Annotated in this window: 233 protein-coding genes and 4 tRNA genes (2 of these 237 cut by a window edge); 93 read left to right on the forward strand and 144 right to left on the reverse strand. The window is 69.1% G+C overall.

What is annotated here, in order from left to right; all coding sequences use genetic code 11:
* The 5 genes from ASF96_RS16950 to ASF96_RS10190 all read right to left on the reverse strand — a co-directional run.
* Positions 1-358, reverse strand: partial view of a hypothetical protein gene (locus ASF96_RS16950; RefSeq protein ID WP_156458806.1) — the beginning only. 620 nt of this gene lie to the left of the window's left edge; 358 of the gene's 978 nt are visible here — the first part of the coding sequence; it begins with the start codon at positions 356-358; its stop codon lies off the left edge, out of view.
* A 40-nt stretch (positions 359-398) separates the two neighbouring features.
* Positions 399-713: a hypothetical protein gene (locus ASF96_RS10175; protein WP_055938719.1), complete on the reverse strand. Its 315-nt coding sequence runs from the start codon at positions 711-713 to the stop codon at positions 399-401.
* A gap of 63 nt (positions 714-776) precedes the next feature.
* Positions 777-1,856: a DUF3644 domain-containing protein gene (locus ASF96_RS10180; protein ID WP_235560577.1), complete on the reverse strand. Its 1,080-nt coding sequence runs from the start codon at positions 1,854-1,856 to the stop codon at positions 777-779.
* 11 nt (positions 1,857-1,867) lie between these two features.
* Positions 1,868-3,247, reverse strand: a complete 1,380-nt coding sequence (locus tag ASF96_RS10185; RefSeq protein ID WP_055938722.1) for a hypothetical protein — start codon at positions 3,245-3,247, stop codon at positions 1,868-1,870.
* Positions 3,248-3,276: 29 nt separating this feature from the next.
* Entirely contained in the window at positions 3,277-5,091 is a 1,815-nt protein-coding gene (locus ASF96_RS10190) for an ATP-binding protein (RefSeq protein ID WP_156458807.1), read from the reverse strand.
* A 206-nt stretch (positions 5,092-5,297) separates the two neighbouring features.
* Here ASF96_RS10190 and ASF96_RS10195 point away from each other — a divergent pair, with 206 nt between their 5' ends.
* The gene (locus ASF96_RS10195) at positions 5,298-6,560 is read left to right on the forward strand and encodes a DNA-methyltransferase (protein WP_235560578.1); all 1,263 of its coding nucleotides are present in this window, start codon (positions 5,298-5,300) and stop codon (positions 6,558-6,560) included.
* On the opposite strand, the gene ASF96_RS10200 is transcribed toward ASF96_RS10195, so the two are convergent.
* Entirely contained in the window at positions 6,557-6,751 is a 195-nt protein-coding gene (locus tag ASF96_RS10200; RefSeq protein ID WP_055938728.1) for a hypothetical protein, read from the reverse strand. The two genes, ASF96_RS10195 and ASF96_RS10200, sit on opposite strands and share 4 nt — an antisense overlap.
* Positions 6,752-6,863: 112 nt before the next feature.
* On the opposite strand from ASF96_RS10200, the gene ASF96_RS10205 reads away from it, so the two are divergent.
* Entirely contained in the window at positions 6,864-7,430 is a 567-nt protein-coding gene (locus ASF96_RS10205; RefSeq protein ID WP_055938731.1) for a helix-turn-helix domain-containing protein, read from the forward strand.
* Positions 7,431-7,641: 211 nt separating this feature from the next.
* Complete coding sequence (locus ASF96_RS17635) at positions 7,642-8,142, forward strand: uracil-DNA glycosylase family protein (RefSeq protein WP_162239419.1); 501 nt, start codon at positions 7,642-7,644, stop codon at positions 8,140-8,142.
* Positions 8,143-8,253: 111 nt separating this feature from the next.
* Here ASF96_RS17635 and ASF96_RS10210 read toward each other — a convergent pair whose 3' ends face one another.
* The 11 genes from ASF96_RS10210 to ASF96_RS10245 form a co-directional block, all read right to left on the reverse strand.
* The gene (locus tag ASF96_RS10210; protein ID WP_055938733.1) at positions 8,254-8,805 is read right to left on the reverse strand and encodes a DUF3846 domain-containing protein; all 552 of its coding nucleotides are present in this window, start codon (positions 8,803-8,805) and stop codon (positions 8,254-8,256) included.
* 176 nt (positions 8,806-8,981) lie between these two features.
* On the reverse strand, positions 8,982-9,245 hold the full coding sequence (locus tag ASF96_RS10215; protein ID WP_055938738.1) for a hypothetical protein: 264 nt from the start codon (positions 9,243-9,245) through the stop codon (positions 8,982-8,984).
* Between the two features lie 415 nt (positions 9,246-9,660).
* Positions 9,661-10,020: a hypothetical protein gene (locus ASF96_RS16955; RefSeq protein ID WP_156458808.1), complete on the reverse strand. Its 360-nt coding sequence runs from the start codon at positions 10,018-10,020 to the stop codon at positions 9,661-9,663.
* A gap of 28 nt (positions 10,021-10,048) precedes the next feature.
* Positions 10,049-12,418 (reverse strand): glycoside hydrolase domain-containing protein, encoded by a 2,370-nt coding sequence (locus ASF96_RS10220; protein WP_162239420.1) that lies wholly within the window; start codon positions 12,416-12,418, stop codon positions 10,049-10,051.
* A 949-nt stretch (positions 12,419-13,367) separates the two neighbouring features.
* The gene (locus ASF96_RS16960; RefSeq protein ID WP_156458809.1) at positions 13,368-13,907 is read right to left on the reverse strand and encodes a hypothetical protein; all 540 of its coding nucleotides are present in this window, start codon (positions 13,905-13,907) and stop codon (positions 13,368-13,370) included.
* A 51-nt stretch (positions 13,908-13,958) separates the two neighbouring features.
* Positions 13,959-16,295, reverse strand: coding sequence for a glycoside hydrolase domain-containing protein (locus ASF96_RS16525; protein WP_156458810.1), 2,337 nt, complete (start codon positions 16,293-16,295; stop codon positions 13,959-13,961).
* Between the two features lie 35 nt (positions 16,296-16,330).
* Complete coding sequence (locus ASF96_RS16965; RefSeq protein ID WP_156458811.1) at positions 16,331-17,326, reverse strand: hypothetical protein; 996 nt, start codon at positions 17,324-17,326, stop codon at positions 16,331-16,333.
* Positions 17,327-18,599: 1,273 nt separating this feature from the next.
* Positions 18,600-19,040, reverse strand: coding sequence for a hypothetical protein (locus tag ASF96_RS10230; protein WP_156458812.1), 441 nt, complete (start codon positions 19,038-19,040; stop codon positions 18,600-18,602).
* Positions 19,041-20,316: 1,276 nt separating this feature from the next.
* Positions 20,317-20,670 carry a DUF6907 domain-containing protein gene (locus ASF96_RS17640; RefSeq protein WP_442922496.1) on the reverse strand — a complete coding sequence of 118 codons (354 nt, stop codon included), beginning with the start codon at positions 20,668-20,670 and terminating at the stop codon, positions 20,317-20,319.
* 294 nt (positions 20,671-20,964) lie between these two features.
* A complete protein-coding gene (locus ASF96_RS10240) occupies positions 20,965-21,309 on the reverse strand; it encodes a histone-like nucleoid-structuring protein Lsr2 (RefSeq protein ID WP_055938751.1) in 345 nt (114 codons plus the stop codon).
* A 201-nt stretch (positions 21,310-21,510) separates the two neighbouring features.
* The gene (locus tag ASF96_RS10245) at positions 21,511-22,539 is read right to left on the reverse strand and encodes a hypothetical protein (RefSeq protein WP_156458813.1); all 1,029 of its coding nucleotides are present in this window, start codon (positions 22,537-22,539) and stop codon (positions 21,511-21,513) included.
* 140 nt (positions 22,540-22,679) lie between these two features.
* Between ASF96_RS10245 and ASF96_RS10250 the strand changes: the two genes are divergently transcribed.
* A complete protein-coding gene (locus ASF96_RS10250) occupies positions 22,680-22,961 on the forward strand; it encodes a helix-turn-helix domain-containing protein (protein ID WP_055938755.1) in 282 nt (93 codons plus the stop codon).
* 269 nt (positions 22,962-23,230) lie between these two features.
* Here ASF96_RS10250 and ASF96_RS10255 read toward each other — a convergent pair whose 3' ends face one another.
* Together ASF96_RS10255 and ASF96_RS10260 are read right to left on the reverse strand one after the other, a co-directional pair.
* Positions 23,231-24,130 carry a hypothetical protein gene (locus tag ASF96_RS10255; protein WP_156458814.1) on the reverse strand — a complete coding sequence of 300 codons (900 nt, stop codon included), beginning with the start codon at positions 24,128-24,130 and terminating at the stop codon, positions 23,231-23,233.
* 61 nt (positions 24,131-24,191) lie between these two features.
* The gene (locus tag ASF96_RS10260; RefSeq protein ID WP_156458815.1) at positions 24,192-24,620 is read right to left on the reverse strand and encodes a hypothetical protein; all 429 of its coding nucleotides are present in this window, start codon (positions 24,618-24,620) and stop codon (positions 24,192-24,194) included.
* 1,170 nt (positions 24,621-25,790) lie between these two features.
* On the opposite strand from ASF96_RS10260, the gene ASF96_RS17180 reads away from it, so the two are divergent.
* A complete protein-coding gene (locus ASF96_RS17180) occupies positions 25,791-26,060 on the forward strand; it encodes a hypothetical protein (protein ID WP_162239421.1) in 270 nt (89 codons plus the stop codon).
* Here ASF96_RS17180 and rpsO read toward each other — a convergent pair.
* The 4 genes from rpsO to ASF96_RS10275 all read right to left on the reverse strand — a co-directional run bounded on the left by rpsO (position 26,053) and on the right by ASF96_RS10275 (position 29,506).
* On the reverse strand, positions 26,053-26,346 hold the full coding sequence (gene rpsO / locus ASF96_RS10265) for a 30S ribosomal protein S15 (protein ID WP_055938761.1): 294 nt from the start codon (positions 26,344-26,346) through the stop codon (positions 26,053-26,055). The two genes, ASF96_RS17180 and rpsO, sit on opposite strands and share 8 nt — an antisense overlap.
* A gap of 1,192 nt (positions 26,347-27,538) precedes the next feature.
* Positions 27,539-28,288, reverse strand: a complete 750-nt coding sequence (locus ASF96_RS16970) for a trypsin-like peptidase domain-containing protein (RefSeq protein WP_162239422.1) — start codon at positions 28,286-28,288, stop codon at positions 27,539-27,541.
* Positions 28,285-28,638 carry a CU044_2847 family protein gene (locus ASF96_RS10270; RefSeq protein WP_156458817.1) on the reverse strand — a complete coding sequence of 118 codons (354 nt, stop codon included), beginning with the start codon at positions 28,636-28,638 and terminating at the stop codon, positions 28,285-28,287. The genes ASF96_RS16970 and ASF96_RS10270 overlap by 4 nt, the downstream gene beginning before the upstream one ends.
* A 127-nt stretch (positions 28,639-28,765) precedes the next feature.
* Positions 28,766-29,506, reverse strand: a complete 741-nt coding sequence (locus ASF96_RS10275; RefSeq protein WP_055938766.1) for a hypothetical protein — start codon at positions 29,504-29,506, stop codon at positions 28,766-28,768.
* Positions 29,507-29,611: 105 nt separating this feature from the next.
* Here ASF96_RS10275 and ASF96_RS10280 point away from each other — a divergent pair, with 105 nt between their 5' ends.
* The 9 genes from ASF96_RS10280 to ASF96_RS17645 all read left to right on the forward strand — a co-directional run bounded on the left by ASF96_RS10280 (position 29,612) and on the right by ASF96_RS17645 (position 37,460).
* Entirely contained in the window at positions 29,612-29,920 is a 309-nt protein-coding gene (locus ASF96_RS10280; RefSeq protein WP_055938769.1) for a hypothetical protein, read from the forward strand.
* 4 nt (positions 29,921-29,924) lie between these two features.
* Positions 29,925-30,209, forward strand: a complete 285-nt coding sequence (locus ASF96_RS10285) for a hypothetical protein (RefSeq protein WP_055938771.1) — start codon at positions 29,925-29,927, stop codon at positions 30,207-30,209.
* 316 nt (positions 30,210-30,525) lie between these two features.
* The gene (locus tag ASF96_RS10290; protein ID WP_082509540.1) at positions 30,526-31,221 is read left to right on the forward strand and encodes an MT-A70 family methyltransferase; all 696 of its coding nucleotides are present in this window, start codon (positions 30,526-30,528) and stop codon (positions 31,219-31,221) included.
* A gap of 53 nt (positions 31,222-31,274) precedes the next feature.
* Complete coding sequence (locus ASF96_RS10295) at positions 31,275-31,469, forward strand: hypothetical protein (protein ID WP_055938774.1); 195 nt, start codon at positions 31,275-31,277, stop codon at positions 31,467-31,469.
* 13 nt (positions 31,470-31,482) lie between these two features.
* A complete protein-coding gene (locus ASF96_RS10300; RefSeq protein WP_055938777.1) occupies positions 31,483-31,734 on the forward strand; it encodes a hypothetical protein in 252 nt (83 codons plus the stop codon).
* A complete protein-coding gene (locus tag ASF96_RS10305) occupies positions 31,727-33,904 on the forward strand; it encodes a type IV secretory system conjugative DNA transfer family protein (RefSeq protein WP_055938780.1) in 2,178 nt (725 codons plus the stop codon). Before ASF96_RS10300 ends, ASF96_RS10305 begins: the two co-directional genes overlap by 8 nt.
* A 262-nt stretch (positions 33,905-34,166) precedes the next feature.
* The gene (locus ASF96_RS10310; RefSeq protein WP_055938782.1) at positions 34,167-34,967 is read left to right on the forward strand and encodes a replication-relaxation family protein; all 801 of its coding nucleotides are present in this window, start codon (positions 34,167-34,169) and stop codon (positions 34,965-34,967) included.
* Positions 34,964-35,410, forward strand: a complete 447-nt coding sequence (locus ASF96_RS10315; RefSeq protein ID WP_055938785.1) for a hypothetical protein — start codon at positions 34,964-34,966, stop codon at positions 35,408-35,410. Before ASF96_RS10310 ends, ASF96_RS10315 begins: the two co-directional genes overlap by 4 nt.
* Before the next feature lie 415 nt (positions 35,411-35,825).
* Complete coding sequence (locus ASF96_RS17645; RefSeq protein ID WP_442922502.1) at positions 35,826-37,460, forward strand: recombinase family protein; 1,635 nt, start codon at positions 35,826-35,828, stop codon at positions 37,458-37,460.
* Here the strand turns inward: ASF96_RS17645 and ASF96_RS10320 are convergent.
* The 4 genes from ASF96_RS10320 to ASF96_RS10335 all read right to left on the reverse strand — a co-directional run bounded on the left by ASF96_RS10320 (position 37,417) and on the right by ASF96_RS10335 (position 40,153).
* Positions 37,417-37,493: transfer RNA gene (locus ASF96_RS10320), tRNA-Met, on the reverse strand. The two genes, ASF96_RS17645 and ASF96_RS10320, sit on opposite strands and share 44 nt — an antisense overlap.
* A gap of 33 nt (positions 37,494-37,526) precedes the next feature.
* Positions 37,527-37,598 (reverse strand) — tRNA-Thr (locus tag ASF96_RS10325).
* Positions 37,599-37,665: 67 nt separating this feature from the next.
* Positions 37,666-39,099: a M23 family metallopeptidase gene (locus ASF96_RS10330; RefSeq protein WP_055938788.1), complete on the reverse strand. Its 1,434-nt coding sequence runs from the start codon at positions 39,097-39,099 to the stop codon at positions 37,666-37,668.
* A 253-nt stretch (positions 39,100-39,352) separates the two neighbouring features.
* Positions 39,353-40,153 carry an inositol monophosphatase family protein gene (locus tag ASF96_RS10335; RefSeq protein WP_055938790.1) on the reverse strand — a complete coding sequence of 267 codons (801 nt, stop codon included), beginning with the start codon at positions 40,151-40,153 and terminating at the stop codon, positions 39,353-39,355.
* A 61-nt stretch (positions 40,154-40,214) separates the two neighbouring features.
* Here ASF96_RS10335 and ASF96_RS10340 point away from each other — a divergent pair, with 61 nt between their 5' ends.
* Positions 40,215-41,798, forward strand: coding sequence for a phytoene desaturase family protein (locus tag ASF96_RS10340; RefSeq protein ID WP_055938793.1), 1,584 nt, complete (start codon positions 40,215-40,217; stop codon positions 41,796-41,798).
* 61 nt (positions 41,799-41,859) lie between these two features.
* Here ASF96_RS10340 and pdxR read toward each other — a convergent pair whose 3' ends face one another.
* Positions 41,860-43,377 (reverse strand): MocR-like pyridoxine biosynthesis transcription factor PdxR, encoded by a 1,518-nt coding sequence (gene pdxR / locus ASF96_RS10345; protein ID WP_055938796.1) that lies wholly within the window; start codon positions 43,375-43,377, stop codon positions 41,860-41,862.
* Positions 43,378-43,458: 81 nt separating this feature from the next.
* On the opposite strand from pdxR, the gene ASF96_RS10350 reads away from it, so the two are divergent.
* Positions 43,459-44,133 (forward strand): pyridoxamine 5'-phosphate oxidase family protein, encoded by a 675-nt coding sequence (locus tag ASF96_RS10350; protein ID WP_055938799.1) that lies wholly within the window; start codon positions 43,459-43,461, stop codon positions 44,131-44,133.
* A 46-nt stretch (positions 44,134-44,179) separates the two neighbouring features.
* Here ASF96_RS10350 and ASF96_RS10355 read toward each other — a convergent pair whose 3' ends face one another.
* The gene (locus tag ASF96_RS10355) at positions 44,180-47,638 is read right to left on the reverse strand and encodes a bifunctional proline dehydrogenase/L-glutamate gamma-semialdehyde dehydrogenase (RefSeq protein WP_055938802.1); all 3,459 of its coding nucleotides are present in this window, start codon (positions 47,636-47,638) and stop codon (positions 44,180-44,182) included.
* 99 nt (positions 47,639-47,737) lie between these two features.
* Here ASF96_RS10355 and ASF96_RS10360 point away from each other — a divergent pair, with 99 nt between their 5' ends.
* The gene (locus tag ASF96_RS10360) at positions 47,738-48,625 is read left to right on the forward strand and encodes a LysR family transcriptional regulator (protein WP_055938805.1); all 888 of its coding nucleotides are present in this window, start codon (positions 47,738-47,740) and stop codon (positions 48,623-48,625) included.
* Positions 48,626-48,628: 3 nt separating this feature from the next.
* Here ASF96_RS10360 and aztD read toward each other — a convergent pair whose 3' ends face one another.
* Genes aztD through aztB form a run of 4 tightly spaced genes read right to left on the reverse strand, consistent with a single transcriptional unit; the run spans position 48,629 to position 52,886 of the window.
* Positions 48,629-49,861: a zinc metallochaperone AztD gene (gene aztD, locus ASF96_RS10365; protein WP_055938809.1), complete on the reverse strand. Its 1,233-nt coding sequence runs from the start codon at positions 49,859-49,861 to the stop codon at positions 48,629-48,631.
* A 32-nt stretch (positions 49,862-49,893) separates the two neighbouring features.
* Positions 49,894-50,802: a zinc ABC transporter substrate-binding protein AztC gene (gene aztC / locus ASF96_RS10370; RefSeq protein ID WP_055938811.1), complete on the reverse strand. Its 909-nt coding sequence runs from the start codon at positions 50,800-50,802 to the stop codon at positions 49,894-49,896.
* A 1-nt stretch (position 50,803) separates the two neighbouring features.
* Positions 50,804-52,018, reverse strand: a complete 1,215-nt coding sequence (locus ASF96_RS10375) for a hypothetical protein (RefSeq protein WP_055938814.1) — start codon at positions 52,016-52,018, stop codon at positions 50,804-50,806.
* Positions 52,019-52,031: 13 nt separating this feature from the next.
* Positions 52,032-52,886, reverse strand: a complete 855-nt coding sequence (aztB, locus tag ASF96_RS10380) for a zinc ABC transporter permease AztB (RefSeq protein ID WP_055839010.1) — start codon at positions 52,884-52,886, stop codon at positions 52,032-52,034.
* A gap of 46 nt (positions 52,887-52,932) precedes the next feature.
* Between aztB and aztA the strand changes: the two genes are divergently transcribed.
* Positions 52,933-53,619 carry a zinc ABC transporter ATP-binding protein AztA gene (aztA, locus tag ASF96_RS10385; protein ID WP_235560580.1) on the forward strand — a complete coding sequence of 229 codons (687 nt, stop codon included), beginning with the start codon at positions 52,933-52,935 and terminating at the stop codon, positions 53,617-53,619.
* Here the strand turns inward: aztA and ASF96_RS10390 are convergent.
* A complete protein-coding gene (locus tag ASF96_RS10390) occupies positions 53,612-54,040 on the reverse strand; it encodes a MarR family transcriptional regulator (protein WP_082509553.1) in 429 nt (142 codons plus the stop codon). The two genes, aztA and ASF96_RS10390, sit on opposite strands and share 8 nt — an antisense overlap.
* 149 nt (positions 54,041-54,189) lie before the next feature.
* Here ASF96_RS10390 and ASF96_RS10395 point away from each other — a divergent pair, with 149 nt between their 5' ends.
* From ASF96_RS10395 to ASF96_RS10410, 4 genes are all read left to right on the forward strand, one after another.
* Entirely contained in the window at positions 54,190-54,549 is a 360-nt protein-coding gene (locus tag ASF96_RS10395) for a DUF7882 family protein (protein ID WP_055839018.1), read from the forward strand.
* Positions 54,550-54,626: 77 nt separating this feature from the next.
* Positions 54,627-54,977, forward strand: a complete 351-nt coding sequence (locus ASF96_RS10400) for a hypothetical protein (RefSeq protein ID WP_055839021.1) — start codon at positions 54,627-54,629, stop codon at positions 54,975-54,977.
* 134 nt (positions 54,978-55,111) lie between these two features.
* Positions 55,112-55,864 (forward strand): ABC transporter permease, encoded by a 753-nt coding sequence (locus ASF96_RS10405; RefSeq protein ID WP_055938821.1) that lies wholly within the window; start codon positions 55,112-55,114, stop codon positions 55,862-55,864.
* Between the two features lie 909 nt (positions 55,865-56,773).
* Entirely contained in the window at positions 56,774-57,334 is a 561-nt protein-coding gene (locus ASF96_RS10410) for a hypothetical protein (RefSeq protein ID WP_156458818.1), read from the forward strand.
* A 60-nt stretch (positions 57,335-57,394) separates the two neighbouring features.
* Here ASF96_RS10410 and ASF96_RS16975 read toward each other — a convergent pair whose 3' ends face one another.
* The 5 genes from ASF96_RS16975 to ASF96_RS10430 form a co-directional block, all read right to left on the reverse strand.
* Complete coding sequence (locus ASF96_RS16975; RefSeq protein WP_156458819.1) at positions 57,395-57,820, reverse strand: hypothetical protein; 426 nt, start codon at positions 57,818-57,820, stop codon at positions 57,395-57,397.
* Entirely contained in the window at positions 57,817-58,080 is a 264-nt protein-coding gene (locus tag ASF96_RS10415) for a hypothetical protein (protein WP_055938826.1), read from the reverse strand. Before ASF96_RS10415 ends, ASF96_RS16975 begins: the two co-directional genes overlap by 4 nt.
* A gap of 271 nt (positions 58,081-58,351) precedes the next feature.
* Positions 58,352-58,433: transfer RNA gene (locus ASF96_RS10420), tRNA-Tyr, on the reverse strand.
* 88 nt (positions 58,434-58,521) lie between these two features.
* A complete protein-coding gene (locus ASF96_RS10425; protein ID WP_055938828.1) occupies positions 58,522-59,403 on the reverse strand; it encodes a PfkB family carbohydrate kinase in 882 nt (293 codons plus the stop codon).
* The gene (locus ASF96_RS10430; RefSeq protein ID WP_055939460.1) at positions 59,400-59,900 is read right to left on the reverse strand and encodes an FBP domain-containing protein; all 501 of its coding nucleotides are present in this window, start codon (positions 59,898-59,900) and stop codon (positions 59,400-59,402) included. Before ASF96_RS10430 ends, ASF96_RS10425 begins: the two co-directional genes overlap by 4 nt.
* An 88-nt stretch (positions 59,901-59,988) precedes the next feature.
* Between ASF96_RS10430 and ASF96_RS10435 the strand changes: the two genes are divergently transcribed.
* The gene (locus ASF96_RS10435) at positions 59,989-60,477 is read left to right on the forward strand and encodes a YajQ family cyclic di-GMP-binding protein (RefSeq protein ID WP_055839030.1); all 489 of its coding nucleotides are present in this window, start codon (positions 59,989-59,991) and stop codon (positions 60,475-60,477) included.
* On the opposite strand, the gene ASF96_RS10440 is transcribed toward ASF96_RS10435, so the two are convergent.
* Together ASF96_RS10440 and ASF96_RS10445 are read right to left on the reverse strand one after the other, a co-directional pair.
* Positions 60,468-61,652, reverse strand: a complete 1,185-nt coding sequence (locus ASF96_RS10440; RefSeq protein WP_200934093.1) for a tyrosine-type recombinase/integrase — start codon at positions 61,650-61,652, stop codon at positions 60,468-60,470. The genes ASF96_RS10435 and ASF96_RS10440 overlap by 10 nt on opposite strands.
* Positions 61,649-62,263 carry a helix-turn-helix domain-containing protein gene (locus ASF96_RS10445; protein ID WP_156458820.1) on the reverse strand — a complete coding sequence of 205 codons (615 nt, stop codon included), beginning with the start codon at positions 62,261-62,263 and terminating at the stop codon, positions 61,649-61,651. Before ASF96_RS10445 ends, ASF96_RS10440 begins: the two co-directional genes overlap by 4 nt.
* 119 nt (positions 62,264-62,382) lie before the next feature.
* Here ASF96_RS10445 and ASF96_RS10450 point away from each other — a divergent pair, with 119 nt between their 5' ends.
* The 7 genes from ASF96_RS10450 (at position 62,383) to ASF96_RS10480 (ending at position 66,194) form a co-directional block, all read left to right on the forward strand.
* Positions 62,383-62,574, forward strand: a complete 192-nt coding sequence (locus ASF96_RS10450) for a helix-turn-helix transcriptional regulator (RefSeq protein ID WP_055938834.1) — start codon at positions 62,383-62,385, stop codon at positions 62,572-62,574.
* Between the two features lie 2 nt (positions 62,575-62,576).
* Positions 62,577-63,404 carry a hypothetical protein gene (locus ASF96_RS10455; RefSeq protein WP_156458821.1) on the forward strand — a complete coding sequence of 276 codons (828 nt, stop codon included), beginning with the start codon at positions 62,577-62,579 and terminating at the stop codon, positions 63,402-63,404.
* 319 nt (positions 63,405-63,723) lie between these two features.
* On the forward strand, positions 63,724-64,275 hold the full coding sequence (locus ASF96_RS10460) for a hypothetical protein (RefSeq protein ID WP_055938840.1): 552 nt from the start codon (positions 63,724-63,726) through the stop codon (positions 64,273-64,275).
* A complete protein-coding gene (locus ASF96_RS10465) occupies positions 64,275-64,673 on the forward strand; it encodes a helix-turn-helix domain-containing protein (protein WP_055938843.1) in 399 nt (132 codons plus the stop codon). The genes ASF96_RS10460 and ASF96_RS10465 overlap by 1 nt, the downstream gene beginning before the upstream one ends.
* A complete protein-coding gene (locus tag ASF96_RS10470; protein ID WP_055938847.1) occupies positions 64,670-65,761 on the forward strand; it encodes a hypothetical protein in 1,092 nt (363 codons plus the stop codon). The genes ASF96_RS10465 and ASF96_RS10470 overlap by 4 nt, the downstream gene beginning before the upstream one ends.
* Before the next feature lie 2 nt (positions 65,762-65,763).
* Positions 65,764-65,955 (forward strand): hypothetical protein, encoded by a 192-nt coding sequence (locus ASF96_RS10475; protein WP_055938851.1) that lies wholly within the window; start codon positions 65,764-65,766, stop codon positions 65,953-65,955.
* 2 nt (positions 65,956-65,957) lie between these two features.
* Positions 65,958-66,194 carry a hypothetical protein gene (locus ASF96_RS10480; protein ID WP_055938854.1) on the forward strand — a complete coding sequence of 79 codons (237 nt, stop codon included), beginning with the start codon at positions 65,958-65,960 and terminating at the stop codon, positions 66,192-66,194.
* A gap of 122 nt (positions 66,195-66,316) precedes the next feature.
* Here the strand turns inward: ASF96_RS10480 and ASF96_RS10485 are convergent, their stop codons facing one another.
* Positions 66,317-66,499, reverse strand: a complete 183-nt coding sequence (locus ASF96_RS10485; protein WP_055938857.1) for a hypothetical protein — start codon at positions 66,497-66,499, stop codon at positions 66,317-66,319.
* Positions 66,500-66,750: 251 nt separating this feature from the next.
* On the opposite strand from ASF96_RS10485, the gene ASF96_RS10490 reads away from it, so the two are divergent.
* Genes ASF96_RS10490 through ASF96_RS16980 form a run of 4 tightly spaced genes read left to right on the forward strand, consistent with a single transcriptional unit; the run spans position 66,751 to position 68,476 of the window.
* Positions 66,751-67,164, forward strand: a complete 414-nt coding sequence (locus tag ASF96_RS10490) for a hypothetical protein (RefSeq protein WP_055938860.1) — start codon at positions 66,751-66,753, stop codon at positions 67,162-67,164.
* Positions 67,157-67,501: a hypothetical protein gene (locus ASF96_RS10495; RefSeq protein ID WP_055938863.1), complete on the forward strand. Its 345-nt coding sequence runs from the start codon at positions 67,157-67,159 to the stop codon at positions 67,499-67,501. Before ASF96_RS10490 ends, ASF96_RS10495 begins: the two co-directional genes overlap by 8 nt.
* An 11-nt stretch (positions 67,502-67,512) precedes the next feature.
* Positions 67,513-68,229, forward strand: a complete 717-nt coding sequence (locus ASF96_RS10500) for a hypothetical protein (protein ID WP_055938865.1) — start codon at positions 67,513-67,515, stop codon at positions 68,227-68,229.
* Positions 68,219-68,476: a hypothetical protein gene (locus ASF96_RS16980; protein WP_156458822.1), complete on the forward strand. Its 258-nt coding sequence runs from the start codon at positions 68,219-68,221 to the stop codon at positions 68,474-68,476. Before ASF96_RS10500 ends, ASF96_RS16980 begins: the two co-directional genes overlap by 11 nt.
* Positions 68,477-68,522: 46 nt before the next feature.
* Here ASF96_RS16980 and ASF96_RS10505 read toward each other — a convergent pair whose 3' ends face one another.
* Positions 68,523-69,545, reverse strand: a complete 1,023-nt coding sequence (locus ASF96_RS10505; protein WP_156458823.1) for a hypothetical protein — start codon at positions 69,543-69,545, stop codon at positions 68,523-68,525.
* Positions 69,546-69,695: 150 nt separating this feature from the next.
* Positions 69,696-69,908 (reverse strand): hypothetical protein, encoded by a 213-nt coding sequence (locus ASF96_RS10510; RefSeq protein WP_156458824.1) that lies wholly within the window; start codon positions 69,906-69,908, stop codon positions 69,696-69,698.
* 177 nt (positions 69,909-70,085) lie between these two features.
* On the opposite strand from ASF96_RS10510, the gene ASF96_RS10515 reads away from it, so the two are divergent.
* On the forward strand, positions 70,086-70,385 hold the full coding sequence (locus ASF96_RS10515) for a hypothetical protein (RefSeq protein ID WP_055938875.1): 300 nt from the start codon (positions 70,086-70,088) through the stop codon (positions 70,383-70,385).
* Between the two features lie 218 nt (positions 70,386-70,603).
* Here the strand turns inward: ASF96_RS10515 and ASF96_RS10520 are convergent, their stop codons facing one another.
* On the reverse strand, positions 70,604-70,834 hold the full coding sequence (locus ASF96_RS10520; protein ID WP_055938877.1) for a hypothetical protein: 231 nt from the start codon (positions 70,832-70,834) through the stop codon (positions 70,604-70,606).
* A 28-nt stretch (positions 70,835-70,862) separates the two neighbouring features.
* Positions 70,863-71,387, reverse strand: a complete 525-nt coding sequence (locus ASF96_RS10525) for a helix-turn-helix domain-containing protein (protein WP_055938880.1) — start codon at positions 71,385-71,387, stop codon at positions 70,863-70,865.
* A 262-nt stretch (positions 71,388-71,649) separates the two neighbouring features.
* Between ASF96_RS10525 and ASF96_RS17260 the strand changes: the two genes are divergently transcribed.
* Complete coding sequence (locus ASF96_RS17260; RefSeq protein WP_200934094.1) at positions 71,650-71,787, forward strand: hypothetical protein; 138 nt, start codon at positions 71,650-71,652, stop codon at positions 71,785-71,787.
* Between the two features lie 30 nt (positions 71,788-71,817).
* Here the strand turns inward: ASF96_RS17260 and ASF96_RS10530 are convergent, their stop codons facing one another.
* From ASF96_RS10530 to ASF96_RS10560, 7 genes are all read right to left on the reverse strand, one after another.
* Positions 71,818-72,612, reverse strand: a complete 795-nt coding sequence (locus ASF96_RS10530; protein ID WP_235560581.1) for an SGNH/GDSL hydrolase family protein — start codon at positions 72,610-72,612, stop codon at positions 71,818-71,820.
* 168 nt (positions 72,613-72,780) lie between these two features.
* Positions 72,781-74,478, reverse strand: a complete 1,698-nt coding sequence (locus tag ASF96_RS10535; protein ID WP_055938890.1) for an AMP-binding protein — start codon at positions 74,476-74,478, stop codon at positions 72,781-72,783.
* Between the two features lie 20 nt (positions 74,479-74,498).
* The gene (locus ASF96_RS10540) at positions 74,499-75,461 is read right to left on the reverse strand and encodes an alpha/beta hydrolase (protein WP_055938893.1); all 963 of its coding nucleotides are present in this window, start codon (positions 75,459-75,461) and stop codon (positions 74,499-74,501) included.
* Between the two features lie 209 nt (positions 75,462-75,670).
* Positions 75,671-77,044: an FAD-dependent oxidoreductase gene (locus tag ASF96_RS10545; RefSeq protein ID WP_055938896.1), complete on the reverse strand. Its 1,374-nt coding sequence runs from the start codon at positions 77,042-77,044 to the stop codon at positions 75,671-75,673.
* A 39-nt stretch (positions 77,045-77,083) separates the two neighbouring features.
* A complete protein-coding gene (locus ASF96_RS10550) occupies positions 77,084-78,145 on the reverse strand; it encodes a polyprenyl synthetase family protein (RefSeq protein ID WP_055839045.1) in 1,062 nt (353 codons plus the stop codon).
* Positions 78,146-78,227: 82 nt separating this feature from the next.
* Positions 78,228-78,950, reverse strand: coding sequence for a demethylmenaquinone methyltransferase (locus tag ASF96_RS10555; RefSeq protein ID WP_055839048.1), 723 nt, complete (start codon positions 78,948-78,950; stop codon positions 78,228-78,230).
* Between the two features lie 9 nt (positions 78,951-78,959).
* Positions 78,960-79,523 (reverse strand): DUF402 domain-containing protein, encoded by a 564-nt coding sequence (locus ASF96_RS10560; RefSeq protein WP_055938899.1) that lies wholly within the window; start codon positions 79,521-79,523, stop codon positions 78,960-78,962.
* 150 nt (positions 79,524-79,673) lie between these two features.
* Here ASF96_RS10560 and ASF96_RS10565 point away from each other — a divergent pair, with 150 nt between their 5' ends.
* Positions 79,674-80,888 carry an isochorismate synthase gene (locus tag ASF96_RS10565; RefSeq protein WP_055939466.1) on the forward strand — a complete coding sequence of 405 codons (1,215 nt, stop codon included), beginning with the start codon at positions 79,674-79,676 and terminating at the stop codon, positions 80,886-80,888.
* Positions 80,889-80,900: 12 nt separating this feature from the next.
* Here the strand turns inward: ASF96_RS10565 and ASF96_RS10570 are convergent, their stop codons facing one another.
* The 3 genes from ASF96_RS10570 to ASF96_RS10580 all read right to left on the reverse strand — a co-directional run bounded on the left by ASF96_RS10570 (position 80,901) and on the right by ASF96_RS10580 (position 84,037).
* Positions 80,901-81,758 carry a polyphosphate kinase 2 family protein gene (locus ASF96_RS10570; RefSeq protein WP_055839054.1) on the reverse strand — a complete coding sequence of 286 codons (858 nt, stop codon included), beginning with the start codon at positions 81,756-81,758 and terminating at the stop codon, positions 80,901-80,903.
* A gap of 62 nt (positions 81,759-81,820) precedes the next feature.
* Positions 81,821-83,617, reverse strand: coding sequence for a 2-succinyl-5-enolpyruvyl-6-hydroxy-3-cyclohexene-1-carboxylic-acid synthase (gene menD / locus ASF96_RS10575; RefSeq protein WP_055938902.1), 1,797 nt, complete (start codon positions 83,615-83,617; stop codon positions 81,821-81,823).
* 3 nt (positions 83,618-83,620) lie between these two features.
* Positions 83,621-84,037: a PLDc N-terminal domain-containing protein gene (locus tag ASF96_RS10580; RefSeq protein ID WP_055938905.1), complete on the reverse strand. Its 417-nt coding sequence runs from the start codon at positions 84,035-84,037 to the stop codon at positions 83,621-83,623.
* Positions 84,038-84,111: 74 nt separating this feature from the next.
* Between ASF96_RS10580 and ASF96_RS10585 the strand changes: the two genes are divergently transcribed.
* The gene (locus tag ASF96_RS10585) at positions 84,112-84,450 is read left to right on the forward strand and encodes a DUF4229 domain-containing protein (protein WP_055938908.1); all 339 of its coding nucleotides are present in this window, start codon (positions 84,112-84,114) and stop codon (positions 84,448-84,450) included.
* A 31-nt stretch (positions 84,451-84,481) separates the two neighbouring features.
* Here the strand turns inward: ASF96_RS10585 and ASF96_RS10590 are convergent, their stop codons facing one another.
* From ASF96_RS10590 to ASF96_RS10605, 4 genes are all read right to left on the reverse strand, one after another.
* Positions 84,482-85,453, reverse strand: a complete 972-nt coding sequence (locus ASF96_RS10590) for a 1,4-dihydroxy-2-naphthoate polyprenyltransferase (protein ID WP_055938911.1) — start codon at positions 85,451-85,453, stop codon at positions 84,482-84,484.
* Positions 85,454-85,538: 85 nt separating this feature from the next.
* The gene (locus tag ASF96_RS10595) at positions 85,539-86,693 is read right to left on the reverse strand and encodes an AMP-binding protein (protein ID WP_055938914.1); all 1,155 of its coding nucleotides are present in this window, start codon (positions 86,691-86,693) and stop codon (positions 85,539-85,541) included.
* Positions 86,694-86,721: 28 nt separating this feature from the next.
* Positions 86,722-87,624 (reverse strand): 1,4-dihydroxy-2-naphthoyl-CoA synthase, encoded by a 903-nt coding sequence (locus ASF96_RS10600; protein ID WP_055938917.1) that lies wholly within the window; start codon positions 87,622-87,624, stop codon positions 86,722-86,724.
* 87 nt (positions 87,625-87,711) lie between these two features.
* On the reverse strand, positions 87,712-88,509 hold the full coding sequence (locus ASF96_RS10605; protein ID WP_055839076.1) for an LLM class F420-dependent oxidoreductase: 798 nt from the start codon (positions 88,507-88,509) through the stop codon (positions 87,712-87,714).
* Positions 88,510-88,556: 47 nt separating this feature from the next.
* Here ASF96_RS10605 and ASF96_RS10610 point away from each other — a divergent pair, with 47 nt between their 5' ends.
* Positions 88,557-89,558, forward strand: coding sequence for an o-succinylbenzoate synthase (locus tag ASF96_RS10610; protein ID WP_055938920.1), 1,002 nt, complete (start codon positions 88,557-88,559; stop codon positions 89,556-89,558).
* Here the strand turns inward: ASF96_RS10610 and ASF96_RS10615 are convergent.
* A complete protein-coding gene (locus tag ASF96_RS10615; RefSeq protein WP_055839081.1) occupies positions 89,545-90,171 on the reverse strand; it encodes a TetR/AcrR family transcriptional regulator in 627 nt (208 codons plus the stop codon). The two genes, ASF96_RS10610 and ASF96_RS10615, sit on opposite strands and share 14 nt — an antisense overlap.
* Before the next feature lie 117 nt (positions 90,172-90,288).
* Between ASF96_RS10615 and ASF96_RS10620 the strand changes: the two genes are divergently transcribed.
* From ASF96_RS10620 to ASF96_RS10630, 3 genes are all read left to right on the forward strand, one after another.
* The gene (locus tag ASF96_RS10620; RefSeq protein ID WP_055939469.1) at positions 90,289-93,195 is read left to right on the forward strand and encodes an MMPL family transporter; all 2,907 of its coding nucleotides are present in this window, start codon (positions 90,289-90,291) and stop codon (positions 93,193-93,195) included.
* Positions 93,192-95,279 (forward strand): YhgE/Pip domain-containing protein, encoded by a 2,088-nt coding sequence (locus ASF96_RS10625; protein WP_055938923.1) that lies wholly within the window; start codon positions 93,192-93,194, stop codon positions 95,277-95,279. The genes ASF96_RS10620 and ASF96_RS10625 overlap by 4 nt, the downstream gene beginning before the upstream one ends.
* Before the next feature lie 184 nt (positions 95,280-95,463).
* Positions 95,464-96,354 (forward strand): endonuclease domain-containing protein, encoded by an 891-nt coding sequence (locus tag ASF96_RS10630; protein WP_055938926.1) that lies wholly within the window; start codon positions 95,464-95,466, stop codon positions 96,352-96,354.
* A 482-nt stretch (positions 96,355-96,836) separates the two neighbouring features.
* On the opposite strand, the gene ccsB is transcribed toward ASF96_RS10630, so the two are convergent.
* The 7 genes from ccsB to ASF96_RS10665 form a co-directional block, all read right to left on the reverse strand.
* Complete coding sequence (ccsB, locus tag ASF96_RS10635; protein WP_055938929.1) at positions 96,837-97,847, reverse strand: c-type cytochrome biogenesis protein CcsB; 1,011 nt, start codon at positions 97,845-97,847, stop codon at positions 96,837-96,839.
* A 4-nt stretch (positions 97,848-97,851) separates the two neighbouring features.
* Positions 97,852-99,585: a cytochrome c biogenesis protein ResB gene (resB, locus tag ASF96_RS10640; protein ID WP_055938932.1), complete on the reverse strand. Its 1,734-nt coding sequence runs from the start codon at positions 99,583-99,585 to the stop codon at positions 97,852-97,854.
* Positions 99,566-100,315 carry a cytochrome c biogenesis CcdA family protein gene (locus ASF96_RS10645; protein WP_055839095.1) on the reverse strand — a complete coding sequence of 250 codons (750 nt, stop codon included), beginning with the start codon at positions 100,313-100,315 and terminating at the stop codon, positions 99,566-99,568. Before ASF96_RS10645 ends, resB begins: the two co-directional genes overlap by 20 nt.
* On the reverse strand, positions 100,312-100,917 hold the full coding sequence (locus ASF96_RS10650) for a TlpA family protein disulfide reductase (RefSeq protein WP_055938934.1): 606 nt from the start codon (positions 100,915-100,917) through the stop codon (positions 100,312-100,314). The genes ASF96_RS10645 and ASF96_RS10650 overlap by 4 nt, the downstream gene beginning before the upstream one ends.
* Positions 100,917-101,561, reverse strand: coding sequence for a histidine phosphatase family protein (locus ASF96_RS10655; protein WP_055938937.1), 645 nt, complete (start codon positions 101,559-101,561; stop codon positions 100,917-100,919). The genes ASF96_RS10650 and ASF96_RS10655 overlap by 1 nt, the downstream gene beginning before the upstream one ends.
* A 143-nt stretch (positions 101,562-101,704) precedes the next feature.
* The gene (locus ASF96_RS10660; RefSeq protein WP_055938940.1) at positions 101,705-102,415 is read right to left on the reverse strand and encodes a DedA family protein; all 711 of its coding nucleotides are present in this window, start codon (positions 102,413-102,415) and stop codon (positions 101,705-101,707) included.
* A 98-nt stretch (positions 102,416-102,513) separates the two neighbouring features.
* Positions 102,514-102,903: a hypothetical protein gene (locus ASF96_RS10665; RefSeq protein ID WP_156458825.1), complete on the reverse strand. Its 390-nt coding sequence runs from the start codon at positions 102,901-102,903 to the stop codon at positions 102,514-102,516.
* Positions 102,904-102,962: 59 nt separating this feature from the next.
* Between ASF96_RS10665 and aspS the strand changes: the two genes are divergently transcribed.
* Together aspS and ASF96_RS10675 are read left to right on the forward strand one after the other, a co-directional pair.
* Entirely contained in the window at positions 102,963-104,303 is a 1,341-nt protein-coding gene (aspS, locus tag ASF96_RS10670; RefSeq protein WP_055839110.1) for an aspartate--tRNA(Asn) ligase, read from the forward strand.
* Positions 104,304-104,376: 73 nt separating this feature from the next.
* Complete coding sequence (locus ASF96_RS10675; protein ID WP_055938943.1) at positions 104,377-105,438, forward strand: ABC transporter ATP-binding protein; 1,062 nt, start codon at positions 104,377-104,379, stop codon at positions 105,436-105,438.
* Positions 105,439-105,445: 7 nt separating this feature from the next.
* Here ASF96_RS10675 and ASF96_RS10680 read toward each other — a convergent pair whose 3' ends face one another.
* From ASF96_RS10680 to ASF96_RS10700, 6 genes are all read right to left on the reverse strand, one after another.
* Entirely contained in the window at positions 105,446-105,748 is a 303-nt protein-coding gene (locus ASF96_RS10680; protein ID WP_055839115.1) for a Dabb family protein, read from the reverse strand.
* Positions 105,745-106,023 (reverse strand): glutaredoxin family protein, encoded by a 279-nt coding sequence (locus ASF96_RS10685; protein ID WP_055938946.1) that lies wholly within the window; start codon positions 106,021-106,023, stop codon positions 105,745-105,747. Before ASF96_RS10685 ends, ASF96_RS10680 begins: the two co-directional genes overlap by 4 nt.
* A 71-nt stretch (positions 106,024-106,094) precedes the next feature.
* Positions 106,095-106,388, reverse strand: coding sequence for a rhodanese-like domain-containing protein (locus ASF96_RS10690; protein WP_055839123.1), 294 nt, complete (start codon positions 106,386-106,388; stop codon positions 106,095-106,097).
* Between the two features lie 82 nt (positions 106,389-106,470).
* Complete coding sequence (locus ASF96_RS16540; RefSeq protein ID WP_003792170.1) at positions 106,471-106,569, reverse strand: 30S ribosomal protein bS22; 99 nt, start codon at positions 106,567-106,569, stop codon at positions 106,471-106,473.
* Positions 106,570-106,651: 82 nt separating this feature from the next.
* Positions 106,652-106,843, reverse strand: coding sequence for a helix-turn-helix domain-containing protein (locus ASF96_RS10695; RefSeq protein ID WP_055839125.1), 192 nt, complete (start codon positions 106,841-106,843; stop codon positions 106,652-106,654).
* A gap of 139 nt (positions 106,844-106,982) precedes the next feature.
* Positions 106,983-107,378: an ArsR/SmtB family transcription factor gene (locus ASF96_RS10700; RefSeq protein WP_055839127.1), complete on the reverse strand. Its 396-nt coding sequence runs from the start codon at positions 107,376-107,378 to the stop codon at positions 106,983-106,985.
* A gap of 68 nt (positions 107,379-107,446) precedes the next feature.
* Here ASF96_RS10700 and ASF96_RS10705 point away from each other — a divergent pair, with 68 nt between their 5' ends.
* Both ASF96_RS10705 and ASF96_RS10710 read left to right on the forward strand, forming a co-directional pair.
* A complete protein-coding gene (locus ASF96_RS10705; RefSeq protein ID WP_156458826.1) occupies positions 107,447-108,889 on the forward strand; it encodes a TrkH family potassium uptake protein in 1,443 nt (480 codons plus the stop codon).
* Positions 108,882-109,553 carry a potassium channel family protein gene (locus tag ASF96_RS10710; protein WP_055839130.1) on the forward strand — a complete coding sequence of 224 codons (672 nt, stop codon included), beginning with the start codon at positions 108,882-108,884 and terminating at the stop codon, positions 109,551-109,553. The genes ASF96_RS10705 and ASF96_RS10710 overlap by 8 nt, the downstream gene beginning before the upstream one ends.
* A gap of 66 nt (positions 109,554-109,619) precedes the next feature.
* On the opposite strand, the gene proC is transcribed toward ASF96_RS10710, so the two are convergent.
* On the reverse strand, positions 109,620-110,465 hold the full coding sequence (proC, locus tag ASF96_RS10715; RefSeq protein ID WP_055938948.1) for a pyrroline-5-carboxylate reductase: 846 nt from the start codon (positions 110,463-110,465) through the stop codon (positions 109,620-109,622).
* A 123-nt stretch (positions 110,466-110,588) separates the two neighbouring features.
* Here proC and ASF96_RS10720 point away from each other — a divergent pair, with 123 nt between their 5' ends.
* The gene (locus tag ASF96_RS10720) at positions 110,589-111,701 is read left to right on the forward strand and encodes an alpha/beta hydrolase (protein WP_055938951.1); all 1,113 of its coding nucleotides are present in this window, start codon (positions 110,589-110,591) and stop codon (positions 111,699-111,701) included.
* An 81-nt stretch (positions 111,702-111,782) separates the two neighbouring features.
* On the forward strand, positions 111,783-112,712 hold the full coding sequence (locus ASF96_RS10725) for an LLM class F420-dependent oxidoreductase (protein WP_055938954.1): 930 nt from the start codon (positions 111,783-111,785) through the stop codon (positions 112,710-112,712).
* Positions 112,713-112,751: 39 nt separating this feature from the next.
* On the opposite strand, the gene tadA is transcribed toward ASF96_RS10725, so the two are convergent.
* Positions 112,752-113,207: a tRNA adenosine(34) deaminase TadA gene (gene tadA, locus ASF96_RS10730; protein WP_055939477.1), complete on the reverse strand. Its 456-nt coding sequence runs from the start codon at positions 113,205-113,207 to the stop codon at positions 112,752-112,754.
* Positions 113,208-113,293: 86 nt separating this feature from the next.
* On the opposite strand from tadA, the gene upp reads away from it, so the two are divergent.
* Complete coding sequence (gene upp, locus ASF96_RS10735; protein ID WP_055839143.1) at positions 113,294-113,926, forward strand: uracil phosphoribosyltransferase; 633 nt, start codon at positions 113,294-113,296, stop codon at positions 113,924-113,926.
* A 151-nt stretch (positions 113,927-114,077) separates the two neighbouring features.
* On the opposite strand, the gene ASF96_RS10740 is transcribed toward upp, so the two are convergent.
* The gene (locus tag ASF96_RS10740; RefSeq protein ID WP_055938958.1) at positions 114,078-117,632 is read right to left on the reverse strand and encodes a TM0106 family RecB-like putative nuclease; all 3,555 of its coding nucleotides are present in this window, start codon (positions 117,630-117,632) and stop codon (positions 114,078-114,080) included.
* A 110-nt stretch (positions 117,633-117,742) separates the two neighbouring features.
* Between ASF96_RS10740 and ASF96_RS10745 the strand changes: the two genes are divergently transcribed.
* Positions 117,743-119,800, forward strand: a complete 2,058-nt coding sequence (locus ASF96_RS10745; RefSeq protein ID WP_055938960.1) for an NAD(+) synthase — start codon at positions 117,743-117,745, stop codon at positions 119,798-119,800.
* 74 nt (positions 119,801-119,874) lie between these two features.
* Here ASF96_RS10745 and ASF96_RS10750 read toward each other — a convergent pair whose 3' ends face one another.
* A complete protein-coding gene (locus ASF96_RS10750; RefSeq protein ID WP_055938963.1) occupies positions 119,875-120,372 on the reverse strand; it encodes a DUF427 domain-containing protein in 498 nt (165 codons plus the stop codon).
* 106 nt (positions 120,373-120,478) lie between these two features.
* On the opposite strand from ASF96_RS10750, the gene ASF96_RS10755 reads away from it, so the two are divergent.
* The 4 genes from ASF96_RS10755 to ASF96_RS10765 all read left to right on the forward strand — a co-directional run bounded on the left by ASF96_RS10755 (position 120,479) and on the right by ASF96_RS10765 (position 122,592).
* A complete protein-coding gene (locus ASF96_RS10755; protein ID WP_055938966.1) occupies positions 120,479-120,676 on the forward strand; it encodes a hypothetical protein in 198 nt (65 codons plus the stop codon).
* The gene (locus ASF96_RS16985; protein ID WP_156458827.1) at positions 120,673-120,816 is read left to right on the forward strand and encodes a hypothetical protein; all 144 of its coding nucleotides are present in this window, start codon (positions 120,673-120,675) and stop codon (positions 120,814-120,816) included. The genes ASF96_RS10755 and ASF96_RS16985 overlap by 4 nt, the downstream gene beginning before the upstream one ends.
* Before the next feature lie 138 nt (positions 120,817-120,954).
* A complete protein-coding gene (locus ASF96_RS10760) occupies positions 120,955-121,899 on the forward strand; it encodes an aldo/keto reductase (protein ID WP_055938968.1) in 945 nt (314 codons plus the stop codon).
* Between the two features lie 135 nt (positions 121,900-122,034).
* Positions 122,035-122,592: a phosphorylase family protein gene (locus ASF96_RS10765; RefSeq protein ID WP_055938972.1), complete on the forward strand. Its 558-nt coding sequence runs from the start codon at positions 122,035-122,037 to the stop codon at positions 122,590-122,592.
* Here ASF96_RS10765 and ASF96_RS10770 read toward each other — a convergent pair.
* The 7 genes from ASF96_RS10770 to ASF96_RS10800 all read right to left on the reverse strand — a co-directional run bounded on the left by ASF96_RS10770 (position 122,580) and on the right by ASF96_RS10800 (position 129,658).
* Positions 122,580-124,079: an MFS transporter gene (locus ASF96_RS10770; RefSeq protein WP_235560582.1), complete on the reverse strand. Its 1,500-nt coding sequence runs from the start codon at positions 124,077-124,079 to the stop codon at positions 122,580-122,582. The genes ASF96_RS10765 and ASF96_RS10770 overlap by 13 nt on opposite strands.
* 137 nt (positions 124,080-124,216) lie before the next feature.
* On the reverse strand, positions 124,217-124,399 hold the full coding sequence (locus tag ASF96_RS10775) for a hypothetical protein (RefSeq protein ID WP_055839166.1): 183 nt from the start codon (positions 124,397-124,399) through the stop codon (positions 124,217-124,219).
* A 9-nt stretch (positions 124,400-124,408) separates the two neighbouring features.
* Positions 124,409-127,447 carry an AAA family ATPase gene (locus tag ASF96_RS10780; protein WP_055938978.1) on the reverse strand — a complete coding sequence of 1,013 codons (3,039 nt, stop codon included), beginning with the start codon at positions 127,445-127,447 and terminating at the stop codon, positions 124,409-124,411.
* Entirely contained in the window at positions 127,444-128,598 is a 1,155-nt protein-coding gene (locus ASF96_RS10785; protein ID WP_055938981.1) for an exonuclease SbcCD subunit D, read from the reverse strand. Before ASF96_RS10785 ends, ASF96_RS10780 begins: the two co-directional genes overlap by 4 nt.
* Positions 128,599-128,736: 138 nt before the next feature.
* Positions 128,737-129,057, reverse strand: a complete 321-nt coding sequence (locus ASF96_RS16545; RefSeq protein WP_082509557.1) for a hypothetical protein — start codon at positions 129,055-129,057, stop codon at positions 128,737-128,739.
* Position 129,058: 1 nt separating this feature from the next.
* Complete coding sequence (locus tag ASF96_RS10795; RefSeq protein ID WP_055938982.1) at positions 129,059-129,268, reverse strand: hypothetical protein; 210 nt, start codon at positions 129,266-129,268, stop codon at positions 129,059-129,061.
* A gap of 90 nt (positions 129,269-129,358) precedes the next feature.
* Complete coding sequence (locus ASF96_RS10800; protein WP_055839180.1) at positions 129,359-129,658, reverse strand: GNAT family N-acetyltransferase; 300 nt, start codon at positions 129,656-129,658, stop codon at positions 129,359-129,361.
* Between the two features lie 433 nt (positions 129,659-130,091).
* Here ASF96_RS10800 and ASF96_RS10805 point away from each other — a divergent pair, with 433 nt between their 5' ends.
* Complete coding sequence (locus ASF96_RS10805; RefSeq protein WP_055938986.1) at positions 130,092-130,793, forward strand: winged helix-turn-helix domain-containing protein; 702 nt, start codon at positions 130,092-130,094, stop codon at positions 130,791-130,793.
* A gap of 214 nt (positions 130,794-131,007) precedes the next feature.
* Positions 131,008-131,997 (forward strand): DNA-3-methyladenine glycosylase family protein, encoded by a 990-nt coding sequence (locus tag ASF96_RS10810; protein WP_055938988.1) that lies wholly within the window; start codon positions 131,008-131,010, stop codon positions 131,995-131,997.
* Positions 131,998-132,057: 60 nt separating this feature from the next.
* Here the strand turns inward: ASF96_RS10810 and ASF96_RS10815 are convergent, their stop codons facing one another.
* Positions 132,058-132,879, reverse strand: coding sequence for a siderophore-interacting protein (locus ASF96_RS10815; RefSeq protein ID WP_055938990.1), 822 nt, complete (start codon positions 132,877-132,879; stop codon positions 132,058-132,060).
* Between the two features lie 74 nt (positions 132,880-132,953).
* Between ASF96_RS10815 and ASF96_RS10820 the strand changes: the two genes are divergently transcribed.
* Positions 132,954-133,175 (forward strand): hypothetical protein, encoded by a 222-nt coding sequence (locus tag ASF96_RS10820; RefSeq protein ID WP_055839190.1) that lies wholly within the window; start codon positions 132,954-132,956, stop codon positions 133,173-133,175.
* 59 nt (positions 133,176-133,234) lie between these two features.
* Here ASF96_RS10820 and ASF96_RS10825 read toward each other — a convergent pair whose 3' ends face one another.
* The 4 genes from ASF96_RS10825 to ASF96_RS10840 form a co-directional block, all read right to left on the reverse strand.
* Positions 133,235-133,993 (reverse strand): iron ABC transporter ATP-binding protein, encoded by a 759-nt coding sequence (locus ASF96_RS10825; RefSeq protein ID WP_055938992.1) that lies wholly within the window; start codon positions 133,991-133,993, stop codon positions 133,235-133,237.
* Positions 133,994-134,024: 31 nt separating this feature from the next.
* Complete coding sequence (locus tag ASF96_RS10830) at positions 134,025-135,035, reverse strand: iron chelate uptake ABC transporter family permease subunit (RefSeq protein ID WP_055939484.1); 1,011 nt, start codon at positions 135,033-135,035, stop codon at positions 134,025-134,027.
* On the reverse strand, positions 135,028-135,993 hold the full coding sequence (locus ASF96_RS10835) for an ABC transporter permease (protein WP_055938994.1): 966 nt from the start codon (positions 135,991-135,993) through the stop codon (positions 135,028-135,030). Before ASF96_RS10835 ends, ASF96_RS10830 begins: the two co-directional genes overlap by 8 nt.
* A gap of 74 nt (positions 135,994-136,067) precedes the next feature.
* Positions 136,068-137,036, reverse strand: coding sequence for a siderophore ABC transporter substrate-binding protein (locus ASF96_RS10840; RefSeq protein WP_055938996.1), 969 nt, complete (start codon positions 137,034-137,036; stop codon positions 136,068-136,070).
* 88 nt (positions 137,037-137,124) lie between these two features.
* Here ASF96_RS10840 and ASF96_RS10845 point away from each other — a divergent pair, with 88 nt between their 5' ends.
* On the forward strand, positions 137,125-137,895 hold the full coding sequence (locus tag ASF96_RS10845) for a siderophore-interacting protein (RefSeq protein ID WP_055839594.1): 771 nt from the start codon (positions 137,125-137,127) through the stop codon (positions 137,893-137,895).
* A 24-nt stretch (positions 137,896-137,919) separates the two neighbouring features.
* Here ASF96_RS10845 and ASF96_RS10850 read toward each other — a convergent pair whose 3' ends face one another.
* Positions 137,920-139,722 (reverse strand): S16 family serine protease, encoded by a 1,803-nt coding sequence (locus tag ASF96_RS10850; protein ID WP_055938998.1) that lies wholly within the window; start codon positions 139,720-139,722, stop codon positions 137,920-137,922.
* Positions 139,719-140,690, reverse strand: coding sequence for a GNAT family N-acetyltransferase (locus ASF96_RS17580; protein WP_156458829.1), 972 nt, complete (start codon positions 140,688-140,690; stop codon positions 139,719-139,721). The genes ASF96_RS10850 and ASF96_RS17580 overlap by 4 nt, the downstream gene beginning before the upstream one ends.
* Positions 140,691-140,817: 127 nt before the next feature.
* Here ASF96_RS17580 and ASF96_RS10860 point away from each other — a divergent pair, with 127 nt between their 5' ends.
* Entirely contained in the window at positions 140,818-141,108 is a 291-nt protein-coding gene (locus ASF96_RS10860) for a DUF4287 domain-containing protein (protein WP_055939000.1), read from the forward strand.
* Positions 141,109-141,150: 42 nt separating this feature from the next.
* Here the strand turns inward: ASF96_RS10860 and ASF96_RS10865 are convergent, their stop codons facing one another.
* Positions 141,151-141,759: a MerR family transcriptional regulator gene (locus ASF96_RS10865; RefSeq protein WP_055939003.1), complete on the reverse strand. Its 609-nt coding sequence runs from the start codon at positions 141,757-141,759 to the stop codon at positions 141,151-141,153.
* A gap of 70 nt (positions 141,760-141,829) precedes the next feature.
* Here ASF96_RS10865 and ASF96_RS10870 point away from each other — a divergent pair, with 70 nt between their 5' ends.
* Both ASF96_RS10870 and ASF96_RS10875 read left to right on the forward strand, forming a co-directional pair.
* Complete coding sequence (locus tag ASF96_RS10870; RefSeq protein ID WP_055939006.1) at positions 141,830-142,330, forward strand: DUF4188 domain-containing protein; 501 nt, start codon at positions 141,830-141,832, stop codon at positions 142,328-142,330.
* A gap of 29 nt (positions 142,331-142,359) precedes the next feature.
* The gene (locus ASF96_RS10875; RefSeq protein WP_235560583.1) at positions 142,360-143,220 is read left to right on the forward strand and encodes a sulfurtransferase; all 861 of its coding nucleotides are present in this window, start codon (positions 142,360-142,362) and stop codon (positions 143,218-143,220) included.
* A 19-nt stretch (positions 143,221-143,239) separates the two neighbouring features.
* On the opposite strand, the gene ASF96_RS10880 is transcribed toward ASF96_RS10875, so the two are convergent.
* Both ASF96_RS10880 and ASF96_RS10885 read right to left on the reverse strand, forming a co-directional pair.
* A complete protein-coding gene (locus ASF96_RS10880) occupies positions 143,240-144,562 on the reverse strand; it encodes a flavin monoamine oxidase family protein (protein ID WP_055939013.1) in 1,323 nt (440 codons plus the stop codon).
* Between the two features lie 227 nt (positions 144,563-144,789).
* A complete protein-coding gene (locus ASF96_RS10885) occupies positions 144,790-146,244 on the reverse strand; it encodes an amino acid permease (protein WP_055939016.1) in 1,455 nt (484 codons plus the stop codon).
* 147 nt (positions 146,245-146,391) lie between these two features.
* On the opposite strand from ASF96_RS10885, the gene ASF96_RS10890 reads away from it, so the two are divergent.
* Positions 146,392-147,594 (forward strand): trans-sulfuration enzyme family protein, encoded by a 1,203-nt coding sequence (locus ASF96_RS10890; RefSeq protein WP_055939019.1) that lies wholly within the window; start codon positions 146,392-146,394, stop codon positions 147,592-147,594.
* A gap of 18 nt (positions 147,595-147,612) precedes the next feature.
* Here ASF96_RS10890 and ASF96_RS10895 read toward each other — a convergent pair whose 3' ends face one another.
* Positions 147,613-148,428, reverse strand: coding sequence for a Cof-type HAD-IIB family hydrolase (locus ASF96_RS10895; RefSeq protein WP_055939022.1), 816 nt, complete (start codon positions 148,426-148,428; stop codon positions 147,613-147,615).
* Between the two features lie 278 nt (positions 148,429-148,706).
* Here ASF96_RS10895 and ASF96_RS10900 point away from each other — a divergent pair, with 278 nt between their 5' ends.
* On the forward strand, positions 148,707-149,327 hold the full coding sequence (locus tag ASF96_RS10900) for a histidine phosphatase family protein (protein ID WP_055939025.1): 621 nt from the start codon (positions 148,707-148,709) through the stop codon (positions 149,325-149,327).
* A 173-nt stretch (positions 149,328-149,500) separates the two neighbouring features.
* Here the strand turns inward: ASF96_RS10900 and ASF96_RS10905 are convergent, their stop codons facing one another.
* Complete coding sequence (locus ASF96_RS10905; RefSeq protein ID WP_235560584.1) at positions 149,501-150,151, reverse strand: Pr6Pr family membrane protein; 651 nt, start codon at positions 150,149-150,151, stop codon at positions 149,501-149,503.
* A gap of 314 nt (positions 150,152-150,465) precedes the next feature.
* Here ASF96_RS10905 and ASF96_RS10910 point away from each other — a divergent pair, with 314 nt between their 5' ends.
* Entirely contained in the window at positions 150,466-150,897 is a 432-nt protein-coding gene (locus ASF96_RS10910) for a MarR family winged helix-turn-helix transcriptional regulator (protein WP_055839225.1), read from the forward strand.
* Between the two features lie 54 nt (positions 150,898-150,951).
* Here ASF96_RS10910 and ASF96_RS10915 read toward each other — a convergent pair whose 3' ends face one another.
* A complete protein-coding gene (locus ASF96_RS10915) occupies positions 150,952-152,448 on the reverse strand; it encodes an L-serine ammonia-lyase, iron-sulfur-dependent, subunit alpha (protein ID WP_055939027.1) in 1,497 nt (498 codons plus the stop codon).
* Positions 152,449-152,594: 146 nt separating this feature from the next.
* On the opposite strand from ASF96_RS10915, the gene ASF96_RS10920 reads away from it, so the two are divergent.
* From ASF96_RS10920 to ASF96_RS10940, 5 genes are all read left to right on the forward strand, one after another.
* Positions 152,595-152,667, forward strand: a tRNA-Arg gene (locus ASF96_RS10920).
* Positions 152,668-152,764: 97 nt separating this feature from the next.
* A complete protein-coding gene (locus ASF96_RS10925) occupies positions 152,765-153,040 on the forward strand; it encodes a hypothetical protein (protein WP_055939029.1) in 276 nt (91 codons plus the stop codon).
* Complete coding sequence (locus ASF96_RS10930; RefSeq protein WP_082509559.1) at positions 153,037-153,780, forward strand: DNA cytosine methyltransferase; 744 nt, start codon at positions 153,037-153,039, stop codon at positions 153,778-153,780. The genes ASF96_RS10925 and ASF96_RS10930 overlap by 4 nt, the downstream gene beginning before the upstream one ends.
* A complete protein-coding gene (locus tag ASF96_RS10935; protein ID WP_156458830.1) occupies positions 153,777-154,700 on the forward strand; it encodes a tyrosine-type recombinase/integrase in 924 nt (307 codons plus the stop codon). Before ASF96_RS10930 ends, ASF96_RS10935 begins: the two co-directional genes overlap by 4 nt.
* Before the next feature lie 10 nt (positions 154,701-154,710).
* The gene (locus ASF96_RS10940) at positions 154,711-154,896 is read left to right on the forward strand and encodes a hypothetical protein (protein ID WP_055939035.1); all 186 of its coding nucleotides are present in this window, start codon (positions 154,711-154,713) and stop codon (positions 154,894-154,896) included.
* A gap of 41 nt (positions 154,897-154,937) precedes the next feature.
* Here the strand turns inward: ASF96_RS10940 and ASF96_RS10945 are convergent, their stop codons facing one another.
* From ASF96_RS10945 to ASF96_RS11035, 20 genes are all read right to left on the reverse strand, one after another.
* A complete protein-coding gene (locus tag ASF96_RS10945) occupies positions 154,938-155,273 on the reverse strand; it encodes a hypothetical protein (protein ID WP_156458831.1) in 336 nt (111 codons plus the stop codon).
* A 35-nt stretch (positions 155,274-155,308) separates the two neighbouring features.
* Positions 155,309-155,995, reverse strand: coding sequence for a M15 family metallopeptidase (locus ASF96_RS10950; RefSeq protein WP_055939041.1), 687 nt, complete (start codon positions 155,993-155,995; stop codon positions 155,309-155,311).
* Between the two features lie 12 nt (positions 155,996-156,007).
* Complete coding sequence (locus ASF96_RS10955; protein WP_055939044.1) at positions 156,008-156,631, reverse strand: hypothetical protein; 624 nt, start codon at positions 156,629-156,631, stop codon at positions 156,008-156,010.
* 3 nt (positions 156,632-156,634) lie between these two features.
* A complete protein-coding gene (locus ASF96_RS10960; protein ID WP_055939047.1) occupies positions 156,635-158,221 on the reverse strand; it encodes a sialate O-acetylesterase in 1,587 nt (528 codons plus the stop codon).
* Positions 158,221-159,372, reverse strand: a complete 1,152-nt coding sequence (locus ASF96_RS10965) for a hypothetical protein (protein ID WP_055939051.1) — start codon at positions 159,370-159,372, stop codon at positions 158,221-158,223. The genes ASF96_RS10960 and ASF96_RS10965 overlap by 1 nt, the downstream gene beginning before the upstream one ends.
* Position 159,373: 1 nt before the next feature.
* Positions 159,374-159,733, reverse strand: coding sequence for a hypothetical protein (locus tag ASF96_RS10970; protein WP_055939053.1), 360 nt, complete (start codon positions 159,731-159,733; stop codon positions 159,374-159,376).
* Complete coding sequence (locus tag ASF96_RS10975) at positions 159,730-161,499, reverse strand: hypothetical protein (RefSeq protein ID WP_055939056.1); 1,770 nt, start codon at positions 161,497-161,499, stop codon at positions 159,730-159,732. Before ASF96_RS10975 ends, ASF96_RS10970 begins: the two co-directional genes overlap by 4 nt.
* Position 161,500: 1 nt before the next feature.
* On the reverse strand, positions 161,501-161,914 hold the full coding sequence (locus ASF96_RS10980) for a hypothetical protein (RefSeq protein ID WP_156458832.1): 414 nt from the start codon (positions 161,912-161,914) through the stop codon (positions 161,501-161,503).
* Positions 161,915-161,992: 78 nt separating this feature from the next.
* The gene (locus ASF96_RS10985) at positions 161,993-162,400 is read right to left on the reverse strand and encodes a hypothetical protein (protein WP_055939062.1); all 408 of its coding nucleotides are present in this window, start codon (positions 162,398-162,400) and stop codon (positions 161,993-161,995) included.
* A 4-nt stretch (positions 162,401-162,404) separates the two neighbouring features.
* Positions 162,405-162,779 (reverse strand): hypothetical protein, encoded by a 375-nt coding sequence (locus tag ASF96_RS10990; protein ID WP_156458833.1) that lies wholly within the window; start codon positions 162,777-162,779, stop codon positions 162,405-162,407.
* On the reverse strand, positions 162,769-163,116 hold the full coding sequence (locus ASF96_RS10995; RefSeq protein WP_156458834.1) for a phage gp6-like head-tail connector protein: 348 nt from the start codon (positions 163,114-163,116) through the stop codon (positions 162,769-162,771). Before ASF96_RS10995 ends, ASF96_RS10990 begins: the two co-directional genes overlap by 11 nt.
* An 18-nt stretch (positions 163,117-163,134) precedes the next feature.
* On the reverse strand, positions 163,135-164,904 hold the full coding sequence (locus ASF96_RS11000; protein ID WP_162239423.1) for a hypothetical protein: 1,770 nt from the start codon (positions 164,902-164,904) through the stop codon (positions 163,135-163,137).
* Entirely contained in the window at positions 164,904-165,170 is a 267-nt protein-coding gene (locus ASF96_RS11005; protein ID WP_055939073.1) for an Acb2/Tad1 domain-containing protein, read from the reverse strand. Before ASF96_RS11005 ends, ASF96_RS11000 begins: the two co-directional genes overlap by 1 nt.
* Positions 165,171-165,173: 3 nt before the next feature.
* Positions 165,174-166,247, reverse strand: coding sequence for a hypothetical protein (locus tag ASF96_RS11010; protein WP_055939076.1), 1,074 nt, complete (start codon positions 166,245-166,247; stop codon positions 165,174-165,176).
* Positions 166,248-166,502: 255 nt separating this feature from the next.
* Entirely contained in the window at positions 166,503-168,119 is a 1,617-nt protein-coding gene (locus ASF96_RS11020) for a hypothetical protein (RefSeq protein ID WP_055939082.1), read from the reverse strand.
* Between the two features lie 89 nt (positions 168,120-168,208).
* Positions 168,209-168,550 (reverse strand): hypothetical protein, encoded by a 342-nt coding sequence (locus tag ASF96_RS11025; protein WP_055939084.1) that lies wholly within the window; start codon positions 168,548-168,550, stop codon positions 168,209-168,211.
* Complete coding sequence (locus tag ASF96_RS16995; RefSeq protein ID WP_156458836.1) at positions 168,547-168,705, reverse strand: hypothetical protein; 159 nt, start codon at positions 168,703-168,705, stop codon at positions 168,547-168,549. Before ASF96_RS16995 ends, ASF96_RS11025 begins: the two co-directional genes overlap by 4 nt.
* Before the next feature lie 87 nt (positions 168,706-168,792).
* Positions 168,793-169,080, reverse strand: a complete 288-nt coding sequence (locus ASF96_RS11030) for a hypothetical protein (RefSeq protein ID WP_055939086.1) — start codon at positions 169,078-169,080, stop codon at positions 168,793-168,795.
* Positions 169,077-169,211: a hypothetical protein gene (locus ASF96_RS17550; RefSeq protein ID WP_268768492.1), complete on the reverse strand. Its 135-nt coding sequence runs from the start codon at positions 169,209-169,211 to the stop codon at positions 169,077-169,079. The genes ASF96_RS11030 and ASF96_RS17550 overlap by 4 nt, the downstream gene beginning before the upstream one ends.
* Entirely contained in the window at positions 169,208-169,678 is a 471-nt protein-coding gene (locus ASF96_RS11035; RefSeq protein ID WP_055939088.1) for a helix-turn-helix domain-containing protein, read from the reverse strand. Before ASF96_RS11035 ends, ASF96_RS17550 begins: the two co-directional genes overlap by 4 nt.
* A gap of 108 nt (positions 169,679-169,786) precedes the next feature.
* Here ASF96_RS11035 and ASF96_RS11040 point away from each other — a divergent pair, with 108 nt between their 5' ends.
* Positions 169,787-170,089, forward strand: a complete 303-nt coding sequence (locus ASF96_RS11040; RefSeq protein ID WP_055939091.1) for a helix-turn-helix domain-containing protein — start codon at positions 169,787-169,789, stop codon at positions 170,087-170,089.
* Between the two features lie 123 nt (positions 170,090-170,212).
* Here ASF96_RS11040 and ASF96_RS11045 read toward each other — a convergent pair whose 3' ends face one another.
* The 4 genes from ASF96_RS11045 to ASF96_RS11060 all read right to left on the reverse strand — a co-directional run bounded on the left by ASF96_RS11045 (position 170,213) and on the right by ASF96_RS11060 (position 173,960).
* On the reverse strand, positions 170,213-172,492 hold the full coding sequence (locus ASF96_RS11045) for a hypothetical protein (protein WP_055939093.1): 2,280 nt from the start codon (positions 172,490-172,492) through the stop codon (positions 170,213-170,215).
* A gap of 51 nt (positions 172,493-172,543) precedes the next feature.
* Positions 172,544-172,780, reverse strand: a complete 237-nt coding sequence (locus tag ASF96_RS17420) for a hypothetical protein (protein ID WP_235560585.1) — start codon at positions 172,778-172,780, stop codon at positions 172,544-172,546.
* A 61-nt stretch (positions 172,781-172,841) separates the two neighbouring features.
* Positions 172,842-173,477, reverse strand: coding sequence for a hypothetical protein (locus ASF96_RS11055; protein ID WP_055939098.1), 636 nt, complete (start codon positions 173,475-173,477; stop codon positions 172,842-172,844).
* Positions 173,478-173,531: 54 nt separating this feature from the next.
* Positions 173,532-173,960 (reverse strand): DUF1905 domain-containing protein, encoded by a 429-nt coding sequence (locus tag ASF96_RS11060; protein WP_055939100.1) that lies wholly within the window; start codon positions 173,958-173,960, stop codon positions 173,532-173,534.
* Between the two features lie 272 nt (positions 173,961-174,232).
* Between ASF96_RS11060 and ASF96_RS11065 the strand changes: the two genes are divergently transcribed.
* Genes ASF96_RS11065 through ASF96_RS11080 form a run of 4 tightly spaced genes read left to right on the forward strand, consistent with a single transcriptional unit; the run spans position 174,233 to position 176,708 of the window.
* Positions 174,233-174,643, forward strand: coding sequence for a DUF4383 domain-containing protein (locus ASF96_RS11065; RefSeq protein WP_055839241.1), 411 nt, complete (start codon positions 174,233-174,235; stop codon positions 174,641-174,643).
* A gap of 38 nt (positions 174,644-174,681) precedes the next feature.
* The gene (locus ASF96_RS11070) at positions 174,682-175,176 is read left to right on the forward strand and encodes a hypothetical protein (RefSeq protein ID WP_156458837.1); all 495 of its coding nucleotides are present in this window, start codon (positions 174,682-174,684) and stop codon (positions 175,174-175,176) included.
* Between the two features lie 48 nt (positions 175,177-175,224).
* Positions 175,225-176,157 (forward strand): oxygenase MpaB family protein, encoded by a 933-nt coding sequence (locus tag ASF96_RS11075; protein ID WP_055939106.1) that lies wholly within the window; start codon positions 175,225-175,227, stop codon positions 176,155-176,157.
* Positions 176,154-176,708 carry a J-domain-containing protein gene (locus ASF96_RS11080; protein WP_055839248.1) on the forward strand — a complete coding sequence of 185 codons (555 nt, stop codon included), beginning with the start codon at positions 176,154-176,156 and terminating at the stop codon, positions 176,706-176,708. Before ASF96_RS11075 ends, ASF96_RS11080 begins: the two co-directional genes overlap by 4 nt.
* A 123-nt stretch (positions 176,709-176,831) precedes the next feature.
* Here the strand turns inward: ASF96_RS11080 and ASF96_RS11085 are convergent, their stop codons facing one another.
* The gene (locus ASF96_RS11085; protein ID WP_055939108.1) at positions 176,832-177,665 is read right to left on the reverse strand and encodes an aldolase/citrate lyase family protein; all 834 of its coding nucleotides are present in this window, start codon (positions 177,663-177,665) and stop codon (positions 176,832-176,834) included.
* Positions 177,662-179,113, reverse strand: coding sequence for a cation:dicarboxylate symporter family transporter (locus ASF96_RS11090; RefSeq protein WP_055939111.1), 1,452 nt, complete (start codon positions 179,111-179,113; stop codon positions 177,662-177,664). The genes ASF96_RS11085 and ASF96_RS11090 overlap by 4 nt, the downstream gene beginning before the upstream one ends.
* A gap of 137 nt (positions 179,114-179,250) precedes the next feature.
* On the opposite strand from ASF96_RS11090, the gene ASF96_RS11095 reads away from it, so the two are divergent.
* On the forward strand, positions 179,251-180,843 hold the full coding sequence (locus ASF96_RS11095; protein ID WP_055939115.1) for a sensor histidine kinase: 1,593 nt from the start codon (positions 179,251-179,253) through the stop codon (positions 180,841-180,843).
* Positions 180,840-181,523: a response regulator gene (locus ASF96_RS11100; RefSeq protein WP_055939118.1), complete on the forward strand. Its 684-nt coding sequence runs from the start codon at positions 180,840-180,842 to the stop codon at positions 181,521-181,523. Before ASF96_RS11095 ends, ASF96_RS11100 begins: the two co-directional genes overlap by 4 nt.
* 101 nt (positions 181,524-181,624) lie before the next feature.
* Here ASF96_RS11100 and ald read toward each other — a convergent pair whose 3' ends face one another.
* A complete protein-coding gene (ald, locus tag ASF96_RS11105) occupies positions 181,625-182,710 on the reverse strand; it encodes an alanine dehydrogenase (protein WP_055939121.1) in 1,086 nt (361 codons plus the stop codon).
* A gap of 154 nt (positions 182,711-182,864) precedes the next feature.
* Between ald and ASF96_RS11110 the strand changes: the two genes are divergently transcribed.
* Together ASF96_RS11110 and ASF96_RS11115 are read left to right on the forward strand one after the other, a co-directional pair.
* On the forward strand, positions 182,865-183,338 hold the full coding sequence (locus ASF96_RS11110; RefSeq protein WP_055939124.1) for an Lrp/AsnC family transcriptional regulator: 474 nt from the start codon (positions 182,865-182,867) through the stop codon (positions 183,336-183,338).
* 110 nt (positions 183,339-183,448) lie between these two features.
* Entirely contained in the window at positions 183,449-184,453 is a 1,005-nt protein-coding gene (locus ASF96_RS11115; protein WP_055939128.1) for a hypothetical protein, read from the forward strand.
* Positions 184,454-184,463: 10 nt separating this feature from the next.
* Here the strand turns inward: ASF96_RS11115 and mmuM are convergent, their stop codons facing one another.
* From mmuM to ASF96_RS11140, 5 genes are all read right to left on the reverse strand, one after another.
* Positions 184,464-185,318: a homocysteine S-methyltransferase gene (mmuM, locus tag ASF96_RS11120; RefSeq protein ID WP_055939131.1), complete on the reverse strand. Its 855-nt coding sequence runs from the start codon at positions 185,316-185,318 to the stop codon at positions 184,464-184,466.
* Positions 185,315-185,821 carry a MarR family winged helix-turn-helix transcriptional regulator gene (locus ASF96_RS11125; RefSeq protein ID WP_055839275.1) on the reverse strand — a complete coding sequence of 169 codons (507 nt, stop codon included), beginning with the start codon at positions 185,819-185,821 and terminating at the stop codon, positions 185,315-185,317. The genes mmuM and ASF96_RS11125 overlap by 4 nt, the downstream gene beginning before the upstream one ends.
* A 202-nt stretch (positions 185,822-186,023) precedes the next feature.
* Positions 186,024-187,580 (reverse strand): tripartite tricarboxylate transporter permease, encoded by a 1,557-nt coding sequence (locus ASF96_RS11130; protein WP_055939134.1) that lies wholly within the window; start codon positions 187,578-187,580, stop codon positions 186,024-186,026.
* Positions 187,568-188,209, reverse strand: a complete 642-nt coding sequence (locus ASF96_RS11135; RefSeq protein ID WP_055939137.1) for a tripartite tricarboxylate transporter TctB family protein — start codon at positions 188,207-188,209, stop codon at positions 187,568-187,570. The genes ASF96_RS11130 and ASF96_RS11135 overlap by 13 nt, the downstream gene beginning before the upstream one ends.
* Positions 188,206-189,198, reverse strand: coding sequence for a Bug family tripartite tricarboxylate transporter substrate binding protein (locus ASF96_RS11140; protein WP_055939140.1), 993 nt, complete (start codon positions 189,196-189,198; stop codon positions 188,206-188,208). The genes ASF96_RS11135 and ASF96_RS11140 overlap by 4 nt, the downstream gene beginning before the upstream one ends.
* Before the next feature lie 140 nt (positions 189,199-189,338).
* On the opposite strand from ASF96_RS11140, the gene ASF96_RS11145 reads away from it, so the two are divergent.
* Positions 189,339-190,592: an ATP-binding protein gene (locus ASF96_RS11145; RefSeq protein ID WP_055939142.1), complete on the forward strand. Its 1,254-nt coding sequence runs from the start codon at positions 189,339-189,341 to the stop codon at positions 190,590-190,592.
* Positions 190,589-191,302: a response regulator gene (locus tag ASF96_RS11150; RefSeq protein ID WP_055839290.1), complete on the forward strand. Its 714-nt coding sequence runs from the start codon at positions 190,589-190,591 to the stop codon at positions 191,300-191,302. Before ASF96_RS11145 ends, ASF96_RS11150 begins: the two co-directional genes overlap by 4 nt.
* Before the next feature lie 51 nt (positions 191,303-191,353).
* On the opposite strand, the gene ASF96_RS11155 is transcribed toward ASF96_RS11150, so the two are convergent.
* Entirely contained in the window at positions 191,354-192,355 is a 1,002-nt protein-coding gene (locus ASF96_RS11155) for a LacI family DNA-binding transcriptional regulator (protein WP_055839293.1), read from the reverse strand.
* Between the two features lie 171 nt (positions 192,356-192,526).
* Between ASF96_RS11155 and ASF96_RS11160 the strand changes: the two genes are divergently transcribed.
* The 5 genes from ASF96_RS11160 (at position 192,527) to ASF96_RS11180 (ending at position 200,062) form a co-directional block, all read left to right on the forward strand.
* Complete coding sequence (locus ASF96_RS11160; RefSeq protein WP_055839296.1) at positions 192,527-193,810, forward strand: extracellular solute-binding protein; 1,284 nt, start codon at positions 192,527-192,529, stop codon at positions 193,808-193,810.
* Between the two features lie 11 nt (positions 193,811-193,821).
* Positions 193,822-194,835: a carbohydrate ABC transporter permease gene (locus ASF96_RS11165; protein WP_055939145.1), complete on the forward strand. Its 1,014-nt coding sequence runs from the start codon at positions 193,822-193,824 to the stop codon at positions 194,833-194,835.
* Positions 194,832-195,716 (forward strand): carbohydrate ABC transporter permease, encoded by an 885-nt coding sequence (locus ASF96_RS11170; RefSeq protein WP_055839302.1) that lies wholly within the window; start codon positions 194,832-194,834, stop codon positions 195,714-195,716. The genes ASF96_RS11165 and ASF96_RS11170 overlap by 4 nt, the downstream gene beginning before the upstream one ends.
* A 7-nt stretch (positions 195,717-195,723) precedes the next feature.
* The gene (locus tag ASF96_RS11175; RefSeq protein ID WP_055939148.1) at positions 195,724-198,057 is read left to right on the forward strand and encodes a glycoside hydrolase family 3 N-terminal domain-containing protein; all 2,334 of its coding nucleotides are present in this window, start codon (positions 195,724-195,726) and stop codon (positions 198,055-198,057) included.
* Between the two features lie 448 nt (positions 198,058-198,505).
* Positions 198,506-200,062, forward strand: a complete 1,557-nt coding sequence (locus tag ASF96_RS11180) for a deoxyguanosinetriphosphate triphosphohydrolase family protein (RefSeq protein WP_055939150.1) — start codon at positions 198,506-198,508, stop codon at positions 200,060-200,062.
* A gap of 33 nt (positions 200,063-200,095) precedes the next feature.
* Here ASF96_RS11180 and ASF96_RS11185 read toward each other — a convergent pair whose 3' ends face one another.
* The 4 genes from ASF96_RS11185 to ASF96_RS11200 all read right to left on the reverse strand — a co-directional run bounded on the left by ASF96_RS11185 (position 200,096) and on the right by ASF96_RS11200 (position 205,278).
* Positions 200,096-201,178 carry an SDR family oxidoreductase gene (locus ASF96_RS11185; protein WP_055939155.1) on the reverse strand — a complete coding sequence of 361 codons (1,083 nt, stop codon included), beginning with the start codon at positions 201,176-201,178 and terminating at the stop codon, positions 200,096-200,098.
* A 283-nt stretch (positions 201,179-201,461) separates the two neighbouring features.
* Positions 201,462-202,973: an L-arabinose isomerase gene (araA, locus tag ASF96_RS11190; RefSeq protein ID WP_055939158.1), complete on the reverse strand. Its 1,512-nt coding sequence runs from the start codon at positions 202,971-202,973 to the stop codon at positions 201,462-201,464.
* A gap of 20 nt (positions 202,974-202,993) precedes the next feature.
* The gene (locus ASF96_RS11195; protein ID WP_055939160.1) at positions 202,994-204,565 is read right to left on the reverse strand and encodes a xylulokinase; all 1,572 of its coding nucleotides are present in this window, start codon (positions 204,563-204,565) and stop codon (positions 202,994-202,996) included.
* Entirely contained in the window at positions 204,562-205,278 is a 717-nt protein-coding gene (locus tag ASF96_RS11200; RefSeq protein ID WP_055939163.1) for an L-ribulose-5-phosphate 4-epimerase, read from the reverse strand. The genes ASF96_RS11195 and ASF96_RS11200 overlap by 4 nt, the downstream gene beginning before the upstream one ends.
* A gap of 236 nt (positions 205,279-205,514) precedes the next feature.
* On the opposite strand from ASF96_RS11200, the gene ASF96_RS11205 reads away from it, so the two are divergent.
* Positions 205,515-206,072: an AAA family ATPase gene (locus ASF96_RS11205; RefSeq protein WP_200934096.1), complete on the forward strand. Its 558-nt coding sequence runs from the start codon at positions 205,515-205,517 to the stop codon at positions 206,070-206,072.
* A gap of 124 nt (positions 206,073-206,196) precedes the next feature.
* Here ASF96_RS11205 and ASF96_RS11210 read toward each other — a convergent pair whose 3' ends face one another.
* From ASF96_RS11210 to ASF96_RS11230, 5 genes are all read right to left on the reverse strand, one after another.
* Positions 206,197-207,165 (reverse strand): LacI family DNA-binding transcriptional regulator, encoded by a 969-nt coding sequence (locus ASF96_RS11210; protein WP_055939166.1) that lies wholly within the window; start codon positions 207,163-207,165, stop codon positions 206,197-206,199.
* A 123-nt stretch (positions 207,166-207,288) separates the two neighbouring features.
* Positions 207,289-208,680 (reverse strand): xylulokinase, encoded by a 1,392-nt coding sequence (gene xylB, locus ASF96_RS11215; protein ID WP_055939169.1) that lies wholly within the window; start codon positions 208,678-208,680, stop codon positions 207,289-207,291.
* 531 nt (positions 208,681-209,211) lie between these two features.
* Entirely contained in the window at positions 209,212-210,399 is a 1,188-nt protein-coding gene (gene xylA / locus ASF96_RS11220) for a xylose isomerase (RefSeq protein WP_055939172.1), read from the reverse strand.
* A gap of 103 nt (positions 210,400-210,502) precedes the next feature.
* Positions 210,503-211,399 (reverse strand): lipase family alpha/beta hydrolase, encoded by an 897-nt coding sequence (locus ASF96_RS11225; protein WP_055939175.1) that lies wholly within the window; start codon positions 211,397-211,399, stop codon positions 210,503-210,505.
* A 267-nt stretch (positions 211,400-211,666) separates the two neighbouring features.
* Complete coding sequence (locus ASF96_RS11230; RefSeq protein ID WP_055839341.1) at positions 211,667-212,152, reverse strand: glutathione peroxidase; 486 nt, start codon at positions 212,150-212,152, stop codon at positions 211,667-211,669.
* A 128-nt stretch (positions 212,153-212,280) separates the two neighbouring features.
* Here ASF96_RS11230 and ASF96_RS11235 point away from each other — a divergent pair, with 128 nt between their 5' ends.
* Together ASF96_RS11235 and ASF96_RS11240 are read left to right on the forward strand one after the other, a co-directional pair.
* Positions 212,281-213,432, forward strand: a complete 1,152-nt coding sequence (locus tag ASF96_RS11235) for an ROK family transcriptional regulator (protein ID WP_055939179.1) — start codon at positions 212,281-212,283, stop codon at positions 213,430-213,432.
* Positions 213,433-213,629: 197 nt separating this feature from the next.
* Positions 213,630-214,874 carry a D-arabinono-1,4-lactone oxidase gene (locus tag ASF96_RS11240; RefSeq protein ID WP_055939182.1) on the forward strand — a complete coding sequence of 415 codons (1,245 nt, stop codon included), beginning with the start codon at positions 213,630-213,632 and terminating at the stop codon, positions 214,872-214,874.
* Between the two features lie 76 nt (positions 214,875-214,950).
* Here the strand turns inward: ASF96_RS11240 and ASF96_RS11245 are convergent, their stop codons facing one another.
* Positions 214,951-215,679 (reverse strand): SDR family oxidoreductase, encoded by a 729-nt coding sequence (locus tag ASF96_RS11245; RefSeq protein WP_055939184.1) that lies wholly within the window; start codon positions 215,677-215,679, stop codon positions 214,951-214,953.
* A gap of 235 nt (positions 215,680-215,914) precedes the next feature.
* Between ASF96_RS11245 and ASF96_RS11250 the strand changes: the two genes are divergently transcribed.
* The 5 genes from ASF96_RS11250 (at position 215,915) to ASF96_RS11270 (ending at position 221,218) form a co-directional block, all read left to right on the forward strand.
* Complete coding sequence (locus ASF96_RS11250; RefSeq protein ID WP_235560586.1) at positions 215,915-216,613, forward strand: nucleoside/nucleotide kinase family protein; 699 nt, start codon at positions 215,915-215,917, stop codon at positions 216,611-216,613.
* Entirely contained in the window at positions 216,610-217,386 is a 777-nt protein-coding gene (locus ASF96_RS11255; protein WP_055939186.1) for an ATP-binding cassette domain-containing protein, read from the forward strand. Before ASF96_RS11250 ends, ASF96_RS11255 begins: the two co-directional genes overlap by 4 nt.
* Positions 217,383-218,465, forward strand: a complete 1,083-nt coding sequence (locus ASF96_RS11260) for an ABC transporter permease (RefSeq protein ID WP_055839353.1) — start codon at positions 217,383-217,385, stop codon at positions 218,463-218,465. The genes ASF96_RS11255 and ASF96_RS11260 overlap by 4 nt, the downstream gene beginning before the upstream one ends.
* A gap of 94 nt (positions 218,466-218,559) precedes the next feature.
* Positions 218,560-219,546 (forward strand): ABC transporter substrate-binding protein, encoded by a 987-nt coding sequence (locus ASF96_RS11265; protein WP_055839355.1) that lies wholly within the window; start codon positions 218,560-218,562, stop codon positions 219,544-219,546.
* A 208-nt stretch (positions 219,547-219,754) separates the two neighbouring features.
* Positions 219,755-221,218 carry a mannitol dehydrogenase family protein gene (locus ASF96_RS11270; protein WP_055939189.1) on the forward strand — a complete coding sequence of 488 codons (1,464 nt, stop codon included), beginning with the start codon at positions 219,755-219,757 and terminating at the stop codon, positions 221,216-221,218.
* Here the strand turns inward: ASF96_RS11270 and ASF96_RS11275 are convergent.
* The 3 genes in view from ASF96_RS11275 to ASF96_RS11285 are tightly spaced (each overlapping or abutting the next) and all read right to left on the reverse strand, a layout consistent with a single transcriptional unit that may run on beyond the window.
* A complete protein-coding gene (locus ASF96_RS11275; protein ID WP_055939192.1) occupies positions 221,165-222,391 on the reverse strand; it encodes an alpha/beta fold hydrolase in 1,227 nt (408 codons plus the stop codon). The two genes, ASF96_RS11270 and ASF96_RS11275, sit on opposite strands and share 54 nt — an antisense overlap.
* The gene (locus ASF96_RS11280) at positions 222,388-223,311 is read right to left on the reverse strand and encodes a hypothetical protein (RefSeq protein ID WP_162239425.1); all 924 of its coding nucleotides are present in this window, start codon (positions 223,309-223,311) and stop codon (positions 222,388-222,390) included. The genes ASF96_RS11275 and ASF96_RS11280 overlap by 4 nt, the downstream gene beginning before the upstream one ends.
* A protein-coding gene (locus ASF96_RS11285; protein WP_055839366.1) for a hypothetical protein crosses the window boundary here: on the reverse strand, positions 223,308-223,553 show its 3' portion. The gene runs 216 nt beyond the window's last position; only the last 246 of its 462 coding nucleotides appear in the window; its start codon lies beyond the right edge, outside the window — the gene reads right to left on this strand; its stop codon occupies positions 223,308-223,310. The genes ASF96_RS11280 and ASF96_RS11285 overlap by 4 nt, the downstream gene beginning before the upstream one ends.

The following is a 223,553-nucleotide window of genomic DNA, read 5'->3' on the forward strand; positions in this document are numbered from 1 at the left end:
TACCTCCGCTCGAGTATGAGAATTGGCTTGCTCGAGAGGCTCCTACAATTCCGTGCTCTGTTTCGAGGCTCTCTGCCCACGTTTCGTACCGAGCGAACACCACGAAGAGCCACATCTCCGCCAGGTCTCGGTCTTTCGCTGCCTGATCGCGCAGTGTCTGCGCGCGGAGGTTCTGCCCAGTGGTTCCGTCCGGCATCGGAAAGAGCGCCTCGATGATGCGGTCATCCGCACCCGCCTTCACGACACGGTCAACCTGGCCAGCGAGAAGCTCAAGTCCCGCGCGACTGGTGTTTATCAAATGGAACGACTCCGTGACGGCCCGCATGAAGGTTTGAGACTCTTCGAGAAAGGTATCCACGCGGTCAGACTATTGGCCGATCCAAGCGAGCGCGCGGATGCTACAGTCGATCGATCCAGGTGTCTTCCTCGCGGTCCGCCCAGGCGTTTCCCGTGTTGGCTTGGCCCAACAGCGCCGCCCGTCCGCGAAGCATCTTGATCAGCACGTTAGCCGGTCCGACCTCGAGCTCTGCCACCGAGGCGATGCGGACACCGGTCAGCTCGGCTACTACCTCGAACTGCGCCCGGGCATCAGCGACGGCAATCTGTGCGAACAGGTCGCGGATCATCTGCCGTTGAAGCGCGGTCATCAGCATCGGTACCGCTTGCTCTTCTGTGGGCACCGCATCGTCGAGATCAAACAGTCCGCCATCCATGGCTTCCATCCTGCCGGATCGGCCGTGCCGTGGCGTCTGGTCAGTACACACCGACAACCGGGGCTACTTCGGCGCGGACGCATCCTTGGCTTCCGCGGACCGACCGGTGACGGCTTGGAAACCCTCTGCAGTTGAGCACTGCTTGATGAGGTACTTCACCCACGCCTCCGTGTACCCGTAGCCACGGCCCAGCGCGTCATACATGCAGTACTTCTCGTCTGTGCGCTCGGGCTTGTCGCTGCCATTCAGAGGACGGATCCTCTTGATCTGCCAAGCACGGAGGAAGTGGTGGCTCGTGAAGCGGTACGGAATCGCGTCCGCGACCTTGAGTTCCGCCTCTCGAGGACGAAGCAGCCCGTGCCCGACGACGGGACGGCTCTGCTCGCGGACGATGGTCTGCCCACGGCGACCCATCTCGGCTACGGTGGATCGCTCTTCCTCGGTCATGTCATCCCAGCGAGTGAATTGCATCGACATGGCATCAGCATCACGGGAAGCCATCTCAAGAACGACCCGCAGGCGAAGCTCAAACCGAGAATCGGCGGCTGTCGCTTCAGGCAGGCCGGAATGGTACTGCGCGATGAACCGCTTGAGGTCTGCGGGCAGTCGATTGCGCAACTTAAGCAACGCCTGCTCACCATCGGTGGTGAACGTGCCGACGAATACGGGAAATCTCAGAATCTCCGCTAGCGAGTACTCGGCGCCGAAGCTGCTGACGAGCTCGTCCTCAAAGTTCAGCAAGAAGGCTTGAGCGTGACCGCTGACGGTGAGACCAAGATCACAATCTGTCGACGCATGCCGGTGCTCTACTCGATTGCGGAGCGCGATGAAGAACTCGAGGTTTCGACGGACGGGATCGTCAGCATTCGTCCACCGTTCCGCGACGCACTTGGCAAGTTCCCACCGCTTGTGCTCGCCATCGACTACGACGAACCGGCGCGGGTCGTCCGGCCGCCTGTAGCGATAGTCAATACCGTCACGGGCGAAGCGCGCCTGCAGCAGGTACAGCCACGCAAGGTGCATGTGGACGACGAATCCCTCAAACGCTCTGCTCTGACCCGAGTCGTTGTAGAGACGCACCGCCAGCGTGGCTTCGTCGATCGATGCGCGAAGGGTGCTGATCCAGCGAGCGGGGCGAGGCATGTAGTTCGCGCTCAGGTGAGGAGCGACGCCTCCTGTTCTCGATGCTCGATGGCAGAAGCTAGGGCCGCCAGCACATCCTCGACTGCGCTACTCAAATCTGCTGCTCCGGCGGTGGGTGTGGCATGGACGAAGTCAATCTTGGCCTCGGCCGCAGATGGGAGCTGGGGACGCGCCGCGCAGCTCACGATGTGCACAGACGTGATGGCCGGCGCCCGGTCGCTTCCCACTCGCCGGATCCCGTAGAGGTACTTGGCGCTCTCGGACAGTACGTCCTCCGGGAGCATCCTTGCCCACGCCTTGGCGTCGAGCACCGCGACCTCTGTGAAGTCACCGCGGGTTGCCGTAACTACGACGTCTGGCAGGAGTGTGTTTGCCACGAGCGCTCGGAAGTTGTCCCGCCCGATCTCGGTCGCACGCCCGATCGCTGGCTTTACCCGCAGGTCGATCGTCATCGCGTCGGTCTCCCAGGACGCGATCGCTCCCTCACTAACCGACGCTGCCAACTCCAGACGCTCACTCAAACGATCCCGCACGGTGACGGCGAGCCATGCCTCAAACAACTCGTCGGTGTCCAAAAGCGGCACCGCCCGGTCACCGCGCTGCCGCGCGAGTAGCTCGGTGAGCACCCGCATGCATGCCGCCGCGAATCGCGTAAACGCAGGGGGCCAGGATGAAGGATCCGGATCCGCTTGATGTGGTGGGGCGGCCGCGAGTAGACCGACGTGATTGATCGGTCCGGTAATCCGGCTCAACGCCCGGCGATCTCCATCACCCAACGTGGTCTGCACGAGGCCCGCGACCTCGAGAGCCAGCGAAGAGACCGCCGAGAGCGTGATGCGCTCACCCCGACCAAACCAGCGGGCTGAGCGCGCCACCGCAGTGTTCCCCTCGTGCTGGGACAGGTAGCCAACGCGAGCTACCTCACGCTCTGTATATCCCAGGTCTTCGAAACCGCCCCCGATTCCTACAGGTACCCAACGAAGCTCACGCCCGATTCTCATCGGCCAACTATTCAGCAGCCTCCTCGCCTCGAATGCGCACGACTCAAGGGCATGCCAATCAGCGAGGACCCGGGTGCGCCCGATCGCTTCTGGTTCTGCGTACGCGTCCTCGGGGCTTGTGAGCGCGAGGCGAGACCGCCAGCTCGCAAGATCACGGCCTGCCTCCCACAGCTTCTCGAGATCCAGCGCCGTGAAGTTGCCGCTCGACGGCACATCGAGGTCGAACATGCGCAGCTCGCGTCCGGCGAGGAACGGGAGAACGAGACGCCCCGCGAACGACCGGTCCGCGGGCTCGACGATCTGCAGGTCGTCGCCGTATACCTCAATTGCCAGCCCATACGGAAGCGCGGGCGTTAGTGGGCGGCCTTCGACCCGCGCACTGACGATCACGCGTCCGTTTCGGAGATAGTCGAGACGAGTCAGCTCAACGCTCCCCAGAAGTCGGGTGAAGGGCCGAACGTCTGCGCCTGCAACGCGGTCTTCAGACGATCAACACGGCTTGCGAGAACGCTCGTGGGCGCGATGTCCAACAGACCTTCGATGGCGGCGGCGAACTGGTGTGCTGAGAATGTCGGCAGGACGAAGTGGAGAATGGCGTTGTCTACCGCAGTCGCGACGACGACGCTGTCGGGCTGCGGCTCTTCTTCACCCGCAAGCTCGACGTACCACGCGATGTAGAAGAGCGCCTTCTGATAGGAGCGAAAGTTCACCGCCTCTGTCCCGATGACCTCGCTCAACTGCTTTCCCCTTCGGAGGAGCGCCTCTTCGTAGACGTCGGACCCTGACTCGTTGTACCGAGCAAAGGCCGAGGATGGCCTCCCGAGTATCGTGCTCGCTGGGCCGTCAGCTTCTTCGATAGACGGCTGCGACAAGATGTCCGCCGACACACGTGCTTCCTCGATAGAGGGCGTGTCTGTGAGAATCACGCATGCACGACTCGCAACCTTGCGTGCAGGCGACGGCGAGTCGGCGTCCACGTTTATCGTTGCAAAAAAGCGCGGATATGGAGCAAGCGTCAACCGTGAGGGCACTGTCACGTCGTCGTCCATCGTTGACACGCCGTCACTCCGCGAATGCAGACGGAAGTCGAGCGCGCCGGCCTCCGTACCGCCCAGGCCGTGCACGAGCGCGGAGAGGTAGCCCTCGATGGGAGAGAGGTTCGCTTCCTCAATGATAACGATGGGCGCATCCTTACGCTCGTCGGTCGACCCGAGGGGCAGCAGATCCAGAAGGGGCGACTGCGCGATGAACTGCTGTCCAGCAAGGTGCGAGTAGTAACCGAGGAACTCTTCCTGTCGGGCAAGAAAGCGGCTGCCCTCGAGGCGAGTACGACGGTCTTTCTTTGCGAAGAACGCGGCGAGCGCAGACGCGATGAGCGACTTTCCGCTTCCACTCGGGCCGGCCATAAGCACGAACTGACTACCGAGCGTCGACGCGAGCAGATCATGGATGTCACCATCGCTCGCAGTGATACCGTATGCCGTTGCGAACGTCTTGAACTCTTCGATCAGCGATGTGATCTGTTCGATCGGAGCTTCTTCGTAACCGTGCCCCTGGACTGCTGCGGTGCCCGGCTGCACGTCGGACGGGGGTCCAAGCGGCGAGGCCTGGAGACGCGCCGGCGACCACTCCTGGTCACCAAGGAGAGGCACCCCCAACGGGGTTGGGACTGTGAAGCGCTTGTACTCGTCGAGCGTGAGCCCGAGTTCTGCCGCCGCTGCGGTTCGCAGCTCGTCAGTGGTCGGCTCGACGCCCCACTCGCGATCACGGGTAATTAGTACAGCGAGCGCCGCGCCTGCGGGAGCCGTGATGTCGAGCGCCCGGAATTGCTCAAGCAGCACATCGATCGCGTCAGCGCGGATTCCATTGCCGATGTGGCGGTCGCCGCCGGCCCCATCGTCGTTGAAGAGCAGCGTCTGTGTGTAGCCACGCGTTGCCTTGTTCCAGACTGTCGAGCGACCCACCTGTTCGTTCTTGAGCCAACGCTGCGTTGAGTTCAGATTGATGAATGGGTTGAGCGTGCCCGTTCGTACGTTCGGAACAAGCGTGAACAGGTCGGCCACCGCTCGGTCGGCACCTCGCGTCGAAGAGTCATAGGGAGCGGCGGCGATGCGACGCCCGGCAAGGAACGCCTGAGTCCAGTTCGAGTCGGCCGTTCGACGGACATGCTCACTGAGCTGATGCAGCGCGGTTTCGAGCGCCTCCTCGGAGACCCGTGTCATCGCGACGCCCACCTCTTCTTTCGGCCCTGAGTCATGAACCAGATCCTATCGGCGGCCCTCGACATGGTCTGGAGGCCCAGGCTTCCACGGCCAGGAAGCGAGTGTCGGCGGCCCCAGGTTTAATAGACCCGGCCCTGATTCCCGCCACACGGAGCCGGGTCCGTATCCCGGCAACAAGTAATGGCAAGGTGGACACCATGGGACAAGACCGACCTCGCGTGGTAGCGCTGAATCACGGGGTTCAACTCCCCGATATCAAGCCCCAGACCCCGGTCGCCGCCCTCGATCGTTCGGCGTGGTTGTCCCGCGAGGAGATGTTCAGCATCGCGGAGGTCGCACCGCTAGTCGGTATGGCACCCACCTTCATCGCGAAGGTCCTCGGCCGTCGCGGTCACCTCACCGTCCAGGATGTGCTCACTCTGCTCGACCAGGATGCCTTCAGCGAGACCTTCCTGCCCCGAAGCAAGGTGCTGGACTACCTCACGGCTGATCGCGAGGCATCTGCGGTCGACCACCAGACCACGGCCGCGCACCTACTCATCGAGGGCAACGTCACGGAGGCGCTCGATCTGCTGGAGCCAGGCTCTGTGCAGTGCGTCGTTACATCGACACCTTACTGGGGTCTTCGCATCTATAAGGACTCAAAGCTCGTGCAATGGGCTGACGGGGAAGAGTGCGCCTACGGCCACGAGCAGACACCCGAAGGGTTCGTCCGCCACTCCGTCCAGATCCTGTTCCAGCTGCGCAATGTACTTGCAGAAGATGGCTCCATCTGGTGGAACATCATGGACTCCTACAACACCCGCACGCAGATCAGAGGCAACGCCGCCGAGGCGCTCCGCGCGATGCAGGGTAAGGATTCCAAGTCTTGGGCGGACCACGCCGCACGCCGCTACAGCGCCGGCCACTCCTACCTCAAGGACGGTGAGTTGAGCATGATCCCCGTCCAGATCGCGCAGCGGGCGAGTCGGATTGGGCTCTTCGTCAAGAGCCTGATCACATGGGCAAAGACGAGCAGCATGCCGGAACCGCAGAACTCGCGCGTCAGTCGCGGTTCGGAGTTCGTGATCCATCTGACAAAGACTCGCACGCCGAAGTTTGACCGCGAGGCGTATCGCCGAGTCACCCCAGCGCTCGGTGGCCGCAACGTTGGCTACGAATCCGACAAGCTGGCGGACGTATGGGTGCTCCCCACCTCAAGCGGCAAGAATGGACACGGCGCGCAGTTCCCGACAGCTCTGCCGGGTCGATGCATCGCGCTGAGTACTGCGCCGAACGACCTCGTACTTGACCCATTTGTCGGGAGCGGTAACTCGGGCGTCGCCGCTCGCGCGCTGGGGCGCCGCTTTATCGGGATCGATGTCTCACCTCAGTACATCGGTATTGCTGAGACGGCCATCAGCAGCGTGCCGCAGAGCGGTTTCGCCGCAGCTACGAACGCATCCACTCATCAGGATCTGCCAATGACCGGAGAACTCTAACCCCCCGCGAGCGACTGATCCGGCTGCGCCACGGCAACGGTCGCGACCGTCACGAGCATCAGGAGTGCTGACAGACGGAAGCCCACCTTTGCGGTGCGCACGACTGCCGTATCGGTGGTCGCCGGCTTCATGTAAAACGCGACGCGACGAATCGTTGCGAGCGCCTCGTTCAGGTTGATTTCTTGCATCATCCACCCTCTCTCAGTAGTTGCTTCTTGTTGGAAGTGAATAGTTGCAAGCTACACAATCGTAGACCGAAACGCAACAAGAGACAACTAATTGATTTGTTGGTAAACTCCAACAATGAGCGACAGCCCCGCTGCCAATGACGAGCGCCCCGAACACGAAGACCCGCCGTACGTCGATCTGTTTGTTGGCCCCAACCGCGAGTCGGACAACCAACGCTTTGGCAGAATCCTCACGGAGTTTCGTCGGCTCACCGGCCTCTCCCGGAGCGACGCCGCCGCACGGCTGGACATCTCTGCCGAGTACCTACGCCTGATCGAGCTCGGCCGCCGGAGCCCAGCCTTGGGGCAGATGCGCACCTTCATCGATGTCTATGGCATCGAGGGCGCCGTGGAGAAGCCGCAACCGGGCGGCGACCGCCCTGACCTTATCCTTATGCCTCCCTATGGCGACGAGCCGTTGACCGTCGAGTTCGTGAGTCGGATTCGCGAAGCGCGCCGCCGCGGTATCGATCTCCAGACGGACGCCGAGACCCGGCGGGAAGCAGTGCGTCGCAGTGAAGCCAAGCTTCCTTCTGAGAACCGGGCGGTCGAGCTCGGTTACATCGTCTCCCTCCTCGCAACGGCCGACGACCGAACACTCACCAAGGTCTACGACATCCTGGACGGCGACGGTCGGATCTGAGCCTCGCCCGAGGCGTGCGGAGAGGAAGACGTCGGTGCTACCCAACAGGCTGCCGCCGGAGTGGGCGGGTGCGCTTGCGTCGAACGGATTGGACGAGGCAACCCTCGACAGCTTGGTCGCCCACGCATACGCAGATCGCCCACGAACTTGGCCAATCGAAGCTGCCATCTTCCGAGCCTACGAGCTGTCTCCGCTCTCCAGGGTGCGAGTGGTGGTGGTCGGACAGGACCCGTACCCGAATCCCAACCACGCGACCGGCATTGCCTTTTCCACCGGCCCGCAAGGCGCCGTCAGCGACGCCCTGCGGGCGATCTACGTGAATCTCAGCGCAGACCCTTCATTCGTCACTCCCAGTCACGGCAACCTTGAAGAGTGGGCAGCCCGGGGAGCACTTCTCCTCAACGCCGCGCTCACGCTCAGCCCGACGAGCTTGAGTAGACGCTGCGCCATCTGGCGGCCACTGCTGCGCGCCACGCTTGCAGCGGTGAGTGCTACGGGCAGACCAATCCCGGTCGTGCTCCTAGGAGGTAAGGCGCACGACCTCCACACCGCTGTCGGGGATCCGACTGCGGTCCAGGCTGCGGGCCACCCCACGCCTCGCAATAAGGTAGCGGATCGGTTCCCTCTCTTCGCGAGCTCCCGCCCCTTCTATGATGCGAACGACTTCCTGACCAACCGCGGCGAACCGCCTTTCGATTGGTCCGTGATGTAGGGGTCGTGCGGAGGATGCCTGGACGTGAAAGGGGCGACGACTGCACCGGGCCGAGAACTTGTAGTTCTCCAGGCCGAGCAGTCGCCGCCGTGGGTTGTGTGTCTGAGTTCGTCAGACGGCGGGTGGGTGTTCCAGATCGGCAGCATCGCTCGCCCGGATCGGCATGGTCGCGATCCCAGGTCTGACAGGCGCGACGCGGACGTCTTCTGCGTCATGCCAGCGCTCCAACGTGACCATGGCCCAGACGAGTGCCTCGAAGTAGTCGTCATAGGTGCCGGGGATCTGGGTCCAGTCGGGCTCTGCCTTCGGCCTTGCCTCGACGCGCCACTTCCCTGGTTGACTGAGCAGCCCAGCGGTGTCTCGCGGGATGTCCGTTGAGTCGCCATTTCGATCCGGCAGCCCGGCGACGAGCGCCGGGCCGACCAGCATCGCCTTCTGCCGAGCCGCGGGGACGTAATACCACCAGAGGAATGTGGCGCGGGAGTTGAACGGCAACCCCAGCACCAGGCCCTCTTCGTGGACGTACATCGTCACCCCAAGATCTGCGATGTCGACCGCTTCCATCCAGCCCTCGACCGCCCGCTGATAGTCCTCGCGCGAGTCCAACGTGGCGGTCTTGAGCGGTGCGGTGTTGTCTGCCGGGATGATGATGCCCTGCACCATGGTGTTCCTCCTTTGTGTGTGCGACCGGGAACCGGGATGGTTCTCGTGGAATCGCAGAGCACAAACGAGGGCGGTTCATCGTTCGGGACAGCGGGTGAGGGGTGGGGCGGGGCGGCCGGCGAGCTGCGTCCGGGATGGACGAAGCTCGAGCCGGCCACCCGTGTGGAGTTGCGCCGTCAGGTGCCCTGGGGCTTCGGCGGCGTCCGCGGGGTCTTTGGCGCCGGTGTGGCGTCGAAGATCGCGGCGATGGCATCACGTTTGCCTGCTGCCTCGCGTTCGATTTCGTCGCGGACATCTTTCGCGCGGCGTTGGATGGCTGGGTCGGCTTTGGTCTTGTCGATCCAGGCTTCGATAGCGAGGCGGACTTCGTCGGTGACGGTCCGGTCGTTGAGCTGGGCGATGATGTCCAGCTGGGTGCGGGTGGACTCGTTGAGTCTCACCGCGAGGGGTTTGATCGGGCCGTAGCCGAGTCCGTTGGCGGACGCAGCCGGGGCGAGCGGCGTGTTGACGTTGGACTCGCTCGTGAGCGGGTCACCTCCTTGACGGGTGCGGCCGAGAACTCTGTTGGTTCTCTACGAAGCCGCAGGCCAGCAACGAGGTATTGGAGCGGGTGCCAGAACTGAACTGCAACACCCGCTGGTCCCAGTGAACGACGGAATGTTCAGACTGACAACCGTCCGATCGGACAATCCGCGGTCGCTCGGTTCCTTTCTTTGTGGGTGCGCTGACACGGCATACGGCAAACGCAAGAGCGCGACCGACTTGCTGGGTAACCTTTCTTATGACTGCTGCGGATTCGCACTCACGGCGTGGTACACCGAGGACAATCCGGTGAATAGTGCCCAAGGGCGATTCTCATTTTCTTGCGCGAACGTGTCGCGCTAGTTCGCATATTCCCCACGTCAAAAGAGATACGACCAGCCCTCCAAAACCGCCGAAGATGAGCGCTAAACCGCCGAAGATTTTAATGCCGCCATCCGTGCCGAAGAGTACCGCGTGAGGATCTGGTGTGACGGGCCAGAAGAATAGAACCGATAGCCCGGCGAGAAGGAAAAGGACGGATGAGGTTCCCGCTCCCACGGCGAACTTCCAACTCGCGAATCGAGCGCGTAGCACGGTCCACGTCACGCCCCACAGCACGGCGATCAGACTGCCTGGCAGGCTCGCGGTGGCGATGAGCGCGACGATTGGCCACACGCCGGAGTAGTTCGTCAAGAAGAACATTCTTGCCTAGCGAGGTGTGTCATCCCTCAGCGCTGGCCTTTGCGACAAGGACGTCGTGAAACGCTTGGGCGAGTCCGTTGATGACGTTGACGGGGATCTGTTCGGTGGGGCCAAAACCTTGGGTGACCATGATCGCTCTCCGGAAGGAAGCGAACGCGAGGTCGTCGTTCTGGGTGAAGACTCGGAGGGCAACGTCGTAGATCGAGTTACTGGAGCTACCGAAGCGGGCGTTGATGACATTGGAGTACCGGCGGCCCCAGGTGCCGTTGTTCGCGTAGTAGGGCTGGAAGACTCCCGCAAGGGGGATGGTTCCGTCTGCGCGGACAATGAGGCCCATGTTCATGCCATCAACGTCTTGAATGAGGTCGTCGAGGCCGAACGTGCTCCCTAGGGTGTCGTCGGTGGTGCCGATCCATTTCTTTCCGAAGACGAGTGGGTCTGTGGTGCCGCCGTGGTTGCGGTAGTCGCATGCGGTGCTGATGAGATCGCCGGCCCATCCGGCAATGTCTGCCACGTTGACTCCTCCGTCGGTGGGGACGCCGGTAAAGGTGACGCCATTGAATGCGGCCGCGAAGTGGTCGGCGGCCTGGGGTCGGTTGGTCCCGGGGTCGACGTAGGTGAAGACAGCGGTAGTTCCCGCGGGCGGAGTGGTGTTGTTCATCTGGGTGATGAACGCGTTGGCGATAGGCCCGTCCGGCACGGTGAACTTCGGGTCGCCGTAGGTCAGGTGTCGGAACCACTGGGCGACGAGGTTGCTCGGGATCGGGTCTATCGCGGTGTGGTGGGCGGCGTAGAAGGATTTCGCCTGCTGCTGTACCCAGGTGAGGTACTTGAAGAACACGGCGTTCTTCTGGGCTGTGGGGGTGAGGGAGGTTACGCCGTTGTCTCGGCCGGATTTGATGTTCTTGTCAATTTCGATGGCGCCTGCGCCTGACCCGACGGTCTCGCCAGCGATCTGGTTGAACGACCAGTCCTTGGGGAGCGGGAATCCGAGATTGCCGCTGAATCCGGTCGACATGCCGCTGACGAAGCTTCTGGCGGAGAGGCCTGCCGCGGAGATGGTCGAGCAGACGTTGCGGGAGCCGTAGATGCCGATGACGTACTTTCCGCCTCGGTCGGCGATACCGGTTTGCACACCCCTGAAGTACGGCAAGACCGTGGCCTGAACGTCATCTGCTGTGGCGTCGAAGTCGACGGCGAAGTAGATCACCGTGCCTGCAGGGAGACGGTAGCTGGTGGCGGCGTCGTGGGCTGCGTGGGCATCGGTGATGCCTTGCGGGGTGGTGAACCAAGCGATGTCGTCGCCGCCCTCTTCGAAAAGGGGAAACAGCGTCAGGCCAGCGCTGAGGATGGTGGCGATCTCACCAGGTTTGATCTTCTTATCGAGTGCGCCGGGCAGGGCGTAGTTGGTGAGATACCTGCCGACCGTCTTGTAACCGGCCGCGACAAGGGACTGCGCGCGGGCGGCGGTGATGGTGGATGCCATGTCGGCGGCGGTTCCGGGCCGGCTGGGGTCGCCCGTGCTGACGAGGAGCTCCATCCAGGTCTGGAAGTCTCCATGGCCGTTTCGAGATGCGGTCGGGAAGGCGGCGAACCCCTGGAACAGCTTCACCTTGTCGCTGACCGTCTGGCTGTACGTGCCGTTGAAGCTGACCGGCCATTGGTTGAAGATCATGGCAGCCTGGAAGAGGCGGACGAATCGTTTGGTCGAGTCGACTTTGCCTACTGTCAAGGTGGCGTCCGCGGTCTTGAGACCGGCCTGAGTGCCGGGCCCGACGTTGCCGTTGGCGACTCCATCGGCCATTCCGATCTCGTACTGGATCCCATACACCAAAGCTGTCTGCACCCCGCGGGAGAAGTATCCGTCGCAGGGGAGATAGAAAAAGTCTTGGCGGTTGATGTAGGTGAGGTTGAGCCATTTCTGAGCAGCGCGCACCGCGGTGCTCCCGCCCTCGACGAGAACAAAGGCGTCCATGTTCATGAGGGCTTTGAGGAGCTTGGGTGAAACGGTCCCCGTGGAGGCCGAGGCGCTGTAGCCGATGTCCTGCTGCATGGCTTTGACGCCGGCGATAGTCCGAGCGTCCCAGATTCCGCTAATTGAACTTCCGTCGTATCCCTTGCAGTACATTGCCGACTGAACAAGCTTGACGAGATTGTGGTTTGTCTCCGCGCTCCCGATGGCGCCATGCGCTTGGGCGTGAGCGTAGGTTGATGGACCGAAAGCGTCGGTCACCGGACTGATCCCGAATTCAGTCTGAAGGCCCATAATCAAGCTGTCGATCGTATCCCAGCCGGTGTTGCCGTCCTCAACACAGTGACTGTATCCTGGCACGTTTTTGTAAGTCATGTTGACCCACTTTTGCGCGGCAAGAACCATCGAGTCACTCATTTGCATCTCTTTTCGTCGCTTGAACTTTCGTGCACGTACCTTTGGACGGCACTCCTCAATCGGGATGCCGTCCAAGGTCCGGGGACCTCTTGAGAGGTTCCGGTTGAACGCGATCTACCAAATAACGGTGCCACACCCGCTGAGCCCAGACACGGCCCGAACCTTGGTATTGAGATAGAAAGCTCCCTGAAGCGGCCCGGTGCTTCCTCTGCTTAAAGCAAGGTGATAGCTGCACCGGGCGTCATTAGAAAAGCCGTTCTTGGAAAGTACAGGATTCTGTCAACTTCCGTAGATTAGCTCGTTTGGGGCCTACGCAGGGCGACGTTATTCATAAGGCTTTGCCTCACGAGGCGTCTTAGACACGCGGGCGCCGTGTTGGCGTACCTCGACCCTGCTGGCCCGTCCCTACAGCTTCTACGTCTCGGCCTCCGATTTCATCAAGCGGCGAATCCTCGAGGCGTTCTTCGACTCTTTGGATCGAAGACGATTACGCCAGATAGAAGCGCACGGCGAGGTCTACGAGCCTGCCGCCCTCATCCAGGCGCCTGCAGCGGAATGGTTGACAGCCAAAGCAAGGAGCGCCAGAGATACCGATGACGCTCTCGACTCCACACCGAGTAACTACTATCTCTGGGCAATTTTTTCGAGTAAGACCAGTGGTGCGCCTGTTAGGACCAGCCTCCAAAAAGATCGGGAGAGCTGCTTCCAGCCCTGGAAAAACTGCAGAAGTTAGCTGAACTCGCGGCCGCTGTGCCTGCGGATCCCTCCCATGACCTGGACGAAACGAATCGCTCCTGGCTCATCCGTCGCCGTCTCAGCGACGAGCAGGTTGCGGAGTTGACGGACCGCAGGACACAAACGAGTCGGGCCTATGGGAGTGGTGCGGCGGCCGACCGCGAGAGCAAGGGAGCGCTCGATCCCCGTCGCGCGGACCTGAGTCGTCAGAGAGCTACCGAAGCGCGGACAGAATCATCACGAGAGGGACTAGCGCTAGAAAGCTGATCTGCCATGCTGTTGCAGATGACGGGCGACCAGCGACCGCTGCCGAAACTGAGATCGATCCGACGGCGACGGCGAAGAGCGGCAGGACCCAAGCTAGAGCCGTCCAGAACCACTGCCACCATGGAAATGGCGTTCCCGGATCAAGCCCGACTCCGCCGAACAGCCCGAGGGCACCCGCCACAAGGGCAAACGGCGCCGCTGCTCCGATGCTCACTCTCGAAAAGATTCGAGCCACTCGCGGATTCAATTGACGCGCCACTGAAGGTCGCGAAAAGAAGTAATGAACAAGCACGGTTGATAAGCACACGACGGCAAGCTTTAGCTGACCGTCTACCAGCGAGGCGCGCGGATCCTCGCCATAAATATACGTAACGATGGTGAAAGCAGAGCCGCTCACGAACCACCACAGACCAGCGATCAATGATGCCACATACGCGATCACATAGCTCAATCGAAGCAGCGCAGGACTGGCATTCAGCCTTACCATAACGTCACCCTCGCGTATCCAAGTACCGATATTCGACTTTTTTAGACATCGTTAGAGCCCAGCGAACTTCCTGAGAACATCCGACAGCCCACGTCCCATGTCGGTGCTCTGTGCATCTGATGGCCCGGGGCCCCTATGGATGGTCAACGCGGGCACACCCCAACTCGAGATTGTGAAGATGGATTTTCCCGCCGTTGTAACCTTGGAAAAGCTGCCACCAAAGCGTCCATTTACAAACTGTCGGTACCGCCAGCGCGGATCAACCTGGACCTCGGCTTCGATCTGACGAACGATCTCTGATAGTGGCACCTGGGGGCTTTCCCCCATCTTACTTGCGACGATGTACGCATCGACATCAGTAACGAGATCTTCTCGACCAAACCCAGGAGCACCCTCCCCTACGTTTGTCTTGACCCACTGCCGTACCTTTCCCCCCTGACCCGCATCCCGCAAGTTTTGCCAGGCCTGCGCAAGGTCGAGACCCCAGCCACCCAGGTCGCTAATCTCCGCCGACCCAGAACCGACCGGAGTTGGCCACGGCGGGTTCCAATATCGTAGATATGAACGGGTCGATGCCGCCCAGTGGGTGAGCCTGGATCGCGTTGAGGACGGCGGCAGAGGCATCTCATTCCGAAGAATAGACAGCGACTCGAACTCAGGCCCAGCGTTCAATACGCTCGGGGCGTAGGCTTCCCACTGTGCATCGTTGTAATCAAGGAACGCCAAATAGTGCAGCGCGACCGTGTTGGAGCTTTTCACCCAATTGGATCCAGCGCCGGAACGGATAGCCTCGATCCGTGTCGAGAGCTCAGTTAGATACCAGAAGTAGTCTTCGTCGAATCCGATACCGGGCACGGGAACGTAGATTTGCTTTAGGGGCGTCGGAAGTACGTCCTGAGAGCCAGCAGGGTTTGCTCGGGACGATTGAATGTTGGTGTCAATCTCAAGGTTTGTACCATCGAGAGTGTGATTGCGAATCTGGTCATATGACCACGAAGGCGGCAAGGGATAACCAAGATTCCCACCCCAGCCCCACGACATAGATGCGACGAACGCCTCATCTGCATACCCTTCGTTCACAAGTCGTGCGCAGACATTCCGGGTCCCATACACGCCGATCCGATATTTCACACTCGAGGCCGCGAGCCTGTCTCTGACTCCCCGGAAATACGGAATCACACGAGACGTAATTGTATCGTCAAGTGGGTCAAAATCGACTGCGAAGAATACCGTGTTGCCATCCTTGAAGCCAAGTTGACGGAGCCGTCGAACAGCCTGGAATCCGTGGTCTTTCCCGCGACTGTAGCCGAAGTACTCAGCGAATGTGTTGTCTTCCTGCATGATGGGAAATGTAGCGAGACCGGCGGCAAAGATTCGGGCTAGTTCGCCCGGCTGATATCGCTTACCGTTGACACTGAGATAACGGCCCACTGTCCTGTAGCCGGCCGAAGAAAGAGCAGAACAGTACTGCGCCGTGAGGGGAGTGGACATATCACTCGCAGTGCCCGCGCGAAGCTCATCACCAGTGCTGATGAGAAGCGAAGCCCACGTCGCGAAGTTTACCGTGGCACCACCGGGCAGCTCTGCGAATGACTTAAATTTCTGGACGCTTTGCGAGGTAGCAGAGTTAAATGTTCCAGTCAGAGGAGTGCTATACCCGTTCATGCGAAGTGAACACTGCAGCAAGCGCACCCAACTCTTGTTCCCATCGGCAGCTCCAGGAACCAGTCCGCCGTTCGCGGTAAGACCGTTACGCGTGCCGGAACCGAAGTATCCGTTGGCTTGAGAATCAGTCATGCCTAGTTCGTACTGGACTGCCGTAACCAGACCCTGCTGTGTGCTACGCGTGAAAAAGCCGTCACACGGCATGAATGGCATCTTCCTACTACGGTATTTTCCGTTCAGCCACCTCTGGGCCTCTCTAATCTCGGACACGCCACCGGAAAGGAGGGTATACGAGTCGAGGGTCATGAGCGCTTTGACCATTTTGGGTGTGAAAGCATTCGCGACCGGTTCGCCTTGCGACGTTAGCCCGATGTTGAATGAAAATGACTTGAGCCCCGCATTCATCACGGCGTCAAAAGTACCCCACGTGTACCCACCGGTGTACCCCTGACACCACAAGGCGCTCTGCGCGAGACGCTTGACATTCGCATTCGATGTTGACGACACAATGAACGGGAACTGGGTTGCGAGACGATCAAAGGTGGTATCGCCAAAAGAGTCAGAGAGGGTCGAAATGCCAAGTTCAATCTGCAACCCTCGAATGAGGCCAAATACGGTCATCCAACCGATTTGACCATCGACCGTCAGAGATCGCCATTGGCTGTTGTTGCCGTACGTGACGTTCAGCCATTCCTGCGTCTGGCGCACTTTCTCGTCTGCCACTGCATCCCCCGCTTTTTTTCTGACAACTCACCAAATCAGGCGGTTGCGCTAAGTTCTTTGAACGTGCTTACCGGGATGCCCGAATCGGTGAGCGGAAAAATCGAAAGCTTGCCGGTCTGCCGAATCATGCGCGGATCTTCGCCGACGTCGACCGAAACCCGACTCACAACTGCGGGATTCACGACGGGAACGGTTGTCGCGTCGTCTCGCTCGAAGAGCACCGATCGTGAGTCGGTGGCCATTAGGGGTGCCGTCACGGTCAACTGAACGAGCGATCGGTTGCCTGCGGACTCGACCGAGACTGTGATGCCATCGGGTACCGTCGGCGCCCTGTCTAGAGCGCTCGCACAGAGCGCCTGGATTGTGACTCCTGCCGGCACTGGATTCGGTCCGACGGAGAGGATCTGAATCGACTGCGGGATCATCAGGCCTTTGACCGTCGTCCACTGCGCTGATAACTCCACGCCCCAGGGCGACGTCGGGAACTCGTCGATGGCCAAGGCGAGGAGCTCAACCTCGGCGCCCGCCGCCCCATCGAACATCTTTATCGACGTTGCGACCGGAGTGTCAACATTCTCGGACGGATACAGTGAAACGGGCGATGCGTCTAGGAATACATTGGTTGCGCCAGCGGGCACGATCAACCGCAATACTCCACTATCGAGTCGCTCCGCGACTATCTCGATGAACTGATCCGTCAATGCCTGAACATTTTCCGAGACGAGGAACAACCGCGGATCCCAATTAATAAGGATCTCTACGTCCGACGGAACGTCAACCAAAGTGAGGACACGTGGGAAACGGTACGTTTGCCCAGCCGACCAATCAGCGAGGAAAAATGTCTGCTCTACGAATTCCGTGGCTTCAGCTGCGAGCTGTGCCGACGTCGGCGAGGGTGTCGCGCTCGGGGTGGGAGTTGGTGACGCATTGGCCGGTGTCGGACTTACCGACGGCTGGGGAGTCGAGGTCGCGTACCCGACGGCGAGTACAACAGCTTTCAACGCGGTTCTTCTACTGAGCGAATAGAACATCAACAATGTTCCTTTCTTACGTGTCGCGAGCTGTCTCTTGCCGCCGCGTATCGACGGCGCGCTCAGTTGTGGAAGTTGACGCCAGTTAGAAACCGTCGAACCCACTCAACGTGAACAGCGGGCGAGAGTCGGACTGCGGATGAGGGCCGCGCCCGCTCGACGATCGATCTATTAGCCGCCAACAAATCCTTGAACTTGAATCTCCTGGCCAGCGGAAGCGCAGTCATCGCCAATGGGAACACCCTCGGTCCAATCCAGTTTCGAGATCGGACTGGATCCACCAAGACCGGTCGAAACAGGGGGTGCGATCGACTGCAACCTCTTTACATCCTCGGCAACCGCCCCTTGCCCGCGGGTTGGGACCGTTGCGAGCACGCGGGTCGCGAGGCTTAACCAGCCCTCGTACTCGGTCTTCTCCGTGCGCCCCTGATTGAAGGCGACGGTGGCGTTCTGGAGGATAGTCAAGACGTCGCTGAAGGCGTTGCACGTATCCGCGTCAGTCACTTCCGAAGCTGCTGGCGCCTGCGACTGTGACGCCGACGGCGCCCCAGTCTCTGTTGACGCAGGCGCTGAAGCTGAAGCTGAAGCTGACGAGCACGCTGACAGCATGATGGCAGACACGGCCAACGCCGCGGCGACACCTGTGAAGCGATGTTCTGAGAACATGAAAGTAAACCTTCTTTCAGACCGATCGGTCAATCGAGTCGACCGGGATGCAAATGGAACACTGTATAGATCTCGACGGCATGGAGATCGACGTTCAGGGCAGCGCGACAGATCAGCTCATTTGCGGATTCCACGACAGGTATCCGGACCAGGTGCCCGATCCGATCGACCCGTACCCAGCAGAAGTCTCCATAATCCGAACTTGTGTTCGTAGCTTCAGCGTCCGCCCAGGTTGAAACGTACCGAGAGAACAGCTGGCATTCTGCCCCCACCACTTGGTCATGCTGCCGCTGCCATAGATGCGGTCATTCGAGTCCAACAGCCACATGTTCATATCTGCTCGATACCACCGACGGTTGTCGTATGCGGATACGTCGGTGAGTCGGAACGAGACCGGGCCCTGAAGAGCTCTGAATGTCGACCAGGTGACTGTTGAGCGTTGCGTACCGAAGTCAAGCATCGGTTGCCATGTGGGTTCAATGTAGACGGTGGGCATGTCATTCCTTTGAAGTGTTGTTGGGTCGTGTTCACCTGGGCGCGCGTAACGTCGCGATCCGGTGCCCAGTAAGACGGGGAAGAATCGCGCGGCGCCAGCCCGGCGGTGTATCTAGGAGACCGCCCCGGCAAAGACAAGGAGCGGAGCGAAGTCAGACTCAACGCTATTGCTCTGCGTGTCGCTGCCAGCAGAGGTTGCCCCCTCAAGCGCGTGCTCGACGAAATAGTTGCCGGGGTCTTCAAGCACGACCCGACGCGTCTGGCTGTCGTACCCGGCCTCCAGAGCGCGCAGAAGTCCGTCAGCCTTCGCGCTGTCATGCGCGAGGTCTGCCTCATATGCTGCGGTAACCATCGACGCCTGCCAGAAGCAGTACGCCTCCGCATGTCCCGCGCCTACCTCCCACACGCTTCCGCGGAGGGACTCCCCTGACTGCGACTCCGCGGGGAACGCATAGCCCTCCGGCAACGCAAACGGGAACGTCGAAACAGCATCCCGGTACTCAGCCCGAAGCCCGTCGAGGTCCATTAGCCCGTGACGCTTGAGCTCAGGCATCGAGACCGGCTGCACTTCGGCCGCGACAGCCGCATTGCCCGCCCCGAAACCCCCCAACAGAACACCCGACCCCCCCGCTGCCCACCACAAGAACGACCGTCGCGTCCAGGCGCGATCAGAGCGAGTTTCCATGAGCCCCCCACATACTAAACAGTCCACACAAAAGCAAGTCGTTGACCAGCTCCGCTTCCCTCCGAGCGTAAACTTGCGCTTCGTTTTTTGTATGTAGACCGTTTGGGGGACACCGGCATTGGTGACGACGTCCACCCCACCATGTGAAAGACGCTCGGCACCTAGGCATGCCGCCGAGATCATGAGAGTGCGCACGAGGGCATCGTGTGGTGAGCAGTACCTACGAAATGTGTGCAGCTTTTCTCCCCCTGACCGGAGCATTCGGCCGCTTGAGCGGGTCTCAGATCAATCGATTCAACTGATCTCTAATGGTGCCTGAGCGGCGCGAGCGGAAGCCTTGTCTCTCGATGGTCCACGGCTGAAAGCGATACGTCTCGTCCAGAAGTTGATGAAGACTCACACGGCCTCCGTTATCGTCCGATCGGACGATTCATGGCACCCCCGCGAACGCCACGAAGGCGAAGCCGCCACGCTCGGCCGCGCCGCGTGTCCAACGCTCTGAATTGGGGCGCTGGAGACCGTCTGAACGCAACTAGAGAGGGACGTAGATGGGGAACTCGCACCCTGACGCTCGACGTTCGTAACTCAAGCGAGCTTGCCTGCTACAGCGAAGACAACGCAAGCAATCGCCGTCATCACGACGACACGGGGTAGGGCAGCTCCACCCTACAGAAGGGTGAGAATCACCAGCAGCAGCCCAGCGATAGTCGGTCCGACCGCCAGACGCCGCACTACCGCACTCCCCGCCGCCGGCCGCGGAGCGCCGGCAGCCCTCCGAGGTGGGACACCCATTACTGGAAATAGCCCTCGCGCCGGGCAAAGGGCAACCGCGAGCGGCGGCCGACCTACGCCGAGGAATCTCATCGTCTCTGAGATGGTCGCGCGAGAAGAGGCGCGCGCTGCGGGAGGAGAAAACACCGCTCGGCCGCGACGTCCTTCGCGGGGCGTCGCCCCGGATGAAAGTACTCATCGACGGGGCTGAGTCCCGAGCGCCTACTGTCGCGGCAGCGCGTGCGAGACTGACCCGTACGTTGGCCACCACGTTCAGAGCTGCAAGGCGACATGCCTGCAGCGTCGAACTGTCCAGTACTGGCCCTGGAGCGCGACCGTTCGCGTGAGCAACTTCCCCTCAGGTTCACTGCGGCTAGGAGTACGGCGCCGCGGTCCCGCGTCTATGTTCCTGTGCCGATGCGAGGGCCGTGCGAATTGCCGTATTCAGGCGCTCGGCACTGTCTGTAGTGACTGCGATGAGGCGCGCGCCATCCTCAAGCGGGCCAATGTAGAGGTAGGTGGCCTGAGCGTCCCTCTCCAGCGCCACCACGTAGTCCTCGGCAGTGAGGGATGCCGGTGTAGGGCCGCCGAGCGTCATGCGCCGGCGTTCTACGACTGGCACGATCTCCCCATTGCTGCGATGCCAGCGTGGTGGGGAAGGTTCTTGTCCATCATCGTGGCCGGCACACCACGGTGGACATTCGCTTGCGTTGCCAGTGTGCGTCATGACAAGCCTTCTCGTTCCGGTAATTCGCCAGTCCCGGGCGATGCGGGGTGCGCTCGGTTGCTCAGTCTTACCCTTTTTCTATGCCCCGGTCGACATGTTCGATGATTTACAATCCGGGCTTCCTAAGACACAAGATGCAGACACCAGAGCCCTTCTAGAAGCGGCCTGCGAGATTTTTGAGGAAATGGCAGTGAAGACTTGGTCTGGCGGACCGGCACCGAAAAACCATCAACGCCCCCACGAAACAGTGGGGGCGTTGATGTTCATAGGGAGACGCGCAAGAGAAGAGCAGGGTCAGGCGTTTGCAGCCTTGTACGCGTCGATCACGGTCGCAGGCACTCGGCCGCGGTCGCTGACGGTGTGCCCGTTGGCGCGCGCCCATTCGCGAACGGCGCCGAGGTTGAGGTCGCTCTTCGTCCGAGCGCCGCGAGAAGCAGAGGACCGGCTCGCAGACCCGATGGAACGGGCCGCATCCACAAACGGGGCGAATGCACCGAAGAGCTTCTCGGCGTTCGTCTCGGAGAGGTCGATCTCGTAGGCGCGCCCTTCGATGGAGAAGGAGATCTGCTTTCCTTGGCCTTCTTCGAGAACGCTGCCATCGAGATCATCGATGAGGTGGGAGATGTGTCGGGTAGCCATGCCTGCCAATCTACTCGCCCGTGGAGAGGCAAATCCATTCGCATCGATAGAGGGTCGACCTGACCCCGCACGATCAGCTTGGGAGAATCCTCATCCCGATGCCTGGTCTTTCGAATTCAGCAGACCGGCTTTTGCCTCACGAGCAATAGACCGGCCCGCCGCCCCATTCGAACGACGGACCGATCTATTGGGTTGCTCCTATCAGGAGTGTGCGCCTGCGCGGCGACGCGCCACCATGACAAAGGCGATGCCACCGAGAACGAGCACGCTCGCCCCGATGCCTGCCATGGCCGCGCTCGTGCGGTCAAAGCCCGTCACGGCTAGGCCGTTGGCGACGGTGAGGGAGGCGTAGGCAGAGCCGCTGGTTACTCCGCGCACCTCGATGTTGTGGGCGCCGATGGCAGCGTCGGACGGGATAGTCACCGTCTTCGCGATGGTGCCGTCCGCGTTGGCGGTAGTCGACAGCAGCTTGACCGGCGTCGAGTGGAGCCAGATCTCAACCGACTCACCAGCCGCGAAGCCGCTCGCACTCACCGTGATCTGGTTGCCTCGGGCGACCGTGGTCGATGAGAGCGAGACGGCGACGGGGGAAGCCGACGCGGTCGGGGAAGGGGACGCCGTCTCTGTCGGCTGCGGCGTGGCCGTCGGCTCGGTCGTCGGTTCCGGCGAAGGTGGGCTCGTGGGCTCGGGCGACGGCGTCATCGTGGGCGTTGGGGTGGGAGTCGGGGTGGGGTCGACCTTCTCGGGCACCGTGAACGTGTACGGCTCGATGATGTCCTTCGTGCCGAAGCAGTCGCAGTTGAGGACGTAGTAGCTGCGGATGTAGCGGGTGTACGTACCGGGGGCGAGCGTGATGGTCTGCGTGAAGACACCCGGGCCTGTGACGTCGAGGAACTGCGTCGTGTCGGAACCCGTGAAGTAGGTGTATTCCTCGGCACCGTCAACGACGTACGCCTCAAGGGGTGTGTTGTCGCGCTCGGGTGCCACGCCGGGGCGCAGATCGTAGCCGAACGAGAGCGTCACGTCGCCGCTGGCGTCGACCGTCTGATCGGGGCCGCTCGTGATCATGGCGTAGGTGTCGTCGTACGGCCCGGCTTCGGAAGCAGCAGAGGCGGACGCCGCCTGGGCAGTCCCTCCGATGCCGAGGACGAGAAGTCCGGTGGCAATGACGACGGTGGCCGCGGTGCGGCCTGCCCGTCTGGCGCGGTGAGTGGGTACGGGTCGGGTCATGGCGGAATCCCCCAGGTGTGCGGATGAGCGCCGAGCAGGGTGGCCGGCGCGCGCCTGTCCAGGACGGAAGGCAGGGTACGTCCGGAGATTACCAATTCCTATTGGTTACCACCAAATCTTCTTGGTCCCAGGCTTGAAGGGTGAGCACCAACCCCGCGAGTACGCCCGAGTGGGCCGAGTTCTCGCGGGCGCTCGGCATGAACCTGCGACGACGGCGAGACGCGCTGGGGCTGACACAAGAGGCCGTCGCAGAGCGGGCGGGCATCTCGCTGTACGCGTATCAGCAGTATGAGCGGGGTGCCGTGACGAGCGGTGGCGCGGCAACCAACCCAAGGCTGGCGACCGTGCTCGTGATCGGCGAGGTGCTCAGTGCGCCGATTCACGAGCTCCTTCCTCAAGTGCCGCAACTTCGTTCGCATTAGACGACGACGCACTCAATAGCTCACTAAGCGCCGCATGGAGAACGAGTGTCCCGGGTGGCGAGAGCCGCAAAGCGGTGACAGCTGTCGAGCGCTTCCATCTAGACATAGGGCAGCCGCGCGTCTTTCTCGAGCGCGAGCATGTAATCCGTCGCGAGTATGTTGAGTGGCCAGCCGGGATGCAAGCTCGCGGACTGACACTCCAGGAGGGAAAGTGCGGTGGTCTGGTCGGGGCCCGCGGAAGCACTTCCGAGTGGGCCCAGCGGGCTTGGCTAGGGAGCCTCACATGGCGCTGTCGAGACAAGCACGGGAACCATTGCTTCGCTGGCGCAGATGGTGGCAAACCGTGAGCCATCGCCGGCTGCATAGGTGATGCGGTATCCGTCCGGCTTGGACAGGCTCTCGCTTACCTCAGCCCAGGACGCCTCAGGGATCCCACGTAGGAGGGTAGAGATGTCACCGCCGTTCGGAGTGCCTCCCCATACCTTCAGCGGGTAGGTCGCACCTGCGGATACGGTCTGGCCATTCTCCATGCGTCCGTATCCCATTACCCACCGGCATCTGCCATCCCACGGCTGAATCACTGAGCAAACGGGGCTGCCCTCGTTGTATACGGCGCTGAAGATGAAGGTTGACAGATCGAGCGGCGAGATAATTCCGCTGACTGCCTTGAACGTGATGTCGCGCTGCGGGGTGGTGTTGGTGAGAGAGATGGACATCCCCATCGTCCGGGTGGCAGCAGTCACTCCCGGCGGCTCGGTCGACGGATCGGCGGTGATGTCGATAAGCCGGAAGTCGACGGCGAGATCGAAGGTGTAGCCCTGGTCATCGGTGATGGGGAAGACTTGTTTGAGCGAGCTGAGCGCGGGCTCGGGTTGGCTTGCGGCATGGACAAGCGCGTCTGTCCATGCCAAGTCTGGCTGATCTGCGCAGAGCTCGATGGCGTCGTTGACGATATCTTCGTCAGTCCACGCCGAGGCATCTCGCGAGGCCTGTAATACGGCGCCGTCGGCGACGTCGCGGCAGTACTCAGCCACGGCCGGAGCCGACGTCTCGTCGATCGGGCCGACCGGTTGAGACGGTTGCCCCTGTGCCGCGCAGCCGGCGAGAAGAAAGACACTAACGCCGAGCGAGCTGGCAAGGCGAACGAATGGACGACGAGTTGCGGGCATTTGGTCCCTGTCTGGAGGCGCGGGTGGTCGTAGACGGCTGGCAATGCGGGCGGGAAGCGTCCTAGTCGGCGAAGGAGCCCTCGAAGATGACCATGGCTGCGTCGTTGAAGTAGTCGCCGTAGTGAAGTGGATCGCCCGCGGGGTAGGCGTTGGCGATTGCCCAGTTGCCGTTCTGGACCCAGCGGGCGGTCTCGCCCTGTACATAACCAGCGGCGGCAAAGGCGGCGGTGATCGCGTCGACGGTGGCCTGATCCCCGTTCGGATAGAACGCCAGGTAGGCTGTCTCCCCGACGTACCCGGAGCTGCCGGTGTAGATGCAGGCGAAGCCATCCGGCACGGCCAGGCCAAGTCGGGCGCCGAGGTCGGCACCGCTCATCTCGACAGCCGGTTCTCCGAATTGCATCTGCAGATCCTGGCGGAGCTGGTCGGGGCACGGCAGCACATCGGGAACAGCCACCGCTGAGGACGGCTCGGACTGGTCGGTCGTCAACGGAAGCGTCGCTGAACACCCGGTCAGCGAAACTGCGAGCGCAATCCCTCCGAGAGCTCCCGCGATGGAGAGGTGCGAACGGTGGGAGACCGCGCTCGTCGGGGTGGTCTGGTGAGCGGGCGTTGGGGTGCGTCTGCGACGGAACACGGCGGGCTCTCCAGGGTTTGAGTGAGCGCCTGCGTAGGAGGGCAGGCAGGGTACGTCTCCACACTACCAATTTATATTGGTTGCCACCAACTCTTATTGGTTTCAAGGTTAAGTGCTGAGTACCAACCCCGCGAGCACACCCGAGTGGGCTGAGTTCTCGCGGGCGCTGGGAATGAACCTCAGGCGCGGATGCCACTCGGTCGGGCTTGCGCAGGAGGCCGTTGCTGAGCGGGCAGGCATCTCGCTGTATGCGTAGCAGCAGTACGAGTGCGGAGCGGTTACCAAAGGAGGCGTCGCAACAAACCCGCGACTTGCGACCCTTACGATGATCTGCGAGGTGCCGGGAGTCGGCGTCATTGATTTACTCCCAACGTCGCCGCCCCTGTTTCGACAATGACTTCTGGCTCGACTTTGCGTGCAGCAATGGCTCAATGGTGTTTTAACAACGCCCAGTCGCATGGGACCCAGCTGGCGTCGGCACATCCAACAAAATTTCCCTACTCGGTGCCGCGCAACCGGTCTCCTAACTTTGGTCGAAAGATGGCTTGCCAGTTTGACCTGCTTGGGGCGCTAATCGATTCTGGATTTCGAATCTCCGCGATGCCGGATCGGTGCCCAACTCGGCCCGCCGTGCTAATCGTTTTCACCTGAGATTTGATGACGCTTCGTTCGACGTTGATGTGGATATTGCCCAACGGCTGCTAGGTGAGATTCGCGGAGCTTGTTTTGTCGATGCGTACTCAGACCGGATCGATCCCTTCACTCTTGCGGGCTGCACCAGCCGCCGGCTGGATGGGGTTTGTAGACCCGGGGAACAGCAGAGGTAGCTCCTGATCAGTTCCGCGGGGCCTCTGGTCGTGCATACGAAGACGGTCCGCGGTGCGCGCCTCGTGCCGGGCTTGATACCTTTTCATGGGCACGGGAAATCGGGAATGCTAAACCCGCCGGTTGGGCAAATCGACGCGTCGGCCAGATGAAGCGACTTGCGGTTGACAATTCGGCCTTAGGCCTCATAATGCAGACATGAGTAACAAAAATTCGGAACAATCATGGTTATCTTCCACGCCTGAGCGAGACATGGAAGTTGACCGTATGCGACAAGTCGCTCGTTCGATTATCCCACCCCCGGAAGCGCTTCGGGTGCTTGAGGAGGCCTTGGGTTCAGAATCACCTGTTTGTGCAGATTTACGTCGTATTCATCGGTCGCTAGAATTGCGACCGGACACGGCTATGCTTATGTTCGAAGAATGGATATGGCTACACCGGCCAACAATCGTCGCCGCCGTCACCTGAACCAGTTGCCTTTCTTTACCTTATTTGAACTACCCCTACGGACATCGAGAGTGTAAGTGATGGTGCGGTACCTATCTATCGAGTCGCGTCGGAGGTACTCGAGCAAACGGCGCCGTTGCGCGACAAGCTGCAGAAGCCCTCGGCGAGCTGAGTGATCCGAGTGGGAGTCCTTGAGGTGTTCGGTCAGAAGAATTATTCGGCGATGGAGCAGCGCAATCTGCACTTCGACGCGCCCTGTATCACCAGGATGACTACCAAAACGCTCCACAATCTCGGCTGCACTCATGTTTCGTATTTGCTTTCGACTAATCCGCCCGACACCCTCCGGGCCAGACAGGGGGTACCCACTGACGCGACGCTCACGTGCACGCTTCGATGCTTCAACGGTGATGGCCGCTGACAGCATTCCCCCTGCGCTCGTGGCCTCGGGGATGCTGGTACCCCGAGCGCTGCCAAGCTCCTCGACCCTCCGGCGGAGGGATGTCAAGTTCGGTAGCGGCTCCCCTGATCGCGCCGCGACCCACAGTGCACCTAGGGCTTGATTGAACTCAAGGCTCACTGCGAGGTCGCTTTCGGCGCCCACCGCCAGCCTCGCGCGCTCCCGTGCTGATTCGAGGTGGAGTACTGCTTTTCGCGCTTGTCGCTCATCGCCGATGCTGACCGCGTACTCCATTTGCGCCAAGGAGTACCTACTGGCGAGGCTTGCTGCCGTGTGATCTAAAGGGCTAACACTGGCGCAGTACACGAACGTTGTGCGCTCAAGCGTGCGGAGGCGCCCCCTTGCAGCTTCCCAATTGCGTTTCTGTAGGTCGAGGTAGAAATTCATGTGTAACGCACGTGATGCCACGTCGTATCGGCGGACGTCGGCGGCGGGGAGAGCTGACAACAGGGACCGCGCGACACTTTGCAGCCGTTCTGCGAATTTTGCGACGTCATCTCCTCGCATCATCGCAATGAAGCCGTAAACCTGGTTTACAGCGGCGCTCGCACCAAGGGAGCTCAAATTTAGTCCATCCAGCAGCGTTACCGCCTCGTCAGCTCGACCACGCCTCAGCATGAAAAATGCATGCTCAAGACCGACGACATCACTGCTGTCTGCAGGAGCAACCTTATCTGCTTCGCAGTAAAGCTCCTCGGCTAACCTGCTCTTGCCAGCATTCTCTGCCAGCATACCCACCGCGTTTAGGACCAGCGCTCTTTCCCCGTCGCGCAAATCTCGGGCAAGGACCCCACGCGAGAATCTGAGAGCTTTCCGGTGCAGTCTCGGTGTGTTGCCAATCGAGATCAGTCGCAAGGCGCCGTGCGCAAAGGCAGAATTAGGTTCGTTAAGTAGGTGTGTGCTGACCTCGTCGAAAAGGGTACTGACGCGGTCCCATCGATGGCTCTCGATGTCACGCTGGAGTTGAGTGAGGAGAGTCTCCGATCGAAGGTTATCAGTGCGTTCGGTTGCAGGTTGAATGATGCGCTGATGATGCCGTTCACTCATCGTTCTGTCCATTCAGTTCACGACGGATTGCCTGTATCACGATTGCCTCTATGCGCCCGGGTAGCACCCCGCCCGCGCGTCCCGAGACGACAAACCGTTCGCCAAACTCCCTTGCTACGCTCGCGCCCAGTTCGCTGAGATGGGTCTCAAGTTCAGCATCCAAAACATTGATGTCAGAGAGCACGTCGAAAGCTTCCACAAATTCGCGCATATCCGCCGCGAAAAGCGTCTCTCTGCTCCCAGCTCCATGCCCCTCCTGAATGATCATTCCGACGGGCGGTCCGGTGAGAGTCTTTAGCTGGATGACGCTGCCGGAGTAACCCTCGTAAGAGTCAAGCGACGGTCTTGCTTCCAGCTGTGAGGCGCGAAGCTGACCGCCATAAGCGCAGGCAAATTGTGGATGCAAGTGCACGATACTGCCGCGAATGGAAACCTGATCTAGTGCCGGAATGTACGGGGAGCGCCATTGTGCTTCCAAGTACGGCAGCGCCGGAAGCGATGCACGGCTCACCACGTCTGTATCCGGTAGCGAGACCTGGAGCAGAGCAAGATCCTTCTCCTCGACCATCGAAAGAACACTGGCTGCGAATACATCCCCGTCTTCGGTTTTGACGCTGAGCGGCTCTTCGGGCAGCTGATCTTGAAGACAGTGACGAGCTGTCGCAACGATGTCGCTGAGAATGAAGAATCCTGCACCCAGCACATCGGCGCCTGCGCGGACTTCGACTGAGATGCCGCTCACGGGGCCGCGGCGAGTTGAATCTTGACAGTCACCTCGAATGAGGCGCCCGCGTCCACCTTGGAGAACAGGATTCCTTGTTCTAGCCCCAAGGTGAGGCCGAACTTTGCCTCAAGTTCTATCGAACCGGTCAACTGGGGCACCTGCGCCTCAGCGGCTGCTCTGAGAATGCTGGTCATTTGCTGCAGCGCGGCCTCAATGTCTGGCCCCCGCTCCACCAGGGCGTCGCTGCCTAACCTGCGCGAGCGTACCTGGTCGGGTTGCGCGGGCTCAATGCTGCGCGTCTCGATTACTACAGTTGGCTGTCGATCCTGCAAGTTGTCCCCCATGGGGGAAGAATAGCGCTCGGTCACGATCAGAGGGTCACCGAGAGCGTGTGTGTCCGGTCCGTTTTGCGGCCCCGCCCACGCCTTAACCAGGGCGGTCCCGGCGAGCTGCACATCCACCGATTGGCTTACCGACACCCTCCTGACGCGGGCTTCAACTGATCGTGGTGGGGTGAATCGCCACTTCAGCTCCAGGATGGCGCTCGGATGTCAGGACGGAGTAAAGCCCGGGGGTTGCCAGCGAGGTGCCGACCTTCCATACACTCCACACTGGCATCGCCCAGTGCACGGTCACGACGAATAGAGCCTCGTCCTGCGCTGCGGGCAGGAGCGGAATGTGCGCGAACCACTCCTCCGCCGTCGCAAATAGGTCGTTGTGCGAGTCATGCAACTCGAACTCCCTCTGTTGCAGGTTTCCGTTGATGTACACCTGTGGACGCCGCCACTTGGCGCCGTGGAAAACCTCTACCCACACCTTCACTCGTACTAAACCGCTGGCCTCGGTAACAGCGATGTGGCCCCACGGTCGTTCGTACGGTAGTTGGTCGCGGAGGATGTAGCTGAGTTGCGCGGCTCCGCGGTTGCTCCGTCGTAGCCCGGTTCTGCCGTCCACGAAGTGTCGAGCCTCGTACGCCTCAAGGCGCTGGTTCAGCGTGTCCCCGGCAAGGTCATGCCCACACGTCTCGAAGTAGGCACGCACGTCGCCATCGGGATCGCCGCCGTGGAGATCGAGCAGCGCCATCAGCGTCGTGAAGGCTCGTTCGGTACTACCTCGCCCCACAACATCGGTCAGGACCTCCGCGCTCGCAATTCTGTCGACGTCGAGCGGACCGGGCTTGGTTCTGAGAGCCCGCAACTCGCTTTCAATGTCGATCCGAAGCGGGTCGTCCTTCATGATGCCATCGTGTCAGTTTTGTGTCAGTGACCTCGACAAACGCTCCCGTCAGTGTGGAAGTGCGGCAGGCAGTCGCACCCACAGAACACGACAGACGGGAACCAAATGTTCGAGACGAAGAAGGAACTGGCGCCGTTGGGCGGCGCTTTCAGCTCCACCGGGCTGGCGCAGATGGGCGCCGGTGTGCAGCGACAGACCACCCGTGAGGTGGAGCGCGTGCAGGGCCAGGTGATCGTGGCGGAGGTGAAGGAGCAGGGCCGCGCGTTCCTGACGAACTCCGTGCTGCAGAGCGTCGGCGCCCTCACTGCGCTCGAGCAGCACCTAATCCAGGTGGCGCCACTCGGGGAGGCTCGCTACAAGCACATCGTTGACTCGTTCACGATGGGCGCAGCCCAGGCGATTTCTCGGTGGTGATCCCGTGGCCGAGCTGCTCACCGTCCTTGGCGTCTACGTGGCGGCCTTCGCGATCTACATCGCGGTGCTCCTCGTGATCGCCTTCGGTCGCCAACCCCTGGCGGACTGGATCCGCCAGCGTCGGGACCGCAAGCGTGCCCGTATCGAGGCAGAGCTCGACCGCACCCAGGCCGAGCTCCGCCAGACGATCCTCCAGATCGCGTCTGCTCTCGGCGGGGACGCACTAGAGGCCCGCAAGGCCCTCATCCGCGAATCGTACTTGGCTCGCGGTGATCTGCCGGAGGGATAGACCCCAAAGCCGACCGGGGCGGTGACATCACAAACGTGTGCGTGGCTTGCACCGCCCCGGTCCTTTTCTTCGTCTCGCCGGTTTACGGCGGGCACTGGCCTCTCTTCTGTGGACGAAGGCGTGTGTTTTTCGCAACATGCTCACGGTTATCCACACCCGCACCTCTGACGGCGCCGTGACGGGGCTCTCACCCTGCGCGATCGGACGGTTGCTGAAATGCAGCTGAGAGCGCATAACCAGGGGGCAGCCCCGCACGGCCCCTCATAGTCGCCGTCATTCCCAGCGGGTAAAGACCGCTGCCGGAAGGAGCACATTCATGCACGCCACCAATACCAACACGACGCCCGTCGGGCGCACCGGCACGTCGAGCACCTCGAGCACCTCAAACATCACGGACAAGACCGACACCAACAACCCCCTGGGCGGTCATCGACTCTGGAAGACGATTCTTGCCGACGTGCCCTGGCCGACCGGTCAGCAGGGGAAATACGGTGCCGAGCGCCACTACAACTTAATGACCCTCGAGCGCATCAAGGCGATGCCGGTCGGCGATCTCGCCGCCGATAACGCCCACCTCTACTTCTGGTGCTACCCGGCCACCCGCTACATCGCGGAGGACATCATGCGGGCCTGGGGGTTTGAGTTTAAGGATGAGTTCGTCTGGGGAAAGGACCAGATGGGCCTTGGCCAGTACTTCCGCCATGCGCACGAGACGTTGCTGCTGGGTGTGAAGGGGAAGCTGCCGGTGAAGTTCCGCGGCCAGCGCAGCTTCGCGATGCTGCCCCGCCAGGACCACTCCCACAAGCCGGAGGAAGTCCACGTCATGATTCAGCGTCTCAGCCCCGGCCCGTACCTGGAGCTCTTCGCCCGCCGCCCGATGCCGGGCTGGGACGTCTGGGGCAACCAGGTCAACTCTGACATCTCCATCTCGGGCTACCCCGTGCCCAGCGACATCAAGACGAAGTCCGTCGACAACCACGTCACCCGTGATCAGGAGGCTGAGCATGCCTAGCCACCTTGCCCCGATCCCGACATCTCCCATCGACTCTCTGAATGGAGTGCTCCATGCCCTCGTCCGACCGTGGCCCGCTGGAGGCCGCGAAGGCGTTCGCCTGGACTGTCTTCCTCGTCGCGCTGCTCCTGTGGCTGGCGGTGTGGCTCATCCAACAGGTATGGGTGTGGCTGCTCGTCCTGCTCGCCGGCGTCCTGCTCGCGAGCGGTCTCGTCTGGTGGCTGCGCGTGCGCCGCGACCGGTGGTGAAAGGAGCCCGCCGATGAGCCACTCCTCGTCGCCAAAGCGTGGGCGAGGCCGCCCGCGCCGCGAGTACCGCATCCGCGTCCGCGGGGAACGCCGCGAGCACCCGGACTACGACAAGCTCGCCCGCGCCCTCCTCGAGCACGCCGCGATGGAGGAGGCGAAGTGCCGCACGAACACCACGGGCAGCGAGCCGACCAAGCCCGCGAATCTCGACAAGACCGACGCGACGCCGGTCGACACCTCCGTCTACGGGGACGCCGATGACTGACACCTGGCGTCAATTGCATTGGCCGCGGCCCTTCGACGCGGCCACCGCGCTCGGTTTCCTGGAGACGCTCGCCGCCGACGAAGCCCGTGGACCTGTCGTGTTCGAAGCCCGCGCCGAGCACGACACCATCCGGCATCTTCTCGGCGGGCACCGCACCACGCTGTCCGCGGTCAGCAGTAGCCTCAAGCGGCTGCTTCCGGGCGTTGCCGTGACGGATCTTGAATCTGAACGCGTCCCGGTGGAACGGGCAGGGCGAGTACGTATTCGCCAGCGCAACCTCGGGCTCAGCCTGGACACCACCGGAACCGCGCTCCGCGCCCTCTACGCCGCCTTGTCCGGGGCGGTCGGCAAGGGCGACGTGCTGGTGCTTCAGGTCATTCTCGGGGCCAGCGTCCCGCCGCAACCCCTGCCGGCCTCGACACCGGATCCGAACCTCAGCCTGTTCGACCTCATCACCAAAGGCAGCCGCCCCGCACCACTGGAGATCCGAGCGGACTTACGCGACAAGCTCGCCCAGTACCGCTTCCGCGCCACCATCCGCATTGGTGTCGGTGCTGCCAGTCCCGTCCGCCGTCGACTCTTGGTGCACGCTGTCCTCGCTGCACTTCGCCAGCTGCAGACCGGGTCGACCCGCATCGATCTCGTCTCCGACCGTCCCGAGCTGGTCGACGAGGCGGTCATCCCGGCGAGGAAGCCGCTGCGCCTGACCGCCGCCGAAGCTCTCTGCCTGGTCGGCTGGCCGACGGGTGACACGCCGCTGCCAGGCATGCCGCCGATCTACCCACGCCGGATTGCCCCACCCGCGGGCTACAAGCCCAGCAAAGACCGCGTGTTCGCGACCACCAACGCCCCCGGCCCAAGTCTGCCGGTGGGGATCTCTATGAAAGACGCCGTCCGCCACAGCCACGTCATGGGACCCAACGGCGTCGGGAAGAGCACCGTGCTGCTCAACCTCATCGCCGCCGACATCGCGGCGGGTCGGAGCGTCGTCGTCATCGACGCCAAGCGCGACCTCGCCATGGACGTCCTCACCGTCATCCCGGAGTCACGTTCAGGTGACGTGGTCGTGCTCGATCCGCTGAGTTCCGACCCGGTTGGGCTCAATCCTTTTGCCGGGGCAGGTGAGGATGGTCCGCTCGTGGCCGACCGTCTCCTCGCCGTCTTCCGTGGCCTGTTCCCCTCAGCGTTCGGCCCGAGAACTAGCGACGCCGTTCACGCTTCGCTCCTGACTCTCGCCGGACGAGAAGGCTCTACCCTCGCAGATCTCCCGCGCCTGCTCACCGACGACCCCTACCGACGCAGCTTCACGAAGACCATCGCCGACCCGTCACTGGTCGAGTTCTGGGCGCAGTACGACGCGACGAGCGCCGGAGCCCGCGCCGCCATGATCGGCCCCGTCCTAACGAGACTCCGCCAGTTCCTCCTGAGACCGTCCATCCGCGCGGTGCTGGATCAACCTGCGCCGCGTTTTGACCTCCGTGACCTGTTCACCAAGCCCCGCATCCTCGTGGTGCCTCTGAACCGGGGCCTGCTCGGACCCGTGGCCGCCGAACTGGTCGGGTCGCTCCTCGTGAGCCAGCTCTGGCAGCTCACCCTCGCCCGGGCAGGCGTGCCGAAGGAGAAGCGCCGTCCTGTCTCGATCTACCTCGATGAGGCGCAGATGTTTGTGAAGCACGAGTCCGACCTCGGCGAAGCCCTCGAGCAGTCCCGCTCGATGAACGTTGCCTGGCACCTGGCGCACCAGCACCGCGCCCAGATGCCCGCCAGCCTGCTTGCCGGTATCGCGGCGAACGCAAGGAACAAGATCCAATTCCAAGCAGACCCGGTCGACGCCGCCGCCGTGACGAAGTACTCCGCCCTCACCCCGGAGGACGTGATGAAGCTGCCGCCGTACCACGTCTACGTCGATCTCATGGCTGGTGGCGTGCAGTCCGGCTGGTTTTCTGCCATCACGCTCCCGCCGCCCGTCACCCTGTCCGACCCCGATGCAGTGCTCGCCGAGAGTCGCCTGCGCTACGGATCCCAGGTCACGAGGCAAAACCCGCCCGCGACCGACGCGACCGTTCCGGCTCAGGAGCAGGGTGACGTGGGCGTCACCCGAAAGGGTGATGGAGCGGGTGATGAGGGTGATGTCGAGCCCATCGGGCGACGCCGAAAGGCCCGCTCATGACCACCCAACTCGACAACCTGAGAAGAGAGCAGGGGTGTCCGGTCGCTCGTCCGTTCGCCCGTCCGATCGCTGAAACTTCCACCCCCGCATTGTCGCGTGATTCTGCGGCTCATGGCCTCAGTTGGGAGCGGACTACTCCGCCCCTGGCGGAGTCCTACGCCGCCGACCAACTCGGCGCCCGCGACACCCTCGGCACCCCACACGACAGGGGGCGCTCATGACGATGCGCTTGCCCCGCACGGGAGCAGGACCATCCCGGCTGGTGCTGCTGCGGACCGAGCTGTCCGTCCGCGACGAAGAGATCCTGGCGTTCTTGAACGATCACCGGTACGCCACCACCACGCACCTGCGCGACGTGTTCTTCGCCGAGCACGCCACCCTCACCGCCGGTACCCGCGCCTGCATCCGAGTCCTTCACCGGCTCCTCCATAACCGACTCATTGCCCGACTCGAACGACGCGTCGGCGGCACCGCCCGAGGGTCTGCGGCCACCATCTGGTACCTCGACGCAGCCGGTGAGCGCCTGACGCGGCCGGAAGGCGCCCGCCGGCGACGCTTCGCCGCGGTGTCGACGCCTTTCCTGGCCCACACCCTCGCCGTCACCGACACCCACGTCGCCCTCATCCAGCACGCCCGAAGCAGCGGGTTCGAGATCGAGCGCGTCGACCTCGAACCAAACACCTGGCGATCGTTCCTCACTCGCGCGGGCACTGCCGGGATCCTCAAGCCAGACCTCTTCGTCCACCTCACCACCGACGACTACGACGACCTCTGGTACCTCGAGATCGACCTCGGCACCGAAAGCATCCCGGTGCTTCTCGCCAAGTGCCGCACTTACGCCGCCTACAAGGCCACAGGGCGTGCCCAAACCGAACACGGCGTGTTCCCCGGAGTGCTCTGGATCGTGCCCACACCGCGCCGCGTGCGGCGCCTCGCGGACGCCATTCACGCCGACCCCGCGCTCCCGAACCGGCTGTTCACCGTCATCACGCCCGACGAGTTCGAAGTCACGATCAGCCCGGCCGACACCGACCCATCCTCACCGCGAAAGGAGGAACTATGAACCCCGAAACACCACCCCCAAATCAAGGCCCCGAGAACCGCTCCTGGAACGACGACCGGTTCGGCCCCGAAGCCGCCGCCGCTGTCGACGCCGCCCTGACAACCTTGGACAACCCCAACCACGCCCTCCGCCTCCTCGCCCTCGCCGAACAGGCAGGCGCAGGCTTCGCCGCATACCTGCTGCTGTCCGACACCGACGCAGCGGCCGACGATCTGGACGAAAAGTTCTCGACCGCATACCTCGACGCATGGGAACAGTTCAGCCAGTTCCGCCGCGACGTCCTCGAATGGCTCGGCTGGCTAGACGCCGTGAAGGACGTCATGACCGCACAGGGCATCCCAGAAGATCACCTCACCTGGAACACGGCCGCGATCGACATCCAAATCTTCGACACCTACGACCTGGTCCGCCTCGACGGCTGGTGGCACGTGTTCTACAAGTAGCCGTGGAAAGTTTTCCCCAGATCAATGATGCAAAAACTACGTCACCATACATCTCGACTTAAGAGGTGAAGTGAGCGTAAATCAAGGAGCTAAGTCCGCCCGAACGGTGGGCAGAAAAGGAGGACACCATGACAAACCACCAACGAAATGCACACGACGAGGAGCCAGCTCGGCGAATGCACATCGCTCCAGCAGGACGTCTCGCCGCACAGCGGGACAGCACTGCTGCCACCAAAGAAACCGAATCACGCCGATGAGTAGCGACCTCGAACCCCGCACGGCCCAGGGGCGCCGCCGCACCTCGTTCGCTGGCTGGGAGAGCCTGCTCGGCCTCGACGGGTCGGCTCCGCCCGAGTTTGACCTGGGTATCCAAGGTCAAGCGGTCTTGTACCTGCGCGTATCGACGCAGCGCCAGATGTTCACCGCGATCGACATCGATGCCGACGGAAACTCCATCGCCACCCAGCGCGAGGCCTGCCTGGTGCGCGCCAAACGCGTGAAAGCTCCCGTCATCAAAGAGTTCGTCGAGCCCGGGAACTCTGCGCAGACGATTGCCAAGCGCCCCGTGTTCCGCGAACTGCTCCAGTACGTCGAAGAGCACCCCGAGATCAGCTACGTCGTGATTTACATGCGCTCGCGCGCCTTCCGCAACTCGGGGGATGCGGCGATCACCAAGCGAATCCTCGCCGGCATGGGCGTGAAGCTCATCTCCGCCAAGGAAGACTTCGGCGACGGCTACATGGCCGAAGCCATGGAAGCGGTCACGGACATCATGAACGAGGTTCAGGTCCGTCAGAGTGGAGAGGACATTAAGCAGAAGCTGCTCAACAAGGCGAAGAACGGTGGCACCGTCGGGCGCGCCAAGCTCGGCTACATCAATGACCGCAGGGACTTCGACGGGCGCCTCGTCAACACGATCGGTATCGACGAGGCGCGGGCACCCCTCATCCGGTGGGCGTTCGAGCAATACGCCACCGGCGACTACAGCACCACCAAGCTGGCTGCACTCCTCGCAGAGCAAGGGCTCACGACCCGGAAGTCCAGCAAGTGGCCCGAGCGTCCACTGTCACGGAGCCAACTCGGTCTCATCCTCCGCGACCCGTACTACCTCGGAATGGTCACCTTCAAGGGACACGTCTACCCAGGTCGGCACGAGGCGCTCGTGACTCCGGCGCTCTTCGACCGTGTGCAGCAGGTCATCGACGCCCGCGTGAAAAGGGGACAACGTGACCGTGTCCACAATCACTTCGCCCGCGGCATGCTGCACTGCGGCCGCTGCCACGATGCCGGGCGCGAACACCGCCTCATCTTCGCCGAGGCCAAGAACCACGCGAATCAGATCTACGAATACTTCCTCTGTCGGGGACGCCAGGACGGCCTTTGCGATCTGCCCTATCTCCCCACCGCAGAACTCGAACGCGCACTCACCCGCGAGTTCGCCAGCCTCCGCCTCTCCCCCGAAGCCATCGACGAGGCAAAGAGAGAAGTGCAAGCAGCACTCGATCACGTACTCTCCCGGCACGCCGAACAACGCGCACGCCTGCAGAAGGAACTGAAGAAGCTCGACGTGCAAGAGGAACGTCTCGTCGACCTCGCTTCCGACGGAGCACTCGCTACAGATAAACTCCGCCTCCGGCTCCGAGACCTGCAGATCAAGAAGCACGAAGTCCGAGCCAGCCTCGATACCACCACCGAGTCCCTCCAGCAGCACACCGAGATGGTGCTCAGCTACCTCGACCTCATGGCCCGACCCGACGCCCTCTTCACCGCGGCCACCGGTGCTGTGAAACGCAAGCTCCTCGCCGCCTTCTTCTCCCGGATCTGGGTTGACGACGACGGCCATCTCCCTCAGGTCGCCCGTGAGTTCCAGTCTCTCGTCACCGACATCCGTGACGCCGTGCTCACCAGCCCCGCCAACACAAAAAGCGTCGGAGAAAACTCCGACGCTTCTGATTCCGAACGCCTGGACCTTTATCTCAAGGTCATTTGTTCGAGTAAAACTAGTTTGGTAGCGGGAGCGGGGCTTGAACCCGCGACCTCACGATTATGAGTCGTGCGCTCTCACCAACTGAGCTACCCCGCCGCACAGCATTCCGATGACAATGAGAATGCCTTGAGCCCCGAGTCAGGATTGAACTGACGACCCCTTCCTTACCATGGAAGTGCTCTGCCACTGAGCTATCGGGGCGTACCCGGATCACTCCGGGCAACTAGAAGAGAATATCAGACCGCGACACTCTCACACGAATCGATGGTCACCCTCCGGCGTGCTGACGCAGCCAGACGATCGGGTCGATCGGCGTGGTGCCGTTCTGCAGGATCTCGACGTGGGTGTGCGCACCGAACGACCGACCCGTGTTGCCGGTGCGTCCGAGGAACTGGCCGACCTTCACGTGCTGACCCTGCGTGACCTGGAGCGAGCCGTACTGCATGTGTCCGTAGCGGCTCGAGACCAGTTGTCCGTCGATCTCGTGATCGATGAGCACGGTGACGCCGAAGGCGCCGCCCTGCTCGGTCGCGATGCGCACGGTGCCGTCGGCGATCGCCTGCACGGGCGAGCCCTCACCGGGAACGAAGTCGGCGCCCTCGTGCATGGTCCCGTCGCGCATGCCGAAGCCGTACGTGATCGGCACACCGACGGCGAAGGGCCACTGGATGGGCGCCGTCGGGTCGTTGACGTAGAAGTTCGAGGGGTTCGTGATGCCCGAGTCGGCCGCCATCTTGGCGTACGTCGTCGCGCTGTATCCATCGGCACGGTCGACCACGGCGGCCTGCGCCTGCGCGGGAGCGACGTACGCCTGGATCGCGTCCGTGGCGTCGCCGCCCTGCACGTCGCCACCGAGCGCGAGGCGCGTCGTGGCGGTCGCGGGGGCGGTGACGCTGTCGGTGCCGTTCGCCGAGGCGAGCGCGCTGACCGGCATGGTCATGCCCACGGTCAGCAGGCCAACGACGCCCATGACGCCCACCGAGAACGATGCGGTCGCGATGCGGCGCACGTTCCGACGCGTGCGGGGAGCGGCGGCCGCGGCGGGCAGCCCGTCGACGACGGGCTCGGATGCCGTGGCGACGGGCGCGGGCCGCTGAACGGCGGTCTCACCGGTGAACGCGAAGAGACGGGCGGCCGAGGCGAACTCGTCGGCGGAGTCGTCATCGGTGGCCGTCGGGGTCGCGGGCACGCCATGGCCCTCGGGCGACGCGGCATCCGGGATCTCGACGGCGGGCGATGCGTCATCGGCCTGCGTGCTGTCGATGATGACCGCGGCCTGCGGACGACGCCGCGCGCGGCGCGTCACGGGCAGGGTGATCGGAGAGGTGGGCAGTGCCACCGGGGTGGTGGCGACGTCGGTGTCGGCGCTCTGCAGGATGACGGCGACATCGGCGTCGGCGGTGCGGCGCTCGTCGACGACGGTGACCTCGAGGGCGTCGGCGTCGGCAGCGGCAGCGGGCGCCGAGACCTCGGGGAGCGTGGGCTCGATCGTCGCGGCGATGACCGTCTCGATGACGGCGGCCGCGACGGTCTCGAGCATCTCGGACTGCGCGGCGACCTCGGCGTCGACCGGGGCGGGCTCCGACGACATCTGTGCGGTGGGGGCCGCGTCGTCGATCGCCGTCGCGGCGAGTTCGCTTCGCGAGTCGTCGCTCTGTGCGGTGTCGCCCTGCGCGGTGTCTCCCACCGCGAGACGGCGCATCTCGGCGCGGGTCAGCCGGGGAGCGGCTTCGGAGGCGGGAACAGCGAGGGGGCGACGAGACCGCCGAGTATGGGCAGGCTCAGTCGAAAAGGCTTCTGACGGCAACGCGCGATGGCTCTCGTGTCGTGTCGCAAGCGCGACGGCTTCGGGCTGTGGGGCTTGGCCGTTTCCGCGGGTTCGGGTCGCGGAAAATAACGAACAGGTAACCACACTACCTCGGGCGGTCTGGGAAAGCCATGAGCGCCCCCGGCCGTCACCCCTCGATGTCGAGCAGCGGCTCGAGGCGCGCGTAGAACGCCGCGCCCGCGGCGATGACCATTCCGTTCCCCGGACGACCACCCGGCGCGCCACCCACGACCCCGCCCGCTTCCTCGACGAGCAGGGCTCCCGCGGCGTGATCCCAGGGCTGCGTCCCGCGCTCGTAGTAGGCGTCCATGCGGCCCGCGGCGACCGAGGCCAGGTCGAGCGAGGCCGCGCCGATACGGCGCACATCGCGCGCGATGGGCATGACGCGCGACAGCTGCGCCAGCGCCGGACCGTGCGTCGCGGGGTTGTACCCGAAGCCCGTGGCCACCAGACCGCCCGCCTCTCCCACGTGGGCCGAGACCGAGAGACGCTGATCGCCGAGCCAGGCTCCCCCGCCGCGCGAGGCGCGGAAAAGCTCACCCGTCACCGGGTTGAAGACGACGCCGGCGATCGCCGTCCACGTCGCGGTGTCGGCGGTACCCTCGACCGCGGCGATGCTCACGGCCCAGGCGGGAATGCCGTAGGCGTAGTTGACGGTGCCGTCGATCGGATCGACCACCCAGGTGATGCCGCTCGTCCCCACGTCGGCGCCGGACTCCTCGCCGAAGAAGCCGTCGTCGGGACGCACCCGCGCGAGTTCCCCGCGGATGAAGGCTTCGACCTCGCGATCGGCGGCGGTGACGATGTCGGCGGCGGCCGACTTGGTGGCGGCCACCGTCACCCCCTCGATGCGGCGACGGTGCGCGAGTTCGCCCGCCTCCCGAACGATCCGCGTGGCGATGTCGAGCAGTTCCGCAGCGAGAGTCATGGCATCCACGCTACTGCGCCACCCCCTCCGCAGAAGTCGTCGCCGTCGTTAGCGTGGAGGCATGACCGCTTCGGATACTCGCCGGTACGACGTCGTCATCGTGGGAGGAGGGCACAACGCCCTCGTCGCCGCGGCCTATCTCGCCCGCGCCGGGCGCCGCGTGGTGGTGATCGAGCGATCGGATGCCGTGGGCGGTGCCGCCGTGTCGGAGCGCCCGTGGGCCGGGGTCGATGCCCGCCTCTCGCGCTACTCGTACCTCGTGAGCCTGCTGCCGCAGAAGATCATCGACGATCTGGGGCTGCGCATCGACCTGCGTCGGCGTCGCTACTCGTCGTACACGCCCGACCCGCACGACCCGACCCGTGGCATCCTCGTCGACACCCAGGATGCCGCGGCCACCGCCGCCTCGTTCGCGCGGACCCTCGGCGAGACCGGGGAGGCCGAGCGGTTCGCCGCGTTCGGCGAGCGCCTGGCCCCGCTGGGTCGCGCGATCTTCCCCACCATGACCGGTCCCCTGCCGACGGCCGACGAGGTGCGCGAGAGCGTGGGCGACGATGAGCTGTGGACGGCGCTGACCGAGCGTCCGCTCGGCGACCTGCTGCGCGGTTCGCTCGACAGCGATCTCGCCCGCGGCATCGCCCTCACCGACGGCCTCATCGGAACCTTCGCCTCGTCGGACGACCCCTCGCTGGCGCAGAACCGCTGCTTCCTGTACCACGTCATCGGCGGCGAGACTGGGCACTGGGACGTGCCGGTGGGCGGCATGGGCGCCGTCGCCGCCGAGCTCGAACGCGCGGCGCTCGAGGCCGGCGCCGAGATCGTCACGGGCACCGACGTCATCTCGATCTCGCCCGACGGCGACGTGCACACGATGACCGACCGCTCCGAGGTGTACCACGGCACGCTCGTGCTGAGCGGAGTCGGTCGCGCCGTGCTCGACGACCTGCTCACCGCGGGGGGATCCCCGGCCAGCGCAACCGAGGCGCCCGAGGGCGCGCAGGTCAAGGTCAACATGCTCCTGTCGCGGCTGCCGCGGCTGCGCGACTCCTCGGTGACCCCCGAGGCCGCGTTCTCGGGCACCTTCCACGTCAACGAGACGATGACCCAGCTGGATGCCGCGTACGTCGCGGCATCCGGGGGGCTCATCCCCGAGCCGCTTCCCGTCGAGATCTACTGCCACTCGCTGACCGACCCGTCGATCCTCGGCGACGACCTGCGGGCCAGCGGGGCACAGACCCTGACGATGTTCGGCCTGCAGGTGCCCCACCGCCTGATCGACGACACCGATCCCGTCGCCGCGGGAGCGCGCCTGTTGGCTGCGGCGCAGCAGTCGCTCGATTCGGTGCTGGCCGAGCCGCTGCGCGACTGCATCTTTCGGGCGCCCGACGGGCGGCTCTGCATCGAGGCACGCACGACAAGCGACCTCGAGCGGTCGCTGAACATGGTGGGCGGCGACATCTTCCACGGCGGGCTGTCGTGGCCCTGGCTCGCGGCGCCGGCCACGACGCCGGCGGCGCGGTGGGGCGTGTCGACCCCGCACTCGCGCGTGCTGCTCTGCGGCTCGAGTGCGCAGCGCGGCGGCGCCGTCAGCGGGATCGGCGGGCAGAACGCGGCGATGGCGGCGCTCGAGATCCTGGAGGGGTGAGGTACGCGGGGCGGTCGGCGACGGCTTGCCCCTCCGGTCGACGACGCACCGTGGGAGCGCCCTAACGCGCGGAGCCCTCAGCTCGGCTGGGTTCGGGCGTCGGGGTCGGCGCGTGGCCCCGGCGCGCGTGCGTCCGCAGAACGGTGAGAATCACGCCGACCGCCTCGACGAGGGCGACCGTCGAGGGCTCGGCGTATCCGAAGACGATCCCCGCCGGCGCCTCGGAGCGCGCGGGGGCGACGGCTGGATCGCTCGCCGCTGAACCGGCGCACCCGGCGGAGTCATGGCCCACCGCATAGCCCGCGAGCGGCGCGACGCGGATGCCGCGCGCGAGCAGCTCCGAGACGACGGCGTTCTCGGCGCCTTCTCCGCCGCCCGTCAGCAGCGCCACGGCGTGCAGTCCGCCGTCGGTGGCGGCCAGCTCGACGCCGGGCACGCCCGCGAAGACCTCGAGCAGCAGGCGGCGCCGATGGCGGTACTCGCGCCGCCGCCGCGCGGTGTGCCGGGCGAGGGCTCCCTCCGCCAGGTACAGCGCGAGCGCGTGCTGCTGCACGAGCGAAACGGGAGAGTCGAGGTCGTCGCGCGCCGCGCGGACGCGTTCCCCCACCGCGCCGGTCGCGACGATCCACCCGCACCGCACGGCCGGGGTGAGCACCTTCGACAGGCTTCCGATCAGCGCGACCCGCGCCGGATCGAGCAGGTGCAGCGGCGGAAGCGGCGCGCGCCCGTGGGGGAACTCGCTGTCGTAGTCGTCTTCGACGACGACCACGTCGTCCCGCGCGGCCCAGGCGAGCAGGCGGGCGCGGTCCTCGGCATCCAGACGACTCCCGAGGGGGTAGTGGTGGTTCGGGGTCACGATGACGGCGTCGAGATCGCGCTGCCGCTCGAGCGCGTCGAGGTCGAGCCCCGAGCCGAGACGGACCGGCACGGGGACGGCCTCGATCCCCAGACGGCGCAGGATCATGCGCACGCGGGGGTAGCCCGGGTCTTCGATACCGACGCGCAGGCGCTGCCGGTCACCGCGCGGCGCGAGCGCGAGTAGCGTCAGCAGCATCGCGTCGCTGGTGCCCGCCGTGATCAGCACGTCGCCGGCCGAGACGTCGACGCCGCGCGTGCGCCCGAGGTGCCGCACGATCTCGGCCCGCAGCGCCATGGCGCCCGCGGGGTCGGCGACGTCGGCGTCGGGATCGGTGGTGCTCGCCCGCCGCCAGGCGGAGCGCCACGCGGCATCGGCGAGACCGGTCGTGCCCGGGCGCCCGGGCCGCAGGTCGAGTACCGCGGGCTCCACGACGGGGCGGTCCGGCGCATCGGCGACCGCGACGGGCGTGCGCACGGCGATGTCGGCGACGACCGTTCCGCCCCCGGGCCGCGTGAGCAGGTATCCCTCGCCGGCGAGGATCTCGTAGGCCGCGACCACCGTTCCCCGCGCGACGCCCAGGTCGACCGACAGCGCCCGGGTCGAGGGGACCGCCTCGCCACCGGCGACGCGCCCCGCGAGCACCGCCGCGCGCAGACCGTGCGCGAGTTGCTCGTGCAGGGGCACGGCGGAGGATCGATCGAGGACGCCGAGCGAGATCACGGCGACAGTCTGTCACTGGTCCAGACGAAAGCGCGAGAAGCGGACTATGCGATGGACCACGCGAGCGAATGAAATCGGACCATGACCGATCTTCCCCTCACCGCGCGCACGCGGGTGCGCCGCCTTCCGCACCACCAGGTCACCGACCGCACCGCGCTCTACGACGTGATCGACGGCGCCCTGGCCGCCACCATCGCCCTCGTACGCGACGACCGCCCGGTCGCGCTGCCGATCGGCATCGCCCGAGACGGCGACGACCTCCTGCTGCACGGATCCACCGGCAGCGACTTCTTCCGACGCATCGCGGCCGGTACCCCCGTCTGCATCACCGTGACCCACCTCATGGGCCTGAAGTACGCGCGGTCGCTCTTCGACAGCTCGATGCGGTACCGGTGCGCGGTCGTGCATGGGGTGGCATCCGTCGTGCCACCCGAAGAGAAAGAGGCGGCCCTGCTCGTGCTGTCGGAGCATCTGATGCCCGGCCGCAGCGAAGACGTCCGCCCCATGACGGCCCGTGAGCTCGCCGCCACCATGGTGCTGCGCATCCCCCTCGTCGAGGCCAGCGTGAAGGACAACGCGGGCTCGCTCGTCGAGGAGGACGACGACGGAGAGGACCGCGCCGTCTGGGCCGGCACCCTCCCCCTGCGCTGGGTCGCCGACGAACCGAGGACGTCTGCGCAGACGCACCCCGGAACGCGCGTTCCGGACTCGGTGCGCCGCGCCGCCGCGCGGGTGGCCACGACCGGAACCGCGTGATGAGCACCCACGCGGGCCCCGCAACAGCCGCGGGGCCCGCGTGCGCTCAGCGCGTGACGAGCGGCGGCACGACGTACCGGCGCGGCGTTCCGAAGCGGTGCGCCGTGATCGACACGGCCTGCTCGCGCAGGAACGGCAGCAGCTCGACGCGCCCGGCGCGGGTGACCTCGCCCGCGTAGATCGCGACCGAGGGCGAGCCGCCCACGGCGTCGGCCATCGCGACGGTCGAGCCGCCGAGCAGGCGCACCCGCCCGCCGGTGCGCGCCAGACGCGCGGCGCGGCGCTTCCACTCGGCGGGGTCCTCGACGCTTGCGCGCACTCCCACGCCCTCGAGCCACGCGCGCACGGCGGGCGACAGCTCCCGGGCCGTGCTCACGGTCACCGGGGCGCCGGCGCGCACACCGGCGGCGACGACGCGAACGAGCGCCGTCTCGGTCGCGTCGTCGAATCGCACGGTGACCGGCACCGTGCCGTAGCGCAGCACGTTCTGCTCCGACTCCAGGCCGGTCACATCGCGGGCCAGCGAGAACTCGGCGGCCCAGGCGGCGGCGTCGCTCGCGAGAGCGGATGCCAGCCAGTCGCGGTCGGCAGCGGGAACCGCCGCGAGCGCCGGGGCGGTCAGCGCATCGCCCGAGCGGGACGCCGAGGTCTCGGCATCCGCCCACGAACCGAATCCGAACAGGTACGACGGCCCACCGGCCTTGGTGCCCGCGCCGACGGCCGACTTCTTCCACCCGCCGAACGGCTGGCGCTGCACGATCGCGCCGGTGGTGCCGCGGTTGACGTAGACGTTGCCGGCCTCGATGCGCGAGAGCCACCGCTGGATCTCGGCCTCGTCCAGCGCGTGCAGGCCCGAGGTGAGCCCGTACTCGATGGCGTTGACGATCTCGATGGCCTCATCGAGGGTCTCGGCGGTCATGATGCCCAGCACCGGTCCGAAGTACTCGGTGCGGTGGAACTCGCTGCCCGCCTGCACGCCCTCGCGAATGCCGGGGCGCCACAGCGACCCCTCGTCGTCGAGACGCTGCGGTTCGACGACCCAGCGCTGGCCGGGCTCGAGCGTGGTGAGCGCCCGCAGCAGCTTGCCGTTCGCCGGCTCGATGAGCGGTCCCACACGCGAGGCCTCATCCCACGGCATCCCCACCTCGAGCGAGGTCACCGCGTCGACGAGCTGGTCGCGGAAGCGCCGCGAGCGTGCGACCGAGCCGACGAGCACGACGAGCGAGGCCGCCGAGCACTTCTGCCCCGCGTGGCCGAAGGCCGACATCGCGACGTCTTTCGCGGCGAGGTCGAGGTCGGCGCTGGGCGTCACGATCACGGCGTTCTTGCCGCTCGTCTCGGCGAGGAGCGCAAGGTCGGGACGGAACGAGCGGAACAGCTCGGCCGTCTCGTACGCGCCGGTCAGCACGACCCGCTCGACGGCGGAGTGCGTGAGCAGCTGCGTGCCGAGATCGCGTTCCGACAGCTGCACGAGCTTCAGCACCTCGCGGGGTACGCCGGCCTCCCACAGCGCCTCGACCATGACCGCGCCCGAGCGCTGGGCGAGGGCGGCGGGTTTGATGACCACGGCGGACCCTGCGGCGAGCGCGGCGAGGGTCGATCCCGCGGGGATCGCGACGGGGAAGTTCCACGGAGGGGTGACCACGGTGACGCCCACGGGCGTGAAGCGGGCTCCGTCGACGTCGTCGAGGGTGCGGGCCTGCTCGGCGTAGTAGTGCGCGAAGTCGATGGCCTCCGACACCTCGGGGTCGCTCTGCTCCAACACCTTGCCGCACTCCACGCCCATGACCTCGAGCAGGTCGGCGCGACGCTTCTCGAGCGCGTCGCCCGCCCGGTGCAGGATCGCGGCGCGCGCCCCCGCGCCGAGCTCGCGCCACGCGGTGGCGGCGATCGCGGCCTCGCGGATCAGGGCGTCGAGGGCGTCGGCGTCGGTGACGGTGTGCGCGGCGATCGTGTCGCTGCCCAGGGTCGAGTCCTGCATCCGCGCGACGATCCCGGCGCCCCAGCCGCGGTTGGCCTCGATCGCGGGGTCGGAGTCGGGGGTGTTGTGGAAGCCCGTGGCGGGAGCCGTGGGCGCCGGCGCGGTGCGGTCCTGCACGCGGTTCGACGCCGGTACGCCCTCGGGCATGTCGGCGAGGGATGCCAGGAAGCGGTCGCGCTCGCGATCGAACAGCGCCGCGTGGGTGTCGAGGTCGAAGACGGCCGACATGAAGTTCTCGCTCGACGCGCCCTCTTCGAGGCGGCGGATCAGGTACGCGATCGCGACGTCGAACTCCTGCGGGTGCACGACGGGCGTGTAGAGCAGGATCGACCCGACCGTGCGGCGCACGACCGCCTGCTGCGCGGTGGCCATGCCGAGCAGCATCTCGACGTCGATCCCGCCGGTCACCCCGCGCCGCTCCGCGAGCAGCCAGGCGAGAGCCACGTCGAAGAGGTTGTGTCCGGCCACGCCGATGCGCACGTGCTGCGCGTGCTCGGGACGCAGCGCGTAGTCGAGCACCGCCTTATAAGAGGCATCCGTCGCCTGCTTCGACGGCCAGGTGGCCAGCGGCCAGTCGTGCACGTCGGCGTCGACGCGTTCCATGGGGAGGTTCGCGCCCTTCACGACGCGCACCTTGATCGTCGCACCACCGGATGCCACGCGCCGGGCGGTCCATTCCTGCAGGCGGATCATCGCGGCGAGGGCATCGGGCAGGTACGCCTGCAGCACGATGCCGGCCTCGACGTCGTGGAACTCGGGCTCGGCGAGCAGGGTCTCGAAGACCGCGAGGGTGAGGTCGAGGTCTTTGAACTCCTCCATGTCGAGGTTGACGAAGGTGCCGGTCTCTTTCGCGACCCGGTAGAGGGGGCGAAGCGCCGCCACCGCGTCGGCGACGGCGGCGTCGAACGCCCACGGCGTGTGCGGGGCGACGGTCGACGACACCTTGATCGAGACGTAGTCGACGTCGTCACGGGCGAGGAGCTTGCGCGTGCCGGCCAGGCGGCGCGCGGCCTCTTTCTTGCCGAGGATGGCCTCGCCGAGCAGATTCACGTTGAGACGGATGCCGTCGCCCCGGCCGCGGATCGATGTGATGGCGTCGCCGAGCTTGCGGTCGCTGGCATCGACGATGAGGTGACGCACCATCGAGCGGAGCGCCGTGCGCGCCGCCGGCACGACGACGCGGGGAAGGATCGGCGCGGTCAACGCGCCGAGCCGGATCGCGGCCTTGAGGTGCAGAGGGAGGAACCCGGGGATCAGCGGGGTCAGGGCGGCGAGGTTGCGCGCCGCGACGCTCAGGTCTTCGGGGCGCACGACTCCGTCGACGAAGCCGACCGTGAAGTCGAGCCCGTGCGGATCGCGCAGCACGCCGGCCAGGCGCTGGGCGGCGGCGTCGACGGGCTCGTCGCGACTCTCGGCGAGCCAGCGGCGCACGAGGGCGATCGCGTCGTCGGCGAGCTCGGCGGGTGAGACGAGACTCTGGGGCGTGGTGCCGGACGTGGTGCGGGGGGCATCGGTGAGCGACATGGCGGTCCTTCCTCGGATGTGATCAGCATGGGACCCGCGTCCATTCGAGAAAAGCGATGATTAACAATGGGTTATGTTCGATGTTATCGAAGGGATGCCATGTTCGATCTCCGCCGTCTGCGCCTGCTGCACGAGCTGTCGCTGCGGGGCACGCTCGCGGCCGTCGCCAAGGCCCTGTCGTACAGTCCGTCGACGATCTCGCAGCAGCTCGCGCTGCTCGAACGCGAGGCCGGCGTCGCCCTGCTCGAACCCGACGGTCGGCGCCTGCGCCTCACCGCTCAGGGTGCGGCCCTCGCCGCGCACGCGGCCCGCATGCTCGCCGCCGACGAAGCAGCCCGCGCCGAGCTCGAACACCTGCGCCCCTCGCTCGCTCCCGTGCGCGTGGCCGTCATGCAGTCCGCCGCACACGGGCTCCTCCCCCGCGCCCTCGACGCCCTGGCCGAGGCCGAGCCCCAATTGCGCGTCGAAGTCGCCGAGCTCGCCCCCGAAGAAGGGTTGTTCGAGGTGGCCGCCCGCGGCTTCGACCTCGCCGTCGCCGAGCAGTACCCGGGGCACACGCGTGAGCACCGCGACGGCATCGAGCGGAGCCTGCTGGGACGGGATGCCATCCGCCTCGCCGTGGCGCGCACCGATCCCGCCGAGCGGCTCGACGACCTCCGCGACCGCGCCTGGGTGATGGAGCCCGAGGGCACGGCCGCGCGTCAATGGGCGACGCAGCAGTGCCGCGCGGCGGGGTTCGAGCCCGACGTGCGCTTCGAGATGGCCGATCTGACCGCGCACGCGCGGCTCGTGGCATCCGGTCACGCGGTGGGGATGATCCCCGACCTCGTCTTCGCCGGCGAGGATCCGCCCGTGCGCCTGGTCGGCCTACCCGGCGAACCCCGGCGCGAGGTGTTCACCGCCGTCCGCCGCGGAACGGCCGACCGCCCCGGCGTACGCGCGGTGCGGGGAGCACTGCAGGTGGCGTACGACCGGGGCGGCCGGTGATGCTCAGCGCGTGAGCGCCATCTCGTTGGGCGTGACGTCGAGGGTCGCCGTGGCGGTGACCTCGCCGGTGGTGAGGTCGACCGCGTGCACGGCGTTCTTCGCCGGCTCGGTGACGTAGGCGATGTCGCCCGACACCTTGATGGCGGGGTGGGCGTCCTGCCACTCGACCGGCCCCTCCCACGCGTCGATCACGGGGAACGCCTCGGTGAAGGCCCCCTTCTCGAGGTCGAGGACGTGGATCGCGCCGTCCGACGCCAGGATGTAGCCCCGATCCTCGGCGCCGCGGGCCAGGTCGCGGAAGGTGTACTCGGCGCCGGCGGGCATGTCGACGACGCTCTGCGTCTTGGCGGCGGTGTCGATCAGCGACACGCGCTGCAGCAGGTAGCCCTCGGCGTCGCGGTCGTCCTTGTAGTCACCGAGCACCAGCGGGCTGGTCTCGCTGACGAAGAGGTTGCCCGTACGACCGTAGGGCTGGTCGGGGGCGTCGACCTTCGTGATCTCGCCGTCGTCGTAGATCAGGGCGCCGTTCTCGCAGCCGAAGACGACGACCTCGTCTTTCGCGGTGCCCTCGCCGTGCACGCCGGGGCAGGTCGCATCCTGGGCGATCGTCGCGCCCGATGCGTCGGTCACGGCGATGCCGGTGCGGCCGTTCGCGTTGCCGACCGTGGTGACGAACGACCCGTCTTCGAGCATGATCGACACCCCGTGGTGCGCCTCGACGCCCGGAATGGTCTCGACGGCGGGGAGCGCATCGGTCGAGGCGAGCAGGGCGTCGGTGTCGAAGATCGTCGAGTCGCTCGTGCCGTCGGCGTAGAGCACGGTCTTGCCGCCGTGCGTCACGACGTGACCGGGCTTGGACGCCGGGAACACGAGGTCGGTGAGCCGGGGCTGCTCCGACGCGGTGCCGGCATCGAGCACCTGGAAGCCCTCGCTCGTGGTCACCATGACGTGACGGCCGTCACCGGCGGAGTTGAGCCGCGTGAACTCCTCGGACGAGAAGTCGCCGATCGTCTCGAGGCTCTCGCCGTCGAGCACGACGATGCCGCCGGGGTACGACAGGGCGACGCGGGTGCCCGTGTCGCTCGTCGACGACGGGGCCGCGCTCGTGGCGGGGGCAGCCGAACCGGTGCCGGCGCCGCCCGCGCACGCCGACAGGGCGACGGTCGCGCCGACCGCGAGCGTGAGCAGGCCCGCACGACGGAGGGCGTCCCCGCGGCGGTGGGAAGAGGTGCGCATGTGATTCTCTTTCTGGGTGGGTGGCCGGTCGCTCACGGCGACAGGCCGGTGGCGATGCGCTCCGTGTTGACGCGCATCATGGTCAGGTAGTCGGGGGCGCCGCCGTCGGCGTCGGTGAGCGATTCGGTGAACAGCTCGGTCACCTCGACGTGGCGGTCGGCCTCGTCGGCGAGCGCGCGGACGAGACGGTCGGGCGACGACGACTCGGCGAAGATCGTGGGCACCCCGGCCTCGTCGATCGCCGACACCAGGTCGGCGAGGTCGCTCGTGCTCGGCGCCGCCAGCGTGGTGCCACCGGGGATCACGGCCCCCACCAGGCGGAACCCGAAGCGCTCGGCGAGGTAGCCGAAGACGTGGTGGTTGGTCACGAGCGCCCGACGCTCGGCGGGGATCGCGGCGAACGCGGCCGTCATCTCGGTATCCAGGGCCTCGATCTCGGCGCGATACGCCGTCGAACGCTCGGCGACCGCGGCGGCGTCGATCCCGTCGATACGCGAGAGCACCGGGGTCAGCGCGTCGACGACCGCGGCCATCTGGGCGGGATCGGTCCAGAAGTGCGGATCGTCGGCACCACCCGCATCGGTCGAGGTGTACGGCAGCACGGTGACCGCGTCGCCGGCGACGAAAGTGGTCACCCCGTCGGCGGAGGCCGCGTCGAGATGCTGCTGCAGCCCCTCTTCGAGGCCGATGCCGTTGGCCACCAGCAGGTCGGCCGAGCGCAGGCGCGCGGCTTCCGCCGCCGAGATCTCGAACGAGTGCGGATCGGCGCCCGGCCGCATCAGGGTGAGCACCTCGACGTCGTCGCCGACCAGATGCGACACGACGTCGCCGAGGATGTTCGTCGTCACCACCACGAGCGGGCGATCGGATGCCGCTCCCCCGGCGCACCCGGTGAGGGCGAGCAGAGCGGCGGTCAGGGCGACGGCCAGAGCTCTCTTCATGTCAGCGTCCCGTCTCGGCGAAGAACAGCGGCGCGCGCTCGGGCGTGAACTCCCGGGCGACGCGGGCGGCGTCGGCGAAGTCGATCTCCCACATGCGGCTCTCGGTGGGGCCGTTCAGATACGCCCGCTGCTGGTCGGCGACCAGGCTGACGGTCTGCCCCGCGGCGAGGCTCGCTCCCACCAGGGCGGGGGATGCCGCGCGCTGCGCGCCCGTCTCACCATCGAGCACCAGCACCCGCCCGTCCGGGGTGAGGGCGAGGAGGTTCGCGTCTTTGTCGTCGACCGCCGTGACCTGCACGACCGGCTCGGGGGTGGGCAGCAGCGTCCACGTGCGCTCGCGGGTGTCGAGGATCCACACCCCGGCATCCCCGGCGACCGCGGCGACCTTCGGGCGCCCCTCGCGGTTGGCGAAGGCCGTCGCCCGCGGCGCGGTCGTTCCCGCGGGGTAGGCGATGCGTTCGACGACGGGTGCGTCGTCGTCGACGTTGATCAGGAGGGCGCCGTCCTGGCATCCGATCACCGCTCCGACGCGGGTGGTGATCGTCCCCGCGGGTTGGATGCACGCGGCCGGTTCGCCGACCTCGGCGCCGTCAGCGTCGTGCAGGGTCACCTCGTCGTCCGCGGCCACCGCGGCGAACGATCCGGCGGGCACGACGAGGCCGGCACCGGGAGACGTCGAGAGGCGGAACCGCTCGACGACCTCGCCCCTCGACAACGCCTCGGTGTCGAGCAGCACCGCCTCACCCGATCCGGGGAAGAACAGGCCCGTCCCGCCCGTGGTCGACGAGTTCGAGGTCGCCACGACAGCGGTTCCCTCACCCTCGACGTCGCCCAGCAGGCGGGCGTCGGCGCGGTAGTAGTGGAAGTGGTCGACGTGATCCCAGGTCCACACGCCGCTGTCGACGATCGAGACGCCCGTGTCGTCGGCGGCGAAGAGGTACCGGCCGTCCGAGTGCACCGCCGAGGGCGGGCGCACGGTGCCGAGCGTGGTCGTGGTCTCGTCGAGCAGGTCGAGGTGCGAGACGCGGCCGTCGCCGTCGATCGAGGTGAGACCCACCGCGGGTTCGGCGAGTTCGGCGGCACCCGCGATCTCGCCGTGCGTGTCGGTCGAGGGTGCGGTGTCGGGGGCGGCGGCAGGCGCAGCGCAGCCGGCGAGCGAGAGGAGCAGCACCACGCTGAGGGGCGCGAGGCGACGGGGGAAGTCGGGGTGGGGCATGGGGGCTTTCCGGTCAGGCGGGAACGAGAACAGGGGATGCCACGCGGCGGCGCGCGGCGTCACGGCAGGCGCGCAGGGCCCACGAGACGCCGGCCGCGGCGATGGCGGTGGCGGCGATGGTCGCGCCGGCGGCGGTCGCGGCGTGCCACGAGACGAGCAGGCCGACGGCGACGGCGACCGCCCCGATGACGGCGGCGAGCGCCATGGTCGTGGCGATACGGTGGGTCCACTGGCGCGCGGCGACCGCGGGCGCGATGAGCAGGCCCACCACCAGCAGCGAGCCGACGGCCTGGTACGACGCGACGACGGCGAGGGTGACGAGCCCGACGAGAACGGTCTGCGCGACGCGCGGGCCGAGACCGAGCACCCGTGCGACCCGCTCGTCGATGGCGAGGGCGACGAGGCCACGATGAGCGACCGCGGCCGCCGCGATGCCCAGGCCTGCGGCCACCGCGAGAACGACGAGGTCACCGGCGCCGATGGCGAGGATGTCGCCGAACAGGATCGCCGTGGCATCGGTGGCGAAGCTGCCGGCGTGCGAGATGACGATGACGCCGAGGGCGAGCATGCCGACGAAGAGCAGGCCGATGCTCGTGTCGTACGAGAGTCGGGCGCGCCGCTGCAGCACACCGATGCCGAGGCTCATCACGACGGCGCTGGCGGCCGCCCCCAGCAGAACCGGAAGGCCGAGCACGGTGGCGAGAGCGACGCCGGGCAGCATGCCGTGGGCGAGCGCCTCGCCCAGGAACGCCATGCCGCGCACGATCACCCACGTGCCGGCGACGCCGCACAGCACGGCGACGAGCACTCCCCCGAGCAGCGCGCGCTGCACGAATTCGAGAGAGAAGGGATCGAGGAGCCAGGTCACGATGCCCGACCGTATCGAGAATGAGAACGATTCTCAAACTCGTACAATGGATGCCATGCCCCTCATCGCCGTCCTCGCACGCGCCCTGCGCGTGGACTACTCCGGCACCCTCGCCCTCGACGGCGTCGACGTCGACCTGCACGCCGGAGCGCTCACCGTCATCGTGGGCCCGAACGGTGCGGGCAAGTCGACGCTGCTCGAGGTGCTCGCCGGCGCGCAGCAGCCGTCATCCGGCTCGGTCGAGGTCGCGCAGCGCACACGCGCCTTCGTGCCCCAGCGCGCCGCCGTCTCGGCCCACCTTCCACTCACCGTCCGCGACGTCGTGTCGGTCGGGGCGTGGGGACGCACGGGACCGCTCCGGCGACTCACCGCCGCGCACCGGGCCGCCATCGACGGCGCGATGCAGCGACTCGACATCGCGCCGCTGGCGCGGCATCCGTTCTCGTCGCTCTCGGGGGGCCAGCGACAGCGGGCGCTGCTCGCCCAGGGCCTCGCCCGCGAAGCCGACATCCTGCTGCTCGACGAACCGACCACCGGACTCGACGCGGCGAGTGCGCAACTCAACCGTGCGGCCATCGCGTACGAGGTCGACCGCGGGGCGACGGTCGTGTGCGTGAGCCACGACGACCGGCTCATCGCCGACGCCGATCACCTCATCCGGCTCGATGGAGGCCGCGTGAGGCCCGACGGCGCAGAGTCCGCGATGACGGCGCTGAGGCACCCGCTCAGCTGAAGGCGCGCACGCGGTCGGTGATGCGACGCAGCAGCTCGGCGGCCACCTCGACGACATCGCGCGACTCGGCGCGCACGGCGGCGTCCACCTCGACGGGGAAACGCCGGAGCGCCGCCCAGGGCTCCTGCTCCATGTCGATCTCCAGGTGGATGTGGTTGACCCGACGGTCTTCGGCATCGAGCTCGCGGCGCACGAGGCCTCGTCCGATCAGACGATCGACCATCGTGGTGACGCCGGCTGCGGTCACACCTAGATGCGAGCGCAGGATCGAGGGGCGGATGCCGGGCTCGTCGGCGATGCAGCACAGAGCCGTCGCCTCGAGTTCGCTGACCGACAGGTCGGTTCTCGCCTTCGCGACGGCATCATCACGTGCGGACACGTAGTCATCGAGCGCTGCGGTCAACGCGGAGGGATTCGTCAACGCCGCACCTCCTCAGTCCTGGGGCAATCCGGCCGATTGCTAAGGCCCACCTTACTCAAGGTCGTGAACATTTCAGTTAATTAATTAAGTTTGTGAAATACGTGCTACTTTAGTGATTAGCCCGCCGACCCCGACTCTAGGAGATCGCAATGGCCACTCTTTACTACGGTTCCGACACCGCCCCCATTTTTCTTCCCGATCGCCTGATGGGTTACATCAAGGTCATCGCCTCGACGAAGCTGCGCCGCGGCGAGTCGTTCACGTTCACCTGGACCGGCACAGAGCAGGATCCCGGACGCTCCACCATCTGGCTGCAGCCTTCGATCCCCCTGCGGTTCGTGTTCGAATCCGTCGAGCCCGAGCAGCTGGTGGGCGAGTACCTGCGCACGCTGGCCGACCAGTCCAACGCCGCATCGGGTCTCGTCATCGACGTGCGCGAGTGGGAGGTCGCCGAGAAGGCGACCCGTACCCCCGCCCGCACGCCCGTGCGATCGATGCGCGCCGCCTGAACGCACGAAGCCGAACCTCTCCGCACCCGACATAATGTGGTGACGCGCGATCTCGCGCGAAGAAATCGGAGAGAGCCGTGCCGGTACGCCGCCTGCTGAACAAGGACCTGCTCGAGGAGTGGCTCGCGGAATTCCGCGCCCTCGGCTACCTGACGGGAAGCGACATCCGCCTCCTGGAGCAGGATGACGAAACCGATCCCGACTCGGGTCTGATCGTCGTCGACCTCAGCGAGGCGAAGACGGTGACCTACCTGCAGCCCGTGACCGGCGGTGACGGGATCTGGACGGCGACGATGGAAGCGCGAGACGCCACCATCGAGCTGGACGCCGTCGCGCTGGTCAACCTCGGCAACGAGGTGAACGTGCTCGGCGCGCTCGTCAACTTCTTGAACGGCAAGTCCAAGACCCTGCTCGCCGCCTCGGTCTGACGCGAGCCGAGCTCCCGGCATCACAAGTCTGGGAACTGTGCCAGCAGATCGGCGAACGCTTCGCGGTACCCGTCGCGCCCGTGCACGTAGGCCAGGCAGACGACGATGTTCCGCACCGCCAGTACTCTTTCGGCATGCCTACAGTCGATGTGCTGGTGCGCACGGCGGTGGCGATTGTGGTTCTCGCCGGCATCGCGGTAAGCATCCTGCTCGCTTCGGGAGTGCCGCGGTGGCACGGTCCGGCCTTTGCTCTCGTGCGGGCGACCGTGCAGCTCACCCTTCTCAGCGTCATCTTGACGGGGGTCATCCAGGATGCCGTCTGGGTGGGCGTCGCGCTCGTCGTGATGTTCCTGGTGGCGGTGTCGGTGTCGACGAGTCGCATCGGAGATCCGCCCTCTCAGGCATGGAGGACGGCGCTTGCCCTCTTCGCCGGGGTGGGTGTGGCCGGAAGCGTGGTGTTCCTCACCGGCGCCGTCGAATACTCACCTCGGTTCGTTCTCGCGGTCGGGGCGATGGTGATCGGCAACGCCATGACCGTCGCCTCGGTGACCGGCCGCACCTTCGCGCAGCTGCGCGCTGACCGCTGGCCCGAAGTGGAGGCCTGGTTGGCGCTGGGAGCGACACCTCGCCGCGCCACCCGCGACCTCGGGCGGCGCGCGGTACACGACGCCCTCCTCCCCGGGATCGACCAGGTCAAGACGACCGGCGTGGTCGTTCTTCCCGGAGCGTTCGTGGGAGCGATCTTTGGCGGACTCTCACCCGTCGAGGCAGGACGCTTTCAGCTGGTCGTCCTCGCGGCGATCATGGCCGCGGGCGCCATCACGTCGGTCACCGCGATTCGGCTCACGGGCGGGGCAATCAACCGCCTACCGAGGGCGCCGGTGTGACGACGGGGAGCGTGGGGCCGAGCGCTGCGAGAGCGAGCGCAGACAGCTGAGGGGCGCTCCGGACGCAGTCTCCTGAAACAGGAAACGTCCGTCTCGAGAGACGGACGTTCTTGGCCGGACCATGAGTGGTCCACCACACGGCGCGGACATGACACCGCGTCGATGGTCACGACCAGGCCCGTGGCGCTGCGTCAATGCTGAACCATCGCGCCCGTGCCGATGGCAGGTGGGTACCGCCACGGCAGTCCAGCTACCCAGAGCTTGGCTCCGAATGTGAGGTGCTCATCAGCCTCTTCGACTCTGCGTAAAGGGATTCAAGTAAGGCCTCTTCGACGACATGACCTCGGCCGACGAGGGCAATTAAAATGGCGAATGGCGAGCTTACCGGCCACAGCATTTCGATCACGAGCAACATGCGTCCGCTGGGCGAGCCAATCCACGGTCGAACGCCCTCATCGTTGAAGTAAGCAGGGCCCATTACCTCGTTCTCGTTCGATTAAATGAATCCCAAAAATACCACGGCACGTTCCAGTCGCCTGGCGACAAGGCCCTTTGCTACGCGCATACCGACTTGTCACCCGATATACCTACACGCTCGCGATGCCCCCCCCCCCCCCCCCCCNCCCCCCCAGGTGAGGGCAAGACGCCCTCTCGGGACTCGAGGCGCGGTTACCATCCGCCCCTGCGGCGCGTCCCCTCGGACGAGGAGCGCGTATTCCGTCTCGGAGGGAGAGGAGAATACACAACGATTTTCTCATGGATGCAAAAATTCATCCAAATGGATGACATTGGCCCGATTACAGGCCACCGAGAGCCCGCGTCCCCCAAAATGGTGACAGCACAACGAGAACGGTTCTTGTAGGTTCGTCACACATATTCATTCAAGTTGGGGGAAAATTGAAGAAAAGCATGGGTGCACTGTCCGGCGTATTCGGACTCGCGCTGAGCCTGACATTGACGGCGTCTCCGGCGGCGGCTTATACGACATCCGGGAGCGATATAGCGAATGCAGGCGCAACTGACTCATCCACCTCAGTGAGCATGCAGTGGAATTGCGATGAGTTGACCGACGCCGATCGGCAGAAAGCGCTGGATGAAGACGTCCGCATGTGCGGACTGAACGAACCGGAGGGTGCTATCTCGACTCGCGCCGCCAATACGAACAACTGCGGCACGGCCTACATCTACACCGGCCAAGCGGGCGGTCGCGCGCGGGTCGACTACTCCCTCCACTCAACGGCAGGCATCATCACTGGTCGCGGCCTTGACGTCTGGTGGGGCCCAACCTCTGGCGGAAGCAAGTACGACTTTGGGGGCTTCTGGGGCACGGGCTTCTACGGCAACCAGACAGACATCGGCTACGCCATGAAGGGCAAGCCATTCGGAGCGACCATGTCGGGATGGGTGTCAATTGCAGGCTGGACACTGACTTGCAACGTATACGTCAACGAGCCGACGCGCAACTTGTGACAGACAGGTGAAATGAGGAGATGCCGCCTCGTTGCCGAGGCGGCATCTCCTCAGGCGCACCTAGGCGCGGGCGACATTAAACCACCGCTCGATCAGTGGACTTACATCGGCAACACGGCGCGGCTCCAATCTGCTTACCAATGGGTCAACTGAGGAGATCACGACGACCGCGTCGGGTTGATCCGACTCGTTGATGTAGGCATGCGGGTGGGATCGCTGGACCAGGTTGCGCAAGTCCTCCCCATCACCTTTGGCACCCGACGCGATGACAGTATGAGGAGGAACTCCAGCTGCGATATCCGCCGAGTTGCGCCACAGCCCTATCCACCCGTAAGCGGTTACCGCATCACCCAGTGGCAAATTCACAAACATCACTGAATCGTCAGTTGAATGCACCGTGTAGGCAACCACATCTCGCTGCAGTGCAACGGAACGGATCTCATCGATCATTGCTGACGCTTGGAAGTTGCGATTCGCGCTATTCATACACCTAGCCTAACTACGCTCACACAATCCGCAACGGCAATCTCTGACGACCGGGTGAGATCGACCTCTATGACCTCGAACTTCTTGAACTGCTGAACACTATCCAGATGCCGAAACGCCACGGGGTAGATGCGCACCCACGTCCCGGTCCCGTCCTCATTCAACCTCACGCCGGCCACGCACACAGTGTCGCCGTACGTCTTCGACGGCTCCGGTGAAGCCTTCACCGTTATCGACACCCGCGCGCGTTCGCTCAGCATATGCACTCCCTGCCACCGCATTCTAGGGACGCTCGGGGACTCTTCGCGGATGACGAGGCTCGGCGATTTTCGGCATGAGTTGGACGACTGACTATTCGCGAGGGAGGCCACCGGAGCACATTCCCACGGCGTTTGCCGAAGGCTCAGGACGCGTGGCGAGCAGCACGGGCGACACGCCGCGGGAACACCTCAGGCCAGACCCGAAACGGGTTCTGGCCTGAGGGAATGAGATACGGGGACGATTTCCGTGAGATACGAGGAACCCCCGGTGTGGCGAGTGAGGGATTCGAACCCCCGAATGCAATGCAGTCTGATTTACAGTCAGATCCCTTTGGCCGCTTGGGTAACTCGCCATGCGCGCCCGCCCGGCTTGTTCAGTCGACCAGAGGCGCGAGAAACCACTCTACTATCTCGCAGAGGGTGCCTCCAACCACGGTGGGGTCACTCCGGCGTGCGCAGCAGGGCGCCCTCGTGGCGGCAAGTGGCGGCCGCGACATCCATGGCGCGGGTGAGCACGGCATCCCACTCCTCGGCGTCGACCGGAAGGCGGTCGCGCACGAGCGCGACGGTGGTCGCCAGCACGGCGTCGCCGCCACCCATCGTGTCGACGATGCGGCCGGGAAGCTCCGAGATCCCCCGCGCGACCGAGGTTCCGGCGGCGTCGATCGCGGCGCCGCCCGCGCCGTAGGTCGCCAGCACGGCACGCACGCCGAGGCCGACGAGCCGCACGCGCAGGTCGTCGAGCGAGCCGCCGTAGAGAAGCTGCGCGTCGTCGTCGCCCACCTTCACCAGAAGGGCTCCGGATGCCGCCCGCTCGAAGCCCTGCACGAACGCGGCGCGGTCGTGCAGCATGCCGCTGCGTGGGTTCGGGTCGATGGCCAGGGGCGTCGACGGTGAGGCCGTGGCATCCATCAGGAGGCGGGTCTGCTCCGCGTCGTCGAAGGGGAAGCAGCTGACCACGACCATGGGGGCGTCGGCGATCGCCGCGCGCTCCGCGTCGCCGTAGCGCACCCGTCGGTTCTGGGCCGCGTCGTTGAAGACGTACTCGGGCTCTCCGCCCGGCGAGCGGGTGCTCACCGCGCGCGACGAGCCGTGCTCCGACGGGCTCGCCAGCAGCTCGACGCCGTGCTCGGCGAGGAAGCCGCGGATCTGCTCGCCCGCCGCATCGTCGCCCACCATCGCGATGAGCGATGCCGGAACGCCCAGGCGCGAGAGCCCCACCGCGACGTTGAGGCCCGCGCCGCCGACGAATTCGCGCACACCCGTCTCGTCGCGCAGCTCGTCGATGAGGGCGTCGCCGATGACGACGACCCGCCCGCTCATCGCGTCACCTCGGCGGTCTCGAGCACGCGCGCGACGAACTCCTCGGTGCGGCGCCGCGTGCCGTCGATCTTTCGGTCGACGCTCGCGCGGATCTCGCTCGGGGCGAGGGGGGCCGCCAGGCGCACCGTCTCGTGGCACGACAGGTCGGCGCACATGTAGGTGCCCACCGCGTCGCCGTGCTCACCGGCCGCACCGGCCTTGCGTGCGGTGAACAACGTCACCTGATCACCGGGCTGCATCGTGTGGCAGAGGTTGCACATCGACGACCGGGCGCGCGACTGCCCGTCGGCGGCGCGCAGCAGCACTCCGATCGGCTCCCCGTCGCGCTCGATCACGAGGTATCCGCGGCCCCGCGTGCTCGGATCGCGCCAGGCGAGGAAGTCGAGGTGATCCCAGTCGGTCAGCACGAAGTCGTGAGGAAGCGCCAGAACGCGCACCTCGTCCGGCGTGGCGTTGACGAACGCGGCGCGGAGCTCGTTCTCAGTGAGTGCTCGCATGGCATCCGAGTCTACGAGCGCGCATACCGAGACGGGGCGGGCGATGTCGAGGGGGTGTGGATCGGGGGCCCGCGAATAGAATCGGATCATGGCTGATTCTTCCTTCGACATCGTTTCCAAGATCGACCGACAGGAAGCCGACAACGCGCTGAACCAGGCTCACAAAGAGGTCGAGCAGCGTTACGACTTCAAGGGCACCGACGCGTCGATCGCGTGGAGCGGCGACTCCATCGTCATCAAGGCGAACTCCGAGGAGCGTGCCAATGCCGTTCTCGATGTGTTCCAGACGAAGCTCATCAAGCGCGGCATCTCGCTCAAGAGCCTGGATGCCGGTGAGCCCGTCGCCAGCGGCAAGGAGTACCGCATCACCTCCACGCTGAAGGAGGGCATCTCTCAGGACGACGCGAAGAAGGTCAACAAGATCATCCGCGACGAGGGCCCCAAGGGCGTCAAGTCGCAGATCCAGGGCGACGAACTGCGCGTGCAGTCGAAGTCGCGCGACGACCTGCAGGAAGTGCAGCGCCTGCTCAAGGCCGCCGACCTCGACGTCGACCTGCAGTTCACCAACTACCGGTAAGAGCCCCCGCTGACCTGGGGTTCCTTGTTCTCAGTCCGCGGAGAGTCCGCAAGAGCGGCGACCGAGGCCATGAGGTCCGCGGTCGCCGCTCTCGTCTTGTCTTCGGCGGAGGGCCATAGGTGCGCGTAGACGTTCAGCGTGATCGACGGCTGCGAGTGCCCGAGTGCGCGCTGCACCGTGACGACGTCGCACCCCGAGGCGATTAGGTTCGATGCGAACGTGTGCCGGAGGGTGTGGAGCGTCACCGTCTCGGGCAGGCCGGCTCGGGCGCGGATGCCGCGCCACACTTCGCCCGCGTTGTTGCGCTGGTACAGGTGGCCAACCGGCGTGCGGAACAGGTAGTTGTCCGCGGCGGCGATCGCTTCGGTTGCGACGTGCGCCGAGAGGGTCGAGGTCAACGCGCCCGGGACGAACACCGTCCGCTCACTCCCGTACTTTGGGGGCACGACCGTCACACTCGCGATCGACGAGCCCTGGACCTGACGCCGAACCTGGATCGCTCGCCCGAGGAAGTTGACGTCCCCGAGCTGCAGCCCGGCCGCCTCACCGAGGCGTAGGCCCGCAAAAAGGCAGACCTCGACGAAGGGTCGGAACCGCCCTGACTCCGCGAGCACCGCGGCGGTCTGCTCGAGTGTGAGGACGTCCATCGCGACGTCGGCGCGACGCGCGCGCGGGGGCTTCACTGTCGACGCGGGGCTCTCGGGGATGACCTTATCGAGCACGGCCGCGCGGAATGCCATCTGCACATAGTTGAGACGGGTACGTATTGTCGACGCTGCGAGCCCTCGCTTCGTCTCGCCGCTGACCCATGCCTGCACGTCGGAAGCCTTCACCTGACCGATCGCGCGCCGGCGCCACGGCACGCTGTAGAGCGCCGTACCGGCGGCAGCAACGGTGCCACCCGCCCAAGCCTGGCGAGCCACCCATGAGCCCACCCACTCGTCCCACGTCGCCGCTCCTGCGCGTGGGTCAACGTATCTGCCCGTGACGACGGAGGTCGTGACCTCGTCGAGCCACCGCTGCGCGTCCCGTTTCAGCTCGAAGTGCTTCGCGTGTTCCTTGCCTGAGGCGTCGTGGTAGCGCGCCCGCCACTGCTTTCCGATGCCGTATCGGTCGCTCCGACGTCGACCATCGGAACCGCGGATGTGCCAACGATCCTCGATGAAGCTCCTCACGTCCAGTCACCAGGAGCCGGCGGGTCCACCTTGTCGGCGTCCTTCTCGGCGAGGCGAGCGGCGAGAGCCTGAACGAGCTCGTTACTCGGGTCTCGACGAGACTCCCGGCGGACCATGTCGACGAATTCGTTGAGCTGGCGCTGGTCGTCCGCGAGGAAGTCGACGACGAAGCTGATGTGCTTGAGCAGGTCATTCTTCGTTCGCTCCATCCGCTCGATCGTGTCGTCAATGCGTCCGGCGAGCGCGCTCATGCCGATCTCGTTCGATGAGTAGGCCATGAAAAAGACCGCGCCGGGTGGCATGCGGAAGACGTGTGCGAGCGCGTGCATTTCGGCGACTCGCATCGGCCGTTTGCCCTTCTCGAGCTTCGCGATTGACGTCTGATGAAGGTCGAAGCCCCACTCGGCGAGCCGATCCGACAGCTCAGACTGCGACCACCCGCGCTCCTCGCGCAGCATGCGGAACTTGTCCGCCATCCGGGCTTCGAGAACGAGCATGGCGGCTCGATTGCCCTCGGGGCCAAGAGTCTTCATCGCGTCGATCTCCGCCTGCGTCACCTCGACGTAGGCGTCGCGCTCGCTTTGTGACCCGTTGTCATCAGTTGTCTCCACAACCCGACTCTATGCGACACGAGCTTAGACATCAAGCGACACAGGTTGACAACCTTTGCCCGTCGTGCCTAATGTGCTCCAACCGCATAACTCTCATGCCCAAGGCGAATGGACCTGACATGGAAGACAAGCTGCTGACGTTCAAAGAGGCGGCCGAGAAGCTGCGTACCAGCGAGGCCGGTCTGCGCTGGATGGTGCACTCCGGCAAGGCCCCGAAGTCGGCCCTCGTGGGCGGCGCCCGTCGGATGTTCCGCGAGTCCGACGTCGACGCCTTCATCGACGCGGCCTTCGCCGACGCCGCCGAGGTGTAGCGATGAGCGCCACACAAAACAACGCCCCCGCATCCGGCCAGGGATATGAGGGCAAAGACCGAACCAACCACGAGGAAGAAACGATCGACATGAACACTACCGCCATCCACGGAGACGTGCAGCAGATCTTCGACCAGCTCGCGGACCTCCCGTCCCACAGCATGCTCTTGCTGAGGTCGGACGACGCTTTCTACCAGACGATCCGCGGGGTGTATCGCGTCGGGTCGTGGGCGTTCCCGACCATTGTCCAACAGCCTGACAGCTACGTCGTCGGGACCACTCACCCCTTCTGGACGATCGTCGGCCCGGACGGTCGCGTCACCAGGGACGTGCCGCGCGGCTTCCATGAGTGGCTCGCCACTGTTCACAGCGGGATCGCTGCGACGCCGAATGCCGTCGTACGCCACGGTGACTACCTCGTCGTCTCGCACGGCGTATACCAGATCAAGGCCGTTGACTACACGGGCGACGAGCCCGTCTACGAGCTCATCAACTTCACCGAGGAGGAACGGCGGGAACAGGCCGCGGGCGACGCGTTCCTCGCCGCCCATCCCGAGATCCGCCTTATGCAGCCGAAGTGGGCGGACGACGCCGAGGTCATGGGCGCAGGCGGCGGCGAGGTGAACGTCATGTTCGAGCGTGACCTCGGCAACGTGACTATCTCGCAGTGGGGGACGTTCGAGAACGGCGTCTTCGCCATGTCCGAGGACGAGCCGTTCCCCACCATCACCGTCGAGCGCCTTGAGGCGGTCGGGAATCTCGACTTCATCCGCTCGGTCGCGCTGCAGATGCTGGCCGCGGCGCAGCTCGTCGAGGAGGAGACCGCATGACCTCTCCGAAGCCGGAGACGCTGCAGCAGGCGCAGACGTGGCAGAAGGTGTGCCGGCTCGCTGAGGCCGCGGGGCTGTGTCCTCGCTGTGCAGCGCAGCTCGCGTGGGGCGCGCAGAACGGCGGCGGCGGGTTCTCCTCGGTCAAGGCGCCGTGCGCGCCGTGCACCGTCGTGATGCTCGCGTGGCCGGTCACCCGCCCGAATGGGTGGCGCACACCGAAGGGGACCCTGTCGGTACCCGCAACGTGGGCGGGGTTGACACTCACGGAGCGCACAGCGCCACGGGGCGCACGCTCTACCCGGCCGGGAGCGAACGACGGATGACCGATTCAAGACTGCCGGGGCGGTGGCTCACGGACATCACCTTCGAGCAACTGTCGGATCGTGCCTGGCGGTCGTTCTGCGGGTCGCTCATGTGGTCGAACGAGCAGGGCACCGACGGTGTCGTGCCGGACGCAGCCATGAAGTACCTGCACCCTCACGGTGTCGACGCACCGACCCGAGCGGAACTGATCGCGGCCGGGTTGTGGCGTAACACGAAGGTAGGCATCACGGTCCCGGATTGGGCTTCCAAGATGGGTCAATCCGGGTCGCAGGATCTTGCCGACAAGCGCGAGCAGAACCGTGAGCGTCAGCGGCGCCACCGCGAGAAGACGCGGGCGAAAGTCGATCCCGTCACCCGTGACGTAACGCGTGACGTAACGCGTGAGTCACTAGGCAAGGACAGGACAGGCGAGGAAAGGCCAGGCAAGGACATAGCCGAAGGCCTCGACGAGCGGACCGGCGAGGTAGTCGAATGGCCAACGCGGAGGCCTGGTGACCCGGATGGGTGGGTCGAGACCGCACCAGGCGAGTGGACTGAGGCGAGCTGATGTCTCGACCGCCTGCGTGGTACATCGCGCCGTCGGGTGACGTGATGGTGCCCCCGGAGCTCGCGCGGCTGCTGTACGAGTCGCGGGGTGGGCTCCGGGGCCTTCGTCAGATGGTCGGGGACCGTGCGCGCCCCGACCTTCTGGCGCTGCTCGAGGCAATCCGGTACTCGGGCGCGCGGTGGGCTGGTGTCGATCCCGGGACTTCCACCCCGGAACCGGTACCCGCCGATCGAGAGTGGGTCTCGACCAGGGAGGCAGCCAGGATGATCGGAATCTCCGACAGCGGAGTGCGGAAGGCGTGCAGAGAGCACCGTCTCGCCGCCGACGCGTCGGGCGGTTCGTGGCTGATCCATCGTGAGGAGATCGCGCACTTCCGCGCGGCGAGGGAGAACCGATGAGCTTGCTCACCGAGGCCAGTGCTCGAATCGAGGGCTGGGTCGAGAAGGAGTCGCAGCGGGCGCGCGCGGCACGCCTGTACACGGACGTCATGGCGACGGACTGGGCGCGCACGTTCCAGGTCGCGTTCGACACCGCCGAGTGGGCGATCGTGAATGCCCAGGACCTGGACGAGATCCGCGCCGCGATCGCCGCCCGTGAGGCTGCGCGGCCCGACATGCTCGCGTACAACGAGATCAAGTCGCGGCTCGAAGACATGAAAAGGACGCCGGACGGCAACATCGACGGCCCGTCACCGGATGCGGTCGCGCCCGCTCTTTCATGGCTGAACGAGCAGCTGCAGACGCTGATGACGGCCGTCGTCGACATCGACCGTCGCCTCGGCCCCGTCAAGACCGTGCACGACGCGATCCGCGACGACGCGAAGATCCAGGCCTGGCGCGAGCTCGAGGACGCCGTCGACCGCTACCGGGAGATCCGAGCCGCGCAGGAGACCCTGTGCCGCCGCACCAACCTGCCCATGATCGACGGGCCCGCGCTGAGCGACATGCTCTCCCGGTACGGCATCCTGCGGAACCCGCTCGACCACCACGCCGACATCCTCCGCAACCGCAAAGGCGCACGGGACGCGCACCGCACGGCGCTGTCCCGCGGATTCCTGGCCTGGCTGGAGGACGCACCGAAACCCGCCTACGAATGGACCGCGCGCGGCTCCGGGATGCTCGCCACGTGGCCGGATGAGGCGCAGAGCCCGCTCGACTCCCGCGCCTCCCGCGAGGCATCCCCGACCGCTGTCGTCCGGTGGCTCGCGACGAACAAGGCCGCATGGGTCCCGACCTTCGAGCAGATGGACGCCGTCGCCGCCGACGTACGCGCGATGACCGCGCCGCTCCACTCCGTCAACGAGCTGCGGTTCGCGCTCGACGCGTTCGAGCGGTACTACACCGCCCGCGGCGTGAAGTCGCTGAAGGCGTTCGACGCCGCGGCTGCGATCACCGCCCTGCCGAAATCCCGCGGCCTCCGCGACAACCGCGGACCCGACGGCGTTCCCCGCCCTGACCCGCGCGTCCTCGCGCTGACCGGAGAGTGACCATGACCGACGACACCGGCTCCGTCCGCAAAGGCCGAGACCTTCACGCGCAGCTGCACCCCACCGCCGAGCAGCGCGCCGCAGCCAAGGCCAACAGGCCTCAGCCGAAGCGCGGCGAGAAGTCCGTCGCCGCCGGCCGCGCCCTCCACGACAACCGCGGCAAGTACGCACCCGACTACGCCGAAGGAGCCTGACCATGGCCACATCCGCAGAGCACGCCGCCGCATTCGCGGCCTACGTCGTCCGGACCCAGAACCCGCAGCTCACTGAGCCCCTCGAGCCCGAGAAGCTCCGCGCGGAGGTGCACACCATCCTGTCCACCAAGGCCGGCACCGGCAGCGACTACGAGGCGGCAGACACCGCGCTCGCGACCGCCGGCACCAACCTGGTGAAGCTGCACACCGCCAAGCTCATCGCCATCAAGGCCGAGTGACTACGGTGACCGACCGGACCACGCGCAGCGCACGGGTGTCCTCCGTTCGCCCGCAGCCGCACGCGCGGTCCATCCCCGGGGCGGCGACGGCGACGGCCGCGCCGCCCCACTTCACCACGGAGTCAGGCGTCGGGGGCTTCGTCGATCGTCTGCACGTGCTTCGCGGCGACCGTGAGCACCTTAGTGCTCCCACCGTTCGTGTAGAAGACGAAGTACTCGCCCTCCTGCCGGTATGTCTGCGCTTCCACCGTCTGGCGGTGCGTCCCCGACGAGCCGATGCGCTTGTTGATGTCGAACTTAGCCATGTGAATCTCCTGTCTCTGATGCGCGCTCTGGTGCGCGCGAGCACCATATCGCCGAGGTCCGACATCGACCCCGACAGGGGTAGGGGGGAGGGGGCCTGGACGTCACCTGCCTCGGACCGCCGGGGAGGGCGGAAAGAGGTCGATCGGGTTAAGCACTTTTTCCGGGAGGTCTGATGCAGCGTCGTTCTGGTGCTGGTCCTGCCCCTGATCCGGGGTCTCTTCGGGAGGCTGCGCGGCAGGAGGCGGGTCTCGTGCGCACGCTGCCGCAGGAGCGGACGGGGCGGGTTCCTGCGTGGCCGCTGACGTCGAAGGCCACGGCCGCGGAGCGGTCCCTGTGGGCGAGCCTGTGGAAGCTTCCGCAGGCGATCCTGTGGGAGGAGCAGCACGTCGAGCGCGACGTCGCTCTCTATGTGCGGATGCGGATCATGGTCGAGTCTGGGACGGAGGCCGCGGCGAGGGTGAACTCTGTCCGCGATCAGGCGCGGACTCTGCTGCTCGAGATGGGTTCGCTGCTCAAGGCGGGGTACCGGGTGCGCTCGGAGAGTGTGTCGCCCGTCGTTCGGTCGTCGGCTGCGGATGCGAAGCGGGCCACGATCCCGTCGGCTCGTGGAAGGCTTCGGGCACTGCCTGATCCGCGGACGAGATTGCGAGGCGAGGATGCCTGACCTTGAGGTGTTGAAGAAGACGTACCGGGGGCCGGTGCCGGAGTGGCCGTTGATCAACCCGTCACCGCGCGAGTTGGAGCTGTGGGCGGAGATGTGGCGGAAGCCGCAGGCGGCACTGTGGGTGGTGAGCACCCCCGCGCACACGGTCGGCATGCACGTGCGGACGCTCGTCGAGATAGAGAACGGCCGCGACGGTTCAGCCATGCGCCGCGTGGCTCACTCGCAGGCCGTAGCGCTGCTGCTGACGCCGACCAGTCTCCGCCGAGCCGGATACCGCATCTCGCCCGTCGAAGCGGTCATCAGCGGCGAACTTGATGCCAGTAGTCGAGATACCTGATTGGAATTTAGATGAGACGCAATCCGAATGACTCGACCCTGCAATCGCAGATCGACGAGCTCCGCACACTCCTTACCGCCAACCCGCTCCGGTCAGCGTCCGTCAACGAGGGACGCACCCGCTACTACGGCGGCAGCGAGCTACTCATCGAGGATTCGAACCTCAACGTCACCGGCACCGCGACCATCGTCGGTTGGCTTCGTGTCGTCGGTCGCATCGTGCTCGAGGGCCTCGGCATCCTCACCGTGAACGGGCTGATCGAGCTGCTCGGGCGGATGCGGGTGAACGGCGGTGGCGGGATCAACGTGGAGGACGGCGGGGATGTCGTGGTCGACGGTGGAGAGATCCGCGCAGGCGACGTCGTCATCCGTGACGGGAAGGTGTACGTCGGCGGCATGGTCCTCGACCCGGACACCGAGGGCGGCGCGCTCACCTTCCCCAACGGCAGCCGTCTCGAAGCGGACGGCGACAACACGGGCGCACGTCTGATCGCCGGATCATCCGTCGCGAACGTCGGCGACGTCACATCCCTCCGCAAGGGATCGACATCGGTCATCGTCAGCGCCCTCGGCGTGACCATCAACACCCCCAGCGGCCAGGAGATTCTTCTCCAGGGCGCCGTGCGAGTACCGCTCGCCAGCGTCCCCACTTACGCCGGTGCGGGGCTCCCCGCCGGCACTCTCCGGCTCTCGACCGCCGGCCGCCTCGAGCGCGCTGATGGAAGTTGACCGGCCTCGCCGCGCACTGACCCCGACCACAGTCTGTCAGCGCCGCACACGCACCCTACTGAGCGAGCAAGACCCCGAGCCTGACGCCCCCGAGATCGTCCTGCACAACGCGCTCAGCGACGTGCGCGCCACGTGGGCTTCCCTCGCGAGCAGCGGCGGTTATGCCCTCTACGTCGATGCGAACGGCGTGCTGCACGGGCTGTCCATCGCTGTGACGACAAAAAACGGCATACGCGGCAACGGCTAGCAGTTCGGCGCAGGCGGAAGCTGTTCGGTATGCCCGGGGCGCTGAGTCACGGTCGGTCTATCTCGGGGTCCGGCTCGAAAGACCACAACATCCTGTCGTACTCCTCGATCCTTCCCGGGCGAGGCTGCAGTTCGAATCGCTCCAGGTCTGCCGAACGCGCATCGACCTCGACGAGTTCTGCGTAGCTCAGACGGACACCGCAGACCGGACATTGAACTTGCACCGAGAGCGGATGCTGCGGGATGAAGACCGTGCTCGGAGCACCGTCGCTCCAATCGCCAAAGTCGAGCGCGTTGACGTCGTGAACGTCATCCTCGGTCTTGACGAGGACTTCCGCTAGGTGGCTGCACGCCGGACAAGGTTCTCGGAATATCTGGAGCGGCCCAGGGGGCATGAACCGTCCGCCCTGGGTCTCCAGCGCGGAAATCAGATGTTCTCGTGCGAGCGGATCCAACCCTTCGATCATCGTGGCGAACCGTACCTGGGCCTCGCGGATCTTGTCAGCGACTCGCGCCCGGAGCTCTCCCGCGCCCTCGTCCGTCAGTTGCCGGACGTAAGCGACTCGATCGCCGCCCCAGAACCTCTCTTCCGAGGTCTTCAGCCGGGGGAGTACGACCGCCACGACGCGCGCCAACGAGATGAGCGTGTGCCGTAGTGCTTCGGGCTCGACAACGTACATGTGCGTCACCGCATCCCGCCGGTTTGCTACACGTTCGATGTCGCCGAGCAGTGGTCGTAACTCGGGTATCAGCGCGGCGGCGATGCGCCGGATGTTGATGAAGTCTGTGCTGGTCTGTTCCCTGAGCCAGGCGTGATCGACACGCGTCGCGCGGACGGCCTGCACCATTGCGGTGGCCGTGGTGTCACTCATGCCGCGGGGGATGAATAGCAGCGCGGGCGAAGCAGTCGCAACCGTCGCACGAAGGGCAAACTCGACCGCCATGCCGGCGCGGATTGTTGCTGACGCAACGTCCGCGCGGTCAGTCGCAGAGATTGCGTCGAGCGCCAACCGGCTCATCTCAGAAGACGCTTTCGTGAGGTGCTTCCGCATGGCCTTGCCAGTTCCCATGGGCACGATTCAACCTCATTGGAAGGGCGGTCTTCATCTGAGTGGGCGGTCTGCGTCCGCGACTCCACCGGCAGTTGTATATCCCTCCCCGGCGGGGGACCCCATCGCGCGCGCGTGTGCGAAGCGCTGAGCGCCTGACCAGGTGCCGTCTCAGATGAGCCCGCGCTCGCGATACCCCTCAACCCGAGAGACGTACTCAGCGCGCCGGTGGCGCTGGTACGGCGTCTGCAAATCCGGCCGGTCGGTGATGTCGACGCCATCGCAATGCGGTCGCTCCCACGGTGCATCGGCGCCGGCGCGGAGGTACGTCAGCTCGGTGGCGGTGTCGACTCGGCCGGGGACGGCGTTCGCGCGGGGGTCCATGGCCGCCACGGTAGGCGCGACTTCCGACAACGCCCCCGGCGTCCCGTCACCCGACGGTTAGGGACGCCGGGGTTGTTTCGTCGTTGCAACCCCCGCCATAGAGCGTGGGTTCATGTCGTGCAGGAAGTAGCGCGGAGCACTAGAACCTTGTCCCGCCTTCATCGGTAGAGTGCCCCCATGACCGCATTCGAAGACGCACGCGACCGCCTTCCCGAAGAAGCAACGATCACACGAGATCTGTACGACTTCCTGATCCGGCAGTCGGGCGGCAACGAGAATCCCTCGGTTGCTCCGTCGACGCTTGCGCGGAAGATGGTCAGCGTGGTTCAGACCTTGGAAGAGCGCATCATCCGGATCGAGGAGGGCCTCTCGTCTGAGGACGACGGGGGCTGGGAATTCACGGAGGAGCCATCGGAGTTCAGTTCCCCGCGGGGTTCGCGTTCGGATGAATCGGAGGAAGAGCTGCCGCCTGTATGACTCACCCACGAGCGCCCATGCTGACCGGTCGGCTTGTAGAACGGCGGGTCGACTCGTCGTTTCCGACGAGCGGAAAGGATGTCCTCCGTCATGCCGGGCAGGAGCTCGCACACCATCGACGGCGAGAGGAACCGGTCACCGGTGATCCACGCCTGCGCCACCCGAGCGACAGTACCCCCGGTGGCCGTGAGCGTGTTCTGTGAGGCGCACAGCGCCGCTCACGGTGTGTTGCGGAGTGCCCTCATCCGGTACTGATGCACAGGGCTCTGCGCCAGGTGGAGTCGAAGGTGCTTGAGCAGCACGTCTTCGCGAACGACGCGGGTGCGCTGTCCCTCGATCAGCCGCCATTCCATCGGCATGCCCCACTGACGCCAGTACCGAATCGTCCGCTCGGAGCGGTTCACGCGCTTCGCCGCGCTCCTGTACGTATGCCACTTGGACGCCGTCATGGATGCATCATGCCGCACGCCGCGCGCGTCACCGCCGCAGGTCATCCGGCAGCGACCTCACCCACCTCTGCAACTCGTCCACACGGAAGATCGGCTTCCGCCCGACATAGTTCGGCACGAGATGGTTCGCACGCACCGCTCGACGCAGGGTCTCCACCGACACTCCTGTCGCCTGAGCGGCATCCGCCATCGAGTAAGCCACCGGCGGCGGCGACATCGCGGCGTGAATCTCTTCCCGGATCACGCGTCGCAAAGCGTCGACCGAAACGGTGATCTGATCAGGCGCCGGTTCCGGCTCCGGCTCGGGTGCGTCGGGCACCTGGTGTTCCGGGTGCTCCTCGAGCCATTCGTGACGCTCCTCCCACCTGCAGGGAAGCTTCCGGCGTGGCACCCACGGCGCACCCTGCTCGGGGTCGTCAAGGAGCCTGATCCGGATCAGCGCGTCGTAGTGCCCGCCCGGCTTGACGATGACGGCGGGACGAAGCGGTTGGCCGGCGCCGCCGAGGTACGCCCACGTGTCGCCGATACTGATGCCGAGAAGCGTCTGACGCATGTTCCGAGCATGGCATCCAGTCCGCATAAAGTCCGCGAAAGTGACAACCTATCCCAATATGTCCAAACCACACACATCGGGTTATCACCCGGTCAGCGCGAAATTACCAACCGATGACAACGTGTCGCAACTGCTATGGTGCAATCCACCAACTACCGCTGACCCTCCGCCGAGCACCTCGTGGCCGTCCGCGTCGAGCCGAGCTTCTCGCTCGCATGCGCGGCACTGCCGCTCGTCGGGGCCGTGACATGACCTTCGTGCGATGACCAGCCGGCCGAGCCCGCTCCCCTGCCCCACCTGCGGCGACCCGCTCTCGTTCGAGATCCTCGACGACGAGCGCTTCCTCGTGGCGTGGTCGTGTGTGAGGTGCGGCCTCATCCGCACGACCGAACCGGTGTGACGCGCGACGCTCACGGCTCGCGCGGGCGGCTCAGTAGGTGAGGGCCTTCAGCACGCCGTCGGCGATCGCACGATGCCCGGTGTCGTTCGGGTGGAAATAGTCGCCGGTACCGGCGAACGAGTCGCGCCCCTCGGGACCGTGGTACGCGGACGTCGAGAAGGCGTCGGCGAGCCCGACGTACACCCCGCCCCGCGCGGCGCAGGTGCGGGCGATCGCCTCGTCGTACGCGGCGCCGTCACTCGTCCAGGTACCGAGGCAGACGAGCGCGGCCTTCGGCGACGAAGCGCGGATGCGATCGAGCAGGCCGACGTACTGCTGCTCGAAGTCGGCCACCGGAGTGGGCAGACCGACGTCGTTCGTCCCGAGCTCGATCACCGCGAGACCGAGGTCGTCGGGCACATCCGTGATCGCGGCGACGGTGGTGAGCGTCTGGTGTGCCTGGGCCGCGGTGGTCATCTCGACCGGGCCGACGGCATCCGCCACGAGAGAGGTGAAGCCCCGATCCTTCTGCGACGCGAAGAAGCCCGCGGCCAGTGAGTCGCCGGCGACGAGCATGCGCACCGTGCCGCCCTCGCCGCGCGTGACCAGGGCCGTTCCCGGCCGCGCCGTGGGGGTCGGCGTGGCTGTCGGGGTGGGGGTTCGCGTCGGAGTCGCCGACCGCGTGGGGGTGGCCGATCGCGTGGGGGTGACGGATGCCGAGGACGTCGCCGTCGCCGGAGAGCTCGGCTCCGCGCGCGAACCGGCGGTCATGACCAGCAGCACGGCGACACCGATCGCGACGAGCACGATGCCCGCGCCGATCAGCCACGCCACTCGCTGTCGCACGGCGGACTCAGCCCCGCCCGCCGCGCGCGCCGCACCGCAGGACGGCGTGTCTGGTCACCGCGGCAGGGGTCGCCGCGACAGAGTGCGCGGTCAGCCGGTCGTCGAGCAGGTGCATGAGTCGATGTTCACACGCCGACGAGGCCGGCGCGAACCGTTGCGGCGCGCGGATCAGCCCCGCAGGGTGGCATCCGTCCATTCCACGCACACGACCTCACCGCGCGCGGCGGCCTCTTCGCGCTGGCGAAGCTCGACCCGGCGGATCTTGCCCGAGATCGTCTTCGGCAGGTCGTGGAACTCGATGCGGCGCACGCGCTGGTACGGAGCGAGCTTCTCGCGGGCGTAGCGCAGGATGTCGAGGGCCACCTCGTCGCCGGGCTCGTATCCCGCGGCCAGCACCACGTACGCCTTCGGCACCGCGAGGCGCACCTCGTCGGGCGCGGGGACGACGGCCGCCTCGACGACCGCCGGATGCTCGATGAGCACGCTCTCGAGCTCGAACGGACTGATCTTGTAGTCCGAGGCCTTGAACACGTCGTCGGTGCGCCCGATGTACGTGATGCTCCCGGTCTCGTCGCGCCGGGCCACGTCGCCGGTGTGGAAGAGGCCACCGGCGAACGCTTCGGCGTTGCGCTCGGCGTCGCCCACGTACCCCGTCATCAGGTTGAGCGGACGCTCGGTCAGATCGAGGCAGATCTCGCCCTCGTCGGCACGCGCGCCGGTGAGGGGATCGACGAGCACCACCGGGCACCCGGGCAGCGGGCGCCCCATCGATCCCGGTACGAGCGGCGCCCCGGGAGTGTTGGCGACGACCGCCGTCATCTCGGTCTGCCCGTACCCGTCGCGGATGTCGAGGCCCCAGGCGCGTTGCACCGCGGCGATGACCTCGGGGTTCAGCGGCTCGCCCGCCGAGACGACCTCGCGTAGTCTCCCGCGACGCCCCGACAGGTCGGTCTGGATGAGCATGCGCCAGACCGTCGGCGGTGCACAGAAAGTGGTGACCGCCTCGCTCTCCAGCTCCTCCAGCAACCGCTCGGCCGAGAATCGCGCGAAGTTCAGCGCCAGCACCGTCGCCCCGGCGATCCACGGCGCGAAGAAGCAGCTCCACGCGTGCTTCGCCCACCCGGGCGAGCTGATCGCGAGGTGCACGTCGCCGGGTTCGAGCCCGAGCCAGTACATCGTCGTCAGGTGTCCCACCGGGTACGAGGCGTGCGTGTGCTCGACGAGCTTCGGCTTCGAGGTGGTTCCCGAGGTGAAGTAGAGCAGCAGGCGGTCATCGGCGGTGGTTCCCGGATGCCGGGCCGGCGGCGCCCCCGTGAGGAACGCGTCGTCGTACGCGGCCCAGCCCGGGTGGGTGCCGCCCACGACGATGCGGCCGAGTCCCTCGGGCAGATCGTCGAACTTCGCGGCGTCCGCCGCCCCGACGACCACGTGCCGGATCTCGGCGCGCTCGACGCGGTCGGCGAGATCGGCGGTGCCGAGCGCGGTCGTGGTGGGAGCGATCACCCCGCCCAGCTTCATGAGGGCGAGCATCGCCTCCCACAGTTCCACCTGGTTGCCGAGCATGAGCAGCACGGCGTCGCCGCGGGCCACCCCGCGCGACGCCAGCCAGGCGGCGACCTGGTCGGACCGCCGCGCGAGTTCGTCGAACGTGCGCTGGTGCCGCGTGCCGTCGTCGTCGACGACGATCAGCGCCGGCGCATCGTTGCCCCGCGCCATCGGGTCGAACCAGTCGATCGCCCAGTTGAAGGCACCGTCGAACACCGGCCAGGTGAACCCCGCCGCCCGGGCCGGATCGGTGCGCGCGGCCAGAAGCTCGTCTCGTGCGGCACGGTAGCGCTCGGTCGCGGACGCGGCAGTGGGGATCATGGGGCTCCTTCGATCGCGTTCTACGCTAGCTGCGTCATCCAGGTCTCGAGCGCGGTGAACGCGGCGTCCTTCGCCTCGGGCGCCGACAGGAACACGTCGTGCAGCGCCCCGTCGATGCGCGCGATCGTCACCGTACGGGCGATACGGGTGGCCGCGCGCGCGATGTCGTCGACGACGAGCACCGAGTCGCTCGAGAGCATCGTGTCGTTCCAGCTGAGCGCCGAGGTCGAGCGCTGCGACAACAGCACGAGGGTCGGGCATCCCACGTCGACGCCGGATGCCACCCGCGCGTGCCCCGCGATGACGGCGGCCAACCAGCCCGGGTGGGTGGGGAATCCCTGCGCCGGGCGCCAGCCCTCGGGACTGTCGGGCAGGGTCCCCAGCTCCCGCTGCGCGCGCGTGTAGAAGCCGAGGTCGACCACCGGGTGCGTGCCGAGCGGGTCGAAGCGCGCGCGGGCGTTCACCAGCGGCGCGAGCGCCTGGCGTCCGAGCGGGCCGAGCTGCAGCTCCAGCCACGGACTGTTGAGAACGAGGGCGTCGGCGACCCCCGGGTGCCGCGCCGCCCAGAGCGTCAGTGTGAGTCCGCCCGTGCTGTGTCCGAGCAGCACGAGACGTCGTCCCTCGCGTGCGGTGCCCAGGGCATCCAGAGCCGCCGCGATGTCGGCGTCGTACACGTCGAGGGCCGCGACGTAGCCGGGCGCCTGCCCGGGCCGCAGGCTCCGGCCGTAGTTGCGCAGGTCGAGCGCCGAGAATCGGGCACCGCGATCGGTGAAGAACCGGGCGAGCTCGACCTGGAAGAAGTAGTCCGACCACCCGTGCACGTACAGCACGTCGATGTCGCGGAGCTCACCGAACAGGCGGGCGCCGGCGTGCGGCCGCGCGCGCACGAGCGTCGCGACGACCTCCCCCTCGGCATCGTCGCCGAGCGGCAGGGTCTGCTGTTCGAAGCCGTCGCCGAGGACGTCCGGATGCCACTCCCCCATCGCCCCAGCCTAGGCATGCGGGGCGGGGGCCGGCATACCCCCACGGCGGGCCGAACTCCTGAGAAGTCAGGCCGTGCGGGCTCGCCGGCGCGCCGAGGGGGCTGTGGCGCGCGATGACTCAGGAGTTCGGCCCGGCCCGTCGGCGCCTCAAAGACAGCGAGCCGCCCACGTCCGTGCGGACGGGGCGGCTCGCTGTGCAAACGTGAGGGTTACTCGCCGCGCGAGATCGAGATCATCTCGTCGCGGGGCACGACCTTGACGCGGGCGCGCTCGTGCGGGGCGCCGAGGGCGACTTCGTGCTCGTCGAGGCGGTGCCAGCCGTCGAGGTCGGTCCAGCGCACGCCGCGCTCCTCGAGAAGGGCCGGAATGGCCTCTTCTTCGGGGTGGGCCGGCTGCCACCATTCGCCCTGGTCGTTGATGACGTGGCGCACTGTTTCCATGGCATCCGACTTGGTGTGTCCGATGAGGCCGACGGGGCCGCGCTTGATCCACCCGGTGGCGTACACGCCCGGCAGGCGGTCGTTCGAGTCGGCGGCGAGCACCTGACCCTCGTGGTTGGGGATGACGCCGTGACGCTCGTCGAAGGGCACGCCGGTCAGCGGCGAGCCGAAGTAGCCGACCGCGCGGTAGATGGCCTGGATCGGCACCTCGCGGATCTCGCCCGTTCCGACGACGCCCCCCTCGGCGTCGGGCTTCGTGCGCTCGTACCGGAACGCGGCCACCCGACCCTCGGCGTCTTTCACGACCTCGACGGGCTTGGCCCAGAAGTGCAGGTGCAGGCGTCGCGATGCTTCTCCGCCGGAGTTGTTCACGCCCGGGCGGGTGCGCCACTGCTGCAGGACGCGGTCGATGACCTTGACCTGCTTGTTGGTCTGGATGGCGGCCAGCGACGCCTCGTCGTAGTCGAAGTCCTCGTCGTAGACGACCATGTCGACGTCGCGCAGCTCGCCCAGCTCGCGCAGCTCGAGAGGCGTGAACTTCACCTGCGCGGGACCGCGGCGGCCGAAGACGTGCACGTCGGTGACGGGCGAGGCCTTGAGCCCCTGGTACACGTTGTCGGGAACTTCGGTGGGCAGCAGGTCGTCGGCGTGCTTGGCGAGCATGCGCGTGACGTCGAGCGCCACGTTGCCGTTGCCGATGACCGCGAGCGACTCCGCCTCGAGCGGCCACCCGCGCGGCACGTCGGGGTGGCCGTCGAACCAGCTCACGAAGTCGGCGGCGCCGTACGAGCCCTCGGCGTCGATGCCGGGGATGTCGAGGTCGGCGTCGCGGATCGCGCCGGTCGAGAAGATGACCGCGTTGTAGTGCTGCTTGAGGTCGTCGAGGGTGATGTCCTCGCCGAAGCGCACGTTGCCGAACAGGCGGATGTCGCCGCGGTCGAGCACCTCGCGCAGCGCCGTGACGACGCCCTTGATGCGCGGGTGGTCGGGGGCGACGCCGTAGCGCACGAGCCCGTAGGGCGCGGGCAGTTGTTCGAACAGGTCGATCGACACGTCGAACTGCCGCTCGGATTTCAGCAGGATGTCGGCCGCGTAGATGCCGGCGGGGCCGGCTCCGACGATGGCAAGGCGCAGCTTCGTCATGGGGTCCTCTCGATCGGGATCGGGGGGGGTGGGAAAAGTTCAGGCCGAGCGGTCGGCGACCGCGCGGGCGAAGCGCGTCAGCGCCTCGCGCACGGCGCCGTCGGGCAGCGGTGCGAGGGCGTCGATGGCCTCTTGCGACCACTGGTGCGCGAGCTTCAGCGTCTCGTGCGTGGTCTCGTGATCGCGCAGCTCCGCGAGTGCGGCGTCGAGGATCGAGGGGTCTGCCCCGGCGGCGATGCGCTCCTGGCCCTCGTCGATGCGCGAACGCAAGTCGGCCGAGGCCGCGTCGGAGCGGTGACCGAGCAGCAGGTACGGCATGGTCGGCACGCCCGCGCGCAGGTCGGTGCCGGGCACCTTGCCGGTCTCGGAGGGGTCCGGAGACAGATCGATCACGTCGTCGAGCAGCTGGAAGGCCACACCGGCCTTCTCGCCGAACACGACCATGGGCTTCTCGAACTCCTCGGGGGCGCCCGAGTAGATGACGCCCGACTGGGCGGCCGCGGCGATCAGCGAACCGGTCTTGTCGGCGAGCACCCTGAGGTAGAAGTCGACGGGCTCGTCGCCCTCTTGCGGGCCGACGGTCTCGTGCATCTGGCCCAGCACGAGACGCTCGAACGTGTCGGCCTGCAGCTGGATCGCGCGCTCACCGCGACGCGCCATGAGCTGGCTGGCGCGGGCGAACAGCAGGTCGCCGGTGAGGATCGCGATGTTGTTGCCGAACACCGTCTGGGCGCTGGGCACCCCGCGGCGCTTGTCGGCGCCGTCCATGACGTCGTCGTGGTAGAGCGAGCCCAGGTGCGTCAGTTCGAGCGCCGTGGCGACCTCGATGACCTCGGGGGTCGTTCCGCGACCGAGCTGAGCGGTGAGGATGGCGAGCATCGGGCGCACGCGCTTGCCGCCCGCCTCGTACAGGTACCGGGCGGTGACGTCGGCCAGACGGTCGGCGCTTCGGACTTCGCCCTCGAGGGTGCCCTCGACCTGGGCGAGACCGGCCTCGACGGTGGAGAGCAGGGTGCGCGAACGCAGGCCTGCGAAGATGCGGTCACTCAGGCCCAGCTTGCCCGACAGGCGGGTGCCGGCCGCGGGCGGTCTCGGGGTCACGCTTTCAGCCTATCCTGGCGCGGTTGCGCCCCGTCGCGACTATCTCGACGGGGTGACACCCCGGGCCGGGGCCCCCGGCGCCTCACGCGCTCTGCGCGACGACGCCGCGGTGCAGCGCCACGATGCCGAACGTCAGGTTGCGGTAGGCCACGTCGTCCCAGCCGGAGTCGCGCATCCACCGCGCGAGCGTCGGCTGGTCGGGCCAGTCGCGGATCGACTCGTTGAGGTAGTCGTAGGCCTCGGCGTTCGAGCTGACCGAGCGCGCGACGATGGGCAGCACCCGGTCGTTGTAGAAGCGGTAGAGCCCGTTGAAGACGGGGGACGGCGGATGCGAGAACTCGCACACCACGATGCGTCCTCCGGGACGCGTGACCCGGCGCAGTTCCCGCAGCGCCCGGCGCGGGTCGTTGACGTTGCGCAGACCGAACGACATCGTCACCGCGTCGAACTCCGCGTCGGCGAAGGGGAGGTCGGTGGCGTCGGCCTGCACGAACTCGAGGTTGGGCACGTCGCCGTGACGGCGGCGCCCCTCGGCGATCATGCCGCGCGAAAAGTCGGCGGCCACGACGTGCGCACCGCTCGGGACGAACGCCATCGACGAGGTGCCGGTGCCGGCGGCCAGATCGAGGATGCGCTCCCCCCGCTGCGGGGCCACGGCGCGCAGCGTCGCGGCGCGCCACAGACGGTCGTTGCCGAGACTCAGCACGGTGTTGGTGCGGTCGTAGGCCGCTGCCACCTGGTCGAACATGCCGCTGACGCGCTGCGGGTCTTTACCGAGGTCGGCGCGGTTGGGGTCGCTGCTCACCCGTCGAGTCTAGGCCGGGTCACCCGGGCGGTCGCCGGGGGTTGCCAGCGCCGCGAGCCGATCGAGCCAGGGCCGGGTGACGGCATCCGAGAACGGGGCGACCCCCTCGCGCACGCGGTGCTCGAGATCGAGCGCCGTCGCCTCGAGGTGCGTCACGATCTCGGCCGGGTAGCCGTAGCGCACGCGGTGCTCGTCCCACTCGTCGCGATCGTCGACCCAGGTGCCGCGGCCGTCGGTACGGCGCACGACGTCGAGGTCCATGTCGATGCCGCGCGGCACGCCGTCGTCGCCCCAGCGCACATCCCACGCCAGGTCGATGTACACCGCGACCGGATGCGGTGCGGCGTTGTGGGTGAAGGCCCAATCGGCGCTCGCCGGCACCAGGGTCACGTTGGGCTCGCGGCAGACGAAGGCCGCGCCCGGCCGTTCGCTGCGCCACCCCACCTGCTGGCCGAACCACTCGCCCCACTCGTCGGAGCCGAGGTAGACGCTGTCCTGCACCCAGTGCGGCGAGCCGTCCCACTTGCGCCACTCGAACAGCAGGCGGGTGCCGGGAGCGGGGCGATTGTCCATGCTCGGAGTCTAAAACGCCGTCCGGCGTCGGTCTCCGCGCCCGGCGTCCGCGGCCTCGGCCGGCGCCGCGGGTCTACGCTGAAAGACGTGCTGGAACCCGCGGATGACGTCGTGCCGCGCCTGCGCGTGGTCACGCGCGAGCTGCCCCCCATGGACGACGTGCTCGCCTATACGACCCCCTACGATCCCCTGTTCTGGACGCGGCGGGGAGAGTCGCTGGCGGCCTTCGGCGACCTGCTGACGCTGCGCTACACGGGGCGCCGGCCGGGCGATGCCACGATCTCGGCGCGCTGGCGGGCGATCGCCGCCGCCGCCGAGGTCGACGACCCCGTGCAGCTGCCGGGCACCGGACTCGTCGCCTTCGGTTCGTTCGTGTTCGACCCCCGCTCGGAGCGCGAGAACGTTCTGCGCGTTCCCGGCATGATCGTCGGGCGCCACGGCGGACGCGCCTGGGTCACCCGCCTCGCCTTCGACGACACCCCCGACGAACCCGAACCCGAACTGCCCCCGCGCTCGCCCTTCGGCCCCCACTGGTCGGCGACCCTGGGTCCCGGTCGCCAGAGTGCCGAGGGGTATCAGGATGCCGTCCGCACGGCGATCGAGGCCATCGGCGCCCGCGAGGTGGGCAAGGTCGTGCTCGCACGCGACATCGTGGGCACGGTTCCGGCCGGGTCCGACCTGCGCCGGCTCGTCCGGTCGCTGCTCGAGGGGTATCCGGATTGCTGGGTGTTCGCGGTCGACGGTCTGATCGGCGCGAGCCCCGAGACCCTCGTCACCGTGTCGAAGGGCACGGTGACCGCCCGCGTTCTGGCGGGCACCACCGCGCGCGGCGGCGACGCCGACGCCGACGTCGCGGCATCCCTTGCCCTCACGCGCAGCTCGAAAGATCAAGAGGAGCACCGTTTCGCGGTGCAGAGCGTGCTCACCTCGCTGCGCCCGCACACCTCGGCGCTCGCGGCGGCCGAGCAGCCCTTCACCCTCAAGTTGCCCAACGTCTGGCATCTCGCGACCGATGTCGAGGGCACCCTCAGCGAAGACGCGTCGTCGTTGGACCTGATCTCGGTGCTGCACCCCACCGCCGCCGTCGCCGGCACCCCCACCGCCGCGGCGATGGATGTCATCCGCCGCCTCGAGCCCTTCGATCGCGGCCGCTACGCCGGCGCCGTCGGGTGGACGGGAGCGTCGGGCGACGGCGAGTGGGCCATCGCCCTGCGGTGCGCGCAGGTCGACCGCGCGGCGCCGTCCTCTCCCACCGCCCCGATCACGGCCTATGCCGGTGCGGGGATCGTCGCCGACAGCGTTCCCGAGTCGGAGCTGCTCGAGACCCGCGTCAAGTTCCGCCCCATCGTCGAGGCCCTCGCCTGATCCGACTGAGCGTCACGATGCCGCGAGTCGTGCCTTCTCGGCCTCGACGTCGTAGTCGGCCGCGGGCCACCGCGGGTCGATGTCGGTGAGCGCGTCGATGAGCAGCTGCTGCACGGCCAGGCGGGCGTACCACTTGCGATCGGCCGGAATCACGTGCCACGGGGCGACGGGTGTCGAGGTGCGATCGATCGCCACCTGGTAGGCCTGCATGTAGTCGTCCCACAGCGCCCGCTCGTCGACATCGGACGGGTTGTACTTCCAGTGCTTGTCGGGGCGGTCGAGGCGCTCGGCGAGACGCGCGCGCTGCTCGTCCTTCGAGATGTGCAGCATGACCTTGACCACTCGGATGCCGAGATCGGCCGCCTCCGCCTCGAAGTTCACGATCGCGCCGTAGCGTCGTTCGATCTCGTCGGCGGGGGCGAGTTCGCGCACCCGACCGATCAGCACGTCTTCGTAGTGCGAGCGGTCGAAGACACCGAGGTGGCCCGCGTCGGGCAGGCGCTTCTCGATGCGCCACAGGAAATCGTGCGCGAGCTCCTCGGCGGTGGGCTTCTTGAACGACGCGAGTTCCACGCCCTGGGGGTCGACCGTGCCGACGACGTGGCGCACGATCCCGCCCTTGCCCGCGGTGTCCATGGCCTGCAGCACCAGCAGCACCGAGCCGGTCGCGGTGCCCGCCACACTCTGAGCGAAGAGGCGTTCCTGCAGGGCTTCGAGGGGTTCGCGGCCCGCGTCGAGGTCGGCTTTGCCGTCGGTCTTGTCGCCGTCGTAGCCGGGCGTCGATCGCGGGTCGATGTCGGTGAGGCGGAATCCGGGCTCGACGCGCAGCGCGTCGGAGGCGGGCGTGGACCATCTGCGGCGTGTGCTCATGTCCCCATCGTGTGGGGCGTCGGCGGCACGCGCCAGTGGTTGACGCGTCGACGTCCCGCCCGTCAACGCGGCAGCGGAACCTCGATCAGCTGGCGACCGCCGGTCGGCGAGGTCAGCACCTGGTCGAGCGCGACGCGGGTGGTGCAGCGGTGGTACTCCCAGCCGAAGGCGAGGGCCAGCTGCTCGAGGCGCGCGGTGTGCGGGGTGTACTGCACGCGCGACATCGCGTCGGAGCCGGCGATGCCGGCCACCTCGAGGCCGTCGAAGATCGTGCCGCCGCCGTCGTTGCCGACCACGACCTGCAGGCGCGGTTCGTCTTCGCCCGGGGGCAGCAGCAACGCGCCCACGTCGTGCAGGAAGGCCAGGTCGCCCAGCAGCACGCGGGTCACGCCCGGGCGCTCCTCGATCTGGCTGGCGAGGGCGACGCCGGTCGCCGTGGCGATCGTGCCGTCGATGCCGGCGAGACCGCGGTTGGAGTGCACGGCCACCTTCTTGCCGCCGAGCACCTCGTCGGCCACGCGCACCAGACGCGAGGAGCCGAACATGAGGCGATCGTGGGGCCAGGTGGCCCGCCAGACCGCATCGACGAGGGTCGCCCGGTCGAGGGGGGCACGGATGACCTGAACCTCGGCGTTCAGGGCGCCCAGCCGCTCGTGCGGAACGGCCGAGGCCAGGCCGTCGGCATCGGGAGCGGGGGGCGACAGGTCGACGGCAGCGTCGCGCGAGGCGCGCATCCACTCCCCCAGCCAGGCGCGGTCCCCGGACGAGGGGTGAGGGCGGATCAGGTCGACGGCGATCGTCGCGCCGTTGAGGTTGACGGGTTCTCCGGGGCCGCGGGCGGCGATCACCTCGACGTCGTCGCGCGACAGCAGGCGCGTCACCTCGCGGCTCAGGGTGGGACGCCCGAAGACGACCACGCGCTCGATGCGTCCCCCGAGGGCCGGGTCGTTCAGCAGGGCCCGGTAGCCGTGCACGATCTGCCGACCGAAGCGAGCCCCGCTGACGATCTCGGCCACCAGCGGAAAGCCCCCGTCGTGCGCGAACTGCTCGGCCGCCGCTCCGGCATCCGCTCCAGCGACGACGATGGTGCGCGGGCCCGGCGCGAGCGTGTGGGCGTCCTCGACCTCGGGGGCCACGTCGGCGACACCGATGCCGCCGCCGCCCTGGTACAGCGCTCCCGACGCCTCCGCGTCGCCGAGCGCGTCGCTCTGCGCGTCGGACGAGGGGGCGATCCCGGATGCCGCCCGCGCGGCGAGCCACGCGGGAACGGCGCCGGCGAGGGGCTCCCGGAACGGCACATTCAGGTGCACGGGTCCGGGCACCCGGGCGCCTTCACCGAGCGCGGCCGCGAGCGTCGCAGCCGCCAGGGCGTCGGCGTCAGCGGTCTGGGCGGACGACCCGTCGTCGTCGACGGTCTCGGGAACGGGGAGGTCTGCTTCGAACCGCACCGCCGAGCGGAACAGCCCCGGCTGGCGCGTGGTCTGGTTGGCGCCGACGCCGCGCAGCTCGGGCGGCCGGTCGGCGGTGAGCAGCACCAGCGGCACCCCGGCGTGATGGGCTTCGAGGGCGGCGGGCAGCAGGTTGGCGACGGCGGTGCCCGAGGTGCAGACGAGGACCGCCGGCATCCCGGTCTCACGTCCGATCCCGAGGGCGGTGAAGCCGGCGACGCGCTCGTCGATGCGCACGTGCAGGTGAACCAGACCCGCGCGTTCCAGGTCGGCAGCCACGAGCGCGAGCGCCTGCGAGCGCGACCCCGGGCTGACGACGATGTGCCGCACCCCGCGCGACACGAGGCCCGCGAGCAGAGCGGCGGCGGCGTCGGTCGCGGGCGCGGCGGAGCGGTCGTTCGACGAGGTCATGGTTCAGCCGACGGAGCCGCGCTGGCCGAGCGTGTCGTCGTCGCCCTTGCCCGGGATGTCGCCCGGGTCGTCGGTGGGCTTCGGGGCGCGAGGGTCGTCGGCTTCGGAGTCGAGCTGCGCCAGCTCTTCTTCGAGCCGCCGGATGCGCTCGTCTTGATCGGCGCGCGCGGTGTCGGACATGCGGCCCAGGAACTCGGGGTCGTCGTCGGGAGCGCGTCTCACCACGGGCTGACTCGCACGACCGCGACCGATGACGAACCACAGGATGCCGCCGAGCACCGGCAGCAGGATGACGATGGCCATCCATGCGCCCTTGTTGACGCCGCGGTGACGTCCCGCCGGCTGCACGGCGCAGTCCACGATCGTGTACACCCAGAAGACGGTCGCCACGAGCGCGAGGATGAGGAGCAACCGTGCCATGACCTGAGTCTACGTGTGCCCGCTGGACGCGGGCCGGGCGCCGGCGGTTTCCGAGGCCGCCGTAGGATGGGGGCATGCGTGCTCGCTCGGCCCTCGTCTACACCGTGCTGCGACTGCTCGCGTTCGTCGTACCGCTCGTCGTACTGCTGTTCTTCCCCGTGTTCCAGGAATTGCCCTGGCTCGCGGCGATCTTCGCGGCCCTCATCGGCCTGAGCCTGTCGCTGTTGTTCCTGCGTCGCCCGCTCGACAGCGTCACCGGCGGTCTGGCCGAGCGTCGCGCGCAGCGCACCGCCACCGGGCGTCGTACGGGCGCCGAGACCGACGCCGACACCGAAGACGCGGTGGTCGATGCCACGCGGCACGATGACGCGCCCGCGACCGGCACTTCCGAGGGCGACGCTCCGCTGCGCTGACCCCTGCGCGTTCTGCGAACCCGCCGGGGGCTCAGAACGCGAAGGCCCAGAAGAGCAGGGCGCCGTAGGCGACCGACGTGAAACTCGTCACCTGCAGCGCCGTGATGAGCTCGCGCGGGGTGCGGTAGGTCCAGACGATGAGGATCGCCGCGAGTCCGCCGAGCAGGGCGACCAGGGTCAGCCACGCCACCGGGTACACGAACGCGAGGAACACCGCGATCCCGAACGGCGCGAGGACGAACAGGGTGAACAGCACCTGCGACGCACGGCGGCCGATGAGCACCGACAGGGTGCGCTTTCCCGCGAGGCGGTCCTGCTCGATGTCGCGCAGGTTGTTGGCCAGCAGCACCGCGCAGGCGAGCAGACCCGCGGCGACCGCGCCCAGCCAGGCCTCCTGCGGCAACGACTGCACCTGCAGCCACGTCGTGCCCAGGGTCGCGACGAGGCCGAAGAAGACGAAGACGAACAGCTCGCCCATCGCGTTGTACCCGTACGGGCGCTTGCCGCCGGTGTAGAACCACGCGGCGACGATGCAGACGGCGCCGACCAGCAGCAACCACCACTGCCCCGTGCGGATGACCAGGGCCAGCCCGATCACCGCGGCGAGCGCGAAGAACGCCAGGGCGACGATCAGCACCGTCCGCGGCTTCGCCTTCTTGCCGCCGGTGAGACGGCCGGGCCCGACGCGCACGTCGTCGGTGCCGCGGATGCCGTCGCTGTAGTCGTTGGCGTAGTTCACGCCGATCTGCAGAGCGAACGCCACGGCGAGACAGGCCAGGGCGATGACCCCGTGCAGCCGGTCGTCGACGAGGGTGGCCGCACCGGTGCCGATGAGCACCGGGGTGATGGCCAGCGGCAGCGTGCGAATGCGGGCCGCCGCGATCCAGTCGCGGGCCGTGGCCGGCGCGACGGCCTGCGGTGCACCGCCCTTCGGCTTCTGGGGGTTGCCGCCGGGGCGACGCTTCGAGGACGACGTCGAACGCTTACGAGACTGTGCTGCCACGGTGGCTCATCCTAAGCCCGTGGTCACCGTCCCCCTTCGCGGACCGGTCGACCCGCGAGCCGGGCGACGCCACCGCTCCCGGGTGTCAGCGCCGCGGATCCTGCGCGAGGCGCGCGCGCACGGCGGCCCGGTCGGGCTTGCCCGACGACAGCGTCGGCAGCTCGTCGACGACGACGAGACGCGACGGACGCGCGGGCGCCCCGACCGCGTCGGCGACCACCGCGCGCACCCGTTCGAGCAGCTCGGCGTCGGCGGCGGGCGTCGGCCGCGGCACGACCACCGCCGACCCCTGGCCCCAGGTGGCATCCGCGACGGGCACCACGACGGCGCTCTCGAGTCCCGCGATGCCGCGCACCGCGGCTTCCACGCGATCGAGCGAGACGTTCACCCCGCCCGAGACGATGACGTTGTCGAGGCGTCCGGTCACGCTCAGCACGCCGTCCACGACCTCTCCCCCGTCGCCCGTGCGGTACCAGCGGGTGCCGGCGTCGTCGGAGGGGAAGACGGATGCCGTCCGCGCGGGGTCGCCGAGATATCCGTCGGCGAGCATCGACCCCGTCAGGCGCACCTCGCCGTCGACGAGGGCCACCTCGACGCCGTCGAGCGGAACCCCGTCGTACACGCAGCCGCCGCTGGTCTCGGTCGAGCCGTAGGTGCGCACGATCCGCACCCCCGCGGTCTCGGCGCGCTCGCGCACCGTGGGCGCCAGGGCCTGACCGCCGATGAGGACGGCCTCGAACGAGCGCAGCGCCTTCGCCACCGTCGGATCGGTGTCGGCGGCATCCAGCAGTCGTTGCAGTTGGGCGGGAACCAGTGAGGTGTACGTCGGCACCCGGGCGCCGTTCTCGTGCGACGCCATGCCGAGCGCCGCGGCGGCGAACGGTTCGGGGCGGAAGGGACCCGCGACGACCGCCGGCTCGCGATCGGCGAGCAGAGCCCGCACGAGCACCTGCGCCCCCGCGACGTAGGTGGCGGGAACGGCCAGCAGCCAGGCGCCCTCACCGATGCGCGCCGCCGTCGCATACGCACTGCTGATCAGGGCGTTGCGGCTGAGCAGCACCGACTTCGGCACGCCGGTCGATCCCGACGTGGTGACCACGGCGGCCGTTCCCGGGGGGACGTCCGCGGGCAGGTCCGCCCCCGCCCCCAGCGACACCGCGGGACCGGCGCCGAGCACCGCGGTACGCAGGGCGCGCAGCACGTCGCGGGGATCGCCGGATGCCGGAGCCTCGAGCCTCATGAGCGCTCGGCTCGACGGCATCCGGGGCTCAGTAGTGCCACGGGACGTCGGACCAGTCGGGGTCACGCTTCTCGAGGAAGGAGTCACGGCCCTCGGCGGCCTCGTCGGTGCCGTACGCGAGACGCGTGGCCTCACCGGCGAAGACCTGCTGGCCGACGAGCCCGTCGTCGACCGCGTTGAAGGCGAACTTGAGCATGCGGATCGCCGTCGGCGACTTGGTGAGGATCGTGCGGGCCATGGCGAGAGCTTCGCGCTCGAGTTCGGCGTGCGGGACGACACGGTTGACCGCGCCCATCTCGTACGCGCGCTGGGCGGAGTACTCCTCGGCCAGGAAGAAGACCTCGCGGGCCAGCTTCTGCCCGATCTGGCGGGCGAAGTACGCGGACCCGTACCCGGCGTCGAACGACCCGACGTCGGCATCGGTCTGCTTGAAGCGACCGTGCTCGGCGCTGGCGATCGACAGGTCGCACACCACGTTGAGCGAGTGGCCGCCGCCCGCCGCCCATCCGGGCACGACCGCGATGACGACCTTCGGCATGAAGCGGATCAGCCGCTGCACCTCGAGGATGTGCAGACGCCCCGCGCGACCCGGGTCGTGCACGGTGTGCTCCTCGTGCGAGTACTTGTACCCGTCACGACCTCGGATGCGCTGATCGCCGCCGGAGCAGAACGCCCAGCCGCCGTCCTTCGCGCTCGGACCGTTGCCGGTGAGCAGCACCACGCCGATGCGGTGATCCTGTCGCGCGATGTCGAGCGCCGAGTACAGCTCGTCGACCGTGTGCGGCCGGAAGGCGTTGCGCACCTCGGGCCGGTCGAACGCGATGCGCGCCACCCGCCCGTCGTGGGTGACGTGCGCGGTGATGTCGGTGTATCGCTCGGCGCCCGGCGCCAGCGTCCACTCGGCGGGGTCGAACAGCTCGGAGACGGTCACCGTCTCAGCCTACGACCCGACGCGGCGGGCGGATCCGGCGGTCGCCGCCCGGAACCCCCGCCTCGCCGTACAGGTGCCCGACCGGAATCAGGCGTTCTTGCCGTCGCGCCAGGTGAGCCACCGCTCGATGAGCGAGTAGTCCCACTCGGGCCCCGAGAAGCCGAGGGTGAACAGTCGCGTGCCCGCCTCGAACAGGGCGTCGGCGTCGGACTCGTCGCGGTCCTTCAGCTCGTTCGAGACGACGAGGGTCGACAGGTCGCGTCCCTCGGTCTCGGCCCACTTCTCGATGACCCCGAGCTTGTGGGGCAGTTCGTCGGGGGTGACGAAGCTGTGCCAGATGTCGGCGTGACGCGCGACGATGCGCAGGGTCTTCTGCTCGCCCTTGCCGCCGATCATGACGGGGACCTTGCGGGTGGGGGCGGGGTTGAGCTTGCCCCAGCGGTCGACGATGCGGTCGAGGTCGGTGGCGAGCGCGTTCAGCCGCGAACCCGCGGTTCCGAACTCGTAGCCGTACTCGTCGTAGTCGCGCTCGAACCAGCCCGAGCCGGTTCCGAAGATGAAGCGGCCGGTGTCGCCGCCCTTCTTGCTGATGTGGTCGATGGTGCGGGCCATGTCGGCCTGCAGGTCGGCGTTGCGGTAGCTGTTGCAGTTGACCAGCGCACCGAACTCGACCCGTTCGGTCTGCTCGGCCCACGCCGCGAGCATCGTCCACGCCTCGAAGTGCTCGCCGTCGGGGTCGCCGTACAGCGGGAAGAAGTGGTCCCAGTTGAAGAGGACGTCGACGCCCATCTCCTCGAGGCGCAGGACGGCGTCGCGGATGTCGGAATACTGCACGTGCTGCGGCTGGATCTGGACGCCGAGCCGGACCGGGGTATCGAAGAGCATGCGGTCAGCCTATTCCCGGGCACCGGCCCCGAGGCCAGGATGGGGGGATGAGCTCCACGTCCCTTCCCCCGCTCGCCGACGTCCTCTCCACCGCGCGGGTGGTCGCCCTCCCCCTGGCAGCCCGGTTCCGCGGCATCGAGACGCGCGAGGCCGTCGTGTTCGAGGGCCCCGAGGGATGGACGGAGTTCTCGCCGTTCCCCGAATACGACGACGCCGAGGCGGCGACCTGGTTGGCCGGTGCCCTCGACTTCGGCTGGCGCGCCGCCCCGGTCGCGGTGCGGGACGCCATCCCCGTCAACGCCACGATGCCCGCCGTCGCAGCCTCCGAGGTGGCGCGGATCCTCGCCCGGTACGACGGATGCCGGACGGTCAAGGTGAAAGTCGCCGAGGCGGGGCAGGTGCTCGCCGACGACGTCGCGCGCGTCGGGGCCGTGCGCGAGGCGATGGGCCCGGAGGGGCGCGTGCGGATCGACGCGAACGCCGCGTGGAACGTCGACGAAGCCGAGCGGGCCGTGCACGCCCTGGCCGAGTTCGACCTCGAGTACGTCGAACAGCCGTGCGCCGCCGTCGAGGAGCTCGCCGAACTGCGCGAGCGCATCGCCTACCTCGACATTCCGATCGCGGCCGACGAGAGCGTGCGGAAGGCCGCCGATCCCCTTCTGGTCGCACGTGCCGGGGCCGCCGACCTGCTCGTCGTGAAGGCGCAGCCGCTGGGCGGGGTGCACGCGGCGCTCGACATCGTGGCGCAGGCGGGCCTGCCGGCAGTTGTGTCCAGCGCGCTCGACACCTCGATCGGTCTGGCGATGGGCGCCGCCCTCGCCGCGGCTCTTCCGCAACTGGACTACGACTGCGGGCTCGGCACCGCCGCCCTCTTCACCGCCGACGTCGTGGCATCCCCGCTGGTGCCCCGGGCGGGCGTGCTGCGCGTCGAGCGTCCCCGCCCCTCGGCCGTCGATCTCGATCGCGTGGCCGCTCCCGACGAGCGACGCGACTGGTGGCTCGCGCGACTGCGGCGCTGCTATCGCACCCTCGAACTCACTCGAGGATGAGGCGCACGATCTGCGCGAGGCGCTCGCCGAGCTGAGCGTGCGACGCCGCGGGCGAGACCCGCATCATGAGGGCGGTCTCGGCGGTCGACACCCACGCCGACAGCAGCAGCTCGGTCGCCGCTTCCGCCGGCACCCGCAGCACCAGTCCTCGCGCCTCGGCGATGTCGCGCACGAGCTGGGTGACGCTCTCGCCCAGGGCCTGGTTCGACGAGAGGTAGGCCGCGGCGAACTCGGCGTTGCGCAGCGCCTGCAGACGGATCTCGGCGCCGAGCAGTACGTCGAGGCGATCGTCGCCGGTGACCTCGAGCACTCCCTGCACCAGCTGCAGCACCTCGCCCGTGGCATCCAGTCCCCGGTCCTCGATCGAGGTGACGCGCTCGCGGACGGCCGAGATCGTCTGCTCCGCCGAGCGGGCGCACAGAGCGAGGAACAGCTCCTCCTTCGAGGCGAAGTTCGAGTAGAAGGCGCCGCGGGTGAAGCCGGCGCGCTCGCAGACGGCTTCGACCGAGGCGGAGTCGATGCCGACCTCGGCGAACATCTCGGCGGCGGCGTCCATCAGGCGGGTGCGGGTGTTCTCGCGCCGGCGCGACGGTGCGGGGGCGGTGTCGGTCATCCGCATCCTCCTGTTCACGGGGGAGATCCAGGTACGACCACCCCCTCGGCGACTACGATACATTGATGTATCCGATACGGTGATGTATCGACTCGTTCACCGATCGTGGGAGCCACCGTGTCGACATTCCTGTACACCCTGGGCCGTTGGTCGTTCCGCCACCCGTGGCGCGTTCTGACCGCCTGGCTCCTGGTGCTCGTGCTGGCCGGCGGCGGGGTGGCACTGCTCGCCAAGGGCACCGACAACACCTTCACCATCCCGGGCACCGAGTCGCAGGCCGGTCTCGAGATGCTCGAGCGCACCTTCCCCCAGGTGAGCGGGGCGAGCGCCGAGATCATCGTGGTGGCCGCCGACGGCGCGAGCGTGCGTGACCAGGCGTACCAGGATGCCATCACCACCACCACCGGCGACATCGGCAACCTCGACTTCGTCGAGGCCGTCACCGACCCCTACGACGCCCGCATCTCGGGTGGCATCGCCGACGACGACCGCGCGGCGATCGTGCGCATCCAATTCGCCGGAGAAGCCACCGCCGTCCCCGCCTCCACCGAAGACGGGCTGCGCGAGGCGGCCACGGCCCTGGGCTCCGCCCTGCCGAGCGGATCGCAGGCCGTGCTCGGCGGCCAGCTGTTCGCCAGCGAGGTCCCCGGCGCCACCCTCACCGAGGCCCTCGGCGTGCTCATCGCCGCCCTCGTGCTGATGGTGACGTTCCGCTCGTTCCTCGTGGCCGGCATGCCGCTGGCCACCGCCATCCTGGGCGTCGCCCTGTCGGTGGCCCTGATCTTCATCGCCACCGGCTTCGCGACCGTCTCGTCGACCACGCCGCTGCTGGCGGTGATGCTGGGTCTCGCGGTCGGCATCGACTACGCCCTCTTCATCGTCTCGCGACATCAAGACCAGACGAGAGCGGGAATGGACCCCGAGGAGTCCACCGCTCGCGCCGTCGGCACCGCCGGTTCCGCCGTCGTCTTCGCCGGCATCACCGTGCTCATCGCCCTCATCGGCCTGAGCTTCGCCGGCATCCCGTTCCTCACCACCATGGGGATCGCCGCGTCGGTCGCCGTCGCGATCGCGGTGTGCGTCGGACTCACCCTGACCCCGGCCTTCCTCGGCTTCGCCGGGCACCGCGTGGTCGGGTGGGGGTACAAGCGACCCGCGAAGCGTTCCCGCCGAGCCCGCGGCACCTCCGATGACGACGCCGCGGCGGTCGCCCAGGCCGCCGCCGAGCGCGACGAGAAGATCGTGGCCGCAGCCTCGCGCGCCGAACGCAACGGCCCGGCCAAGCGCTGGGTGGGGCTGGTCACCCGGCATCCCGTCGTCACCACCGTCGCGATCGTCGGCCTGCTGGGGGTCACCGCGATCCCCGCCGCCAGCCTCGCGCTCACCCTGCCCAACGCCGGCCAGCTCCCCGAGGGAGACGAAGCCCGCGTCGCGTACGAGCTCACCGACGAGTACTTCGGCCCGGGCGCCAACGGCCCGCTCATCATGACCGGCACGATCGTCACCTCGAACGACCCCCTGACGCTCATGACCGACATCGGAGACGAGATCGCGAAGATCCCCGGGGTCGCCGAGGTCGCTCTGGCGACCCCGAACGAGACCGCCGACACCGGCATCGTGCAGATCGTGCCCGAGACCGCCCCCGACGACCCCCGCACCGCCGACCTCGTGCGGGAGCTCCGCGCGCAAGAGGACCGCCTGTACGACCAGTTCGGCGTCCGTCTGCTCGTCACCGGCTACACCGCCGTGACCATCGACATCTCCGACCAGCTGGGAGCGGCCCTGCTGCCCTTCGGCCTCTTCGTCGTCGGCCTGTCGCTCGTGCTGCTGATGATCGTGTTCCGCTCGATCTGGGTGCCGCTGACCGCCGCCGGCGGCTACCTGCTGTCGGTGGCCGCCTCGTTCGGGGTCGTGGCCGCGGTGTTCGAGTGGGGCTGGTTCGCCGACGCCCTGCACGTGGCCAAGGTCGGCCCCATCATCAGCTTCATGCCCATCGTCGTGATGGGCGTATTGTTCGGCCTCGCGATGGACTACCAGGTCTTCCTGGTCTCGCGGATGCGCGAGGACTACGTGCACGCGGACCGCGAGGGGCGCACGCCCCGCGAGGTGGCGCTCGGCGCCGTGCGCAGCGGCTTCGCGGCCTCGGCCCGCGTCGTGGTCGCGGCCGCCGTCATCATGTTCGCCGTCTTCGTGGCGTTCGTGCCCGAGGGCGACTCGAGCCTCAAGCCCATCGCCCTGGGTCTGGCCGTCGGCGTGGCCGTCGACGCCTTCCTCGTGCGCATGACCCTCGTGCCCGCGGTCCTCGCCCTGCTGGGCGACAAGGCCTGGTGGATGCCGCGCTGGCTCGACCGCCTGCTGCCGAAGCTCGACGTCGAGGGCGAAGCCGTCGAGCGCGAGGTGCGCCTCGCCGACTGGCCGGCGGAGCCCGCCATGGCCGTCGCCGCCGACGACCTTCGCACGGTCGGAGCCTCGGATGCCGAGGAGCCCGTGTTCCGCGACGTCTCGCTGCGTCTCGGATTCGGCGGCACCCTGCTGGTCACCGGTGAGAGCCGCACCACCCGCACGCTGCTCCTCGCCCTGTCGGGGCGCCTCGCCGGCATCGACGGGCGTCTGCGCGTCGATGGACTGCTCGTTCCCGAGCGCGCGGGAGCCGTGCGCTCCCGCGTCGGCGTCGCCCTGCTCGACGACCCCGCCGAGGCCGCGCGCACCGTCGCCGACGCGGTCGCGGGTCGCGCGCGCATCATCGTCGTGTCCGACGTCGACCGCCTCGACGACGACACCCGCGACGACGTCGCCCACGTGCTCCGCCGCGCCGCCACCGAGGCGCGCGAACGTTCGGGAGAGGACTCCTCCCCGTTCACGCTCATCGTGTCGGCCCGCGACGAACGCCGGGCCCTCGCCCTGCTGGCCGAGGCGCACCGCCCGGACGTGGCCTCGCTCGCCCTTCCGACACCGCGGCGCCACCGCGCGCCGGATTCCCCGCAGCCCGAAACCTACGCCGATCTCTCCGAGGTGTTCGCATGACTCTCCCCGTCGAGCGCTCCCGTTCGCGCCGCCCCGTGACCTGGCTCACCCTCGTCGGCGTGCTGCTGCTGCCGGCCGTCATCGGCGGCATCCTCGTGGGCGCGCTGTACAACCCCACCGACCGGCTCGAGAACATCACCGCCGCCATCGTCAACGACGACAAGGCCGTCGAGCTGAACGGTCAGCTCGTGCCGCTCGGTCGTCAGCTCACCGGCGGTCTGGTCAAGGGCGCCGACGACCAGTCGAGCAACATCGACTGGGTCATCTCGAACGACGCGGATGCCGCGGCGGGCCTCGCCGACGGCACCTACACCGCCGTCGTGACCATCCCCGAGAACTTCACGGCCGCCTCGCTGTCGACCCGCCCCGGAGAGAGCCCCGAGAAGGCCACGATCGGCGTCGCGACGGCCCCCAACGCCCGGGTCGTCGACGGTGCGATCACCGCGACCCTGGCCTCCACCGCCTCGAGCGTCTACGGCAGCGAGCTGTCGTCGCAGTACCTCAAGAACGTCTTCCTCGGCTTCACGACCCTCGGCGACCAGCTGGGCACGGCCGCCAGCGGGGCGCACCAGCTCGCCGACGGTGCCGGGCAGGCCGCCTCCGGCGCGACCGGACTGCGCGACGGTCTGGGTCAGCTCGCCGACGGCGCCTCGCAGCTGTCGACCGGAGCGGGACAGCTCGCGAGCGGCGCGGGACCCCTGGCCGACGGCGCCACTCAGCTCTCGAGCGGCGCGGGCGCCCTCGCGCAGGGAACGCGCGATGCCGCCACCGGCGTCGGCAAGCTGGCCGGCGGAGCCGACGGCATCGCCGCCGGCAATCAGCAGCTCGCCACGCAGATCAACGGCCTCGCAGACCAGATCCCGCCCGGCTTCGAAGACGCCGCCACCCGCCTGGCGCAGGCCGCCCCGCAGGTGAACACCGCCCTGGTCGATGCGGCCGCCGCCCTGCAGAAGGCCGCCGACGAATGCACCGGCACCCCCGAGCAGTGCACGGCGTTGCGCAACGCCTCCGACGAAGCCAACAAGGCGCTCCCGCAAGCCACCGAGACGGTGGCCAAGATCGGCGAGCTGGCCGGGCAGGCCTCGCAGCTCCCCGCCGGGATCCGCACCATCGCCGACGCCAACCAGCAGCTCGCCGACGGCGCAGCCGGCCTCGCCGGCGGAGCGCGCGAGGCCGAGACGGGGATCAACACGATCGCCGGCGGCATCGACGCCCTCTCCGGCGGCGCGAACCAGCTCGCCGACGGCGCGCGGCAGTTCGGCACCGGCGCGTCGGCCCTCAGCTCCGGCGCCGCACAACTGGCATCCGGCACCCAGGGCGCCCAGGACGGCGCCGGTCAACTCGCCGACGGCGTGAGCCAGGTGGCATCCGGCACCACGTCTCTCGCCGACGGCCTCGACACCGCCGTGTCGCAGCTGCCGAGGTACTCCGACGCCCAGGCGACCACCCTCGCCGACGTCGTCGCCGACCCGGTGTCGGCCACCGGCGCGAGCGACTCGCTCTTCGGCCTGGCCGCCGTTCCGCTGCTCGCCATGGCCGTGCTGTGGTTCGGCGGGCTCGCCTCGTTCGTGGCCTTCCAGGCGGTGTCGGCGCGCGCGCTGACGAGCCGACGCCCCTCGGCGCTCGTCGCCCTGCGCGGCTTCGCCCCCGCAGCTGCCGTCGGCGCCGTGCAGGGTCTGCTGGTCGCGGGCGTGGTGCAGGTGGCATCCCAGTACGACTGGGACGACTGGGCCCTGTTCGCCGTCATCTGCATCGCCGCGGGCGTGGCCTTCGCCGCCGTGCACCAGGCCCTCGTCGCCGTGTTCGGCGGAGCGGGACGCTGGGTCGCCGCGGTGATCGGCGCCCTCGCCCTGGGGGCGACGATCGTCTCGACGGTGCCACCGGCCCTCGCCGCCGCCGCATCGCTCATGCCCACCGCCCCGGTGTACGACGCGATGCTCGGCGCCCTGTCGTCGTCGAGCGGGGTCGCCGCCGGCATCGCCGGGCTGGTGGTGTGGGCCGTGCTGTCGCTGGTGGTGACGACGCTGATCGTGACGCGTCGCCGCACCACGTCGGCGCGCGCCGCAGCGGTCTCCGTCGCCTAGCCCGCTCCCCCTCCCCCCCTGTTGAGTGTCCAAGACACGCCGCTGAGCCGCCCCCGGCCGCGGCGTGTTCTGGACACTCAACGGAGGGCGGGCCGCGCGTGAGGGTCCTCCACAGGGAGGGTTGTCCACACGCGGGGCGGGGGCGCGCAGCGCGGGGCACCGTGCCCGGTGTCTGCTGTCGGGCATGCGCCCTCGACCTCTCCCCGCCGAGCTCGGCACCGCGTTCCACGTTCGCGACGCGGACCGTCTCGGCATCCCGCCCAGAAGGCTCCGCGCTCGCGGCCTGCGGTCGCCGTTCCACGGCGTCCGGTACGCCGGCGACGACCCCGGACTCGGATCCGTCGCGGAGCGATGCCACGCGTACCTCCCGCGGATGTCGGGGGGCCAGTTCTTCAGCCACGTCACGGCCGCCTCACTGTGGGGGATGCCGCTGCCTTTTCCGCACGGCGAGGAGCTGCACGTGTCGGCGGTACCGCCGGCTCGGGAGCCCCGCACTTCGAGGGTCACCGGACACCGCCTGGTGATGCCGCCCGACGGAATCACCCTCCTCGACGATCTGCCCGTCGCCGCTCGAACGGAGACGTGGGCGCAACTCGGCGCCGTGCTGCGCGTGGACGACCTCGTCGCGGTCGGCGACTGGCTCGTGGCCCAGGGCGATCCGGTGCCGGGCCTCGAGGAGGTGGCGATGCGCGCCCGACGGCGCGGAGCGGTGGCGCTCCGCGAGGCGGCCGGTCTGATTCGCCCGGGTGCGGAGTCACCGCGCGAAAGCGCCGTGCGTCTCGTCCTCGTGGATGCCGGTCTGCCCGAGCCCCAGCTCAACTGGACGCTTCGGACGGCCTCGGGGCTCTTCGTCGCCCGACTCGATATGGCTTACCCCGAACAGCGCGTCGCCGTGGAATACGACGGGCGCCATCACGCCGAAGCCGCACAGTTCCGCCGCGACGCCGACCGGTGGCGGGCGATCAGCGACGCGGGATGGACCCTGGTCCGCGTCCTCGCGCATCATCTCGACGCGCCGAACCAGCTCATCGTCGCGCCGGTCCGCAGCGCCCTGCTGGCCGCACGTCCCCGTTGAGTGTCCAGGACACGCCGCGACGCACAGCGAGGACGCGGCGTGTCTCGGACAGTCAACGGGCAAGCCCCGGCCGCGGCGCGAGTCACGGCAGAGGCCCCGCAAGAGCGCCCGCCCGCTCTCTGCGCGTGCGCGACGGAGCCCCGCCCGCGCTCGGCGCGCGCCCCTCAGCGGCCACAACACGGTTGAGTGTCCAAGACACGCCGCCAGGCACGACGGGCACGCGGCGTGTCGTGGACACTCAACGGGCAAGCCCCGGCCGCGGCGCGAGCCACGGCAGAGGCCCCGCAAGAGCGCCCGCCCGCGTTCGGCGCGTGCGCGACCGACCGTCCGCCCGCTCTCTGCGTGTTCGCGAGGGAGCGCCGCCTGCGCTCAGCCGGCGCCCCTCAGCGGCCACGACACTGTTGAGTGTCCAAGACACGCCGCCACGCACGGCGGGCACGCGGCGTGTCCTGGACACTCAACGGACAGACCGACGCCCAGCGTCAGGTCGTCAGACCGCTGTACGCGTGCAGGCCCTTGAAGAACACGTTCACGATCGTGAAGTTGAACAGCACGGCGGTGAAGCCGATGATCGACAGCCACGCCGAGCGGGTGCCGCGCCAGCCGCGGGTCGCGCGGGCATGGATGTATCCGGCGTAGAGCACCCAGATGACGAAGGTCCAGACTTCCTTGGTGTCGAAGCCCCAGAACCGGCCCCACGCGTCGTTCGCCCAGATGGACCCGGCGATGAGGGTGAACGTCCAGAAGATGAAGCCGACGATCGCGAAGCGGTAGGCGAGCGACTCCAGCGCGTCGGCCTTGGGGACCGTCCGCAGGAAGCTGCGCTTGGGCGCGTCGTCCGACGGCGCCGCCTCGGCGAGCTTGCGTTCGCGGCGCGTCTGGATGAGCTGCACCACCGACAGCCCGAACGCCAGGGCGAACAGGGCCGTGGCCAGGCTGGCGACGAACACGTGGACCACGAGCCACACCGACTTCAGCGGGTCGGCCAGCGGCACGACCTCGACGTGGAACGCGAGCGTCGCCCCGCCGAGCAGCAGCACGGTGAGGCCCGTCATCAGCGCGCCCAGGAAGCGCAGGTCGTAGCGGGTGAGCACGGCGAGGTACACCGCGATGATGAGCAGCAGACCGGTCATCGCGAACTCGTACATGTTCGACCACGGCACACGCTCGGCGGCGATGCCGCGCAGCACCGTCGCGGTGAGGTGGAACACGAACCCGAGCGCCGTCAGCACCGTTCCCAGCCGCGCCCAGAGGTAACGGGGCTTCGGTGCGGTAGTGGATGCCGACGACCCGGTCGATCCGCCGATCACTCCCCCGCCCCCCGCGGTGACGAGCTCGCGGGCGACGACGTCGTCCTTCGCCTTCAGCGCGAGGTCGGAGCGTCGTGCGAGGTCGATCGCGTAGGCGATGAACGCCAGCACGTAGATGGTGACCGCCGTCCACACCAGGAGGAGGGAGATCTCGTCGAGGAGAAGCGGGTCGGTTCCGGGCATGGTGTCAGTCTACTTTTCCGGTGTCGGGGTGGCGCGGAGTCGGAAGGGACGAGGCGTGCTTCTCGGCGAGCTGGGCGACGGCGGCGCCGAGGGTGGGGTCTTCACCGCGAGCCAGGCCCGCGTACTCGACGGTCACGGCGTCGCCCTGCGGCGTCGCCTTGACCCACATGCGCCGACGCGGGACGAACAGGGCGGTCATGAGCCCGAACAGCGCGAGCAGCGCGAAGGCGAGCACCCAGGGACCGGCGAGGTCACGGTGGATCGACAGCGAGGCGAAGCGCTTCACCGAACCGTCGTACCCGGAGGCGCCGGCGGGGGCCTCGTTCTCGAACGTGATGGTGCCGAGACCGTTCGGCAGGTCCTGGGTCTCGCCCGGCATGAGCTGCAGGGCGGGGGTGCCGCTGTCACCGCCGGCGATCTGCGTCATCCCGGAGGGGTCGAGCGTGTAGACCGACCGGGGCGTGCCGTCGTCGATGCCGAGGTCGCCCTCGTAGACGCGCAGCGTCAGCACGGGGTACTCCAGCGCGCCGTAGGTCGAGGTGAGCGCGCCCGAGGGCAGCACGTCCATCGTCGGGTAGAAGAAACCGAGCAGGCCGAGCTGCTGCGGCAGTCCGTCGGCGACCTTGATGACGCCGAGCGAGGTCATGTTGGCATCCTGGGGAAGGAAGGCCACGGAGTCGTGGAAGACCTCCCGCCCCTCGGCGTCGCGGATAGTGACGGTGGGCGCGTAGCCGTTGCCCAGCAGGTAGACACGGTCGCCCTGCACGTCGAGCGGGTGGTTGACGCGCACCTCGCCGTCCTCGGGCTCGCCGCCCGGGGCTCGCGTGGTCATGTGCGCCACGAAGTCGCCCGCCTGACCCGAGCCGGGCTGGCCGGGCGGCACGTAGGCGACGTCGAAGGCGTCGAGCGTCATGGAGTACGGCGTGAGCGTGTCGCCGCCGACGAAGCGGCCGGGGTTGAACGAGGAGTAGTCGAGCAGGCTGTTCGCGAACGCCTGGCCCTCCACGAGCACCCGTTGCCCCGTGTAGGTGAAGCCGCCTCCGACGCCGACGGCGATGAGCACGCCCACCAGGGCCGCGTGGAAGACCAGGTTGCCCGTCTCGCGCAGGTAGCCGCGCTCGGCCGACACCGAGTACGTGCCGCGCCCGTCGTACCGGGCGACGCGGTATCCGCTCTTGCGCAGCTGAGCGGCGGCGCTGTCGACGGCGGCCGCGGCGACGGCATCCGCGTCTCCGGCGACCGTGAGGCGGCGGGTGCGGTGGTCGTCCAAGCGCGACAGCCGCGCGGGCGTGCGCGGGGGCTGCGAGCGCAGGGCCTTCCAGTGGTGTTTGGTGCGCGGCAGCACGCAGCCGATCAGCGAGATGAACAGCAGCAGGTAGATCGCCGAGAACCACGGCGAGCTGTACACGTCGAACAGGCTGAGCTTGTCGAGCACCGGCGCCAGGTCGGGGTTGTCGGTGAAGTACTGGGTGACGCCGTTGGGGTCGGCGGTGCGCTGCGGCACGAGCGAGCCGGGGACGGCGGCGATCGCGAGCAGGAGCAGCAGCACGAGAGCGGTGCGCATGCTGGTGAGCTGACGCCAGCCCCAGCGCGCCCATCCCACGACGCCGAGGCGCGGCTGCACGATGTCGTCGCCGGAGCCGTCCGCGACGACGGAGTCGGCGTGGTCGGACGGGCGCAGCACGCCGTCGGCGGGTTCGGTCACGGTCTTTCCTCGATCAGAGCGGGAGTTGGACATTGCCGATCACTCCCTGCAGGGTCGACATCCACTGGCCCCAGACGCCCGTGACCATGAGCAGGCCGAGCGCGATGAGAAGGCCGCCGCCGATGAGGTTGACGACGCGGATGTGCTTGCGCACGAACGACACCGAGCGCGTCGCCCACCCGAAGCCGAGGGCGAGCAGAACGAACGGGATGCCGAGCCCCAGCGAGTACGCCAGTCCCAGCAGTGCCGCCCGGCCCGGGTCGCCGAGGTTGTACGACACCGAGAGGATCGCCGCCAGCGTCGGGCCGATGCAGGGGGTCCAGCCGATGCCCAGCGCGATGCCGAGCAGGGGGGCACCGATCAGGCCCAGGTTGCCGCGCGACTGCAGCCGCACCGAGCGCTGCGCCACCCCGAAGAGGCCGATGAACACGAGTCCCATGAGGATGATGACGACACCCATGACGCGCGTGATGACGTCGCCGTAGCGGGTGAAGAACATGCCGGCGGCTCCGCCGAGCACGTTGATCGCCATGAACACCACGGTGAATCCCGCGATGAACAGGAGGGTCCCACCGAGCAGGCGCCCCCGGCCGGCTCCGGATGCCGAGCCCCCGCGCGGGGCGACGGCACCGCCGATGTACCCCAGGTACCCCGGCACGAGCGGCAGCACGCACGGCGACAGGAACGAGATGAGACCGGCGGCGAGCGCGAGGGGAAGAGCCACCCAGAGTGCGCCGTCGAAGACGAGAGCGCCCGGGTTCACGCGGGCTCCGCGACCAGCGTGCGCACCATGGACTCGAGGATCGAGGCCTCGGGGAGCTCGCCGATGACGCGGGCGGCGACGCGGCCCTGCTTGTCGAGCACGAGGGTGGTGGGCGTCGCGTTGATGGGGGTCTTGTCGGCGAAGGCGAGCTTCAGCTCCCCGTCGTTGACGGCCATGGCACTCGAGTACGACACCCCGTGATCGCGGGCGAACGACAGCGCCGTGGCGGGCTGGTCGTAGGTGTTGATGCCGAGGAAGGCCACGTCCTGGCCCTGGAAGCTCTGATAGGCCTGCTCGAGGCGCGGGGCCTCGATGATGCACGGGCCGCACGTGGCATACCAGAAGTTCACGACGAGCACCTTGCCGGCGTAGTCGGCGCTCGACACCGGTGAGCCGTTGTCGAGGCTGCCCGAGAACTCCACGGCCTCGCCGCGGTCCGACTCGGGGATCTCCTGCCACTGCAGCCCGTTGGCGGCGATGTAGCCCTTGTTGTCACCCGCCCGGTACTGCTCGGCGAGGGGGTCGGGCGTGCAGGCCGCGAGGCCCATCACGAGGGCCGCGGCGGCGGCCATCGCTCCGGCGACGGTGAGGATTCGGCGCATCAGACGGCTCCTACGTCGACGGCTCCGGCGGTGGTGGCCGGCTCGGCGTACGCCACCTCGACCCAGCGCGTCGAGCCGTCGGCGCCGTCTCGCCGTTCGAAGCTCGTCACGCTCGACAGCGCGCAGCGGCGCTTGCGGGGGTCGTGGCGGGTGGGTTGGTGGGAGAGGGCGAGGTGGGTCACCCAGATCGGCAGCTGGTGCGAGACGATGACGACGTCGCCCGAGGGCACGCGTTCCCACGCGTCGCCCATGGCCTCGGTCACCCGCGCCACGACGCGCGCGTAGGGCTCACCCCAGCTGGGAACGGCGGGTTGACGCAGGTGCCGCCAGTTCAGCGGGTTGGCGAGCGCCCGCTTCATCCGCCGTCCCTCGAAGACGTTGGTCGGCTCGATCACCCGCTCATCGATCACGGGCTCGATGCCGAACAGCGTCACGAACGGCTCCGCCGACTCACGTGTGCGCTGCAGCGGTGAGGCGATGAGGGCCGAGACGGGCCGCTCGAGGCCGTGGACGTACTCGGCGGCCTGGCGCGCCATATGCCGACCGTCGACGCTGAGGCCGAATCCGGGGAGCCGACCGTACAGCACGCGACGGGGGTTGTGGACCTCTCCGTGGCGCACGAGATGAAGGCGATCGGCGGGCACGACGCCAGTCTACGGGCGGGTTCTGTGGTCTGACTGAGCGAGGGGGCGGGTTGCTTCGACGTGGAGATACCCGCGGATACCGGGCCCGCAGGAGGTGTGCGCGCGCGTCGACGGGGACTCGACCCCGCGATGTCCGCCGACCCTCAGGCGTCGGTGCGCGACGCCGGGGCGTCGTTGCGGGAAGCCAGAAGCGAACGGATGCGCGCGTACAGGAACCACGCGACTCCGATCACGACCGCGGCGATCACGACGTACTGCAGGATCGAGGCGTACTCCTCGACGATGTGCCAGTTCTCGCCCAGCAGGAAGCCCGACAGCACGAAGATCGTGTTCCAGATCAGGCTGCCGGCGCCCGTGAGCAGACCGAACCGCCACGTCGGCATCTTGGCGACGCCGGCGGGGATCGAGATGAGACTGCGGAAGATCGGGATCATTCGCCCGAAGAACACGGCCTTGCCGCCGTGGCGCTCGAACCACGCGACCGTGCGGTCGACGTCTTCGGGGTGCAGCAGCGGCATCTTCGCGGCGAACGAACGCAGACGCGCGGCTCCGAGCCACCGCCCGAGGCCGTAGAGCATGAAGGCGCCGACGATCGAGCCGACGGTCGTCCACAGCAGCGCCTCGAACAGCGTGAACGAGCCGCGGCTGGCGGTGAGGCCCGCCATCGGCAGGACGACCTCGCTCGGCAGAGGCGGGAAGAGGTTCTCGAGGGCGATGGCGACGCCCGCGCCCACCGGTCCGATGATCTCCATGAGCGACACGGTCCAGTCGGCCAGCGACGTGAGCCACGACTGCCCGTCCTCGGAGCCGGAGCTCGCGCGCAGGGGGGAGAGAGTGAGGGTGGTGTCGGTCATCGGGTGCCTTCGCGCTCGGTGATCGGCCGCCCGACCGGACGCCCGTTCCAGGCTACGGTCCGGTCATGCGCGGTTCCTGGGGGTTGCCCCCGAGCGGTTCAGGATGCCGAGACCCCGGCGCCGACGAACGCGGCCGCGATGAACCACACCGCCGCCATCCCGACGATGGTGGCCAGCGGCACCCAGAACGCCAGGCGATGGCGCACGAGGCGCACGATCGCGGCGACCACGCCGATCAGCAGGATGACCCAGGGCGAGATGACGGCCGTCCAGAAGCCGATGTTCATCAGCCCCGTGTCGCAGTTCGACGGCCCGCACTGGTCGGCGGCGAACGCCAGCAGCACTCCCGCGTACGAGGCCCCCAGCGCCAGCAGGGGAAGGAGCACGAGCAGGATGATCGTGAGCGCGACGTCCCAGCCACGCGCCTTGCGCACTGTCGGTTCGGGACGCATCGTCCGGAAAGATTCCGGCGGCAACGAGTAGGTCACGCCCCCATCGTAGATTCGCGCCCGGGTGCGCGCGCACGGCGCACGTAGACTGGTCGATCGTGAGCGAACGCGTCCTGGTCAACCAGCTGAAATCCCTTCCCGCCGGCCCCGTCGAGGTGTCGGGATGGGTCGAAACCGTCCGCGACCAGAAGAAGGTGCAGTTCGTCGTCCTCCGCGACGAGACCGGCGCGGTGCAGCTGGTGAACCCGGCGACGCGTCCCTCCGAAGAGGCGACGGATCAGGATGCCGCCGCCCTCGCCCTCACCGAGACGATCGGCGCCCTGTCGACCGGCACCTTCCTGACCGTGCGCGGCGAGCTCAAGCACGACGAGCGCGTCAAGCTCGGCGGCGTCGAGATCAAGGTGGGCGAGCTCGTCATCGCGGCGGCAGCCAACCCCGAGACCCCGATCGCGGCCGACAGCAGCCCCGACAAGCGCATGGACTGGCGCTTCATCGACCTGCGCCAGCGCCGCAACAACCTCATCTTCCGCGTGCAGACCACTCTCGAGCACGCGATGCGTACCTACTGGGTCGAGCGCGACTACATCGAGGTGCACTCCCCCAAGCTCATGGCGTCGCCCTCGGAGTCCAACGCCGAACTGTTCGAGGTGCCCTACTTCGAAGACAAGACGGCCTACCTCGCGCAGAGCCCCCAGTTCTTCAAGCAGATGGCCCAGGTCGCCGGCTTCGGCAAGATCTTCGAGATCGCCCCCGCGTTCCGCGCCGACCCCTCGTTCACGAGCCGTCACGCGACCGAGTTCACCTCGATCGACGCCGAGATCAGCTGGATCGACTCGCACGAAGACGTCGCCCGTATGCAGGAGGAACTGCTGCAGAGCGCTTTCCAGGCCGTCGCCGACAAGCACGGCGCCGAGATCCAGGAGCTCTTCGGCATCGAGGTGCAGGTTCCGACGCTCCCCTTCCCGCGCATCCCCCTCGCCGAGGCGCGTGAGATCGTCGCCGCGCGCGGGTACGACATCCCGCGCACCGATGGCGACCTCGACCCCGAGGGCGAGCGTCAGATCGCGGCGCACGTGGCCGAGACGTTCGGCCACCAGTTCGTCTTCATCACCGACTACCACCCCGAGATCCGCGCTTTCTACCACATGCGCGACGAAGAGACCGGGCTGACGAAGTCGTACGACCTGCTCTTCAACGGCGTCGAGATCACGACCGGCGCGCAGCGCGAGCACCGCGTCGACGTGCTGATCGAGCAGGCGAAAGAGAAGGGTCTCGACCCCGAGCACCTCGACTTCTACCTCGACTTCTTCCGCTTCGGCGCCCCGCCGCACGGTGGTTTCGGCATGGGCCTGGCGCGCGTCCTGATGCTCATGCTGGGCGAGTCGTCGATCCGCGAGGTGACGTATCTCTTCCGCGGCCCGACCCGCCTCGCTCCGTAAGGTTCGAGCGACCGACGCCCGGGGTTCACTCCCCGGGCGTCGTCGCGTTCATCGGCCGCCCTACCGTGGGGCCATGAACGCCCTCACCTCGGCCGCCCCGTCTCCGGCGGGACGATCGCGCACGGGGTGGGCGATCTCGCTCCGCGATGTCGGCCGCGCGCGCGCGGGAGTCCCGGTGCTCGAGAACATCGACCTCGAGATCGAGCCGGGCGGCATCGTCGCCGTCGTCGGGCCGTCGGGCTGCGGCGCGTCGACCCTGCTGCGCGTGATCACGGGAGCCGATCGGCCGGATGCCGGCACCGTGACCATCGACGGGCGTACCGGGGCCGCCGCGCCCCGCGTCGTCGAGGTGCGCGACCGCACCCCGGTCGCCCGTTTCGGGCGGGTGCGCGCCGCGATCGTGGCCGCCGCCCGTCGCGCGGGCACCGCCGACCCCGACGCCGAAGCCGAACGCCTGGGCGCGCTCGTCGGGCTCGGCGCCGGTGACCGGCTGGTGCACCGCCTCTCGCACGGCGACCGGCAGCGGTGGGCCGTCGCCCGGGCTCTCGCGTCGCGGCCGCGGGCCCTCGTGCTCGACGACGCGCTGGCAGCGCTGCACACCTCGGCGCGCGCCGAGACCCGCGATCGCGTCGTGCGGGAACTGCGTGCGACCGGGGTCACCACCCTGTGGGTCACGCGCGACACCGCCGAGGCCGCCGCGGTCGCCGACCATCTCGTCGTGATGGACCAGGGCCGTATCGCCGCGCAGGGGCGCCCCGACGAGGTCTTCGCGCGCGTCGGCGACCTCGCGGTGGCCGACCTTCTGGGTCCGGTCAGCGCCGTGCCGGGAATCGTCGAGGGAGCCGTCGTCGAGGTGTGGGGGCAGGAACTCCCTCTCGCCGCCGCGGCGAGCGACGGTCACTGCGAGGTCGTCGTACGCCCGGAACAGGTCGTGCTCGTGGGCGACGGCACCCCGGGAGTCGATGCGGTCGTCGAGGAGACCATCTTCCTCGGCAGCGTGCGCCGCTCGACCGTTCTCACCGCCGACGGCGATCGCGTCGTCGTCGAGCACGCGCCCGACCGGCGCCTCGACGATCGGGCGCACGTCCGGATCGCTCTCGCATCCGGGCCGATGAGCGTTCGCCCCATCGGCTGAACGGGCGTCAGAACGGGTAGTCGACCGACGACCGCTCGGCGACGACCGAGCGCACGAAGGCCGCAGCCTCTTGGTGGGCGGGGTGCACCTGGTAGCGCTCCAACGCCTCGACGTCGGCGAACTCGCTCACCAGGGCGACGTCCCAGTTGTTCTGCGGGTACGCGACGTTGCGACCGATCTCGAGATGCACGATCTCGTCGATCACGCCGCGAAGAGCCAGCAGGCGCTCCGCGATCTGCTCGGCGTGCAGAGCCCGGGTGTCGGCGTCGTCGGCCGCGAGCTTCCACAGGACGATGTGTCGGATGCTCACGCGGAGGCTCCTTCGGGCTCGGACGCCAGCAACGCGGCGCGGAGGCGGTCGGCCGACACGCGCCAGTGCGCGTGCAGCTCGCCGTCGATCAGGATGACGGGGATCTTCTCCCACCACTTCTCATACAACGCCGTGTCATCGGCGATCGAGGCGTGCGCGATCTCGACACGGTCGGCGACGTCGGCGGGAAGATCGGCCACGACGGCCTCGACGATCTGCTCGGCCACATCGCAGAGATGGCAGCCGGGCTTTCCGATCAGCGTGAGGGTCGTCACGCCTTCATCCTAGGAGGGCCGTGGATCGTGGCGCTCGGGACGCGCGGGATGACGCGGGTCCGGGCACCGGATCAGGATGCGACGTCGTACCCCGCGGCGATCCAGTCGCCCGTGCCGCCCTCGACGTTCGTGGCGTCGTGACCGCGCGCGGAGAGCGCCTCGACCACACGCGCCGAGCGGCCGCCGGCCTGGCAGATCACGTCGAACGGCTCGGCGGGGAGCTCGTCGAGATGTTCGCCCAGGGTCGACATGGGAAGGTTCACGGCCCCGGGAACGTGCCCGGCGGCGAACTCGTGTTCCTCGCGCACGTCGATGAGCGGACGCTCGCGTCCCGCGTGCAGGTCGTGGATCGAGATGGACTGCATGCTTACCTCCGAGAGGGCGAACGGCGCGGGCGGATACACGAAGCGCCCGTCGCAGAGGACAGGCGCTCGGTGTCGTGCCGCGTTACTTCTTGTTGCGGCGCTGGTGACGAGTCTTGCGAAGCAGCTTGCGGTGCTTCTTCTTCGCCATGCGCTTACGGCGCTTCTTGATGACAGAACCCACGGAAAACCTCACTAAGTCGGGGTCTGGGTGCCGTGGTCGGCCCCCGGGAACAGCAGGCGATGAAAAAATGCCTCGGATCAGTCTAGCCGACGTCGGACACCGGCCGCTGCACGACCTCGGCGACGGCCGATTCGGGCACACGATAGCTGCGCCCGAAACGCACCGCGGGGAGTTCGCCGGCGTGCACGAGACGATAGACGGTCATCTTCGACACGCGCATGAGCTCGGCGACCTCGGCGACGGTCAGGAATCGCACGTCGGGCAGCTCGGCCATGGTTCACCCCTCGTTACGGGTGAACTCACCCTCTGATGCTGTGCACACTCTAGGGTCTGGCTGTGAAGGCTGTAAACCTCTGGGCGTGCTGTGACGAATGTGCTTCCCGGATGCCGGTCTTCCGCGGCATCCGTGCACCTCACCGTCCCGGAAGCTTGCGGAAGGCCGTCGAGAAGGAATGCTTGACCGACGCCGCGGCACGACCCACCACTTCGGCGGCGTGGACGGCGGACTCGGGCAGTGCGGGCTCGTTCTCTTCGTCGACCGAGAAGAACGGCACGAGCCAGTCGTCGACCTCGTCGAGAGGCGCGACCGCGAGGCTGTAATAGCGGTGCTGACCCTCTTCGCGCACCGACACCAGCTCGGCCTCGCGCAGCACCTTCAGGTGCTTGGAGACGGTCGGTTGACTCACCCCCAGGGACGCCACGATCTGCGACACGCTCGTTCCGCGTTCGCCACCGGTGGCCCGGTCCAGAAGGAGCTGAAGGATGTCGCGACGCGTTCCGTCAGCGATCACGTCGAAGATGTCCGCCATGGCATCAGATTAGCGGCGCCCCGGCCCGAGTACCATGATTCGGGTTCGGGCACCGAAGGGAGCGGCGCATGGCGGCGACGCCGAACGAGGTGCGATTGGGCGTGCGCGTGAGACGCATCGCGTTCACGGCATGGGATCGACTGCGCAATCTGACCACCGCATCACCCGCGCGTTTCGCGGTGCTGGTGTTCGTGACGCTCATCCTTCTCTTCACCGCGCTGTTCTCGCTGCCCGCGGCGTCGGCCGACGGGCGAGCGACGCCCCTGGCCGACGCGCTGTTCACGGCGGTGTCGACCATCTGCGTGACCGGTCTGTCGACGGTCAACATGTACACGCACTGGTCGCCGCTCGGGCACGTGATCACCTACGTCGGCGTGAACGTGGGTGCGCTCGGCGTGCTCACCCTCGCCTCGATCCTGGGCCTGGTCATCTCGAAGCGCCTGGGGCTCCGCGCGAAGCTCATCGCCGCCGGAGACAGCAACCCCCTGCGGGCGCACGGCGGACCGGTGAACGAGGGGCAGACCGTCCGTCTGGGCGAGGTCGGCCAGCTCCTGCGCACGGTCGCGCTGTCGACGCTGGTGATCGAGGCCGGGCTCACCGTGCTCATCTACCCCTCGCTCATCATCGGGGGCATCGACCCGATCGTCGCCTTGTGGGAGGCCCCGTACTACGCCGCCATGGCCTTCACCAACACCGGGTTCGTCCCCAACGCCGACGGGCTGACGCCCTTCGCCCAGGACTACTTCCTGCTGTCGGTGCTGATGATCGGCGTCTTCCTCGGCTCGATCGGCTTCCCGGTGATCTTCACCCTGTGGCGGCACCACTGGCGATTCCGTCTGTGGTCGCTCCACACGAAGCTCACCCTGATCACCACGGTCATCCTGTTCTTCTTCGGCGCGGGCGTCATTCTGCTGCTGGAATACGACAACCCCCTCACATTCGGAAGCATGGATGCGTGGGACACGACCTTCCAGGCGTTCTTCCTCTCCGCCATGACCAGGTCGGGCGGATTCTCGGTCATCGACATCGGCGATCTCAACGGCGCGACCCTCATCGTGGGCTCGATGCTGATGTTCGTGGGTGGCGGCTCGGCATCCACCGCCGGCGGCATCAAGGTGACGACCCTCGCCGTGCTCGCCCTCGCGGTGTTCTCCGAGGCCAAGGGGCGGCCGTCGGTACAGGCGTTCGGGCGCCGGATCCCCAGCGACGTGCAGCGCGTGGCCCTCTCGGTCGTCGCGTGGGGCGCCACGATCGTCGCGATCTCGACCGTGACGATCAGCCGCATCACCGACGCCCCCATCGAGCACGTCCTGTTCGACGTGATCTCGGGATTCGCGACGGTCGGCCTGTCGACCGGTCTCACGGCGGAGCTTCCCGACCCCGCCGTCTACGTCATGGCCGCCACGATGTTCATGGGCCGCATTGGTACAGTGACACTCGCCGCGGCCGTGGCTGCGTCGTCTCGATCGCAGTTGTACGCGCTGCCCGTCGAAAGGCCCATCGTTGGTTGAACGCATCCGCAGCGATGCGCCCGTGCTGGTCATCGGCCTCGGGCGCTTCGGCGCGGCGTGCGCCGGCGAACTCGACCGCCTCGACCGCGAGGTCCTGGCCGTCGACGGCAACCTCGAACTCGTGCAGAAGTGGTCGGAGCGCGTCACGCACGCCGTACAGGCCGACGCGCGCAACATCGACGCTCTGCGCCAGATCGGCGCGCAGGACTTCCAGGTGGCCGTCGTCGCCGTCGGCTCGCTCATCGAGGCGTCGGTGCTCATCACCGCCAACCTCGTCGACCTGAAGGTCCCGCAGATCTGGGCCAAGGCCGTCTCGCAGTCGCACGGCAAGATCCTGGCCCGTGTCGGCGCCAACCACGTGATCTACCCCGAGGCCGAAGCCGGCGAGCGCGTCGCGCACCTCGTGAGCGGACGCATGCTCGACTTCATCCGCTTCGACGACGATTTCGTGCTCGCCAAGATGTACCCGCCGAAGCTCGTACGCGGCGTGGGCCTGAACGAGTCGGGTGTCCGCTCGAAGTACAACGTGACCGTGGTCGGGGTGAAGAGCCCCGGGCGGGCGTTCCGCTACGCCGAAGCCAACACCGTGGTCACGAACCACGACCTCATCATCGTGTCGGGGACGAACTCCGACATCGAACGCTTCGCGTCGCTCGACCGCTGAGCAGTGGCTCGGAGTCTCTCGCCCTGGAGCCTTCGCCCGTGACGGGCCCCGTGCTCGGCCGGCACGTCACCGCCCCTCGGCGAGCTCTTTCGCGCGCGCGAGTGCGGCCTCGGCGGCCTCGGTGAAGGTGTCGTCGAATCGGGCCTCCTGCAGCACCGCGACGGCCCGCTCGGTCGTGCCCTTGGGGCTGGTGACGCGGCGACGCAGCTCCGCCGGGTCGACGTCGGAGGCGGCCAGGAGCGTCGTGGCCCCGATGAAGGTCTGCTCGGCGAGCAGACGCGCCTGCGCGTCGTCGAAGCCCATGCGGACGGCCGATTTGGTGAACTCCTCGACCAGCAGGAAGACGTAGGCCGGGCCCGATCCCGAGATCGTCGAGAGCGCGTCGATCTGTTCCTCGGACACCTCGAGCACCGCACCCACGGTCTCGAACAGAGCGCGGACGACGGCCACATCGTCGGCCGAAGCAGCCGGCCCCGCGGCCAGACCTGTCACTCCCTTGCCGACGAGCGACGGCGTGTTCGGCATGGAGCGCAGCGTTGCGACACCCTCGCCGAGGTGACGGGCGAAGGTGTCGAGGGTGACCCCCGCGGCCAGGCTGACCACGACCGCGCCGTCGCGCAGGTGCGGAGCGATCTCGTCGAGCAGGTCGGGCACCATCGCGGGTTTGACGCCGATCAACACCACCTCGGCGGATGCCGCGGCCTCGATGTTGCCGTTCGGGTTGACCTCGAGCGCGACACTCGTCACTCCCTCGAGATCGGCGAGCTCGGCGGCCTTCGCGATCGAGCGGTTGGTCGCGGTGACGCCGCCCGCGCTCAGGCCCGCGGCGACGAGGCCGTGCAGGATGGCCCCTCCCATCGAGCCGGCTCCGAGGATCGCGATCGGGGGCAGCGAGGTGATGGCATCCGTCATGCGTCCAGTCTACGAAGCGCCCCGACGCCGCGACAGGCAACCCTGAGTGCGACCGATAGGGGCGGGCGTTAGAGTCGGACGACGGTGTACCGGGGCACCCGCGATCGACACGGAGGACCTTCCATGACTCTCTTCGACGGCATCACCGCGCGCCTGATCGAGACCGACCGGCTGGGTGTCAACGTGCTCGAGCGCTCCGGCGACGACCCCTCGACGCCCCCGGAGCACACGGTCGTGCTGGTGCACGGGAACGTCGCGTCGTCGCTGTTCTGGCAGGAGATCATGCAGGACCTCCCCAGCGATCTGCGCGTCGTCGCGGTCGACCTCCGCGGCTTCGGTCGCACCGAGCACACCCCCATCGACGCCACCCGCGGCGTGCGCGACTTCAGCGACGACCTGCACGCGACGCTCGATGCCCTCGGCATCGCCTCCGCCCACCTCGTGGGATGGTCGCTCGGCGGAGGTGTCGTGCTGCAGTACGCCCTCGATCACCCGGTGCTCTCGCTGACCCTCCAGTCGCCGGTCTCGCCCTACGGCTTCGGCGGCACCCGACGCGACGGCTCGCGGCTCGACGACGAGGGTGCGGGCACCGGCGCCGGCGCCGCCAACCCCGACTTCGTCCAGCGACTCACCGACGGCGACACCAGCGCCGACGCCCCCACGTCGCCGCGCTCGGTCTTCCGCTCGACCTACGTCGCGCCCGGGTACACGAGCGAGCACGAGGACGTCTGGGTCGAGGCGATGCTCTCGACGTCGACGGCCGTGGGCAACTACCCGGGCGAGTCGGTCACGACCGCCACTTGGCCCGGCTTCGCCCCCGGACGCACGGGGGCGCTCAACACGCTGTCGCCCGTCTTCTTCGACGTCTCGGGCATCGTCGACCTGGCCGACAAGCCCCCGGTGCTGTGGATCTACGGAACGGCGGATGCCATCGTCTCCGACGCCTCGTTCTCGGACGTGAACCACTTGGGCGCCCTGGGCGTCGTTCCCGGGTGGCCCGGCGACGAGATCGCCCCCGCGCAGCCCATGGTGTCGCAGACGCGCGACGTGCTCTCCGCCTACGCCGCCCGTGGCGGCGAGGTCACCGAGGTGCCCGTCGAGGGAGCAGGCCACTCGGTTCATCTCGAGCGTCCCTCCGCGTTCCGCCGGGCGCTGCTCACGCACATCGGCTACGTCGGCCGTCCGGCCGATCCCGCCCCGCCCACCGAGGCGATCATCCTGCGCTCCGCCGACTGAGCGCGGCCTCGACGCGGCCCATCCCGCACTCTCCGTCCCGCCCTCTCCGTCTCGCACCGCCCGACCATCCCGGAGGCTCCCGTGGAGTACTGCCTGTTCACCGAGCCCCAGCAGGGCTTCTCGTACGACGACCAGCTCGCCTTCGCGCAGTCGGCCGAGCGGCACGGCCTCGACGGGTTCTTCCGCTCCGACCACTACCTGCGGATGGGCGAGGGTGACCCGCGGCCCGGGCCGACCGACGCGTGGACCACGCTCGCCGGTCTCGCCCGCGAGACGTCGCGCATCCGCCTCGGGACCCTGGTGTCGTCGGTGACCTACCGCGTGCCCGCGATCCTGGCCATCCAGGTCGCGCAGATCGACGCGATGTCGGGCGGGCGTGTCGAGCTCGGCCTCGGGACCGGCTGGTTCGAGCGCGAACATGCCGCTTACGGAATCCCCTTCCCCGCCAAGCGCTTCGACCTGCTCGAAGAGCAGTTGCAGGTGGTGACGGGCCTGTGGCAGACCCCGGATGCCGAGACCTTCTCGTTCGACGGAGAGCACTACCGTCTCGACGCCGCCCCCGCCCTCCCCCGTCCCGTGCAGTCACCGGTGCCCGTGATCGTGGGCGGCGGCGGTCCGAAGCGGACGCCGGCGCTGGCCGCGCGGTACGCGACCGAGTTCAACATCGGCTTCGTCGCCGAGGAGCAGATCTCGGCTGCCTTCGCGCGCGTGCGCGCCGCGTGCGAGACCGCCGAGCGCGACCCGGCGACGCTGAAGCTCTCGGTCGCTCTGCCGACCATCGTGGGCACGGACGACGCCGAGATCGAGCGACGGGTCGCCGCGATCGGGCAGACCCGTGCGCAGTTCGACAACGGCGCCAACCTCATCGGCACTCCGGCGCAGATCGCCGACAAGGTCGAGCGCCTGCGGGCGCTGGGCGCCGAGCGGGTGTACTTCCAGCTGTTGGATCTGCGCGACGTCGCACACGCCGATCTCGTCGGCGCCGAGATGCTCCCCCTGCTGCCCCGCTGACGCGCACCCGGAGCGAGAGGCGGGTGGCCGGACGCCCGGTTACGCGTCGTGGTCGTGCGGGTGTTCGCGCCGAACCTCGAAGAACGCCGTCAACTGCGCGGCGGCTTCGTCCTCGTCCACCCCGCCGACGACCTCGACGCGGTGCGGCAGGCGCCGGTCGCGCAGAAGGTCGTACATCGAACCCGCGGCGCCGGCTTTGGCATCCCACGCCCCGAAGACCACCCGGGGCACGCGCGCCTGCAGGATCGCACCCGCGCACATGACGCACGGCTCGAGGGTCACCACGAGCGTGCAGTCGGCGAGATGCCACGAGCCGAGGGTCTCGGCCGCGGCACGCAACGCCAGCACCTCGGCGTGCGCCGTGGGGTCCGCCGTGACCTCGCGCAGATTGCGGCCCTCGCCGAGGATCCGCCCCTCGGCGTCGACGACGACGGCGCCGACGGGCACATCACCGTCGACGGCGGCCTCGGCGGCCAGCGCGAACGCGCGACGCATCGCGGAGCGGTCGGCGGCGGTGGGGGTCACGGGGGCTCCGAAAAAACGGACGAGGGAGATCAGGGGAAGCGGCTAGCCTTGAGCCTATGCGTGTCCACGTCGCCGACCACCCGCTCATCACCCACAAGCTCACGGTGCTGCGTGACGTGCAGACATCCTCGCCGGTGTTCCGCCAGCTCACCGAGGAGCTGGTGACCCTTCTGGCCTACGAGGCGACTCGCAACGTGCGTGTCGAGCCGATCGAGATCCAGACCCCGGTGACCCTCACCCAGGGCGTCAAGATCAGCGAGCCCCGCCCCATCGTCGTGCCGATCCTGCGCGCCGGTCTGGGCATGCTCGAGGGCATGGTGAAGCTTCTGCCCACCGCCGAGGTCGGCTTCCTCGGCATGGTGCGCGACGAAGAGACCTTCGAGCCCACGACGTACGCCGAACGCCTGCCCGACGACCTGAGCGACCGCCAGTGCTTCGTGCTCGACCCCATGCTCGCCACCGGCGGCTCGCTGGGTGCGGCCATCAACTTCCTCTTCGCCCGCGGCGCGCAGGACGTCACCGCGATCTGCCTGCTCGGCGCCCCCGAGGGCGTCGCCGCCATCGAGAAGCAGGTCGAGGGACACGACGTCACCCTCGTGCTCGGCGCCGTCGACGAGCGACTCAACGAGAAGGGCTACATCGTGCCCGGTCTCGGTGACGCCGGCGACCGGTTGTACGGCACGGCCTGACGCGTTCGTTCGGCCCGATTCGGTGCGGCGAGCGGCGGGGCGTGAGAACCGAACCCCGGCCGCACGATCCCGCCCCGCACCCGGTTTCCGGCGTGCGGCGAGCGGGCCGGGCTCGGCGCCATGGTCGACGGCGATCGGGCAGCCCGGCCCCTCACTCGACTCCGTCGACCAACCGCGCGAAGGCGCTGAGGCGTGCCACCCCCTCGGGAGTACGCGGAAGGTCGTCTAGCAGCGCGGGTGAATACACGACGTACGCCGCCTGCATCGCACGCGAGATCGCGACGTTGATGCGGTTGCGCAGCAGGAGGAACTCCAAGCCCCGCGGTGCCTCGCGCCCCGAGGACGCCGCGAGGGTGAGGATGGCGACCGCCGCCTCTTTGCCCTGGAAGCGGTCGACGGTGCCCACGGGGACGTCCGAGAAGCCCGCCGCGGCCAGGGCCTCTTCGACGGCCACCTGCTGAGCGTTGTAGGGCGTGATCACGATGATGTCGTCGGCGCGCAGGGGCCGCGGCTCGTGCACGACGGCCGAATCACCGGCCCCTCCTTCGGCCCCCGTCCACTCGCGGCCGACGAGGTCGGACACGAGGCGTGTGACCTCGGCCGCTTCTTCGGCCGACCAGGTCGAGTTGCCCTGGTGGCGCACGGGAACGATGTGCACCCCGGGTTCGACGCCGTCGAGTCGGCGCAGGGCCGTCGACGGGTGGGCGGCGAGGCGGCCCTCGTACGACAGCCGCGACACGGGACCCGCGACCGCGGGGTGCAGACGCCGGGTGCGCGCGAGGAAGTAGCCGAGCTCGGCGGGCACCACCTCGGCGCCGTCGATGATCCACCCCAGCGCCGACGTGTCGACGGGTTCGGGGTGCGTGCCCTGGCTCACCTGCGGCAACTGCTGCGGGTCTCCGAGCAGCAGCAGTCGCTGCGCGGCCAGCGAGACGGCGATCGTCGAGGCGAGCGAGAACTGTCCGGCTTCGTCGATGACGAGCAGGTCGAGGCTGCCGCGGGGGATGCGCGTCTCGTGGCTGAAGTCCCACGCGGTGCCGCCCACGACGAAACCCTGCGCCGCGTTCTCGGCGGTGAAGGCGGCGACGCCGTTCTTCGGGAGCACCGTGAAGGCATGCGGGACGCTCGGGTCTTTCGGCGCCTTGCCGACCCGGGATGCCGGGACCCCGGCCGCGATGACCTGATCGAGCATGTGCTCGATCGTCGCGTGCGATTGCGCGACGACGCCGATGCGATACCCCCGCTCGGCGACCAGGCGGGCGATGACGTGCGACCCGACGTAGGTCTTGCCGGTGCCGGGCGGGCCCTGCACGGCGAGATAGCTGTGGTCGAGATCGGCCACGCTGCGGGCGATGGCGGTGACCTCGTCGTCGCCCGGGGCGCCGTCGACGGCGGTGACAGGTGCCAAGGCGCCGGAACGGGTGCGCGGCGGCACTCGACGCAGGACATCGGCGGCGGCGCCGTCGGGCATCGCCGGGGCGACCGTCAGCACCGCGTCGGCCCACGCGTCGATCGCCTTCTGCTGGTTGCCCGCGCGCGGCGGGGCCGGCGGGGTCAGGGCGAGCGGCAGGTCGTCCCAGGTGACGCCGTCGGCGGCGATCTCTTCGACGATCGCGCCGTCATCGAGCACCTCGCGCACCGTCACCCGGCGGGCACCGTGGATCCAACGCGGGCGGGTGTCGAGCGGGAACGGCGCCGGCAGGTCGTAGACGGCGAAGGGCTCGGCATCCGGGCTCAGGCGCGTTCCGGGGGCGAGTTCTCCGCGCAGCTCCACCAGGCGGCGCTCGGAGCCCCGCCCCGACTCGGCGATGTGCCAATCCGTGACGACCCGCGAGCGGGCGGCGTCGACGACCACGACGTCGCGCGTCTCTTCCCACACCGAGATCGGCTCGCGCAACCGAAGGAAGTGCGTCGCCCAGTAGCTCTTCTCTTCGCGGGGGTAGTAGTCGATCGCGGCGGCGGCGAGGCGCAGCGCCGTCGCATCGCGCGAATCGGCGCCGGACTCGACGGCGGCGGCCCACCGCTGCAGGGCGGTCGCCCGGGGCGAAGGCTCGTAGGCCTGCTCGTCGGGATCGGCGCCGTGGGCTGGCACCGCACCGGCCTCGCGCGCCCGGTCGACGAGCCAGTCGCGCAGGCGGCGGGTCGACACGCAGTCGTAGCGGTTGTAGTCGGCGAGGTCGTCGAGCACGCGCTGCGCACCCACCGCGTCGCCGTCGGCCGCGAGCGCCCGGGCCTCGACGTATTTCACGATCGAGTCGTCGCCGCGCTGCACATCGCTCGTGCGCACCTCGTCGCCCATGTAGAGAGGTTCGAGCTTCTTGATCGAGTACGAGCGGGATCCCACGCGCAGGGCGCGACGGACCACGGGATAGAGGTCGACGAAGATCCCGTCGCGCAGCAGTCGATCGACGTCGGCTTCGCGCACCCCGTAGGTGGCCGCCATCGTGAGCAGATGGGTGGGCTCGTAGGGGGCGTAGTGGTAGATGTGCATTCCGGGGTACTGCTGACGTCGCAGCGCCACCATGTCGAGGAAGCGCTCGAGCGCGACGCGCTCTTCGTCGAACGTGTGGGCCCAGAGCGCCCCGTAGGTCTCGCGCGTGTCGACCCAACCGAACAGGTAGTCGATGCCCCAGTGCGCGCCGACGCCCTCGGTGTAGAGCGGGTCGCCCTCGAAGTCGAAGAACAGGTCACCGTGGTCGGGGCGCGGCAGCACTCCCAGCGACTTGGGTGCGACGACCTCGTAGGTGGGCACGGCGTGCGCCGGCGTCGCGTCGGTGGGGACGCCCGCCGGGCTGTCGAGCTGCAGTCGCGCCTGGGTGCGAAGCGAGACGAAGGTGTCGGATCCCATGGCGGCCGGGGGCTCGGTCGCGCTGGCGAGCGCGTCGATGGTGGGGATGCCGCCCGCGCGCAACCGATCGCGCTGCACCGGACGCATGCCGGCGACCAGCAGCAGATCACGGTGCGCGACGACCTCGAGCTCGCAGGTGGCGCAGCGGCCGCAGGCCACGACGCCCAGGTCACCTCGTGCGTCGCCCCATTCGATGACCGGGCCGGCGACACCGAGCCCGACACGGCGGTCGGCGATGAGAGCGCGCAGACGCGTTCGCCGCAGCCCGAAGACCGGCAGCAGGTCGTCGACACGGTGCGTGCTCGTCGAGCCGTCGCCCAGCAGCAGCTCCACGCGGTCGGAGCGCGCGACGCCCAGGCGATCGAGCTGGTCGACGTAGGCGGCGAGCTGCATGAGGGCGGTGACGCGGGCGCGGCGGGCGAGCTTCGTGTCTTGCACGACCCAGGGCCGCGTGCCGTCGGGGTGGGGGTGGGTCTCGCGCACGAGGAAGTCGGCGAAGCCGACGAACTCGTCGGTGGCGAAGGCGGCCTGGTAGACGACCTCGGCGGTGGGGTCGGCGAGGGCCGCGTCGGTGAGGCGCACGGCCTCGGCGAGCGCGACCGCGTCGGAGGAACGCGCGGCGGGGATCTCGCGGACCGCGCCGCCGAGACGGGCCCGGTAGTCGTCGAGCACCCGCAGTTCGTGCGCGGTGCCCAGCTGTGCGGCGCGTTCGAGCGTGGCGTCTGCGGGGTCGTCGACGGGGGCGATGCGGCCGATCTTGGCGTCGATGGCGCGCAGCCACGCGAATTCGCACTCGGCCGCCGCCTTGAGATCGCTGGCGCTCCAGACGATCCGCCCGTCTTGTTCGATGTACCGCATGGGAACCCACGCTAACGGGGACCACCGACATCACGATCCGTGCCTCCACAGGCCGGACCGGGCCGCGAAGGGACTGCCACCGTGTCGGAGGCACCTGACAGACTGGACGGGTGATCACCGACCTGCCGTTTGAGAGCGTCTACCGGCACGGCTTCGCTCGGGTCGCCGCGTGCACGATCCCCGTCGCCCTGGCCGACCCGGCGACGAACGCCGACGCCGTGCTCGACTCCGCCCGCGCGTGCGACGCCGAGGGCGTGGCCGTCGCGGTGTTCCCCGAGCTGTGCCTCACGGGCTACTCGATCGACGACCTCGTCATGCAGGACCCTCTGCTCGACGCGGTCGAGTCGGCGCTCGGGCGTCTCGTCGTGGCATCCGCAGACCTCCTCCCGGTGCTGATGGTGGGCGCTCCCCTGCGGCACGGCAATCGGCTGTTCAACTGCGCCGTGGTCATCCACCGCGGTCGGGTGCTCGGCGTCGTCCCCAAGGCCTACCTGCCCACCTATCGCGAGTTCTACGAGCAGCGCTGGTACGCCCGCGGCGACGACCAGGCGGGCCAGCACGTCACCGTCGCCGGCGCCACGGTGCCGTTCGGCCCCGACCTGCTGTTCGACGCCGTCGACGTGCCGGGGCTGACGCTGCACGCCGAGGTGTGCGAAGACGTCTGGGTTCCGATCCCGCCGTCGTCGGGTGCGGCTCTGGCCGGAGCCACGGTGCTCGCGAACCTCTCGGGCAGTCCCATCACGATCGGCCGTGCCGACGACCGCACCCTGCTGTCGCAGTCGCAGTCGCTGCGGTGCCTCGCGGCGTACGTCTACGCCGCCGCGGGCCAGGGCGAGTCGACCAACGACGTCTCGTGGGACGGCCAGACGATGATCTACGAGGGCGGACAGCTGCTCGCGACGGCCGAGCGCTTCCCCGATGGTCCACGCCGGAGCGTCGCCGACGTCGATCTCGATCGGCTGCGTCAGGACCGCCTGCGTCAGGGCACCTTCGACGACAACCGTCGCACGGTCGGCCCGCAGTTCCGCACCGTGTCGTTCGAGCTCGCGCCGCCCGCGACCGACATCGGCCTGCGCCGTACTCTCGACCGCTTCCCGTTCGTGCCCGACGACCCCGCTCGTCTCGCTCAGGACTGCTATGAGGCCTTCAACATCCAGGTGTCGGGGCTGGTGCAGCGTCTGCGGGCGATCGGGGATCCCAAGCCCGTGCTCGGCGTGAGCGGTGGCCTCGACTCCACCCACGCCCTGCTCGTCATCGCTCAGGCGATGGATCGCATGGGGCGTCCCCGCAGCGACATCCTCACGTACACGCTCCCGGGCTTCGCGACGAGCGAGAAGACCAAGCGCAACGCCATCGCCCTCGCCGAAGCCGTCGGCGCCTCGATCGAAGAGATCGACATCCGACCCGCGGCATCCGAGATGCTCGCCCGCATGGGGCATCCCTTCGCCTCGGGTCAGCCGGTGCACGACGTCACCTTCGAGAACGTGCAGGCGGGGCTCCGCACCGACTACCTCTTCCGTCTGGCCAATCAGAACGGCGGCATCGTCGTGGGCACGGGCGACCTGTCCGAGATCGCCCTCGGCTGGTCGACCTACGGCGTGGGCGACCAGATGAGCCACTACTCGGTCAATCCCGGCATACCGAAGACCCTCATCCAGCACGTCATCCGCTGGGTGATCTCGGCCGGCGAGCTGAGCGCGGACACCGTCGAGGTGTTGCAGGCCGTGCTCGACACCGAGATCAGCCCCGAGCTCGTCCCGGCCGGTCAGGACGGGCGCATGCAGTCCACCGAAGACCGCATCGGTCCGTACAACCTCCACGACTTCACGCTGTACCACGTGCTGCGATTCGGGTTCCGTCCGTCGAAGGTCGCGTTCCTCGCCGCGCACGCCTGGAAGGATCCGGATGCCGGGACCTGGCCCGCGGGTTATCCCGAGGGCGAGCGGCCGGCGTACGACCTGGTGACGGTCGCGCGGTGGCTCGAGGTGTTCCTGCAACGGTTCTTCGGATTCGCGCAGTTCAAGCGCACGGCCATCCCGAACGGCCCCAAGGTCTCTCCTGCCGGTTCACTGTCACCGCGCGGCGATTGGAGGGCGCCGTCCGACGGCAACGCGCGGGCCTGGCTCGCCGACCTGCACACCGCCGTTCCGCAGGCGTTCGACAGTTGACGCGGTCTCTCCGCTCAACGAAGCCGGTCACTCCGTCATCGGTATAGCGGAACGCGGGCGAGGGCGACCCCGGGTCACCAGCCCATCGACCCCGGAACACCCTTGAACGGGCCGGCGAGGTCCTTCGTCACCCACCCGCCGTAGAAGCCCCCGGGTTGCGGCTGCACCGTCTCTCCGCCCAGCACAACGCGGTCCAACGGCCCGGCGTAGACGGCCACGCGGTCAGCCAGCATCTCGTACCCCGGCATGGGGTTCGGATAGTTCCACGCCGCGCGCGCGGCCACCACTCCCCCACCGCCGTGCACGTCGAAGTAGCGCGCTCCGCCCTTGTACTCGCAGAACGACGCGCCCTCGCCCAGGGTCAATGCCTCACCGAAGGCGGCGATCGGCAGATAGTAGACGGGCGGGTGGCTCGTCTCGAGCACGCGGACGACGTCATCGGTGTCGACGATGCGCACCCCGCCGAAGTCGATCTGCACGCGCTTTCGCACGGTCTCGACGCGAGGCGGGCGGGGGTAGTCCCACACGGACTCCTGGCCGGGGCGGACGGGATCGGGAACGGGGCGCGCCATATCCCTACGCTACGCCTCGGGGCGGGATGCGGATCGAGATCTGATCGTGCGTTCGCCGTCACGGGAGACATCCGGCTTTTCGGTAGCCTGGGAGCAGGGGGTCGACGTGAGCGAACAGAAAGTCACAGACGGCGGGGGCAGGTTCCGCGTCTACCAGGTGAGCGGCATCGTGCTCGCCGTCCTCTTCCTCGCGCTCGGCGTCACCGCGTTCCTCGCCGGCGGCGGCCCCATCATCGCCGCCATCGCCGTCATCGGAGGTCTCACCGTGCTTGTCGTATCGATCGTGACGATGGTGCGCTCGTGAGCGTCCCCGATGGCTCCGACCGCCCCGACGGCAAGAAGAAGTACCCGACCGGCACGGTCGTCATCTGGATCGCCGGTGCGGGGATCGGCCTCTGGCTGCTCATCAGCGGCCTCATCGGCATCCTGTCGGGCGGTTCGTGAGTCGGCGGGGCTGAGCCCACTCCGCTGAGCCCCGGGCCGGCCGCCCCTGCCGCGCGGCGGGTCACGGCGCGTCGAGGGAATGCCCGCTGACGAGCATCGTTGTCTCTGAGGTCAACGAACCTCGACAGGAAGGGCATCATGACGCGCCTTGGACGCAGCGACCTCGACATCCTCCCCCTCTCGCTCGGCGGGAACGTCTTCGGTTGGACCGCCGACCGCGACACCTCGTTCGCCGTACTGGACGCCTTCCATGCCGGGGGCGGGAACTTCATCGACACGGCTGACGGCTACAGCGCGTGGGTCCCGGGCAACTCCGGCGGAGAGAGCGAGACGTTGATCGGCGAGTGGCTCGCGTCACGCAAGCCGTCGAACGTCGTCGTCGCGACGAAGGTGAGCACCCACCCCGACTTCCGCGGCCTGTCGGCGGCGAACGTGCGCGCGGCGGCCGAAGCCTCGCTGCAGCGCCTGGGTGTCGACACCATCGACCTGTACTACGCCCACTTCGACGACGCCGAGACCCCGCTCGAAGAGACCGTGGCCGCCTTCGGCGACCTCGTGTCCGACGGTCTCGTGCGCCACGTGGCCGTGTCGAACTACACCGCCGAGCGCATCCGCGAATGGGTCTCGCTGGCCGAGGCCTCGGGCGTCGCCCTGCCCGTCGCCATCCAGCCGCACTACAACCTCGTGCACCGCACCGACGTCGAGCGCGACATCGTGCCCGTCGCCGAGCAGTACGGCATGTCACTCGTGCCGTATTTCGCCCTGGCCAGTGGCTTCCTGACCGGCAAGTACCGGACGGCGGATGCCACGGGCGACTCGCCCCGTGCCGAGGGCGCCGCGAAACTCGCCACCCCCGCCGGCCTCGCGCTGATCGACGCGCTCGAGGAAGTCGGACACGCCCACGGCGCTTCCATCGCGACGACCGCGCTGGCGTGGCTGCGCGCGCAGCCCGCGGTGGCCGCCCCGATCGCCAGCGCGTCGAAGGTCGAGCAGGTCGCCGATCTGCTCGCGAGCGCGCGCCTCGAGCTCAGCGCCGACGAGCTCGCCCACCTGTCGCGGGCGTCGGACGGCGCGCAGGACTGACGTCGATCGCAGTGAGGCCCCGGCACACACCGTGTCGGGGCCTCGCTGCGTCTTCGGACCCCGGCGGTCGGGCGACGCCCGAACGCGTCATCCTCGTGACGTCATCGTCGTGACGTCATCGACGACAATGGAAGGGTGAAGCTCCTCGTCGCCGCCCATGTGTCCGAACTCGTCGCCTTCGAGGAGGACATCCCCGGCTTCACCCGTCTGCTGACGGGCGTGGGGAAGATCCCCGCGGCCTACGCACTCACACGCGCCCTTTGCGAGGGCGACTACGACGAGATCGTCGTCGTCGGCACGGCGGGGGCGATCGACGACGACGTCGAGGGGGGCATCTACGAGATCGCCGGAGCCATCCAGCACGACGTGAAGGGGCTCGACGGCACGTTCGGCGAGCACGTGTCACTGCCGACGCGGGTGGACACCGGCGCCGACGGGCTCGTCATCGCCACCGGCGACCACTTCGTCGACGACGCCGAGGCGGTTCGGCTCATTCGCGGCCTCGGAGCGCGGCTGGTCGACATGGAGTCGTACGCCCTCATCTGGGTCGCGCAGCAGTTCGACGTGCCGATCCGCATCCTGCGGGCCGTCTCGGACCGCGCGCAAGACGGCGCGACCGAACTGTGGGACGTCGTCGTCGAGCGCTGCAGCCACGAGCTGCGCGCGAAGATCGGCGAGCTCTACGGGGTCTGAGACCCCGAGCGAGCCCGACCCGCCAGGTCGCCGACGCCCACGATCAGCGCGATACCCAGGAAGACGCCCACGGTGATCATGCCGGACGCGTAGGCGTCGTGGTAGACCACCGTCATGTCGGCGGTGTCCTGCTCGCGATAGACCGTCGCGTAGAACAGTGCGAGCGCGATGGCCGTGCCCACGGCGGTGCCGATGCGTTGTCCCAACTGACCCACCGAGCCCGCGACACCCCCGCTGGTGACGGGGATGTCGGCAAGTGTGAGGGTCTGATTGGGCGAGATCACCAGACCGCCGGCGAACCCGCCGACGACCATCACCCCGGCCATCGCCCATGGCGTCCACTCGGGTGCGGTGAACAACGCCACCAGCACGAGACCGCCCGCCGTGGCGACCATGCCCAGGATTCCCCACACCACCAACGGACGCCCCAGACGCGTGACCAGATTGCCGCCGATCCACGAGCTCCACGCCGACGCGACCGCGAACCCGATCGTCACCATGCCCGCGAACACGGGTTCGAGTCCCAGCCCGCCCTGCAGGAAGAGGGTGCCGAGCAGGAACATCGCGGGGATCGCGGCGAAGTACGCGGTCGAGATCAGCACACCGTTCCGGTACGACGACAGGCCGAAGATCGAGAACGGCATGAGCGGCATCCCGCCCCGATCCGCGTATCGGCGCTCCCAGAACACGAAGCCGGCGGCGAAGACGACCGACACCACAAGCAGCCACCAGCGGCGGGGATCGTCGCCGGGCGCACCCGTGGTGAAGAGGAACGGCCACATGAGGGCCAGGATCGTGAGCGCGAACAGCAGCACGCCGACGGGGTCGAGGTCGAGCTTGCGACGCGACTTGGTGCGGGTGTCGGGCAGCAACCAGGCGGCCAGGGCGATGACGATCGCGACCAGCGGAATGTTGATCCAGAAGATCAGACGCCAGCCGTCGGTCTCGCCTCCCAGGGCGATGAGCAGACCGCCGAGCGTGGGACCGAACGCGGTGGCGATGCCGATCGTGGCCCCGAACAGTCCGAAGGCGCGACCGCGTTCTTTGCCCTGGAACAGCTGCTGCACCAGCCCGAGGACCTGCGGCATCTGGATGCCGGCGGCCACCCCCTGCAGCAGACGAGCGACCAGCAGCACTCCGGTGTTGGGGGCGAGGGCGCACGCCAGGCTCGTGACGAGGAACAGCGACAAGCCGACGAGGAACAGCACGCGCCGGGACCGCAGGTCTCCGAGACGACCGGCGGGCACCAGCACGAGACCGAAGGTGAGGATGTAGCCCGACACCACGAGCTGCAACTCGGTCGGCCCGGCGTTCAACGCCGCCTCGATCGAGGGCAGGGCGACGTTCACCTTGGTGAGGTCGAGGATCGTGAGCGCGGCGACCGCCACGGCGACCCAATAGGCACGCCAGCGATGCTTCGACGACAGGACGATATCGCGCGTGGGGGGATGGGCGGAGCCCGAGGGGGCAGGCGGCTGATCAGACATCGCGTGCCACGCTACTCCGGGGGTCGGACACGACGGTCGGGCTTGCGTGGACCGTCCCGCCGGCACCGTGATCGCGGACGATCTCGCTCGGCGGGCCGCCGGCGCCCGAGGACCGGGGCGCCGAGCGTTCCGCGCGCTCAGTCGATGTCGCGACGAGCGAAGACCGCGCGCAGGATGAAGAACACGATCACCGCGACGATCGCCACGGCGACCACCCGGAACGCGAACGCGAGGATCGACAGGAGGATGTTCACGACGACCCAGGCGATGACCACGGCGACGATGACGCCGAGGATGGTCCAGAGGGTGCTCTTGCGCATGCGACCAGCCTAGGCGGGGAGCAGGGCGGCATCCTGGGAGATGACGCTCGGTCCCCTCGGTGTCGCGGTCACCTGCAGCTGCGCGGGCAGCTGGTCTCTCATCGACGCCACGTGACTGATGACGCCCACGGTGCGGCCGCCTTGCCGCAGCTCGTCGAGGGTGCGCATGGCGAGATCGAGGGTGTCGTCGTCGAGCGAGCCGAAGCCTTCGTCGATGAAGAGGGTGTCGAGCCGGATGCCCCCCGCCCGGGCCGTGACCACCTCCGCGAGTCCGAGGGCCAGGGCGAGCGACGTCAGGAAGGTCTCACCGCCCGAGAGCGAATGCGGCGGACGGCACTGGCCGGTGAAGGCGTCCATGATCTCGAGCCCGAGCCCGCTGGCGGCCCCGCGGGCCGCGAGCGCGTCGGTGTGCTGGAGTCGGTAGCGGCCCGACGACATCTGCTCGAGACGCAGGTTGGCGGCCACGACGATCTCTTCGAGCTCGGCGGCCAGCACGAAGGTCTCGAGCGTCATGCGGCGGGTGTTGGGCGCGCGTCCGGCGAGGGTGTCCGCCAGACGGGCGACGACCGCGTGCTCTTCGGCCAGCTCCGCGATGGCCGAATGGCCGGCATCGGCCCGCTGGGCGAGGCCTCGCAGACGGTCAGCGAGAGTCCGCGCCTCGGCGTGCGCGGCGGCGGCCTGCTGCACGGACTCGCGCGCCTGCCGCACGGCGGCGGTGAACGGCGCGAGATCGAGCGGCTCGTCGCTCGCGTCGACGAGCGCCAGTTCCAGGTCGAACAGGCGCTGACGGGCGGACGCGATCGCCGTCGCGTGCTCCGTGACGATCGCGTCGAGACGTCGGCGGTCGGCGGCGGGCCGCAGGGCGCCGACGACCGCGTCGATGTCGTCGAACGAGGTGTCGGCCACGAGGTCGTCGAGGGTCGTCCGGGCGTCGAGGTGCGCGGCCCGCGCGGCGACCAGATCGGCGCGCGCGGTCAGCAGGTCGCGCACCGCCGTCCGATGCGACCGCAGGTCGTTCTGTCGCTCGGTGACGGTCGCGAAGTCGCCGCGCGCCCGACGCACGTCGTCGCGCAGGGCGTCGCCTCGCTGCTGCGCGAGGGCGGCATCCTGCCGCGCCGTGGCGAGGTCGGCCGTCAGTCTCTCGATCCGCGCCGCGATGGCGACGTCGATCTCGACGGCACGCGCCCGCTCCGCCTGAAGATGCTCGAGGTCGGCGACGTCGGCGAGAGCGCTCGCGAGCACGGTCTCGGCCGTGGCGAGGCGGTCGGTCAGGGTCGCGACGCTGTCTCCTCCCGCCCGAGCGGCGGCGAGAGCGTGGTCGTCGCGGGCGATCCGGGCGGCGTCGGAGGCGAGCCGGTCGGCGTCGACCGCGGCGTTCTTGCGATCTTCGGCGGCGGCGATCTGCTCGTCGGTCACCGAGGCGTCGCCGCCCACGGCGGGGGCCGGGTGCTCTCGGGAGCCGCAGACGGAGCACGGTTCTCCGTCGACGAGCTCGTGGGCGAGTTCTGCGGCGGCGCCCGCCAGGCGACGCCGCAGCAGCGTAGTCCACGCGTCGACCGCACGCTGCAGATCGTCGGCGCGGACGAGAGAGGAGAGGTCGGCCTGGTCGCGCTGCTCGAGCAGTCGTGCCGCCTGGTGAGCGGCATCCAGCCGACGTCGAGCCTCGTCGCGAGCTGCCAGCGCGGCCTGTCGCCGGTCGGGGGCGCCCTGGAGGGCGGTGAGGCGCTCGTCGAGCGTCTGGAGCAGATCGGGCACCTCGCGGCGCCCGTCGACGAGGGCGTCGCGCTGCCGCTCGAGCGTCTGCACGCGCGCGGTGGCCTGTGCGACCGCGGCGTCGGCGTCGACCAGTTGCTGCTCGGCGACACGCGCGGCCTCGGCCTGGGCGAGCAGTGCGGTCAGCTCATCGTCTCGTGCGGCGAGGGCGTCGTCGGTTCCGGCGTCGCCTTCACCCACGGCGCGCGCACGGTCGAGGGCTGTCCCGTGACGCTTCTCTGCGGCGGTCACCGCGGTCGCGGCCCGCTCCGCGGCGTCGACCGTCGCCCGGAGCGCCTCGGCCGCGGCCGCCGCGGCCGCTTCGTCGCGCGCGCGCTCGACCGCGTCGCTCTGCGCCTCGAGGGTGGCGAGCTCTCGGCGCACGCGCACGCGGTCGCGCTGACGCTCGTGCAGCGTCGCGGCCTCGCGTTCCGCCGTGAGAGCCGCATCGAAACCCGCATCGGCCGACTCTCGATCTCGGGCGAGGGTATCGACGAGGTAGGCGGCCCTCTCGACGGCGCGGACGACGAACGCCAGCCTGTCGGCGACGGCGCGGGGGGCGTCGTCGGACGCCGGGGAATCGCCGGACGACGACGTGACCTCGGAGTCGGGGGCACCGCCGTCGAGTTCCGCCGCCAGACGCTCGGCCTCGTCGAGGAGGGTCGAGACCTCGATCCCCTCGGCGGCGAGGCGCACCTGGGCGCGCTTGCGACGTTCGTCGAGATCTGCGGTGTACTGCTCGAACGAACGCGTGCCGAACAGGGTGCGCAGCAGCGTCAGTCGCTCGTCGTTCTTGGCCAGGAGGAATCGAGCGAAACGGTTCTGCGCCAGCAGGATGACCTGGAGGAACTGCTGCTGACTCAGCCCCACGATCTCGTCGAGGCGGGTCGCGACGTCGACGGGGCGCGCCGCGACCCCGGTCCAGCCCTGCGGGGTCTGCACCTCGAGAAGGGCGCGGTGCGGCTCTTTGGTGGTGCCGCCGCCACGACGCTTGGGCCGCTCGAACTCGGGCGAGCGGGTGATGCGCCATCTCTCGCCGTCGGCGCTGAACTCGAGCGTGACGCGCGTCGGGTCGTCGGGGGTGCAGTGGTCGCTGCGCAGGCGCCGTTCCGCTCCGTCGTAGCGGGGCACACCCCCGTACAGGGCGTAGCAGACGCCGTCGAGCACGCTCGACTTGCCCGCCCCCGTGCGCCCCGTGATGAGGAAGATGCCGTCGTCGGAGAAGGCGTCGAAGTCGACCGCCTGCGTGTCGAGGAACGGGCCGAAACCCTCGAGTTCGAGCCGGTGGAGCTTCATGCGCGCGCCTCGGAGACCGCTCGGGTGTCGAGGACCTCGCGGATGAGGGATCGCTCGGCCTCGGTGGCACCTTCGCCCTCGCGCACGTGAGCGAGGAACGCGTCGATGACCTCGGCGTCGTCGCGGGCCGCCCGCACGCGTCTCGCGTAACCGACGCCGTCGTCGGCCCGGGTCTCGGCCGGAACGTGCGCGACGGTGGCGCACCACGGGAATCGTGCCTGCAGCCGTCGCATGGGATCGGGCTGAGGAGTCGCGTCGGTGTACTCGGCGCGCACCCAGTGCTCGTCGTGGCCGTCGAAACGTTCGTCGGAGAGGAGGTCGTCGAGGGAGGCACGCAGGGTGACGAGGGGGCGCGGAACGGGCAGGTCGAGCCACCGCACGTCGGCGAGGCCGTCGCCGTCGAGCTCGACCAGCCACGAACCACGCGGTTTGCCCGCCTCGCCGAAGCTGTAGTGCACCGGTGCTCCCGCGTACCGCACGCGATCGGACAGCTGCTGCCGGCCGTGGATGTGCCCGAGCGCGACATAGTCGGGCCCGTCGAAGGCCGAGAGGGGAACGACGTCGAGGCCGCCCTGACGGATCTCGCGCTCGACGCCGGGGGTGGCCTCCACTCCCGCGGCGAAGCAGTGCGCCGCGACGACGGAGCGGCCGCCGCGTTCGGCCAGATCGTCGCGCACGAGGTCGAGGGCGTGCGCCATCGTCTGCGCCTGGCTTCGCAGCTCGACGCCCTCCCACAGGTGACGCACGATGGCGGGTTCGAGGTAGGGGATGCCGTAGATGTGGACCGGCCCGTGCTCGTCGTGCACGGTGACCGGCGTTCCCACCGACAGCGGATCGGTGACGACGGTGATGTCGTCGCGCAACAGCGCCGATTGGAAGCCGAGACGGGCGGCGGAATCGTGGTTGCCGCTGGTGACCACGACGCGGGCACCCGCGTCGACCACCGCCGCCAGGGTGTGGGACAGGAGCGGGTAGCACGCGGCTGCGGGAGTGGCCGAGTCGAAGACGTCGCCCGCGACGATGACCACGTCGACGTCGTTCTCGCGGACCTGGACGACGAGGGCATCGAGCACGCCGCGCAGGGCGTCGAGCGTCGAGTGCCCGTGGAACGATCGCCCGATGTGCCAGTCCGAGGTGTGCAGGATGCGCATGCAGACACGGTACGTCGCACCTCCGACATCGGCTCGCAGCAAACGCCTGCCCGCGGTGACGACTCAGCAGAACTAGGACGCCGCGAAGACGGCGCCCCGCCCCGGGGTCACCGGGGCGGGGGCGCCGTCGATCGGTTCTCAGGCCCCGTTGACCTCGGCGACGAGGGCGCGGATGCGGTCGTCTCCGAGATCGAGACCGATGTCGGCGAAACGCTGCCGAAGGACGTCGGCGACGCGCTCGTCGCTCTTTCCGCCGACGTCGGCGCGGGTCTGGACCACGACGCCGGCGATGCGGGCCTCGTCGTCGGTGGGGTGGGTGTCCATCATCGGCTCCGACTGCTCGTCGGGGCGCGCGGGACGCTTGCTCTCCTCGTGCACGGCACCGCCCACGGAGTCGGCGGGCGACGCGCCACCGTCGGGACCGGCGGAAGGTTGCGGGGCTCGGGTCTCGTCCGACATGTCAGTCCTCCGTGCTCAAGTCGGGGTCGATGCCCTGGCTGGCGGCATCCCCCTCGATCGGGTCCGAGGGCTCGGCGTCGTTGAGGCGCGGCGAACCCTTCGCGTTCTCGTTCTGCTGAGCGGTCTCGCCGTCGGCGACGGCATCACTCTCCCAGCCACCGGGCGGGTCGGCGTTGATGACACCCTCGGGCAGGTCGCGGTCGTCTGTCATGACTTCCCCTTTCGACACCTCCAGCATCGTGGCGCCACCATCCCCCGCAGCGGGGGTTGACGGCATTGCGGCTCCTGCGTAGGCGTCGCCTCAGGCGGACGGCCGGGTATGCAGGAGGCCGGCGCGTTCCGGATGGGCCTCGAACCACTCCCCCACGTACCAGCACACCGGCAGGATCCGGCGGCCACCGGCCGCCTCGATCGCGTCGACGGCGCGTTCGGTCACCACACCGGCGTACCCATGCCCCCGGAAGGTGGGAATGGTGAACGCGCGCGTGAGGGCGATGGTGCGCCCGTCGTCGCGATAGTCGAGCACCGACACGAGGTCGTCGCCGTCGTGAAGGGTGAATCGCGAGGCGGTCTTGTCGTCGGCGAAGTGCAGGTCGGCCATTCCGTGAGGGTACGCCGCTTCGCGACTCCGGGCGCCGATGCAGCAGAATGCTCGAATTGCGCGCGCGTGGGCGACGAACACCGCGCATGATGCGCACCGGGACACGCGATCGCTCGATTTGACGCGATCCGACTCGGTGCGTCATAATCCCCCCATGACTGTCAACGCGCGTTCTCTGTCCGCCCGGGAGGCGAACAGGACTGCCGGCATGATGATGCCCGGCCGCGTTGTCATGTGTTGTCGAATGTGCCGCTAACCGCGACCCCTCGTACGGACGACCTCGGTTTCTGAACGCCGACCTCGTCCCCCGGTCGTCTGGCGTCCGCGTCGATCACGCGTACCCCGACACCGCACCCCGGCCCTCTCGGCCCTCACCTCCCGCTGAACCCCGCATCGTGACGCACGGGTTCACCACCCAAGGACTTCATCACTCATGTCGATCTCCGCCGTTCTCGACCGCACCCAGCCCTCCGCCGTCCGTACGCAGGCTTCCGCCCCCGCCGACGCACCCGCCGCCCCGCGGCCCGTCGCCGGCACCGCGCCCCGCGGCTTCGCCCTCTACGTCGGCATCGACGAAGAGAAGGCCGCCGCCGCCGGTGTCAGCCTCGGCACCCTCGTCGAGGCCCTCCGCCGCACGCTGAGCGAGCTCGCCCCCGCCGCCGAGACCTACGCCACGGTGGCCCTCGCCCCGGCCGGCGCCGGTGGCCGCGACGTCGACGTCGTCCGTCTCGCGCTGCACGAGCCGTCGGCCGTCGCCCGCACCAAGGACGAACCCGTCGACGAGGACCGCGCCCCCGGCGGCGTGGTCGTCGACATCTCGCGCAAGCGCGTGCTCATCGACGGCGAGTCGGCCGCCTTCACCTTCAAGGAGTTCGAGCTGCTGCAGTACCTCGTGCTGCGCGAGGGGCGCACGATCGAACGCACCGAACTGGTGGCTTCGCTGTGGGAGGGCTCGACCGACGACGACGCCCCGGGCGAACGCACCATCGACGTGCACGTGCGGCGCCTGCGTGCGAAGCTCGGCGCCTACGAGGACATCGTGCGCACGGTCCGCGGCGTCGGGTACCGCTTCGACCGGCACGCCGACGTCTCGATCCGTTACGGCCACGGCACCCCCTCGCCCGACCGCTTCTGATCGCTCGCCGCCGCATCCGGTGTTCTGTGCGCACTGGTCGCGGTCAGTCTGCATGATCGGTGGGGCTGGAGTGCACGGGAGGGAGTGGAAGGACGCGAGCGGATGGATCGGTCATGCAGATGAGCCGAATACCAGCCGCGACCGGCGCCGCGAACCCCACGGCCCCGCACATCCCGGATGCCGCGATGTCGGAGGGCCGACGTAGGGTGTCGGCATGAGATCGACCGGGGTGCGCGCGCGGCAGTCACCGCGTGAATCGCCGGTCGTCGCGGATCGCCCGATCGAGTCGGAGTACCGTCCCGCGCGCCCCGTCGACATCGGTCGCGCGGTCTCGGCGCAGCGGCACGGTCGTAACGACCCCACGTTCTTCGCCACGGCGCCCTTGCGCGACGGAGGCATCGTGTGGAGGGCCAGCCGCACCCCCCTCGGTGTCGCGACCCTCGCTCTGCGACAGAGTGTCGGCGGTTCCGTGCGTGCCGCAGCCTGGGGACCGGGCGCAGAATGGGCGATCGACCAGCTGCCGGCGCTGTGCGGAAAGCTCGACGAAGCCGACGGGTTCGACGCCTCCCGGCATCCCCTGGTCGCCGAATGGCACCGACGGCACCCCGACCTGCGCATCGGCCGCACCGACCTGGTGTTCGACGCCCTGGTCAGCGCCATCATGGAGCAGAAGGTCACGAGCATGCAGGCCTTCTCGGCCTGGCGCAGCGTCGTCACCTGGTACGGCGAGCGCGCACCGGGTCCCCCTCCGCGGCCCCTGTTCGCTCCCCCCGACATCGAGGGATGGCGCCACGTTCCGTCGTGGGCCTGGCACCGGGCCGGCCTCGAGCCGCCGCAATCGCGGACCATCGTCGAGACCGCGCGTCGAGGCCCGACGATCGTGCGCGCGGCGAGCGCCGCGGTCGACGGCGAGGCCCGCGACCGCGTCTTCATCAGCCTGCGCGGCGTCGGCATCTGGACGAGCGCCGAAACGCGCATCCGCGCGTTCGGAGATCCGGATGCCGTGAGCGTGGGCGACTACCACCTCGCCCACCAGGTGGGTTTCGCCCTGACCGGCCATCGCACCGATGACGACGGCATGCTCGAGTTGCTCGAGCCGTTCGCCGGTCACCGTCAGCGTGTCATTCGGTTGATCTACGCCGGGTCGGGCCTCGAACCGCGTCGCGGCCCGCGGCTGCACCCCGAGGACCACCGCGATCGCTGAGGGCGCACCCGCGGCGTCCGCCCGCGCGCGGCGCAGGGAGGTAGCGGTCGATCCCCCGGGTCAGTGTGCGCGCGGGGCCCGCCAATAGCCGGTGAACGAGATCGCCCGTTTGTCGACGCCCGCCCGCACCCAGTGCCGACGCATCGCGCTGACCAGCGACTGCTCGCCCGCCACCCACGCGTAGGCCGGGAGTCCATCACCCGGCGCCGCCTCGGTCGCCGCGTCGCGCGCGGCCGCTCCCGGCGTCGCGTGCGGATCGGCGCGCACGACCCACCGCACGTCGACGCCGTCCGGGGCGGCGAGCGTTCGCACATCGCCGGCATCCGGAACCTCGACGACGGCCGTCCCCGTCGCGGCGGGATCGAGCGACGCCAGAATGCCGGCGAGCGCCGGCAGCGCGGTCTCGTCGCCGACGAGGGCGATCGGGCCGGCGAGATCGGCGGGCGGGGTGAACAGCACCCCCTCGTCGAGGATGGCGACGGCGTCTCCCGGGGCGCACGTCTCGGCCCACGTTGCTGCCGGACCCGCCGTCCCCTCGGCCGCGGATCCGTGCAGGACGAAGTCGACGTCGAGCTCCGCCGGCTGCTCCCCCGCCGGGCGGAAGTCGGCGACGGTGTAGTTGCGCAGAACCGGGCGTTCCGTTTTCGCGATCGCCAGGTACCGCAGGTACGCGAACGAGTCGAGGCGCTGCGGGAGGCGGGTCAGGGTGCCTTCGGCGACCGGGAGGAAGAGGCGGAACCACTGGTCGCGACCGAGGGGCACGAAGCGCACGAGATCGTCGCCGCCCAGGGTGACGCGGGCGAACGACGGCGACAGCCGCTGCCGGCGCAGGACGTGCAGGGTGAGCAGCTCGCTCTTCTCGGGCTTCACGCGTGTGGTCATCGGGCTTCCTCGTTCTCTCGGGGACGGGTGGGCGACGACCGGCGCGGACGCGCGCGGCCGCCTAGGCTGGGCGCATGATGCAGACAGGGACCGGCTGGCCGCGCGGACGCACGTACTGGATCCTCGGCACCCTGCTGCTGCTGGGTCTCGGCATCCTGTTCGGACTCGTGTGGCAGAACGTGTGGCTCGGTGTCGTCATCGCCGCGGCGGTGTCGGTGGGGTGGCTCATCGCCTACGAATCCAGCCGAGGGCGCAACGTCGGCGTCAACGATCCCGACAACGGCATCCAGCTGTAAGACGCCCCCGCGCGGGGATTCCCGTCTCCGCGTGCCGGAGCGGCGGCGGTGCCTGCAGGTCATCGGTAGTAGACCGCCAGCGGATAGGGTCCGTCTCGGCGTACTTCGACGGGGGTGCCGAACACCTGCTCGAGCGTCGTCGGGGTCATGAGTTCGTCGGGGGTTCCGACGTGCACGACCTGCCCGTCGGCGAGCGCGACGATGCGATCGGCGTAGGCCGCGGCGAAGTTGATGTCGTGGACGACGATGACGATGGTCTTGCCCAGTTCGTCGACCGCGCGGCGGAGCTGGCCCATCATCGCCACGGCGTGCTTCATGTCGAGGTTGTTGAGCGGCTCGTCGAGCAGGATGTAATCGGTGTCCTGGGCGAGCACCATCGCGACGTAGGCGCGTTGCCGTTGCCCGCCCGAGAGCTGGTCGAGGTAGCGGCCCGACAGCTCGGTGAGATCGAGGAACGCGATGGCCTCGTCGATCTTCACGTGGTCCTCGGCGGTGAGGCGCCCCTGCGAGTGCGGGAAGCGCCCGAAACCCACGAGCTCTCGCACAGTGAGGCGGGTGACGAAGTGATTCTCCTGACGCAGGATCGACACGATCTTCGCCAGGGCACGACCCGGCGTGGTGGTGACGTCGTTGCCCGCGATGGTGGCGCGGCCGCTCGTGGCGGTCGCCAGACGCCCCACGATCGTCAGCAGGGTCGATTTGCCCGCGCCGTTCGGGCCGACGAGGGCCGTGATTCCCCCGGCGGGGATGTCGAGGGTCACCGGACCCAGGACGGTCAGGTCGCCGTAGGTCATGGTGACGTCGGTGAGGGAGATCACGAGACGTACCGCCCCGGTGAGCAGGAGAGCATCAGAGACTTCCCTTTCGCAGCAGGTAGACCAGGAAGAACACACCACCGACGAACTCGATGATGATCGAGAGCATGCCCGCGGCGTAGAACACGTGGCGCAGCACGAAGTACCCGCCGAGCAGCGCCGCCGTGCCGAGGAGCACGGCGAAGGGCAGCACGACCCGGTGCTGCGAGCTGCCGGCGAGTTGGTACGCCAGGGTGGCGACGATGAAGCCGAAGAACGTCATGGGTCCCACCATCGTCGTCGAGACCGAGATGAGCACCGCGACCAGGACCAGCATCCCGATCACCTCGCGACGGTAGGCCAGTCCGAGATTGAGCGAGGTGTCGCGTCCCAGCGCCAGCACATCGAGTCGGTGACGGGCCCGCCAGACGAGAGCGAGCACCACGGCGACGACCAGCGCTCCCCACGGGAGGTACTCGGCATCCGAGTTCGAGAGGTTGCCGAAGAGTCGGGCCGAGAGGATGTCGAAATCGCTGGGGGTGAGCAGTCGTTGCATGACGGTCGAGAGCGAGCCGAAGCCGACCCCCAGCACGACGCCGACGAGCAGCATGATGTGCAGGTTGCCGCGGCGCCCCGCGAACAACCAGCCGTACAGGAGCGTCGCGAAGCCCACCATGAGCACGCTCTGCACGACGACCTTGAGCAGCCCGTCGGTCGCCGACAGGGCGGCACTGCCGAAGAAGAACACCAACGCCGTCTGCATCACGACGTACAGGGCGTCGAAACCCATGATCGACGGCGTCAGGATGCGGTTGGCGGTGGCGGTGTGGAACAGCACGGTCGCCACCGCCTGACAACAGGCGACGAGGGCGATCGTGGCGACGCTCACCACGCGCAGGTTCACCGCGATCCAGAACCCCCGCGAGCCAGGCACGCCCGGCACGTTCCACGTGAGCACGCCGACGGCGGCCACGATCACGATGAACGCCAGGATGCCGAAACGCAGGCCGATCCGCCGACGGCGGGCCGCACGGGCGGGCGCGGGGCGGGTCAGGATCTCAGCCACGGGCACGCATCCTCAACAGCAGGGTGATGAACACCGCAGAGCCCACCACGCCGAGGATCATCGAGACGGGCACCTCGAACGGCATCCGCACGACACGGCCGACGATGTCGCAGACGACGACGACCGCGACTCCCCCGAGGCACACCCAGGGAAGGTTCGCGCGCGCGTTGTCGCCGCGCCACATCGACACGAGGTTGGGAACGACGAGCCCGAGGAAGGGGAGGAAGCCCACGACCACGGTCGTCACGCCCGTGGCCACGGCGACGAGCGCGGTGCCGACGAGCAGGACGCGCGTGTGGTCGAGCCCCACCGAGGTCGCGAGGTCGCGGCCGAGACCGGCGACGGTGATGCGATCGGCGTAGAGGAACACGAGCACGACGATGAGCGCGACGATCCACAGCACTTCGTAGCGTCCGCGGACGATCGAGGTGAAGCTGCCCATGAACCACGTGCCGAGCATCTGCAGCGAGTTCGTCGAGACGGCGAGGTAGGTGGTGAACGCCGAGACGACGGCGCCGAGCATGATCCCGATGAGCGGCACCACGAGCGAGGAGCGCAGCGAGATGCGCTGCAGGATGCCGATGAAGACCATCGTCCCGACGAAGGCGGCGAGGGATGCCACCACCATGCGCACCGGAAGGGGCGCGGCCGGGGCGACGAGCACCGTGACCAGCAGCCCCAGCGCGGCCCACTCGGAGGTGCCCGTGGTCGACGGTTCGACGAAGCGGTTCTGCGTGAGCAGCTGCATGATGAGGCCGGACACGGCCATCGCGCAGCCGGCGAGCACGAGCGCGAGGGTGCGGGGCACGCGCGAGATGAGGAACATCTCGGCGCCGAAGCCGTCGCCGGCGATGTCGTAGACGCCGACGAACAGCGAGAGCACGACGAGGGCGGCGACGCCCGCGAAAGCGGCGGGCAACGCGAGCCGCGCACGAGGGCGGAGGGCGGTGGCGGTCATGGCATCCCTCCCTCCCCACTCGCGCGAGGGGTCGGATTCTCGACCCGTCGCGCGAGCGGGGGTGGGGTCGGGCTTCAGGAGGCGAAGGCCTCGGCGGCCGAACGGTAGAGCTTCGTGTACGCCTGGATGCCCTCGTCGAGGTAGAAGCTGCCGTCGAGGTAGACGACCTGGTCCTTCTGGACGGCGGGGACGTTCTTCAGCGCTTCGGCGTTCTCGATGAGGTCCTTCGCCGAGACGTAGCCGTCTTCGCCGAACATCGCGTCGCGGTCGAGCACGAAGAGCCACTCCGGGTTCGCCGCGGCGATGGCCTCGACGCTGATGTCGTCGCCGTGCGACGCATCCTCGGCGGAGCGCTCGAGCGCGGGGGTCAGGCCGAGAGTCGGGAACAGCGTGCCGACGCCCCGACCCTCGCCGGGCGCGGCGTAGGCGATCTTGCCGCCCGAGGTGATGAGGCCCATGACGCTCTGCGACGGGTCGTAGGCCGCACGGGCGTCGGCGATCGCGGCATCCAGGTCGGCGGAGAGCTGGGTGGCCTCGTCGTTCTTGTCGAACACCTGGCCGAGGATGGCCGTCTGACGCTTCAGCTCGGTCATGTGATCCTGGCCGTCGCGCGGGCTCGTCTCGATCGTCGCGGGCTGGATGTCCTTGAGCTGCGCGTAGATCTCACGGAAGCGGTAGCCCCCGACGATGAGGTCGGGCTCGGCCGACAGGACGGCTTCGATGTCGGGCTCGCGGTGCAGACCCACATCGAGCACCTCGTCGCCGCCCGACAGCGAGGGCCATAGGTCGTACATGAGCGGCTTGGGTGCAGCGACGAGCGTGACACCCCAGTCACTGAGAGTCTGGAACGTCGTGTTGTCGAGCGCGACCACGCGCTCGGGCGCGACGGGCACCTCGATCGAGCCGTGGTTGTCCTCGACCGTGACGGTGGTCGCGGCGGCGAGGGTGTCGCCGGGGGCGGCAGCACCCGCGGCGCAGCCGGTGAGCGCGAGGGCGGCCACCAGGGAGGCGGCGGCGAGGGGACGGAACAGGCGGGTACTCATGCGAATCTCTCCAGTGCTGTGTCGGTTCGAGCCGCGACGGGAATCCCGAGACGGGTCGAGAAGTTAGGTTAGCCTTAGCTTTGTGAAGATGTCGAACCCGACCCTCGGAGCCCGTCTGGAGCCCCGCCGTCACGAGCTGGTTTTCCGCAGGGCGACCCTCGCGCGCCGCACCTTCCTGACCCCGGCGTACGTGCGCCTGCGCCTGGAAGGCGCCGAGCTGCGCGGATTCGACTCCCCGGGGGCCGACGATCACATCCGCGTGTTCTTCCCGGCCACGCCCACCGACGACCTGCGCGACTCCCCCAACCGCGAGTACACGCCGGTGAGCTGGGATGCCGCGGCGGGCTGGCTCGACATCGACGTCGCCCTGCACGCGAACGGCGTCGGCAGCCGGTGGGCCGAGCACGCCCCCCTCGGCGCCCCGGCGGGCGTCGGCGGACCCCGCGGATCCCTGGTGCTGGTCGGGCGACCGGATGCGTGGTTGCTCGCCGGCGACGAGACGGCCGTTCCGGCGATCCGTCGCTTCGCGGCGGCGATGGACGACGACGCCGTGGGCCGTATCGCGATCGAGGTGCCCGACGCCGCGCACGACCTCCCGGTCGCCGCTCCCGCGGGCGTGGAGGTCGTGCAGGTGCACCGCGGCGATCGCGCACCCGGCGCGGAGCTCGCCGACTGGCTCGACGCGCTCGACATCGAGGAGCAGCCCGACGGGTGCGTGTTCGGCTTCGTCGCGGCGGAGCAGGCGATCGTCCGCGCGGGGCGCGCCCTGCTTCTCGACCGGTGGTCGGGCGACCCCGCCGCCACCGTCGTGAAGGGCTACTGGAAGCGCGGCACCGCCGAGTACCACGCTCCGCACTGACGCGGCACGCGGCCGGTCATCGACTCAGTCGCGCTCCACCCCGGCGGCGAACGCCAGCACGCGGGCCCGCAGGAACGGGGTGGCGTAGACCGTCGAGGCGCCCGGCGTGGGCGACGCGACGGCGGTGGCGGTCGCGTCCGCGAGCGCTCCACGCACGAGAGGCACCGCGGCGCCGGCGTCGGCGAGCGCCTCGACCGCGCGCACGGCGTACTCGTCGCCCACCGCGATCCGCTGCTGGACGGCGACGGCCGGGTCGACCCCGTCGGGGACGCGGACGCGGGATTGCGCCAGCAGCGGTGGGGTACTGCGCGCGAACGACGTCGTCGCGATCGCCACGGCGAGCCAGCTGCCGTCGTCGCCGGCGAGCGCCGCGAGGTCGTCGCGCGACGCCGCGAGCGCTCGGGAACGGAGGGCGGCCAGATCATCGGCGGCGACGGGACCGTCTCCGGCTCGCGCGTCGTAGGCGTCGGAGGCCGCGAGCGCCGCGCGACGCAGGAGCGACGCGAGACCGTCGAGGTCGGCGTCGCGGTCGAGCGCTCCCGCGCCGTCAGCGGCGACGTCGCGACGGTCGATGCTCGCCTGCGCCGTCGCCAGCGACGACGATGCCAGCGCCGAGGCGGTGCGTCCCCCCTCGAGGTCGCCGTCGTCGGCGTCGTCCGACGCAGGCTGCTCCGCCAGGGCATTGCCGGCGTACCCGGCCAGCGCGTACGCCTCGGCCGCGGCGCCGATGCCCTCGAGGGCGAGGTCGGCCGCGTCGAGGGTGTCGGGCGGGTTCTGGGCCCACGTCGCGAGGAGCTCGACGGCCGCCGCGCGCGTCGCCGCGGCGGATGCCATCGCGTCCTCGACCGAGACCGCGGAGGCCGCCGCGACCGCGGCGAGGTCGGCCGCCGCCACCGCGGCCGACAGCGCGCCGGCCTCGTCGCCCGCCTCGCGCAGAGTCTGCGCGCGGGCGAGGGCCGCTCGCGCGGGTACCGCCCGGGCGTCGTCGACCGTTGCAGCGAGGGCGGTGTCGGCCCGCGCTCGCGCGTCGTCGACGGCGGCGGCGATGGCCTCCGACCCGGGTGCGTCGGCGAGTGGCTCGGAGCCCTCCGTCGCGCTGGGCAGCGGCGTCGGCGAGGCAGCCGGGGTGGGGAACGCCGCCTCGGGAAGGTCTTCGCCGGTCATGACCGCGTAGGCGCTCGCGACGTCGGCGACCTCGGCGATCGTCATTCCGCCCGTCGCCGCGAGCTGGTCGAGGTCGACGGCCGCCCCGTCGGCGTCGACCGCGATGCGCTGCCCCGCGGGCACGAGGATCGTGTCGATTCCGCCGGCCTCGATCGCCGCCGACACCTGCTCCGGCAGTCCGGCGACGGGGCTCACCGTTCCGAAGTGGGTGACCCCACCGGCGAGCGCGACCCCGGGCTGCACCTCGGTGCCGTAGTACAGCGCCAGCACCCCGACCGCGGTGACGGCGCCGGCCCCGGGAGTGTCGATGCGCGCGTCGAGGCCGAAGGTGTAGGCGGTGTCGGGACGGGCGCCGGTGAGCAGCGTCGCCGCGGCGACGGCGGTCCAGGTCGCGGACTGGGTGACGGGGGCGACCCCCGAGACGTCGTTCTCGGTGATGTCGATGCTCAGATCGCCGCCGTCGGCCGAGGCCGCGGTGATGCGCTGGGAGGTGACGCCGCCCTTCGCGCCGTGGGAGTACAGCACCGGGACCGTGAGCTCGTCCCCATCGAACGAGCCGTCGGATCCCGTACCGAAACCGAGCGAGAACCGCAGGTCGCACCCCGCGAGCACGACCACGCAGACGAGGGCGAGTGCGGTGGTGACGAGCGGACGGAACCTCACGCGTCGCCGCCGAGCCCGACGTACAGGGCGCAGGCGGCGTTGTAGTAGTCGCGCGTCTCGCCCGCCGGGCGCAGGCCGATGCGTTCGGCGACCGCACCCGACGCGGTGTTCGCCGGGTTCGTCACCGCGACGAGACCGCGGATCCCCTGGCGTTCGGCGAGCGCGCGCACGGCCGAGGCCGCTTCGGTGGCGTAGCCGGCCCCCCACGCGTCGGGGTGGAAGTGCCAACCGATCTCGATATTCTCGGGCCGACCGTCGCCCGCCCCGGACGACCACGGGATGCGCTTCAGCAGCACCGAGCCGAGGCGTCGACCGTCGGTCGTCTCGACGGCACGCACCCCCAGGATGCCGTCGGCCAGACCGACCCAACGATCGAGCAGGGCGTCGACCTCGGCGGTGTCGGTCATCACGTCTCCGGTGCCGAGGTACCGCCGCACCTCGGGCCGGCGGTACATGTCGAACAGGAACGCGCGGTCCTCGTCGGAGCGGGTCCAGTCGCGCAGCACCAGGCGCTCGGTGGCGAGGCGGGTGCGCCGCATGGGCAGGTGCGGAATACCGTCTTCGGCGAACGGCGGCCCCGAGACGACGAAACCGAAGCGGGCGTACCAGGGGGCGAGGTGCGCCTGCGCGTCGAGCAGGATCGGGATGCCGGGAGCCTCGGCGTCGAGCACGTCGACGGCGGCGCGCATGAGGTCGGCCGCGATACCGCGCCCGCGTGCGGCGGTCGCGGTGGCGACGCGACCGATGCGCGTGTTGGCGGGCTCACGGAGCAGGCGGAGGGTCGCCAGGACGTCGTCGCCCTCGGTCGCCCAGAGCAGCTCCGCCCCCTCTTCGATGTCTCGGCCGTCGATCTCGGGGTACGCGGCCTCTTGCTCGACGACGAACACCGCCACGCGCAGCCAGAGGATGCGGTAGAGGGTGCGGGGGTCGATCTCGGCGACGGGCGCCCGGTGCAGGATGACGGCCATCATCCGACCGTATCGCGGGCGCCCGACATCGTCGCGCCGGGCCCCCGGGGCGGGCGCACCGCGGCGTCGTCCCGGGGCGGCTCGACAGGCCTGGACCGATGTCGGAGGCGGACGCTAACCTCCGGTCATGTCCTTCCAGTCGTACCTCGACAACATCGAGACCAAGACGGGCCTCACCCCGCGACAGTTCGTCGCCCTCGCCGAAGAACGAGGGTTCGGCGCCGGAACGAAGGCGACGCCCATCCTGCAGTGGTTGAAAGACGACTACGACCTCGGTCGCGGTCACGGGATGGCGCTCGTGCACGTCATCACGAAGGGGCCGAGGATCTCCGACGCCCACGTCGGTCGGGCCGGTCCCCACGGCGATGCGAGCGACACGCTCTGGCTCGACGGAGCAGCGACGAATCCGAACGGCTGACGCGCGGGCGCGACGCCCCGGCCGCCGCACGCGCGGTACGGGTCAGCCGGCGCCGAACCGTCGCGAGGCGGCGATCTGCTCGGCCACCCGCCGAAGGGCCAGCACGAGCGGTTCGACCAGCGCCGTTCCCAGCACGACGTAGCGCACCGCATCCTCGAGGGAGGCGTCGGGCGTCGCGGCGAGCTCGGCCTCACCGATCGCCGACAGGTGCTCGACGTACGCCGACATCACCGATTCCGGCACCGTGAACCCGGCGCGATCCAGAGCGGCCAACGCGTGGGCCACGGCCGCGATCTGGTCGGGGAAGCATTTCTCAGGGCTTCCCCCCATGCGCACGAGCAGCGCGGTGGCCTCGGTGAGGTCGACATCCGCGGTGATCTCGGGGGTCACCGCGGCGTTGGCGGCGCCGAGCAGGTCGTAAGGGTTCTGCGGCGGATCCTCGAGCAACGTGACGACGCGGCGCACGCCCGCGATCCCGACTCCCGCGTCGACGAGGGCACGGATCACCCCGAGGCGCTGCAGGTGGGCCTCGCCGTACGAGGCCTGCGTGGGCGAGGTGCGCTTCCCCTCGGGCAGGAGCTTCTCGCGGAGGTAGTACTTGATCGTCGGGACGGAGACCCCACTCGTCATCGCCAATTCCGAGATGCGCATCACTTCCCCCTTGACTCGATAGCAAGACTATCCAACACTAGATAGCACCACTATCCAGTAAGGACGAGCCATGGCATCCCTTCTCCGCGGTCGCATGACCCACCACCACGAGGGCGAACTCGTCGTCTTCCACATCGGCATGACGATCAACCGCTGGTACCGCCCCGACAAATGGATGCCGATCCTCGGCGAGATGGGCCCGATGCTGCGCGAGCTGAGCACCGACCCCGAATCGGGACTGAAGGGCTTCACCGTCCTGCTGGGTGCGCGGGGCCCGTACCTCGTGCAGTACTGGTCGTCGCTCGAGAAGCTCTACTCGTACGCGTCGGCGCCGGGGCAGGCCCACCGCCCCGCGTGGTCGCGGTTCAACAAGCGGGCACGCACGGCCAAGGGCGCCGTGGGCATCTGGCACGAGACGTACGTGGTCGAACGGGCGGAGTCGATCTACGTCGACACCCCCGCGATGGGGTTGCCCCGGGCGACCTCGATCATCCCCGTCGGCGCGCGACACGACGGCGCCCGCGCGCGCGTCGCCGATGGCGCCACCCCGCGTACGGCGGGGACCGAATGACACGGGCCCGGCACTCGCATACTGGGAGAGTGAGCCGCATCCTCGTCACCGCGTCCGACCTGCAGGCCGCCCTCTCGGCCGGCGCGTTCCCCGACGGCGGTCCCGTGCGCGTCCTCGACGTACGCTGGCGCCTCGATCGACCGGACGGACGGCCGGATTACCGCGCCGGCCACATCCCGGGGGCGCAGTACGTCGACCTCGACCACGATCTCGCCGCGCACGGAGCGGCGACCGAGGGCCGGCATCCGCTCCCCCCGGTCGAGGTGTTGCAGAACGCCGCCCGACGGTGGGGCATCGATGCCGGCGACACGGTCGTCGTCTACGACGACCTGAAGAACATGTCCAGTGCCCGCGCGTGGTGGCTGCTGCGGTTCGCGGGCGTCGCCGACGTGCGCCTGCTCGACGGGGCGTGGCGGGCATGGACCGAGGCCGGATTCGACCGTGAGACCGGGGACGCGGCGATCCCGACGCCGGGCGACATCGACCTCGCCTACGGCGCGCTGCCGTCGCTCGAGCTGGGCGAGGTGGGCGCGTTCGCCGACGATTCCCTGCTGCTCGACGCGCGCACCGCGGAGCGTTATCGCGGCGAGGTGGAACCGATCGACCCGCGGGCGGGACACATTCCCGGGGCGATCAGTGCGCCGACGACCGAGAACGTCGACGCCGACGGGCGTTTCCACACTCCCGACGCGTTGCGGTCGCGGTTCCGCATGCTCGGCGCCGAGGACGGCATGTCGGTGGGCGTGTACTGCGGCTCCGGTGTGACGGCGGCCCATCAGGCGGTGGCGTTGACCCTCGCCGGGTTCGAGCCGCGCGTGTTCCCGGGGTCGTGGAGCCAGTGGTCGAACCACCCGGAGCTGCCGGTGCAGACGGGACCCGCACCGCGCTGAGACCGGCGCCGCCGACGGGCTAAGCCCAGAGATCACTCACCGGGATGTCGTGACCGAGCACGTTCTGCGCGGCGCGATGGCCCGACAGCATCGCGCCGGGGACGGTGGCCGGATCGTCGCCCCAGGTCGCCTCCCCCGCGAGGTGCAGCACCCCGCCGACGGGCTCGGCGAGATCGTCGTGGTCGGCACCGACCGAACCCGGCAGCATGTACGCGTAGGAACCGCGCGAGAACGGATCGTCCTGCCAGCGCGTCACGATGGCGCTGGTCGGTTCCGTGACGACATCGCCGTACAGGCGGCGCAGCTGCGCCACGGTCGAGGCGACGATCTCGGCATCGGTCCACTCCCGTGTCGCGACGGCCGCCGGGCCCGCCGCGAAGGTGAGCAGCGCGTGCTCGTCGTGGAGTCGTCCGATGTCGTACCAGGAGTGCCACCACTCCCCCTCGTCGCCGAGCTGACGGATGCCGTAGACCCCGGCATCCCAGAATCGTTCGTCGAAGCGCAGCACGACCTTCTCGAAGGCGTTCATACGCACGAGGCCCAGGGCACGGCGATGACGAGCGGGAAGCTCGGGCTCGAACACGACGTCGCCGGCGTGCAGGACTCCGACCGGAACGGTGACGACGGCCCGGGCGGCGGTGAAGGTGCCGTGGTCGGTGTCGACCCGCACGCCCTCGGGCGACCAGTGCACCCGCGAGACGAGGTGTCCGAGGCGCACGTCGAGGCCGTCGGCGAAGTTCCGGGCGAGTTCGTCGTACCCGTGCGGGAATACGACCTCGTCACCGTTGACCGTGTCGTCGTCGAGGCCGTGGGCGCCGAGGGCAGCCATGCCGATGCCGTACTGCTCCTGGGCGCGGCGGTCGTTGTACTCGCGCACGCGTTCCGTGCGTTCGGCATCCCAGTCCTGTGCGGCGAGCGCCTTCTCGACGACGTCGGCGTAGGTGGCATCCGGATCGGCGTCGGCGATGATCTCGACGAGGGCGGCGTTCAGCGTGCGGATGTCGTCGGCGTACCGCCGCACCGCGTCGTCGTCGAGTCGCTCACCGTCGGCGTCGAAGTAGGCCAGCGGGCGGCTGTCGGGCTGGTATCCCCCGACGGTGAACTCCCTCATCGGCATGCCGAACGCGCGGGCGGCCTCGGCGACCGGGCTGTCGTCGATGCCGTGGATCCATGAGGCCCCGCGGTCGGTGACGTGCCCGTGCGAGCGATCCGAGAAGACGCGCCCGCCGATCCGATCGCGCGCCTCGAGGACGACGACCTGGTGCCCGGCGCGGGCCAGCAGACGCGCCGCGGCGAGGCCCGAGACCCCCGCGCCGACGACGATCGTGTCGACAGTGTCCATGCGTCCTCCCCCGTTCCAGGCCGATCGCTCGACCCGACTTCCCGCGACCGTACTGCGGGCGACGAGCCGGTGGCATCCGCCTCGCCGGAGCGTCCATGGCGTCGGAGTGGACACCGCGTACAGCGGGAACGCGCGCACACGGAGCAACACAGCCCTCGGCCGACCCGCGGGCGAGACGGAGCGCCACAGCCCGAGCCGTCACGGTCCGGGCGTCGCTGAGCGGAAGGTCAGGAGGCGGGCGCCTCCTCGTCGAGCGCCGCGGGTCTGACGCCGCGACGACCGTAACGCCACCAGAAGAACAGGTAGCAGAGGCCCACGAACGGGATGCCGAAGTACAGCGCCGCGACCTGCTGCGGGTCGAAGGCGATCGCCACGATCGACGCGGTGAGCAGCACGAAGGCGAGGATCGGCACCAGCGGATACAGCGGTGTGCGGTAGGCCAGGCTCGACAGGTCTCCGCCCGCGCGCAGGAACGCCCGGCGGTGGAAGAACTGCGCGGCCACGATCGACATCCACACCGCGACCGCCGCGAAACCGGCGATCGACACGAGCACGAGGTACACCGTCTCGGCGGCGATCACGCTGGAGATCAGCGAGACCAGGCCGATGGCCAAGCTCACGATCAGCGCGACCAACGGGATGCCGCGGCGGGTCAGGCGCGTGAACGAGCGGGGCGCGTAGCCCTCTTCGGCGAGCGAGAACAGCATGCGCGCACACGAATACAGACCGCTGTTGCCCACCGAGAGCAGCGCGGTGATGACGACGAAGTTCATGATGTCGGCCGCGTAGGGCACACCGACGTACTCGAAGACGTCGACGAACGGGCTGGAACTGAGTCCGGCCTTCTCGTAGGGCAGCAGGGCCGCGATGACGGTGATCGAGCAGACGAACAGCACGAGCAGGCGCAGCACGGTCGAGCGGAGCGCCCGGGGGATGTTGCGACCCGGATCCTTGGTCTCGCCCGCGGCGACGCCGACGAGCTCGGCACCGCTGAAGGCGTAGAACACCGCGAGAGAGGTGATGAGCACGCCGCCGAGACCCGCGGGGAGCAGCCCCTCGGGGGTCACGAAGTTGCTGAACAGCACGGCCTCGTGAGGGGTGGTCGACAGGGGCGTGAAGCCGAAGATCGCCATCGTGCCGAGCACGATCAGCGCCAGGATCGCGACCACCTTGATGAGTGCGAACCAGAACTCGGTCTCACCGAACACGCGCGCCGAGATCGCGTTGAGCGTGAACAGGATGCCGGCGAACACCAGGCACCACACCCACACGTCGACCGTGGGGAACCAGCGCTGCATGAGGATTCCGGACGCCGTGAACTCCGACCCGAGGGCGACCACCCAGCACAGCCAGTACAGCCACGCCGTCACGAAGCCCGTCGCCGGCCCCATGGTGCGTGCCGCGTAGATGTGGATGGATCCCGAGACGGGATAGACGACGGCGAGCTCGCCCAGGCACACCATGACCAGCCAGACGACGAAGGCGCCCAGCAGGTATGCGAGCACGGCTCCCAGCGGACCGGCCTGGTGGATCGTGTAGCCCGAGCTGAGGAAGAGTCCCGACCCGATCACGCCGCCGAGGGCGATCATCACGAGGTGGCGCGCATCCATCGCCCGCCGCAAGTGGCGTTCGGGCGTGCCCGCACCGGAGCGCTCGAGGGGCTGACCCGTGGGTCGGTTCATGGGTGTTCTCGCATTCGTACTCGAGCCGGTGGCAGACGGGACTCGCGGGCGCCGCAGGTCAGAGTAATGGATGCCGCCGACACGACCGCGCTCACTACGCTGAGGCGGTGCCGCTCCCTCGTCGGCGCGGACGGGAAGGACTCCGAGATGACCACGCGCCCCGATCGCACCGACGCCCACTCACTGGGAGAGGCGAGCCTGGCCGTCCACGGCGGGAAGATGCTCGACAGCACTCGCGCGCTGAGGACGCCGCTGGTCATGTCGAACTCGTTCGCCCTGCCCGACGATCCGAGCGAGATCAGCTGGTCGGCGTACGAGCCGGGCCTGTACACCCGCAACACCGGGGTGAACCAGGCCGCGCTCGAGGCGAAGCTCGCCGCTCTCGACGGGGGCGAGGCGGCGGTGGTCCTCGCTTCGGGCGTCGCCGCTCTGCACGCCGTGTTCTTCACCCACGTGAGGGTGGGCGATCACGTCGTCGTCAGCGACGTGGTCTACGAGGCGACCTGGCGGCTCTGGACCGAATTGCTCCCCGAGCGGTACGGCATCCATGCGACTTTCGTCGATGTGACGGATCCGGATGCCGTCCGCGCCGCACTGCGCCCCGAGACGCGTCTCGTGTGCGTCGAAGCCATCGCCAACCCGACCACGAAGGTCGCCGACATCGCGATGCTCGCCGAGATCACGCACGCGGCCGGGGCGATCCTGATGGTCGATTCGACCTTCACGCCGCCGCCGTTCTACCGCCCGCTGACCGACGGCGCCGATCTGGTCGTGCACTCCTTGACGAAGTACATCAACGGACACGGCGATGCCATGGGCGGGGCCGTGATCGGACGTGCCGATCTCATCGACCCGATCAAGGGCGACGCGATGGTCGACGTGGGCGGCGTCATCTCACCCTTCAACGCCTGGATGATCCAGCGCGGATCGGTGACGCTTCCGCTTCGACTGCGTCAGCATTTCGCGTCGGCGCAACGGGTGGCCGAGATGCTCGAGGCCGATCCGCGGGTGGCGTTCGTCGCGTACCCCGGGTTGGCGTCGCATCCGCAGCACGAGGTGGCCGCGCGGCAGTTCGGTGGCCGCGAGTTCGGCGGCATGATGGCGTTCGCCGTCGAGGGCGACCCCGCCGCGCAGAACCGCTTCGTGTCGCACCTGCGCCTGATCACGTCGGGATTCTCGCTCGGACACGAGGACACCCTGATCGTGCACACCGCGGCCGAGGGACCGCGGACCGCGACCTACCCCGAGGAATTCCGACGTTACGGTCACCTGCGCCTGTCGGTCGGCCTGGAAGACGCCGACGACCTGATGGCGGATCTCTCCGCCGCGCTGGACGCGACCGCGCTCTGAGTCGATCAGCCCCGTCGATCAGCCGGCGAGCAGATCCTCGATCGTCGTGATCACGCCGTGGTCGACGTTCGACGGAGCCCGGTGGCGCGCGCGGGCGACGACGTCGGGGTGGGCGTTGTGCATGGCGAACGACCAGTCGGCGGCATCCAGCATCTCGAGGTCGTTGAGGTAGTCGCCGAACGCGACGGTCTGCGCGGGGGTGACGTCGAGGGCCGCCTGCAGACGGCGCAGGGCGACGCCCTTGTCGACGCCGGGGTTCATGATGTCGACCCAGTGCTGTCCCGAGACGACGACGCGATGGGTCTCGGCGATCTCGTCGAGCGCTCGTCCGACGCTGTCCTCGGCGAGCGCGAAGTCGTACACGGCGATCTTCAGGACGTCGTCGTCGATCGCGAGCACGTCGTCGACGATCTCGAGGGCGGCGTAGTAGATCGCTGCCTGGGAGCGGAACGCCTCGTCGGTGCGCTCGATGTAGGCGGAGCGCTTGCCGCACACCACGACGCCGAGATCGTATCCCTCGGCGGAGAGGTGGCGCAGGCGCTGGACGGCCCGCGCCACGACGGCGGGTTCCAGGGCGTCGGATGCCACTTCCACCCCGGCTCGTACGACGTAGGCGCCGTTCTCGGCGATGAAGGTCATGGCATCCGCCGCGTCGCCGAAGGTGGCGCGCAGGGTGGCGAGTTGGCGTCCCGACGCGGGCACGAACGTCACGTCACGTTCTTCGAGCCTGGGGAGCAGACCCCAGAGGGTCTCGGGCACGTTCCCGGACGCGTCGAGAAGGGTGCCGTCCATGTCGACGGCGATGAGGCGGATGTCGTGGGGCACGCGGCCCATCTTCGCAGGCTCAGGAGCGGGTCACGCGGCGGGCGATCCGGTACCCCGAACCTGGGAAATCTATGAATAACAGAATCATCACGACCGACTCTTCCGCTCCGTTACCCCACCGTTATAGAGTGCTCGCACGGTAGTTGTTTTGCTGTGGCAGCTACCGACATGTGATTGCAGGACACTCTGGTGCAGGAAAGGGCCGGTCGAGTTTTCTCGACCGGCCCTTCGTCCTTTCCCGGGTCGCGGCGTTCCCGCGACCACTCCGCACGCGCGAGGATGGTTCCGTGAAGGACGACGACCTGACCGAACCCGACGGACGCCTCGTTCTGGTGCGCCACGGCGAGACCGAGTGGAGCCGCACCGGTCGCCACACCGGGCTCACCGACATCCCGCTCACCGAGACCGGCGCATACAAGGCCGAGCTCGCGGGCACCCTGCTGGCGACCCGCCGGTACGACCTCGTGCTGACGAGCCCCCTCGAGCGCGCCGTCGAAACCGCGCGGCGGGCGGGCTTTCCGCGGGCGCAGTACGAGCCCCGCCTGGTCGAGTGGGATTACGGCGCTTACGAGGGCCTCACCACGCCCGAGATCATCGAGCAGCTCGGCCGCCCCTGGACCATTTGGCAGTCGGGGGCGCCGGCCGGCGCGACCCCCGGCGAGAGCATCGAGCAGGTGACCGCACGCGCGGCGTCGCTTCTCGACGAGCTCCGCCCCCGCGTGCGCGCCGGCGAACAGGTTCTCCTCTTCTCGCACTCGCACTTCCTGCGCGCGCTGGCCGGCGTCTGGCTCGGGCTTACCGCCGCCGGCGGTCGCTACTTCGTGCTCGGCACCTCCGCGGTCAGCGAACTCGGCTTCGAGCACGGCTCCGAGGTCATCACGCAGTGGAACCACGTGCGCGGACGCTGACCCCGGCCTCCCGGCATCCGGTCTCGACGATGCCGTGCGCATCTCGGCGATCCGACGAGTGCAATCGGAGTCCTCGGTCCGGCGCGATTCCGGATGCCGAACCCTCGGCGTCGCGCCACCGCGCACCCCGGACGGAGTGACAGCGGACGTGTGAGCAGTCGCCCGCCCGTTCGCTAGTCGCGGGTCGGTACGGCGCGCAGGACGACGCCGGGTGCGCGCGAGCCCGCCCACGCAAGGGCACCCGCAACGACGAGCGCGAGGAGGATCCCGATCGAGTGCCCGGCGAGAGACACGACGCCCCGCTCCGGCAGCAGGAACCCATACGGCACCCAGCCGTCCGTGGCTCCGCGGATGAGGACGACAGTCAGCCAGGCAAGCGGGTAGGGGAGCACGATCCACAACGTGCCCCACGGCACGGGGCGACGGTCTCCGACGATCAGCCAGTCGACCAGGACGAAGAGAGGGAAGAACACGTGCAGGATCGCGCTCACCCAGGGGGGCGCCGATCCCGTCCCCGGCACGAGCACGTTGTACACCGCGGCGACCACGATGAGGCACGCCACGGCGACGGCTCGTGCGCTCGTCAGCCAGCGCGGCGCGGGACGGCCGGAAACCATGAGAGCTCCCGTCGCGATGAGCACGCCGCTCGTGAGCAGGCTGGTCTGGTTCGTGAAGTAGCCGAAGTAGTCGAAGGGATTGTCGTCTCCGACGGCGACGCGTCCCGCGAAGGTGAGGAGGAGGACTCCCACGACGGCGACGGCAACCAGGATGCGCGTCCACCCGACGACGAGCATCACGCGACGATCGGCAGCGGACGAAGACACGTCGACCAGCCTAGGGAGGCTCTGGTCGAACGACGAAAAGCAGCCGATGCGGATCCGGCTGCGACCCGGAGTCCCCCCGGCGAACGCGATCACGAAAAGATAACGGCGAACTCTTCCCTTCCGTTATCTCGTCGTTATAGAGTGCTCGCACGGTAGTTGTTTTGCTGTGGCAGCTACCGACATGTGATTGCAGGACACTCTTGGTGCAGGGACAAGGGCCGGTCGGAAGCCTCTCCGACCGGCCCTTACTCTTTGTCCACAGGACGGACCCGAGAGCGCGTCCTCCCGAGGCGTCCTCCCTCTACGCTGAATGCATGACCGATCGACGTCTCGCCGTGCAGGCGTGGGAGAGTCTCTTCCGCGCACAGCACGAGGTGTTCGAAGACATCCGGTCCGACTTCGACAGCACCGAGCTGACGCAGGCCGAGTACGACGTGCTCCTCACCGTCACGCGGTCGCCGCACATGACGGCACGCCTGCGCGACGTCACGGGCAACATGCTCATCAGCCAGCCGAGCGTGTCGCGCCTGGTCGAGCGCATGGTCACGCGGGGTCTGCTCACCAAGTGCGCCGACCCCGAAGACGGTCGAGGCTCGCTCGTGACCGCCACCGAAGCCGGCGCCGTCACGTTCCGGGGCATCGCCGCCGCGCACGGCCGCTCGATCGCCGCGCGCATGGCGCGCCTCGACAACGACGAGCTCGCCCAGCTGCAGGCACTCACCGCGAAACTGCGCGCCCCCGCCTGACGGCGGCCTCCTGGCCGGTCCGCGGGCGCGCTGCGACCAGCCGAGCCACGGGCGTCAGCACTCGATGACGTTGACCGCCAGGCCGCCCTCGCTGGTCTCTTTGTACTTCGTCGACATGTCGATGCCGGTCTGGCGCATGGTCTCGACCACGGCGTCGAGCGAGACGTAGTGCGAGCCGTCGCCGCGCAGGGCGAGCCGCGCCGCGGTGACCGCCGTCGACGCGGCGATGGCGTTGCGCTCGATGCAGGGGATCTGCACGAGCCCACCCACCGGATCGCACGTCAGGCCCAGATGGTGTTCCATCGCGATCTCGGCCGCGTTCTCGATCTGCCGGTTCGTCCCGCCCATGACGGCGGTGAGACCACCCGCGGCCATCGCGCACGCGGAGCCGACCTCGGCCTGGCATCCGCCCTCGGCGCCCGAGATCGACGCGTTGGCTTTGAAGAGCGAGCCGAGGGCCGTCGCGGTGAGCAGGAAGCGGCGGACGCCACGACGACGGTTCGCCTCGGCCACGTCACCGTCGTCCCACGCGGCGACCTCGCCGCGGGTGACGGCGTGGCCGTCGTACCCGAGAAGAGCGCTGCCCACCAGCTCGCCGTAGGGGGTCACGGCGTTGCCCGCCCCCAGTCCCGAGTCGGCGAGGAAACGCCACCAGTACATCGCCACCGCCGGAAGGATTCCGGCCGCTCCGTTCGTGGGCGCCGTCACGACTCGACCACCGGCCGCGTTCTCTTCGTTCACGGCGAGCGCGAACGCCCCGAGCCACTCCCCCGGCAACTCTCGATGCCCCTCGGCCTCGATGGCATCCAACTGTCCTCGGATGACGGCGGCTCGGCGCTTGACCCTCAGGATGCCGGGGAGCACCCCGTCGTTGCGCAGGCCGGCGTCGACGCAGGTGGCCATGGCGTCCCAGATGCGGTCGAGGCCCGCGGCGATCTCGTCGTCGGAGCGCAGGGCCGCCTCGTTGAGGCGCGCGGCTTCGGCGATGGTGATGCCGCGCTCGTCGCACAGCTCGATCAAGGTGGCCGCGTCGTCGAAGGCGAGCGGCATGGGCGCGACCGCGACAGCCGACGGTTCGCCCTCACGGCGGATGAAGCCCCCGCCGATCGAGTAGAACGTCTCCTCGACGAGGACGACCCCGTCGGCGTCGCGCGCGACGAGGGTGAGGGCGTTGGGATGCCCGGGAAGGCGCGTCCGGGGCACGAGGGCGACATCGCTCTTCGCGAACGGGATCTCGTGCTCGCCGGCGAGGCGGAGGGAACGCCCGTCGGGCCAGTCCGACCACGCGCGGCGAACGGCATCCGGATCCACGGTCTCGGGCTCGAGGCCCTGCAGGCCCGCCACGACGGCGTCGGGAGTGCCGTGGCCGATGCCGGTCGCACCGAGCGATCCGTAAAGCGCGCACGAGACGGATGCCACCCGCTCGAGGATGCCGTGAGCGCGCAGCCGGGCGGCGAAATCGACGGCCGCGCGCATGGGGCCGACGGTGTGGGAGCTCGAGGGTCCGATCCCGATGGAGAACAGCTCGAACGCGGAGACGTAGGCGCTCATGTCGCCAGCGTACGTGTCCCGTCCGACACCGTGTGGTCACCGGTGCGCCACGCCCGGGATGCACGCCGTTCGGGGCCGATTAGACGTGCCCCGGGGTCGCGGCTATGCTTGACCACGGCCTGCGCGCCGTTTCGCGCGGAGGCCCTGCGCCCGTAGCTCAATGGATAGAGCATCTGACTACGGATCAGAAGGTTAGGGGTTCGAGTCCCTTCGGGCGCACACAGTCGGTTGAGGCTGCCGATGCTCAGTTCTGGAGCATCGTAGGGTGTCAGGGTTTCCCTGACACCCTTTTTCCGTTCCCGTGCGAGGTGGCACGGTGACTCGTCGGAGGCGCATCGAGCGCGAGACGACGGACTATCTGAAAGCCGTTGACCGGCTCATCCGCCGTGCTGGCGTCCGCACGGCCGACGCCGACGAGATCGAGCTACGGCAACTCGTGGCCATGCGCGACACGCTCGAAGCGGCGATCACGCACGCCGTGCGAGGCCAGCACGCCCGTCGCCAGTCGTGGGCGTACATCGGCATGGCCCTCGGGATCAAGCGGCAGACGGCCCAAGAGCGGTACGCCGTGCGGGAGAAGGCCAGCGCATGAGCGCACCCAGGCTCCTCGACCTGTTCTGCTGCGCGGGCGGTGCAAGCACCGGATATGCCCGCGCCGGATACCGCGTGTACGGCGTGGACATCGTGCCGCGCCCGAACTACCCGTTCCCGTTTCACCAGGGCGACGCTCTCGACGTGCTTGCGCGGCTCATCGCGGGCGAGGCCGTGCCGTTCACTCACCCTGACGGCCTGGTGGAATGGCTGACCCTGGACGACTTCGCCGCGGTGGCGGCAAGCCCGCCATGCCAGGCGTACAGCATCACCCGGCACATGCACACGAACGAGCATCCCGAGTTGGTGGACCCGACCCGCGAGCTGCTGGAGGCTACGGGGCTGCCGTGGATCATGGAGAACGTGCCTGGCGCGCCCCTCCGCGAGTTCGTGACGCTGTGCGGGTCGATGTTCAACCTGTCGGCATTCGACGAAGACGGCGAGTTACTGGCCCTGCGCCGCCACCGACTCTTCGAGTCCAACGTCTACTTGATGATGCCTGGCGCATGCGTCCACGACGGCACCCGCGTGGCCGGCGTCTACGGAGGCGGCGCAACGTCGAAGGAGCGCCGCTCGACCACCACCGGCCGGCGCGTGGGTTACACACCTCACAAGGCGACCGCGGCGGAATTGATGGGCATCGATTGGATGACCCTTGACGAGCTCGCCCAGGCCATACCTCCGGCATACACGGAGTTCCTGGGCCGCCAGCTACTCAACCTCTCGACGGTAGATGTTTGACCGCGGTCAATCGAACATGCGTTCTATTCTTGCCTGACTCGCCAAGGTCAGTCAGAACGAAAGGTCAGTTATTGCTGGGCAGTGAGTGGGAGGACGCCATTGAGGCGTTCCTATTGGGGCAAGCGGCCGCGGGGATCGCGGCGACATCGAGGAAGTCGAGGCGTCAGCACCTGGGGCACCTGGCGCGCAACGTGTTCGAGGGGCCGTGGGCGGTCACGACGGATGACATCGCCGGGTACATGGCGTCGATGAACTGGGCGCAGGAGACGCGCCGCGGGCGTCGGAACACGTTCGAGGCGTTCTACGCCTGGGCAGTCAAGACGGGTCGCACGACAGTCAATCCGGCATCGGACATCGCGAAGGTGCGCCCGACCGATCCGCGACCGCGGCCGGTGCCCGACTCGATCTATCTCGCGGCGCTTGCCCGCGCGGACGACGACGAGCGGCTATGGATCGACCTGGCGGCCGAGCACGGTCTACGTCGCGCCGAGGTGGCCGTGATGCACTCGGATGACATCGTGCCGACGATGCTCGGGTATGACCTCATCGTCCATGGCAAGGGCGCGAAGGTGCGCGAGGTGCCGTTGACGCGGGCCATGTCCGAGGCGCTGCTCGCTCGCGTCGAGCGCGACGGACGCGGCTACCTGTTCCGGGGCGACGACGAGGGCCACGTGTCTCCGTGGTGGGTCGGCAAGCGCGTGGCGCGGCTGCTCTCGCCCCCGTGGACGATGCACAAGCTCAGGCACCGAGCGGCCACGCGGTTCTACGCCGCCGCCGAGGGTGACGCCTACGTGGTCGCGGACCTCATGGGGTGGGCGAACATCAACATGGTCAAGGTCTACGTCTACCTCCCGAACGATCGGAAGCGCGCCATCGTCGAGGGCGCGAGCCGCGTCGGCGCGCCCCTGGCCCGCGTATAGGCTCGCGGGCATGGCCATGGATCACGCCCGCAAGCTCACCATCATGCGAACGGCGCTTGTCGCGATCCTCTTCGCCATCGTGCTCTGGATCGTGGTGCAACTCGCTATTGGAGCGAACGCGACGGCCGAGATCAGAGAGCGCGAGGAGCGCTGCCTGACCTCGGCCGACTACTTCGCCTGCATCGAAGCGGACTGAGCACGAGGGTGTCAGGTAGACCCTGACACCCTCCGCGCCGTTCAGTCTTTCGGTGGGAGCTGGCGCGCCAGCTCCGCCTTCTCCTCGTGGAGACGCTTGTTGTCCTCCAGGAGCTGAGTGTTGGTGCCGTTGGTCTGCTTCTGCACCTGGCCGACCTGGGCCGACACCTTGTTCACGCTGTAGATCAGCGTCAGCACGGTCACCATGAAGCCGAGGAACTGGAGCGCCTGAGCTGTGTAGGTGGCCGAAGCGTCGGGCCGGATGATGTGGATGAGGATGGCCCCACCGAGCCCGACGACGAGCAGCACGGCGACGACGATGATAACGACGGTGCTGGAGACGGCGGGGCGGTCGGAGGGGTGCTGCTGGTCGCTCATGGCGTCCTGTTCTGCGCGGAGGGCGCGTCGGGTGTTCACGGGATGATGGAGGTGTCGCGGATGCCGTCGAGAAGCTGCGGCGGCTGGTTGACCAGTTCGCGGAGCCCCAGGTCTCGACGAACGTCGAGCTGCACGCCGTTCCAGAGGCGGTACATGGTGCCCGCATCGAAGTCGACGGCGTACCAGACCTGATCATCCGACCCGTCGTCGGGCGGGTTGATGCTGACGGTGACGGACTTGTCGACGTTCTCGCGGTTGCTCTGGCGCAGGGCCTCGATGAACGCTTCCTGCATTTCCTGCTTGGTGGCCATGTCTTCCCACTCCTTGGGTTTCGGGGGTTCGGTGACCGCGGCGGGCGCCGGGTCATATCGGTACTCGTCAAGCCAGGGCTTGTATTCGAGGTGGTGTTCTTCGTTCGCGCGAGTGACCCAGCGCCACCCGTGCCGCCACGCGGCCGGGCGGATCGAGTACGCACGGTTCGCGTCGAACGCGAGACCCTTGCAGTGCTCGGAGTCGTCCGGGTCGGCTGCCCACGAGTGGCCGGGGTATGGCCCGGTGCCGTTCTCGTAGGCGACGGATGCGTCGTGCATTCGCTGCTGGAGTTCCGGGTCGCGGAAGGTCGAGTTGCACCGGATGGTGCCGACCTCGGCCTCCAGGCGGCGGAAGGATCGGGCGGCGTCGTCTCGGAAGGTGACGCCCTCGCGGATGGTTTCGAGGCTCATGGCTCCGCTCTTTCAGGCGTAGACGCGCAGGGAGTCGAAGGCGATTCCCGGGCCACCGGCGAAGGCGTAGAAGCCGACGCCGGTACGGCTCAGGCCCACGCTGCTCTCGCACGCGATGATGGGCACGTCGTTGAGGTAGGCGATCAGGCTCGTGCCGTCGGCCACGAGCCGGATGCGGTCGCCGTCGTTGATGACGGTTCCTACCGGGGCCTGACCGTTCTCGGGCATCGCGCGGGCACCGTTGATGCGCGTGAAGAAGGCGGGGCGGGTGCTGCCCGAGGAGGTGCGCAGGCAGAACTCGACACCTTCGAGCATGTCGGTTGCGCGGAAGTAGATCGAGCCGGCACGGCTTCCGACCACCTTCACGACGGTCTCGATCACCATGTTTGTGGCGCGGGAGTCCACGAGCTTGGCGACGTTTCCCGTGGCGTCAGCCGGGACGGTCACGACGGCGGCGTTATCCTGCACGACGACGTCCGCGCGGACGGCGCTGTCGGTGGTGTAGGTCTTCCAGGCGCGCCCGTCCGCTGTCGCGATCAGTGCGCCGTTCGGGCGGTTGAAGTCGTCACGGAAGCCGGGAAGGAACGGGAGAAGCGGGTTCACTTCGCGGTGTCCGGTGAGGATGATGTGAGGCATGATTCAGGCTCCTGGGGTTCGGATGGGGGTCGTGTAGGCGGAGGTGCCTACGTCGTTCGTGGTGGCGATGCGGACCAACGCGGGGCCGGTGATCGCTGTGTACGGCTCGAGAACCTTTCCTGCTGGCTGGTACTGATCGGCGGCGGGGAGCGGTCGTGGGACGGCGGTCCAGGTGGCTCCGTTGTCGGTGCTCTTCTCGACCGTGTAGGCCGTTACGCGGCACAGCGGAGGCGTCCAGGAGACGCCCTGTGCGGTCGCCGTGACTTCGATGGGCGGCACGGGGACACTCGACGCGGTGTTCACTGTTGCGCGCTTGTAGGCGGCGTACGCGGCCCGCCCGAGGGCGATGACACCCTGACGCGAGTAGTGCACGAGGTCGTCAATCTCGTACGATCCGCCGCCGCCGGGGATGCCGTCTGCGTACGCCGTGCGAAGCATGGTGCGCGGGAGGTCCATGTGCGCCTCACGGATCGCTGCACGCGAGGGATTGTTCTTGATGTACTCGGGGACGATGCCGGTCAGGACCCACGTCATCGACGGGAAGCCGATCCCGTTCGACATCTGGGTGAGCACTTCCTTCAGGGCTGGTGCGTAGGCGGGTCCGTCCGTGTCGGCCTCACCCTGTGCCCAGAGTCCACGCGGCATCTCGACCTTGACGCCGGGGAAGGCCTGAGCGATCGCGTCGAGGGCGCTCTTCATGATGGTGATAGCCCCAGGCGCACGCGAGCCGGATGCACCCCACAGCCAACGGCCAGCGGTGCTGTTCGACGGAAGGGCCACGAGACCCGATCCACCGATAGCCGTGTTCACGATGACGACGACGGTCCCAGCAGGCTCGTTCGTCAGAATCTCGCGTGCCATGACGTGAGCGGGGCTGAGACCGGCGCGGGAGTTGTTGGCACGGCTGGGCAGGGGAACCGTCGCGACCTTCAGCCCCTGAGAGGTGTAGTCCCACATGAAGCAGCGGTCATCCGCTGGATCGAGTTCGACGCTGTAGGGCTGTCCACGACCGTCAGCGTTCGACTGACCAGCGACGAACAGGGGCACGACACGACGGACCGGCGATCCAGCCGACGACCCACCGGCGCTGAATATTTCACGCTCCCCGGCATCTGCGATACGGAACCCGGAACCGGCGCGGATGATCATTCCGGCCATGTGAATGTCGCCGTTGGTGGGATCGACCCAGATAGGGGCGCGCTCACCCACTCCTACGGCAAGCCCGAGACCGGGGCGCACGGTCGCCCCAGTCAGGCGCACGTCTCCGGCGAGGGTGGCGCTGGAGTCCGTGAACTGCGCGACGGGAGCGCCCTTCTCGGTCCGGATGCCGAACGCCTCGGACACGTCACGTCGGAGGAGGCGGTCGCCACTCTGAGCGACAAGCTGCTCGAAGCGTTCGGCGCTCGCGTCGCGGATCGTGGCGTCGTCGTTCAGCTCGACCTTGACCCGGTTGTGGACCAGCGTCGGAACCGCCTGCTTCACGCCCTCGGTGCTCTTGTTCAGCAGCTCACTGAAACCCTGCCCGGGGTCGGCCAGGTCGTCTTCCCCGTAGGAGTAGAACCCGTTCTCGTCGTATCTTCCTGTCGCCATTACGCGACCCCCACTTCTCTCAGCCGGATCGACATTTCGTCATCCGGGAACTTCCATCGGATTGCGGCGAGACGGCCCCGGAGGGTCTCGCGCGGGCTTGCGTACTCGACAAATTGGCCGGGCGAGATACCCGCGTAGGCGGACACGGCCATGAGGTCGAGCGCGCGACCTCGACTGCGGATCATCCGGAAGATGTTCTCGGCAAGGCCGGGCCCTGGGAACGGTCGCGCGTAGCGGAGGATCAACGCCCGCTCGGGGTTGGGCGCTCCGGGGTAGTAGAGGTCGTAGTGCTCGACGCCTTCCCACGTGTAGACGACCATGACGGCCGTCACCCATCCCTCGTCGCGCGAGCGGGTCGTCGTCTCCTCGGTGACGGTGCGGCCCTCACCTGCGGAGTCCAGCTTGCGGACGTTCGGCAGGCTGCGGTCTTTCGCGAGGTGCCAGAGGCCCGCCTCGTCGCACCACAGCATGAGGTCATGCTGACGGGTGAGACCGGTGAGGAAGTCGAGCGCCGACGAGCCGGGTACGCGCACAGCCTCATCGCCGATCTCGGCGTCAGTCGGCGTCGTCTCGGGATAGTAGGTGACGCCCGAGCCGAAGCCTGCGAGGTTCAGCACCCAGTTGATCTTGTCGAGCATGGCCGCGCCGGGGACGCGCGTCGGGGTGGCTGACATGTGCTGCCAGTCGGTCAGTCGTGCTTCGCCGCTGGCGAGCTGCATGGTGACGGTCGCGGCCTTCCGGTCGATGGTCACCTCTCGGAGCATGAGACGCCAACTGCGGCCGTCGACGACGCGGCTCGCGTCGCTCCCGGAGTAGTCGTGATACAGCGACCGGCTGACCGCGTTGAGCGTGGCACCGCGGAACTGAGTGGTAATCGCCGCGAGCGTGAGGCCGCGGTATCGGCGGGTGATGTCGCTGATGCGGTCGATGCGACCGAAGGTGCGAACGGCGGTGACCTTGGCCCACACGTCGCGGGCCTGCGGGTCGACGCGCTCGATCTCGCCGTCGCCGAGGGCGCAGACGACGCTGGCCTGGACGTACGGAATCCACTCTTCGTCCATCTGAACGTCGATGCTCTTCACGTCCAGCTCGATCGGTCGGGTGTCCCGCTCGATGGTGACGGTGCCGAGGTGTTCCCCGAGGAAGGCCACGTCAGATCACCGCCTCGTAGCGGACGGTGACCACCCAGTGCGCGGCGGTGTCCTCGTCGAGGGCGATGTCGATGTCGTCGGTTACGACGTAGCGGAGGTTCAGTAGCGCCCGGTCCGGGCTGGTCATGGTGAAGACAGCGGCGACGCGGTGAGCCTCGAAGCAGTCACGCGCCGCGGTCTCCGTGACGAAGACGAGCGCGAGCGTCCCGCGCGCGGGCGACGCCGGTCGGAGGGTGTGGACGGGCGGGCCGTCGAGGATGTCGTGGGAGACGACGCGCGACGCGCTGCGGGCGGTGACGCTGCTGATGTCGACGAGGTCGGGCGTGATGATCGGCCCGCCGTCGTAGGTGATGGTGGTCACTGGAACGGCACCCCCGTGCGGTTGCGACCCTCGACGTTGACGGTGATGGTGCGGCCGTCGTAGCGGTCGATGGAGCGTTCGAGCTGTCGGGTGTCGGCGTTGACGACGGTCGTCAGGAACTTCGGCGGCGGGGTCCAGCTGTCAACCTCGGACGTGTCGAGGCGGACCTTCACCGTCATCTCGCGCAGCTTCGTCAGCTCGTCGACCTTGCGGGTGCTCTCGCTGGTGTCGGTGTTCACGACGACATCGGCCTCCGGCTTGAACGCGTCCGAAAAGGACACGGTTGCCTGCGCGCCCGCCTCTGCGCCGCCGCCGTCCCCGAGCGCCTGGCGGATGCGGGTCTTGCCCTCTTCGCCGGTAGATGCGTAGGACGCGGCGATGGATGCGCGGGCCTCTTCGGGCAGGGCGAGGAGGTTCGACCACTCGTCGGGCGAGAGCTGCATCGTCTGCAAGTTGTTGCGGTACGCGTCGGCCTGCGCGCGCGTCTCCTCGACGTAGCTCAGCCACTTGTCCGTGTCGAACGCGGCATCGTCGGCGGTGGCCTTCTCGTAGGCCTTGTCGCGCATCGAATCGTACGCACCGGCCTGCGAGTCGCGCATGGCCTCGGCGGCTGCCGTGACACGCTCCTGCTGCTTCTCAGCGGCGGTCGCGGCGCGCTCCGCGGCCTCCTCCTGCTTAATGGCTGCTGCGGCCGCGGTGCTCCCCACGTTCTCCTGCACGCGCTCGGCTACCTCGTGCGTCTTGATGACCTGCTCAAGCTCGGTGCGGTAGCCGGTGAGCGACTGGTACTGCTCATCCCAGACGGGCGTCCAGTCGGACATGCGGTCCAGCTCGTCGTTGACTGACGCGAGCATTTCCTTCGTGGAGTCGATGTCCTGGCCGGTGAGCGCGTCAATGGCTCGGGCGGTTGTGCGCCCCATGATCTTGGCCGAGGCGTCGATGTCGTCGAGCACGGACCCGAAGTCGACCCACTGGTCAATCATCGACTGAAGTCCGCCGTTTGCTTTCGTCTCCCGGGACAGCGTCTCGAACAGCTTGTCGACGTGAGACTGAAGGGGCAGCTCGCCGCCGTTCTCGTACATCTCCGAGGCGAGGTCGGCGGCCGCCTCCCTGGCATCCTGTAGCTTCTCCTGCGCCTCGGATGCCTGCGCCAGCGCCGTACCCAGCACGGCGGCGAGGGCGATACCGGCAGCGGCCCCTACCGGCCCGAAGCCGGAGAGGGCGTTGGCAAGGGTCTCCTGCACGAAGTCGGCCACGTCATCGAAGCCACCGCCGAAGGATGCTGCGGCTTCTCGGCCGGATGATCCGGCCTCCTCTTTGGCTTCGGTGAAGCCGTCTTTCATCTTGTGCGTGGCGTCTTCGCTGGACTCTTTGACCTTGCGGTAGGCGACCTTGAAGCTGCGCTCGATGGTGTCAGCCGTGTCGCGCGTCTCGTCTTCGAGCTTGGCTGTCTGCTTCTGCGCGTCGCGCATGCTGCGAGATGCTTCGTCCGAGGCGTCCTTTGCGCTCTCTTTCATCTGCCGGTAGCTCGACTTGAAGCCGCGCTCGATGGCGTCGGCCGCCTCGCGCGTCTCGTCTTTGAGATTGGCCGTTTGCTTCTGCGCGGCACGCATCTGGTCTTCGAGCTGCTCGGGGCCCTTTCCTTCCGCAAGGTCGCGCAGGGCGTCTTTCGCGTCTCCGAGTGGCTCAAGGATTCCGGAGCTGACGCCCTTCTCGAAGGCGCCAGCGTCGACCCCGATGGGAATCTCGATGGGCTTGCGTGCCATCTCAGAGCCTTTCAATTCGTTCAGCCACGGTGCGCCAGGCGGTTTGCACCCAGAGGGATGCGACGCGGGCGACGACGGCGCGCGCGGCGGGGAAGACGGTGTTGCCTTGGCGGCGGCGAGGGCCGAAGGTGGACCCGGCCTTGCGCTTGTAGGGAGTGCCCTTGCGACTGCGGGTGTCGATGGGGGCGTCCTGACGCATACCGAATTCGGTAGCGGTGAGGATGTCGGAGACGGGCGTGCCCGTTGATAGCGCTCCGGCCGCTCCGGCTTTCAGGGTGATGTTTCGGGCGGTGACACTGACCGTGCCGGAGCTGGCCACCGCACCCTGGAGCCGGGTCTCGACGTGCTGGTTCAGCTCGTCGCGCCAGATGCCAGCGGCCGGCGCTTTGGTGTGCTTGCCGATCTCGCGCTTCACGTCGGACGGGAGCCCCCGCATGACCGTGGCAAGCACGGCCAGCGGGGACCCGTCTACGAGAAGCGAGATACGCATACGTCAGGCGGCAGCGGGCGCGATGACGGGCTGACCGTTGCACGGCAGGGTGGTGGTGCTCTTCGCGAGCGCGCCACCGGCTCCGCCGATCATCCCGGGAATGATGACCACCTTGACGGTGAACGTCTTGCCCCCGACCTTCGGAACGTACTTGGCGGTCTTGACCTGGCCGACCCACTCGATGAGCTTCAGGCTCAGGGCCTTGTCGCTGGACACGTCCTGGAGGTTGCTCACCGCGAGCGCCCAGACGGGCACACCGGCGATGTGCACGGTCTCGCCGCTGATGAGGGTGACGGGGGTGACGGGCGTGGTGGGCGTGAGGGTGCACGAGTCCACGGCGGCGGTGTAGTCGTCGTTGTCGAAGGCGAGCGAGCCCGCGGGGAAGAACGATTCGTTGGCGATGGCGACCATGGGTCTACTCCTGGTGTGCGTTGATGGGAATCTGAATGGAGACGACCCACGCGAGGTAGTCGCCGATTTTCTTCTTGTCGGCCCCGCTCCACGCCACCTGCGGGGACGCATCGAGGGCACGGACGAATGGGCGGATGGCTTCGTCCAGGGCGTCCTCCGCCTTGGCGAAGTCGGTGTGGTCCGAGAGGAGAGCCACGTCGAAGCTGTCGAGCATCGCTCCCGGGGGCATCCCGTCGTGACCGATGGCGGTGAAGCTGATGAACACGGACGGCGCGGACAGGGTGCCGATGCTCTCGACGGTCTGTGCGGTCACGCGACCGCGCCAGCCCTCGGGGAGCATGGGAGTGATGAGGTCGGCTGCGCGCTGTCTAGCCGACATCGGGCTTGCCGTCCTCGGGGCGGATGATCGTACGGACGGTCTTGTCCATGGGACGGGGTGTGAACACGTACTCGCCCTCACCGATCGTTCCGGCGCTGGCGACCTGGCCCGCCTGGTAGAGCGTGCGGGCCTGCATGAGCTGGGCGAGAACGTAGCGGGACGGGTAGTTATCGTCGTTGGGAAGCTCGGGAGCGTAGGCGATGACCTGTGCCTTGGCGGTGTCGAGGATCATGTCGAGAAGTTCCAGGTTCTCGATGGGCGCGTCCTTCCACGCCGCGCGGACGCGCTGCACGGTGGCAGGGTCGTCCGTTTTTGCGACGTACCAAGTGGTGGGCATGGCCTACGCTCCCGGGTCTTAGGCGGCGGTGCCGACGAACGCGAAGGACTCCTCGCGGACGGGGAACGTCTCGAGGTAGCCGACGACGGCGCGGTCCACGCCACCGCGGGCGAGGTCGATGGCGTCGAACTGGATGGGCGTCGTGCCGTGCTCGCGGAACTCGATGCCGCCCTGCGCTCCCGCAACGGTCTGAGGGTCGGTGGCCTTGGTGCCGGGGAAGAACGCCTGCGGGGCCTTCTTGACCTGGACCTTGCCGCTGCCCGCGGTGACGCTGGCCTCGCCCGTACCGACGCCGACGGTCAGCTCGACGTACTCCGGGAGCAGATCCTTGGGCGTGTACACGAGCTGATCCCACGCGGTCGGGTTGACGACAGCGAACGTGGGGGTGTCGTCGGCGTCCGTGACCGCCTCGATGGCCTGGATGAGCTGCACCACCGCGGGGTAGTACGCGAGGTTCGCGGGGGTGCCCGCGGGCAGACCCTTGGGTGCGATGCGCCGCGAGAGGGCCGCGCCGCCGCGACCGCGGGACGCGATGGTGAAGATGTCCTTCAGAGCGTCGCGGTCGGTCACTCGCGCGTAGCTGTCGGTGACGAGCTGGAACAGGGACTCCAGGACGTCGGCCCCACCCTCCAGGTCGAACCACTCGCGGGCGATGTCGGCCGCCCAACCGTACGGGCGGAGAGAGCTGCCGCGGGTGTCGGTCTTGGCCTTGCCGGTGGGCATGTCGGTCTTGTTACCGGCCCACGAGCCGACGAGCTCGCCGCCGCCGTCCACCTCCATGGTGTAGCCCTTGCGTCCGGCGAGCTGGATGCCGCCGTACAGGTGCGTGCCGAGGTCGATGAACTTGCGCTGGTAGCGGCGCCCCTGCCAGAGCTTGCCGACCCACGCGGGCTGAAGGACACCCGAGTCCGCGGTGGTGAGGCCACCGGGGGCGTTGTAGGTGATGTCGGCCAGGGCGGCGAGAAGGGTCTCCGCCTCCTGGCGGACGGCGCGGTCACCGCGGCGGTCCTTCAGCGCGGCGAACGCGGCGAAGACGGTGCTGAGCTGCACATCCTCCGGGGCGATGTTGTTGCCCCGCGGTGCGGAACCGAGGAAGGTGGCCGGGACGCTGATGAGCGTCGGCTCGGGGGTGGCAGTGGCAGTCAACGTGGTCTCCTTGTCGGGGGTGTTCTCGGTGTCGGTTTCGGTGTCCTCCGGCGCGTCGGAGTCATCGAGCTTGGTGAGCTTGGTGGTGGTGGTGGTCTCTTCGATCCGCTGCCACTTGACGCCGGTGTCGTCCGTGAACTGAGTCACGTAGCGGCTGTCGCGCGAGGCGTTGGGGTCCTCCCACTCGGAGGATGAGGGGGTGTCCTCGGCGGCGAGGAGCGTCGCGCCCTCGAAGGCCGGACGCTCGACCTGGGCGGCGGCGAAGAGGACGCCTCCGGGGAGAGCCTTGCCCGCGCGAATGCGGACGTTGGCAACCTCGGCGGAGAGGTGCTTGCGCTTGCCGCTCTTGCCGTCGGCGTAGGCCTGGCGACCGGTGGGGGTGTCGGCGTACTTGAAGGTCGCGAAGGTGCCCTCGGGCTGCTCCCAGGCGTTGGTGAAGCCGCCGATGACGTTCTCACGCTTGTGCTCCTCGTTGAGGGACATGCCGGTGAAGTCGGTGGGGATCACCACGTCGCCCTTGGCGAAGGTGAACATGCCGAGGTTGGAGCGGCACTGCACGCCGTAGGGAATGAGGAGGCCGGTTGCGGTCATGTCCGCGTCGGAAAACTCCAGGGTTCCGGCGTCGATGATGACGGGTTCCATCACGCCACCGCGGCCTTGTTCGCCCACATGAGCGCTTCCTCGATGGCCGTCAGCGCCAGGGAGCGCTCACGGCTGGCGGGGAGCTGCGCGACCTGCTCCCCCGCCAGGGCGAGGGCGTAGGCGTTCGCGCGGATGACTGCGGCCTGATCGCCGGTCAGCGGCTCAGTCTCGGTCAGGAAGCGCGACGCCAGCTCGGGCGGGAGCTGCGGCTCGCGCTCGGGCGTGACCTCGACGGGCGGGTCTGCGGGCTTGCTGGTGTTGGCCATGGGTCAGTCCTCACTGGTCTGCGGGTTGGTCGGCTGGGGAACGGAGAGATAACGGGAAGCGTCCACGCGGATGGACTCGCCGGAAGGGCACACGTCATCGAGCGAGAGGCGGTCTTCGATGGCGGAGGCGTACTTGTCCAGGCCGAAGTCCCACAGCTCGTTGCGGTCGGCGCCGTTGTTGACGCCGGAGTACTTGATGTCGGTGCCGCCGCCCTGACGAGAGCCTTCGAGCAGCGATGCGGGGATGCCCGCGTGGTTAGCAATGTCGAGTCGGACGCCGTTGCGGGCGGACTCGAAGAGGTTGGTTTCGACGCCACCGGAGTAGTTCGGCTTGGCGTACTCGGGGCGGAGCGAGACTGCGCCGTTCTTGGCCTGGCGGTTCTTGATGTAGTTGCGCCGGAAGGACTCGCGCTCCTCTTTGCCCCAGGCGTTCCAGTACTCCTTGGAAAGCTCGATGTCCGTGGCGGGGATGGGGTTCTCCACGCGGTCCACGTAGGCGGCCTCGATGGCTCGCGCGCCGTGCATCGACGTGCGCGCGTCCACGAGCATCCCGGACGAGCCGTACCCGAGCGGGATCGCGACGATGCGGTGCGTATATCGGGCGGGGACAAGGCCGAGCTTCTGGTCGCTCACCTTGACCGTGCCGTCTGCGGCGACCTCCCACCACCCGAACGGGAGGTGCAGGGCGTCGTTGATGGTTTCGCCGTCCATCGCGAAGCCGATGGCGGCCCACCCGTTCATGAACAGGTCCGAGGCCACGCCCCAGCGGAGCGCGCGGGGGCCGACGCCGCTGCCGGAGTTGACGAGCCAGCCCGGCTGGTCCGTGACCTCGGCGTCGCCGTCGTACTGCCGCCACGGGGTGCGGGCGAGGATGGAGCAGATGATGTCGTGGGAGCGCTTGACGGCGGGGATGCGGAGCGCGGTCTCGCGGGTGAGGGCGACGGGCTCGTCATGCTCGGGGTAGAGGTCATCGACGAGGATGCGCTCCAGGGAGTCCTGAGACGAGAACGGGGTCACGAGCGGCAGCGCCGCCCGTGACCCGTAAGTCTGCTCGATGTTCCGTCCGAAGATTCCCACGTTTCAAACCATGCGGACGTTTAGTCACATCTCACTAACCCCGCGTTCCGGGACCGAGCGCGCCGCACGTCGCGGGCGTGGCGCTGGCGGCGGTCCTCGCCGTGCTCGCGTTCCTCGTGGGCACAGGCGCTGTTCCAGGCGTCGTCCTTGTGGAACCGGAAGGATCGCCACCACGGGTGGTCGGTGCAGGCGATGACGATTCCGGACGGTGAGCAATCGAGCTGGATGGGGCTGGGCGTGGCCATGGTGGTCTCCTCAGAACGAGTCGTCGGGCGATTGGATTGCGATGGAGTCTTCGAGCCAATGCAGGGCGAGGGCTGCGGCTTCGAGCGGGGTCACGTCGAAGTCGGGATCGTCCTTCGGTGCACCGAAACGCCAGGTGCCGTAGTTGCCGAAAGACTGGCGGGTGGCGCGGGCGGCGGCGGCGTCGAGGTGTTCGTTTCCGAAGACGACGACGGTGCCGGTGGTGAGCGCCTTGAACAGCGCGACGGCGGAGCGGGGAATGTCGGCGGCGGTGCTTGCGCGCAGGAGTGGCACGGGGTTGGCCAGCGTGATTTCCTTCTCCACCACGTCCTCGGTGTAGCCGCGCTTGTCGTAGCCGAGCACGAGCCCGGGGCGTTTGCGAAGCTTGTCGATGACCTCGCGGGCGAGGCCGGGCGTACCTTCCTGCCAGTGCCAGAGCGCGATGGCGCGGCGTTGCGGTCGCGCGCGTGCGCCGTCCAGCTCGTAGGCCTCGTCCACCAAGTCGGTGTTGGGTTCGTCGTAGTTCCAGGCGACGGCGAGCGAGGCGGTGAGTCCGAGGTGGTGGACTTTGAGCGCGACGCTCAGGTGAGCGGGCAGCTCGGGGAACGGGTCGGTGGTCTTGCGCGAGGCGTACAGGGCGGGCGGGATGAGCGTGTCAGCCGCGCCCTCGAAGCCGAATTGACCGCCGTACTCGATCAGGAAGTCGTCCAGCTTGACCTTGTCGAACGATCGCTTCACGGCTTCGACAGGGGTGGTGAAGCCGACGCCGGGGTGCGTCAGTTCGATCCACTCGCGCATGCGGCCGCCCGTCGCGCCGGTGAGCGGGTGCGCGATGTCGGGCTCCCACGAGACGAGCTGCTCGCGCTCGGTGGTCTCGGGAATGCCGTGCCACAGCACGTTGGCGTCGGGATCGTGCAGCGCCCGCCAGAGCAGGTTGCCCGTGCGCCACTTGGCCCCGGTCCCAGCCAGCACGAATTGCGCGCCGATCTTGGTGTCCATGGTGGGGATGACGGCGCGCTCGACGTCCTCGCCCTGCTCGATGTCGGCCTCCGCGGCCTCGTCACCGAACGCGAAATCGAAGCCACCGGATCGGAAGCCCTCGCCGTTGGGCGTGTAGACGTTGAGGAATGAGCCGGTGTCCCGGAACTCCAGGTGCTCGGTGCCCTTGCCGACGTTGATCTTGATGGGGCTGACTCGCTCGTCGGGGTAGACGCGGCGGAGATGGGCCACGATGTCCTTGCGGAATCGCTCGCCCGCCTTGGCTCCGGTGGTGAACATCGTCCAGCCGACCTGGTAGTCCTCACGGTGGTAGCACCGACCGAGCATCACGGCTTGGACTGCGGTGGTCTTGGTGGATCGGCGGGACTCGTCGATGGCGTTCATGAAGACGCCGGCCGCCAGGAGGTCGGCCACCATGAGCTGCATCGGGGATGGTCCCATGCCGCGGTCACCGGCCCGCTCGCGCTGGTCGAGGCGGAGCAGTCGAGCGCCCTCGATGAACTCGCCGCGGGACTGCTCGGTCGTAACGAGCTGCGGCGAGCTGATGGCGTAGTGGCCGTCGAGGCGCGAGCGCCATTCGAGCCAGTTGGCCTCCGACCACAGGTCGGTCAGGAGTGGAGTGCGGGTCATGGTTTCCTCAGGTCAGGGGGGGAAATCGCTATTGGAGCCGTAGGCGGGGGTGCGACCGCCAGCTCAAAAAAACCGGTGGTCGGCCCGGGTCACCACGGCGCGAGGCCGCCGCGCGTGGTACTGGATCGGAGGTCGCGGAGCGGCTGCCGCGTCGGTCGGGGCCGACGATCCGAGCGCCGCGCGTTGGTGATGGCCGCCCCCCGCTTGCCGCCCTCGCTGCGGTTGCAGCGGCGGCACTCGGGTGCCAGGTTGGAGCGCTCGTGTCCCCCGTCCGGGTCGAGGTGGCCCACGTCCCACGGTTGCCCCGGCTCGATGAGGCACCCTCGCCGCCAGCACCGCACCTCGTTGCCGAACCGGTGATCCCGCTTGACCTGCGCCTTGACCAGTCGAGCGTTGGCCAGGAACAGCGGGTCGGTGTGCTTGCCGCTCATGCCGTGGCCTCCGGCCAGGTGTCGAAGGTGGCCTTGGCAACGTTGCGGATATGCCCGGTGCTCTTGCTCCTGACGACCGCCACCACGTACCTACCCGGGGCGGTGAACTCCCTGATCTGCTCCCACCACTCACCGCTGGGACCGACGCGGATCATGCGCGCCACCATCCCTTCACGATCACGAGAAGCCAGAGCATCCCGGCGATGGTCAGCACGACGGGCAGGGCCTCGGCGGCTACCGAGTCAGGCGTGATCATGAGCGGACCATCCGAGGTTGACGGCGAGGAGCCAGCGGGTGATGAGTTTGCGACCGGTGTCGATGAACGCCCAGGCCGCTTCGAGGTAGCTCTCGCCCTCTTGGACGAGACACGTGCGAGCGGCGTCGAGGTCGCGGGCGATGCTGAGCAACGCGAACGCGGCCTTGGTGTGGCCCAGTTCCTTCGCCACGAGTCCGCGAGTGCGAGCGGTCGAGACGAGGTCGTTGAGTACTCGTAGTGCGTCGAGTTGCGGTGACTGCTGCTGGTCGGTCATGCGTCGGTCCTCTCGTCGGTGGTGGGTCGGGTCACGTCGCTGCCGTGCCAGACGTGGCGTCCGTCTTCGCGGACGGTGCATCCCGAGCACCAACCGCTGATCGGGTCGAAGTCGTGGACATGTGCGCTCATCGGTCTTCTCCGACAACTCGCGCGGTTACCAAGGTGAGATCCCTAGGAGAGTCTTGGTAAGTAGGTTCTTGGACGGTTCTTAGTGCGACAGCAGGTGTCACCCCTGGATGCCGTTTCTTGTCACCCCTGGATCGGTTAGGGGTGACAGGGTTGTCACCCCTGGATTCGAGGGTCACGAGGGCCGTCGTCAGCACGTCGTACACGGTGGGCCGGTAGCGGCCGTCGAGGTGCTGGACGTACCGCTGGTCGCCTTCTCGGATGAGGCCAGCGGCGAGGAGGTCGCGAAGGGCGCGCTGGACGGTGCGGTCGGAGCATCCGAGCTTTTCCGCGATGGTGGAGACGTGCGGCCATGCGCCGTAGCCGAGGGAGTCGGCGCGGTCGGCCAGGCACAGCAGGACGCGGAAGGGCGTTCCGTTGCACACGTCGAGCTTGAGGTCAGCGCACCAGATGTACGCTTCGAGGCTCACGCCCTAGTCCAATTCGTTCTAACCACGTAGCGAAGCTAGACCGGAGTGGACTGACACGCGGGCATTGAATGACTGCGGCGTGTCGTCAAATTGGTCTACTCTGGCGTTATGAACGCCGACGCCATCACCGGACAGAAGGTCCGCGAACTCATGCGCGAACGCCGCATCTCGCAGGAAGCTCTTGGCCACGTCCTCGGGACGACGCAGAAGGGCGCGAGTCGCAAGCTCGCCGGAGAGCGGTCCTGGATGCTGGACGAGCTGCTAGCCGTCGCGGCATTCCTCGAAGTGCCCGTCTCGAATCTCCTGCCGGATGCCGACTATGAGCCGGTGCCCGCTGGCCGTGGGCGGGCCGGAGAGACTACGGATCAGAAGGTTAGGGGTTCGAGTCCCTTCGGGCGCACACTGTGTTGAGACAGTAGAGGTCCGGTCCGGAAGAAATTCCGACCGGGCCTTGTCTCGTTTTCGGGCGGAGACGATCCGCCGCCGCGATTCGGTGCTGCTCTCCCTGCCTCGCGGAGAGAGCAGCACCGGATCTCAGCTCGTCGTCCGACGCCTCCGCGCGGCCAACAGAACGCCGGCGGCGATGATCGCTCCCGCGACGGGAAGAAGCCCGAGCCACACCACGGTGCCACTCTGGGCGAGCGCGCTCGGACGGCCGGGGGCGGCCGACGCGGTCGGGCCCGCGGAGGCCGTCGGCTCCGGCGAGACGCTCGGCTCAGGCGACGCTGTCGGATCCGGCGACGCCGTCGGCTGCGGAGACACCGTCGGCTGCGGCGCGGGGTCGTTCATCGCGGCGGTCATCGTCGCGAACCACTGCCACGGTGCTGACGCACCGCCCGGAAGGGCCCCCGCGTATTCGTCCCCCCGGACTCCGCCGAACCGCGGCTCGGCAGCGACGATGTCCTGGAGCGATCGAGCGAACTCGTCGGACGAGGTGAATGCGCTTCCCGCCGGGCAGAGAGCGGGCGAGGTGCTGGCCGACAGGACGACCTTCTCGGGTGGCATCCCCAGTTGGGCGACCAGTCGGCGGTAGTCATCGCCGGTCACCACGGCGTCGCAGGCGAGGCGAAGGGCGAACCACGCCACGTCGTCGCCGCGCGCCGCCGCGACGGCGGGATAGTCGGGAGCCGAGTCGCTTGCTCCCGCGAACGCCGCCTCGTCACCGACGAGCGACACTGTGGACAGCGGGCCGAGGTCACGGCGCAGAGCGTCGACCAGTCGCACGATCATGCCCGTGTCGAGGTCCGTGCGGATGTCGAGCTCGACGGCGTCGAACGAGTTCATCTGCAGATACCCGCGGAGGTTCCCGTAGTAGCGGTCGAAGTCCTGGCTCAGCACCGACCAGATCGACGCGGACTCGCCGCCGAGGGTCACGACGACGGGGATCCCGGCAGCACGGACCTCGGCGAGCTCGGCCCGTGCGTCCGGGTCGGTGTCGGCGAAGAAGGGCTCTCCATTCCTGAGGAACGCGCCGTCGTCTCTCAGATCGAACGTGCCGAAGGCGACGGCATCCACTCCCGTGTCGCGGGTGACGAGGTCATCGAGCGGGATGATCTTCGCGCCGTCGTTCGTGGTCCGGTACGTGGCGATCGTCTTCGTGGCGGTCACGGGCCGCGGGGTGATCGACGACGCGTCCACCCGCACGACATCGACGTCTGCGCCCGTGCTGTCCAGGTGGATCGAGACGCCCGTCGCGGCATCCGTGTACGTCTCGCCGACGCGCAGCGGGGCGTCCAGCAGCGTCGCCTCATTCCGGACGTCGGGATGCCGGCCATCGGCGAACTCGACCTGGATCGGGCCGTCGCCCGTCGTGCGAGACACGTCGACGGTGGACACGAGGACGCCCTCGTGGGGAATGCCGACGTCCCAATTCTCGGCGCGCCGGGACTCGACGGTCAGCACGCGCGAGGCGTCGAGACGCACCGCGGCGAGCAGGGTCGGGCCGTCGGACTGCACCGGCGAGAGAGACACGGTGCGCGTCTCACCGGGCAGCACGCAGGCAACCTGTGCGTCGTTCGCCCAGCCGAGCATCCATCGGTGCCAGGCGAAGTACGCATGCCCCGGACCGATCGTCGAGCCCATCAGGTCCCACGGTCCGGTCCATCGCGTCGACGGCGCCCCGTCATTCGACGTGTCGTACAGGTCGGGCAGACCGAGGACGTGACCCATCTCGTGCGTGGGCACCCAATGGCCGCCCCCGTTGAGATCGACCTGCCGCAGCAGCGCCCCGTGCGTCAGAGTGCGTCCGTCGGCCACGACCTGGTAGTCGTTGCCCGCGTGAGAGCGGAAGGCGTCACGCGGGGTCTTCGTCGTCCAGACCACCCAGACCACGTCGACGGTCGAGAAGTCCACGGCGTCGTCGGTGGCGGCGACGGCACTCGCGAGATCCTGCTGACCCTCCTCCCACTCGGCAGAGGATCCGGCCAGGCGCGTCCACACGGGATGCGACCGTCGCTGAAGGGTCAACGCGCCGCGCGAAGCATCGTCGAGCGCCTTCACCGAGACGTCGAGGGTCTCCTCGATCCCGGGGATCTCCCGAGGGTCTCCGGGCGCATCGTCGAAGTCGACGTACAGCGTCGCGACCACCGGGGAACCCGAGGGGGGAAGCGCGTTCGCCGGCAGGGGGAATCCCTCCCGAAGCGGGCTGTCCCCCGCCGGCGCACGGCACGCGGCGGCCCCGGGTGCCGGCGGCGCATCGACCGTCGACGCGGCCGTGGCCACGCCGCTGGGCACGAGGGCGCTCGCCGTGAACGCGAGCGTCGCGAGGATGGTCAGGAATCGAGAGGGGCGACGCGGATGTCCCAGCGGTTTCACGGGCGAAGCTTATCGACTCGAGAAAGCGCGTTCTCCGAGCGAGATCGCGTCTCAGGAGAGCGGGCCGGACTCATCGCCGGGCGCGGCATCGTCCCGCGCTGATGTGCGCTGCAGGATCGCGATGGCCTCGCGCAGGGAATCGAGCGATGCCTCGATGTCGTCGTAGTGGTGCACGAAGCCGTTCGCGTCGCGCGCGCTCACCGACACCATCGCGTACCCCGGCCGGGCGACCCGTGCCGCGCGTCCGGACCGTCGCTTCGCCATGGCATCCGCCTTCCGTGTGGCCATCGACCGCGGCTGCGCACGGCGTCGGCATCTGACGCCACCCTCGCGACGCCACGAGATCGCGTCAGAGAGCGGCCGACTTCTTCTTCTTGCCGCTCTTGCCGCCGCCGGTCGTCGGCGCGGCCTCGGAGGCCGCCTCGGCCGCCTCGGCCTTGTCTTTCGCCCGGCGCTTCGCCTGCGACGCGAGGCGGGCGAGGTCGACCATGCGCAGGGCATCCATACGGGCACGCCGCATCGTCGCGTACTCGGGATCGGCGTCGGCCGTCATCCCCTCGACGTCGAGACGCTGACTGAGGTTGGCCTCGACGTCACCCCAGGCCGCGATGCGCGCTGCGGCGACGAGCTGGCGCACGCGCTCGGGATCGGCGGCGAGGGCACGCAGCTCTTTGGCGACGCCGTGCGACTGCTTGGCGCGACGCCGCAGGTTTCGGGTGTCACGGTCGCGGTAGTCGTGGGTTCCCGAGGAGTCGGAGAATCGGCCCCACGCACGCTTTCGCTGATGCGTCACGCGCTCGGCGGCCTGGTCCTGCTCGTCGGCGAGAGAGCTCAGCGTCTTCCGGGCGAACTCCGCGAAGACGTCACCGTCGAAGTGACCGCCTCGGGCGATCGTCTCGACCAGGATGCGATTGCGCAGCGAAAGCCGGGCCGCGGCCGTCGCGATCGACAACCCCTCGGCAATGGCTTCCTTCGTGCGCCCCACGTGACCTCCCGCTCCAGGCTATCGGTCGCGCGTCCCCCACGCGGTCCGTCGAGCTCAACCGAGCTTCGTCGCGAGGGAGGTGATGCGCCGCGCGCGGGTGTCGGCCGTTTTGGCCCCCTCGACGTTCGCGACGTAGGCCTTTCGGGCGCTGGGAGCGAGAGCGTCGAACGCGGCGCGCGCGCCCGCCGCGTCGAGAGCCGCGGCGAGATCGTCGGGGACCTCGACGGTGCGCGGAGCGGTGTCGAGTCGCAGCTCGACGACGATCGGATCGCCGCCCGACAACCCCGTCGCTGCGCGTTTGTCGGCCGAGAACGGGATGAGCTGCCGCCCGCCCATGACGGCGAGCGTACTGGGATAGACGTACCCGTTCACATCGACCACGACGGCGGCGCGTCTGCCGCCGCCGAGGGCCTCGACCACCTCGGCCGGCACCTCGATCCCGGTGTTGTTGCCGATCTGCGACAGGGTCGTCTCGAAACGCATGACCGCAGTGTGGCAGAAACGCGGGCTACGTGAACAGCGAGGGAAACGCAAGACCCCGAATCCGCATCCGGGGCCCACCTATAGTCGGTGACGTAGCGGAGGGCCTCGGAGAGTACTCGGGGGCCTTCTGTCGTTTATCGGAGCGGATCGACGCGCCCGGGTTCTACCGGATCGCCTGCCACTGACGCAAAGGCCAATCCAATCCATGCATTGCCTTCGAAGATGAGGTGACGCGGCCGGACGGTCGCTGCCAACTCTCTGGGAGGTTCATCATGAGCTCATCACCCAACCGTCTCGTGGCCACCGTCTTCGGCGCTGTCTACCTGCTCGTGGGTCTGCTCGGCTTCGCCGTCACCGGCGGTGTCGGATTCATCGCCACGCAGGGTGGCCTGCTGCTGGGCATCTTCGAGGTCAACCCGCTGCACAACATCGCCCACCTTCTGATCGGTGGCGCCCTGCTCGTCGCGGGTCTGGCCAACGCACGTGCCGCCAAGGGCGTCAACACGACCGTCGGCGCCGTCTACCTGCTGCTCGGTATCGTCGGCTTCTTCCTGGTCGGCACCTCGGCGAACATCCTCGCCCTGAACGTGCCCGACCACTTCCTGCACCTCGGCAGCGCCGTCGTGCTGCTGGGTGTCGGCCTGGGCACCGAGCGCAACGTCCCCCGCACCGCAGCGGTCTGACGATGACCGCCGCGACGTTCGTACGGTCGTGGCCCTCCGTGTCCGCATGGGGGGCCGGGCTCATCACCGCCGCCCTCGGTGCGGGCGCCATCATCACCACCGGCTCCGGGGTCGCCGCGCGCGGCCTCGGAGTCGGGGCGGTGGTCCTCGGACTCGCCGCCCTCGTGTGGGGCGCCGCGGTTCTCTCCGCCGGGCGCCTCGTCACCCCCCGGGCCGCTCTCGCGGGCAGCCTGGTCTCTCTGTTCACCGTCTTCGCCCTGATGTTCGCCGCTCCCGCGCGCACCAGCATCGTGGCCGTCGCCGCGGCATCCTTTCTGCTGGTGGTCGTCGGCGCGACCACGGCCGTGCACCTGCGCCGGCAACGCCGGGCCGCCGCACCCGAGCGCACCGCCAAACCCATGAGCGTGATCGGCCTGCTGGTCGCCGCCGCCGTCATCGCCGTCGTCGTCACCCCCGCCCTCGGCGCCACGCAGAACGCCGTGCTGCTGCGCGACGACGGCACCGTGCCCGTCATCACCCACGAAGGTCACTGACCCTCTCTCCACGGAGCCCACCCGCTCAGACGGTGGCACGCTGGAAGGGTGACCGACGCTCCCCACTCCCCCGCTCCCGACTGGATCCAGTCGCTGCGCGGGAAGATCCTCGTCGCCCTCGCGGGCGACCCGACCGGCATGGCCCCCTACGTGCGCGCGATCGCCGAGGGCGACGACGCCGGCTACTTCGTCGAGAACGGTCCCGCGTGGACCGTGCACGCCGGAATGGGCACGCTGGTCGCCGGCATCCGTGCCCTGCTGCTGCAGGCGCTGCACCCGGGGGCGCTGGCGGGCGTGCACGACTGGTCGCGCTACCGCGAGGATCCGATCGGACGCCTCACCGGTACGGTGCGCTGGGTCATCACGTTGACCTACGGCTCGCGCACGCAGGCGGATGCCGAGACCGCCCGCGTCGGACGCTTCCACCAACGGGTGAAGGGCGAGTACCAGGCGGGCGACGGGGAGGAACGCCGGTACACGGCCGAGGCGCAGGACCTCGTGCGGTGGGTGCACCTGGCCTTCACCGATGCGTTCCTCGCCGGGCACGAGGCCTCGAAGAAACCCATCCCCGGCGGACCCGATGCCTACGTCGCCGACTGGGCGACCGCGGGGCGGCTCATGCGGGTCGTCGACCCGCCCCTCACGCGCGCGGCCCTGCGCGCCGAGATCGACGGGTTCTGGGAGCGTGGCGAGCTGCGCGGAGACGAACGGGTCGCGGACGTGGTCTCGTTCCTGCGCCTACCGCCGTTCCCCGGCGTCATGGGGTTGTCGTACCGCGTGCTGTTCGCGGCGGCGGTGGCGACGATCCCCCGCCGCTACCGGAAGATGCTCGGCGTGCGGCGCTGGCCTCTTCCCGTCCTGACGCTCACGCGCGTGATCCTGCGCGTCACCGAGCGGGCCCTGGGCTCCGGCCCGCGGGCCCAGGACATGGCGCGCGAGCGGCTGCGGCGCCTGGAGCGTGAGGGGCGGGCGGCCGCGTGAGCGACGACCCCCGCCAGGCAGCCGAACGGTATCGCCTCGATCGCGCGCTCCGCGACGACGGCCTGCTCGAACCCGCGTCGGACGAGCGTCCGGCGCGGGGGTCGACGGCCGCCGAACGCGCCGCCTTCGTCGAGACGGCGATCCAGCAGGCGATCCGTCGCGGCGAGTTCGACGACCTCCCCGGCGCGGGCAAGCCCCTGCCCGACCTCGGCGGCGCTCACGACCCCGACTGGTGGATCCGCCGCAAGATCGAGACCGAGCAGCTCACCGGCCTCGGACCGCCCGCGCTGACCCTGCGCGTCGAGCACGCCGAGATGGCGCAGAGGCTGGACGCGCTCACGCGCGAGCCCGAGGTGCGGGAGGCCGTGGAGGACTTCAACCGCCGGGTCATCGAAGCCCGCCGTCAGCTGCAGGGCGGGCCGCCGGTGGTGACGCCGACCGTCGACGTCGAGGCCGAGGTGCGGGCATGGGGCGAGCGGCGGCGTGCACGCGAGGCGGCGGTCGCTGTGGCACCGGCTCGGCGTCGGCGTTGGTTCGGGCGGGGCCGCTGAGGCGCCGACCGGCTGGGGGCCCGGGGCGCTGAGACGGAGACCCGGCGACAGACGGATCCCGACCTCGTCGACACCACCGGGGCCTGAATGCGGGCCGGCCCCGCGACAGGCTCAGGGCTGCGGTCAGAGCGAGGCCAGCGCTTCGGCGCGCTCCACCAGGGCGCGGGCACGCGCGAGGGTCGAGGCGTAGGATCCGTCGACCGGACCGTCGGGCGTCACCGACAGCAGCGCGAGAGCGGCGTCGACCTCGGCCGGCGACGGCGTGAACGCGGCATGTGCGCCGGCGACGGCGGCATCGTGGAGCGCGAGAGTGCCGGTGAATCCCATCGCGACGGCGTGCGCGGCGGCATCCTGAGCCTGATCCACCGGACCGCACGGGCCGTCGATCGGTCCGGCGATACCGGCCGCGGCGGAGGCGACGACCAGCTGCGCCCGCGGCCACGACAGGGCGATGCGGTCGACCCCCATGCCGGTGTCGCGGCGGAAGTCCCCGGTGCCGAACGCGAGACGGCGCGTGGCCGGGTGCGCGGCGATCGCGGGGGCGGCCAACAGGGCCGCAGCCGATTCAACCATAGCGACGATGGGGACACCGGCGGGGAGGGATGCCGCCACATGGGCGACGTCGGCGGGCCCGGCGCACATCGCCAGCACGACGCCGGCGAGGCGGTCATCGAGCTCGCGACCGAGAGCGAGGTCGGCCTGGCCGTCGCGGGTTCCGGCGGCGCTGATGCGCAACCACACCGGGGCGTCGGAGGCCGCGGCGCGGGCGCGGTCCCGGCCCTCGGCCTTGCGCCCGGCCGGGAGGCCGTCTTCGAGGTCGAGCACCAGCACATCGGCCGACGTCTCGAGGCCGCCGACGAGCGGCGAGCGCAGCATCCACGTGCGCGCGAGGTCGACACGCGCCGGGGCGGGGGCGACCGAAGCCGCCCCCGCCGAGGTGTCGTGCGTCAGACTCACGAACGACCCCGCGCCGCTGCCTCCGCCGCCGCCTGGGCGCGGAACGCGTCGAGCGACTGCGTGTCGACCTTGACGGCGGGGCCGGCGCCGACCTCTACCGAAGCGAGCTCCTTGGCATCCGCCGCTGGGGTGGCCGAGTGGTCGTGTCCGGTGAGCAGGGTCTCGTCGAACGGGATGTTGCCGGAGAGGACCTCGCGCACACGGTGACCGTCGTACTGCTTGGTCCAGACGCCGATCAGCATCGTGGCCACGGCGTTGCCGGTGAAGTTGGTGACCGCACGGGCCTCCGACATGAACCGGTCGATGCCGACGATCACGCCGACGCCGTCGACCAGGTCGGGGCGGTAGGCCGAGAGGCCGCCGGCGAGGGTGGCGAGGCCCGCACCGGTGACACCGGCCGCCCCCTTCGAGGCGATGATCATGAAGATCATGAGGCCGATCTGCTCGCCGATCGACATGGGCGAGCCCATGGCCGAGGCGATGAACAGCGACGCCATCGTGAGGTAGATCGCGGTGCCGTCGAGGTTGAACGAGTAGCCGGTCGGGACGGTGATGCCGACGACGGGCTTCGAGACACCGAGGTGCTCCATCTTGGCGATGAGGCGGGGAAGAGCCGCCTCGGACGAGGAGGTGCCGACGATGAGCAGGTACTCGCGACCGAGGTACTTCATCAGCGTGAAGATGTTGGTGCGGGTCACGACGTAGAGCAGCGTTCCGAGCACGAGGGTGATGAAGAGGAAGCACGTGAGGTAGAACGCGCCCATCAGGACACCGAGGCTGATCACAGCCTGGAAGCCGGTCTTGCCGACGACCGCGGCGATCGCGCCGAAGGCACCGATCGGGGCGAGCCAGAGGATCATGCCGAGGATGCGGAAGACGAGCACCTGGAAGTTGCGGATGCCCTCGACCATGCGAGCACCGCGCTCGCCCATGCCCTGCAGGGCGAAGCCGACGAGGAGGGCGATGAACAGCACCTGCAGGATGCTGCCGCCGGTGAACGCCGAGAAGAACGTGGTCGGAATGATCCCGAGGATGAAGTCCTGGGTCGTGGTCGCTTCCGCGGCCGCCTCGTACGTCGAGCCCGAGATGTTGAGGCCCTCGCCGGGGTGGATGATGTTGCCGACGACGAGGCCGATGATGAGCGCGAACGACGACATCACGAGGAAGTAGACCATCGCCAGGCCGCCGATCTTGCCGACCGTGGAGGCCTTGGCGATCGAGCCGATGCCCACGACGATCGTGCAGAAGATGACCGGGGCGATCATCATCTTGATGAGGCTGACGAAGCCCTTGCCGACCGGCTCGAGCGTGGTGGCGAACGCCGGAGCGACGAGACCGACGACGACACCGGCGACGACGGCGATGATGACCGAGATGTAGAGCCAGTGGTTGCGGTCGATCTTCTTCCGAGGCCGACCGTCTCGGGTGGTGCGGAGTGAGAGTGCCATGGGCGACTTCCCCTTTTCTGAACGCCTTCGTTGAGTCCGGCGGGGGTGCCGGTCGATGTCATGACTTTGATCGACGCGGGACGCGGGAGCGATTTGTGGTCGTATTGTTCACGGCAAGCGCGACGAAAGGTGCGGTGATGCGACTGAGCGTGGGTGGACGCCTGGCGCTCGTGGCGCTCGGCGTCGTCGTGCTCGTCGCGGGAGTCCTCGCCGCCCTGCTCTCGATGCAGCTGAGCGACTCCGGCCAGCGCGAGGCCGAGCAGGTCACGCGCTCGGTCGCCGAGACCCTGGCGCACGAGCCCGACGTCGCCGCCCTCGTCGGGCGCGGCGACTCCGACGCGCTGCAGCCCATGGTCGAGTACATCCTCGACGACGCCTCACTGTCGTTCGTGACGATCATGACCCCCGACGGCATCCGGCTCACCCACCGCAACCGCTCCGAGATCGGGCAGCAGTACCAGGGCTCGCGGGCCGAGGCACTCGCGGGCGAGTCGTTCACCGAGGTGTACGAGGGGACGCTCGGCCCCTCGGTGCGCACGATCGTCCCGATCCGCGACGGCGGCGACGAGAACGGCACCATCGTCGGACTCGTGGCCGTGGGCGTGACGCTCGGCGCCGTGCAGCAGGACCTCGCCGCCCGCGTGCCGGTGATCGTCGCCGCCGCCGCCGCCATCGTCGGCTTCGGCGTGCTGGGCGCCCTCTACATCCGCCGCAGTGCGCGCCGCGTGACGGGGTCGTACACCCCGGGCGAGCTGTCGCGCCTCGTCGAGAGCTACGAGACCGTGCTGCACTCGCTGCGCGAGGGGCTCGTGGTCACCGATCGCGACGGACGCATCGTGCTGTACAACGACGAAGCCGCCGACCTGCTCGCCCTGCCACCGGCGACGAGCGGGCAGGTCTCACTCGACCCCCGCGACGTCGACATGGACGCCGCCCTGGCCGACGCCATCGTCACCGGGCGGCGCATGGTCGAGGAGACCATCGTCAACGGGGACCGCGTGCTCCTGGTCAACCAGGAGGAGGCCCGCGACCTCGCCGGCCGCCGCGCCCCCGAACGCGGACACGTCATGACCCTGCGCGATCGCTCGGAGCTGCAGGCGCTGCTCGGCGAACTCGAGGGCGTGCGCACCCTCAGCGACACCCTGCGCTCGCAGACGCACGAGCACGGCAACCGGCTGCACGCGCTGCTGGCGCTTCTCGAACTCGGGCGGATCGACGACGCGCGGCGGTTGATCGTGGCATCCACGGGGGAACGACAAGAACTCGCCGACCGCCTGGTGTCCGACGACGAGGGCGCCGTGGTCGTCGCGTTGCTGCTCGGCAAGCTCGACGAGGCCGCCGAGCGGGACGTGCGCCTCGACCTCGACGTCGCCGAACCGACGCCCGCACTGCCCCTGGCCCCGGCCGAGGCGGTCACGATCGTGGGGAACCTCGTCGACAACGCCCTGGATGCCGCGGGCTCGGGCACCGAGCCGCGGTGGGTGCGCGTGGGGGTGCGCGAGGGCGGCGGCGACGTCGTGCTCGAGGTGAGCGACAGCGGGGCCGGGTTCGACCCCGCACTGGAGGACCCCTTCGCCTTCGGGGCGTCGACCAAACCCGCCCACGCGGTCGGCGGGCGCGGCGTGGGCCTGGCCCTCGTGCGCGACATCGTCGCGGCGCACGGAGGCACCCTGCAACTGGGCACCGACCCCACGACCGTGCGCGTGTTCCTGGCGAGGGCGCCGTCGTGATCCGGGTGCTGGTCGTCGACGACGACGCGCTCGCCCTCGAACTGCACACCGCCTACGTCGCGCGGGTGCCGGGCTTCGAGGTGGTCGGGCAGGCCGCCGGCGCCCGGGCCGCGCTCACCGCCCTGTCGGACGCGCAGCGCCGCATCGACCTCGTGCTGCTCGACATGACCATGCCCGACGGCTCGGGTCTCGACGTCGCCCGGCGCGTGCGCGCCGCGGGCTCGCGCGTCGACATCATCGCCGTCACGGCGGTCCGCGACGCCGCGACCGTGCGCGCCGCGGTCTCGATCGGCGTCGTGCAGTACCTGATCAAGCCGTTCGCGTTCGCCGCGTTCCGCGAGCGCCTCGAGGCGTACCGCGCGTACGTCGAGGGCCTCGACCGCGCAGCCGGAGAGGCCACGCAGTCCGAGGTCGACGCGCTGCTCGGGTCACTGCGCACCGTGGCGCCGCCCCTCATGCCGAAAGGCCTGAGCGACGAGACGCTGCAGGCCGTGGCGGAACGGGTGCGCACGGCATCCGGAGCCGTGTCGTCGACCGAGGTCGGCGAGAGCGAGGGCATGTCGCGCGTCACCGCCCGGCGCTACCTCGAGCACCTCGCCGACGTCGGCCGCGTGCGCCGCGAGCCCCGCTACGGCGGGCAGGGGCGGCCCGAGATCACGTACGCGTGGGTGCGGAACTGAGTCGCTCGAGCCCCCGTCGAGTGTCCGAGACACGCCGCTCGGGCGCGCAGGCGCGCGGCGTGTCTCGGACACTCAACAGGGGGTGAGCCCCGGCGAGAGAATCAGAGCGAGAAGGCGGCGCGGACGCCCTCGTTCACCACGACGCCGGCGCGCACGTTCAGCCCCCTCGCGAGGGCGGGATCGGCGGATGCCGCGGACTCCCAGCCCGCGTCGGCGATCCGCGTGATGTAGGGGAGCGTGGCGTTCGACAGCGCCCGCGTCGAGGTGTGCGGAACGGCGCCGGGCATGTTGGCGACGCAGTAGTACAGCGCCTCGTGCACGCGGAACGTGGGGGCGTCGTGCGTGGTCGCGCGGGAGCCCTCGAAGCAGCCGCCCTGGTCGATCGCGATGTCGACGAGCACCGAGCCGGGCTTCATCGACGCGACCATCTCGTCGGTGACCAGCTTCGGGGCGGCGGCGCCCGGGATGAGCACCGAACCGATCACGAGGTCGGCGTCGGCGAGCTGCTCCGCGATCTCGAGGCGCGTCGAGACGCGGGTCTCGATGGCGCCGCCGAAACGCTCCTCGAGCTGGCGCAGCTTGGGCAGCGAGATGTCGACGACCGTCACCCGAGCGCCGAGGCCCAGCGCGTTGGCCGCGGCGTGCTCGCCCGCGACGCCGCCGCCGATCACGACGACCTTGGCCCGCGGGGTGCCGGGAACGCCACCCGGAAGCAGGCCGCGCCCGCCCGACGCGCGCAGCAGGTGATGCGCGCCCTCGATGATCGACAGGCGTCCCGCGACCTCGCTCATGGGCGCCAACAGCGGGAGCGCGCGGTCGGCGGTCTGCACGGTCTCGTAGGCCACGGCCGTGGTGCCCGCGGCCATGAGCGCGTCGGTGAGAGGGCGGTCGGCGGCGAGGTGCAGGTAGGTGAAGAGGGTGAGGTCGCGGCGGAGGAAGCCGTACTCGGGCGCGATGGGCTCCTTCACCTTGACCAGCAGCTCGGCCCGCGCCCACGTCTCGTCGGCGGTCGGGACGATCTCGGCCCCCGCTGCGCGGTACTGCTCGTCGGCGAAGCCGCTCCCGACCCCGGCACCGGCCTGCACGAGGACCTCGTGGCCGCGGTACACGAGCGCGTCGACCCCGGCGGGGGTCATGGCGACGCGGTTCTCGTTGTTCTTGATCTCGGTCGGCACAGAGACGCGCATGGGTTCCTCCTCGAGCGGATGGGCGTGCCGGAAGAATCGCAGAACAGGGTGTTTCGGTGGTGTAAATCCGTAGATTCTTCGCGCAGTGGTCGAGGAGCACGCGTATCGTCGGATCCCGACGCTCCGAGCGCGACCGACGGCCGAAGGATCTGCGATGCCCGACGACGAACTGCACCCGCACGACGCCCGCATCATCGAGCTGCTCTCGGTCGACGCGCGCATGACCAACGCGGCACTGGCCGAGGCGCTGGGGGTCGCCCCCTCGACCGCGCACTCGCGCCTGCGCTCGCTCGTCGACCGCGGCCTCGTCACCGGGTTCCACGCCGCCGTCGATCAGCGTCGCCTCGGCCGCGGGCTGCAGGCGATCGTCGGTGTGACGTTGCGGCCCGGGCAGCGGCAGGAGAGCATCCACGCCTTCGCGCAGGAAGTGCGCCGGCATCCCGACGTCATCCAGCTGTTCTTCCTGGGCGGCGCCGACGACTTCCTCGTGCACATCGCCGTCGACGACTCCTCGGCCGTGCGACGCTTCGTCGTCGATCACCTCTCGGCGCGGCACAGCGTGGCATCCACGCGCACGAGCATCATCTTCGAGTACCACCGCAACGCCGTGGCGGCCGATTTCGACTGATCCCGCGTACGGCGACGTCGACTCCCTGTCACGTTCCACGCCCGGCGTCAACACCCGCCCCCACTCCACGGCGCGTGCGGCGCGGCGGCATGATGGGGCGCGGGGGTGCCATGCTGCTGTCGATCGGGGTGCTCGTGATGTGCGCCGGCCTGGCCGCCGGCATCATCGTCATCGTGCTGCCGCGCGTGGGAAGCCCCACCCCTCTCGGCGTCTTCCTGCGACTGTCGTCGGTGGCGGGCGCCATCTCGGTGGGGGCGGGAACCCTGTACGTGGTGCGCTTCAACGGCGGCGGAGCAGTGTCGCAGGTGATGGCCGACACCGCCATGGTGCTCGGCCCGGCGACGATGTGCCTCGCGGTGTCGGCGCCCCGCGGGCGGCGCCTGCGCGCGGCCGTGGCTTTCGTGCTGGTCGTCGGGGCGGGGGTCGCGGCGAGCTCCGCGCTGCTTCCGCACGGCGGCGCGCTCGTGGTCAAGGCGGCCGCTCTCGCCCTCAGCTGCACGGTCTGCGCGCTGCTCACCGTGCGCAACCGCGCGCTCCCCCGAAGCTCTCGACGAGTGCTGCTCGTGACGACGGCCGCTTACGCCCTCTACTCGGCGGGTCGGGCGGTGACGGCGCTGCCCGGTCTGGGATCCCCCGCCGCCGACCTCGTCTTCTCGCCCGCGGGGATCGTCGTCGCAGCCATCACGGCGATGATGCTGACGGGACTCTCGGTCGCCCTCGTGGGGCGCCCGGCGACCGTCGGAACCTACGCCGATCGCCGGCCCCGCACCGCCGTGGTGATCGGCGACTGGAAGCTCGCGACCGCGGCGTACGGAAGAGACCGCGTGCTCGCCCTGCTGCTGGACCTGCGCTTGGCCGCCCGCGAGGTCGACCCCTCGGCCGTCGACGCGATGCACGGCGTCGAAGTCGCGCACCCCTCGGCCGTCTCGACGCTCAGCGCGCGCATGCGCGACTCCCACGGCTGGAAACCCGAAGAGGTCGCGCTGCTCACCACCGCCGCTCCGCGTTCGCTCCGCCGCAGCGATCGGGAGCTGCCGCCGTCGGTGACTCCGCTCGACGGCGGGGAGGTCGTCGACGGGGACGGCGCCGCGCTCCCCGGGGTCGACGCGCGGTGACCGTGCGGGGTCAGCGCACCGCCGCCGCGATCGCGGCGATGTCGACCGGCATCGAGCGGCAGCAGCCTCCCACGATGCGCGCTCCCGCGGCGACCCACGCGGGTACGCCTTCGGCCAGCGGGGCGGTGCCGCCGTGCCAGGTGCGGGTCTCGGCATCCCACCGCTCCCCCGTGTTCGGGTAGGCGACGAGCGCCATGCCGGGCGCCTCGGCCAGCGCGGGCAGCACCGTGTCGGGCGCGCAGCAATTCACGCCGACGGCGAGGACACCGGGAACGGATGCCGCGAGGCGCAGCGCCGCGGCCCGAGAGCCGGGAACGGAGAAACCGGTGCTGTCGGCCGAGAGGCTCACCACCGCGGGGACTCCGAGGTCGGCGAGCTCGAGCGCCACCGCCTCGAGCTCGAGGGGAGAGGGGATCGTCTCGACCGCGAGCACGTCGGCCCCGGCGTCGGCCAGCACGTGCAGGCGCCGTCGATGCGCGCGACGCAGCTCGTCGAGCGACAGGCCGTACTCTCCCGTGTACTCACTGCCGTCGGCGCGCAGCGCTCCGACCGGACCCACGGATGCCGCGACCACGACGTCGGCGGACTCTCGCGCGAGCGACACCGAACGCCGCAGGAGCGTCTCGACCTCGTCATCGGGGATCTCTCCGCCGAACCCCACCTGATACGACGCCGTGATCACGATCTCGGCGCCCGCGGTCGCGAACTGCGCGTGCGCCGCGCGGATCTCGTCGGGGGCGTCGCGCAACACCTGCGCCGACCAGAGGGCCGACGATACGTCGTTGCCACGGGCCTCGAGCAGGGTGCCGAGGCCACCGTCGAGCACGACGGGACGCTGCCGCAGGGTCGCGGCGAGGTCGATCACGCCTCGTGCGTCTCGCCCGCAGCGAGCACGCGCAGGGCGCTGGCGAGCAGGGCCTGGTCACCGCGGCTGACATCGCGCAGGGCCTCGCCCTCGAGGCGGACGAGCTCGGTCATCGCGGCGTCGACGCGCTCGATGCCCTCGGGAGTGATCGCGACGAGGATCGCGCGGCCGTCGGAGGGATTGGGGCGTCGGTGGACGAGAGCGCGCTCGGCGAGCTTGTCGAGACGGTTGGTCATGGCCGCGCTGCCGATCATCGTGGCGGTGATCAGGCGCGTCGCGCTCAGCTCGGTGCCCGCGCGGCGGAGCACGGCCAGCACGTCGAACTCCCATACGGCGATGCCGGCGCTGGCGAACGCCTTCGCGCGCAGCTTCGACAGGTGGAACGCCGCACGGCGCAGGCGCGACATGACGTCGAGCGGGGTGAGGTCGACCTCGGGCAGCAGCTGCGACCAGGCGTCGATGAGGAGGTCGACCTCGTCGTCTTTGCTGCTGGCGGTAGTCACACCTCGACGGTACCGGAGCCGCGAGGGGATGCGGCGCGCGGCGGGGGCGTGTGCGGGGCTTTGGGAGGTGCGCCGGCCCGAGGGGCGCGGCGCCCTACGTCGGCCGGAGGGCGTCGAGTGTCCGAGACGCGCCGCGCGACGAGGGGCACGACCGGCGTGTCTCGGACACTCGACCTGGGGGAACGCCGAGGAGGCGCAGCGGTCAGCGACGCCCGGCGGGCACCGGCGCGTCGCGGCGGGCGGCGGCCTCGAGGCGCTCGCGGCGAGCATGACGGGCGTGCTGCAGCACGCTCACCGTCACGATGATCGCGAGCAGCGCGTACAGCACGATGGTCAGCGGCGAGGCGACGAGGATCGTGGGGTCGCCCTCCGACACGGCGAGCGCCCGGCGCAGCTGCGTCTCGGCCATGGGTCCGAGGATCGCGGCGATGAGCACCGGAGCGAGCGGGATCGAGAAGCGCCGCATGACGAACCCGACGACGCCGATCGCCAGCGCGAGCCACAGTTCGACCACGCGCGAGGCGATCGCGTAGACACCGAGCATCGCGACGACGGTGATGCCCGCGTACAGGTAGTGGCGCGGGATGAGCAGGAGCTTGGCCCAGACCGCCGCGAACGGCAGGTTGATGATCAGCAGGATGATCAGGCCCAGGAACAGGCTCGCCAGCAGCGGCCAGACGAGATCGCCGGAGCGTTCGAACAGCAGCGGGCCCGGCTGCATCCCGTACTGCTGGAACGCGGCGATCATCATCGCCGCCGTGGCCGAGGTGGGGAGGCCGAGTCCGAGCAGCGCGCCCATGGCGGAGCCGGCGGTGGCGTTGCCGGCAGCCTCGGGGGCGGCGACGCCCTGAATCGCTCCGCGCGAGCCGAAATCGGTGTCACCGCGGCGGCGGGCGAGGCGCTTCTCGGTGCCGTAGGCCAGGAACGTCGGTACCTCCGACCCGCCGACCGGGATCGCCCCGAACGGAACGCCGAACGCCGTGCCCCGCAGGAACGCGGGCAGGGCCTGACGCCATTCGCTCCGTGACAGCAGCGGCGAGCCGCTGGGTGTGACGAGCTTGCCCGGTCCGCCCGCGCGGCGGATGTGCGACGACACGTGCAGCACCTCGCCGATGGCGAGCAGACCGACCGTGATCACGATGATCGAGATCCCGTCGAAGAACACGGGGCTGCCGCCGGTGAAGCGTTCGGCTCCCGTCATCCCGTCGATACCGACCAGCGCCAGGGCGAAGCCGAGCCCCAGGGCGACGAGACCGCGCACGATCGAGTCGGCCACGACGGCCGAGATCGCCACGAACGCGAAGACGGCGAGCGCGAAGTACTCCGCGGGGCCGAAGACCTTGGCGAGTTCGACGATGTACGGGGCGAAGAACACCACCAGCACGCACGCGATCGTGCCGCCGATGAAGGCGCCGATGGCCGAGGTGCCGAGCGCCTTCGCCGCCCTGCCGCTCTTGGCCATCCGATGACCCTCGAACGTCGTCGCGATCGCCGAGGAGTTGCCGGGGGTGTTGAGCAGGATGCCGGCGGTCGAGTCTCCGAAGAGCCCCCCGAAGTAGATGCTCGCGAACATGATGAACGCGCCGGTGGGGTCGAGGCTGAAGGTGACCGGCAGCAGCAGCGCGACCGCCATGGCCGAGCCGAGGCCCGGGAGCACGCCCACGGCGGTGCCGAGCACGGCGCCGATGACGAGGAAGAGCAGGTTCTGCGGTGTGAAGGCGACCGCGAATCCATCGGCGAGGTTGATCAGCTGATCCACGGCGAGAGTCCTTCCAGGATGCCGGCGGGAAGCGACAGGCCGAGGCCGGCGCCGAAGGCGAGCTGCACCAGCGACGACACGATGATGCTCACGCCGATGTCGAGAAGGGGCCGGCGACTGCCGAACGCCCACGAGAGCACCCAGAACAGGGCCGCGGCCGAGAGGAGCCAGCCGAGCACCGGCAGCACCACGATGAACGCGGCCAGGCTGACGACGGTGATCCCGAGGGTCCGCCAGTCGACGCGTGCCGGCGCCGACGACGAGGCGACGTCTTCGGGTGAGACGACACGGATCTCGCCGGTCTCGTCGATCGCGCCGAGGTCCTCGAGCATCTCGTTCGAGATCTCGACGGGGTCGTCGGCGACGTGGGAGCGGCTGGTCGTGCGGAGCACCTCGACGAGCAGGCCGACACCGGCGAGCCAGAGGAAACCGCTGACGAGCATCGGGAAGAACTGGGGACCGGGGACGGCGACGTCGGCGGGCACCTGCATGGTGACCGTGCCGTGGGTCATGAACCCGGCGAGGACGAAGACTCCCGCGACGACCACCAGCTCGCTGCGGCCGGTGTACCAGCGGGGCGTGCGCTGTACGCGCAGCGATCCCGTGGTGAGGGTGGACGGTTCGGTCACAGACCCAGCTCCTTCATGATCGCGGTCGTGCGTTCGGTCTCGTCCGCCAGGTATGCGGCGAACTCGTCGCCGGCGAGGAAGCTGTCGACCCAGCTGTTGCGGGCGAGCACCTCTTGCCAGGCGTCGGTCTCGCGCATCTCGGATGCCATGGCCACCAGTTCCGCGTGTACCTCGTCGTCGATGCCGGGAGGCGCCACGAGCCCGCGCCAGTTCGACATGGCGACATCGACCCCCTGCTCGCGGAAGGTGGGCACGTCGACGTCGTCGAGCGGCTCCTCGGCCGACAGCGCGAGGGCGCGGAGATTGCCCGACTCGATCTGGTCGCGGAACTCGTTGTACCCCGAGAGCCCCGCCTGCGTGGTGTGGGACAGCAGCGAGGTGACGACCTCGCCACCGCCGGGGTACGCGAGGTAGTTCACGCGCTGCGGATCGATGCCGCCCTGCTGGGCCAGCATGCCGGCGAGCAGGTGGTCGATGCCGCCGAGCGACCCGCCCGCGATGGCGGTGCCCTCGGGGTCGGCGAGGAACGCGGCCATGAAGTCGTCGAGCGTCTGGAAGGGCGAGTCGCCGGGCACGACGAGCACGTTGAAGTCGTCGGCGAGGCGCGCGATGGGCCGCACGTCCTCGAGGCTCACGGGCGAGCGGTTGACGATCACGCCGCCCACCATGACGCCGCCGGTGACGAGCATGATGTCGTGCCGATCGCCCATCTCGGCGACCGCGCCGAGGCCGATGGTGCCGGCGGCTCCCGGGATGTTCATCACCTGCACGGCGCCGGCGATGCCCTCTTCGCGCATGACCTGCTGGGCCTCGCGGCCGAAGGTGTCCCACCCGCCGCCGGGGGCGGCCGGGGCCACGATGGTGAGCTTCGTGCGGGGGTTCGCCACCCCGCCGCTCGCGGCCGCGCTCAGACCCGCCGTCACGAACAGGGCGGCGGCGGCGACGCCCACGATCGCTCCGGTGATCCGCTTTCGCGCTGATGACTGCATCGTCGCCCTCCCGGGACATCGTCGTTGCCGGATGAGAAGCTAGGTTGACAGCGCCGTCCCCCTGCGGCGCCGTGCGAAGGCATTGCGCTCTTAGATGCTCACGATTCGCACTCACCCGCGATGCGCACGAGGAGGTGCCCATGTCGACCGCCCCCGTCGACCGCGCGGCCGACCGTGCGCCGGTGCGCGTGCGCCTCGCCGTGCTGCTCGCCCTGCAGTGCACCGTCGTGCTTGTGTGCGTGCTCGCCACGACCCTCGTCGCCATGTCGGCCCAGGAGCGCAGCATCCGCACCGCGACCGAGGAGCGCGTGCTCGACGTCGCTCGGAGCCTCGCCGAGCTCGATCAGGTGCGGCGTGCCGTGCTGCTCGACGCCGACGCCGCCACCGCGGAGCTCCAGCCCCTCGCCGACGTCGTCGCCGCGGCATCCGGGGTGGATTACGTCGTGGTGACCGATGCCCGCGGCATCCGTCTCACCCACCCCAACCCGGCGGAGCGCGGGCGCAGCGTGTCGACGGATGCGACGGCGGTGCTGGCCGGCGAGACGTTCCTCGGCACCGAGACCGGCACGATCGGCCCGAGCCTGCGCGCCAAGGTGCCCGTGCGGGCCGGTGATGCGGAGACGGGGGCGGTCATCGGCACGGCCTCGGTCGGCGTGCTGGAGTCCGAGATCGCGGGCAGCTACGAGGAAGCCGTCGGCGGGTTGCTGCCCTGGGTCGCCGGGTCGATCGTGCTCGGCGTCGTACTGAGCGGGCTGCTGACGGCGGCACTGCGTCGACGCGTGCGACGACTCGAAGCCGACGCGCGCGAACTCGAGACCCAGCGCCGCATCTCGGGCGCCCTGCGCGACCAGACGCACGAGTTCCACACGCGGCTGCACGTCATCCGCGGGCTCGTCGCCGAGGGCGAGACCGTCGACGCGCTGACCTACATCGGAGGGCTGGCGCCCGTGGCGTCCGGTCTCTCGATCGACGACCCGGCGCTGCGCGCCCTGCTCGACGGGCTGGCGGCCGAGCACCGGGGCCTGCGGGTCGATCCGGCGAGCCTCGTGCCGCGCGGAGTCGTCGACGACGACGCGCTGAGCGTCATCGGCAACCTCGTGCGAAACGCCGCCGAAGCGGCCGGTCCCGGCGGACGCGTCGACCTGCTCGTGCTCGCCGGCGACGAACGGCTCACGATCGACGTCGCCGACGACGGCCCCGGCGTGCCGCCCGCCGACGTCGCCCGCATCTTCGACCGCGGCGTCAGTTCGAAGGCTCCCTCGGGCCGCGGCGTCGGCCTCGACCTCGTGCGCCGCATCGCGGGAGCGCGCGGCGGTTCGATCACCGTCGGCGCGGCGACCGCGGGCGGGGCGCGCTTCACGGTGGAGCTGCCGCGCGCGGGGGTGCGGGCATGACCCCGGATGCCGCGATCCGCACCGTGATCGTCGATGACGACCCCGCGGTGGTGCGGCTGCACACCGCCTATCTCGAGTCGCTGCCCGGGTTCCGGCTCGTCGGGACGGCGCGGACGGGGGCCGCGGGGGCGGCGCTGGCGACGGGCACCGACGTCGAGCTCGTGCTGCTCGACATGAACCTGCCCGACTTCAGCGGCGTCGAGGTGCTGCACCGCCTGCGGCTCGTGCGGGAGTGGAACGTCGACGTGCTCGTCATCAGTTCAGCCCGTGACACCCTGACGATCCGGCAGGCCGCGGCCGCCCACGTCGTGGGGTATCTCGCGAAGCCCTTCACGCGCGAGGCGTTCGTGCGCCGGCTCGAGGAATACCGCCGCGGTCGCGCCGCCCGCCCCGCCGAGGTGCCGGTGAGCATGGGGCAGGGCGACATCGACCGACTGGTGGGTCCGGCGACCGCTCCGGTGCGTGCGCTGTCGGCATCCGAGCCCCTCCTCCCCAAGGGCCTCGCGGAATCGACCCTGCACACCATCCGCGCGGCGCTGCACCCGGTGACCCCGGCGAGCGCCCGCGACGTCGCCGCCGCGTCGGGCGCCTCGCGTGCGACCGTGCGCCGGTACCTCGACGCCCTCGTGGCTCGCGGCGAGGTCGATGTCTCGCACCGCTTCGGCGCTCGCGGACGACCCGAGGTGCTGTACCGGCTGGCGGCGCGCTGACGCGGGGGTTCGAGTGCGCGGCGCCACCGGAGCTCGGCGCCGCGCGCGGTGTCAGCCCGCCCGCGGCGGCGCGGTCGTGCCACGCGCGACCAGGCGCGTCGGCAGCTGGATGTGCGTCTCGGGCAGTTCCTCGCCGGCGAGCAGGGCCAGCACCATCCGCACCGCCTCGGCGCCGAGGCGCTTCATCGGCTGGCGCACGGTCGTGAGCGCCGGTTGGGCGCGGGCGGCCTCGGGCACGTCGTCGAACCCGACGACCGAGAGGTCTTCGGGCACCCGCAGCCCGCGGTCGGCGGCGACGTCGATGATCGACAGGGCCGACAGGTCGTTCGCGGCGAACACCGCGGTGGGCGGGTCGTCGAGCGACAGCATGGCCTCGGCCGCTTCGCGCGCGACGTCTTGGGCGTAGCGCCCCACCCCGACGAGGGCGGGATCGAAGGGGATGCCGGCCGCCGACAGCCCCGCGCGGTACCCCGACGCGCGGGCGACCGCCGAACGCAGATCCGGGCGCCCCGCGATGAAGCCGATGCGGCGGTGGCCGAGCTGCACGAGGTAGTGCACCGCCTGCTGCGCACCGGTGAAGCTGTCGGATTCGACGGTCGGTACGACCCCGCGACCGGTGTGCGGGTCGATCGCGACGATCGGCACCTCGCTCGCGACGGTGACGATGGTCGGCGTGACGATGATCGCGGCGTCGATGAGCGTGCCGCTCAGACGGCTGAGCGAGCGGCGCTCCCACCCCTCGCCGTCGCGGCGCGCGCCGGTGTAGGCGAGCAGGTCGTATCCGGTGTCGGACAGGGCCCCGCCGACGCCCTTGAGGATCTCGGCCGAGAAGGGCTCGATGTCGGCCACGAGCACGCCGATGACCCCCGTGCGGCGCGAGCGCATGCTGCTCGCGACGAGGCTCGATTCGTAGCCCAGGGTCTTCACGGCGTCCAATACCCGGCTCACCGTCGTGGGCGAAACCCCGTAGCGGCCGTTCACGGCTTTCGACACCGTGGCGACCGAGACGCCGGCCGCCGCGGCGACGTCGTGGATGGTCGGGCGCCTCGTCATGGCATCCGACCCTAGCGTGGAAATCATTTTCGAAAACGTTTGACGACCCTTCCGCACGGGGCGACACTGCTCAGACCCGGGGCGCAGCAACACCCCGGGAAACGGCAACGCTGCCCATGACAACCGACGCCTCCTCACGGACGCACCTCGACGAAGAGAAACGGGAATCACATGAACACGCGCAAGATCCTCGCCGGAGCGGCCCTCGCCGTCGCCGGCACCCTGGCCCTCGGCGGCTGCGCCGGCGGCGGCGGCGCAGAGAACGCCGACGGCTCGGTCACCCTGACCCTGTGGCACAACTCCACCACAGGCGACGGGAAGCAGTACTGGGAAGACACCGCCAGCGCCTTCGAGGCAGCCAACCCCGGCGTCACGGTCGAGATCCAGGCCGTGCAGAACGAGGAGATGGACGGAAAGCTCCAGACCGCCCTCAACTCCGGCGACGCCCCCGACCTGTTCATGGCCCGCGGCGGCGGCAAGCTCGCCGACATCGTCACGGCGGGCCAGGCGATGGACCTCACCGACAAGATCTCGGCGGAGGCCAAGACCGCCCTCGGCACCTCGCTCGACGCCTTCGAGGTCGACGGCAAGAACTACGGCATGCCCGTCGCCGTGCTCCCCTCGGGAATCTTCACCGCGCAGGACCTGCTGAGCGCGGCCGGCGTCACCGAGGCCCCGGCCACGATCGAGGACCTCGAGGCCGCCGACGCGAAGATCCGCGCCACCGGCGTCGCCCCCATCGCGGTCGGCGCGAAGGACGCCTGGCCCGCCGCGCACTGGTACTACAACTTCGCCCTGCGCGCCTGCGCCAAGGACGTGCTCGACGAGGCCGCGCAGAGCCGGAGCTTCGACGACCCGTGCTGGCTCGAAGCCGGCGAGAACCTGCAGTCGTTCCTGCAGACGCAGCCGTTCAACGACGGCTTCCTCACCACCGCCGCCCAGCAGGGCGCGGGATCGTCGGCGGGCCTGCTCGCCAACCACCAGGCCGCCATGGAGCTCATGGGCGCGTGGAACCCCGGCGTGATCGCCTCGCTGACCCCCGACGAGAAGCCGCTCGCCGACCTCGGCTGGTTCCCGTTCCCCGAGGTCGCCGGTGGCGACGGTGAGCCCGGCGCGATCATGGGCGGCGTCGACGGATACTCGTGCTGGGTCAACGCTCCCGCGCAGTGCACCGACTTCCTGAACTTCCTCGTCAACAAGGAGAACCAGGAGAGCTACGCCGACGCCTTCCAGACCATCCCCGCCTCGAGCGAGGCCACGGAGGCCGTCACGACCCCCGCCCTGCAGTCGGCGCTCCAGGCCTACACCGACGCCCCGTACGTCTCGGTCTGGCTCGACACCCTGTACGGCCAGAACGTCGGCAACGCGCTGAACGTCGCGGTGGTCGACCTGTTCGCCGGCAAGGGCAGCCCGCAGGGCATCGTCGACGCCGTCAACGCCGCGGCCTCGCGCTGAGGACGACGGCCATGACCACCCAGCTCGCCACCTCGGCGACCGACGCCGGGTCTCGCCGCCCGGCCGGGGAGGGCGCTCACCGCGTCCCCTCGGCCGGGCGTCCGCCCGCGCGGCGCCGACTCGAGAATTGGCGCATCCGCGGCGAACTCGCGATCCTCCTGGGCCCCGCCCTCGTGGTCTTCGTGTCGTTCGTCATCCTGCCCGTGGCCCTGGCCGCCTATTACGGCTTCTACAAATGGTCGGGCTTCGGCACCCCCGTCGACTTCGTCGGCATCCGGAACTACGTCACGATCCTCACCGACCCCGCCTTCCACGAGGCGCTCGGTCACAACGCGTTCATCGTCGTCGGCTCGCTGGTGCTGCAGGGACCGCTCGCGCTCGGCCTGGCCCTGCTGCTGAACCGCAAGATGCGCGGCCAGTCGCTCATCCGCGTGCTGATCTTCGTCCCGTACGTCATCTCCGAGGTCGTCGTCGGCCTCGGGTGGGGCCTCATGCTGCAGTCGGGCGGCGCGCTCAACGGGGCGCTGGACAAGATCGGCCTCGGCGCCCTCCGCGCCGACTGGATCTCGGATCCGGCGCTCGCGATCTGGACGCTGCTCATCATCATCACGTGGAAGTACATCGGCTTCGCGGTGATCCTCTTCCTCGCCGGGCTCCAGGGCATTCCCGAGGAGCTCAGCGAGGCCGCCGCCATCGACGGCGCCTCGTACTGGCAGATCCAGCGCTACATCGTGCTGCCCCTCATGGGCCCGACCATCCGCATCTGGGCGTTCCTGTCGATCATCGGCTCGCTGCAGCTGTTCGACCTCGTCTGGATCATCTGGGGCCAGTACGTCGCCTCGACAGCGGGCACCTCGACCATGGCCACGTACATGGTCGCCAACGGCCGCAACGCCGGCAGCTTCGGGTACGGCAGCGCCGTGGCCGTGGTGATGTTCCTCATCTCGCTCGCGGTCGCCCTCATCTACCAGCGCTTCGTGCTCCGTCGTGACACGGCCGGCGCCCTCACCGGAGGCACCAAGTGACCGCCACCGCCACCCTCGTCACCCCGCGCGGAAGCAGGACCCCGCGTCGAGCCCCCGTCGGATCGAGCCGCGGCACCTCGGTGATCGTCGGGTTCGTCGCCCTGCTGCTGATCGGCATGATGCTCGCGCCCGTGGTGTTCATCATTCTGGGCGGGTTCCGCTCGAACGCCGAGATCACGGTCGACCCCTCGGGCTTTCCCACCCGATGGAACTGGGAGAACTACTCCGACGTCCTCACCAGCGGCATCTTCTGGGGGCAGGTCGGCAACTCCGCCATCGCCGCGATCGCGACGACGCTGTTCGTCGTGGCCCTCGGCCTGATGGCGGCCTACGCCCTCGCCCGTTACCGCTTCCGCGGGCGCGGGGCCGTCTACGCCCTGTTCACCGCCGGGCTCATGTTCCCGATGACCGTCGCCATCACGCCCCTGTACATCCTGGTGCGCAACCTCGGCCTGATGAACTCGCTCGCGGGCGTCATCGTGCCGCAGATCGCCTTCGCGCTGCCGCTGACGATCATCATCCTGTCGCCGTTCCTCGCCGCGATCCCCGCCGAACTGCAGGAGGCCTCCTCGATCGACGGCCTCGGCCGCCTGGGCTTCTTCTGGCGCATGGTGCTGCCGCTCGCGGTCCCCGCGGTGGTGACGGTCGGCATCCTGGCGTTCGTCAACAGCTGGAACTCGTACATGCTTCCGCTGTTCATCCTCAACAACGAGGCCGCGTACACGCTGCCCCTCGGCACGCAGGCCTTCGCCTCGCAGTACTCCGTCGACACCGCGCGCGTGCTCGCGTTCACCTCGCTGTCGATGATCCCCGCTCTGCTGTTCTTCAGCGTGTTCGAGCGACGGATCGTCGGCGGTCTCACCGGCGCCGTGAAGGGCTGACCCCGCCATGACCATCCACAACACCGACGTCGGCGTTGCCCTGGCGGCGGGCTTCTCGCCCCGGGTGCAGGCTCTCGTGGCCGACATGACCCTCGACGAGAAGCTCGCGCAGCTCGTGGGCTACTGGGTAGACCAGGGCGACGAGGTCGTCGCCCCCCTCTCGGGCGAGAAGGTCACCTCGGCCGCGTACACCGACGCCACCGTGCACGGCCTCGGCCACCTCACCCGCGTGTACGGCACCCGGCCGGTCGATCCGATCGAACGCGCCGTCTGGTTGTGGGGCGAGCAGCGGCGACTGAGGACCGAGACGCGCCTGGGCATTCCCGCCCTGGTGCACGAGGAATGCCTGACGGGCTTCGCGGCCTGGCAGGCGGCGACCTTCCCGACCCCGCTCGCCTGGGGCGCGTCGTTCGATCCGGATGCCGTGGAGCTCATGGCATCCGCCATCGGTCGCTCGATGCGCGAACTCGGGGTGCACCAGGGCCTCGCGCCCGTGCTCGACGTGGTGCGCGACGCCCGCTGGGGCCGCGTCGACGAGTGCATCGCCGAAGACCCCTACGTCGTCGGCACGATCGGCACCGCGTACGTCCGGGGCCTGCAGGGCGCGGGCGTGCACGCGACCCTCAAGCACTTCGTCGGCTACTCCGCCTCGCGCGCCGGTCGCAATCACGCGCCCGTGCACGCCGGTCAGCGCGAGCTGCAGGACGTCTTCCTTCCGCCGTTCGAGATGGCCGTGCGCGACGGCGGGGTGCGCTCGGTGATGAATTCGTACACCGAGATCGACGGGGTCCCCGTCGCCTCGTCACCCGAGCTGCTGACCGACCTCCTGCGCCGCCGGTGGGGTTTCGACGGCACCGTCGTCTCGGACTACTTCGCCGTCGAGTTCCTGCGCTCGATGCACGGTGTCGCCGGGTCGCTCGGCGAGGCGGCGCAGCTGGCGCTGGAGGCGGGGATCGACGTCGAGCTCCCGGGGCCCGACGCGTATCCGCACCTGGCCGAGCGCGTGGCATCCGGCGCCCTGCCCGAGGCCGTGATCGACCGCGCCGTCGCCCGCGTGCTCGCGGAGAAGGAAGACCTCGGGCTGTTGGATGCCGACTTCGACGACGTTCCGACCGCGGTCGACCTCGACGACACCGAGCACCGGGCGCTGGCCCGCCGCATCGCCGAGGAGTCGGTCGTGCTGCTGCGCAACGACGGCGTGCTGCCGTTCGCCACCCCCGGTCGCATCGCCCTGATCGGGCCGAACGCCGACAGCGCCGAGGCTCTGATGGGCTGCTACTCGTTCGCGAACCACGTGCTCGCGCATCACCCGGGCTTTCCGATGGGGTTCGAGATCCCCACCGTGCGCGAGGCCGTGGACGCGCGCTTCGGCGAGGTCGCGTACGCCGAGGGCTGCGCGGTCGAGGGCTCCGACACCTCGGGCTTCGACGCCGCCGCCGAGGTCGCACGCGGCGCCGACGTCGCGATCGTCGTGGTCGGCGACCGCGCCGGGCTCTTCGGCCGCGGCACGGTCGGCGAGGGCAACGACGCCGACTCGCTCGAGCTCCCCGGTGTGCAACGCCAGCTCGTCGACGCCGTCGTCGCCACCGGCACCCCTGTCGTGCTCGTGCTGCTGACCGGCCGCCCGTATGCGATCGGATGGGCGCTCGACACCGTCGACGGCCCCGCCGCGGTGCTGCAGGCGTTCTTCCCGGGCGAAGAGGGCGGCCCCGCGCTCGCCTCGCTCCTGTCGGGGGATGCCACTCCCTCGGGGCGCCTGCCCGTCTCGCTCCCCCGCTCGGCAGGCTCTCAGCCCTACTCGTACCTGCACCCGATCCTCGGCGGCCCCTCGGGCGTGACGAGCACCGATCCGACGCCCGTGCGGCCGTTCGGCTTCGGACTGTCGTACACGTCGTTCGAGCGCGACGAGTTGCGGGTCGATACGGCACCGGCCGGGGTCACGGCATCCGGGACCGCCGCCGAGGTGCGCGCGGGCGACGCGTTCCGCATCAGCGCTCGGGTGACGAACACCGGGCGGGTGCGGGGGGCCGACGTCGTGCAGGTGTATGCGCATCGCGCCGTGGCCAGCGTCACCCGCCCCGTCGCGCAGCTCGTGGCCTACGCCCGCGTGGAGCTCGAACCCGGCGAGAGCGCCGAGGTGCGCTTCACCGTGCCCGCGTCGCGGCTGGCCTACAGCGACCGGGCGCTGCGCCGAGTGGTCGAGCCCGGCGAGGTCGAGCTGCGCCTGGGCCCGTCGTGCGCCGCGTTCGACGCCGTCGCTGCGCTGCGCATCACCGGCCCGACGTACGAGCTGAGCGTCGACGACGCCCGCGTGGTCGACGTGGAGGTGCGCCGGGGCTGAGGGCGGCGCGGCGCCCTGGGTTGGTGTGGAGCCTGTTGAGTGTCCAGGACACGCCGCGYGASGAGGGGCRCGAGCGGCGTGTYTYGGACACTCAACAGGGGGGCGGCGAGGGCTYGCGAGCCCGCCGGGTGTCGGGGGCGGCGGGGTCTTGCGAGCCCGTTGAGTGTCCAGGACACGCCACGTGACGAGGGGCGCGAGCGGCGTGTCTTGGACACTCGACGGGGGGCGGCGGGGGCTCGCGAGCCCGCCGAGCGTCCGGGGCGGCGGGGTCTTCCGAGCCCGTCGAGTGTCCAGGACACGCCGCGCGACGAGGGGCACGAGCGGCGTGTCCTGGACACTCAACGAAAAGAGGGAGGCACGCGACGCGAGCGGAGCGACGCGCGGCGGCGAGCGGGCCGCGCATCCGCGTTAGCGTTGACCCACGCCGCCGACGCCGCGAGAGGACCGGATGACCCTGCACGACGAGACCCCTCCCCCGGCCGCGGACGCGCTCGCCACCGCCCCGACGCACCCCGACACGGTCGTGGGCAACCCGGCCTCGCGGGTCCACCCCGATCACGACGACGCCCGCGCCGACCCGTGGTCGATCGATCTGGAGCGCATCCAGTTCTCGCCGTACTTCTCACGCCTCTCGGCCGTGACCCAGGTGGTGTCACCGTCGATCGGCGGCGCCCCCGTTCACAACCGCCTCACGCACACGCTCAAGGTCAGCGCGATCGCCCGCGTGGTGGCCCTGCAGCTGAACACCCGGTCGCGCCGAGCGGGCGAAGGCGACGTCTGCAACGCCACGGTCGTCGAGGCCGCGGCCTACGCGCACGACCTCGGGCACCCGCCGTTCGGACACCTCGGCGAGTCGACGCTCGACCGCATCGCCCGCACCGAGCTCGGCCTCGCCGACGGCTTCGAGGGCAATGCGCAGACCTATCGCATCCTCACCGCCCTCGACGTCGTCGAGAACGCGCCCCGCGGACTCAACCTCACCGCGGCGGTGCGTTCCGCCTCGGCGAAGTACCCCTGGGCGCCAACGGTCGACGCCGCCGACATCGAGCGGATCGGCCCGCCCCGCGGCATCCGTCGCTCCTCCGACGGCGCGTACCGCGTGCACAAGTACTCGGCCTACGACCTCGATCTCGACGACCTCGTCGAAGCGCGTCGGGGAGTGGATGCCGAGCCCCTGCGCCAGAGCATCGAGGGCGCCGTGATGGACCTGGCCGACGACATCGCGTACTCGGTGCACGACGTCGACGACTTCTACCGCGCGGGGATCCTCGACCACGCCCCCATCGCGGCGGAGTTCCGCGGCTGGCTCGACGACGTGCTCGAGTGGCGCTCCCGCGACGACGCCGAGGTTCGCGCCGAGCTCGCCCCCGGTGCGGGGCTGGAGCGGCTGCGCCGCAAGATGCGCCGTGACGACCCGTGGATCGCCGACGATGAAGCCTTCCTCGCCGCGGTCAGCGACGTGGATGCCGAGATGGTCACCGACCTGCTCGCCCGCCCGTTCGATGGGTCGTTGACGGCCGAGCGTCGCCTGGCCTCGTTCACCGACCGGTGGATCCGCCGGTTCCAGGAGTCGGCGCAGCTACGCCCGCTCGACACCCCGCGGGCCGGTCCCGTCGTGCTGTCGCCGTGGGCCTGGCACCACGTCGAGGTGCTGAAGTTCGTGCACAAGCGGTTCGTGCTCAGCCGACCCGACCTGGCGATCCAGCAGCGGGGGATGAGCCGCATCCTCGCCCGCTCGGTGCGCGCCCTCGGCGAGTGGCTCGACGACGACCTCGACCGCGCGCGCACGCCGCGGCGCCTGCGCGAACTCATCGCCCTCGCGCACGAGCAGTACGCGCAGCTCCCCGCCGATCGCCGCCCCTCGGATGCCGATGCCGAGACGCTCGCGCGCTCCCGCGGAATCGTCGATTACGTGGCATCCCTCACCGATTCGCAGGCATTCGCGCTGTCGGAGGCGATCTCGGGGCGAGCGGATCGGCTGTGGGCACTGGGGCAGCGACTGTGACGCCCCGGCGCCGACGGGCCGGCGGCGCCCCGCTCAGGGAATGAGACGCGCCGCGCGGTACCGCTCGAAGAGCCGCGTGAAGGAGTCCCGCGTGCGGTGATGCTCGGTGAAGCCCGCGAGACGACTCTTCGACATGTCGGTCATCACCTCGATGTCCCGCCCCAGATCGGCGTCGGTGTGCCACCACGAGGCGACCCGCGTGAGGTCGGACTCGATCAGGCCGTACTGCTCCACGATCTCGGCCCACAGGGGTGCCGCGTCAGCCATCTGCTGCTCGAAGGGGCGGGGAGCGGTGTCGAAGCCTTCGGCCTCGACTCCGAGGTCGGCGGCGATCCGCGGCCACATCCAGCGCCAGCGGAACACGTCGCCGTTCGCCGTGTTGAACGCCTCGTCCGCGCCCTCGGGATGGGTGGCCGCCCACACCATCTGATTCGCCAACAGATCCGCATCGGTCACGTCGGTCAGCCCGTTCCACTGCGTCTCGCTGCCGGGGAAGATGAACGGTCGACCGGTGTGGCGACTGATCGCGGCCGCGACGGCGATCGTGAGGCCCATGTTCATCGCGTTGCCGACCGCGTGCCCCAAAACGGTGTGCGAGCGGTGCACCGACCAGGTGAATCCTTCACGATGCGCGGCCGCGAAGACCTCGTCTTCTTGCGCGTAGTAGAAGTTGTCGACGTCGAGGCGCGGCTCGTCCTCGTGGAACGGGGTGTCGGGCATGTCCCCCTGGCCGTAGGCCTCGAAGGGGCCGAGGTAGTGCTTCAACCCGGTCATCAGCGCGACGTGGCGTACCGGGGCGTCGGTGAGCGCCGCGAGCAGGTCGCGCACCATTCCCCCGTTGACGGCGATGTTCTCGGCCTCGGTGTCCTGCCGCGACCACGCGGTGAAGAACACGTGCGTGACCGGAACGCCTCGCAGCGCGTCGGTCAGCGCGGTCGGCGAGCGCAGATCGGCGGACCGCCACGTCACTCCCGTTCGCGCCGCTCCGGGCCGACGCGACAGTGCCGTCACCTCCCAGCCGTCGTCGACCAGACGGTCGAGGAGGGCGCTCCCGGCGATACCGGTGGCGCCGACGACGAGGGCGTGTGAGGAGTCTGTCAAAACGGGGGTTCCCATCGGGTTGAGGTGAACCGGGGGAAACCACCCACGCTCAACGACTATTCCCCGGACGGGTCCCGGTGCCGACGTGCGCCACCGCAGCGAGCACGCGGACGACAGCGGTCATCGGAGAGGAAATGCCCCGGTACCTCCGCAGCCCACCGCTGCGACGGTACCGGGGCACCATCCGTGCATCGGGGCGTCCGTCGGACACCTCAGCGCACGGGCCGCGCCCCGAGCGAACGGGACGCGTGCATCCAGCACCGTCCCCGGATCTCGAAGGATCCGGGGACGGCGGGTCCTACAGGCCCTGGGCCAGGCGGTAGTACGCCTGGTTCCAGCGCAGCTCACTCTGGAAACCGCGGACCGTGGTGTCCTCGTCGATGACGACGAGCTCGGTCTTGGCGATCTCGGCGAAGTCGCGGAACACCTCGATGCCCACCGCCGTCGTCATGACGGTGTGGTGCGCGGCACCCGCGGCCAGCCAGCACGAGGCCGACGTCGCGAAGTCGGGCGCGGGCTTCCACACGGCGCGGCCGACGGGGAGCTTCGGCAGGTCGGGCGCCTCGACGTTCTCGACGACGTTGGCGGTCAGGCGGAACCGATCGCGCATGTCGCTGAGGGCGACGACGAGCGCGGGGCCGGGGTCGGCGGTGAAGACCAGGCGCACCGGGTCGTCCTTGCCGCCGATGCCCAGCTCGTGGATCTCGAGGCGCGGCTTGGCCGTGGTGAGCGAGGGCGAGACCTCGAGCATGTGCGCACCGAGGATGCGCTCGGCCCCGGGAACGAGGTCGTAGGTGTAGTCCTCCATGAGCGACGCGCCGCCGGGGAGGCCGGCGCCCATCACGTTCGCGACGCGCACGAGGATCGCCGTCTTCCAGTCGCCCTCGGCGCCGAAGCCGTAGCCCTCGGCCATGAGGCGCTGCACCGCGAGACCGGGGAGCTGCTTCAACGCACCGAGGTCTTCGAACGACGTGGTGAAGGCGCCGAAGCCGCCCTCCTCGAGGAACGAACGCAGGCCCACCTCGATCGCGGCGCCATCACGCAGCGACTGGTGACGCGCGGCGCCGGGGAGAAGCTCTTCGGCGACGTCGTAGCTGTCGACGTACTCCTGCACGAGCGCGTCGATCTCGGCATCCGACGCGCTTTCGACGGCCTCGACGAGTTCGTTGACGCCCCAGGTGTTGACCTGCACGCCGAAGCGCAGCTCGGCCTCGGTCTTGTCACCCTCGGTGACGGCGACGAAGCGCATGTTGTCACCGAAGCGGGCGAGCTTGAGGGTGCGCGACGCGGTCCAGCCGGCGGCTGCGCGCTCCCAATCTTCGATCTGCTGACGCACGACGGGGTTCGACACGTGGCCGACGACCGTCTTGCGCGCGACTCCCAGACGCGTCTGGATGTACCCGAACTCGCGGTCGCCGTGAGCGGCCTGGTTGAGGTTCATGAAGTCGAAGTCGATGTCGTTCCACGGCAGCTCGACGTTCGCCTGCGTGTGCAGGTGCAGCAGCGGCTTCTGCAGGGCGTCGAGCCCAGAGATCCACATCTTGGCGGGGCTGAACGTGTGCATCCACGCGATCACGCCGATGACGTCGTCGCGGCCGTTGATCTCGAGCGCCATGCGGCGGATGCTGTCGGAGTCCTTGAGCACGGGCTTCCAGACGACCTTCACCGGCAGGCCGTTCAGGCCCTCGACGACGGCCTGCGACTGTTCGGCGACCTGCTTCAGCGTCTCCTCGCCGTAGAGGTTCTGGCTACCGGTGACGAACCAGACCTCGTAGCCGTCGAGGTCGTTCTTGAGGGGGGTGCGGGTCATGACGGTTCCTTTTCGGGTGATCAGAGGGATGCCACGGCGGCGGCCTCGACGGCGAGGCCTGCGCGATAGCGGTCGAGGTAGGTCGAGAAGCCGGCGACGTCGGAGGCGTCGGGCTCGGCGGTGACGATCGGCGCGTCGGCGAAGATCGCTTCGCGCAGGTACGTGTCGAGGTCGCGGCCCTGGCCGTCGACCACGTAGGCCGCGAGCACCGCGATGCCCCACGCGCCGCCCTCGGATGCCGTCTCGGCGACGGCGACGGGAGCATCGAGCGCCGCCGCGAGGAAGCGCTGTGCGACACCCGCGGTGCGGAACATGCCGCCATGCGCATACATGCGATCGAGCTGCACGCCCTCGCCGTGGAGCACGTCCATGCCGAGCGCCAGCGTGCCGAAGACGCCATAGAGCTGCGCGCGCATGAAGTTCGGCAGCGTCAGGCGGCTGTCGGGCGTGCGCACCACCAGCGGTCGCCCCTCGGCGAGGCCCGCGATGGGCTCACCGGCGAGGTGGTTGTACGCCAACAGCCCGCCCGCGTCGGCTTCTCCCGACAGGGCGGCGTCGAAGAGCGCCGCGTAGGTGGCATCCGGGGTCACGGGCGTGCCCGCCGCGGCGGCGAAGGCGGTGAAGAGGTTCGCCCAGGCGGCCAGTTCGCTCGCGCCGTTGTTGCAGTGCACCATCGCGACGGCGTCGCCCGACGGGGTCGTGACGAGGTCGAGCTCGTGGTGCACCTGGCTGAGCGGACGCTCCAACACGACCATCGCGAAGATGCTCGTTCCCGCGCTGACGTTGCCCGTGCGCGGAGCCACGGAGCCGGTGGCGACCATGCCGGTGCCGGCGTCGCCCTCGGGTGGAGCGAAAGGGATGCCAGGATGCAGGGTTCCGCTCGGGTCGAGCAGGGCCGCACCCTCGGCGGTGAGGCTGCCCGCGGAGGCTCCGGCCACGAGCGACTGCGGGAGCAGGTCGCGGAGGTCCGGCACCCGGCCGGCGGCGACCGAGTCGTAGCGGGCGACGAGGTCGGCGTCGTAGTCACGGGTGGCGGAGTCGATCGGGAACATGCCCGAGGCATCGCCCACGCCGAGCACCTTCTCGCCGGTCAGCTTCCAGTGCACGTACCCGGCGAGGGTGGTGAGGAAGCGGATCTCGGGCACGTGCGGCTCGGCGTCGACGACGGCCTGGTGCAGGTGAGCGATCGACCAGCGCAGCGGGATGTTCACGCCCAGCAGCTCGGTGAGCTCGGCCGCCGCGACGCCCGTGTTCGTGTTGCGCCAGGTGCGGAAGGGCGCCAGCAGCTCGCCATCCGAGTCGAATGCGAGGTAGCCGTGCATCATCGCCGAGACACCCATGGCGGCGTAACGCTCGGGGGTGACACCGAACTGCTGTCGGACGCTGTCGACCAGCTCGGCATAGGCGGCCTGCAGGCCCGACCACACGGCATCCAGGGAATAGGTCCACAGCTTGTCGGCGTAGACGTTCTCCCACTCGTGGGAGCCGGTGGCCAGCACCTCGGCGTCGGGGCCGATGAGGCAGGCCTTGATGCGGGTGGATCCGAGTTCGATGCCGAGGGAGGCCCGGCCTTCGGTGATGGTGGCGCTCATCGGCGGTCGTCCGAGCTCTGTCCGTAGACGTTCTGGTAGCGGTTGTAGAGGGCGTCGATCTTGTCCTGCGGGATCGGGATCAGCGGGCCCGCTTCGCGCGCGATGTGCACGGTGCGGGCGACGTCTTCGAGCATGACGGCGGCCTTCACGGCATCCTTCGCGTTCGTGCCGATCGTGAAGGGACCGTGGTTCTGCATGATCACGCCGCGCGAGCGGTGCCCCCGCAGGGTGTCGACGATGCCGCGCCCGATCGAGTCGTCGCCGATGATCGCGAACGGACCGACCGGGATGGGACCGCCGAACTCATCCGCCATCGCCGTGATGACGCACGGGATCTCTTCGCCCCGCGCAGCCCACGCGACACCGTAGGTGGAGTGCGTGTGCACGACACCGCCGACCTCGGGCATGTACCGGTAGACGTACGCGTGGGCCGCGGTGTCGCTGGAGGGGCTGCGCTCACTGCCGGGAGTACCGGGGATGGCGTTTCCGTCGAGGTCGCAGAGGATCATGTTCTCGGGCGCCAGGTCGTCGTACGAGACGCCGGAGGGCTTGATCACGAAAAGGTCGGCGCCGGGGACGCGGCCCGAGACGTTGCCGCCGGTCCAGACGATCAGGTTGTAGCGCACGAGTTCGGCGTGCAGCTGCGCGACGTCGGCGCGCACGGCGTCGATCGCCTGCTGCACCTCGGGCGCGAACGGGGCGGCATCGGTCACGCGGGGGTCTCCTTCGACTCGTTCGGGTGGGGCTTCCGTCGTAATGTTACCGGTAACATCGCGGCGGCGCGAGAGGTAATTCGGCGGGCGGGCGTCCGGCCGTGCGGGGCGGTGCGGGGCGCCGGGGCGGCGGGGCGCGGCGGGGCGCGGCGGGCGGGGCGGGGAGCGACGCACGGCGACCCGGGCGCAGCGGGAAGAGCGAGCGCGAGAGACACGCAACGTCGTACGGTGGGCGGATGCTGTGCGCCACCGACCCGCTCCCCGCGCGACCTCGACGCATCGTCGTGGCGGGGGTCTCCGGTGTCGGCAAGACCACGCTGGCGCGACGGATCGCCCGCGTTCTCGGCATCCCTCACACCGAGATCGACGCGCTGTTCCACGGTCCGGAATGGGCCCCTCGTCCCGACTTCCTCGACGACGTCCGAACGCTGTCCGCCCAGACCGCGTGGGTCACGGAATGGCAGTACTCCGAAGCGCGTCCGTTGCTGACCGCACGCGCGGACCTGCTCGTGTGGCTCGACCTTCCCTTCGCGACCGTGACCCTCCCCCGGGTGATCGGGCGGACACTGCGCCGTCGCCTCCGCCGCGAGCGCCTGTGGAACGGCAACGTCGAGCCGTCGCTGCTGACGTTCTTCACCGATCGCGAGCACATCGTGCGCTGGTCGATCTCGACCCGCAACATCTACCGCGAGCGGATCCCCTCTCTGCGCGCAGACCTGCCCGTCGTGCGGTTGCGCCGCGTGAGCGACGTGGAGCGGTGGTTGGCCGGCCCGTTGTCCGACGCGTCGCGCTGAGTTCCCGGGGCCGCTCCCCGGCGTCCAGGCCGCGCAGGACGGCGCCGAGATCACACGGTCCTGCCGAGAACACCCGCTTTACGCTGGGACCTCAAAGCCGGACCCACGCCGCGCGAAGCCGCCGTCAGCGCGGAGCGGTCACCGAATCCCGCGCCACGAGCACGGGGGCCGCGGGTGCCGGGGCCGCGTCGCCGAGGACGGCGGCGACCGCGTACTCGGCCTCACCCTCGACGTCGAGGCGCACCGTGGTGAGCGCGGGCGTGTAGAACGCGGCATCCGGGTTGTCGTCGAACCCGGTCACCGAGACGTCGGCGGGAACACGCATGCCCCGCGCGGCGAGACCGGCGATGAGACCCAACGCCATCTGGTCGTTGGCGGCCGCCACGGCGGTGGCACCTTCGGCGACCCGCGCGGCGACGGCGTCGGCCACGGCGGATCCCGAGGCGGCGCTCCAATCCCCCTCGACCCGGTCGACGACCTCGAGCCCCCCGCGGGCGGCGGCGTCGGCCACGCCCGCGGTACGAGCGAGCGCCTCGCGCCAGTCCGACGGGCCCGCGAGCTCGAGGATGCGGCGATGTCCGAGGTCGGCGAGATGATCCACGACGAGGGCGGCCGCATCGCGTTGGCGGATCCCGGATTCGCCGTACAGCGGCACGATCGGCACGTCGTACCCCTCGAGAGGAGTGGCTCCGTGCGCGGCGACCAGTACGATCCCGTCGACCCCCTGATCCAGCAGGTGCCGCACGGCGGCGTCGATGTCGGCGGGGTCGTCCGAGTCGGTGTAGGCGGTCGTGATCCACCGACCGCGCGTCCGCGCGGCCCGCTCGAGCGCCGCGATGCCCGCCGAGGGACCGTGCAGAACGGCATCGGATGCCACGACCCCCACCGTGCGGGTGAGGCTCGTGCCCAGCGCCCGCGCGGCGTTGTTCACCCGGTAGTCGAGGGCGGCGACCGCGTCGAGCACGCGCTCCCGCGTCGCCGCGCGAATGCCGGGATAGCCGTTGAGCACCCGCGACACGGTCTGCGTCGACACGCCCGCGGCAGCCGCGACCTCGCGCACGCCGCTGCGCTTCGCCCCGACCTCGCCGCTCATGGTCCCTCACAGTAGCGTCGCGAGACTCCCTCGGCCGCCGCGGCGACGCGTCCACCGAGTCCATCCGCCGCGGAAAGCAGAGACCGCCGACATCCCCCTTACAAGATGTCGACGGTCCCAGGTCTACTCTGCCGCACGCAACGCTGCGACGACGTCGTAACGTTCGCGAATCTGCGGCCGGTGATCGGTGTCGACAGCGCGCGTCGTCGCGACCGACCAGTCGACCGGTCCGCCCGCGAGCACACCCGCGGCCTGTCGCGCCGCACCGAGCGCGACGTACTCCCCCGCCGCGGGCACCACGATCTCGGCGTCGAAGACCTGTGCAGCGATCCGCGCGACACCCTCGTTCGCGGCCGCGCCGCCGATGAGCAGGATGCGCCGCACGTCGACGCCCTGCGCCTGGATGGCCTCGAGCCCCACGGCCAGACCGCTCAGCATGCCCTCGATCGCGGCGCGCGCGAAGTTCGCGCGGTTCGTGGATGCCAGGGTCAGCCCCGTCAGCGACGCCTGCGCCCGCGGAAGGTTGGGGGTGCGCTCCCCCTCGAACCACGGCACGAGCACGACGCCGTCGGCGCCCGGCGCTGCCTCGAGGGCGAGGGCTCCGAGCTCGTCGTGCGTCACACCGAGCAGCCCCGCGAAAGCGTCGAGCACCCGGGCAGCGTTCAGCGTCGCCACCAGGGGCAGGAACTTGCCGGTGGCGTCCGCGAATCCGGCGACGGTGCCCGTGGTGTCGCGCGTGGGTGCGTCGGCGACGGCGAAGACGGTGCCCGAAGTGCCGAGAGAGACGACGACGTCGCCGACCCCCGCGCCCAGGCCCAGCGCTGCGCCGGCGTTGTCACCGGCGCCGGGGCCGACGAGGGCGCCGCCCGAGAGGGTTCCGGCGCTCTCCCACGGGCCGAGCACGCGCGGCAGCACGGCATCGTGCCCCAGGGCGCGGCGGAACAGCTCGAGGTCGTACCCGTCGGCGCCCCAGTACGCGGTGCCCGAGGCGTCGGAGCGGTCGGTGACGAGCTCGTCGAGCACAGCGTTGCCGGGACCGAAGCCACGCAGACGCCAGGTGAGCCAGTCATGCGGCAGCGCCACGGCGGCAACGCGCGCGGCGTTGTCGGGCTCGGCATCCCGCAGCCATCGCAGTTTCGTCCCGGTGAACGAGGCGACCGGCACCACGCCCGTGCGCTCGGCGTACGCGTCGGCGCCGACCTCGTCGATGAGGTCGCGCGCCGCCTGGGCCGAGCGGGTGTCGTTCCACAGCAGGGCGTCGCGCACGACGCCGCCCTCGGCATCGAGGGCGACCATTCCGTGCTGCTGCCCGGCGATCGAGACCGCGGCGACGTCGTCGAGACCGCCGGCCTGGGCGATGGCATCCTGGAGCGCGCTCCACCACGCCTCGGGATCGACCGCGGTGCCGGAGGGATGCGACGCGCGCCCCTCGCGCACCACGCGTCCGGTCTCGGCGTCGACGACGACGACCTTGCACGACTGCGTCGACGAATCGACTCCCATGACGAGCGCCATGCTCACCCTCTCTGCCGTCCGCACCGTCATCGGCGCGGGATGTTCGTGTGGTGTTCTCGTCGAGTGTCCACGACACCCGGATGTTCCCGGAAGGCGTCCGGATGTCTCTCGACACGCGACGCGGATGCCGCGAGGTGCCGCTGAGTGTCCAGGAAACGCCGCGTCCACTCGGTCCGGAACGGCGTGTCCTGGACACTCAACGGGGTGATGACACGGCGGTTGGGCGGGTCGGACGGGCGGCGCCGCCGCCGGGCGGGGCGGCCGGGCGGGCAGGCCTCCCCTGGTCGAGTGTCCAGGAAACGCCGCACCCGCTCGGTCCGGAACGGCGTGTTCTGGACACTCAACGGCATGATGACGCGACGGTTGGGCGGGTCGGACGGGCGGCGCGGCCTCCCCCGTCGAGTGTCCAAGAAACGCCGCATCCGCTCGGTCCGGAACGGCGTGTTCTGGACACTCAACGGGGTGCGACGCCGAGACCTGACCCGGGCGGGGCGTCGGGCCCGGATGCCGCGGCATCCGGGCCCGTGCCGTTCAGCGCGCGCCGAGCAGGTGCTCGGTGGCGAGCTGCTGCAGGCGGACGAAGCCGAAGCCCTTGCCGCCGAGGTACGCGTCGGTGTCGAAGTCCTCGTAGGCCGAACGGTCGGCGAGGAAGTCGTCGTAGGTCTCGCCCTCGTTCAGCGTCGGCTGAGCGAGCTCGGGGACCTTCGATGCCTCGAGCGCCGCCTGCACCTCGGGGTCGGCGCGGAAGGCCGCGGCGCGCTCCTTCAGCAGCAGGTAGGTGTTCATGTTGGCCGAGACCGAGTCCCAGACGCCCGTCTCGTCTTCGGTGCGCGAGGGCTTGTAGTCGAAGTGGCGGGGACCGTCGTAGGCGGGAACGCCGCCGGGGCCACCGTTTTCGAGCAGATCGACGAGCGCGAACGCGTTGTGCAGGTCACCGTGGCCGAAGACGAGGTCCTGGTCGTACTTGATGCCGCGCTGGCCGTTGAGGTCGATGTGGAAGAGCTTGCCGTGGTACAGAGCCTGGGCGATGCCGGCCGAGAAGTTCAGGCCCGCCATCTGCTCGTGACCGACCTCGGGGTTGACGCCCACGAGCTCGGGACGCTCGAGCGAGTCGATGAAGGCGATCGCGTGGCCGAGGGTCGGCAGCAGGATGTCGCCGCGGGGCTCGTTGGGCTTCGGCTCGATCGCGAAGCGGATGTCGTAGCCCTTGTCGGTGACGTAGTCGCCGAGCAGGTTGACGGCCTCGCGGTAGCGCTCGAGTGCCTGGCGGATGTCTTTCGCCGAGTCGTATTCGGCGCCCTCGCGGCCGCCCCACATGACGAAGGTCTTCGCGCCGAGTTCGGCGGCGAGGTCGAGGTTGCGCAGAACCTTGCGCAGGGCGAAGCGGCGCACCTCGCGGTCGTTCGAGGTGAAGCCGCCGTCCTTGAAGACGGGGGCCGAGAACAGGTTGGTGGTGACCATCGGCGTGATGATGCCGGTGTCCTGCATCGCGCCCTTCAGGCGGTCGATCTGCTTCTGGCGCTCGGCGTCGGTGGAGCCGAAGGCGAAGAGGTCGTCGTCGTGGAAGGTGAGGCCGTAGGCGCCGAGTTCGGCGAGCTTCTCGACGGCGTGCACGACGTCGAGGGCCGGGCGGGTCGGGCCGCCGAACGGGTCGGCGCCGTTGTAGCCGACGGTCCAGAGGCCGAACGAGAACTTGTCATCGCGGGTGGGGGTGGGCATTCCTGCTCCTTCGCATGGAGACGCACGAGTGCGCGGTGACGCACGGCGGGTTTGTTGGTTCTCACAACATATAGCCCGGATGCCACGGCGTCCAGCGTTCCGGTCAGATTCCCAGGGCCTCGTCGACGACCGCGAACACCGCGGGGTCCCACGTCAGCGCGCGCTCCCACGGCAGCCCGAACGCATCGGCGAAGAAGATGCTGTGCACGTCGTCGGGGAACGCGTGACGCCTCGCCTCGGGAAGCACCTCGGCGGGGATGTCGTCGGCGCGTCCGCTGCGGAGCGAGACGAGACCGTCGTGCGGCCAGAGCCGCGCCGGCTCGACCGTCGCGGCGAAGTACCCCGCGCCGATCGCGGTGACCGGGATGCCGTCGAGCACTCCCGTCTGCGCCCGATTCCACTCGCGCAGGTATCGATGGGACACCTGCTCGGCCGCGCCCTCGGAGTTCGCCGCGGCGTACGCGCGCGCCTGCGCGAGGATCGTCATCGTCGACGGGTCGCCGTGCGCGTCGGCATCCGTGATCTCGCCCGCGACGGCATCGCCGAGCACCGCGCCGTCCCACGGGGTGCCGAGGGTGATGAGCCGCTCGGCACGCGGGTCCTCGTCGCCCAACTCGCGGATCGCGGCGCGGGCGAACAGCCCGCCCATCGAATGCCCCACGAGGTCGACGCTCGTCACCGCGTGCTCGGCGGCGAGCCGGTGCAAGAACGCGGCGAGCGCGACGCCGGCGTCGTCGATGGTGCCGACCGAGTTGATCGTCATCTCGGCGGGCAACACAACGGGCACGTCGTCGAAGCCCTGCCACCCGGCATCGGCCCGCACCTCGCCGATCCCGAGGCGGGCGGGCGCGGTGTACACCCGCCGGCCCCGATCGAGAAGGTGTCGGCGCAGCGCGGTGAGCGTATTGCCCGCGGCCAGGCCGCGGCCGGCAGCGTGATCGGGGTCGGTGTACGGCGAGACGGCCGCACCACCGGAGACGAGGACGACGGCATCGGCCATGGCGACTCCTTCACGGGTCAGGTGCCGGTCAGGATAGGGCAGCCCTCCGACATCGACCCGCCGCGTTCCCGTGCCCCGTTCGCGATCCCCCGTCGAGTGTCCAGGGCACGGCGCACCGCCCCGGGCGGAGACGGCGTGTTCTGGACACTCGACAGGCAGGGCACGCCGCCCTCGGCGTCACGGCTCCGGGAGGGCGCCAGCGCGTCAAGACGCCAGCCGTTACGGCGCCAGCGCGTCACGGCGCCAGCGCGTCAGGACGTCAGGACGTCAGCGCGGCAGCGCGCCCTCGATCGCGGCGATGACCTCGGGGTCGTCGGGCTGGGTGCGCGGGCTGAAGCGCGCCACGCGGCCGTCGGGGGCCACGACGAACTTCTCGAAGTTCCACGAGATGCGACCGGTCTTGCCCTCGGCATCCGGGGTCGTCGTGAGCTCCTTGTACAGGGGGTGGGCGCTGCGCCCGTTGACCTTGACCTTCTCGGTCATCGGGAAGGTGACGCCCCACGTCGCCGAGCAGTACTGCTCGATCTTCTCGCTGTCGCTGAGCTCCTGCAGGAACTGGTTGCTCGGGAAGCCGATCACGGTGAATCCGCGCTCGGCGTAGCGCTTGTGCAGCGCCTCGAGGATCTCGTACTGCCCCGCGAGCCCGCAGCGCGAGGCGACGTTGACCACGAGCGCCGCCTTGCCGTCGGTGAGCGCGCCGAAGGTCGTCTCTTCGCCCTGGAGGGTGGTGATGGGGATGCCGGAAAGGTCCATGCTCCGATCCTGGCACCGCTAGCTAGGCCCGGGGTGGGAACATCGCCTCTTCACGGCAAGCGGCGCAGGCCCCGCACGGGACACCGACGCGCATGGGCCGAGCGCTCGGCGCATGGCACAGTGGTCGCATGGTCACCGCGGGCACTCGGGGCGACGGCATGCGCCGCGCCAATCTCTCGCTCGTGCTGCGAACCGTGCACCGCGAGGGCCCGCGATCGCGCGCGGCGCTGACCGAGGCCACCGGACTGAACCGCTCCACGATCGCCGACCTCGTCGGAGAACTGCAGCGCGGGGGGCTCGTGATCGAGCGGGCGTCCGATACTCAGGGTCGCGTGGGCCGCCCCTCACCGATCGTCGCCCCCGACCCCCGCGTCGTGGCCGTGGCGGCCAACCCCGAGGTCGACGCGCTCGACCTCGCGGCGATCGCCCTCGACGGCACGATCCTCGTGCGCGAACGCCTCGACCAACGGGCGCTGCTCACCCCCGAACGCACCGCCGAGATCATCGCCGAGCGGCTGGCGGCCTGGCGTCGCGACCCCCTCGCCGACGCCCGGATCACCGGGGTGGGCGTCGCCGTGCCGGGACCGGTGCGGGCCTCCGACGGACTCGTGCGCGAAGCCCCGCACCTCGGATGGATCGACGCCCCGCTCTCGCAGTTGGTGACGGATGCCACGGCCCTCCCCGCCCACGTCGGCAACGACGCCGCCCTCGGCGCACTCGCCGAGTATCTGTTCGGTGCCGCGCGCGGAGCGCACGACGTCGTCTACCTCAACGGCGGCGCGAGCGGTATCGGCGGCGCCGTGATCGTCGGGGGCACCCCCCTCGGCGGAGCGGGAGGCTACGCGGGAGAATTCGGGCAGAACCGGCCCGGCATCGTCGACATCGCCGACCGGCGGGCGGCCGACGGCGTGCTCGAAGACGAGGTGAGCCGGGCCCACCTGCTCGCCGCCGCGGCGCTCGACGGCGGCGACGATGCCGCCCTCGCCCGTGCTCTGGCATCCATTCCCGACGTCTCCGAGGTGGATCGCCAACGGCGCATCCTCGCCACGGCCCTGGCGAACGCCGCCAACGTGCTGAACCCGGCAGTCATCGTGCTGGGCGGGTTCCTCGCCGTGCTCGCGGCGCGCGACCTGGCCGGACTCGACGCGGCCGTGCGGGTGCAGACCATCCCCGCGTGTGCCGAGGGTCTGCGCCTCGCCGTTGCGGAGCTCGGCGAGGACCGCCTGCTGGTGGGCGCCGCCGAGGCGGTTTTCGAGGCCGCGCTGTTCCCGGCGCGCTGAGCCGGGGCGGCTGAGCGCTGAGGCGGCGCGGGGCGGGACGAGCGGAGTGTTAGGGACGAGCGGAGGACCGCAGCGCCCGATCCACCCTCCGCTGGTCCCCGACCCTCCCCTCCGCACCGCCGCCGCACTCGCACGCGCCCCACCCGAATGTCGGTGGTGCGGGGCAGGATAGGGACATCCACGCGAGGAGAGCACTGATGCAGACACGACCCCCCGGCGCCACCTGGTCGGGCAACCACCGCTACCGTGCCGCCGAGACACTGCTGCCCGGTGACCTCGACGAGCTCGCCGAGGTCCTGACCTCCGCCGACGCGGTGCGCGTGCAGGCGACGCGTCACACGTTCAACGACGTGGGTGACACCGACGGCGTGCTCGTCTCGCTCGAGCGGCTGCCCGTGCGCATCGAGATCGACGGGGACCGCGCGCGCGTCGAGGGACTGGTCACCTTCGCCGAGCTCGCCCCGGTGCTCGAGGCCGAGGGTCGCGCCCTGCACAACCTCGGTTCGCTCCCCCACATCTCGGTCGCCGGTGCCACCGCGACGGGCACGCACGGCTCGGGTCTCGGTAACGGCAACCTGTCGAGCGCGGTTCGCGCGGTCGACGTCATGGATGCCGACGGCCAGACGCACCACATCGACCAGACGCACGAGTGGTTCGCCGCCGCGGCGCTCGGCATCGGCGCGTTCGGCGTGATCACCGCCGTCGAGCTGCAGACCGAACCGTCGTACACGGTGACGCAGCAGGCGTACACCGGCGTGGCGTGGGACGACATCGTGGGCGACCCCGAGCGCGTGTTCGGCGGCTCGCGCAGCGTCAGCGTCTTCACGACGTGGGGCGACCCGGCGCACGATCTGGTGTGGGCCAAGAGCGACGACGGCGCACCGGACTGGGTGGAGGCGCTCGGAGGCCGCCCCGTCGGCGACGACATCCACCTGGGACGCATCCGCACCGTCGACAACACCACTCCGCGCGGCACACCGGGTCCGTGGCACACGCGCCTGCCGCACTTCCGCGCCGACGCCCTGCCGAGCGACGGCGACGAGATCCAGTCCGAGTACTTCGTGCCGATGGCCTCCGCCCGCGATGCGCTCGCGGCGGTGCGTGCCATCGCCCCCGCGTTCGCCGCGCAGTTGCTCGTCTCCGAGCTGCGCACGGTCGCCGCCGACGAACTGTGGCTGAGCCCCGCGTATCAGCGCGACGTGATCGCCATCCACTTCACCTGGCGCAACGACACCGACGGGGTCCTCGCGGTGCTCCCGCACATCGAGGCCGCCCTCGCGCCGTTCGACGTGCGTCCGCACTGGGGAAAGGCGTTCACCATGCCCGGCGAGGCCGTGCGGGCGAGCCTCGCCCGGATCGACGATTTCACCGCCGCGGCACATCGGGCCGACCCCCGCGGCGTCTTCCGCAACAACTTCCTGCGGCGGACGCTCGGCCTGTAGTCCGGCGCACCGCCCACCGCACGACAGACCGCGGAACGGCGTCGCCCACCGCGACGCCGCCCCGTGGCATCCGGGATCAGCGGCTGGAGTAGCCGCCGTCGATCGGCAGCGAGACGCCCGAGATCATGCCGGCGCCGTCGCTGACGAGGAACACGATGGGGGCCGCGATGTCGTCTTCGGTGGCCCACTTGTGCAGGGGCATCGCGTCGAGGAACGGGCCCTCGATATCGGGACGCCCCCAGTACCAGGCCGACATCGGCGTCATCACGACGGTCGGGTTGACGCTGTTGACGCGGATGCCGTAGCCGCCCAGCTCGAGGGCGGAGACGCGCGTGATGTTGTCGAGCGCCGCCTTCGACGAGCCGTACGAGATGTGCCCGGTGAGGGCGACGAGGCTCGCCTGGCTCGAGACGTTGACGATGGCGCCGCCCTTGCCGACGCGGATCATCTCGCGCGAGGCGTACTTGGTGACCAGCAGCGAGCCGCGGGCGTTGATGCTCATGACCTTGTCGAACACGTCGATGTCGGTCTCCATGGGGGTGGCGATCTCGCCGCCCCATCCGCCGCAGTTGACGACGCCGTAGAGGTCGCGTCCCTCGATCGCGGCGCGGATCTCGTCCTCCGACTCGAGGTCGAACACGACGGGCTCGGCGCCGGTCTCCTCGGCGATGGCGGCGACGCTGTCGGCCGTGCGACCGGCGGCGAGCACGGTCGCACCGGCGGCGACGAGGTGGCGGACGGTGGTGCCGCCGATACCGCCACCGGCGCCGGTGACGAGAATGATGCGGTCGGAGAATTCGCTCATGGGCGGGGCTCTTTCGGGTTCACGATGTCGGGGGCGACGTCGATGTCGCCGCGGCCCATGATAACCACAGAATCACGCGGATGACTTCGGTGTCATGACGAATTGATCACGGGTGTTGACACCGGTGTCATCACGGGCTTACCGTAACCGGAGTTCGACCGGCGGCCTCCCGCCGGACCCGCTTCACCGACGCAGCACTCCGATGTGCGGCGTCGCCCGGAAGGACCACACCGCTGTGACCCACACCTCGGATAACGCCGCGACGGCCGCCGCCGTCACCGTGCACCTCGACGACCTCGTCGCCCGTGCCCGGAACCTCGCGGCGACCGGCGAGCGCCGCGTGCTGGGACTGGCGGGCACCCCCGGCGCGGGCAAGTCGACGGTGAGCGACGCGCTGCTCGCCGCCCTCGGATCCGACGCGGTCCTGGTGGGGATGGACGGCTTCCATCTCGCCAACGAGGAGCTCGAGCGCCTCGGTCGCCGCGACCGCAAGGGCGCCCCCGACACGTTCGACGTCGAGGGCTACGTCGCCCTGCTCGATCGCCTCCGCGCCGGCCACGCCGTCTACGCCCCGCGCTTCGACCGCGGCCTCGAGGAGTCCATCGGCTCGGCGGTGCTCGTGCCCGCCGACGTCCCCCTCGTCATCACCGAGGGCAACTACCTGCTGCACGACGACTTCGGGTGGGATGCCGTGGCATCCCGTCTCGACGAAGTCTGGTTCCTCGACATCGAGGCCGACACCCGCCGCGAACGTCTCGTCGCACGCCGCCTGTCCCACGACCATCCCCACGACGACGCCGTCGCCTGGGTCCGCGACGTCGACGAGGCCAACGCTCTCGTCGTCGAGCGCGGGCGCCACCGCGCCGATCTCGTCATCACCGTCTCCGACGCCCCCGCCGGGGGCGTCGGCCACCACGAAGGAGCTGCCTCATGAGCACCACCACGACCGTGCCCGTGCTGCAGGCGCGGGGTCTGTCGCGTCAGTTCGGATCCGTCCGCGCCCTGCACAACGTCGACTTCGAGGTCTACCCCGGAGAGGTCACCGCCCTCATCGGCGACAACGGCGCCGGCAAGTCGACGCTCGTGAAGGCCCTGTCCGGCAACCTCGCCACCGACGAAGGCGAGATCCGCTTCGACGGCACCCCGATCGACATGTCGAACCCCCAGGTCGCCTCGGGCCTGGGAATCGAGACGGTCTACCAGGACCTCGCGCTCGCCCCGCACCTCGACCCGGTGCAGAACATGTACCTGGGCCGCGAGGTCCGCCGCCCCGGCCTCGCCGGAGCGCTGGGGTTCATGAAGACGAAGGACATGGCCGTCGCCTCCCGCGCGGCGTTCGACGAGCTCGGCGCCACCGTGCGCTCGCTCACCTCGCCCGTCGGTGAGATGTCAGGCGGACAGCGGCAGGCGATCGCGATCGCCCGCGCCGTGCACTGGGCGTCGCGCGTCGTCTTCCTCGACGAACCCACCGCCGCCCTCGGCGTGCGTCAGACGAAGAACGTGCTCGAGACCATCCGGCGCGTCCGCGACAAGGGCATCGCCGTGGTCTTCATCTCGCACTCGATGCCGCACGTCATCGACGTCAGCGACCGCATCCAGGTGCTGCGCCTCGGTACCCGCGTCGCCAACATCAAGGCCGCGGACACCTCCATGGAAGAACTCGTCGGACTCATGACCGGCGCCGTCACGAAGGACGACCAGAAGTGAGCACGCAGACGCCTCCCACCGAGACGGTGGCCATCGGCACCTTCGACAACCACAAGACGAACCCGATCAAGGCCGTCCTGCGCACGCAGGCGTTCCAGATCCTGCTGGTACTGCTGGCCATCATCATCGTCTTCAGCATCCTGGCTCCCGAGTCGTTCGCCCAGTGGTCGAACTTCCGCCTCATCATCCAGAACGCCTCGATCCTCGCCGTGCTCGCGGTCGGCATGACCTACGTCATCATCACCGCCGGCATCGACCTCTCCGTCGGATCGGTGCTCGTGTTCTCGGGTGTCGTCTCGGCGCTCGTGATGCGGGCCCTGGGCGGCGAAGGCTGGGGCGTCGCCACCGTCGGCATCATCGTCTCGATCCTCAGCGGCGTCTGCTGGGGGCTGCTGAACGGCTTCCTCATCGCCAAGGCGAAGATCCCGCCGCTCATCGTGACGCTCGGCTCGCTCGGCATGGCCCTGGGCCTCGCCCAGATCCTCACCGGCGGCGTCGACGTGCGCGACGTGCCCACCGTGCTGACGGTCTCGATCGGCTACGGCAACGTGTTCGGCAGCGTCCCGATCATCAGCGTGATCGCCCTGGTCGTCGTCATCATCGGCGCCATCGTGCTGCACTACACGCGCTTCGGCCTCTACACGCTGGCCGTCGGCTCGAGCGAGATCGCGGCCCGCCGGGTCGGTGTGAAGGTCGACGCGCAGCTGATCAAGATCTACACGATCTCGGGCGCCCTGGCCGGGCTCGGCGGCATCCTCTCGCTGTCGCAGTTCTCGACCACCGCCATCGCGGGTCAGACCCAGACCAACCTGAACGTCATCGCCGCCGTCGTGATCGGTGGCACGTCGCTCTTCGGCGGCGTCGGAACGATCATGGGCACGGTCGTGGGTCTGTTCATCCCCGCGGTGCTGCAGAACGGCTTCGTCATCACCGGCGTGCAGCCCTTCTGGCAGCAGGTCGCGGTGGGCGCGGTGCTGATCACCGCCGTCTACGTCGACCAGGTGCGCCGAACCGCCGCCACCCGAGGCAACTCGCAGGGCCTCTGGCGCAAGTTCATCAGCGGAGGTCGGCGCGGCTGAGCCGCGGCGGCACCCCTGCTCCCTTTCCCCTCGAACCCCACCCCACCAAGAAGAACCCGACACAGGACAACCCGAAAAAAGAATGGTGATCACAATGAAGTGGAACAAGAAGGCGACCGCACTGACGGTCTTCGGTATGGCAGCGACGCTCACCCTCGCGGGGTGTTCGGGCGGAGCCGCCTCGGGCGGCGCGTCGGCCGGCGCCGACGGGTACAAGATCGCGTTCGTGCAGGGCGTCGCCGGAGACGAGTTCTACATCTCCATGCAGTGCGGCATCCAGGCCGAGGCCGAGAAGGAGGGCGCCACGGTCACCACCCAGGGCCCCGAGAAGTTCGACCCCACCCTGCAGAAGCCCATCGTCGACGCCGTCGTCGCCTCCCAGCCCGACGCACTGCTCATCGCCCCCACCGACGTCTCCGCCATGCAGGCGCCGATCGCCGCCGCCGAAGCCGCCGGGATCAAGGTCGTCCTGGTCGACACCACGCTCGAGGACCCCTCCGGTGCCGTGTCGCAGATCTCGTCCGACAACGAAGGCGGCGGCGCCGCAGCGTTCGAAGCGATCCAGAAGGCCAACCCGAACGGCGGCAAGGTGCTCGTCGTGTCGACCGACCCCGGTGTCTCCACCACCGACGCCCGCGCCCAGGGCTTCGAAGACGCCGTCGCCAAGGACAGCAAGTTCGAGTCGGTGGGTGTGCAGTACTCGCACAACGAGCCCTCCACCGCCGCCGAGATCGTCACCGCCGCGCTGCAGAAGGACCCCGACATCGTCGGCATCTTCGCCGCCAACCTGTTCGCCGCCGAAGGCTCCGCCACCGGCGTCCAGCAGGCCGGCAAGCAGGGATCGATCACCATCGTCGGCTTCGACGCCGGCCCCGCCCAGGTGAAGGCCCTCGAAGCCGGCACCGTCCAGGCCCTGGTCGCGCAGGAGCCCGCCACCATCGGCTCCGACGGCGTGAAGCAGGCCATCGCCGCGCTGAAGGGCGAGGCGACGGAGGAGAAGATCCAGACCGGCTTCACCATCCTCACCAAGGACAACATCACCACCGACGGCGCCGACGCCGTCTACAAGTCCAGCTGCTGACACCCCGGATGCCGGGACCCCCACATCCGCGTGGGGGTCCCGGCATCCCCCTTCGCGTGCGTCGCCACACCTCGTCGCCTCGGACACCACGCCGGCGACAAATCCTGGCGACTCACGCGCGGCGCGAAGCGCCACCGACGCGAAAGACCCCTCCCGAGCCCGTCGACGGCTCGGGTCCCCTGCCACCGCCGCACCCACGGAGTCCCGCATGACCGATCTCACCGCCGCCGCCCTCCCCTCCCTCGCGGCGAACGTCTCCGTCCCGACGTACGACCGGGCGGCCGTGCGCACGCGGATCGTGCACTTCGGCGTCGGCGGCTTCCACCGCGCGCACGAGGCGATGTACCTCGACCGACTGCTCGAGGCCGGGCACACCGAGTGGGCCCTCTGCGGCGTCGGCGTGCTGTCGTTCGATGCCGCCATGCGCGATGCGCTGCGCGCGCAGGACACCCTCTACACGCTCGTCACCGAGGCTCCCGACGGCACCTCGACCGCACGCGTGGTCGGCTCGATCGCGCAGTACCTCTTCGCCCCCGACGACCCCGAGGCCGTGGTCGCCAAGCTCGCCGACGCCGACACGGCCATCGTCTCGCTGACCATCACCGAGGGCGGTTACGGCATCGACGACGCGACCGGCGCCTACGCTCCGCGCGACGAGGCCACCCTCGCCGACCTCGAGGGCACCGACGCCCCGCGCAGCGTCATGGGCTTCCTCGCCGAGGGGCTGCGCCGCCGACGGGATGCCGGCACCCCGGCCTTCACGGTGATGTCGTGCGACAACATCCAGGGCAACGGTCACGTCGCCCGTGCCGCTCTGCTGGGCTTCGCCGAACGGCTCGACCCCGAGCTCGCCGCCTGGATCGCCGAGAACGTGTCGTTCCCGAACTCCATGGTCGACCGCATCACCCCGGTCACCACCGACGCCACCCGTGACGCGATCGCCGCGGAGTTCGGCATCCGGGACCTCTGGCCCGTGCGCTCGGAGTCGTTCGAACAGTGGGTGCTCGAGGACTCCTTCTCGGCGGGCCGACCGCCCCTCGACGAGGTCGGGGTGCAGCTGGTCGCCGACGTCGAGCCGTACGAGCTGATGAAGCTGCGGCTGCTGAACGCGTCGCACCAGGCGATGAGCTACCTCGGCATCCTGTCGGGAGCCGAGTTCGTGCACGAGGTCTGCACCGACCCGCTGTTCGTGGCGTTCCTGCAGGGGTACATGCACACCGAGGCCATCCCGACCCTGCGTCCGGTGCCGGGCATCGACCTCGATGCCTACTGCGACCAACTCATCGAACGCTTCGGCAGCGAGGCCATCCGCGACACCCTCGCGCGTCAGGTCGTCGACGGCTCGGATCGTCTGCCCAAGTTCCTGCTGCCGGTCGTGCGTGAGCAGCTCGCCGCGGGCGGACGCATCGACCACGCCGCGCTCGTGCTGGCGGGCTGGAGCGTCTTCCTCGAGGGACGCACCGAAGCGGGCGAGGCGACCCCGGCCGTCGACAGCCGTCTCGACGAGCTTCGGGCGATCATCGCCGATGACCCCGCAGCCCTGCTCGACTACGCGCCCGTGTTCGGCGACCTCGGCCGGAACGCGCGACTGCGTGAGGCGTACCTGGCGGCGCGGGCCTCACTCGCCGAGCGGGGCGCTCGCGGCGCGATCCAGGCCGTGCTCGACGCCTGAGCGCGGGCTCGAGGCTCCGCCCTCTCCGCGCGCGGCGGCGGCGCGGGCGACCTCGCGCAGGAAGCCGGCGATGGCGTCGTGGAATCGCTCGGGCTGCTGGTTCGCCTCGTTGCAGTGCCCCGAGGAGTCGAACGCCACCAGGGTGGCCTCGGGATGCCGAGTCACGTACGCCGCCGAACCCGCGAAGGGCACCACCGGGTCGGCGCGGCCGTGCACGATGAGCGTCGGCAGGGCCGCCCCCGGGCGCGGCCCGTCGACCCAGTTCAGGGCGCGGGCGTCGACGGCCTCGATCAGGCCCAGGGCGCTCGCGCCCGCACGACTGCCGAGCACCCGCAGAGCCGACGCGCCGATCGAGCGGGGCAGGTGCGCGCCGTCGACGGCGCTGTGCACGATGCGGGTCCAATCCAACGCGGGCGCGACGAGCACGAGGCCGGTGATCCGTGCGCGGTGCCGGGACTCTTCGAGCGCGAGCATCGCGATCGTCGCCCCCATCGACCAGGCCACCAGCACGATCTCGCGGGCCCCCCGCTCGACCGCGTAGGCGATGGCGTCGTCGACGTCGCGCCACTCGCGCGTGCCGAGGGTCGAGGGCAGGGCGTCGGCGGGGGCGGCCTCCTCGTCACCGGCGTACGACACCACGAGCGACATCCATCCGGCGTCGTTCGAGGCCGGCGCCGAGCGCAGCGCGCCGTGGCGACTCGAGCGCAGCCCGTGCACGTGGATGGTCCAGCCGCCGTCGGCGTTCTCGGGGTCGCCGATCTCCCACGCTTCGGCGGTTCCGCCTCGGCGCAGCGGAATCGCGACGTGACGCGTGGGACCGACGTCTTCGGGCGCGCCGATGTTCTGCGAGGTCCATGCCGCTGTCGCGGTGCCATCGCCGAGCCCCGCCGGGCGAGTGAGGATCGAGCGGACCACGCGGTCCCCCTCGACGCGGATGACGTCGCCGACCATCAGGTGCGCGCCGTCGTCGAGGCGCAGTCCGTAGGTGCCGGGCTGTCGACTGTCGTCGGTCGCCGGCACCGACACCGTGTCGCCGGCGATCGTGACGGGCTCGAAGACCTTCGCGGCGCGCGGCGCGATCAGACGCCGTGCGACGTAGCCGGCGAGCGCCGTGTGCGCGACGGCGAGCGTGGCCGCGGCCACACCCGCGCCGATGACGAGCGGTCGGATCATGCGCGGACTCCCGGGGTTCGGCGGGTGAGGTGGGCGTCGACGTCGTCGAGCAGCGCGCGCTGCGCGGGCGTCAGGGGCACGGACCGCGCGATCGCGTCGTCTTCGATGGCGACGCGCAGGGCGTACAGCCGCGTGTCGAGGGCCGGGTCGAGGGCGATGCCCGAGAGGTCGGTGGCACCGCGCTCGCGCGCGAGGTTCTCGAGACGCTCGAGCAATGACGCGCCCCGACGCCGGATGGTGGTCGCGGCGCGCGACGCGACGAAGATCCCCGCCACGAACGACACGACGCCCAGGTAGAACAGCGGGTCGAACAGGGCGCTGACCACGGCGTTCGCGGTAAAGAACCGCGTGAGGGTGAGGTCGACGATCTCGCTGAGGCAGCCGAGCACGATGGCGACGGCCCCGAGGCGGAACAGCAGCCGACTCACGGGCAGCGAACCGCGTGCCGAGCGCAGCAGCAGCACGCCCACGAGCGCGATCCCGCCCATGTGCAGCACGCCGTACGCCCACGCTCCGGTCGAGGTCTCGGCCGCGGTCTCGAGGAACAGGAACGACGAGGGGCCCCGATCGGGCACCGCCACGAAGAACACGACCGCGAACAGCGCCCCGAGCAGCAGGGGGAAGCGCCACCGCAGGGTGGGGATGCGCGCGGTCGCCGGGGCCGTTCCCGCCTGGATGCCGAGCCACAGGGCCACCATGGTGAGCACGTTCTGCACGAGCTTGAGGATGTTCGTGCCGCCCAGTGCCCCGTCGAGCACCTCGATCGGGATGACCGTCCCCTGCGTCAGCAGGGCGATCGCGCCGACGAGCGCGGCGAGCCAGGCGATGCGGGCGCGGGGCTGTCGCCAGGCGACGCGCGCACGCCCCACCACGACGAGGACGAGTCCGACCAGCGCCGCATCGATCAGCAGCACGGTCACCACGACAGCTCGGCGACCCGGGGGCTGGTGTACATGAGCTTCGCGATGGCGTGAGCGACGTGCTCGGCCACCAGCTCCGCCTCGACCTCGGGCGTGGTGAGGGCGGGGTTCGCGTGGGGCGACACCGAGGAACGCTCGTGCAGCGCTCCCGTGCAGTGCGCGTCGTCGAGCAGGTGGCCGAGCTCGTGCGACGCGGCGAACTGGCTGTACAGCGGCGCGTCGGCGGCGCGCACGTGGATGGT

The sequence above is a fragment of the Microbacterium sp. Leaf179 genome, from assembly GCF_001423785.1.
In the GTDB taxonomy this organism is placed as follows: domain Bacteria; phylum Actinomycetota; class Actinomycetes; order Actinomycetales; family Microbacteriaceae; genus Microbacterium.

Coding starts and splice junctions, on each gene's coding strand:
- ASF96_RS11275 (WP_055939192.1), bottom strand. CDS start 222,391: ATGATCCGACCGCTCGTCATCGGCGCGGGTGTGGCCGCGGCCACGCTC.
- ASF96_RS10660 (WP_055938940.1), bottom strand. CDS start 102,415: ATGACCGACACCACCCTCACTCTCTCCCCCCTGCGCGCGAGCTCCGGC.
- ASF96_RS10405 (WP_055938821.1), top strand. CDS start 55,112: ATGCCTACAGTCGATGTGCTGGTGCGCACGGCGGTGGCGATTGTGGTT.
- ASF96_RS10610 (WP_055938920.1), top strand. CDS start 88,557: ATGAGCTCCACGTCCCTTCCCCCGCTCGCCGACGTCCTCTCCACCGCG.
- ASF96_RS11110 (WP_055939124.1), top strand. CDS start 182,865: ATGCCCGACGACGAACTGCACCCGCACGACGCCCGCATCATCGAGCTG.
- ASF96_RS10805 (WP_055938986.1), top strand. CDS start 130,092: ATGTCGATCTCCGCCGTTCTCGACCGCACCCAGCCCTCCGCCGTCCGT.
- araA (WP_055939158.1), bottom strand. CDS start 202,973: ATGACCCGCACCCCCCTCAAGAACGACCTCGACGGCTACGAGGTCTGG.
- ASF96_RS10780 (WP_055938978.1), bottom strand. CDS start 127,447: ATGAAGCTCCACCGGCTCGAACTCGAGGGTTTCGGCCCGTTCCTCGAC.
- ASF96_RS10895 (WP_055939022.1), bottom strand. CDS start 148,428: ATGGGCCGCGTGCCCCACGACATCCGCCTCATCGCCGTCGACATGGAC.
- ASF96_RS10505 (WP_156458823.1), bottom strand. CDS start 69,545: ATGGGAACTGGCAAGGCCATGCGGAAGCACCTCACGAAAGCGTCTTCT.
- ASF96_RS10990 (WP_156458833.1), bottom strand. CDS start 162,779: ATGTCGGCTAGACAGCGCGCAGCCGACCTCATCACTCCCATGCTCCCC.
- ald (WP_055939121.1), bottom strand. CDS start 182,710: ATGCGCGTCTCTGTGCCGACCGAGATCAAGAACAACGAGAACCGCGTC.
- ASF96_RS10985 (WP_055939062.1), bottom strand. CDS start 162,400: ATGGTCGCCATCGCCAACGAATCGTTCTTCCCCGCGGGCTCGCTCGCC.
- ASF96_RS10255 (WP_156458814.1), bottom strand. CDS start 24,130: ATGCCCGCAACTCGTCGTCCATTCGTTCGCCTTGCCAGCTCGCTCGGC.
- ASF96_RS10950 (WP_055939041.1), bottom strand. CDS start 155,995: ATGAGCCTCGAAACCATCCGCGAGGGCGTCACCTTCCGAGACGACGCC.
- ASF96_RS10795 (WP_055938982.1), bottom strand. CDS start 129,268: ATGACAGACGACCGCGACCTGCCCGAGGGTGTCATCAACGCCGACCCG.
- ASF96_RS11060 (WP_055939100.1), bottom strand. CDS start 173,960: ATGCGTTTCGAGACGACCCTGTCGCAGATCGGCAACAACACCGGGATC.
- ASF96_RS10775 (WP_055839166.1), bottom strand. CDS start 124,399: ATGCGCAAGAGCACCCTCTGGACCATCCTCGGCGTCATCGTCGCCGTG.
- ASF96_RS10700 (WP_055839127.1), bottom strand. CDS start 107,378: ATGGCGGACATCTTCGACGTGATCGCTGACGGAACGCGTCGCGACATC.
- ASF96_RS10865 (WP_055939003.1), bottom strand. CDS start 141,759: ATGCGCATCTCGGAATTGGCGATGACGAGTGGGGTCTCCGTCCCGACG.
- ASF96_RS10570 (WP_055839054.1), bottom strand. CDS start 81,758: ATGAGCACACGCCGCAGATGGTCCACGCCCGCCTCCGACGCGCTGCGC.
- ASF96_RS10305 (WP_055938780.1), top strand. CDS start 31,727: ATGACTGACACCTGGCGTCAATTGCATTGGCCGCGGCCCTTCGACGCG.
- ASF96_RS11095 (WP_055939115.1), top strand. CDS start 179,251: ATGCGACTGAGCGTGGGTGGACGCCTGGCGCTCGTGGCGCTCGGCGTC.
- ASF96_RS11145 (WP_055939142.1), top strand. CDS start 189,339: ATGTCGACCGCCCCCGTCGACCGCGCGGCCGACCGTGCGCCGGTGCGC.
- ASF96_RS10410 (WP_156458818.1), top strand. CDS start 56,774: ATGGGTGCACTGTCCGGCGTATTCGGACTCGCGCTGAGCCTGACATTG.
- ASF96_RS10915 (WP_055939027.1), bottom strand. CDS start 152,448: ATGAGCGCCTACGTCTCCGCGTTCGAGCTGTTCTCCATCGGGATCGGA.
- ASF96_RS10220 (WP_162239420.1), bottom strand. CDS start 12,418: ATGAGTGACTCGATGGTTCTTGCCGCGCAAAAGTGGGTCAACATGACT.
- ASF96_RS10510 (WP_156458824.1), bottom strand. CDS start 69,908: ATGGACCCCCGCGCGAACGCCGTCCCCGGCCGAGTCGACACCGCCACC.
- ASF96_RS10545 (WP_055938896.1), bottom strand. CDS start 77,044: ATGACGAAGCTGCGCCTTGCCATCGTCGGAGCCGGCCCCGCCGGCATC.
- ASF96_RS10350 (WP_055938799.1), top strand. CDS start 43,459: ATGACCGATCTTCCCCTCACCGCGCGCACGCGGGTGCGCCGCCTTCCG.
- ASF96_RS10500 (WP_055938865.1), top strand. CDS start 67,513: ATGAGACGCAATCCGAATGACTCGACCCTGCAATCGCAGATCGACGAG.
- ASF96_RS11230 (WP_055839341.1), bottom strand. CDS start 212,152: ATGGACCTTTCCGGCATCCCCATCACCACCCTCCAGGGCGAAGAGACG.
- upp (WP_055839143.1), top strand. CDS start 113,294: ATGCGTGTCCACGTCGCCGACCACCCGCTCATCACCCACAAGCTCACG.
- ASF96_RS10880 (WP_055939013.1), bottom strand. CDS start 144,562: ATGGACACTGTCGACACGATCGTCGTCGGCGCGGGGGTCTCGGGCCTC.
- ASF96_RS11030 (WP_055939086.1), bottom strand. CDS start 169,080: ATGACCGACCAGCAGCAGTCACCGCAACTCGACGCACTACGAGTACTC.
- ASF96_RS10750 (WP_055938963.1), bottom strand. CDS start 120,372: ATGGCGCGCCCCGTTCCCGATCCCGTCCGCCCCGGCCAGGAGTCCGTG.
- ASF96_RS10375 (WP_055938814.1), bottom strand. CDS start 52,018: ATGCCCCACCCCGACTTCCCCCGTCGCCTCGCGCCCCTCAGCGTGGTG.
- ASF96_RS17550 (WP_268768492.1), bottom strand. CDS start 169,211: ATGAGCGCACATGTCCACGACTTCGACCCGATCAGCGGTTGGTGCTCG.
- ASF96_RS10720 (WP_055938951.1), top strand. CDS start 110,589: ATGACTCTCTTCGACGGCATCACCGCGCGCCTGATCGAGACCGACCGG.
- ASF96_RS10240 (WP_055938751.1), bottom strand. CDS start 21,309: ATGGCTACCCGACACATCTCCCACCTCATCGATGATCTCGATGGCAGC.
- ASF96_RS10910 (WP_055839225.1), top strand. CDS start 150,466: ATGACCGATCGACGTCTCGCCGTGCAGGCGTGGGAGAGTCTCTTCCGC.
- ASF96_RS10360 (WP_055938805.1), top strand. CDS start 47,738: ATGTTCGATCTCCGCCGTCTGCGCCTGCTGCACGAGCTGTCGCTGCGG.
- ASF96_RS10945 (WP_156458831.1), bottom strand. CDS start 155,273: ATGAGCGACCAGCAGCACCCCTCCGACCGCCCCGCCGTCTCCAGCACC.
- ASF96_RS10820 (WP_055839190.1), top strand. CDS start 132,954: ATGATGCAGACAGGGACCGGCTGGCCGCGCGGACGCACGTACTGGATC.
- ASF96_RS11005 (WP_055939073.1), bottom strand. CDS start 165,170: ATGGCCAACACCAGCAAGCCCGCAGACCCGCCCGTCGAGGTCACGCCC.
- ASF96_RS10275 (WP_055938766.1), bottom strand. CDS start 29,506: ATGAAGGACGACCCGCTTCGGATCGACATTGAAAGCGAGTTGCGGGCT.
- ASF96_RS10625 (WP_055938923.1), top strand. CDS start 93,192: ATGACTCTCCCCGTCGAGCGCTCCCGTTCGCGCCGCCCCGTGACCTGG.
- ASF96_RS17420 (WP_235560585.1), bottom strand. CDS start 172,780: ATGGCCACACGGAAGGCGGATGCCATGGCGAAGCGACGGTCCGGACGC.
- ASF96_RS10330 (WP_055938788.1), bottom strand. CDS start 39,099: ATGCGCCGTCTCGCGGTGGGAGACACCGCGCAGGGCGACACCGCACAG.
- ASF96_RS10760 (WP_055938968.1), top strand. CDS start 120,955: ATGACGCGCCTTGGACGCAGCGACCTCGACATCCTCCCCCTCTCGCTC.
- ASF96_RS11240 (WP_055939182.1), top strand. CDS start 213,630: ATGCAGACACGACCCCCCGGCGCCACCTGGTCGGGCAACCACCGCTAC.
- ASF96_RS10480 (WP_055938854.1), top strand. CDS start 65,958: ATGGCCACATCCGCAGAGCACGCCGCCGCATTCGCGGCCTACGTCGTC.
- ASF96_RS10280 (WP_055938769.1), top strand. CDS start 29,612: ATGTTCGAGACGAAGAAGGAACTGGCGCCGTTGGGCGGCGCTTTCAGC.
- ASF96_RS11235 (WP_055939179.1), top strand. CDS start 212,281: ATGGTCACCGCGGGCACTCGGGGCGACGGCATGCGCCGCGCCAATCTC.
- ASF96_RS10540 (WP_055938893.1), bottom strand. CDS start 75,461: ATGGGGGAGTGGCATCCGGACGTCCTCGGCGACGGCTTCGAACAGCAG.
- ASF96_RS11150 (WP_055839290.1), top strand. CDS start 190,589: ATGACCCCGGATGCCGCGATCCGCACCGTGATCGTCGATGACGACCCC.
- ASF96_RS10785 (WP_055938981.1), bottom strand. CDS start 128,598: ATGCGCATCCTGCACACCTCGGACTGGCACATCGGGCGATCGTTCCAC.
- ASF96_RS10560 (WP_055938899.1), bottom strand. CDS start 79,523: ATGGACAATCGCCCCGCTCCCGGCACCCGCCTGCTGTTCGAGTGGCGC.
- ASF96_RS10870 (WP_055939006.1), top strand. CDS start 141,830: ATGGCATCCCTTCTCCGCGGTCGCATGACCCACCACCACGAGGGCGAA.
- ASF96_RS10860 (WP_055939000.1), top strand. CDS start 140,818: ATGTCCTTCCAGTCGTACCTCGACAACATCGAGACCAAGACGGGCCTC.
- ASF96_RS17260 (WP_200934094.1), top strand. CDS start 71,650: ATGACCAGCCGGCCGAGCCCGCTCCCCTGCCCCACCTGCGGCGACCCG.
- ASF96_RS10300 (WP_055938777.1), top strand. CDS start 31,483: ATGAGCCACTCCTCGTCGCCAAAGCGTGGGCGAGGCCGCCCGCGCCGC.
- ASF96_RS11225 (WP_055939175.1), bottom strand. CDS start 211,399: ATGGCCGATGCCGTCGTCCTCGTCTCCGGTGGTGCGGCCGTCTCGCCG.
- ASF96_RS10695 (WP_055839125.1), bottom strand. CDS start 106,843: ATGGCCGAGCTGCCCGACGTGCGATTCCTGACCGTCGCCGAGGTCGCC.
- resB (WP_055938932.1), bottom strand. CDS start 99,585: ATGTCCAACTCCCGCTCTGATCGAGGAAAGACCGTGACCGAACCCGCC.
- menD (WP_055938902.1), bottom strand. CDS start 83,617: ATGACCTCGTCGAACGACCGCTCCGCCGCGCCCGCGACCGACGCCGCC.
- ASF96_RS17180 (WP_162239421.1), top strand. CDS start 25,791: ATGAGTAACAAAAATTCGGAACAATCATGGTTATCTTCCACGCCTGAG.
- ASF96_RS10435 (WP_055839030.1), top strand. CDS start 59,989: ATGGCTGATTCTTCCTTCGACATCGTTTCCAAGATCGACCGACAGGAA.
- ASF96_RS17640 (WP_442922496.1), bottom strand. CDS start 20,670: ATGACGCACACTGGCAACGCAAGCGAATGTCCACCGTGGTGTGCCGGC.
- proC (WP_055938948.1), bottom strand. CDS start 110,465: ATGACGGATGCCATCACCTCGCTGCCCCCGATCGCGATCCTCGGAGCC.
- ASF96_RS10930 (WP_082509559.1), top strand. CDS start 153,037: ATGAGCGCACCCAGGCTCCTCGACCTGTTCTGCTGCGCGGGCGGTGCA.
- ASF96_RS11025 (WP_055939084.1), bottom strand. CDS start 168,550: ATGAGCGGCAAGCACACCGACCCGCTGTTCCTGGCCAACGCTCGACTG.
- ASF96_RS10315 (WP_055938785.1), top strand. CDS start 34,964: ATGAACCCCGAAACACCACCCCCAAATCAAGGCCCCGAGAACCGCTCC.
- ASF96_RS10835 (WP_055938994.1), bottom strand. CDS start 135,993: ATGACCGCCACCGCCCTCCGCCCTCGTGCGCGGCTCGCGTTGCCCGCC.
- aztD (WP_055938809.1), bottom strand. CDS start 49,861: ATGCGCACCTCTTCCCACCGCCGCGGGGACGCCCTCCGTCGTGCGGGC.
- ASF96_RS17580 (WP_156458829.1), bottom strand. CDS start 140,690: ATGGCCGTCATCCTGCACCGGGCGCCCGTCGCCGAGATCGACCCCCGC.
- ASF96_RS11065 (WP_055839241.1), top strand. CDS start 174,233: ATGAGCTCATCACCCAACCGTCTCGTGGCCACCGTCTTCGGCGCTGTC.
- aztC (WP_055938811.1), bottom strand. CDS start 50,802: ATGAAGAGAGCTCTGGCCGTCGCCCTGACCGCCGCTCTGCTCGCCCTC.
- ASF96_RS10475 (WP_055938851.1), top strand. CDS start 65,764: ATGACCGACGACACCGGCTCCGTCCGCAAAGGCCGAGACCTTCACGCG.
- ASF96_RS10815 (WP_055938990.1), bottom strand. CDS start 132,879: ATGACCACACGCGTGAAGCCCGAGAAGAGCGAGCTGCTCACCCTGCAC.
- ASF96_RS10395 (WP_055839018.1), top strand. CDS start 54,190: ATGGCCACTCTTTACTACGGTTCCGACACCGCCCCCATTTTTCTTCCC.
- ASF96_RS10960 (WP_055939047.1), bottom strand. CDS start 158,221: ATGGCGACAGGAAGATACGACGAGAACGGGTTCTACTCCTACGGGGAA.
- ASF96_RS10205 (WP_055938731.1), top strand. CDS start 6,864: ATGAGCGACAGCCCCGCTGCCAATGACGAGCGCCCCGAACACGAAGAC.
- xylA (WP_055939172.1), bottom strand. CDS start 210,399: ATGCCCACCCCCACCCGCGATGACAAGTTCTCGTTCGGCCTCTGGACC.
- ASF96_RS10520 (WP_055938877.1), bottom strand. CDS start 70,834: ATGACGGCGTCCAAGTGGCATACGTACAGGAGCGCGGCGAAGCGCGTG.
- ASF96_RS11270 (WP_055939189.1), top strand. CDS start 219,755: ATGACCGATCTCACCGCCGCCGCCCTCCCCTCCCTCGCGGCGAACGTC.
- ASF96_RS10210 (WP_055938733.1), bottom strand. CDS start 8,805: ATGGTGCAGGGCATCATCATCCCGGCAGACAACACCGCACCGCTCAAG.
- ASF96_RS11265 (WP_055839355.1), top strand. CDS start 218,560: ATGAAGTGGAACAAGAAGGCGACCGCACTGACGGTCTTCGGTATGGCA.
- ASF96_RS10890 (WP_055939019.1), top strand. CDS start 146,392: ATGACCACGCGCCCCGATCGCACCGACGCCCACTCACTGGGAGAGGCG.
- ASF96_RS10630 (WP_055938926.1), top strand. CDS start 95,464: ATGCGCCCTCGACCTCTCCCCGCCGAGCTCGGCACCGCGTTCCACGTT.
- ASF96_RS10495 (WP_055938863.1), top strand. CDS start 67,157: ATGCCTGACCTTGAGGTGTTGAAGAAGACGTACCGGGGGCCGGTGCCG.
- ASF96_RS11255 (WP_055939186.1), top strand. CDS start 216,610: ATGAGCACCACCACGACCGTGCCCGTGCTGCAGGCGCGGGGTCTGTCG.
- ASF96_RS10470 (WP_055938847.1), top strand. CDS start 64,670: ATGAGCTTGCTCACCGAGGCCAGTGCTCGAATCGAGGGCTGGGTCGAG.
- ASF96_RS11040 (WP_055939091.1), top strand. CDS start 169,787: ATGAACGCCGACGCCATCACCGGACAGAAGGTCCGCGAACTCATGCGC.
- ASF96_RS10650 (WP_055938934.1), bottom strand. CDS start 100,917: ATGCGCCGAATCCTCACCGTCGCCGGAGCGATGGCCGCCGCCGCGGCC.
- ASF96_RS11140 (WP_055939140.1), bottom strand. CDS start 189,198: ATGCAGTCATCAGCGCGAAAGCGGATCACCGGAGCGATCGTGGGCGTC.
- ASF96_RS16975 (WP_156458819.1), bottom strand. CDS start 57,820: ATGAATAGCGCGAATCGCAACTTCCAAGCGTCAGCAATGATCGATGAG.
- ASF96_RS10565 (WP_055939466.1), top strand. CDS start 79,674: ATGGACGACGTGCTCGCCTATACGACCCCCTACGATCCCCTGTTCTGG.
- aztA (WP_235560580.1), top strand. CDS start 52,933: ATGGATGCCATGCCCCTCATCGCCGTCCTCGCACGCGCCCTGCGCGTG.
- ASF96_RS10845 (WP_055839594.1), top strand. CDS start 137,125: ATGTCGAACCCGACCCTCGGAGCCCGTCTGGAGCCCCGCCGTCACGAG.
- ASF96_RS10525 (WP_055938880.1), bottom strand. CDS start 71,387: ATGCGTCAGACGCTTCTCGGCATCAGTATCGGCGACACGTGGGCGTAC.
- ASF96_RS11020 (WP_055939082.1), bottom strand. CDS start 168,119: ATGACCCGCACTCCACTCCTGACCGACCTGTGGTCGGAGGCCAACTGG.
- ASF96_RS11195 (WP_055939160.1), bottom strand. CDS start 204,565: ATGAGCGCCACCATCACCGAAGGCCGGGCCTCCCTCGGCATCGAACTC.
- ASF96_RS16545 (WP_082509557.1), bottom strand. CDS start 129,057: ATGTCGGACGAGACCCGAGCCCCGCAACCTTCCGCCGGTCCCGACGGT.
- ASF96_RS10690 (WP_055839123.1), bottom strand. CDS start 106,388: ATGCAGTCCATCTCGATCCACGACCTGCACGCGGGACGCGAGCGTCCG.
- ASF96_RS10995 (WP_156458834.1), bottom strand. CDS start 163,116: ATGCCCACCACTTGGTACGTCGCAAAAACGGACGACCCTGCCACCGTG.
- ASF96_RS10595 (WP_055938914.1), bottom strand. CDS start 86,693: ATGAGGCTCGAGGCTCCGGCATCCGGCGATCCCCGCGACGTGCTGCGC.
- ASF96_RS11185 (WP_055939155.1), bottom strand. CDS start 201,178: ATGGGAACCCCCGTTTTGACAGACTCCTCACACGCCCTCGTCGTCGGC.
- ASF96_RS10675 (WP_055938943.1), top strand. CDS start 104,377: ATGAACGCCCTCACCTCGGCCGCCCCGTCTCCGGCGGGACGATCGCGC.
- ASF96_RS16965 (WP_156458811.1), bottom strand. CDS start 17,326: ATGTTCTATTCGCTCAGTAGAAGAACCGCGTTGAAAGCTGTTGTACTC.
- ASF96_RS10425 (WP_055938828.1), bottom strand. CDS start 59,403: ATGAGCGGGCGGGTCGTCGTCATCGGCGACGCCCTCATCGACGAGCTG.
- ASF96_RS11115 (WP_055939128.1), top strand. CDS start 183,449: ATGCTGCTGTCGATCGGGGTGCTCGTGATGTGCGCCGGCCTGGCCGCC.
- ASF96_RS10295 (WP_055938774.1), top strand. CDS start 31,275: ATGCCCTCGTCCGACCGTGGCCCGCTGGAGGCCGCGAAGGCGTTCGCC.
- ASF96_RS10515 (WP_055938875.1), top strand. CDS start 70,086: ATGACCGCATTCGAAGACGCACGCGACCGCCTTCCCGAAGAAGCAACG.
- ASF96_RS10340 (WP_055938793.1), top strand. CDS start 40,215: ATGACCGCTTCGGATACTCGCCGGTACGACGTCGTCATCGTGGGAGGA.
- ASF96_RS10245 (WP_156458813.1), bottom strand. CDS start 22,539: ATGACCCGACCCGTACCCACTCACCGCGCCAGACGGGCAGGCCGCACC.
- ASF96_RS11210 (WP_055939166.1), bottom strand. CDS start 207,165: ATGAGCGGCGAGGTCGGGGCGAAGCGCAGCGGCGTGCGCGAGGTCGCG.
- ASF96_RS10460 (WP_055938840.1), top strand. CDS start 63,724: ATGACCGATTCAAGACTGCCGGGGCGGTGGCTCACGGACATCACCTTC.
- ASF96_RS11155 (WP_055839293.1), bottom strand. CDS start 192,355: ATGACGAGGCGCCCGACCATCCACGACGTCGCCGCGGCGGCCGGCGTC.
- ASF96_RS16960 (WP_156458809.1), bottom strand. CDS start 13,907: ATGGTAAGGCTGAATGCCAGTCCTGCGCTGCTTCGATTGAGCTATGTG.
- rpsO (WP_055938761.1), bottom strand. CDS start 26,346: ATGAGTGCAGCCGAGATTGTGGAGCGTTTTGGTAGTCATCCTGGTGAT.
- ASF96_RS10175 (WP_055938719.1), bottom strand. CDS start 713: ATGGATGGCGGACTGTTTGATCTCGACGATGCGGTGCCCACAGAAGAG.
- ccsB (WP_055938929.1), bottom strand. CDS start 97,847: ATGCCCGGAACCGACCCGCTTCTCCTCGACGAGATCTCCCTCCTCCTG.
- ASF96_RS10450 (WP_055938834.1), top strand. CDS start 62,383: ATGGAAGACAAGCTGCTGACGTTCAAAGAGGCGGCCGAGAAGCTGCGT.
- ASF96_RS10615 (WP_055839081.1), bottom strand. CDS start 90,171: ATGACCGACACCGCCCCCGCACCGTCGCGCCGGCGCGAGAACACCCGC.
- ASF96_RS10585 (WP_055938908.1), top strand. CDS start 84,112: ATGCGTGCTCGCTCGGCCCTCGTCTACACCGTGCTGCGACTGCTCGCG.
- ASF96_RS10800 (WP_055839180.1), bottom strand. CDS start 129,658: ATGGCCGACCTGCACTTCGCCGACGACAAGACCGCCTCGCGATTCACC.
- xylB (WP_055939169.1), bottom strand. CDS start 208,680: ATGGCGCTCGTCATGGGAGTCGATTCGTCGACGCAGTCGTGCAAGGTC.
- ASF96_RS10975 (WP_055939056.1), bottom strand. CDS start 161,499: ATGGCACGCAAGCCCATCGAGATTCCCATCGGGGTCGACGCTGGCGCC.
- ASF96_RS11165 (WP_055939145.1), top strand. CDS start 193,822: ATGACCACCCAGCTCGCCACCTCGGCGACCGACGCCGGGTCTCGCCGC.
- ASF96_RS10290 (WP_082509540.1), top strand. CDS start 30,526: ATGCACGCCACCAATACCAACACGACGCCCGTCGGGCGCACCGGCACG.
- ASF96_RS10770 (WP_235560582.1), bottom strand. CDS start 124,079: ATGTCTGATCAGCCGCCTGCCCCCTCGGGCTCCGCCCATCCCCCCACG.
- ASF96_RS10580 (WP_055938905.1), bottom strand. CDS start 84,037: ATGGCACGGTTGCTCCTCATCCTCGCGCTCGTGGCGACCGTCTTCTGG.
- ASF96_RS10605 (WP_055839076.1), bottom strand. CDS start 88,509: ATGCTCTTCGATACCCCGGTCCGGCTCGGCGTCCAGATCCAGCCGCAG.
- ASF96_RS10810 (WP_055938988.1), top strand. CDS start 131,008: ATGAGATCGACCGGGGTGCGCGCGCGGCAGTCACCGCGTGAATCGCCG.
- ASF96_RS11245 (WP_055939184.1), bottom strand. CDS start 215,679: ATGAGCGAATTCTCCGACCGCATCATTCTCGTCACCGGCGCCGGTGGC.
- ASF96_RS10840 (WP_055938996.1), bottom strand. CDS start 137,036: ATGAGTACCCGCCTGTTCCGTCCCCTCGCCGCCGCCTCCCTGGTGGCC.
- ASF96_RS10955 (WP_055939044.1), bottom strand. CDS start 156,631: ATGCCTCACATCATCCTCACCGGACACCGCGAAGTGAACCCGCTTCTC.
- ASF96_RS10200 (WP_055938728.1), bottom strand. CDS start 6,751: ATGATGCAAGAAATCAACCTGAACGAGGCGCTCGCAACGATTCGTCGC.
- ASF96_RS11090 (WP_055939111.1), bottom strand. CDS start 179,113: ATGGCACTCTCACTCCGCACCACCCGAGACGGTCGGCCTCGGAAGAAG.
- ASF96_RS10430 (WP_055939460.1), bottom strand. CDS start 59,900: ATGCGAGCACTCACTGAGAACGAGCTCCGCGCCGCGTTCGTCAACGCC.
- ASF96_RS17645 (WP_442922502.1), top strand. CDS start 35,826: ATGTTCACCGCGATCGACATCGATGCCGACGGAAACTCCATCGCCACC.
- ASF96_RS10940 (WP_055939035.1), top strand. CDS start 154,711: ATGGCCATGGATCACGCCCGCAAGCTCACCATCATGCGAACGGCGCTT.
- ASF96_RS11000 (WP_162239423.1), bottom strand. CDS start 164,904: ATGGAACCCGTCATCATCGACGCCGGAACCCTGGAGTTTTCCGACGCG.
- ASF96_RS16980 (WP_156458822.1), top strand. CDS start 68,219: ATGGAAGTTGACCGGCCTCGCCGCGCACTGACCCCGACCACAGTCTGT.
- ASF96_RS10705 (WP_156458826.1), top strand. CDS start 107,447: ATGGCGGCGACGCCGAACGAGGTGCGATTGGGCGTGCGCGTGAGACGC.
- ASF96_RS10535 (WP_055938890.1), bottom strand. CDS start 74,478: ATGATCCCCACTGCCGCGTCCGCGACCGAGCGCTACCGTGCCGCACGA.
- ASF96_RS11205 (WP_200934096.1), top strand. CDS start 205,515: ATGCTGTGCGCCACCGACCCGCTCCCCGCGCGACCTCGACGCATCGTC.
- ASF96_RS10415 (WP_055938826.1), bottom strand. CDS start 58,080: ATGCTGAGCGAACGCGCGCGGGTGTCGATAACGGTGAAGGCTTCACCG.
- ASF96_RS10355 (WP_055938802.1), bottom strand. CDS start 47,638: ATGTCGCTCACCGATGCCCCCCGCACCACGTCCGGCACCACGCCCCAG.
- ASF96_RS11160 (WP_055839296.1), top strand. CDS start 192,527: ATGAACACGCGCAAGATCCTCGCCGGAGCGGCCCTCGCCGTCGCCGGC.
- ASF96_RS16995 (WP_156458836.1), bottom strand. CDS start 168,705: ATGATCCGCGTCGGTCCCAGCGGTGAGTGGTGGGAGCAGATCAGGGAG.
- ASF96_RS10335 (WP_055938790.1), bottom strand. CDS start 40,153: ATGACTCTCGCTGCGGAACTGCTCGACATCGCCACGCGGATCGTTCGG.
- ASF96_RS10465 (WP_055938843.1), top strand. CDS start 64,275: ATGTCTCGACCGCCTGCGTGGTACATCGCGCCGTCGGGTGACGTGATG.
- ASF96_RS11180 (WP_055939150.1), top strand. CDS start 198,506: ATGACCCTGCACGACGAGACCCCTCCCCCGGCCGCGGACGCGCTCGCC.
- ASF96_RS10455 (WP_156458821.1), top strand. CDS start 62,577: ATGAGCGCCACACAAAACAACGCCCCCGCATCCGGCCAGGGATATGAG.
- ASF96_RS11175 (WP_055939148.1), top strand. CDS start 195,724: ATGACCATCCACAACACCGACGTCGGCGTTGCCCTGGCGGCGGGCTTC.
- ASF96_RS10740 (WP_055938958.1), bottom strand. CDS start 117,632: ATGCGGTACATCGAACAAGACGGGCGGATCGTCTGGAGCGCCAGCGAT.
- tadA (WP_055939477.1), bottom strand. CDS start 113,207: ATGCGTCGCGCGTTCGCGCTGGCCGCCGAGGCCGCCGTCGACGGTGAT.
- ASF96_RS10230 (WP_156458812.1), bottom strand. CDS start 19,040: ATGCCTGAGCTCAAGCGTCACGGGCTAATGGACCTCGACGGGCTTCGG.
- ASF96_RS10180 (WP_235560577.1), bottom strand. CDS start 1,856: ATGCCTCGCCCCGCTCGCTGGATCAGCACCCTTCGCGCATCGATCGAC.
- ASF96_RS10485 (WP_055938857.1), bottom strand. CDS start 66,499: ATGGCTAAGTTCGACATCAACAAGCGCATCGGCTCGTCGGGGACGCAC.
- ASF96_RS10885 (WP_055939016.1), bottom strand. CDS start 146,244: ATGAACCGACCCACGGGTCAGCCCCTCGAGCGCTCCGGTGCGGGCACG.